Below are 230,686 nucleotides of genomic sequence, written 5' to 3' on the forward strand. Positions count from 1 at the left end.
AAACGCGGTGACCGCCATCCCCGGCGTCGACAACGCTCGCGTGCTGTTCGCCACAGAAAAATTGGTTGTCGACGCGCAATCCGATATTAGCCTGCGTATTCAGGACGCGGTAAAACAAGCCGGATTTACCCTGCTCGGGGCGCAAACAGCCCAAGCCGAACAGCCAAAATCGTCGCGCCTTGGCGAGTTCGGTCCGCTACTGCTGCTTACCACGCTGATGATCGTCAGTTGGGCGCTCAGCATGGTCAACCCTGAACTGAGCCGCATTGCTTTTATAGCCACCACATTGGTAGGTCTGGCACCGGTCGCGACCAAAGCGGTTCGACTGATCCGCTCCGGTACGCCATTTGCCATTGAAACGCTGATGAGCGTGGCCGCCATCGGAGCACTGTTTATCGGTGCAACGGCCGAAGCGGCGATGGTGCTGCTGCTGTTTATGGTCGGTGAAATGCTGGAGTCCTATGCCGCTAACCGCGCGCGCCGCGGCGTGAAAGCACTGATGGAATTGGTACCGGAAGACGCCCTGCTGCTTCAAGGCACGCAGCGCAAACGGGTACCGGTATCCAGCCTACGCCCTGGCGATGTGATTGAAATTGCCCCCGGTGGCCGCCTGCCGGCAGATGCCGAACTGATCAATGCGTTCGCCAGCTTCGACGAAAGCGCCCTGACCGGCGAGTCGGTGCCCGTCGAACGCCAGCAGGGTCAAAAAGTCGCTGCGGGCAGTTTGTCGGTCGATCAGGCCGCGCAGATGAAAGTGGTTTCTGAACCTGGCAAAAACGCCATCGACCGCATTCTGCAACTGATTGAAGAAGCTGAAGAACGCCGAGCACCGATCGAGCGTTTCCTCGATCGTTTCAGCCGGTACTACACCCCAGCTATCATGCTGCTGGCTATCGCAGTGATCCTGGTACCACCGTTAATGTATTCACAACCCTGGGATACCTGGATTTATCGTGGCCTGACCCTGCTGCTGATCGGTTGTCCTTGTGCACTGGTGATCTCCACCCCGGCGGCGATCACATCCGGGCTGGCCGCCGCCACCCGCCGTGGTGCGCTGATTAAAGGCGGTGCGGCGTTGGAACAATTGGGCCAGGTACAAACCATTGCTTTCGATAAAACCGGCACGCTGACTGAAGGCAAACCCACAGTCACCGATGTACTCCCGCTCAACGGCATCAGTGAACAACAATTACTGACCCTTGCCGCTGCGGTTGAAGCAGGTTCCCATCACCCGTTGGCGCAAGCAATTATCAAACGCGCCGAGCAATACGGTGCGCCTCTGCCACTGGCACAAGGCCGTCGAGCATTGGCTGGCGTAGGGGTAGAAGGTATTGTCGACGGTAAAACCCTGCTGATCAGCGCACCTGCCAAGCTGGCCGCAGGTTTGCTGCAACAACAGGGTATCCAGCAGGTGGAGCGGCTGGAAAATGCCGGTAAGACAGCGGTGGTGGTACTGGAAGAGGGTGTCCCTATCGGCCTGTTGGCGCTACGCGACACCTTGCGCAGCGACGCCAAACAGGCGATTGCCGAACTGAATGCATTGGGGATCAACGGGGTCATGTTAACCGGCGATAATCCACGTGCGGCGGCGGCAATTGCCTCTGAGCTTGGGCTGGATTACCGGGCTGGATTGTTGCCGGAAGATAAAGTGAAGGCAGTGACGGAACTGAGCGAATTGCGTCCAACAGCGATGATCGGCGACGGCATCAACGATGCCCCGGCGATGAAAGCCTCCAGCATTGGCATCGCGATGGGCAGCGGTACCGATGTGGCCCTGGAAACAGCCGATGCCGCGCTGACTCATAATCGCCTGCTGGGTGTGGCGGAAATGATCCGCATCTCACGCGCCACGCATGCCAATATCCGGCAGAACATCACCATTGCATTGGGGCTGAAAGGGGTATTTCTGATCACCACGCTGCTGGGCCTGACCGGGCTGTGGCTGGCCGTACTGGCAGACTCTGGCGCCACCGCGCTGGTCACCGCCAACGCGCTGCGGCTACTGAAGAAACGCGACTAGGCAATAACACACTGTAACCACGTGGCCCAGGAATGGGCCACGCCATCTATTCCCCGGGCAGAGGTTAGACGCCCTTACGTAACAGGTAGCGGTACGGTGCCTTATCGGTTTCCTGCGCCACCAGCGTATGTTCCATAAAACGGCAGAACCCCGGAATGTCGCGGGTTGTCGCCGGATCGTCAGCAATAATCAACAAGGTTTCACCGTTATCCATATGGCGCACGGTTTTGCGCACCATCATTACCGGTTCTGGACAGCGCAATCCCAGCGCATCAAGCGTCTGGTCAGCCTGGGAAAATAAGTCAGTCATGCATTTTTTCTCGTTCAAAAACGATCGGCGAACGCTCGCCGCATCTCATTAGCGCCTAGTTTACGCCGGTAGTTTTTCTGCGCAAGATGCGTTAACGTTTGCGTTAAAGAGGCTGCGTCTCCCGATGAAATGTGGTGCCGTCACTGCCCCCAACTGCCGTTATCACGGCGGAGGGTGCAGCCCATAGTGGGCCTATGAGCAAACCTGACAACACAGAGAACAGTTGTTGGAGGCGTGACCTTTCAGGCTGGGGCCAAATCACAGTGCTGCTGCATTATTCGCCGCTTATTTGGCCCACTAACCGTTGCATTGGTTGCGCAAACGCGTATCATGCGCCCGCGCAGCTTATTTCGTTGCACAGACAAGACATTTTTGGGTTCCCTCACCCCATTATTAAAAAGGCTACAACATGTATTCGTTTACTGCTCAGCAGCGCTTTACCGCGTTGGTCTGGCTATCGCTGTTCCATATTGTCATCATTACCTCCAGCAACTACCTGGTGCAGTTGCCGATGTCCATTTTCGGCTTTCATACCACCTGGGGTGCATTCACCTTCCCGTTTATTTTCCTGGCTACCGATCTGACAGTACGTATTTTTGGCGCATCACTGGCGCGGCGTATCATTCTTTCGGTGATGGTGCCGGCGCTGTTTATTTCGTACGTGATCTCCACGGTGACCTATCAGGGCGAGTGGCAGGGTTTTGCCGCGTTGGGCAGCTTTAATCTATTTGTTGCGCGTATCGCCGTCGCCAGCTTTATGGCTTACGTACTCGGTCAGATCCTTGACGTCCACGTATTCAACCGCCTGCGTCAACGCAGCGCCTGGTGGGTTGCTCCCGCTGCGGCCATGTTCCTCGGCAATATCAGTGATACCCTGTCGTTCTTCTTTATTGCTTTCTACAAGAGCAGCGACGCCTTTATGGCCAATAACTGGGTTGAAATTGCCCTGGTGGATTACAGCTTCAAAGTGCTGATCTGCATGCTGTTCTTCCTGCCAATGTACGGCGTATTGTTGAACATGCTGCTTAAGCGCATCGCTGCACGTCAAAACGACGGTAGCCTGCAACCGAGTTAACCCGTGTTATCATTGGCGGCCTGCACTTACCCGGAGGCCGCCAATGACAGTGACCACCCGCTACGCCACCCTCGAAGAAATTCATCGCCTGTACCAAGGCATCCCTGAGTTCGGTAACTTACACAGTCTGGCTGATTTGCAGCAACGTATTGGATCTGCCTCGGCTAACGCACTGATCGCCGAGATCGACGGCCAACCCGCAGGGTTCAAACTCGGTTATCAACAGCAGGAAAAGGTGTTCTACAGCTGGCTGGGCGGCGTATTGCCGAGGTTTCGCCGTTATGGTGTCGCACAGGCTTTACTCGTGGAGCAAGAGCAGTGGGCACGGGCTCAGGGTTATCGACTGTTGGCGGTAAAAACGCGCAATCAGTTCCGTGCAATGCTGATGATGCTCATCAGTCATCACTATCAGATTGTTCAGCTGGAAAAGAAAGGCGAAGTGGCTGATTATCGGCTATTACTTGAGAAAACCTTGTGACAACATCTGCCTTGCATTTCACCCTGGAATAGGGTGCGATAAGGCAGTGAAACCCTACCTGAAAGGAAAAAGGAAGCCCAATGCGTAAAGTAGCAAAATTGATGGGTATCAGCCTGTTAGTGCTTGGCCTGGCGGCCTGTGACGGCGACACCAAAGACACCAAGGCATCAGCGGCTGATGCTGCTGCCAGCGCCCCGGCGGGGCAACAGGTAAGCTTGCTGGAGGGTACGCTGGCCTTCACCCTGCCCGTTGGCATGGCGGACCAAAGTGGCAAACTGGGCAATCAGGCAAACAACATGCATGTCTACGCCGACAGCACCGGTCAACGTGCGCTGATCGTGATCCTCGGCGACAAAACCCCCGACAGCTTGGAAACGCTGAGCAAACGTCTGGAAGATACCCAACGTGCGCGTGATGCCAACCTGCAGGTGGTCACCAACAAAGCCATCGACGTTGACGGCGTGCCACTGCGTCAGTTAGACAGCATCATCACCAGCAGCGGCGAGAAAGCCTACTCTTCTATCTTGATTGGCACGCTGAACAATAACATGCTGACTATTCAGGTGACCCTGCCGGCGGATAACCAGCAGCAGGCACAGGCTGAAGCCGAAGGCATCATCAAAACGCTGAAGCTGAAAAAATAAATACGCGACTGTGTCCCTCCATTGAACCTGGAGGGACACAGCCTGCGGTGCCTTACGCCAATGCCTGCGCCAGCAGAGTGATCGGATGTTCGCAGCGCTTGCTGGTCGACATTTCGATTTGCCATTTGCAGGTTTCGCAGTCGGTGACCACGACATCCACGCCACTTTCCTCTATCTGGCGGAACAGCGATGCACCGATCCCCTGTGAGGTCGCATAGTTTTCCGATTTAAAACCGTAGGTGCCGGCAATCCCACAGCACTGCGAGTCCAGCACGATCAGCTCCAGCCCCGGGATTTGCCGCAACAATTCCAGCGTATAAGCAGTCCAGCCCATTTTCTCCATATGGCAAGGCGTATGGTAAGCCACCCGTAATGGCGTGTTTTTCAATGGCAACTGACGTCCTTGATTGATCAGGCGATACAGATAACGTGTCGCCAGCTCTACCCGTTCACGCACTGCCGAGGTATCCACCTCCAGCAAATGCGGATATTCATCGCGCAGAGTAAAAGTACAGCTCGACGACGTTGCCACGACAGGAATACCGCGCTCCAGCACCGCTTCATGCAGCGACTCTGCATTCACCTTGGCCTGCTTTTTGGCCTGGGCGATAAAGCCGTTGGCGATTAGCGGCACGCCGCAGCATTTTTCACGCTTTAGCAGCTGCACGCCGATATCCATCGCATTAAAGACCTTGATCAGATCCTTACCCAGTTGCGGATGGTTGTAATTGACGAAGCAGCCGTGGAAAAACGCCACCTGCTCAGCGTAACGCTGCTGGACCTGCGCTTGCTGGCGGTACCAGCGCCGGAAGGTGCCAAACGAATATTTAGGCAGTTCGCGACGATGGTCAATTTTTAACGCCTTATCCAGTAAAGCGCGTACCGGTTTCAACCCGGTAGCTGCATTAACGATCGGTGCAAACGGCGTCGATAGCGAGCCCATAATATCGGTGTGGCTCAGGATGGCATCGCGCAACGTAGGTTTGCTTTGGGCATAGTCGGCGCGAGCCCGTTGAATGATATCGCCGATTTTGACGTCTGACGGGCAAGCCACCTCACAGCGTTTGCAGTTAGTGCAATACTTAAGCGCTTCGTCGTACAACGCCGGATCCTTGAGCCTCAGACGTTCACCGTCAGGCCCCGCCTGCTTTGGCCCCGGATAGAGTGGGTTGACTTTGGCCACGGGACAATAGGTGGTGCACACCGTACACTTGATGCAGTTCTCAAAACTATTGTCTTTCTGTAGGCTCATGGTTGCTCCTCCTGCGCTGCAATCTGTTGCGCAACATGCAGCGCTCCAATCAGCGAAACACCCGCGCCGCAACCCTGCTGCAGCGGATCGTAGCTACCAGTCACCGCACCAATCGCGAACAGGTTGCTCAATGGCTCCCCGTGTCTTATTGCCCGTAACTGGCTATCGGTACGCACCCCAAATTGCAGATAGGGTTGCGGAGCAAACAGATCGCTATGGCACCAATCTGCGCGATCGGTTCGGCTGTCGACATCCAACCCCAATACCGGTTCACGTATACCGTCGAAGTCCGCCACCAGCCCATTACTGAAAAAGCTGCCGCTGGCCAGCACCACGTGTTGCGCAATGAGCGGAATATCGGTGTGGTTGCGGGTATAGAGACCCGTCACACGCCCAGCGTCGATATCTGCCCGCAGTACGCTGTCACCTGGCATAAAAACGCCGCCCAGTTGCTGTAAACGCGATCGCAGAGCCTGGTGCAAGCGCATGCCCAACACCGAAGGGGGGAGCGTCGGCAACACGCGGATAGGTTTCCCCACCGCCGCCTGCAGCGCCGCCAGCGGCTTATCGTCTTCCAACCCCAAGCAGGCGGGCAAGAAAATCGCCTCGGCATCCCCGGCAAGTCGACGCACTTCATCCGCCATCAATGTCAGGTTCTCAGCAAGATCCAGCACTCTGGCAATATTCACCGCCCGAAACTCACTGGGGTTGTTACGCAACCGGTCCAGCACAGGCAGGTGCATATGAGCCACTTCGGCCTTGATCCCCAACGCCTGCGTCAAGGAACTGGCAACCAGCTGGGGCTGAAAATCTAAAAATCCTTCGATACCAATTACCGCGATGTTTTGCCATGGAAGCTCCCCTTCCAGCGGCGTGACGGGTATCGCCTGCGGGCTGAGCCAAGTGGCTCGGCGCGTGCCAAGCGGCGTAACGCGCAGATGATTACGTTCGCTGCCCCCCTGTAAACTGAGGCCGCAGCGATGCAGCAACCGTGCTGCTTCGTCAGACAACGTGGCTACCCGTTCCGCCCCCATCAATGAATAGGGGTGCTGAGGGGCTTGTATGGCAAGCGCAGGCAACGCTGCCAGGGGAGCCTCTACCGGCGTGCCGTCGGGTAACTGTGCCAGCAGATCAAGCGAGCCGGAGGAGAAATAGAGGGCACTCTGGCCTGAACTGACGACGGCACAACGCTTGCCTTGCTCCGACAAGCGAATCGCACAGGTCATGCCCGCCAACCCGCCGCCAATCACCACTACGTCAAATCGCATCATCGGCCTCCTGTTCCTCCCGGGCATCAAGCCCGCACAATCCCTGGTAAACCCAACTGGTAAATTCGCTTTCGCGTAGCGCATCCCCCCAAGCGATAGGTCGTACCCCTTTCCAACGCTCATTGAGGAAATGTGATAACTGATCGATAGACTGCTGCGGGGTGGTGACGTTAAAACGCGTGAGTAGCCCAGCGGCGCGACAGGCGCAAAGCTCACCTTGGCAGGTGCCCATGCCAACGCGGGTACGACGGCGCAGATCGACCAGATTATTGACGGTGAGCGTGTTCACCGCATAACGCACCTCGCCAGCGGTAACGGCTTCACATTCGCACACCAGGCTGTTATCCAGCCGATCGCCAGCCGGTACCCGACTGGCACGGTCACCGTGACGATAAACCGCCGAACCGCGAATGCTGGCGGGGAGAGAAACCACGCTGCGTACGGTTTCTTCCGCCGACTGGCGGGAACCCGGTAGGGCCTCTTGCGCAGTGGTGCAGGGGCTAGTTAACCCGAGCTTTTCGCATACTTTATCGGTGGCCCACTGTGCCATCAGCCGGTAGGTCATCAGTTTGCCGCCGGTGATGGTGATAAACCCTTCCAACCCGTCACGGCTGGCATGATCTAGCAGCACAATGCCACGGCTGACGTTACGGCCACTCGGATCATCATCACTGGCCACCAGTGGACGCACGCCGGCATAAGCTCGCAGAATACGGGTCTGCGCCAGCTCCGGTGCCAATAACGCGCCTTCACGTATCAGGATGTCCACTTCTTGTGGTGTCACCTGCATGTTGTCAATCTGGTCATAGTCAATGTGGGTGGACGTTGTGCCAATCAACGAAATGGTGTCGCCCGGAACCAGAATGTCGGCATCTGCGGGCTTGCGGCAACGGTTGATCACCATGTTATTGATGCGATGCCCGAGGATCAGCAAAGCACCTTTCGCCGGGAACATGCGAATACGCAAATCGGCATATTCCGCAATCTGCTGGCCCCAAATGCCGGCGGCGTTAACCACTATTTCGGCATGAATATCGTAGCGGCGCGCAGATTTATGGTCGAAAACGCGCACGCCTGTCACGCGATCGCCCACACGAATCAAACCAACCACCTGATGATAGGTCAGAATTTGCGCCCCGTGCTCACGGGCATCGAGCATATTCGCGGCGGTTAGTCGGAACGGATCAACAGTGCCATCGGGTACGCGCACCGCACCTATCAATGTTGGATTCGCCGCGGGCTCCAGGCGCAGTGCCAACTGTGGGTCAATCGCTTCGGCGTTGATGCCGGCACTGTGACAGGCGGCAATAAACTCTTGTTGGTAGGCCAACGAATCCTGCGGCAACGTAATAAACAGCCCATCGGTACGCTCAATGCAGTGATGTGCAATGCGTTTGAGGATACGGTTTTCTTCTATACACTCGCGTGCCGACTCGCCGTCGGTCACCGCATAACGCGCACCACTGTGCAACAGGCCATGGTTGCGGCCCGTCGCGCCAGTCGCGATGTCGTGGCGCTCAAGCAGTATGCAACGCAGTCCACGGCGCGCACAGTCACGCGCAATGCCCGCGCCGGTTGCGCCACCGCCGATGATGATCACATCCGTTTCGTTAGCCGGTGAATGGCTGCTCATGACACTCCCTCATGATCCGTGGTTATGCGTCTATTGAGCCACAGTCACTGGGGTCTTTGTTTGATAAGGAACAATAACGAACCTGAAACGAAAACATAATGTCCACAAAAAACCATGAATGTGATCATAATCACGATTTTTGGGTGTTTTTCTATTTCATAACGTTAACGAATCGCTCAAAATTCGCCGGTGCTTCATAAAAGTGTAACAATTGCGCCATTCATCACAGCGACACCAGGCTGATTTGACTAGGATGGCGCTCGTTATGGAACATAAAAACACCACATTCGATATCCGCTCAATCATCAAATGAACGTACAAGATCATATTGATGTGATAACTAGATAAAGCCATCGGAGGCGCTCATGTTGAGTATTTTTAAGCCGGCAGCACACATTTCCCGTGTGCCGGTCGACAAAGTCGACCCGCTGTACCGTAAATTGCGCTGGCAAATTTTTATGGGGATTTTCTTCGGTTATGCCGCCTATTACCTGGTGCGCAAGAACTTCACCCTGGCCATGCCTTATTTGATTGACCAAGGTTTCAGCCGCGGTGACCTCGGTTTCGCGCTGTCCGGTATTTCTATCGCCTACGGTTTTTCCAAATTCATCATGGGGTCGGTGTCTGACCGCTCCAACCCGCGCGTATTCCTGCCCGCCGGCTTGATTTTGGCCGCAGCAGTGATGTTGTTCATGGGCTTCGTGCCTTGGGCAACGTCTAGCATCGCTGTCATGTTCGTGCTGCTGTTCCTGTGCGGTTGGTTCCAGGGAATGGGCTGGCCGCCGTGTGGCCGAACCATGGTGCACTGGTGGTCGCAGAAAGAACGCGGCGGTATTGTTTCGGTCTGGAACTGTGCCCACAACGTAGGTGGTGGTCTGCCGCCACTGCTGTTCCTGCTCGGTATGGCATGGTTCAACGACTGGCATGCTGCGCTGTATATGCCGGCCTTCGGTGCCATCCTGGTCGCCCTGATCGCCTTTGCCCTAATGCGTGACACCCCACAATCTTGTGGCCTGCCACCGATCGAAGAATACAAAAACGATTACCCGGACGATTACAGCGATAAAGCGGAAGAAGAGCTGACTGCCAAGCAAATCTTCATGCAATACATTCTGCCGAACAAGCTGTTGTGGTACATCGCCGTAGCCAACGTGTTCGTCTACCTGTTGCGTTACGGCATCCTGGACTGGTCACCGACCTACCTGAAAGAAGTGAAGCATTTTGCGCTGGACAAGTCTTCCTGGGCTTACTTCCTGTACGAATATGCCGGTATTCCGGGCACCCTGCTGTGCGGCTGGATGTCGGACAAGGTGTTCAAAGGTAACCGCGGTGCAACGGGCGTGTTCTTTATGACCCTGGTGACCATCGCCACCGTGGTTTACTGGCTGAACCCGGTCGGTAATCCTGGCATCGATATGGCCTGTATGATCACCATCGGCTTCCTGATTTATGGCCCGGTGATGTTGATCGGTCTGCACGCATTGGAGCTGGCGCCGAAGAAAGCAGCCGGTACCGCTGCGGGCTTCACCGGTCTGTTCGGTTACCTGGGGGGTTCCGTCGCAGCCAGCGCCATCGTCGGCTATACCGTTGACTACTTCGGTTGGGACGGCGGCTTCATGGTGATGATTGGCGGCAGCATCGGTGCGGTAGTCCTGTTGTTGCTGACCATGATGAGCGAGAAAAAGCACCACGCAGAAATCGCTGCCAATAAACGCGGTTAAGTTTCATATCACTGTCGCATTATTTAAAGGCCGCATTGCGGCCTTACACTGCTGACAAAGCCTGTTATTAGGGAAAGTGTGCCGATGGGGTCGTAGCGGCTTGTCCGCCGGAGCGCCCCTCGGCGCGCTAAGCCCGGGCATCTCGGGTTCAAAAACCACTTTGTCATCAAACTCAGGCCGCATTGCGGCCTTTTTACTCCCCTCTGCCCCTACAACACGGAGAACAACAACATGCGGACTCAAGTCAAAGCCCTGCTGACAGGGATCATCCTGGCGACCTCAATGGTCAGCGCGGCGCACGCCGCCGACAAGGTAGTCATTGCCCACCGTGGCGCCAGCGGTTATCTGCCGGAACACACGCTGCCCGCGAAGGCCATGGCCTATGCGCAGGGGGCAGACTTCCTCGAGCAGGATCTGGTGATGACCAAAGACAACGAGTTGGTGGTGTTGCATGACCACTATCTCGATCGCGTCACCGATGTGGCAGAACGTTTCCCAGACCGTGCGCGCAAAGATGGTCGCTATTACGCCATCGACTTCACGTTGCCGGAAATTAAATCGCTGAAGTTTACCGAAGGCTTTGAGATCGAAAACGGCAAGAAGGTACAGGGATACCCAGGCCGTTTCCCGATGGGCAAATCCGACTTCCGTGTTCATACCTTCCAGGAAGAGATCGAGTTTGTTCAGGGCCTGAACCATTCAACCGGTAAAAATATCGGTATCTACCCGGAAATCAAAGCACCCTGGTTCCACAAGCAGGAAGGCAAAGACATCTCCAGCAAGGTGCTGTCAGTCCTGAAGCAGTATGGTTATACCGGCAAAGGCGATAACGTCTATCTGCAATGCTTCGACGCCAACGAACTGAAGCGAATTAAAACCGAGCTTGAACCGAAGATGGGTATGGATCTGAAACTGATCCAACTGATTGCCTATAACAAGTGGCAGGAAACCTATGAGCAAAAGGCCGATGGCAAGTGGGTGGAATACGACTATGACTGGATGTTCAAACCAGGCGCGATGAAGCAAATTGCTCAGTACGCCGACGGTATCGGACCGGACTACCACATGCTGGTGGTAGCGGAGAAATCCAAGCCCGGCAAGGTGGTATTGACCGACATGGTGAAGGAAGCCCATGCCAATAAACTGGCGGTGCACCCATTCACCATCCGTGCAGATGCGCTACCGAACTACGTCACCGACGTGAACCAACTGTATGACGTGATTTACAACCAAGCAGGCGTTGACGGCGTATTCACCGACTTCCCTGACAAGGGCGTGCAATTCCTGCAAAAGCAGGGCCAGCACAAGTAACCATCAGGGCGCCGCAAGGCGCCCCATGATAAGTCACAACCCAATGGATTTCGCGTCCCGGCGAGGCTGACAAGTAAACGCATCCCCGGGAGCTTACTCAAGTCAGTGACTGGGGTAAGTGCGCGTAGCCAACAATGCTAAACGAAGGGTTATCAGGCCAGGAACATCTTACGCAGATAGTGCGGTACCGCGTCGTCGACGTTGGAGCCAATCACTTCCAGCTCAGGCAGCTTGTCTTTCAGACGCTGGTGCGCGTCACGCATGATGCAGCCTTTACCGGCCATCGACAGCATTTCCAGATCATTCATACCGTCGCCAAAGGCAATGCACTCTTTCAGCGTATAGCCGATGATCTTGGCCACTTCTTCCAGCGCATGCCCTTTTGACACACCGCCCGCCATCACTTCCAGACAGGTTGGAAACGAGAAACTGACGTTAACCCGATCGCCCCAACGCGCATTGATGGCATCTTCCAGCGGCAGCAGTTTTTCGTGATCGTCACAGGTGAAGTACACCTTGCACACACCGTCGGTTTCCAGCAGTCCTGGCTCGAACAGTTGGTAGGTGAAGATCGACTCGCGGAAGAATTCCTCCTGCTCCGGGCTTTCGCGGTTGATGTACCAGTCGTCGTTACGGTAGACGTTGGTGGTGATGTCCGCATCGTCATGCAGCATGCCGTAGAGATCACGGGCAATGTCTTCGGCCAGATTATGGCTGAAAATCAGCTCGCCGTCGGTATTGTGCACTCGAGCGCCATTAGAGGTGATCATAAAGGCATTGATATCGAGGCTATCGCGGATCTGCGCAACGTCGATATGGTGGCGGCCGGTAGCAAAAACAAAATGCACGCCACGCTGGGTCAGCAGCTTCAAGGTCTCTTTGGCGTAAGGTGACAGCGTATGGTCAGGTGATAGCAGCGTGCCATCTAAATCGGAAGCAACGACGTGATACATAGCGGTATGTTCTAACCTCTGATGGAGTGGTCGGCGGTAGGTGCACCACCTAAGTGTTGAGCATAGAAACGCAGGATTGCGCTCAATGCTTCGGCGCGCATCGCGTCCCGCTCAAACAGGATCTCATGCCGTGCGCCTTCGATAACCTGCGGTTTACCCCCTTCACAGGGATGACCCGCGTCTGACAATGCCTGACAAAAAGCCTGGTGGGAACGGTTGTCGACCACCCGTTCTTCCCCGGCCTGTAATAATAATAGCGGCGTGGTTATTTTAGCCGCTTGAGCAATAATCTCTCGCCCAGCCTGCAGGCTTTCCCTTACCCAATGGTAAGTCGGCCCGCCCACTTGTAACTCGGGATAATCGGCGTAATAACGCAAACAGCGCCGATAGCGCTCCCGGCTGTGGGTCAATACATTGACGACATAGGGCAGTGGCCGCCACTGGCCAGTGCCTATTGCATAGTAGTCGCGTACTACGGGGTATTTCTCCGCCCAATTCAGGATACGGTTTGCCATCCAGTCGGGCATTGGCAAATAAATACCGAACATGGGTGCACAAAACGCAGCTGCGTCAAAGCTCTGAGGCTGGCGTACCAGAAACTGCGCCAGGATCGCTCCCCCCATCGAATGGGCCAACGCAAAACGTTGCCGGTAGCCACCTGGTGCCACTTCTTGCTGATAGAATTGCGCGAAATCGTCAACGTAATCGGCAAAGTTTATCACATGACCCCGGTGCGTATCTGCCAGCAAACGGCCTGAACGGCCTTGCCCGCGGTGATCCAGAATCATTACGTCATAGCCGCAATGAAACAGATCGTAAGCAACCTCAGGATATTTAACGTAACTTTCGATGCGGCCGGGGCTGATCACCACCACCCGCTGGTGACGTGCAGAGCGGAAACGTACGAAACGGATTGGCACACCGCCAACCCCGCTGAACTCGCCTTCTTCACGCAGCCGCCAAAAATCCAGCAGCGGTCCGGTGGCGAAGGCAGCGAACTGCGTTTCACGCGTTAACCAGTCATCAGTGCTGAGAGTAAACGACGTCATCAAGAGCTTTTCCCTGAGCCGCCAGCGGCAAAAATGTGACTTCTGGCACAAGAAATAATACTAGCGTATTGTGATTCAATTCTTACAAAAACCGAACCATTTTGGCACAAATTGGCGCTTTCAGGGAGCACTGCGATGACCTTAGACTGGTGGTTAACCTATCTGCTAACAACCCTTATCCTCAGCCTGTCACCCGGTTCAGGGGCGATCAACACCATGAGCACCGGCATCAGCCACGGTTATCGTGGCGCGGCAGCATCGATCGCCGGCCTGCAGGTTGGGCTGAGTTTGCATATCGTTCTGGTCGGCATTGGCCTGGGCGCGTTGGTGTCACAATCGCTGATGGCGTTTGAATTGCTGAAATGGCTGGGTGCTGCTTATCTCGTGTGGCTCGGTATTCAGCAGTGGCGCGCCGCCGGTGCCCTGGACCTGCATACGCTGGCGGGTACGATGCCGCGCCGCCGCCTGTTCCGCCGTGCGGTGCTGGTAAATCTGACCAACCCAAAAAGCATCGTGTTTCTGGCCGCGCTGTTCCCACAGTTTATTTTGCCCAACCAGCCGCAGGCCGAACAGTACCTGGTGCTGGGTGTCACCACCGTGGTAGTGGATATCATCGTGATGATTGGCTACGCCACGCTGGCAACCCGCATTGCAGGTTGGCTAAAAACGCCGCGCCAAATGCAGCTGCTGAACCGCATCTTCGGTTCGCTGTTTATTCTGGTGGCCGGGTTGCTCGCCACGGCAAGAAAAGCCTGATAGCGCATTCTACGCCTAATTATCGCAAACAGGTTGGAGAGGATCAGCGCATAAGACCCGGAGCCTACACGGAGTACGTGAGGCTCCTGAGCACTGCTCGGGCCCAACCTGGCAAGTAAAATAGCCTAGCGGGTAAAAATCAGGTGCAAGCCGAAGCCGGTGAACAATACGCCCGCCAGCCCGTCGATCCACTTAGCCAGCCGCTGATAGCCGCGGCGCATCGCTGGCAGCGCAAACACCACCGCAACCAGGCTGAACCAAACAAACGTCTCAGCGATGATCAACAAAAACAGGCCCCAGCGCGCACCGGCCCCCACATCGTCACCCACAAACAGTGAAAACACGCTGCCGAAATAGATAACCGCCTTCGGATTAGACAGGTTAGTCAGGAAACCACGAATAAAGCTGCGTCCCGGCTTGGGCAAGGCGACTTTCACTTCCGGTGCCAGCGCAGATTGCGCGTTTTGGGCGCGAGCGGAACGCAGCAGCTGCCAGCCCATCCAGCACAGGTAAATCCCACCGCCGACCATAATAATCTGATGCAGCCAGGCCATTTTTTGCAGGATCAAGTGCAGGCCCATCAGCGCCACCCCCGCCCACACCACGATGCCGAGCGAAATGCCCACCACGCCCATCATCGCCTCACGGCGCGAACGGCTGGCGGCGGTTTGCGACACAAAAAAGAAGTCTGGGCCCGGGCTCATCAGCGCAATCAGGTGCACCAGAGCCACGGTTAGAAATAGCATCAACATGATTTATTGCCCTTAATCTTCGTCATTATCGAGGTGCTCGCGGATCATCGCCATAAACGGGGCGCCAAAACGCTCCAGCTTGCGCTGACCGACACCGTTAACACTCAACAGGTCACCGGCCTTAATTGGCATCTGTTCCGCCATTTCCAGCAGCGTAGCATCGTTGAATACCACGTAAGGGGGGATATTTTCTTCGTCGGCAATCGACTTACGCAGCTTGCGCAGTTTAGCGAACAATTTGCGATCGTAATTACCACCGTAGGATTTTTGGTTAGCGCTACTGCGGACCTTCAGGCTCTGGATGCGCGGTACCGCCAGTTGCAGCTCCAGCTCACCACGCAGTACCGGGCGTGCGGCCTCGGTCAGTTGCAGCGCCGAATGCATAGCGATGTTCTGAGTGATAAAACCCAGGTGGATCAACTGACGCAGTACGCTCGTCCAATGCTCGGTGGTTTGATCGCGACCAATGCCGTATACCGGCAACTTTTCATGCCCGTATTCACGGATACGCTGGTTATTGGAGCCGCGCAACACTTCGACAATATAGCCCAGCCCGAAACGCTGGCCGACACGATACACGCAGGACAACGCCTTGCGGGCATCTTCCAGTCCGTCATAGCGCTTGGGCGGATCCAGGCAGATATCGCAGTTGCCGCAGTTCTGGTGTTTACCTTCACCAAAATAGTTGAGTAACACCAATCGGCGACAGGTTTGCGCTTCAGCAAACGCGCCCATGGCATTGAGCTTATGTCGTTCAATATCCAGCTGCTGCCCGGCCGGTTTTTCTTCCAGACAGCGACGCAGCCAGGCCATGTCCGCCGGGTCATACAACAAAATGGCTTCAGCCGGCAGGCCGTCGCGACCGGCGCGACCGGTTTCCTGGTAATAAGATTCGATATTGCGTGGAATATCAAAGTGAACCACGAAACGCACGTTGGGTTTGTTGATGCCCATGCCGAAGGCAACGGTAGCCACCACCACCTGCAAATCGTCACGTTGGAAGGCTTCCTGCACCTGTGCGCGGCGCTCATTATCCAGCCCTGCGTGGTAGGCTCCCACGCTTAGGCCACGGCTTTGCAGGCGCGCGGTGGTGTCTTCAACCTTGGCGCGGCTGTTGCAGTAAATAATACCGCTCTTACCCCGTTGGTCCTGCACAAAGCGCCACAGCTGATCGAGCGGTTTGAACTTCTCCACCAGCGTGTAACGAATATTCGGTCTGTCAAAGCTGCTGACCTGGACGAGCGGATCCTGCAGCGCCAACAGACGCACGATATCGCCACGCGTCGACTCATCTGCGGTCGCGGTCAGGGCAATCACCGGCATATCTGGGAAGCGTTGCTTCAGCAGCCCCAGCGCGCGGTATTCTGGACGGAAATCGTGACCCCACTGAGAAATACAATGCGCTTCATCCACCGCCAACAGGGCCGGTGGATAGCCCCCGAGCTGATCGAGGAAACTGTCCATCATCAATCTTTCAGGGGCGATATACAGCATTTTGATCTGGCCATTGCGGCAACCCGCCATCACTTCAAGCTGTTGCTCGCGTGTCTGAGTCGAGTTATAGCAAGCGGCAGAGACGCCATAGGCCAGCAGTTGATCAACCTGATCTTTCATCAATGAGATCAATGGGGAAACCACTAATGTCAGGCCGTCCATCACCAGCGCCGGGATTTGATAGCACAACGATTTACCGCCACCGGTCGGCATAACAACCAGGCAATCCTGCCCAGCGATCGCCGTATTGATAATCGTTTGTTGACCCGGTCGGAATTGCTGGTAGCCGAAGGTATCGCGTAATACCTGCTCTGCCAGCAACTCTTTGTTTATCACTGCTGCGGTTGACACACACTTCCCCACTTTGAACGGTATTCCCAAAGTCATTGGAGCTGCGGCAAGGCGGCCAGTAGGTGAATCCCCGGGAGCTTGGCCAACCAAGTGAGCGGGGGTGAGTCTACGCAGCCAACACAGCAGCAGCTTCAAGTACGCAGGGTATGATTACATAATATCGTTTAGCATGACACCAACGCCAACCCGTGTCTGCCGGAAGTTGTAATCAATCAAGGATTCGCCGTAGCCGCTGAACACCTGAGTGTAGAAACGCACGTGCTTGCCGATCGGGTAGCTCCAGCCCATTTCCGCGCCGCCGTAGCCGCTGTTCCAGTTATAATGGCTGTCGACGCTGAATATGCTGTCACCCCAGGCATAACCGACTTTCAGGCGGTAGTAACCCATGTATTTGGTGATATCCGGGTTGTCGTCGCTGCTGTCGCTTTCCGAGAAACGGAACCAGGGTTTGAGATCCACCTGCCAGTTGCCATTTTGCGCCATAAAGCGCGCGTAACCGCGGTTCCAACTGCGAGAAGTGGGATCAGAGCGGCCGTTGGATTGGTGGTTAAGACCAACTTCAACGTCACGCAGTGTCCAACCGGCAAAGCTGTAATCCGTCGCCCAGCCCAAGAATACCTGTGGTTCATAGTTGGTCTCACGGAAGGGCGATGACTCACTGTGGTTGGAAAGCTGCCACCATGAGCGTTGCGTGTAAGAAGCGCCCAGCACAGAGTTGTCGCCGGCAATACCGCGCCACAGTGGAAACGCCAGGCTGAGCTGGTATTTCACTTCATCCTTGCGTGCATTTTCGGCCCAGTTATAGGACTTGATGGCTTCTTTGTTGATATTGCTGGTATCGGTGTACAACACGTAGTTGGTATCGTACGGGTACAGCGTAAATGGGTTGTCGTGATCCTGCAGCATGTTGGCAATAATGCTGCCGCGCACCGCCGGTTTATCATGAATTTGCTGCTCTTTGGCCTCTTCCGCCTGAACCACCAGCGGCACCGCCAGCGTGGCTAAAACGATCCCTGACAAAATGCGCATAACGTTCCTCACCCCAACAAAAAATGACAAACTCTGAAATAAAAACAGGCCATTTTACACACAAAGGCGGTTTTACAGCAGCGTGACGTGTATTTATTGGATTAGTCTGGAAAGCAACAAAATATAGGCATAATATCAACAAACAGTTAACCTGGACTGACCAGTTACCTTCCCTACTACACAGAACAAGCATAGGTATTTATGTCTACCACACCACTGACTCTCGAAGCCGCACGCCAGAAAATTGGCGAAATCTTTGTTTATCACATGCCGTTTAACCGCGAGCTGGGCCTTGAGCTCCGCCGCTTTGACGACGACTACGTGGAGCTGAGTTTCACCAACCAGCCCAAGTTGGTGGGCAACGCTGCCCAGAAGATCCTGCACGGTGGCGTAATCGCGTCGGTACTGGACGTCGCCGCAGGGTTGGCGTGCGCCGGCAGTGTGTTGATGCGTCTGGATCCTCTGCTCAAAGAAGAAGTCGCTACTCGCCTGTCACGCATGGGGACTATCGATCTGCGCGTTGACTATCTACGTCCGGGTCGCGGTGAGCACTTCGTGGCTGCGGCCAGCGTCTTGCGCAGCGGCAACAAAGTTGCTGTCGCCCGCGTTGAACTGCATAACCACGATGGCCTGCATATTGCCAGTGCCACCGCCACCTACCTGGTCGGGTGATTGTATGCGGTGAGCGTCTTCAGTACACTCACCGCACCTCCGTTTTACCCATCTGAGTATCGTCATGGACGCACAGCAAACGCGGCAGGGCATCTTCTTTGCTCTTGCTGCCTATTTTATTTGGGGCATTGCTCCGGCCTATTTCAAACTGATCCAACAGGTCCCTGCCGATGAGATCCTCACTCACAGGGTCATTTGGTCATTCTTCTTTATGCTGGCGCTGATCTCACTGGGCCGCAATTGGCCACAGGTGCGTGCCGCCTGCCACAACCGCAAACGGCTGTTGCTGCTGGCGGTGACGGCACTGCTGATCGGCGGCAACTGGCTGCTGTTTATCTGGGCGGTGAATAACCACCATATGCTGGAGGCCAGCCTGGGGTATTTCATTAACCCGCTGGTGAACGTGCTGTTGGGGATGTTGTTCCTGGGGGAACGTTTCCGCCGAATGCAGTGGCTGGCGGTGGTATTGGCGTTCGCCGGCGTACTGATTCAGCTATGGCAATTTGGCTCTCTGCCAATTATTGGCCTGGGGCTGGCGTTCAGCTTCGCGTTCTACGGCTTGCTTCGCAAGAAAATTGCCATAGACGCACAGACCGGTATGTTGATTGAAACCCTGTGGCTACTGCCCGTGGCGGCGGCGTATCTGTTCCTGTTTGCCGACAGCCCGACCAGCCACCTGGGCGCTAACCCTGGGTCGTTAAACCTGCTGCTGGTGGCTGCCGGTATCGTCACCACCGTGCCGCTGCTGTTCTTTACTGCCGCAGCGACCCGCCTACGCCTGTCGACACTTGGCTTTTTCCAGTACCTCGGCCCCACGCTGATGTTTCTGCTGGCCGTCACCTTCTACGGTGAAACTGTGGGTCAGGACAAACTGGTGACCTTCGGCTTTATCTGGGCAGCGTTGATTCTGTTTATCATGGATGCGCTTTACACCCAACGCAAACTACGCTGAACCAACGTTAGGTTGATGCCGGCGCAGCGCGGTTGGAAATAAACCGCGCCATCGCCGGCCCCGTCAGCAAAATGGTGAAAAGCCGCAGTGTCTGCATCGCCATCACAAAAGACATATCTACCCGGCTGCCTGCGGCAATGATCGCCACGGTATCCAACCCGCCAGGGCTGGTTGCCAGATAGGCCGTCATCATATCCACCGGCAGGAAATGCGTCAGCATCCATGCCAGCAGGCCGCAAATCAGCATCAGCGCGATGATCGACACCACCATTTGCGGCAAGGTACGCAGCGCCAACAAAAATATCGGTCGGGTGAAACGTAGCCCAACGCTCCAGCCAATCAGAGTATAGGCCAACGCCAGTAGCCATTCCGGCACCTGCAGGGCCATCGTCCCGCTGGAATGCAGCGCCGCACCGATGATCATCGGCAACAGCAATGCACCAGAGGGAATACGCAGCCGGGGCCCCAACCACGCGCCGATCATAGCCACTCCCAGCGTCGCCAGAAAGCGCCAATCCAGCGACGGGAACCATTCCAATGCTGCGCTACCCTGGCCCGCTTCATCCCCCAAACCAATACGGGCCACTAACGCTGCCGCCGTCGCGACAAACAGCACCCGCAAGTACTGCATGAAAGCCACCAGCCGGACATCTGCACCAAAATCTCCGGCCATCGCCACCATCGCCGACGCACCGCCGGGCGATGAGCCCCAGGCCCCCGTAGGCCCCGGCAAACCGCTAAAGCGCACCAGGCACCAACCGGAAATCCCACTCGCCAACAGTGTCGCGATCAGTACCAACAGCACCAGAGGCCAATCATCGAGTAACGGCGTGAGAATCGCAGGGGAAAGGCTTTGCGCAATCATGCAGCCCAGTACCGCCTGCGCAGCGATAAAAAGGGCGCTGGGAATACGTACCGTGGCACCCAATAGCCCCATCGCCACACCGACAATCATCGGCCCCAGCAACAGCGCAGCGGGAATATGAAAGGTTTGCAGGCCAAACCCCAGCACCAGCGAGGCCAGCAGCAGGATTGACCATTGAATCAAACGGGGGGACTTCTCCATCAAAACTCACGCCTTACAGACAGATAAGCTGAGGGAGCATTCTACCCCTTTTTTGCAGGCTAAGACTGGGGTTAGGCAGAAATATCGGGCGAACAAGTTCGCCCCTCAGGTTAAAGCCAGTTCTTGCGCTTGAAGTACAGATAGGGGGCTAACCCTGCCAGGATCATCAGGCTGATAGCACCAGGGTAACCAAACGACCACTTCAGCTCTGGCATAAACTCAAAGTTCATCCCGTAGCTTGAGGCCACCAGCGTTGGCGGCAGGAACACCACGGACACCACCGAGAAGATCTTGATGATGCGGTTCTGCTCAATATTGATAAAGCCCATCGCTGCCTGCATCAGGAAGTTCACTTTCTGGAACAGCGATTCGTTGTGTGGCAGCAGGGATTCGATATCACGCAGCACTTCACGCGCCTGTTCCAACTGACCGGTCGGTAACCGCGCCTTACGCACCAGGAAGTTCAGAGCACGTTGGGTATCCATCAAACACAGGCGCACTTTCCAGCCGATATCTTCCAGCTCTGCCAGCGTTGACAGCGCTTCGTCGTATTCGTCACCCTGATGGCCTTCCATGATCACCCGGCTGAGTTTTTCCAGATCGCTGTAGACGTTTTCGATCTCGTCGGCTAACTGTTCGATCTTGGTTTCGAACAGATCCAGCAATAGCTCGTAGGCATTGCCGTCGACCATCGTCAGGTTACGGGCACGCATACGATACAGGCGAAACGCCGGCAGCTCGCGCTCACGCAGGGTATACAAGCGGCCATCACGAATGGTGAAAGCCACCGTGGAGTTACCGGCATGATCTTCCGCATCTTCAAAATAGAAGAAAGAGTGAATATGCAAACCGTCTTCGTCTTCGAAAAAACGCGCGGAGGCTTCGATATCGTCTAGCTCCGGGCGTGTCGCCAGGCTTTGGCCCAGCTCGCTTTGAACGCGCTCACGCTCGCCTTCTTCCGGCTCAACCAGATCAACCCACAATGACGTGGTCAGATCATCGGATTCATCCAACTCCAGACGGGACAGGCGGCCGTTATCTAATTTAAACGCGCTTAGCATGTGCCAAACTCCCTTAGGGTGACAGGGGTAAACAACGCGTGGAAGCACAGAAACAGAGGGGGTGTTGCATCACCAGCTTGTTTCAGACCATGAAGGATCTGACTCGTAGCGACACTTAAGAGGTCGCCGACAACCACGAAGGCTATCAGCTCAATAGGATAGCCTTAGAAGTTGTACCTGTTGTTGTCCAGGTCAGTGAGCCAGTATCTACTGGGTGTGTCCAAGGCGTATGTCCTCATTGATAATAGTGCGCGCATGTTACGCCGAGAAGAAAAAGTCTGTCAACACGTTAGGCACGATAATTGCGCAACAATTCATCGCTATGACGAATAGGATAAATTCGGCTTAATCCGCGATAAACGGTAACGAAAAAGTCGCGGCGATCTCTGACCACGCCCAAGAATGTTGCTAAGATTACGCCACGATAAGCTTGCGGACTTTACGAATGAAACAGATTACTGCCCACGACCTGACCACCATGAGTGAACAGGCCGCCAAAGTGGCACGCCTGCGCGCGCACCGCACGTTACACGACGAGTTGAGCGATCCGGTACAACGATTGGCGATTGCCATGGAACCCGGCACCTATATCCGCCCACACCGTCATCCGCAAACCTGGGAACTGTTAACCCCGCTGCGCGGACGCTTTGTAGTACTGCAATTTAACGAAGAGGGCGTCGTCACCCAGCGAACCCTGCTCGGTGAAGAAACCAAAGTGCTGGAAATGCCGGCATATACCTGGCATGCCGTGCTGTCGGTTGATCCAGGTGGTGTGGTTTTTGAGGTGAAACAAGGGCCTTATCAGGCGCTGTCTGAAGAAGACTGCATGCAGTGGGCACCGCAAGAAGGGGCTGAAGGCACCGAAGCGGTGATGCGTTGGTATGCCACTGCGCAAGTGGGTGACCGTTTCGCTCACTGAGGCGGTTCTTCAAACCGCCGCAATATGCTCGGCTTAATTCGAGTCGCATGAAGGCCGCGAGCCCCTGAATCCCCAGGCGTTGAGTGAACCACGTGCCTGGGGTAAAACGGGTGCAACCTGCACACATAAAGCGTGCGGTACAACGAGTATAAGTTACACCGTTTCCAGGCGGGCGTAGGCGGCGACAAGCCACTTAATCCCTTCCCCTGGAAACGCAATCTGCAGCCGGCTGTGTTCACCACTGCCTTCCAGATTGACGATGGTCCCTTCACCAAACTTGGGGTGACGCACTCGCTGGCCCAGCTTATAACCGGTGTCGTTTTCACTGATCGGCGTACCCATACGGCGATGACTCACCGGCCGCGAGACACTGGCGCGCAAACGCACTTCTTCCACGCAATCTTCCGGCAGTTCACCGATGAAACGTGAAGGGCGGTGATAAACCTCTTTGCCGTACAGACGGCGTGTTTCGGCGTAGGTCAGCGTCAATTTCTGCATGGCACGCGTCAAGCCAACGTAGGCCAGACGGCGTTCTTCTTCCAAGCGCCCACCTTCATCCAGCGACATTTGGCTTGGGAACATCCCCTCTTCCATACCGACGATAAACACCAGCGGAAACTCCAGCCCCTTGGCCGAGTGCAGGGTCATCAACTGCACCGCATCCTGATAAGCATCGGCCTGCCCCTCACCCGCTTCAAGTGCCGCATGTGAAAGAAATGCCTGCAGCGGCATCAGATCCTGATCTTCATCCTGATAGCTGTACTGGCGCGTTGCGGTTACCAGTTCCTCGAGGTTTTCGATACGCGCCTGGCCTTTTTCGCCCTTCTCCTGTTCATACATAATGAACAGGCCCGAATCACGGATCACCCGGTCAGTCTGAACGTGCAGCGGCATATCGGCGGTTTCGTGCGCCAGTGCGTCCACCAGTTCGGTAAAACGTTGCAACGCAGATGCCGCGCGCCCGGCCAGCACTTTGTCCTGCAACAGCGCGCGGGTGGCCTGCCACAACGTCAGTTGGCGATCGCGTGCTGTACGACGCACTTCGTCCAGCGTCCGGTCACCAATGCCACGCGTTGGGGTATTTACCACACGTTCAAACGCCGCATCGTCGTTACGATTGGCGATCAACCGCAGGTAGGCCAATGCGTCCTTGATCTCCTGACGCTCGAAGAAGCGTTGTCCGCCGTAAATGCGGTACGGCATTGCCGTTTGCAATAACGCTTCTTCCAATACACGTGACTGGGCATTGCTGCGGTAAAGAATGGCACAGTCATTCAGTGCGCCACCGTTCTCCTGCCAGGCCTTGATGCGGCCAACCACAAAGCGCGACTCGTCGAGTTCGTTGAAGGCACAATAGATGGAAATGGGTTCACCATCCCCGCCTTCGGTCCACAGGTTTTTACCCATGCGCCCGCCGTTATTGGCGATCAGGGTGTTGGCTGCTTTCAGAATATTGCTGGTCGAACGGTAGTTTTGCTCCAGAAGGACGCTCTGGGCACCAGGGAAATCCTTCAAGAAACGTTGGATGTTCTCCACCTGAGCGCCACGCCATCCATAGATGGACTGGTCGTCATCACCCACGATCATCACGTTGCTGTTATTGCCGGCCAGCAAGCGGATCCAGGCATATTGGATACTGTTGGTGTCCTGGAACTCGTCCACCAATATGTTGGTGAAGCGTTCGCGGTAATGATTGAGGATATGCGGCTTGTTCAGCCACAGCTCATGGGCACGCAACAGCAGTTCGGCAAAGTCCACCAGCCCGGCACGGTCACAGGCTTCCTGATACGCCTGATAGATACGTAGCCAGGTTGCCTCTACGGGGTTGTTATAGGTTTCAACATGCTGTGGGCGCAGGCCTTCATCTTTTTTGCCGTTGATGTACCACATCGCCTGACGCGGCGGCCACTGCTTTTCATCGATATTCAACGCTTTGACGATACGTTTGAGCAGGCGGAGTTGGTCGTCGCTGTCGAGGATTTGGAAGTCTTGTGGCAGGTTGGCGTCCAAATGATGAGCACGCAGCAGACGATGAGCCAAGCCGTGGAAAGTGCCGATCCACATCCCCCCCTGGCTGGTCCCAATCAGGTGTTCGATACGGTGGCGCATTTCCGCCGCCGCCTTGTTGGTGAAGGTCACCGCCATAATGGAATACGGCGAACAGTTCTCTACCGACAACAGCCAGGCGATGCGATGCACCAGCACTCGGGTTTTACCACTGCCCGCGCCGGCCAGTACCAACAGGTTGCCACGTGGCGCCGCCACGGCTTCGCGTTGTTTTTCATTCAGGCTGTCGAGCAGATCGGAAACGTCCATAGGCACCATTAATTGGTAAGGGAAAGCGCGTCAGAAATGCGATTCCACTGTGAATTTATACAGAGTCAGTTTGGGATTATACCCGAAATAATTGAAGTTGCAGCAAGGCGGCCAGTGTGCGAGCCCCAGGAACTGACTCCAGTCAGTGGCTGGGGTGACAACACCGCTGCGGTTTCAAGCATGAAGGGCTATAACAATGCCGTCAGCGATGCCAACTGATCGATCTCAATGTGTGGCAGCAGGCGACTGTCAGCGGCCTGCATCAGGCTGCGTTGACGGTCGTTGATCCAACAGGCTTGTAAGCCGGAACGTAACGCCCCGGCGACGTCAGTGGTCAAGTCATCACCGACGTGGAGAATAGATTGAGGCGCGATCCCTAACCGTTCGGCGGCCAGCTGGTACATGTCCTGATAAGGTTTGGCGCGGCCATCCGGCCCCGAACGCAACACAAACTGAAAGTAACCATCCAGCCCGCAGAGCGCAGGATCGGCATTGCCATTGGTGATCGCCACCAGCGGAAAACGTTCACCCAAGGCTTTCAACGTCGCATGGGTTGCTTCAGGCACATCAATGCGGCTACGCCACAGCGCAAAGTTCTGCATTGCCGCATCCGCCCCATCGGCGGCTTCAGCATCACGCAGCCCCTGACGGCTTAGCGCCAGGTGGATCGCCCGCCAACGCCATTGGGTGACGTCGTGATAAATTTCCGGGTCCTGTTCACGCAGTTCCTGACGCAGGCGATGAAAATCCGCCGACTGGAAGTGGTTCAATCCAGGATGGTAATTCTGCAAAAAGGCCACAGACTGCAGCTCAGTCTGTTTGATCACCGGACGGTTGTCGTACAGCGTGTCGTCCAGATCAAAGGTCAACGCCGCCAACGGCCGCAGCGGACGATAAAAATGCATCAGGATTTCCCCCGTTTGGCACGTGGATGCGCTGCATCGTACACGGTCGCCAGATGTTGAAAGTCGAGGTGGGTATAGATTTGAGTGGTGGTCAGGTTGGCGTGGCCCAGCAGTTCCTGTACCGCACGCAGATCGCCGCTCGATTCCAGCATATGGGTTGCAAACGAGTGGCGCAGTTTGTGCGGATGAATATGGCTGTTAACGCCCTGCTTGATGCCCCACTCGGCAAAACGCTTTTGCACGTTGCGGGTCGAGATACGCTTACCTTGATTAGACAGGAACATCGCATCGTCTGACGGCCCAAATAAATCGCGCATCGCCAACCAGTGTTCAAGCCAAGTCACCGCGGTGCGACCTACCGGCAGCTTGCGTTCCTTGCTGCCCTTACCCAGCACCCAAATTTCACCCGCACCCAGATCGACATGGCGGCAATCCAGCCCAACCAGTTCCGAAAGACGCAGACCGGCACCGTACATGACCTCAAGCATGGCCCGATCGCGTACCGCTAGCGGATCGTTAAGATCGATATCCAGCAACTGATTCATTTCATCGACGTCGATGTTTTTCGGCAGATGCCGACCGCTACGTGGCGTTCGGATACCTTTCGCAGGGTTAGCAATCAGCATACCCTGGCTGACCTGCCAGTCGAGAAAACTGCGTAACGCCGACAGGCGCAACGCGAGGCTAGAAGACTGTAACCCGGCACGTTTACTGCGCGCTGCCAGCATACGGACTTTGGCAGCATCCAAAGCCGGCCATTCCGTCACGCCCATCTCTTGCGTCAAGACCATCAGCGCCTGCAACTGGCGCGAATAGCTTAACTGTGTCAATGGACTGAGCTGGCGTTCCACCTTCAGATAACGCAAGAAAGCGTCCACCGGCTGTTGCAGGCTGGCCGCCAACGGGATCATGCGCGTTCGATCCAGCGTTCCAGCAGTTCAGGCAACATACGCGCCAGCTGATTGAGCATCACCGTGCCCATGCCCTGCTGATAGTGTTGGGTATCACGGCTACTGAAAATCACCATGCCAAGCTCACCATTATCACCCAGCATCGACAGCGCTACCGAACCGACCAGCTTGGCCTGTGGCAGTAACAGCAACAACTCAGGACCGTTAAGGCTCCCAAGGAAATGTTGCTGATCGCCCAAGCGCTGAATACGCAACGGCTCAAATGACGAACGCGTCAGGCCAAGATGCGTAAAGTCGGAAGGCGCGCCAATTTTCCAGCTTTCTGAAAACAGACGGATATTGGCACCGGCCAGACCGAATCCGCGAGCCCAGCGTTGCAGGCGGTTGAGCATATCCTGCAAGCTACTGGCCGTGGCCAGATTGGCCTGCAAATGCAACAGGCTGGCAAACAGCGTTTCGTTCGCACTGGCCTGCTCCATCAGCAGCGTGATTTCTTCTTCCAACTGATTGATATGATTACGCTGGCGGGCCAGATGCCACTCGACCAACGACACAGTGCCGCGAACGGGATGGGGAACGCGCATCTGTTCCACCAAACGCGCATTGCGGATAAAGAAATCTGGGTTTTGCAGTAAAAACTGCATTACGGCGTCATCGTCAAGCTCAATGCCCGCGACAGCCTGGTCCTCAACGCTCTTCATAGATGAATAAATCCGTCATATACATGGGTTGCCGGACCGGTCATAAACAGCGGGCTGCCCGGTCCTTTCCAGCGAATATGCAGGCTGCCACCCGGCAGTTCTACATGCACCTCTTCTGACAGCAATTCTTGTTGAATCCCCACCGCCACTGCAGCACAAGCGCCGCTGCCGCAAGCTTGCGTTTCGCCAGCGCCACGTTCATAGACGCGCAGCTTGATATGCTCACGGCTGACAATTTGCATGAAACCGATATTGGCCCGTTCCGGGAAGCGCTCGTGCCCTTCCAGTACCGGTCCAAGCAACTCCACCTTGGCGGTTTTTACATCATCCACCTGTAAAACACAATGCGGATTGCCCATCGACACCACGCCACACAACACCGTATGTTCGGCCGCACGCATGATGTACGTCTTTTCTTCTTTGGTCGCACGAAAAGGGACGGCCTGAGGATCGAAGTTTGGCTCGCCCATATTCACACAAACCAGATCGTCATCGGTGACGCTCAGCACCATACGCCCCGTTTGGGTACTGACGCGAATATCACGCTTATTGGTCAGCCCTTTCAATCGCACAAAACGGGCGAAACAGCGGGCACCGTTACCACACTGCGCCACTTCGCTGCCGTCAGCGTTAAAAATACGGTAGTGAAAATCCAGTTCAGGATCGTAAGGCGGTTCTACCACCAGCATCTGGTCAAAGCCAACGCCCAAGTGCCGATCGGCCAAACGGCGGATCAGCTCGGGTGAAAAATAGACATTCTGTGTAACGGCATCGACCACCATAAAGTCGTTGCCCAGACCGTGCATTTTGGAGAACTGCATATCATACTCCGCTATCCGTCTTGAGTTTGCGATGGCCCACGCCGCCGCAAACAAGATGTTACTGGTCGCTCATCGACGGTTTTTGCTGAGACCCAGAAAGCTCCTGCTGATTTTTCTGTACTTGATCGCCAGTCTGAACCTGAGGTTTCTTGCTGGCCGGATCGGCTGGAGGGAAGTACAGCGGGCCTTTCAGACCGCAGCCAGAGAGCCCGGTAAACAGCACTGCCATCAGCGCATAGCGTAGTTGTTTTTTCATTTGCATTAATGCCTGTAATTCATGCGTCCAAGGTCTCTATAATCGCAGGTGGATCATGAAAAGCAATAGGAATTGAATATGAACGACAGTGAGTTTCACCAGTTGGCTGACCAACTGATGCTTAATATTGAAGAGACACTGGACGATTTTGACGGCGATGCAGACATCGATTACGAAACTAACGGCGGTGTAATGACGTTAAGCTTCGAAAATGGCACCAAAATTGTGATCAATCGCCAGGAGCCGCTGCATCAGGTTTGGCTGGCGACCAAAACCGGCGGCTACCACTTTAACTACCGTGACGGCGTGTGGGTCTGCGATCGCAGCGGTCGCGCCTTCTACCCGTTACTGAGTGAAGCGGCCAGCGCACAGGCCGGCGAAGATGTGGCATTTGCCTAAGTATGGTGGCGTTCACAGGGGCTCAGCACGTTGAGCCCCTGTGAAATCAATGCAATTGAAACTGCTGCTTCAGCGGCAGCGTTGCACCCTCGGTCAGGGGAACGCACAGGCTCGACAATACATTGCTGCGGAACGGGATGACCTGAGTGCGGCCATCGAGCTGCACGATCTGATAAAACTGGGGCAGGTTGAAGTTGATAAAGCTTGAACCGTACGTGAAGCGGTCATGTGAGGAAGAGTAGAACCGGCTGACATCGCGTACCAGCTCCTCTTTACTGCCTTCACAATGGTGGTACACCTCGACCCGGTTAGACTCATCCAGAATATAGATGTTAAAGCCTTTATCGTCCGACGTGTCTTCGAAGAAGAACTGGATGATCCCTTCACTGGCAAAGCCATCCACTACCGGAGGCAAATGCACCTGATCGGTTTCTACTTTGATCGACAGACCATGCAATTTGTTGTTCGAAATGGCGCCGTAGAATTCCACCGCATTTTCCAACTTCTGCACCGACACGCTCAGGCGCTCGAAGAACAAGCCCCATGTTTGTCCGGCAACGCGAACCGCTTTGAAACGACCCGGTTCCAGGCGTGTGCTGGACAAGCGCAGCTCAATGCATTCAGAAACCAGCTGCTGTATACGCGTACGGATGAGGCCGCGCAAATGCTGGCTATAGCAGAACACCTCGACCGACTCCGGCGGAGCGGCATCCTGATGCATTTTGCCAAGAATAGTCTTCAACGCTTCCAACACCGATTGCTCACCGCTGAAATGCAAAGTACGCACTTCGTTCCACGAATTGCGGTACAGCAGATCGATACTGCCTACCAAACATTGCTGCTGCTGGCCAAAACTGAACACATCGAGCTTACGGAAATCGAAATGCACCACCTGATTACGGAAGGCTGCGGTCGGATCGTTTTCCAGATTGACGATAATCGCCAAATGGCGGATTTCACACGGGCTGTACAGCGCTTTTGGCGTAGGCGCCGCCAGCCGCAGCGGGAAGTGGTGCGACACGTCGGCCACCAGCTCCTGCAGTTTGGCCGTGTCGCACAGGTTACCGCTTTTGATGTGCAGCCGGGTCTTCGGCGTCAGCAGGCCGTTGAAATAGGCCCAGGCCACCAATTTATTCAGATAGCGGTTATATTCGAGCGGCTGATGGCTGACGATAGAGTCCATGGCCGGAGCCTGATTGTACAGATACCAGCCGGTACGGTTGGCGCGGCCAACCGGGACATGAATGAAGGTTAAGTCGTCTTCCGACAGATCTGGCGAAATCTGCGGGTTCACCAGCGTTACCTTGCCGGGCAGGGCTTCAAACGCGGCATACAGCTTACGGGTCAGCACGCCAATATCCTGCGGGCTGGCGCTGACGCTAAGATTGTTACGACGGGCGAAACGGATCAGGTTGCGATAGCTTTGCATCATCGCGTCCAACAGTTCGTTGTGCGCTTCACGTACCCGTTCGATTTTCCAGCCGGCGCGATTATCCAGGATCGCCAGGCGCTCTTCGTCCCAGCCCCATTCGCTAACCAGCTGGCTGAGAATTTCACGACGCCAGCCAACGCAGGCATTGGCACGCGACAATTTTTCACAGACTTTGAGATAGAAGCAGCGGCGGACCAGATCGAGGCGGGTAGTGTCGTTGATTTCAGTCAGATAATGCGTGACGCGTTCAAGCATCATACAGTAAGCGTCGAGACCAAAGCAGACGATCTCGCCCTGATGCAGACGCTGCTTGATGCCCATCGCCAACAGCTGCGTATTGGGGTATTCCCAGGAATAGGCTTCCAGCAGCAGGGTTTTCAGTACCGCTTTGTAAGGCGAGTCGATACTTTTATACAGTTGCCACAGGCTGGCACCAAAGTATTCCTCTGCCGACAGCGTACTCAGGCCGCCGAGATCCAGCCATTCGTTCGGCGTTAACGCCCCTTGCGAGTACAGCGACAGCACATATTCATCGTAATGCGCTTCTTCTTCGCCCGGCACCATATTCCATAAAATGCGTTTGCCGGCCAGCCGCACCGCGGTGCGATAAAACTCGTCCAACAGCAAAATATGCTGGGTAGAGCCACAGTCTTCACCACCCAGACTGCCGCTTTCGTTGTGACGGAAGCGGTTTTCGTCGATCAGGAAGAAGCTAACCTCAACCCCCATCGACGCAGCCCATTTTTCCAATAGGCTGCATTTCTGTTGCAGACGATTACGTTCTTCGTTGTCCAGCCAAGACTGGTGGCATACCCAGATGTCGAGATCCGAACTGCAACTTTGACCGATCGACGAGGTGCTGCCCATGGAGTAAACCCCGGTAATCGGCAGTTCACCGCTGGCCAGCTTATCAAACGGGCTGCCCCATTTGTCTTCTAAATCATTGAGGTATTCTTGCTGGGTTTCATCAGGCGTGTAGAGGCAAACGCCATGGGGAACGTTACCGTTCAGATAACCTGGCATCAGTGGGTGGTGGTGGTGCAATAAGGTAGGCAGCAGACTGTATACCCGTTGGAACGCGGGCTTCATGGCCGCTAGGGCGCGATCGATTCGTAATTGATTGATCGCATCCAGTCTCTGCTTCAGTGTCTCGATGTAGAGGTACAAGACGTCTCGCCTGATTATCCCGGTGTTTAGAAAAAAACCCGTATTCCATAAGCGCCGTTAGTGTTGGAAGAATATTTGGCAACTTATTGCTGGAAACGTGATCAATTTAACACCTTGCTGATTGACCGTAAAGGAAGTAACGCTTCACTATTATTGTAGCGCCACTCTAAACGATTTACCCGCAGTGTTAACTGCCCCAAAATACATCACACGTCCCGTTGATTCCGTTGTCCTTTATCCGCCTGTGGCTTCTTGCACTGACACTTTTCGTACTCAGTGGTAGGATGAATAGCGAATTATAAAAACGGTAACAACCATGTTAGACAAAATTATTCGAATTGCCACCCGCCAAAGCCCACTCGCTCTCTGGCAAGCACATTATGTGCAGCAGCGACTGATGGCCAGCCACCCGGGCCTACAGGTCGAACTGGTGCCAATGGTTACGCGGGGCGACATTATTCTGGATACACCACTGGCGAAAGTCGGTGGTAAAGGGCTGTTTGTTAAGGAACTTGAATTGGCGTTATTGGATGGCCGTGCGGATATCGCCGTCCATTCGATGAAAGACGTCCCGGTCGATTTTCCCGAGGGTCTGGGTCTGGTGACCATTTGTGAGCGTGACGATCCGCGCGACGCATTTGTTTCCAACCGTTTCGACTCACTCGATCAACTGCCGCACGGCAGCGTAGTCGGCACGTCCAGCCTACGCCGTCAGTGCCAATTGCGTGAGCGCCGCCCGGATCTGATCGTGCGCGATCTGCGCGGTAATGTCGGAACACGCCTGGCAAAACTGGATAACGGCGATTACGACGCCATTATTCTGGCCGTCGCGGGGCTGAATCGCCTGGGGCTGGAACAGCGTATCCGCAGCCCGCTGACCCCGGAAGAATGCCTCCCGGCTGTCGGTCAGGGTGCTGTCGGCATTGAGTGCCGCCTCGACGATGAAACTACCCGCGCCTTGTTGGCGCCGCTCAATCACGCGGCAACCGAAATCCGTGTGCGCGCAGAACGTGCGATGAACACCCGTTTGGAAGGCGGTTGTCAGGTACCCATCGGCAGCTATGCCGAGCTGGATGGCAATAGCCTGTGGCTACGGGCGCTGGTCGGCTCCCCCGATGGCAGCCAGATGGTACGCGGCGAGCGTCGCGGCCCGGCAGCACAAGCTGAACAGATGGGCGTTGAGCTGGCAGAAGAGCTGCTGGCGCAAGGCGCACGTGAAATTTTGCAGGATGTTTATCAGGGAAATCCCCCGGCATGACGATACTGGTGACCCGCCCCTCTCCGTCAGGAGAAGAACTGGTAAGCCGACTGCGCGCGCTCGGCCGGGTTGCCTATCATGCACCGCTGATCGATTTCGCCCCCGGCGGCGATCTGCCAAAATTGCCACAGGCATTGCAGCAGCTTAACGATGGCGATCTGGTGTTTATCCTGTCTCAGCACTCGGTGAGCTACGCCAACTCGGTGATGGGCCGCGTCGGGCTGTCATGGCCCGCCAGACTGACCTATTATGCTATCGGCCGCACCACCGCGCTGGCGATGCACCGGATCACCAGCCTGCCGGTGGAGTACCCACGTGAGCAGGAGATCAGCGAAACCTTGTTGCTACTGCCTGCCTTACAGAAACTCGACGGCAAACAGGCACTGATCCTACGCGGCAACGGTGGACGCGAGCTGCTCGGCAATACCTTGAGCGAGCGTGGCGCTGCCGTCAGCTATTATGAATGTTATCAACGTAGCCCGGTGCATTATGATGGTAGCGAACAAAGCGCCCACTGGCAGCGCGCCGGTGTTGATACACTGGTCGTCACCAGCGGTGAAATGTTACAACAGCTCTATACTTTAGTTCCTGATTACTACCGTTCTTCGTGGCTATTACGTTGCCGCCTGGTCGTCGTCAGTGAACGTTTGGCTACCCTCGCCCAGGAATTGGGCTGGAGCACAATTCGGGTAGCTGATAATGCCGATAATGACGCGCTGATCCGCGCGCTACAATAAACCTGACTATGGGATGTGCCACTATGACGGAACAAAATACCCCATCCGCACCGGTTGAAGAGCCAACCACAGCGGTTGAGAGCCCCCAGCAGCCAGACGCTGACAAGCGCAAAGGTAAAAATACCGGCCCGGTATTAGGCGCAATTGCCATCGTGCTGGTTATTGCTTTGGCCGCCGGCGGTTATTACCACACACATCGACAAGCACAGCAGCTCATTGCCGCCAATCAAACCTTGCAGCAGCAGCTTGAAGCCCTGAAACAGAGCCAACAGCAAGAAAGAGGGGCGCTGGAAGGGCTGCTGCAGCAACAGGGTAAAACGCTGGATGCTGCCGATCGTGAGCAAGCGACCCTGGCACGCCAGCTTAATGAGCTGCAAGAAAAAGTCGCCATTATTTCCGGCAGCGACGCCAAAACCTGGTTGCTGGCGCAGGCCGACTTCTTGGTGAAAATGGCCGGGCGTAAACTGTGGAGCGATCAGGACGTCACGACCGCCGCAGCCTTGCTAAAAAGCGCCGACGCCAGCCTGGCTGACATGAACGACCCAAGCCTGCTCGAGGTTCGTCGCGCCATCACCGAAGATATCAGCACGCTATCTACCCTTACCCAGGTAGATTTCGATGGCATCATTCTCAAAACCAATCAGCTCTCCAACCAGGTTGATAATCTGCGCCTGGCGGATAACGACCGTGACGAAGCGCCAATGGACCAAGACAGCACCGAGCTGTCCAGTTCTATCGGCGAATGGCGGCAAAACCTGGCGAAAAGCTGGCATAACTTTATGGCCGACTTTATTACGGTCCGCCGCCGTGATAGCAGTGCAGAGCCCTTGCTGGCACCGAATCAGGACATTTACCTGCGCGAAAATATTCGCTCACGCCTGTTAGTTGCCGCCCAGGCAATCCCACGCCATCAAAACGAAGTGTATAAACAGTCGCTGGAAACCATTTCTACGTGGGTCCGCGCGTACTTCGATACCACCGATCCCGCCACGAAAGCGTTCCTGGAAGAGTTGGATGCGCTGAGCCAGCAGTCGATCACAATGGACGTGCCGGACCACCTGAAAAGCCAGCCACTGCTGGAAAAACTGATGCAGACCCGGGTGCGTAATCTGATGGCCCAGTCCCCTGCAGCCCACCAGGAGGGATAAGCCATGTTACGCGTGCTATTTCTGTTTCTGGTGTTAATTGCCAGTGTGGTGGTTGGGCCGATGTTGGCCGGCCATCAGGGCTATGTGCTGATTCAGACCGATAACTACAACATTGAAACCAGTGTCACCGGTCTGGTGATCATGGGCGTCTTGTTGTTTGTGGTGCTGTTGGTGATCGAATGGATCCTGCGCCGCCTCTTCCGTACAGGAGCCCGTACCCGTGGCTGGTTTATCGGCCGTAAGCGCACCCGTGCTCGCAAGCAAACCAAGGCTGCACTGATCAAACTGGCCGAAGGTGATTACAAACAAGTTGAGAAACTGCTGACGCGCAACGCGGATCACGCGGAGCAGCCGGTCGTAAACTACCTCTTGGCCGCCGAAGCTGCACAGCAACGCGGCGACGACTTCCGCACCAATCAATATCTGGAACGCGCCGCCGAAGCCGCCGACACCGATCAGTTGCCGGTAGACATTACTCGCGTACGCATTCAACTCGCACAGGGTGAAAACCATGCTGCGCGTCACGGTGTCGATCGCCTGCTAAACCAAGCGCCCCGTCACCCAGAAGTGTTAAGACTGGCGGAAATGGCTTATCTGCGTACCGGTGCCTTTGCCTCATTGCTTGAGATCTTGCCATCGATGAGCAAGATCAATCTGCATACCGAAGCTGAACTGCAAGCATTGCAGCAACAGGCTTATATTGGCCTGATGAATCAGGCAATGGCAGATGAAGGCAGCGACGGCCTGAAGCGTTGGTGGAAAGATCAAAGCCGTAAAACCCGCCATGAAGTTCCGTTGCAAATTGCGATGGTAGAACATCTGATCGAATGCAATGATCACGAATTAGCGCAGGAAATCGTGCTCGACAGCCTGAAACGTCAATATGACGAGCGACTGGTGTTGCTGATCCCTCGTTTGAAGTCAGGGAATCCACAGCAGTTGGAGAAAGCGTTGCGTCAGCAAGTGAAACAACACGGTGCCACACCGCTGCTAAACAGCACGCTGGGGCAGTTGTTGATGAAACACGGTGAATGGCAAAAGGCCGCCGATGCATTGCGGGAAGCATTGAAACAACGCCCGGATGCCTACGATTATGCCTGGCTGGCTGACGTGCTGGATAAGCTGCACCGTTCAGATGAGGCAGCTCAGATGCGACGTGAAGGTCTAATGTTGACTCTGAAGCAAAACGGCGACTAACGCGACAATGCTTTGTCTTCAAGGCGCGCCACTCGGCGCGCTTTTTTTATTCTCTTTATCCTATGCCTGAGGCGCACAAACGCAGCGGCACAGATGCAGCTTCAAGTATGGCAACGATGTATACCCGAAATAATTGCAGCTGAATCACGGCGGCAAGTTTGTAAATCCTCAGGAGCTTACTCAGGTAAGTGACTGGGGTGCGCAAACGCAGCCAACACAGATGCAGCTTCAAGAATGGCAACGATTTATACCCGAAATAATTGGAGCTGAATCAAGGCGGCAAGTTTGTAAATCCCCAGGAGCTTACTCAGGTAAGTGACTGGGGTGCACAAACGCAGCCAACACTGATACAGCTTCAAGAATGAAGGGTATGGGCAAAAAAAAACACTTGCCGCGGTGGCAAGTGTATAAAAAAGCAATCAGGTCTAGGACAACAGGGGCGGTGCCTCACTCAACGTTATGCCCGGAGTGTGATGTCAGTGGCTGTAAGCAACGCTGACATCGTTCTGGTGGGCAATAGGCACCCTAAATCGGCTCTGCGTCATTCCCAGGGTTTATGAAGCCTAAGGCGAACATAAGAAGTGGAATGAGCATCTACGAGGTAGATATTGCACTTGGCGTGCCAACTTTTTCAAACAGCATCAATGTTTATAAATATTTCATCTATCACACTGAATTAAAACAGATTTAATCACACTAACATGCATCGTGCTTTCAGCCACCTGTTATCCGCTCCATCACGCTATGCCAGAAGATATGTCGCCTTATAACGACGACTTAAGCTAAAGCGATTTTTATATATATAAATCAATGCATTATATGTCTCATCCTGGCGACAATGCACCATGCGATTGTCGTGGAAAACCAACACGCCTGCGAGAGTGCGGCGAAAACATTAAACAGCGCTGGGACAGTTGGCCGAATGGCAGAAAGCGAAAAGCCCGCTCATTGCTGAACGGGCTTTTCTGAATATGGTCGCCGAGAGAGAATTACGCGCATCTTCGATGCTTGCCCTACGGGCCAACGCTAAAGCGCTGTTCAAAACTGTTCCAGACAGTTTTGCCTCATCCCATAAACTCCAGGCGTAAAAAAACCGACTTTCGTCGGTTTCTTTGAATGTGGTCGGCGAGAGAGGATTCGAACCTCCGACCCACTGGTCCCAAACCAGTTGCGCTACCAAGCTGCGCTACTCGCCGATTTCTTGTTGCAGATACTACTAAATTTTATCGCTTATGTCTATGTAAATATTAAATTTATTAGACATTTTGTGTGTGGTGCGAAGAGAGGGACTTGAACCCTCACGTCCGTAAGAACACTAACACCTGAAGCTAGCGCGTCTACCAATTCCGCCACCTTCGCACAGTCACAAAACAGCTTAAAATTCTTCACTTCTCTTAGGAAGTGGGGTGGCTAATGGGACTCGAACCCACGACAACTGGAATCACAATCCAGGGCTCTACCAACTGAGCTATAGCCACCATTTCTACTTCTTACTACTTCACGCGGTAATACTACCACCGCAGCTCTTGCACACAAACTTAATGGTGCGCCCGACAGGATTCGAACCTGAGACCTCTGCCTCCGGAGGGCAGCGCTCTATCCAGCTGAGCTACGGGCGCATAGCGCCGTTGCGGGAGGGGATACTACGGTTTTAACCTAATCCTGTCTAGTGCTTTTTCGCAGAAATGTTGCGTTTGATTACGCTTTGCTCACTCCTGCGCAGGAAAGGGCTATCCGTAGCCCCTTTTCACCGCTTATTGCTGGGTTTCTGTCCGTTTTTCAGCCGGATGATGTTTCTTGTGCATACCGAAAGCAAAGTAGCACAGGCTGACTGCCGCTAAGAATATCGCACCAACCAGCAGAGAAATGCGGGTATCCGGGTTAATTCCCATGCCGATCAGCACGCAGACCAGGAAAGCGATGGTCAAATAGTTCACATAGGGGAACATAATCGACTTAAAGCTGTGGGTTTTGATCGCTTCCTTATGAGCACGACGGAAATACAGTTGGCTAATCAACACCACAAACCACGGCACCATACCCGGCAGTACGCTGGCGCTATAGACATAAACGAACACCGCCTGCGGATTGGGAATCAAATAATTCAGGCCAGAGCCGACCAACAGACAGGCGATGGTCACAGCAATACAGTTCACCGGCACGCCGCTGGCAGACAACTTGGTCAGTGAGGCCGGCAGTTGACGGTTCTTGGCCAATGCGTACAGCATGCGCCCCCCGCTATACATACCGCTATTGCAGCCAGAAAGCGCAGCGGTCAACACCACGAAGTTAATGATACCCGCGGCAGCAACGATACCGATTTTGGCAAAGGTCAGTACAAACGGGCTGCCGGTGGTGCCGATACCGTTCCATGGGAAGATGGTGACAATGACGAAAATGGCACCGACGTAAAAAATCAGGATGCGCCACAGGATGTTGTTAATCGCGCGTTTTAACGTCACCTGCGGGTTCTTGGCCTCACCGGCGGTGATGCCAACCAGCTCAACCCCCTGATAGGACGCCACGACAATACAGAGCGCAAACAGGAAGCCCTTCCAGCCGCCGGCAAAGAAACCGCCGTGCTCTGTCAGGTTGGCAAAGCCGATAGGCTGCCCCCCATTGCCGAAGCCAAACAAGATAACCCCCAGCCCGACCAGAATCATCACAATGATGGTGGTCACCTTAATCATGGCAAACCAAAACTCCAGCTCGCCGTACAGGCGTACCGCCGCCACGTTAGCCAGCGCGACCATCGCCACGGCAATCAGCGCGGGTATCCATTGCGGGATCTCCGGGAACCAGAACTGCACGTAGACCCCAATGGCGGTGATTTCTGAGATACCAACGGCAATCCACATAAACCAATAGCCCCAGGCCGTCAGGTAGCCAAAATACGGGCTCATGTATTTATGCGCATAAACGGCAAAAGAGCCTGCGACCGGCTCAAGGAACAGCATTTCGCCCATCGAACGCATAATAAAGAACACGAACAACCCGGCGATGATATAAGCCAATAATACCGACGGCCCGGCCCATTTCAGCGTGCTGGCGGAGCCCATAAACAGACCGACGCCAATGGTGCCACCCAGCGCAATCAGCTCGATATGCCGGGCTTCCAGCCCCCGATGTAGACCTTGCGGTTTTTCTTTGTGTGCCATAAATCCTCAGTATTATTTTTTTGATTGTGTTTGCATGCCGGCCGTTACCGGTCGTTATTGTTTTAATTAAAAATAGCGTAAATCATCTCCCGTCGCGGTGACGGACATCAACTGGCGATCGAGGCAATCTTACGGCGGAGAAAAACGTCGTTCAGTGCGGCCATATCTGGCGCCAACAGCTGGGGATAATTTCAGGGCGGTATCGTTTCGCATTTTGCCGCTATAAGCAAACCGCAATTTAAAACTTTATGGAATAAATGCAGGGGAGTTTAGGAACTGAGGTTATAGAGACGCTGGATAAACAGCCATAAAGCAGGTTATTTGAACAATTTGTTGCATCAGGGCGGAATAATCCGCCCCAACGTCGTGATTACATCTTACCGCGATAGTAGTAGCCAACAAACTTGAGCAATTTCAGCTGGCGGCCAAGGCGGCTCGGCTGGCTCAACAGCCGATACAGCCACTCCAGACCGAGGTTTTGCCAGATCTTTGGTGCACGTTTTACGTGCCCAGTAAACACGTCGTAGGTCCCGCCAACCCCCATATAGAGCGCTTTTGGATGGATCTTGCGACAGTCTCGCATCAAGATTTCCTGTTTCGGCGATCCCATGGCAACCGTCACAATGGCGGCGCCACTGGCGCGAATCCGCTCAAACAGCGCTTCACGTTGTTCAGGTTTGAAGTAACCATCTTGGCTACCGACCAGATTAACGTTCCACTGGCTACGCAGCTTCTGTTCCGTTTCCGCCAATACCGACGGCTTGCCGCCAATCAGGAACACTGGCGTACCCTCACGCCCCGCGCGTTGCATCAATGCTTCCCATAAGTCGGCTCCCGCGACGCGAGACACATCGGCACCCGGATATTTACGACGGATAGACCGAACCATGCTGATGCCGTCGGCGTACTTATATTCCGCTTCGTCCAGCAGGGCATGGAGTTCTGCATCCTGTTCGGCCGTCAGAATCTTTTCGGCATTCATGGCAACTAACGTGCCCTGTTTTACCCGGCCACCGTCAAAGAGAAAATCCATGCACTGTGCCATATCGCGAAATCCCCAGAGGCTGAAACCGCGCAGCTCATATTTGGGGACCGAGATTTTTACTTCCATCTTATTATTACCCTTACCTTACAAAAGGCTGTCGGCCTGAACGGATGACGCAGGCGCTCTCAGCGTGCGCGAACGCAGCACACGCGCCTTAATCAAGCCAGCAGTGTCAAACAACCAGTACAGCAATTTTGCCATCAGCAAACAGGCACCAAAAATAAGGCAGAAGAACACCACGCGTGAGACAAACGAATCCACGCCCTCGCGAGCCAACACGATGATGTTGAATACTGCGCCGAAGCAGAAACTCTGCAATATGGCAGCCTTATAACGGTTCGGTTCGCTTTTGCCCATCTCATACAACCAGTCGAACCATTTGATAATCATACCCACCAAGACCGCGCCAACCGGAATGAACAGCGCGCCCCCCATGACCACCAACGAACCGATCAGCGTCGGTGAAATTGCCAGGCCTGAATGGTTATTCAACACTTCCCAGGTGAAGTAGTTGGCGGTATTTAGCACGGTATCCGGCCGCCCCGGCCAGAGCCACGCCGGAATAAAGACGTAGAAATCACGCACTATAGGTGCCAGGCCCTGGAAATCAATCTTGTCGTAATTTTGCAGCAGTAACGCCAGGTTTTCCCATGGCGAGAACGTATCACGCGTCAGATAGAGGAACGTATAAAACGCCTCGGGGCCGCTGACGTCCAGGCTGTAGCGCTTCAACGCCAACCAGAACATACCAACGATACCAAACACCCCGGCGGCTACCAGCATCCACAACGAGATCCATCCCCGCACAATGCCGATGAACAGAAATAGCGAGAAGGCAATAATGATATTGGCGCGAGTCCCACCGACAATCACGTAGGTCAAAATGCCAAAAGCGACCGTTGCCGCCAGGAAAAAGAACCAGGCACGCAAATCTTGTTTCAGGAAGTAGACCACCAGCATCGCCGGGATAAAGAAATAGAAGAACCGCTTGAGCGCCACGCCAGAGACATCACTGGAGAAAATCTGGCTGTAGGAATTGAGCTTGAACAGCAAGAAACCGTTTTGCATAAAGAAAATGCCAACAGTGACAATGGCGACTAACGCCAGCAATACCCACGTCAGGTTGGTTTCCACCCGGTTCATGGTAAATACCGGCTTACGCGGCTGCACGCTGCGCTTTCGCAACCGGGTTTTATAGCTGACGTAGTAAATCGCATAAAACGCAGTGGCGGAGAGAATGGCGTACAGCAGGAACTCCACAGGCACCACCTCAACGTCGAACTGAAATACCAGCAAGCACGTCAGTGGGAAACCGAAGTAAAACGTCAGCAGATACAGCAGCGAAAAAAACACGTTGAAGTTAAAGCGGACGCGCCGGAACTCCTGATAGGTCAATGTCAGAACAAACAACACGCCTATCAGGTAGACAACAAATAACCCGCCAAATTGCGCCAGCGTCATGACTGCTCCCCTGCTGCCAGGGTTAATGCCTGCTGCCAGCCATCAACGTAGTTAGGATTGAAGAAGGCGATCGCCTGCTTATCCACCGATGCCAATTGGCGTTGCGCTTCTCGTACCACCGCCTCATCCAGTGAGTCGCCATAAAACAGCACCGGCAGATGCTGCTCGGCCAGATCCTGCCAGAATGGGTTCTGTCGACTCAGGACGAACGGCACACCGAACTGGATCAGCAGACACAGGGTGCCAATACCCTGCTGACGGTTAAAGATGAAGTAACCGAGATCGCACTCACGCAGGATATTCAGGTAATCGTCAAATGCCACCTGCTGCGTCAGTATCTGCAGGTTCCTGGCGCTAAATAACGCCAGCCCGGCTGCACGTACTTGCTCAATGTAAGCCTCGTTATTGGCCGGATACCCCATCGGCAAGATCACTCGAACATCGGCACCAAACTGCTGATGAATCGCTTTCAGCGCCTCCACATGCCGGTTGGTACGATCGCCCGAATTCCCTACCAGAATGGTCATTGGGCCAGCCAGGTTTTTCTCTACGTTAATGCCGGTTAACGCCGGATCCATCCGTGTCGGGAAATACAGCAGAGAAGCAGGCACACGCGCATGGCGCTGCTGATAGTGGATGACGTCACCACGGGTGGCGAACACGTGCCCCACCCGGCCCTGCGCAATACGGCGCAGTAAATAGAACAGACGGAATTTCCAACTGGTGGCGTCTTCATAAAGATCGGCCCCCCAGATGTGCCAGCTCACCTGATGCGCTTTGATCTTCCCACTTAACAATGCCAGCCACAACGTAGGGTTAAATTGGCCATGCAGAAAGAAACGCTGGTTTCGATCGGCCTGAGCACGGGCAATGACCGCCATCGCCAGACTTTTTTTGTCCGGATAGCTTTCAATGTTCAGATCGGGGAACGACCCTAGCGCAGCGGCGTCTTTCGCCGCTACCATGAAATGGCGCGTCTGATCGGACGGCAGGCGCTTCGCCAACACGTCGTTGAAGAAACGCAGCACCGTCTGATTGTGATGCGGGATATCAGATCCCAATACGTGAATCAGTGTGGTCATACTCGTCTACGATAAAGAATAAATACGCAGCTACAGAGCGCGAAATACACGATGTAGGTTGCCATGTAAGCCTGCGTCGCGCCCAACGCACCGTGCAAGGGTATCAACCAATGCGAGAACAGCGTCAACAGCAGGAACTGACTGACTTCGGTCAGGATATAAAAACGCAGCGACGCTTTGGCAATAACCAGGTAGCCAAACACATAAGCGCCAACTTTCAATACGTCCCCCACCAGCTGCCAGGCAAACAGATCGCGCATGGCGATGAACTTGTCCGTAAACAGTAACCAGATGGCGAAATCACGTAACAGCCAGACGGTGAAACTTACCGCGGCCACCGCAGGCAGCACAAATTTAAGTGAACGCACGATCTCCTGCGAGATGGCGCTTTTTTCCTTCAACCGTGACAACGTGGGTAACAGATAAACGGTAAATGAAGCGGTGATAAACTGGAGGTAAGCATCGGAGATACTGCTCACCCCCTGCCAAATCCCCACTTCATCCCAGCTGTAATGGCTCGCCAGCAAGTTACGCATCATCACGTAGGCCACTGGCAACGTCACCGACGTGATCAACGCCATAATAGTGAACTTGCCAAGATGGCTGGCTAATGCCTTGTCCCATGCCAGCGCCAAATAGCGCAGCGGCAGGGTTTTGCGTCGCCACAACATAAAGCCTGCGGGCAACACCACGAGTGCAGGCACCAGCGCCAACCCTGCCAGTGCGCCTTCATAACCCCCGAGCGTAAAGCACAGGTAGTACGCCACGACACCAATCAAGCTGCCGGCAATCACCGCCAGTGCGTTGCCCATCGCATCACGATAGCCCTTCAGCACCGCCATAAACAGGTTGGCGTAGGCAATGCCCATCTGTATAAACGCCACCGCCCGCACCACGTTCACATACTCAGCATGGCCGAACAACCCGATACTGATGGGTTCAGCCGCGAACAGAAACACCAGTGCCAACAGCGTGGAAAAACCCAGAACGATAGTCGATGCCGTGCCAACAGCCAGCCGCAGCCGTTGTGGATCCTGATGATATTCGGCAACGTATTTAGTGATACCGTTAAAAATCCCGGCGCCGGACAACACGCCCAACACGGTAATCAACTGGCGGAAGTTACCCGCTTGCCCAACCCCGCTGGGACCAAACGCCACTGCCAGCAGTTTCACCACCAACAGCCCTACGCCAATCTTGATTAGCGTAGAGCCGGCAGTCCAAATCGACGCTTTTGCCAGTGACATATCAAGCGCAGAAGTTAAGAATGGTATTGATCACCGTGCGTTGAGTGACATCAGACATATTGTAGAACAATGGCAAACGGACCAGACGTGCACTCTCTTGGCTGGTGAAGCGATCTTCACCGGCAAAACGACCGAAGCGATCGCCCGCTGGGCACGCGTGTAGCGGAATATAATGGAATACCGCCATGATTTCGGCTTCTTTCAAATAATTGATAAACGCCGTGCGGTCCTCAATATCGCGCAATTTGATATAGAACATATGCGCATTTTGTACGCAGCCCGTCGGGATAGTCGGCAGAACGATCCGACCCGCTTTGGCTAATGGCAGGAGGCTGTCGTGATACTGTTGCCACAACGCCAGGCGACGGTGGTTGATGCGATCGGCCGCTTCAAGTTGCCCCCAGAGATAGGCCGCTTGCAGGTCTGACATCAGGTAGCTCGAGCCAATATCACGCCAGGTGTACTTATCAACTTGACCACGGAAGAACTGGCTGCGGTTGGTGCCTTTCTCACGGATGACCTCCGCCCGGTCGATCAGCGCCGGATCGTTAATCAGCGTGGCACCGCCTTCCCCACCCGCAGTGTAATTTTTGGTTTCGTGGAAGCTAAAGCAGCCAATATGGCCGATGGTGCCAAGCGCCTTACCTTTGTAGGTAGACATCACGCCTTGCGCGGCATCTTCCACCACGAACAGGTTATACTTTTTCGCCAGCGCCATGATAGTGTCCATTTCGCAGGCCACGCCAGCATAATGTACCGGCACAATAGCGCGGGTCTTGTCGGTGATCGCGGCTTCGATTTTAGTTTCATCGATGTTCATGGTGTCTGGACGCAGATCGACAAACACCACAGTGGCGCCTCGAAGCACAAAAGCGTTAGCCGTTGAAACAAAGGTGAAACTCGGCATGATCACTTCATCGCCCGGCTGGATATCCAGCAGGATTGCCGCCATTTCCAGCGACGCGGTGCAAGATGGCGTCAACAACACCTTCGGGCTACCAAACCGCTGTTCCATCCATTGCTGGCAGCGGCGGGTAAATCCACCGTCACCACACAGCTTGCCACTGCCCATCGCAGCCTGCATATAGTCAAGTTCGGTACCAACAACCGGTGGTGCGTTAAATGGGATCATGTTTTCCTCTGTATAACCAATACGAGGTGCTTTCAATCACAGCACCCTGTCGTTGATAGAGCCGTAATGCGGCAATGTTTCCGAGCTGGGTCGCAACCCGCAGACGCTTTAGCGACCGGCATTCAGCAATGGCCGCAGCCATCAATCGCGCGCCAATCCCTTTACCAGACGCGCCGGGGAATGCCGCCAGTAAACCGATTCGCATTTCTTGGTTGCCAATATCGCGCAGGCTGACAAACCCCTCGGGCTGTCCGGTAGCATCCAGCGCCAATAGACATTGATGGTCAAATGTCCCCAAGACCGCTTTTTCGATCCAGGCGGCATAGAAACGACCGCTGTCTTGAACATCATACCAAGGGGCACGGAAACGGCTGGCAGTGAACACGCGGGCCGCGGCAGCACGCAACGCCGGAATATCGGTAGGCACAGCCAGGCGGATGCCCTGCGGAGACACATTTTGGGATGAGGCACATTCCGTGCCGATATTCAGCACAAGATCAACTTCACCCTCAACCAATTGAAAACCTAGCTGAGCCAGTCCGTCAGCCCACGCTGTTTGATGCGCCGGGATTTTGGCCTGTACCAAAGCCCAGCCAGCCAGATCGGCCTCGGTTAGCACTGGAGCCGTCTCGGAAAAGTTGAGTTTTGCGCTAGTAAGGGCGAAAAACTCAGATTCCCATGCTAATGGTTCAATACTGGCGTGGGCGTGCATGCAACAAATCCAGTAAGTACTTACCGTAACCGGTTTTGAGCAACGACTGTGCGGCACGTTTCACGCCCTCATCGTCCAGCCAACCGTTACGCCAGGCAATCTCTTCCAGGCAGGCGATTTTGAAGCCCTGACGTTTTTCTACCGTCTGCACAAAGCTACTGGCCTCCAGCAGGCTGTCATGAGTACCGGTATCCAGCCAGGCAAAACCACGGCCTAGCAGTTCAACGGTCAGTTCACCCCGCTCCAGATACATCTGGTTAATACTGGTGATTTCCAGTTCACCGCGCTCAGAGGGTTTTACCCGTTTGGCGAACTCCACGACTTGGCTGTCGTAAAAATACAGGCCGGTTACCGCCCAGTTGGATTTAGGGACTTTCGGTTTTTCTTCGATCGACAGCGCGCGGAAATTATCGTCAAACTCTACCACCCCGAAACGCTCAGGATCCATCACCTGATAACCGAACACAGTAGCACCTTGCGTACGCGCAGCAACGGTCTTCAGTTTTGGGCTAAAACCCTGGCCAAAATAAATATTATCGCCCAAGACCAAGCAGCTCGGCTCACCTGCCAGAAATTCTTCACCAATGATAAACGCCTGTGCCAATCCATCTGGACTCGGTTGCTCGGCATAGCTGAGATTAATGCCAAACTCTTCACCATTCCCCAACAGGCGCCTGAATGAAGGTAGATCATCGGGGGTAGAAATAATCAAAATGTCGCGGATGCCAGCCAACATCAGTACCGATAACGGATAGTAAATCATCGGTTTATCGTAAATGGGCAACAGCTGCTTAGACAAGCCACGGGTTATCGGATGTAAGCGCGTGCCAGAACCGCCAGCCAGAATAATGCCTTTCATACTCGCTCCAGACTCCACAGGGTCGCTTTGTTATCAGCGACCCCGCTATATTTAGTCGGATAAACCTAAACGTTCACCCGTATAGGAACCGTCCTGAACACGACGCCACCAGGTTTCATTGTTCAGATACCAGGAAACCGTTTTGCGGATGCCGCTTTCAAAGGTTTCCTGTGGGCGCCAGCCCAGCTCCCGATCAATTTTTCCGGCATCGATCGCATAACGCATATCGTGGCCCGGACGATCCTTGACGTAAGTAATCAGGTCACGGTATTTGTCCACGCCCTGTGGTTTATTCGGCGCCAACTCTTCCAGCAGATCGCAAATGGTATGCACGACTTCAATATTCTTGCGCTCATTGTGGCCACCGATATTGTAGGTCTCACCGACCACGCCTTCGGTAACCACCTGGTACAGTGCACGCGCATGATCTTCAACATACAGCCAATCACGCACCTGTGCGCCATCGCCATACACCGGTAAGGGTTTGCCGGCCACGGCATTGAGGATCACCAGCGGGATCAGCTTCTCCGGGAAGTGATACGGGCCGTAATTATTGGAACAGTTGGTGACCAGCGTCGGCAAGCCATAGGTACGCAACCAGGCGCGGACCAGATGATCGCTGGACGCCTTGGAGGCCGAATAGGGGCTGCTCGGCGAGTAAGGCGTGGTTTCAGTGAACAAATCGTCCGTACCGTGCAGATCGCCATACACTTCATCGGTGGAGATGTGATGAAAACGGAAACTCTGCTTCTTCTCTGCATCCAGCGGTTGCCAATAATGGCGGGCCGCCTCCAACATGGTGTAGGTACCCACCACGTTGGTTTCAATAAATGCCGCCGGGCCATCGATAGAACGGTCAACATGGCTTTCCGCCGCCAGGTGCATGATCACGTCCGGCTGATACTGGGCAAATACCCGATCCAATGCCGAACGATCGCAAATATCCACCTGTTCAAACGAATAGCGTTCGTTATCGGCAACCACCGAGAGCGACTCCAGGTTGCCCGCGTAAGTGAGTTTATCTACCACCAGAACGCTGTCCTGCGTAGCTTCAATGATATGCCTCACAACCGCGGAGCCAATAAAGCCAGCGCCACCAGTGACTAAAATACGTTTCAACGCCATACCCCTTTGGTATCCACTACCCAGGATTGCGTGATTTCTTCCGGCTTAATGGCCTTGAACTGCTTGTGATCGACCAACATCACGATCACATCTGCCTGTTGCAATGCGTCAGGCAGCGTTTTCAGCGTCCCATGGCCCGCCAGTGATTTCGGCAACTGCTCAACGTTAGGCTCAACGACCAGCGTTTCACCAACGTGCCAATCGGCAATCAGGTGTGCCACTTCAACCGCAGGGCTTTCGCGCAGATCGTCGATATTTGGCTTAAAGGCTAAACCAAAGCAGGCAATTTTCACTTCGGATGCACGCTTGTCGGTCGCCGCCAGGCAGTCAGCAACCGCCGCCTTAACGCGATCCACCACCCACAGCGGTTTTCCGTCATTCACCAGGCGCGCAGTATGGATCAAACGCGCCTGCTGCGGATTTTGCGAGACAATGAACCACGGATCGACCGCGATACAATGGCCTCCAACACCAGGGCCTGGTTGCAGAATATTTACCCGCGGATGGCGATTCGCCAGCCGGATAAGCTCCCACACGTTGATGCCCTGTTCCGCGCAAATCAGCGACAGTTCATTGGCAAACGCGATGTTCACATCGCGGAAGCTGTTTTCAGTCAGCTTGCACATCTCAGCGGTGCGCGAATTGGTAATGACGCACTCACCTTCGAGGAAAATTTTATAAAGCGTGCTGGCACGCTCTGAGCATTTTGGCGTCATGCCACCAATAACGCGGTCGTTCTGAATCAGCTCAACCATCACCTGCCCTGGCAACACACGCTCTGGGCAGTAAGCGATGTTCACATCGGCAGACTCACCTGCCTGCTGAGGGAAGCTGAGATCGCTACGCGCCTCGGCCAGCCACTGGGCCATCTGTTCGGTGGCGCCGACCGGAGAGGTCGACTCCAAAATAACCAGATCGCCCTTTTTCAGCACCGGAGCCAGGGATTTTGCCGCAGCTTCGACATAAGCCAGATCCGGCTCATGATCGCCTTTAAACGGCGTTGGCACCGCGATCAAGAAAGCATCTGCGGCAAGAGGTTGAGTTACGGCTTGCAGATAACCGCCATCGACCGCGTCTTTCACCACTTTATCTAGGTCGGGTTCCACGATATGGATCGCGCCGCGATTGATGGTATCTACCGCATGTTGGTTAACATCTACGCCCACCACTTTTTTCTTACGGGAGGCGAACGCCGCCGCTGTTGGCAGGCCGATATAACCCAGGCCGATAACTGAAATAGTGTTAAAACTCATAGTGTCACCTGATGGTTCTTCAAAGCTTCAAGAATACGCTGGCAGGCATGCCCGTCACCGTAAGGGTTATGCGCCCGGCTCATGGCGTGATATTCACTTTCATCCGTCAGCAAGCGGGTTACGGCGTCGACAATTTTTGCCACGTCGGTGCCCACCAGACGCACCGTGCCTGAATCTACCGCTTCCGGTCGCTCGGTGGTGTCACGCATTACCAGCACAGGTTTGCCCAATGACGGCGCCTCTTCCTGAATGCCGCCAGAATCGGTCAGGATCAAATAAGACTTGGCCATCAGATACACGAAGGGCAAATAATCTTGCGGATCGATCAGAATAATATTATCGATCCCTTTCAAAATGCGGTTGACCGGCTCGCTGACATTTGGATTGAGATGCACCGGATACACCACCTGCACATCGGGATGCGTGCGTGCAATTTCTGCAAGCGCGCTGCAGATCCGCTCAAAACCGCCACCAAAGCTTTCGCGACGGTGGCCTGTAACCAGAATCAATTTCTTATTGGCATCCAGGAACGGATAACGCTGTGCCAGGCTGTCATGCAATGCGGTATCACCCATCACCCGATCGCGTACCCAGAACAGCGCGTCGATCACCGTGTTACCGGTGACGAAAATATGATCGTCCGGCAGCAGTTCCCGCAACAGATTCTGACGCGAATTTTCCGTCGGAGCGAAGTGATACATCGCCAGATGGCCGGTCAGCTTACGGTTAGCTTCTTCTGGCCACGGCGAATAAAGGTTGCCGGTGCGCAGACCTGCCTCAACGTGTCCTACGGGAATACGCTGATAAAACGCCGCCAGACTCGTCGCTAGCGTCGTGGTAGTGTCACCATGAACCAGCACTACGTCCGGTTTGAACTCCTCGAGAACGCCTTTCAGACCTTCCAGAATACGGCAGGTAATCTCACTCAATCCCTGACCGGGCTTCATGATATTCAAGTCGTAATCAGGCACTATTTCAAATAACCGCAATACCTGATCCAACATCTCACGATGCTGTGCCGTCACGCAGACTCTTGATTCAAAGGCTTCATCCTGAGCCAGGGCATGTACCAGCGGTGCCATTTTGATGGCTTCAGGTCTGGTGCCGAAAACAGTCAACACTTTCACAGCGAATCTCTTTTGGTCGGTTAACCGCAGGCGTACCTGCGAATTGGGCGCTTACGCGCCCATCAGCGAATTATTATATTATTTTTAATTACGCGGCCGACGCACCAGGGCAACACCTGCGCCAACCAAAGCACCCATCGCGCCCCACATGATCAGCCAGAATATCCGCCGCGGGCTATCACGTTTTACCGGCTCTTCAGGCGTCCGCAAATAGCGGTAAGTCTGAAACTTTTCGTCCAACGTCGGGCCAACGTTCAATGTCGACAGCATCGCACGATTTTGATCGTAATCCAGATCGAATGTAGGCCCCGAAGCCTGTAACCCCTCCAGGCGTGCCTGCAGCATAGGTTTGCCCAGCAGGAACAGATCGGAGTCTGGCAGCTGTTCTGCCGGTGTATCGGTTTGAGTCCGGCTGATGCCCTGTGTTTCGGCAATTTTCAACGCCTGTTGAATGGTATTCAACTCGCGCTTATACACCGCCTCTGCGACCGCTTCCTGGCGCTTGACCTGCGCTTTCATCGAGGTGGTACGGGCAGCCCAAGCCCCCTGGATCTCTTCGTTCAAGTGCTGTGCTGCACGGTGGCTGGCAAAGGCGACGTACTGGCGCAGCAGACGGTTAGCATCTGCCGCCGTTTCCGCCGTCAATTTCACACCGTCGTTCGGCACTTTTTTATCATCACGCGCAGTAAACTGTATGTTGTTAATCAGTTCGTCGAGCAATGCCGCATCAGCGCCCGCATCGCCTTCCTGACGCTGCTTGTAATAATCGCTCTGCAGCCAAAAATCACGACGTGTATCGTAAGCGGCCAACTGCATAATGAATTCATTATACGCTTCGTCAGCAATGCCTGGCTGCTCACTGGCAGCGGCTGGCATGGTTCTTACATCCAGATTGCGCAGGAATTGTTGTTGGGAGTAATAACCGCCCAATGCATTTACGGTTGGCCTGTCAGTAATCGCCGTTGCACTCCATTCCTGTTTCACCAGGTAGGAAACGACCAGCGCAACCACGGCAAACAATGCCGCAATACCAATAATCCATGGTTTACCGCGCCACAGGGTACAACACAGGCCACGGATATCGAGTTCGTTATCCACTGCCGGGGCGTTCTTGTTAGACATTGTTTCTGGATTCATCACTGCCCAAAAGCCTCTGATTAAGATACTTGCTTATTGCTGTTCGAACGCCGCAGACGACGTTTGATACGCTTAATGTAACGTGCAACACGCCAGGCGCGTTTAATGCAGTAACCGTATAAGAAGAAAGCAAGCAAGAATAATGCCAACATTACCCATTCAGGGATGAAAGTAAGGCGTTCACCCAACACACCGATGGCAGCCAGCAGCGCAGCTGCCAGCGTAATCAGCACAAAAGCCTGCCGCGGCGTGAAGCCCGCACGCATGATCAAATGGTGAATATGTTGACGGTCTGGGGAAAAGGGACTCATCCCCTTACGTAAGCGACGGTACATGATGGCAATCATGTCCATCAGCGGAATAGCGATAATCCACAACGCAGTGACAGGGTTAATAGAATGAGCTTTACCCTGCGAGCTTTGCAGCAGCAGCCAAATGGCGGTGAAACCGATCAACGTACTGCCGGCATCGCCCATAAACACCTTATACCGCCGACCAAGAATGCCGAGGTTAAGCAGGATATAAGGCACGATGGCGGCAATCATCGCGAAACACCAGAAGGCCAGATCAGAATGACCGCTCAGATATAACAATACGCCCAGCGCACCGAAAGAGACGCATGACAGCCCTCCCAGCAGGCCGTCAATGCCATCCACCATGTTAAAAGCATTGATGGCCGCCCAAACGGCGAACAGCGTCACCAGGTAGCCGAACGGCCCCAGCTGCATTTCCCAGTCACCCAGCACATGGCCAAAACTGCGCAAGTAGAGCCCAGCAAAGACCATCATCGCAATGCCAACCAGTGCCTGAACCAGCGCACGAATTTTAACGCTGATGTCGAAACGATCGTCAAGAGCACCAACGAACACTAATATCCCCGCACAAGCGAGGTAGAGTTTGCCATGCGCAATCGTTTGGTCAGAAATAAGGAAGGCAAAGCACAATCCGGCATAAACAGAAATACCCCCGACCAGAGGAATGAGCCCCTGATGCCGTTTACGGTAATTCGGTTTATCAACCAGACCAATACGTTTTGCTGCTTTACGGGCAACAAAGAGAAAAGCCAAAGAAAACAGGAAAACAAATAGAATTTCAGTACTCATAGTGAGTAAGTTCACAGTTAACAAGATCTCTGTAGAAGATAAGGCAGCTTAACACGGGCGACAGGTTGCGCCATGGGATCCCGCTACCTTTCAGTCATTTCCTATGACAACAGCCACTCATTCTTATTTCACCTTGCCTGCTTGCTGTTTCGACAGTAACAAAGCGCGAACGACGAAACATCGACCGCAAATAAGATGAATTCTCAGTAAGTCACGAAAATGACTTACGTTTCCATTTCTGTTACTTATCGTATCTGCCAAAAGCAAAAAACGCCACGACTAGGCGTGGCGTTCTCTGAATTTTTTACTCAATTATGAGCGCATCGTCATTATGAGCGCTTCATCATATCGAAGAATTCATCATTGGTCTTGGTCATGGCCAACTTGTTAATGAGGAACTCCATCGCATCAATCTCACCCATTGGGTGGATGATTTTACGCAGGATCCACATTTTCTGCAGTTCTTCAGACGTGGTAAGTAATTCTTCTTTACGTGTACCAGAGCGGTTGTAGTCGATCGCAGGGAATACACGCTTCTCGGCGATTTTACGCGCCAGGTGTAATTCCATGTTGCCGGTACCTTTAAACTCTTCGTAGATAACTTCGTCCATTTTCGACCCGGTATCGACCAGCGCGGTAGCGATGATGGTCAGGCTGCCGCCTTCCTCAACGTTACGTGCCGCACCGAAGAAACGCTTAGGACGATGCAGGGCGTTGGCATCCACACCACCGGTCAACACTTTACCGGAAGCCGGTACTACGGTGTTGTAGGCACGCGCCAGACGAGTAATGGAGTCAAGCAAGATGATAACGTCTTTTTTGTGCTCGACCAGGCGCTTGGCCTTCTCGATCACCATTTCTGCAACCTGAACGTGGCGCGAGGCTGGTTCATCAAAGGTAGAAGCAATAACTTCGCCCTTAACCAGACGCTGCATCTCGGTCACTTCTTCCGGACGTTCGTCGATCAGCAGAACCATCAGCACGCAGTCTGGATGGTTGTAGGCGATGCTCTGCGCAATGTTCTGCAGCAGCATGGTTTTACCGGCTTTCGGCGGAGCAACAATCAGACCACGTTGACCACGACCAATCGGTGAAGCCAGGTCCAGCACGCGTGCGGTCAAGTCTTCGGTTGAGCCGTTACCGCGTTCCATCCGCAGACGGGAGTTGGCATGCAGTGGTGTTAAGTTCTCGAACAGGATCTTGCTGCGGGCGTTTTCCGGTTTGTCGTAGTTAACTTCATTAACTTTCAACAGGGCAAAGTAACGCTCGCCTTCTTTTGGCGGACGAATCTTACCGGAAATGGTGTCACCTGTACGGAGGTTGAAACGGCGGATTTGGCTAGGGGATACGTAGATGTCGTCGGGGCCTGCAAGGTAGGAGCTGTCTCCAGAGCGGAGGAAACCAAATCCATCTTGCAATATCTCCAACACGCCATCGCCGAAGATATCTTCTCCACTTTTCGCATGCTGCTTAAGGATAGAGAAGATAATGTCCTGCTTGCGCATACGGGCAAGGTTTTCCAGCCCCATATTTTCGCCGAGAGTAATCAGCTCAGAAACCGGCGTATTCTTTAATTCGGTAAGATTCATAGTGGTGGGTTCTTAAACTCGGGGTATGTCTCGAACTTATATCGTGAATGGTATGGCAGCGGGATATATCTTTCGGCTTTCTGGTGGTTGCGTTGGCTTCCCGTGTTAACCCCAGCCACTTAGCGGACTAAGCTACGGAGATTCGTTCGGTTGCCGACTGGCCACACCCTGAAATCCATTGGATATTCGTGCCTGTTTACTGGACGTTCGATCACCGGGCGCTGAGCTGTCACGGTAAGAAATGGCTTACAGAGGACGCGCGCATTGACGGTTTAAGATCGAAGGTACCTTAAAATTGATTTTGCAAAACCGTTTGATTGTTAAAACACGGGCTGAGTTCATTTTTCTTTCAACGCCAGCGGTTCAACACAGAGTAACGCTTTAGATTTAGACTCTTTAGATTTAAAACTTCGGGCAAGTTCTATATGCAGTATGGTTAAACTTAACACGCTTCTTGGCAGGCGTCTAGCGGTGAATTGAACATCCCCGCCAGACGCCTGTATATCCCCGTTGCCTCTCACACTGCGACGTTGTGAACCGCAGTGTCAAATCCATTGGGCATACGGCTTCTCGCCCAATTACAGATTCGCGTTAAGGAAATCTTTGAGCTGGCCTTTGGACAACGCACCAACCTTGGTCGCAGCCACTTCACCGTTCTTGAACAACAACAGCGTAGGGATACCACGGATACCGTACTTAGGTGCGGTTGCCGGGTTTTGGTCGATATTCAGCTTGGTGATGGTCAGCTTGCCTTCGAACTCCTCGGCAATCTCATCCAGAATCGGAGCAATCATCTTGCACGGCCCACACCATTCAGCCCAGAAATCGACCAGGATTGGCCCTTCAGCTTTCAGCACGTCGGTGTCGAAGCTGCTGTCAGTCAGGTGAATAATTTTATCGCTCATGTTCTACTCCAAAGGATTGTGTCTACCTTGTTGGTGTAGCATTAACCAACCTAAGGTGACTTTATTTCACCGGATACGCTTTCGTAAAGCAATAGTTAGCTGATATTCTACCACACTATGAGCAAAACACACTTGACCGAACAGAAGTTTTCCGACTTCGCCCTGCACCCGTTAGTCCTTGAAGCCCTTGAAAAGAAAGGGTTTCAACATTGCACGCCTATCCAGGCGTTAGCATTGCCGCTCACGCTCTCTGGGCGTGACGTTGCAGGTCAGGCGCAAACCGGTACCGGAAAGACGCTGGCATTTTTAGCGTCTACTTTTCACTATTTGCTTTCTCACCCGGCGAAACAGGATCGCCAGACCAATCAGCCGCGCGCCTTGATCATGGCGCCAACGCGTGAGCTGGCGGTACAGATCCACTCCGACGCAGAAGCCCTGTCCAAATCTACCGGCCTGAAACTTGGCCTGGCATACGGTGGCGACGGCTACGACAAACAGCTGAAAGTGCTGGAAAGCGGCGTGGATATCCTGGTCGGTACTACCGGTCGTTTGATCGATTACGCCAAACAAAACTATATTGACCTGAGCGCAATCCAGGTTGTGGTATTGGATGAGGCCGATCGTATGTACGATCTGGGCTTTATCAAAGATATCCGCTGGTTGTTCCGTCGTATGCCTCCGGTCGATCAACGCCTGAACATGCTGTTCTCTGCCACGTTGTCTTATCGCGTACGCGAGCTGGCTTTCGAACAAATGAACAACGCTGAATATGTTGAAGTGGAACCGGAACAGAAAACCGGCCACCGCATTAAAGAAGAGTTGTTCTACCCGTCCAACGAAGAAAAAATGCGCCTGTTACAGACGCTGATCGAAGAAGAATGGCCTGACCGCTGCATCATCTTCGCCAACACCAAGCATCGCTGTGAAGACATTTGGGGCCATCTGGCCGCCGATGGTCACCGTGTAGGCCTGTTGACCGGCGATGTCGCGCAGAAGAAGCGTCTGCGTATTCTGGACGATTTCACCAAGGGTAACCTGGATATTCTGGTTGCCACCGACGTCGCCGCCCGCGGTCTTCACATCCCGCTGGTTACGCACGTATTCAACTACGATCTGCCTGACGACTGCGAGGACTATGTCCACCGTATTGGTCGTACCGGTCGTGCCGGCGAAAGCGGTCACTCCATCAGTCTGGCCTGTGAAGAGTATGCGCTCAACCTGCCGGCGATCGAAACCTATACCGGCCACAGCATTCCAGTGAGCAAGTACAACAGCGATGCGTTAATGAGTGACCTACCTGCACCGAAGCGCCTGGCTCGCCCACGCGGTGGCAACGGCCCGCGTCGTAACTCTTCGCCACGTCGTGGCGGTGCACCGCGCAACAACCGTAAACGTTCAGGCTGATAGACAATGCTCAGTTCCAGCGCACTTTATGCCGCGATCGACCTTGGCTCCAATAGCTTCCACATGTTGGTGGTGCGCGAGGTAGCCGGCAGTATTCAAACACTGGCGCGCATTAAGCGCAAAGTGCGCCTGGCAGCCGGGCTGGATCAGAACAACCACCTGTCGCAAGAAGCCATGCAGCGCGGTTGGCAATGTTTGAAGCTGTTCTCTGAACGCCTGCAGGACATTCCCCGTGAACAGATTCGCGTAGTCGCCACGGCTACGCTGCGTCTGGCGTGCAATGCCGATGAATTCCTACAGACTGCCGAGCAGATCCTTGGTTGCCCGATCCAGGTGATCAGCGGCGAGGAAGAAGCCCGCCTGATCTACCACGGTGTTGCCCATACTACCGGTGGACCAGACCAACGTTTAGTGGTCGATATCGGTGGCGGCAGTACCGAATTAGTCACAGGTACCGGCGCACAAGCAGCCCAGCTGTATAGCCTGTCGATGGGGTGTGTCACCTGGCTGGAGCGTTTTTTCAGCGATCGCAATCTGGGGCAGGAGAATTTCGAACGGGCTGAACAGGCTGCGCGTGAAATGGTGCGCCCTATTGCGCCACAGCTGCGTCAACACGGTTGGCAGATCTGCGTCGGCGCTTCCGGCACCGTCCAGGCACTGCAGGAAATCATGGTTGCGCAGGGTATGGATGAACGAATCACCCTGTCCAAATTGCGTCAGTTGAAACAACGTGCCATTCAGTGCGGTAAGTTGGAAGAGCTGGAAATTGAAGGGCTGACGCTGGAACGCGCGCTGGTATTTCCCAGTGGGCTATCCATCCTGCTGGCGATTTTCCAGGAACTGGGTATTGAAAGCATGATGCTGGCTGGCGGCGCACTGCGCGAAGGCTTGGTCTACGGCATGCTGCACCTGCCAGTGGAACAGGATATTCGCAGCCGCACGATTCGCAACCTGCAACGTCGCTATCTGTTGGACACCGAGCAGGCCGAACGCGTCAGCCAATTGGCTGCCAACTTTTCGCAGCAGGTCAGTAATGAATGGCAATTGGATGCGCGATGTCGCGAGTTATTGCACAGCGCCTGCCTGATCCACGAAATTGGCCTCAGTGTTGATTTCAAGCAAGCGCCGCAACACGCCGCTTATCTGATCCGCCATCTGGATTTACCCGGTTTTACCCCGGCGCAAAAAAAGCTGCTCGCCACCCTGCTGCAAAACCAAAGCAACACCATCGATCTGCCGCTGCTCAGCCAGCAAAACGCACTGCCACCGCGTATGGCGCAACGTTTATGCCGGATTCTGCGCTTGGCCATTATCTTTGCCAGCCGTCGTCGCGACGACACACTGCCTGCGGTACGCCTGCGTGCCAATAATGATGACGAACTGACAGTGATCCTGCCACCGGGCTGGCTTGAACAGCATCCATTACGCGCAGAAGCGCTGGATCAGGAAAGCCATTGGCAAAGCTATGTGCACTGGCCGCTCATCCTGGAAGAACAACGTTGATATGACAAGGGCGCTTACCGCGCCCATTCTTTTAGTTTCCGCCTTTGGCCTTGGCCAACTGGGCACGAATATTGGCCAAATGGCTCTGCCCTTTTTGCATTCGCTCTTGCGGACTAACCACCTTACGTTCACTTTCCCACGCCAGATCATCCTGCGGCAGTTCTAGCAAGAAACGGCTCGGTTCCGGTCGCACCAGCTCGCCATACTGGCGACGCTCACGGCACAGCGTGAAAATCAGCTCTTTTTGGGCTCGCGTGATCCCCACATAAGCCAGGCGACGCTCTTCATCAACGTTATCCTCGTCAATGCTGCTCTGATGTGGCAACAGCCCCTCTTCCATCCCCACCAGGAAGACATAAGGGAACTCCAACCCTTTGGAGGCATGCAGTGTCATTAACTGAACCTGATCCAGCTCCTCATCACTTTCACCGCGTTCCATCATGTCCCGCAGCGTAAAGCGCGTCACCACCTGCGTCAGCGTCATGGGTTCATCCAGCTCGCTGCCTTCCAGCATTTCCGTCATCCAACCAAACAGGGTATTAACGTTTTTCATGCGCATTTCGGCGGCTTTCGGGCTGGGCGAGGTTTCAAACAGCCAGCTTTCATAGTCTACGCCATGAATTAAATCGCGTACCGCGGCTACCGGCTCGCGCTCCGCCAACTGGGCAATGCCGTCCAGCCAATGGGTGAAGCGCTGCAAAGACTCCAGCCCACGGCCGGTCAGATGCTGACTCAACCCGAGATCAAAACTGGCACGGAAAAGGCTTTTGTTACGTTGGTTAGCCCACTCTCCCAGCTTTTGCAGCGTTGCCGGGCCAATTTCACGCTTCGGCGTATTGACGATACGCAGAAACGCGCTGTCATCATCCGGGTTAGTCAGGACGCGCAGGTAGGCCAGCAGATCCTTGATTTCTGGTCGTGAGAAAAACGAGGTACCGCCGGAAATCTTGTAAGGGATACGGTTTTGCATCAGCATTTTTTCAAACAGCCGCGACTGATGGTTGCCGCGATAAAGAATCGCATAATCACCGTAATTGGTTCGTTTCACGAAGTGATGGGCAATCAGTTCCCCCACGACCCGCTCAGCCTCGTGATCCTCGTTATTGGCGGTCACTACCTTCAGTTCTTCGCCATAACCCAGCTCGGAAAACAGCCGTTTTTCAAACACGTGTGGGTTATTGGCGATCAAAATATTCGCCGCCTTCAGAATGCGCTCACTCGAACGGTAGTTCTGTTCCAGTTTGATCACCTGCAACGCCGGGAAGTCTTCCTTCAACAGCACCAGGTTCTGCGGACGTGCACCGCGCCAGGAGTAGATCGACTGATCATCGTCCCCCACCACGGTAAAGCGCGCACGGTTGCCCACCAACAGTTTCACCAGCTCGTACTGACTGGTGTTGGTATCCTGATATTCATCCACCAGCAGGTAACGAATACGGTTCTGCCAGCGTTCGCGGACCTCTTCATTACGCTGCAACAGCAAGGTTGGCAGCAGGATCAAATCGTCAAAATCCAGCACGTTACAGGCACGCATATGCGCGTGATACAGGCCATAGCAATGCGCAAAAAGTTTGTCGCGTTCCGAACGCGCCAGTTCCATAGCCTTTTTGGGATCGACCAGGTCATTTTTCCAATTGGAGATAGTCGAGATCAGCTGCGCCACCAGCGTTTTGTCATTCTCCAGCCATTTCTCGGTCAGGTCTTTCAGCAATGCCAGCTGATCCTGATCGTCGAACAGCGAAAAGTTAGACTTCATCTGCAACGCGGCATATTCACGTTTAATGATTTCCAGGCCCAACGTGTGGAAGGTGGATATCATCAGCCCGCGCGCTTCTTTGCGCCCCATGGTTTGCGCCACACGCTCTTTCATCTCTCGTGCGGCCTTATTGGTAAAGGTCACGGCGGCGATGTGCCGCGCCTGATAACCACAGTTGTGGATCAGGTGAGCGATTTTGTTGGTGATGACGCGCGTCTTGCCGGAACCTGCACCGGCCAGCACCAGGCAGGGCCCGGTAACGAATTCGACGGCTTGTTGTTGGCTGGGGTTTAATCGCATGGCGCTTTATTGCTCGACTTTATAACGTGGAAAGGGATTGTAGCAGAAAGCCCCGATGAGATTTAACGGGTATACCCGTCATACTTGAAGCTGCACCTGTGCTGGTTGCATTCACTCCCCCGAATCACTGACCTGAGAGCGCCCTTACCGCCTTGATACACCTCCAATTATTTAGGGTATATAATCAGCGCAATTTCTGTATCGATAAAGGCAATACCATGGCAAAGACGGCGTGCGCCCTGCACATTCTGGTAGACAATGAAAAACTGGCCGATGAACTGCTGGCCAAGCTTAAACGTGGTGTCAGCTTTGACACGCTGGCGCGCAAATACTCGACCTGCCCGTCAAAACGCAACGGTGGCTCTTTGGGTGAATTCAACAAGGGCACCATGGTGGCCGCCTTTGATAAAGCGGTGTTCAGCATTCCATTGTTGAAGCCCTACGGCCCGGTGAAAACCCAGTTCGGCTACCACATCATCAAAGTGCTGTACCGTAACTAAGGGGGCAAACGCCCCCTCTGTCGTTACTGTGCGCTGGTCTCTGGTGCGGGTGCGGTGTCAGTCGGCTTGACCTCTTCCGACACCACGGCAGGGGCCGGAGACATAATGCCGCTATAGGTTTCCTGTAGCTGCTTCATGCTCATCTCTGGCTCGCCCTTCGGCTGCATCAACACCAACGTCGCATCTTGCGAAAGCTGTAGTTTCAATTCCTGATTCAGCGCCTCAAGCGTTAACCCGCTCAAGAACTCCTGACGCAGTTTCTGATACTGCTCCGGTGCGATATCCACAACGCCACTCTGCTGCGAGCGCAGGCGCTGGCTCATCAGCACGTCCGTATCGGTACGGGCATAGGTGGCGAACAGCTTGCTCAGTTGATCGGTTTTCTGCGCCAGCAGCGCGTTAAACTCATCCTGCGACAGGCCATTGTCACGCACGTTAGCCAGCTCTCGTGCAATAAAGCTCAGGCTGTTGTTCAGGTTGTTATTCGGCGTGTCGAGATGAATAGCACATTGGGCACGCTGGTATTGCACGCGACAATCAAAGCCCAAATGCAGGTTTTTCTGGTCGCTTTTTTCCAGCACCTGTTGGAGATGCCAGAACAACGCCTCACGCGCCATATCACCACGCCAATAACGGCTCAGGTTTTGCGAATCGCGGATCGGGTGCCATGGCGCATCCCACATAATCGACAACGTATCCTGCTTAACCTGTTCACTGATCAGGCTAACCGGCTGCGGTGGCAGCGGCGTCAACGTCGGCATCAGAGCGGGAGTTTCACGCTTGCCTTTCAGTGGTGAGAAAGCTTTGTTGATTTGCTCACCCAAGCTGCGGCTGTCCACCTTGCCCACAACGTATAACGTCATCGCATCGGGGGTGTACCATTGCTGGTAGAATTTCTTCAATTGGTCGACATTCACAGGCCGTTTCGGCGGTTGAGCCGGATCGTGCGCCAACAGCGTTGAGCCTTTTAGGCGATAGCGCCACCAGGCATCTTTTGGGTTTGGCGGGAACGTGCCAACCGGATCGACACTAGCGTTCATCACCGCGTGCAACGTATGTTCGTCAATCGCCAGTTTGCCGGTGGTGTCGGAAAGCCACGTCAGCGCCTCTTTCAGCAAGTCTGGGCGGTTATTCGGCAAGCTGAGATTATAAATGGTGAAGTCATAAGAGCTGATGGCCGGAGGCAAAGGTCGCTCGCTGTCCACGCTCTGTTGCCACAGTGAACGTAACTGCGGTGGGGTAAAGCTTTCGCTGCGCGCCAATGACAGGCGCGGCAGCAGATGGGCAAAGCCAATCTGCTGCGAAGACTCGACGAGCGAGCCAGTGTTGACCATCAACCGCAACTCGACGCGATCGCTCGGCCGTTGCGGCGTATCGAGTATCTGCCATGAAAACCCGTTGGCCAACGCCCCCTGCTGCCAGGCAGGATCGGGTTGTAGTGCTTCAGCCTGCACGCTGCTGTTGGCTGCAGCCAACAGCAGCCCACCTACTATGAGATGAATTCTGGTGCCCTGCATGTGAACCCCTACTTAATTACTATCCAATTTCTTTATGCAAATGCGGATATTCCATTCACCGGAATATTAGGCTGCGACAAACAACCTACAAATACGCCCTGAGTTTCACAGTGGGGCGGAAAGCAGAAAGTGTACCATCGAGTTAGACCGCGCGCCTTTGCGGATGTCACTCATTAGTGTGAAAAATAATGGATAACCGATTTTTTAATGCAAGAATTCATTACGCGGGGGGATAAAACGTCACCGGTTGCGGCTGCAACCGGTGATTTGAGGAGTCAATCAGGCTGAAGGCAGCGTTTTATCGGCACCTGTTACCTGCTTGTTGGACAGGGTGTCTTGCAACTGCTTTTCATCCAACTGTTTACACCATTTAGCCACGACGACCGTTGCCACACCATTACCGACCAGGTTAGTCAACGCACGGGCTTCAGACATGAAGCGGTCAATGCCCAGAATTAACGCCAGACCGGCCAGCGGCAAGTGGCCGACAGCAGAAATAGTGGCAGCCAGCACGATAAAGCCGCTGCCGGTAACCCCTGCAGCCCCTTTAGAGGACAGCAACAACACCACCAACAGCGTTACCTGATGCACGATGTCCATATGGGTGTTGGTCGCCTGCGCGATAAACACGGCCGCCATAGTCAGGTAGATAGAGGTCCCGTCCAGGTTAAACGAGTAGCCGGTCGGAATCACCAAGCCCACCACCGATTTCTTACAGCCCAGCTTCTCCATTTTGTCGAGCATGCGCGGCAGCACCGACTCGGAAGAAGAAGTCCCCAGCACGATCAGCAGCTCTTCTTTTATATAACGAACGAATTTGAAGATGCTGAAACCGTTGGCGCGGGCAATGGAGCCCAGCACCACCACCACAAACAGAATGCAGGTAATGTAGAAACAGGCGATCAGCTGACCCAGTTGCAACAGCGTACCCACGCCATATTTACCGATAGTAAACGCCATCGCCCCGAAGGCACCCAGTGGCGCCAGGCGCATAATCATATTGATAATGCCGAAAATCACGCGGGAGAAGCTGTCGATAACGTTGAAGATCAGCTGGCCTTTATCACCCAGACGATGCAGGGCAAAACCGAACAGTACGGCGAACAGCAACACCTGAAGAATGTTGCCACTGGCGAAGGCACCGATGACGCTACCAGGGATGATATCCAGCAAGAACGGAATAATGCCCTGTTGCTGGGCCTGTTCAGCATAAACGGCCACCGCCTTGGCATCCAAAGTCCCTGGATCGATGTTCATCCCGGCGCCCGGTTGGGCCAGGTTAACAATTAGCAGGCCAATCAACAGTGCAATGGTACTGACGATTTCAAAATAGAGCAGTGCGATCGCACCGGTACGGCCGACGGCTTTCATACTCTCCATACCCGCGATACCCGTCACCACGGTACAGAAGATCACCGGCGCGATGATCATTTTAATCAGTTTAACGAATCCATCGCCCAGAGGTTTCATCTGTGCGCCAATGTCAGGATAGAAATGACCAAGCAGGATGCCCAGCGTAATCGCCGTCAACACCTGAAAATAGAGGCTCTTAAAGATAGTGAATTTCATATGAACATCCTTTGGGGGGGAAGACACGCACCAGGCGGTATTCTCGTTATCTCGCCTGTTCATCGCTTGCGCGGAAAATAACACCCACCTAACAACATGGAAATAATTTGTTGCACCAATAGATACATGTTGATACGAATTTAAGAGCTGAAACGCGCCAGCCCAAATGCAAGGCTGTAAATTGCGTAAGCATTTCTTTGCATTAACTCAAAAGCGGTAGTAAAGACAGACATTCTCGGACGAGGCAGCGGGCGGGCGACACAGGAATCGCCCGAGAGATCAGAAAGGTAAAATCAGGCGGGTGGCTGGCAGAATTCGGCTTCAAACTCACTGCGCGGCAACGGGCGGGCAAACAGGAAGCCCTGCCCGCTATGAATACCGTGTCGTAGCAGCCAATCGCGTTGTTCGGCATTTTCGACACCTTCAGCCATCACCGGCAGCGCCAATACCTCAGAAATAGAACTGACGATACGCACCATGGCGTCATCTGTCGGCAGGCCCTGAATAAAGCTCTTGTCGATTTTAATCAAATCGATCGGCAGGCATTTCAATCGGTTCAGATAATTCAGGCTGGAATATCCCATACCAAAGTCATCCAATGCGATGGACAGCCCCAGGTCGTGCAATTCACGTAGCAAGGCCAGTGCACGATCGAGATCGTCAATACGTACCGTTTCGGTAATTTCCAGCAGCAACTTGCGCGGATCAATGTGGTGCTGCGCAAGCACACTTTTCAGATGCGGGACAAAATCTTCATGCTGCATCTGGATGGGAGACACATTGACCGCCAGCGGCATGCTGATACCACGGCTCTGCCAATCAGCCAAAATACGGCATGCCTCCTCCAGCACCCAGTTACCGAGTGGCACAATCACCCCAAGCTCTTCAGCTAACGGGATTACATCTGCCGGAAGGGTATAGCTGCCGTCATACTGCTGCCAACGCAGCAGCGCTTCTGCGCCTATCACCGCATTGGACTGCATATCTATCTGTGGCTGCAAAAATAGCGTAAATCGACGCTGTTCAATGGCCTGCAGAATTTCACTTTCCTGCGTCAGCCGCTTTTGGGTACGCTCCGTCAGGCTCGGCTCGAAAAACAGCACCTGATTTTTACCTTCACGATGTGCTGACATCATGGCCGAAGTCGCGCTACGCAGCAGTTGTTCCGCACTCTCTCCCGAATTAAGGTAATGCGCGATACCGATGCTGGCACTTGGCCTCAACGGCATTTCCTGCAAGCTCAGCGGCGCATTGATCTGCGCCATGATGCGGCGTGCCAGCTGCATCGCATGGAAGGGGCGCTCAACGCCTTTGGCCAGAATGGCAAACTCGGTGTTGCTCAACTGCGCCAATACGCCGTTTTCATCGATACACGCACGTAGCTTTTTGGCCAGTGTCAGTAACAGTGACTCTCTCATCGCCGGATTGAGCACACCCGATGCTTCGTGCAAGGTTTCAATGCCAATCACCAGCAGATTAAAACGCTCGGGCCGCAGACTGGAGGCAATATGCTGTTCCAGCAACGCGGTAAACAGCGCCTGGTTCGGCAACTCTGTCACCGGATGGCGAGTGCTCATGCGGCTCATCTCCGCATAGGCTCTTGCCAACCGCTGCTGATTGCGGTTGTAGTTACGCACCAACAACCCCAACTCATCGTCCTGATGCAACGCTGGCAGCATCAGTTGGTGATAGGGTGCTTCTTCCTGCGAAATATTTTCCAGCTCTTTGGCCATTGCGCGCAGCGGGTGCACCATCAGTCGGTTCATACACCAGCTAATGGCAATCGACAGGATTAACGCCAACAGTAAGTAAGTCGACAGCATGGTCGACAATATGCTGAGAATAAATTGGTACATGCGGAACGAATCGGCCTGCAGTACCAAATAAGCCAATGGCTGTGGGTTAGCCGGCACGCGCTCCAGTGAATAGAGCGGAACAGAAATCTGAATTGGCAGCTCAAACAGGCGAGCGATCAGCGTGGGTACTGGCCGTTCCGGTGGGAAATTGGCGTGTAACGCCTGAAATTCATTCGGCAGCACGATATCTGCACGCGTCAGAATCCCTACCGGCAACAATGTGTTCAACACACGTTTGGTTTCGGGTATATCCATGCGCAGCACCGCCTCCGCCAGAGGCTGGCGCACGGAGTGAGCAATATTTTCCAGTTGCTGGGCATAGTCATCCCTGCGCTGCTGCACAAAATGGAATAACTGGATCACGATAAAGATGCAGATCGTCACCAGCGCCACACCGGACACCGTTGCCATCTGTTTAATCGTTAATGAACGCCTGACCCGCAAACCTGCTCTCCGCTAATTCGGGCTGAAATAAAAAAGGGATGAATAATACCCATCCCTTGAACCGGTCTGAGTATACTCGATTGTCTAACGCTTTTACCCTGCCAAACCGCTGGCCCCCTAAGAAAACCGCGGGTTTCAGTCTTTTCCTAATGAAAGGCCGCGCCCCGCCATTGTCCGTGAACGTCGCTGGCGGGACGCAACCTGAACTCAGGGTAACAAAACTACCTCGTGTTCAGGCTGCTGACAAAGTCCGTTATTAGGGAGAGCGTGCCGAAGGGGCCGTCGCGGCTTGTCCGCCGGAGCACCTCCGGGGCGCTAGACCCGGGAATCTCGGGTTCAAAGACAACGTCGCCTTCAAACTCACACAGGGTAGCAAAACTCCCCTGTGTTCGACACTCCGAATCCACCTGAGGAGGGTTACTTAAAATCAGCGTACGGCGTCAGCGGTTGAGGCGGTAAATCCAGGTCGCCCTGCCAACCGGCCATCGAATAGCGTAAATAGAGCAATGCATGGCTCGGCGTATAGTCTTTCGCCTGTTGAATATCGATCCCGGCGCCCAGTGTCCAGTGTGAACTGAGGCGACGCTCAACAATGGCCCGCAGGGTATAACCGAAACCGGAAGAGGAACTGCCATCCTCCACGGCAAACTTGTCCGGCAACGAGTCCGGAATCAGCCCCTGCAACGGATAACGCGCCTGGCTGTTGGTTTTCGAATGGGACAAGGACACCGATCCACCCAGCTCCCATGACCAGTTCTCGGTACGCTGGCGATAATTGACCGGCACCGCCAGCGACATATATTGCTGCGGACTGTAGTAACCGCCCTGGCCGAGAGAGTAACCGCTCAAATCCTTCTGATAATGCCACAGCATGGTGTTCAACCCGACGGTCACTCTGCGGTTATCTTCGTTGATCAATTTGTAGTAATAACCCGCCATAAAACGCTCGCGCTGGTTATCTTCGACATTTTTACCGGTCAGTTGATGCGCACTGAGGTCGGCCCAAACGCCGTGTGCCTCGCCGCGATCGTAACTGGCGCTCAGACTGACCCCAGTGGCGCGTACTCCACCCCAGGTCGTGCCGGTGTTCGGATCTTTGGTACCGCCAAATGCCAGCAGCGAGCTGGATATCGGCCGGCGCGAGGCCGACAATGTCCAACCAATGTGGTTCCAGTCGTTGCTGTAAGCCAGTCCGCCCACCCAATCGACGACATCAAAACCCATAGGTGTAGTGCCGACATCACCTTCCCAGCGATCGTTCTTCCAGCCAACCGCCACGCTCGTTCCGGTGGCTTTCTGATGTTCGTCGCCGCTACAGCCCTGAGTATTACAGGTGCCAAAGGTCTCATAATATTTGCCGTTGCTGTCGGTGGAGAATCTGCCGGCATCCAACTGAACGGTATCCGAACGGAAAAATGCCCGTCCGTCGTACAATGGCATGTCCACCTGCAACATGGTGTCGTGGGCTTTGTAATCAGAGATACCACCGGTACCGCTGGACCCCCAGTAGTCATGATCGAGCGTGACATTAACATCCTGCTGACGGTAGAGATCCGCCGCATCCGAACGGATACCGCGTTTGAGCCAGTCATCACCCGGGTTGTTACGCGTCAGATAGGTATAGCTGTCGTTATTCGACGGAAGCTTCGGTGCAATACCACTGGCCACCATCGCTTGTTTATAGTCCTGTTGCGCCAATGCCGGCTGTAATTGGTCGCGTTCGAGCCGTGCCGCATCGCGATAAATCAGCGCTTTTGCCTGGCTTGGCGGCGCTTGCTGTGCCGTCGTTTTCAGCCGGGTAAAGATATCCGTCGCTTTTTGTGGCTCACCAACGGCGTACCAAGCGTTAGCCACCCGTCGCTCAGTGTTGCTGGATGGATTGGGCGCCGGCGTTTCTGTTTGTAGCCGCTGGCGCGCCTCGCTCAGTTTACCTTGCGCCACATACGCCTCGATTTCACCCAGTTGCACATCCGGGTTATTCGGTTCGCGCGCCCGCACCCGTTGATAGTCCGCCAGGGCTGCATCATAGTCACCACGTGCCAGCGCCCAATCTGCCAACTGGAGATCGATACGGGTATCTGTGGGTTGCCGACGCAGATAAGCGATCGCACCTGGTTCGTCGCCTGCGGCACGCAGTTGCTCGGCATGATCCAACGTCTGCTGCATTTTCAGTCGCTGCGCCAATTCCCGCATATTGTCGTTCCACTGTGCGCCAGGCAATGTATTCAACTCTGCCAGCGCTTGCCGATCGCGATCGCTACCGGAAAGATACAGCGCGTAGGCATACGCCAGCTGCGGGTTACCCTGCTGCTTTTGCGCCAGTCGCCTGAACAGGGTATCCGCCTGCCCAGGTTGCCCTGCCTGACGCAAAGTCTGCGCATAGTGATACGTCAGCCACACATCATCAGGATCCATCTGCTGGGCACGGCGATATTTCTCTGCCGCCTGGTGCCACTGTTTTTGCTCTGCAAGCCGATCGGCCTGTTCTTTGAGCACGTCGAGCTGCAAACCCTCTAAGGTGCTACGCAATTTATTTTGCTGGCTACGCGGCAGACTATTGAGATAAGCCAACGCCTTTTCAGGCGATTGGCGCTGGTAGATATTGACTAAACCGCGTACCGCGCTGCCGCTGCTCGGATCCAGCCGAAGTGCCTGCTGATAAAAACGCTCGGCCGCGGCGTCATCTTTACGCGCCACGGCAACGTCACCCAGACCGATCGCTGCGCTGCTATCACTGTTGTCTATCTGCCGTGCCTGTTGATATTTCTGCTGTGCCAACGTCAAATTGCCGGCTTTCAACGCCTTGTCACCTTCATCGACCGCCAACCAATAGCTGTTGCTCTTGATCAGGCTCTGCCATTTACTGCTGCCGTAACCGCTTTTATCAGCCTGTAATGCCTGACGGAACAAGCTTAATGCTTGCGGACGATTGCCGGCACGGGAATAGGCCTGCCCGAGTGCGCCAAGGACTTCAGCATCGTTGGGGGAAGCTGCCAGCGCTTTTCTCAGTTCAGGAATGGCAGCGCGGCTTCCTCCTTTTTCCACCTGAGCCAACCCGCGCACCCGTGCCAGATAGGCCGGATCCGACAGCAGTGCCTGTTGCCTCGCCAGCTCCTGCTGGGCACTGACGGCCTGATCGCCGGTTTCAAATACCCCGAGGAAACGGTTAAGGGCCGCAACACTTTGCGGGCTGACCGGCATCGCTTTCACTTTTTCCAACCACAGATCCGCAGCATCACCGCGCCCTGCGGGATCGGCCGCCACTTTCTGCAATAAATCGTAAGCCTGTGCGTCACGGTCCTGACTAAATAACATCCGTGCCAACGACATCCGCAGCGGCACGTTGCCGGAATATTGCTGATCCAGCGCCTGCAGTTGTTTCAGTGCTGCGGCTTCTTGCCCCGGTAACCGCGCAACCAGTCGCCAATATTCCACCGCCAGTTCAAGCGTCGGCGGATCACCGTGGAACAGGTCGTCATACTGGGCCTTCGCCTCCGGCAGGCGGCCGGCTGTCGCCATTAAGCGCGCCTGTTGCAGTTTCTGTCGGGTTTCGGGTTGCGTCAGCAGCATATTCATTTCTGCCTGACGATAAGCGCTGGACTGCGGTGCAATCTTTTTCAGCTTATCTAACTGCTGCTGCGCCAACGCCTGATTCCCCTGCCGCAACGCCAAACGCATACGAGCCGAAATCACGTCTGGGTTGTTTGGGTCCATTAACTCGAGCCGGTAAAGCGACTGACGGACCAATTCATCCTTATTGCTGGCCTCCCCAACCCGTACCTGTTCCAACAACCATTGCTCCGGCGCAACGGTTTCCGCTCCCTGCGCCTGCGGCAGCATTGCCAGACTTAAAGGCACCAGGCCTAGCCAGTTTATTCTGAAGTTACGCATTGGCTGCCCCAGGAGGGTTCAAGTTCACCCTGCCGATTAAAACGATAACGTTGTTGATCCCATCCCTGACCGAACAGCACCAGCGAGGCACTGAAATAGGCATCATCACCCGGTGGATTTTGCTTAATGCGTTGGCGCTGTACCTGCAACGCCTCGGGTAGGTTCGCCAGCATCGGCAACAAAGCAGCAGAGAAGCCCACCGGGCCGTCACCGCTGGTTTTGCCACTGGCCGTATCCGTTTTCTCCGGGGGGACGCCCTGTGTCAGTGTGGCTTGCGCCATTGGCTGCAATTGCTTGAGTAGCGCTGCCTTGTGTTTATCGTCATCCGCCAGCATGCCGGCCCACAGATAAACCCGGATAGCGTCATAACTGCCCATGTTCGGCTTGACGGTATCCGGTTGCCAACCTTTGCCGACCTGCCACACGACCCAGTCGGGTGAGAAGCCGTGTGGCGCGGTTTCCAGCCACAGTCGCAGATAGGTTTGCTCCATCGCCCGCCACGGGCCATTCAAGGCGGCAAAGCGGGCCAGCAGTTGGGGTGGCAGGTAGCTCGGGTTGAGTCGCCAACGGTCTTCAGCCACAAACCCTACCTTTCCCGGCAACAGCATCAGGCCCAGACCGGGAATATCTGCCACCTCTTCGCGGGCAATTCGCTGCAACAGCAACGTGCCAAGGGTTTGATAACGGCGACTGTTCCATAAGCGCCCCGCTTCCAGCAGATTGTAGGCAATCCATAAATCCGCGTCGGATGCAGAATTACTGTCCAGTACCGTCCACTGTTTTTTATCATTCTCGCCCCACAGCCAGGCGGGTAAATGGGCACTGAGATCGCCCGCGGCCAAATTGTTTTCCGTCCACGTCAGCAATTGGTCGAACGCAGGCCGATCGTTCGCTACCAGGGCGAAGAACATGCCATAGCTCTGCCCTTCCGAGGTGGTGATACGGTTCGGACTACTCGGGTCGATCACCCGCCCCTGCTCGCTGATATAAAATTGTTTGTACTGTTGCCAGGCTGGCCATTCGCAGGCCGCCGCCGCGCTGAAAGCGCACAGCAGCAGCATGCCGAATGTCAGACGTTTCAATGCCACAGGCATCGCGGTTAATCCCGATCTTCAGGCGACAGGCGACGGCGGCTAAAGATCCTCAAGCCACGCCACAGCATCAGCGCCAGAATGACCACCACCACGACCGCGATCACTGCAAGCCACACCGGATGGGTCGACAAGGCATGCCAGATGCGCTCCCACCACGGCAAGTGGCCGACATAATAAATGTCGCCCACGCGTAAGCTGTTTACGCCAGATTCACGAATCACCGCTACAGACCCAAACACGGCCGCACGCTTGCCGCTGTCCAACAAGGCGTTGTTCAGCAGATCGTAGCCACGCGGGCTGTCAGCCAGTAACGCGACTATGCTGCGTTGATCGTTAAACGGTGATTGCACCCCGATAATCGCCGACATCGCCCCTTCCGAACTGATGGTGGTTTTGCTGTCCGGCTTGGTGTCCTCCGCCAGTACGTCCATCGTCGGTAACGGCAACTGGCGTGTGGGCTGCTTCACCCAGCTTTGGGTGGCATCCACGAGCAGGCTGATTTTTTTGTCGTCCCGCAGCTCTGGTGGAATGGTGCCGATCATCAGAATATCGGCATCCCGATCCTTCGCCTGGGACCAATCGTCACTCACCGTCACCGCCAGGGTCGGATAACCGGTCTGTGCACCAATAACCCCCAGTGCGTTCAGCAACGCGCTGACCTGTGGCGGCTGCGGCTGCTTGTTCACCAAGACCAGCGTCTGCGACAAATCAGCTAAACGGCTGAAAGGGAAACCGGCATTCGCGAAGGCTCGTAGATCCGGCATCGCCATAAAGTGGCGGTAACCGGAGAAATCGATCGTTGATGCACCATCGATTACCGCATGGTTAGCGGTAAAGGAGTAAGTTTCACAACGCCCTTCCGCCCCGCTGGCCAGCAGCGTGGTGTAGTCGAAGTCGAAACGCAGTTGGTTAGTCGCGCCCAGCCGCAGCGCCGGAATATTGACGTTTTTGTCCGAGTCGATCAGCCCTTGGGTCAGTGGCAAACGCAGCAACTGGGTACCCTGCTCGTGTTCAGGGACCAAAGAGTACGCCTGCACAAACTGGTTATTTAGGCTGACACTCAGACGCGAACCATCCTGAATACGGGGTGCGGTGTAGCGGTACTTCAAATGCATATCAATGCCGGTACTGCGAATCAGGAACAGGTCCGGCGGCAAGTTCATGGTTAGCGAGATCGGACCCGGTTCGATGCCACTGGTCTGCAGTTGTTCCGCATACTGCTGCAGCTCGGCAAAAGTCATAGGGCGATCGGTACGTACCCAGTTAGGTGCATCGTAAGGTTGACGGGGTGCCAATTGTTCGACTTTATCGACCGTGACGTTCTGCCCACGGAACAGAATGTTGCCCTGTGCAATACCTTTCACCGCAGTGATCAAATCGTTGTCATCACGCCCCTGCACCAGCAGCAGTTTGATGTACGGGTTGTCTGGATGGCTGATCATTTCCACCGTAGGGCCATTGACCGGCGGATAATCGCGCAAGAAGTCCGGGCGTTGCTTATTGGTGGCAAAGACGATGGCATGCTGTTTCGGCAGCTGGTTATAGAGCACCGGGAACGATTGGCCACGCCACTGGGCTTTGCTGCCAAACCACGACGCCAGAATGCCCGCAGCACGTTGTTGGGTAACATCAGGCTGACCCGCAAACACCACTGGCAACGTCAACGGCCGATTGTCGCGGCTATCGAAGAAGGGTTCAGGGAAATGCGATAACTCGTTTTTCACCGGCAAGGTCTGGTAACGCAAGTTCAGTGAGCTGGATTTACTGATTTCAAGCCACAGCGTTGTACTGGCCGGGTTTTCACAAATATTCTGATAATGTCCGACGAAAACTAACCTTACACGGTTAAAATCGGTGATATAGCGGGGATCAATCGCCATCTGGATGCGATTCGGCTTGCCGAGTTGCTCTTTGGCAATGGTCGTCACGCCCATCAGTTCATCGTTGAGGTACACCTTGACGTGCGATTCCACCGGAATCAACGAAGGCGACGGGGTGAACTCCAAATCGAGCATCGCCTGCGACACCACTTCATCGCTGCGCACACCAAATTCAACCTGACCATCAGGCCGAGTACCACGCAGGGTAAAGGTTCCGGGCGGTGGGGCAATAGTGGCAAACGGCAGTTGTACGTCACGTACCGGTGCATTCGGATCCTGCGGTGCACCCGCGCCCATCGGTGTCGTCACCGACGCGTCGACGGGCACCGTCACCGGCGGTTGTGCCGCAACGGTCGGTGCGGTGGCAGTTTCAGCCTGAGACAAGGTGCTGATGCCTAAGGCCAGGGCGGTAAACCAGGTTATTTTTCTCGTCATCGTATCATCATCAATGTTAGAGCCTGATCACCAGGCAAGTGAACGGGCGATTTGCCTATACCACTGTCTCTTTTTGGCTGAAGATCGGAGCCCTACCGACACCGTGCGGGATAAATGACACTATCCACGCAATCAACGTCGTGAACCCGACCAGCAGGCGGCGCACCATCGGCGGTGCGTAATCCGCCATACGTACGTAACCCCGGAAGCCCAACGCCAGAACGTCGCGCAGGCTTTCGATCGGTTTATCTTCAGGGAACCCGTCCTGCCACAGCGCCCAGGTATCGGCACGGGCAAAGGTACACTGAATAAAATCAATATGTTCGCGGGTGCTTAGGTTAACCATGCGGACCCCGACCTTGCTGCCGAAGGCGCGGGTCACAACACATGGGAAACTGTATTCTTGCTGGCCACGCTTGAGTAACAGCGACACCTTGTCACCGTCTTTCAGCACATCCGCGACGCGCATCTCAATCCCTACACCACCGTCGGAATAATCGCGTAACGTGCAGGGGAACAGGTGCCCATCGGCCCGCGCGATCGCGGCCGGCATGGCAATCTCCACCCTATGTGCTTGGCGTACCTGCTTGGCCTCGACCGCCACCGCCACCGCACCCCCGAGTATCGTCATGTTGTACAGCACCCATACCAGGCTGATGATCACCGTCATGACCTCGTCCGCCGGGCCGTAACCCAAGCGCCAAATACCGAAAGCCAACCCGGCCAGATTTAATATCACCAGGAACATGTAGGGCCGGGTGATCACCCAGTCGACATGTTCTTCCTCCACCAATCCGCCTTTCGCTGTAACGTTGAATTTCCCTTTGTGCGGATTGAACAACGCCACCGTGGTCGGTCGGGCGATATACCAAGCCAATACCGTTTCGTAGATCTCACTCCAGAAGGAGTGGCGGTATTTCCCTTGAATACGTGAGTTAGTCAGGCTGGCGTGGATCATATGCGGCAACACATACAACGCGATCGCCAGCGCCGGGGCAAAGATGATATAGGCGTGCAGTAACAGGAAGGCCAAAGGCGCGGTAAGGAAAATCAGTCGAGGAATGCCGGACAAGAAGTGCAACATGGCGTTGGCATAGCACAGGCGCTGCGCCAGCTTCAGCCCTTTGCCGAGCAGGGGGTTATCCAGCCGGAAGATTTGCACCATTCCACGCGCCCAACGAATACGCTGGCCAATGTGTGCCGACAGACTTTCTGTCGCCAACCCCGCCGCCTGCGGAATGCGGATATAGGCCGAAGTGTGTCCGCGGCGATGCAAACGCAGTGACGTGTGGGCGTCTTCAGTGACGGTTTCCACCGCAATACCGCCGATTTCATCCAGCGCACTCCGGCGCAAAATGGCACAAGAGCCGCAGAAGAACGTCGCGTCCCACATATCGTTGCCGTCTTGGACCAAGCCATAGAACAGCGTGCCTTCATTAGGTGTTTGACGAAAACGCCCGAGGTTACGTTCAAACGGATCCGGCGAGAAGAAATGATGCGGAGTCTGCAGCATCGCCAGTTTCTTGTCTTTGAAGAACCACCCCATTGTCAGTTGCAGGAACGAGCGTGTCGGCACGTGGTCACAGTCAAAAATCGCCACAAACTCGCCGGTTGCCTGCTTTAACGCGTTATTGATATTACCGGCCTTGGCGTGTTCATGGGTGGGTCTGGCGATATACTTCACGCCCACCTCTTCGGCAAACGCCTTAAACTCTGGCCGGTTGCCGTCATCGAGGATGTAGATAGTGACTTTCTCTTTCGGCCAATCGATGCCCAGCGCAGCGTAAATGGTGGGTTTCACCACCCCGAGATCTTCGTTATAGGTGGGCACCAGCAGATCGATTGTTGGCCAGGTTGCGCTATCTGCGGGCATAGGCACCGGCTGACGGTTGAGCGGCCAGACCGTCTGAAAATAGCCCAATACCAGCACCACCCAGGCATAGGTTTCCGCCACCAGCAGCAGCAAACCGCAGGTCAGACTGAGCGGGTCGTCCCAGTTCAGCGTGGCGGTATAGCGCCACCATAAATAGCGGCAAGAGACAGTCAGCGACAGCACAATCAGCATCAGCCCAGGCAAACGCCCCGGCACCCGGCGCACCACCATGGCAATCGCCCACAGCAGCAGCACAAACACAAACTGCGCCGGCAGGTCGAACGGCTGCGAAATGCACAAAATAGCGAGGGCCGCCGCCAAGACGCCGACAATGATAAAGAGTACGCGGCGCAAGCGCCGGTTCATCCGACCCAAACGTGCCACCGAGCGCTGCTCCAACCCGGCGCTTTCTAACCGTTGTGGGATAGTTTTCAACCAATGAGCATAGCGTAGCTGCAAGCGCTGCCAACCGGCGAAACGAGTGTGTTCTCTCGGCGCGCGCTCAGTGCGGAATACCAGCAACCACAGGCCTTGTACCAGATAACGCAACGCATCCGCCGGGCGTGGGCGGTTAGGCGACAGATGCGGGAACCAATAGGTCCGTCCTGCCCGTAAACGCTGCCAACCGGGGGATTCCAAACGCAGAAAAATCCAGCTCAACGCCACCAGTAACGTGGTGAAAAAAGCGGTAAACGCCGATGCTCCATGACGGCGGTAGGCACGATAACGCGCCTGTACCGCATGGTGAACAGGCGGTACCAATAGCAGGCTCATCACCCGGCTCATGGCGCCTTATCCTTCAGGTTGATCAAACACCAGTTAGCCAGCGTCAGTACCTCATCGGCAGCCAGGCTTTCCGGGCGATACTCGCCCAATGGCTGCTTCACGGCCATGGCTTCAGCCATCGCCTCATCGCGGTGAAGCACCACCGGCAACAGGCCGCCCAAGGTTTGCAACCACAGTTGGTGCAAATCCTGCTGCAGCTGACTGCCGGCAACGTAGTGATTAATCAGGAAATGGCAGCCGTCCGGCAATGCCTGCTGATGCAGACGCACCTGACAGTTGGCGTCTGGGGCAATCAGCATAAAGACACAATCTGCCAGCGGCAGCGCCTGCCGTGACAGCGCCTCATCATCGGCTGGCAGATCCAACAAGATCCAGTTGTACTGAGCACCGGCAGTTAGCTGTGCCAGATTGTCCTGCCAGCGGGTGGGGCGTTGCCGACACGATTGTTGTACATTCAACCGTTCCGTTAGGGTGAGTTGGCCAAAGGGCAAAAAATCGAGGTTTTCGCAGTAGTGCATCGCGCCCTGCCGCCAATCCCCACCATCCTGCTCGGCACGTGCCCAACCGCGCGGCAGCTCAAACGGCATATTAAACTGCAGGCGCAGCAGGTTGTCCGGCGCAAAATCTATCGCCAATACCGACTCGCCCAACTGTTGTAATGCCCAAGCGAGCGCTGCGGTGACCGACGTCGTCCCCATGCCGCCTCGCAAACCCTGCAGTGCAATCACTGGCATAAACTAGCGGCTCCCCGTTGTTTGCACTAATTCAGCAAGCAAGGGCCAGCGCGTCATCATTTGCGTTAAACGCTCCTGACGCGAAATATCAACATAACTTAATTTTGGTAAAGAAAAGGCGCGGCTGAGAGCCAGCAGATCATCCTGAGTTTCCGGCGGTGCCACTGCATGAAAGCGCGTTAATTGATTATTCATTCTTCCGCCTTTAAAAAATAGGCTAATGTTAATTAACTATAGCAACGTAAAAAAAAAGACATGGCCAATAAGATGATTCCTAACAGATATTATTACACAGTTTGTTAGATTTGTTATTATTATCCCAACGACACTATAACTGAATAGCGACACTCAGTTAGCCACTGACGACACTTTCAACGAAAGTAGAAACATATCCTATGGCGCAATCTTTCTCGTTAGGTATTCGGCAGATTTGGGAAGAACTGTCTGTTATGCAGGCCCCGGGGTTTTATTGGGTGAATGTCGATCGTCAAACCGACGCCAGTTTGCTCTGCCAACAAATCTTAGCCGCCCAGGCTGCAACCAGCCAGGTGGCATTGATTTGCAGCGGAGACAAACCCGACGGGCTTTTGGCTGAGCTGGCCTCCCCCGCCCTGAAAAAAATTCCGCTGTACCAATTACCAGAAAAAAAAGCCGCGCTGACGCATTTCAGCGACGACCTGATGCGCGCCTTAAAACCGCAAAATCGCTTATTAATCCTGTTGGCCCATGCCAGCTTGTGGCAAACCTTCACCAGCGAAGAGTTGCGCAGCTGGACGCGCGCCACCGCCATTTGGCTGCGGCAGCAGGGCTGCACGCTGCTCATCCTCAGCCACGGCGGGGGCGTCAACAAGCTCAAAGGGCAGCTCAGCGCACAACACCGTATTCTCAACGGCCTGTCCAACCTGCAGTGGCAACAAGATAGCGCACAGTATCTGGTGAATTGGTGGAGTACCGAAAACGGCATCAATGCCAACCAACTGCTGACTCTCTATGCCGGTGAACACGGCTGGCAGGGCGATGATGACAGCAACAAACCTTCACCAACCTCTATCCGCAGCGATGAGGGCCGTTATCTTGCTCAGCAGAGTATCCTTGAAGGTGCGCCCCCACTCTCCGCCAACTGGCAACTGCTGGAAAGCAACGCCCTGCTGGCACAACACGGCATGCTGACCCTCTCGGCCACACTGATCTTTGCGCTCTACCAGAGTGATGAAATCGATGCGCTCGCGCATCAAATTCACAGCCTGCGCCGTCAACGAGGCAACGGCTTGAAAATTGTGGTGCGCGAGATGAGTGCCAGCCTGCGTTACAGCGACGAGCGCCTGCTGCTGGCCTGTGGTGCAAACCTGATTGTGCCGCACGTGGCGCCGCTGTCGCGCTTTTTAACCATGCTTGAAGGTATCCAGGGTCAACGCTTTTCTCGCCACGTTCCGGCAGATATTGATGCCCTGTTGGCCGGTTTGCGCCCATTGCAACTGAAAGGCTATATGCGGCCAAATGACTTTAGCCAAGCGGTGGTTTCGCTGATGGGTAACACGTTACTGCCAGAAGACGGCAAAGGCGTGATGGTTGCACTCCGTCCGGCACCAGGGCTACGCGCCGAACAGGCGATGACCCTCTGTCATCTGCGCCGTTTCGGTGACGTCATGACGGTGGTACAGGGCCGGCTGGTGCTGTTTCTCTCCACCTGTCGGATTAACGATCTGGATACTGCGATGAAGTTTATCTTCCGGCTGCCGGTGGACGAGGCGTTCAGTAATCGGGTCGTGTGGCATCAGGATGTAGATATTCTTTCAGAAATCAAACGGATGGCGCACAACGCCACTATACCGTTAGCCACCATGGCCGCACCTGCAACGCCGCGCCACGCTACCGCTGCCGCAGACAGCCCACAGGAGCGTCGTCAACCGGTGCCCTTCACGTTGGCTAGCGATACACAGGAGAATAAACATGTTGAATCTTAACGATATTATTCAGTTGATTATTCTGTGTGCGATCGTTTTTATTCCGCTGGGTTATGCCTTTCACCGGCGCTTCCCTCACTGGCGTCAATACTGGCAAAACCTGTTGTTATCACCGCGCTATTTAAAATCCGTCGGGTTATGGGTGCGCGAAGGTTCTTCATCTCAGATTAAGCGTAAGAAACAGCCATGAAGCCAACAAACAACCCGCTTTCCGATAATTCCCTGTGGCGCTACTGGCGTGGGCTGGGCGGCTGGAACTACTACTTTCTGGCCAAGTTTGGCCTGCTGTGGTTCGGTTACCTGAACTTCCATGCGCTACCGAATCTGGTGTTCATGGCATTCCTGCTGATGCCGATACCGGCGCTTCGCCTGCACCGCTGGCGTCATTACATTGCCATCCCGATAGGCATCGCGCTGTTCTACCACGATACCTGGCTCCCCGGCATCAACAGCATTATGAGTCAGGGTTCGCAGTTGACCGGCTTCAGTGCCCAATATCTGCTAGAACTGACAAACCGCTTTATCAACTGGCAGATGGTCGGCGCCGCCTTTGTGATGCTGATTGCCTATCTGTTCCTGGCCCAATGGGTGCGCGTCACCGTATTCACTGTCGCTGCACTGGTGTGGCTCAACCTGGTTAACATCGCCGGGCCGGCAGTATCGCTGCTGCCAACCAGCGTCACCACCGCGTCCACCAACAGCACACCGGCGACGACAACCCCGGCGGCCGGGGAAAATAACGCACCGGCAGACAGTGCGCCGCCAACCAGCGCGAATCTGACGGCCTACCTGAACCAGTTCTACGACAAGGAAAAAGCCCGCGCCACCGCGTTCCCGGCGACCTTGCCTGCCGATGCCCAACCGTTTGACCTGTTGGTCATCAATATCTGTTCGCTGGCCTGGGCCGATATGGATGCGGTGAATCTGCAAAACCATCCGCTGTGGTCGAAGATGGACATCATGTTCGACAACTTCAACTCCGCGACCGCCTACAGCGGCCCGGCCGCGATACGCCTGCTGCGCGCCAGTTGCGGACAGCTCTCGCACCACGACCTGTATCAGCCGGTCAATCAGCAATGTTATCTATTTGATAATCTTGCCAAACTGGGCTTTAAAGAACAGCTGATGCTGGATCACTCCGGCGTGTTTGGTAACTTCCTGAAAGAACTGCGTGAGCAGGGTGATATGCAGGCACCCTTGATGTCACAGGCCGGTATCAGCAATGAGCTCGCCTCATTCGACGGTGAACCGATATACAACGATCTGGAGCTGCTCAATCGCTGGTTGGATCAGCAGCAAAAAGCCGGTGACGCTCGCACTGCCACCTTCTTCAACATCATTCCATTGCATGATGGCAACCGCTTCGTTGGCGCTAACAAGAGTGCAGACTATCAGCCACGCGCGCAAAAGCTGTTTGATCAGCTAAACACTTTCCTTGAACAGCTGGAGAAATCCGGTCGCAAAGTGATGGTGGTGATTGTGCCGGAACACGGCGCAGCGCTGGTCGGAGACAAGATGCAGATGTCCGGCTTGCGTGATATCCCAAGCCCGAACATTACCCACACGCCCGTGGGTATCAAGCTGGTTGGGATGAAAGCCCCACATCAGGGGAGCCCTCTAGAGATCAAAACACCAAGCAGCTATTTGGCTCTGTCAGAGCTGGTCTCTCGTTTGGTCGACGGCAAAGCATTCACGGCACCGAGTGTGGACTGGCAGGCGCTGACGCAAAACTTGCCGCAGACTGCGGTTATTTCGGAGAATGACAACGCTATTGTGATGCAATACCAAGGCAAGCCGTATATCCGGTTGAACGGCGGCGATTGGGTGCCTTATCCACAGTGACTCAATGCAAGACACTCAGGCACGCCTTCGGGCGTGCTTTTTTTATAGGGGTATTAATTCAGGGAGGAACAATGAGTAGCCTCACATTAACATCGGGCATTTTCTTTCATCCCTGACAAACAAAAAACACGAAAAGAAATCGCACTCTCTCGTTAATTATGACCCTGCGAAGATTCCTAATAGTGGCAATTATTCGTAAGGAAATCGTTAAGGGAAATAAGCGAAATTAATAAAGATAAAATATCCAATCAATAATCTAATTCATCGACTGACTCCCTAAATAAAAAAATGCCGGCATAAATGCCGGCATTTAAATGAATGCTCAGTAATAACAATACTATGCCGCAGGATTTTCATCCTGATCGACCGCAAAGCAGGCCACCATCTGTTCGCCGTATTGCTTCAACTGAGGTTGTAACTGGGTGCAGGGCCCAAACGCACGACGGCACCGGGCATTGAAAGCGCAACCTGGCGGCGGGTTCATCGGGCTAGGCAGCTCGCCGGTCAACTTGATGCGCTCGCGACGCATATCCGGGTTCAGACGCGGTGTCGCAGAGAGCAGCGCCTGGGTATACGGATGTCGTGGGTTGTTGAAAATGGCGTCTTTACTGCCTTTCTCCACGCAACGACCGAGATACATCACCATGACTTCGTCGGCAATGTGTTCCACCACCGATAAATCATGTGAGATGAACACATAGGACAGCCCCAGATCCTGTTGCAGGTCCATCATCAGGTTCAGCACCTGCGCACGCACCGACACATCCAGAGCGGAAACAGGTTCATCGGCAATTACCACGTCAGGGTTAAGCATCAACCCGCGCGCGATTGCAATACGCTGCCGTTGACCGCCAGAAAACATGTGTGGATAGCGATCGTAATGCTCGGTTTTCAGTCCAACCTTGGCCATCATTTCCAGCGCTTTCTCACGACGCTCCGCACTGCTCAGCCCGGTATTGATCTGCAACGGCTCCTCGAGGATCTGCCCAACCTTTTTGCGCGGGTTGAGCGATCCATAAGGATTCTGGAACACGATCTGGATCTTCTGTCGGCGCAGTTTCTCGGCGGTCACATCCGGCTTCAGCAAATCCTGCCCCTGGTAGTACAGCTCACCACCCGTCGGCACTTCAATCATCGTCAGCAGGCGTCCCAGGGTCGATTTGCCGCACCCGGACTCACCCACCACTGCCAGCGTTTTTCCACGCTCAAGCGTGAAAGAGACACCGTCCAGCGCTTTAACCAGCCTTTCCGGGGCAAATATCCCCTTCTTGACCGGGTAGTGTTTCTTCAGGTCAATCGCCTGCAATAAGGGTTGGTTCTGGCTCATACGGTCGGCCTCCCCGCATCATCCAGCGGTGTGTGACATTTAACCTGGCGGCCGGGAATGCTACGCAATTCCGGCTCCTCAGTGCGGCAACGCTCAGTGGCATAGGGGCAACGTGGGTTGAGCAAACAGCCGCTTGGACGGTCATATTTACCCGGCACCACACCCGGCAACGAAGCCAGACGCGCCTTGTCGGCAGCGAATTCCGGCAGCGCACGCAACAGCGCTTGAGTGTAAGGATGACGCGGCGCGCGGAAGATTTCTGCCGCCTTACCGGACTCCACCACCTGACCGGCATACATCACGATAATGTGATGCGCGGCCTCGGACACCAGCGCCAAATCATGGGTGATCAGCAACAGCGCCATATTTTCACGCTGCTGCAACTCCAGCAGCAGTTCGATAATTTGCGCCTGAATGGTCACGTCGAGTGCCGTGGTCGGCTCATCGGCAATCAGCAATTTCGGCCGACAGGCAATCGCCATGGCGATCATCACGCGTTGGCTCATACCACCAGAAAGCTGATGCGGGTACACGTCCAAGCGCGAGGCCGGATCGGGGATGCCCACCTGCGTGAGCAGATCAATAGCCCGTTGGCGACGGGTACGACGATTGCCGCCCTGATGCACCTTCAGCGCTTCCATAATCTGGAAGCCGACGGTGTAACACGGGTTAAGGCTGGTCATCGGATCCTGGAAAATCATCGCCACTTCCGAGCCCACCAGTTGGCGGCGCTCTTTTTCGGAAATTTTGCGCAGATCTTGGCCGTTAAACTCCAGCTTTTCGGCCATGACCTTACCGGGGAAATCGATCAGCCCCATAATCGCCAGCGAACTGACCGACTTGCCGGAGCCGGATTCACCGACAATACCTACCACCTGACCCTGCTCCACGCTATAACTGATACGGTCTACTGCACGGAAGGGAGTGCCTTCGTCACCGAAGTGCACCGAAAGCTTGTCTACATTTAATAACGCCATCTCTCTCGTCCTCTGTTACTGCTTGAGTTTGGGGTCGAGAGCGTCACGCAAACCGTCCCCCATCAGGTTAAATGCAAGCACCGTCAGCAGAATCGCCACACCGGGGAAGGTCACCACCCACCAGGCGCTTTGGGCAAACTGCAGCACGTCGGAGAGCATGGTGCCCCACTCCGGCGTTGGCGGTTGCGCACCCATACCCAGAAAGCCGAGAGCGGCCATATCCAGAATGGCGTTTGAGAAACCAAGAGAAGCCTGAACGATCAGCGGTGCCAGGCAGTTTGGCAAGATATTGATAAACATTTGGCGCAGCGCACCGGCCCCCGCCACCCGCGAAGCGGTGACGTAGTCGCGGTTCACTTCCACCAGCACCGCCGCCCGTGTCAGTCGTACGTAATGCGGCAAGGCGACGAAGGTTAACGCCAGCGAAGCATTGACGATCGACGGGCCGAAAATCGCTACCAGCACCAACGCCAGCAGCAGGCTCGGCAACGCCAACATGATGTCGACGATACGCATGATGATAGCATCCACCACGCCGCCGAAATAACCGGCCAGCAGGCCCAACACCACGCCCATGATCAGCGAAAGCACCACCACCAGACAGCCGACCAGCAGCGACAGTCGTGCGCCGTACATCAGGCGTGACAGCACATCGCGGCCCACATCATCGGTACCAAGAAGATATTGCCAGCTGCCGCCTTCCTGCCAGACCGGGGGCTTAAGCAACGCATCACGGAACTGATCCGCCGGTGCATGCGGTGCCAATACCCCGGCGCCAATGGCAATCACGAACATCAAAATGATGTAAACCAGGCCAACGACGGCCCCTTTATTGCGCTTGAAATAGTGCCAGAACTCCTGAAACGGGCTCATTGGCTTCGGCGCACCTTTAACTACAGACTCAGTGATTTGAGACATCAGAGCGCCCCTTATTTCTTGTGGCGAATACGCGGGTTGACCACGCCGTAGAGCACATCTACCAGCAGGTTAACCAGAATAATCATACAGGCGACCAGCAATACGCCGCCCTGAACGACCGGATAGTCGCGACGTTGCAGCGCATCCATCAGCCAACGCCCCAGCCCCGGCCAGGAGAAGATGGTCTCCGTCAGAATCGCACCGGCGAGCATCGTACCGACCTGCAGACCGATCACCGTCACTACCGGCAACAAGGCATTACGGAGCGCATGCACCACAATCACTCGCATGCGGCTCACACCTTTCGCACGCGCGGTACGGATGTAGTCTTCGCCGAGCACTTCCAGCATTGAGGAGCGGGTCATACGCACGATAACGGCCAGAGGAATGGTACCCAATACGATAGCCGGCAGAATCATGTGCATCACAGCATCAATGAAGTCGCCAGGCTGGCCCCAGATCAGGGTGTCGATCAGCATAAAACCGGTTAACGGCAAGGTATCGTCCAGGAACACCGTGTCGCTGACCCGTCCCGAGACCGGCGTCAGGTTTAACTGCACCGACACCAGCATGATCAGCATCATGCCCCACCAGAAAATCGGCATCGAATAGCCGGTCAGTGAAATGCCCACTGCGGTATGATCGAATATCGAGCCTCGCCTGACCGCCGCCAGTACCCCCACCGGGATCCCGACCAGCACGGCGAAAAGCATCGCGCAGACGCCGAGTTCCAACGTCGCTTTAAAACGCGGGACAAACTCTTCCCATACGGAAATACGGCTTTTGAGGGACGTACCCAGGTCACCATGCAATACGTTGGATACGTAAGTGAAATACTGTTGATAGAGCGGTTTATCCAGCCCCATTTCCGCCATCAGCTGTGCATGGCGTTCTGCGGAGATCCCGCGTTCCCCGGCCATGATGGTCACCGGGTCACCCGGGATCATATGGACGAATGCAAAAGTCAGCAAAGTGATGCCGATAAACGTTGGGATAACTAACCCCAAACGTCGGAGTATGAACTGCAACATATCCCGAACTCTCTGTATCAATGCCCGGCAGCTCATCGTCCGCCAGGCTTATTAAAGCTCACACACTTTGAAAAACCCTGATGCCGTACGCCGGAGACTGCTCAGCAGGAGCGCAACCTGTTGCGCCCCTGCCAAGTCCATTCGTGTGTCGCCGACTGAACGGTCAGAATTAATCTAGAGAGACATTCTCAAAGTGATGCTTACCAAGCGGATCCACGACGTAGCCCTTCACTTCCTTACGCACTGGCTCGTACACGGTGGAGTGGGCGACAATCAGTGCCGGAGCCTGATCGTGCATCACTACCTGAGCTTGCTTGTAAAGTTCTACACGTTTTTCGTGGTTCGATTCGGCGCGCGCCGGTTGGATCAGATCTTCAAACGGCTTGTAGCACCAGCGAGAATAGTTGGAGCCGTCCTTCGCTGCGGCACAGCTAAACAGCGTGGCGAAGAAGTTGTCCGGATCCCCATTGTCGCCGGTCCAGCCCATCATCACCGTCTGATGTTCGCCCGCTTTAGCGCGCTTGAGGTATTCACCCCACTCATAGGTCACGATTTTGGCTTTCACGCCGATTTTCGCCCAGTCGTTCTGGATCATTTCTGCCATGCGACGTGCGTTCGGGTTGTACGGACGTTGTACCGGCATCGCCCACAGATCGATGGAGAAACCGTCTGCCATGCCCGCTTCTTTCAACAGCTCTTTGGCCTTGACCGGATCGTAGGTGTAATCTTTCACCGCGTCGTTATAGCCCCACATGGTCGGTGGGATCAGGTTTTTAGCCGCCTGGCCTGCACCCTGATACACCGCATCGATGATCGCCTGCTTGTTGACGGCCAGGGTCAGCGCCTGACGCACTTTCAGGTTATCCAGCGGTTTTTTCTCAACGTTGAACGACAGGTAGCCCACGTTCAGCCCCGGTTGTTCCATCAGGTTGATGGTTTTGTCCTGCTTCATGCGTGCGATATCCGCCGGATTCGGGAACGGCATGACCTGGCATTCGTTTTTCTGCAGCTTGGCGTAACGCACTGAAGCGTCAGGCGTGATGGAGAACACTAAACGATCGATTTTCGGCTTGGTGCCCCAGAAACCGTCGAAGGCCTTATACAGAATTTTGGAGTCTTTCTGGTATTGCAGCAGTTGGAACGGACCGGTGCCGATAGGATTCAGGTCGACTTTCTCTGGCGTGCCGGCCTTCATCATCACATCGGCGTATTCGGCAGACAGAATGGAAGCGAAGTCCATGCCCAGATCAGCCAGGAACGGCGCTTCCGGACGGTTCAGCACGAAGCGCACGGTGGAATCATCCACTTTTTCGATTTTGGCGATCAGCTTCGGCATGTCCATGCCTTCAAAGTACTCATAGCTGCCGCCGGAGACTTTGTGATAGGCATTATTCGCGTCCAACTGGCGTTCGAAGGAGAACACCACGTCGTCGGCGTTGAAGTCACGGGTCGGCTTGAAGTCTTTGCTGCTCTGCCACTTCACGCCTTTACGCAGGTGGAAGGTGTAGACTTTGCCGTCTTCGCTAACGTCCCATTTTTCAGCCAGGCCCGGCTGCAGTTCGGTGGTACCGATTTTGAATTCGACCAGACGGTTGTAAATTGGCACCGAGCTGGCGTCATAGGTGGTACCCGAGGTGAACAACTGCGGGTTAAACCCTTCCGGGGAACCTTCAGAACAGTAAACCAACGTCTTGGCTTGCACGCTGGCCGCAACGGTCAGCGCAATCAGCCCGATACCGAATTTCAGAATCCCTGTTTTTCCCAAGGAACTTGTCATCGCGAGTGCTCCATTATGTGATGTGATGTGTGTATACCCTGCATCTTTCAAACTGCTGCGGCGTTGTCTGCGCTCTCTCACCCCAGTCAACTAAGCTCCCGGGGATTCATTCGATTGCCGCCTTGCTGCAGCTCGAAAGCTATTGGGTAATTACCGCCAGAGCCTGTATTTTTTATTGCGCGGCCTGTGCAGTCAGTGCCCGAAGGCTGGAAGGGATAATTGCTCGAGAGAGCCGGGTGGAACGTATCCCGGTGGGGGCGTCTGAGCGCGTGGAATTCACTCAAACAACTCTCGCTCTTACCCCTGAGGCTACCAAATTGCCAACTGTTTGGGGTGTCGTCAATATAACCAGTAGGGATTTACACAGACTGTGAGAAACAGCAAACAAACATAAAAAAAACCTTTCTTTAACAGTTACAGCATTAAAAATTATGCTATGCGGTTATTTTTAGTTCGATAGGCTACATGCCTGAAAGTTACTGGTGTTTAACTCCGATAAAAAACGGAAAAAGTTTGTTGCTGAATGATGAATATCTGAACGGTTATTTTTGTGATCGGCGTTAAAGACAGGATGAAATGCTGATTCCTTACCCGAAAGGGTGAGGCATTCCCGCACTTTTTAATCGAAGAGACGCCACAATCACTGCGCCGTAAAAAAACTTTCCTCTACCAAAAAGCCGGGGGCAAAGAAATATCCCCCGGCAACGTCGTACAACCGATTTATGGCGTGCCAGCACTGTTGCCCAGGCTGCTATTCATGTTGTTCAGAATGTCGCCGTTGTCAGCGTCAATCTCCCAAGAGAACAACCCACCCAACTGCTTATCCAACACATACTTGCCCTTTGCCTGCACCGAGCGTGCATCGTCGAACGTGATCAAATCGCCCGTTGAAGGTTTGAACACGTAAGGCGCTTCGGCGGTGGCGTCGTAGCTGTACTGCCATTCACCGCTCATGTACTGATTGGCGATTTGGCGATAATCCACGATGCCATTTTCCCAGGTCCCTTTTACCGGACCGGTCGCGGTGCCAGTGAACGGAATGTTGTTCTGGTAGCCATTCACACCGGTCCAGCCACGGCCATACATGGCCGTACCCACGACGATTTTGCCCGGCTTCACACCCTGCGTCAGCAGCGCATTAACGCCATTCACCGTGGTATATGCCGTATCCGGTTTCCAGGATGGTGCTTTCAGTGCCGTCTGGTGGCCCAGGTTTTTCAGATCGAACGCGCCATAGAAGTCGTAGCTCATCAGGAAGATGTGGTCCATCGAGTTCTGTGCGGTGTTGTAATCTACCTTGTCGATCTTGTCCTTGCCGGCGCTGATGGCAGAGGTCAGTTCATACTTGCGACCGGTTTCTGCCGAAAGCTGGTCCAGCATGGCCCGCAGCTCTTTCATCAATTGCACATAGGTCGCCCCATCCTGCGCATTGCCCAGTTTCGGGTTAGCACCCTGTCCGCCCGGGAATTCCCAGTCGATATCCACACCGTCAAAGAACTTCCAGGTTTGCAGGAACTCCTTCACCGAGCCGACGAAACGATCGCGCTTCACCTTGTCGCCCATGAAGAAGAATGGGTCAGACAGTGTCCAGCCGCCGATCGATGGCAGGATTTTCAGGTCTGGACGCGCCTGCTTCAGCGCCATCAACTGACCAAAGTTCCCTTTGTAGGGGTCATCCCAGGCGGTAACGCCCTTTTGACCTTTCTGCAGCGCCGCGAACGGATCGTGGATCGACACTTTAAAGTCTTCACGGCCCTGGCAGGAACGCTGCAACGCCTGGAAACTGCCTTCGATCTCTTTCAGACTGTCGTTGATGCCATCACCGCCACAGATCGGGATAAACCCATACAGCAAATGCGTCAGGTTTTGCGCCGGCAATTTATCGACGGTGAAATTACGGCCGTAAACGCCCCATTCAACAAAATAAGAACCGACCACTTTCCCGGAGTCTTGCTTATAAGGCTTATTTTTTTCCAACAGCGGTTCTTTTAAGGGAGCCAAATGACTGCCGTCGGTATCGGCCACAACAATTTCGGTTGCGTCACTGGCGGTACAACCATCGGCATTGCATAAGGCTACCTGCATTTGATAACGGCCACCTTTATTCACCTTAAAGTTTGCCGTACCTGAAGCGCCGGTTGAGGCACCGCTCCAAACTTCTTTGCCATTTAATAAGACTTTTGCCGTAGTACCGGTATCGCCATTCCATAAATTCCATGAAACAGAAACATCAGCGGCATTTTTTACCTTCACCAGATTATTATAAGCCGTCGCAGCCTGATCGACCTCGACAATGGCGAACTTGGTATTGCCCCAGGCCAACGTCGGTTTGCCCGGTGCGGCGGCCTGGGCAGCAGAGCAGAGCGTGCTGCCGATCAACAGTGCCAACAGAGGTTTATTAAATTTGCGCATAACTGATTCCTTTATTCCGAGAGGATAAACGTAAACTATTTAATGACGGCCGCCCATTATCGGAGCAAAACAATCCCGCAATAATCCTGGCCGATTAAAGTAAATAAAAACGCATCTTTTCACGCAGCGGGAATTATCATTCTCGCGTTGTGCATTCAGACTATAGATAAAATAATCGTTAAAACAAGATGGCTATCAACCGGGTTTTATTAATCAGCGATGAATTTATTTAATAATGAATAACTGCTGCCAATAGGAATAAGGAATGTGAATTAATTACAGGGAAAGGACAACTATTTTTCACCCAACCAGTGTTGTCATCATTGACAACACCCGAAATGTGCGGTTATTTTAAACAACATGAAGGAGACGGAAGTGCCTTCTCGATTGATCTATCAGGACAAGATTCAGCTAACAAATAATGAATTCATACAGCTGGTTATTTGGCATGTCGAGCCACCCGTTCAGGGTAGTACTCATCACTATAAGTACAGGTTTGCCTATGTAAAAGAAGGCATTTGCCGTTTACGTTATGACAATGAGGCAGGTAAAGGCGATCACAAACATTTGGGCAATACAGAACAGCCGATTACGTTTACCCATCCCTTGGCATTGAAGCGAAGTTTCTTCAGTGAAGTGGCGCAACTAAGAGGAGAAAAGGAATGAATAGAGTCACCATCCGGGTAGCTTCTCTTGAGAATGTTCAACGCAATATGGAAGAGGCCCTACAGGGTAATAAACAGCAGCAGGGAAGCTACATCACATTTTTAGATTGGGAAAGTCTGTGGAAAACCCTATCGCCTAAGAAAATGCAAATCCTGCATACCATGACCGGCAGTGGCAAACTTTCTATTAGAGAAGTGGCGCGCCGCGTTAAACGGGATGTGAAAGCGGTGCATACCGATCTACAAGCTCTGTTAGGCTGCGGTATTGTAGATAAAAGCGAACGGGGTGTCATTTTCCCCTATGACGAAATCCATTTTGACTTCGTGGTCGGCAAAGCGGCCTGAAGGACAAATAACAGACGAAAAAAAACCTGCTTTTTAAAGCAGGTTTTCGAATGTGGTCGGCGAGAGAGGATTCGAACCTCCGACCCACTGGTCCCAAACCAGTTGCGCTACCAAGCTGCGCTACTCGCCGATGCGGGGCGCATCTTACTGCTGACGATAATACGCGTCAATCACTTTCTTGCCCCGGCCAATCAAGTGGTGATAAAAGCGGCATAAAGCGCAGTACAGAGCCCTGTACCGCGCTTTGACGTTACGCCTGCGCGGTTTTCAACGCCGGTGATTGGGCGCGCAAGAACGGCAGCAGGAACAGCGCTGACAAACAGGCGGCGATTGAGATCACCACGAAGAAACCGTTCCAGTGCCAAATTTCCATGATCCGGGCAATCGGATAACCGGACAACGCCGCACCCAGATAGGCAAACAGGCCAACAAAGCCGGTTGCCGCGCCAGCAGCGTCCTTGTGCGAACATTCCGCCGCCGCCATACCGATCAGCATCTGCGGGCCAAAGATGAAGAAGCCGATGGCAAAGAAGCAGGCAGCCTGCAGCAGGAAGGTCACACCCGGCATGAGCCACAACGCGGCGACTGACAGGAAGATACCGATAGCGAAAATCAGGTTCATTGGCCCACGGTTACCGCGGAACAGTTTGTCAGACCCCCAGCCCGCCACCAGCGAGCCAATAAAGCCGCCCACTTCAAACAGAGAGATGGCCGAGTTGGCGGTCATCAGCGAATAGCCTTTTTCCTGCGTCAGGTACAGATTACCCCAGTCGTTGATGGCGGTACGCACGATGTACACCAGGACGTAAGAGACCGCCAGCAGCCAGATGTATTTGTTGGTCAACACGTAACGCTTGACGATTTCCCGGTTGCTCAGCCCCTGGCCTTCCGATTCTTGCACCAGCTCCATGGCGTCGTTACGCCACTTACCGACGCTAGGCAACCCCATGGTGGACGGCTTGTCGCGTAGGCGCCAGCACATCAACAGCCCCAACACCACACCGATGATGCCCGGAATAATCATGCCGTAGCGCCAGCTGAAGTGCAGCGAGATAAAGCCGACCAGCAGGGGGATCAGTGCGCCACCAAAGTTGTGCGAGGTGTTCCAAATCGCCCACCAGCCGCCGCGCTCGGAGCGGGAGTACCAGCTGGTAAGAATTTTGGAGCATGGCGGCCAGCCCCAGCCCTGGAAGAAGGCGTTGAGGATCCACAGCGTACCCAGCATCAGCAACGAAGAGCTAAGTCCGAAGAAAATATTGAGTATGCCGGTCATGATCAGGCCCAATCCCATAAAATAACGCGGGTTGGAACGATCGCTGATCATGCCTGAGATAAATTTCGAACAGCCGTAGGTGATGTAAAACAGCGTGCCAAGGATGCCGACATCGGACATCGTCAGCCCAAGATCGCTCAGCATCGCCGGCATGATGAAGTTGAAGCTTTTGCGCGTAAAGTAAAACGCGGCATAACCGATGTACATCGTCCACATCAGTTGGATACGCCAGTATTTATAGCTGGCATCGATCTGTTTTTGATCGGTAACCGGCGGCACATCCTGGCGGCTTTTAAGGAAAGACCACATGTGAAACCTCAGAGAATAGGAAAAGTGCCGCTATCATGCTGCGCGCGCGCGTAAATGACGTACGCCGGATTCCCGACGCGGCTAAGAGTATTTCCTAGTTTTGCCCTTCTGCCGCTGAAACTGTGGGTAAGATCACATTCAAACAGGTGCCGCTCTCCGACGTCAGTCGCAGGCTGCCACCCAGTGCGCTGATACGCTCTTGCATACCGCGCAGACCATAGCCCGGCTCATGATTGGCCAAATCGATACCGATGCCGTTATCGCGAATGGTCAGCAAGATTTGCGGTGGTTGCCCTTTACGATGGCGAAGATGTGCATCCAGCTCAATGCGGCTGGCGGCGGCATGGCGGCAGACGTTAGTCACCCCCTCTTGGCAGACCCGATACAGGGTAATTTTCAGCGTTTCATCCAGCAACGCATCCGGTACCTGCCACTGCATCGTACTCACCAACGACGTATCTTGCGGCAACGACTCACGCAGCATTGCCGCGACCGCCGCCGACAGCGGCAGATTATTCAGCGCAGCGGGCCACAATTGCGTCAGTACGTCGTGGACGCCGTCATACACCCGCAGCGCCAACGTATCTATCGCCTCGGCACAGCCAATGACCTGCGGCTGCGGCGCCAGACGCTTGATAATACTGGCTTGGGTACGGATCACGGTGATAGTTTGCCCGACTTCGTCGTGTAGCTCCCGCGCAACCTCACGCCGAGTCTGCTCTTCCGCTGTCACCAACGCGCGTGCCAGTTGACGGTTCTCTGCCAAGCGCAAACGGAGTTGTTGATTTAGCTCTCGTTGGCGCTGTATCCCCGCGCCGAGCAGCAAACCGGTGAGACTCTGGGCCAATAGCGACAGCAACAGATCGCGATGCGATTCCGGTTGAGGCGGCTCGTTGGCCACCAGCACCACACCGTTGAGCAGCGTCGCCAGCAGCGCCCCCTGCCAGCCATAGCGATAGGACATAAAAACGATCGGGATGGCCAGACAAAACGGCGCGAATCGGCGCAGTTCGGCGGCGTTCACCTGCTGTTGCAGCCAGATACTGAGTGCGAACAACAGCAAATAGCTGGCCAGATGGCGCAGCCGCAAGGTCACAGGTTTATGGATCAGGCCCGGCTCGAGCGGTACCCAGATCTGCCGCGCCAGATAATGCCACAGCAACAGACAGGTCGGGGCAATAGTGAAACCGCCCGCCAACCCAAGCAACAGCGCACGGGCACCTTCACCGTTAACCACCTGCCACACCAACGCCTGCAGCAATGCGGCAGCCGCTACCACCGCCCCCTGCATCAGCGGCCATTGCCATTCGCTGTCACTTTGTTGATGCCGCAGCAACCAAGGGGAAGCCACCAGGCTGAGCAGTACCGTCAACACCAGTACCACGACCGAGGCCCACAGCGCCGGCCCGTAACCGAATTGATCCGCCAACAACACCATCAGCAGTAAGTCAGCCAGCAAAATACCCGGCCAGAAGCGGTAAGGGCTTTGCAGCAGAATGCCCATGCGCAGGCCAAACGGGAATAACAACAGCGCCTGCCACGGCGGATCGATTAGCGCCGTGCCGATACCCCACAGGCAAAATGCACTGGTGGCATAGATAAAAAACAGCGCCAGTTGGGTAATCAGGCGCTGCATCACAGGTTTAGCATCCGCTTCGCCAGTTCGACATTATTGTTAATGCCCAACTTGGCAAACAGATTGGCGCGGTGTACGTGTACCGTTTTCGGCGATAATCCCAACGCCGCAGCAATTTCCCGCACCTCTTGTCCCTGCGCCAGCAACAGCGCGATTTCACGTTCGCGACGCGTCAGGGGATCGACCTTGACTCGCGCCAACTGCTGGGCAATTTCAGGCATCAGGTATACGCCCCCACTGGCGACGGTGCGCACCGCGGTGATCAGGTCTTCTGGCTTACAGCGCTTGGACAAAAAACCACAGGCACCGCGTTCCAGGGCCATTTCCACCAGCGCCGGGTTATCATGCATCGACAGCATCACCACGCAAATACCGGAGGGAATATCCGCCAATAAATCCAGCCCGCTGCCGTCCGGCATCGAAATGTCACAAATGCAGATCTCCGCCTCCAAACCCGGCAAACCGGCACGTGCCTGCGTCGCGCTGCTGAATTCCCCGACCACTTGAATGTCCGCCTCCAGCGACAACAGTTGCACAAAGCCCGATCGCACAATGTCATGATCGTCAATAAACGCCACGCGCAAGGTCATGGAAATCTCCAGTTCGAGGGGGAAAGTGCCCAAGTATACCCTATAGCTTTCAAGTTGCAGCTAGGCGCACAGCTCGTTCATCCCCAGGTATTGTAGGGGCGCCGCATGCTGCGCCCGCATTAATCGGGGCGAATTTATTCGCCTCCTACAGTAACTGGGGTGAACGACAAATCTGTCGGGAATAGATTTGAACGCTGCAACGTGAAAGATGACGGGTATATACCGCAAGCCTGAGCCGGATTAATTGATGAAGGAAAGGTATTAACAGATTTTACCGGGCGCTGTGCGCGCCCGGTATTGTAGAGGTTACAGCGGTGTTGCCGGCGTTTTGTCCTGAGGAATATTACACCAGTTGTTTTTCGCCACGATGCCGCCGTTTGGCGAGGTGTAACCGAGGCAGCCGAGAATGGTATCGAACAGCTCGACATGGCGATGTGTCTTGCCAACACGCTGTTGAGCCTGCAATTGCTCAAATGCACTGCGATGCTGCGGGTCTTCCAGGAACTTGTCAGACGCCCACACCATCATTGGCACGCGGAACTGCTCCGGTGGGGCCATTTCACGCGGCGTGCCATGCAGGTGCGAGTTCTCGCCAATCGATTCACCGTGATCGGACGAATAGAACACAATCGCCTTCTTCTCCCGCACCTGATCAATCACGTTAGCGATAAAGCTGTCGGTATACAGTACCGAGTTATCGAAGGCGTTGATCAATTGATCCTTGGAACAGAAGTCATCGACGCCGATACACTCAGGCTGATAGCGCGCATAGCTACGTGGATAACGTTGGGAATAGAGATAATGTGAGCCTTTGGTGTGCAGGATCACCATGTGTTTGCCCTTTGGATAGCGGGCCAGCGACTCCTTCATTTCATCCACCAGCAACATATCGTCAACCGATTTACCGTCGTTACGTTTCTCGGAGGCAATCATCTCGCGGAACGAATAGTTGTTAACTTCGGTATTGTTGTAGAACCAAACCTCGCTCTGCATGGCGAACAACTCTGAAGTGAAACCCAGCTCCTTCAGTACCGCAAACACGTTTTGTTCTTTCAGGGTACGTTGCGGATTATCGGCCGCTCCACCTTCCCGCACGAACATACAGCGCAGAGAAAGCTTGGTGGCGGTATCACAGGACTCACCGCGGAACGCCGCCAGATTTTTCTCTTTGGACAGCCGTGGGGTGGTGTCACGATCGTAACCAAGAATACCCATGTGATCCCAACGCGTGGTTTCGCCAATGATAAACACGACATAGGTGTCATCAATATCGGCTGGCGGCACATAGGTAAAATTTTTGGCCGGGTCGAACAGCGTCGCCTGATCCTGGCTCTCGTCGTAACGGGTATAGGCAAACAACCCCAGCGCCGACAGCCAGTTGGATGGCAAATAGGAATGCGCCACGACGCCGCCGTAACTTGGCAGGTCTACATTGGTGATTTTTTCCTGAGCACTTTGTTCGTCGTCCAGCATACGCAGCGGTAGCCACACGAGTGCCACCACGGCCACCAGCACCACCAAGGGCTTCACTCGGTGCCCAGGCGTTTTTAGCTGTTCAATCAGCGTGTAACGCAGATTGTTTTTCCAAATACACAGCAGCGGCAATGCACTGAGCACCACCATCCACAATACAAAGTGCATCCCAACCACTTCTTTAGACAGATCGATATCCGTGGTCATCACCGAAACGACAATGCCGTAACCAATCACCACGTTAAAAAACGTCATGTAATAACTGGCCGCAACGGAGATCAGAACCAACAACGAAGCGGTGATGCGGTAGAACAGCCGGCCGCCAAGCGACACCAGCCGCATAATAAAGAAGGTGAATAGAACGATGGCGATAACCTCAGTTACCGCGGAAATAACCTTAATCCCCTGAATGCCGTGTGAAAACGAATCAAAGCGACGATAAAAAACGGAAAGGTTTAAAAATATGCCGATATAGATCGCTAACAATAACGATAAATTCTGCTGTGATAGCGATTTAACTTTGTTCATTTAACGCGGTGGCTCCGGGGACTGTAACAGTTCTGAATCAATCAGACATTGAATGTGGCCTCAGGTTCAGCCGCTCGGCAATAAGCGCTATTTTGGGGGTAATAATCAAGCGAACTCTCAAATGGCAGGCATTTTTTGCTGCTTTTTGTGAGACGAAACCGGCGTGGGCAAAACAAAAAATGGAGAGATTAAACCCTCCATTTTTTAATGGTATCGGTAAGAGACTTATTTAATGTTCAGCGTGACATCAATATTGCCGCGGGTAGCGTTGGAATAGGGGCAAACGACATGGGCTTTTTTCACCAGGTCTTCCGCCACACTGCGCTCGATACCCGGCAGAGTAATATCCAGTTGTACTTCGATACCGAACCCATTGGGGATTTCACCAATGCCAACGGTGCCGTCAATTTTGGCATCGGCCGGGATTTTCACTTTTTCTTTCGCCGCGACAAACTTCAGCGCACCCAGGAAGCAAGCCGAATAGCCGGCGGCAAACAGCTGTTCCGGGTTGGTGACGTCACCGCCTGCACCGCCCATTTCCTTCGGCACGCCCAGTTTGACATCCAACACGCCGTCGGATGAGGTCGCACGGCCATCGCGGCCACCGGTTGCTGTGGCATGAGCGCGGTAAACAACTTTTTCAATCGACATAAATCATTCCTTCTTTTGGGTTGGAGGCATGACATCGGATCCCATTGTCTGAATCCGGTCACAGGTATATCTTTTGCGATTAAATCGCACACTACTTATATTGACCACGTATTCTCAGTGTAGCGTAGGATTGTCGATCCTGCGTCTGGCACCGGTCGTCAAATCTGATTGATCAACTTGCCACGCAGCTTTTCCAGCTGCTGCTTGATATTCACGATTTCATCGAGGCTGCAATCGGTGGCACACATCACCGCTTCCGGCACCGCCTGCGCTTTCTCACGCAGCGCGCGCCCGGCATCGGTCAACGCGATGATCACCTGCCGCTCGTCGGCAGTGGCACGGTAACGCACCAACAGCCCTGAGCTCTCGAGCCGTTTCAGCAATGGCGTTAACGTTGCCGAATCGAGAAACAGCCGCTCGCCAATGTCCGTGACTCTGACTTCGTCCCGTTCCCACAGCACCAGCATCACCAAATATTGCGGATAGGTGAGCTCAAGCTGGCTCAGCAGTTTGCGATACACCTTGTGCAGCGCCAGATTGGCGGAGTACAGGGCAAAACACAGCTGCTGATCGAGCAGCAGCAGGTTTTTCGCAAGGGGTTGTTCGGCGTCTTTGATTTTCATATTGTGAATATAGGTAGCACACGATGTAATCGCAAGCTATTTTTAAACCCTGTGCTACGTTTTTAAAACAGAGGATGTCACAGCAAAGTGCTGTGTGGAGGGAATGGACATGACAAACACATTGGCAGAGCGTGCACGCCGTTACGCCACTAAAGCGCATGCGGCGATTGATCAGCGTCGAAAATATACTAATGACGCTTATATTGTTCACCCGCAGGCAGTGATGGAAATTGTCAGTAGCGTGCCGCACAGTGAAGAAATGCTGGCCGCGGCCTGGCTGCACGACACGGTAGAAGATACACCCACAACGCTCAGCGATATCGAAAGCCATTTTGGGCCGCAGGTCGCCGCCCTGGTTGCGATGCTGACCAACGTCAGCAGCACCGGCGGCGGTAACCGCTTCGAACGCAAAAATCGCGATCGACGCCACAGCGCCACGGCTTCTCCAGAGGCCAAAACCATCAAACTGGCAGATATGATCGACAACACCCGCTCACTGCTTGAATACGATAGCCATTTTGCACGGACTTACCTGATCGAAAAACAGCGGTTGCTGGACGTGCTGACCGAAGGCGATCCGACGCTGTGGAAGCAAGCACACCACATTGTCGAACAGGGGCTGCAAAAGCTGCAATTACCGCCGCATAACGTCCCGGCGAGCTGGTTCGAACATACGCGCCAGCGCTACCGGGAAAGTGACGCGGCGTAACCGTCAAAAAGTCACCACCGTTTTAAGCGCCGTCACCCAGGCATCTTGCGTTTCGTTGACGCCCGCCGGATGGTGCCAATATTGCACCCCCGGTTGTAACTGCAGCCACGGAGTGACGTTGAAGCGGTAATAGAGTTCCGCCGTCACTGAGTGCCCCGGTACCGGGTGATAGTTGGGATCGTTATAGTCGGTAGCCTTGTTGATCTGATTCAAATAGCGCTGGTTATCCTGATAATGGCTGCTCAGCTTGACCATCGATACGCCCAAGCCCAGCCAATCATCCGGGCGCGCATCAAACAGCCCGCGATAACGAATGCCGGTCGAAGTGGAGTAATGCATATAGTTGGAGCGCTGATCCGCCAGCCCCAGGCTGTAGAACAGGCTAAGACCGCGATTAGCGTCATCCGGGTGGCGCGTTACCTGCTGGTTAAAGCCGGTGTACAGGAACCAGGTGCGATCATGGCTGCGATAGCCGTTCGGATCGCTCGCCCCTGGGCCACCAGAGGCTCCCTCATACAAATCCTGCTGGCTGGCATTGGTAAATAACACGCCAATATTGTAGACCCCCGGCAACTGATTGACCGCGTTGGTTTTCAATTCCAGTTCCATCGGCAACAACACGCCCTTGCTGCCCTTGGTCGACCAACTCCAGGCATGGCTGCGGCTTGGGGCACTCGGGTTTTGCTCCAGCACACCGGTTTTAAAGGTCAGCCCATCGGTCAGTTTATATTGCAAGGTGGTGCCCCAGTAGTGGACGTTCCAGTTATACCAAGTCAATGAGTTGGCCGATTTGCCGCCGCACAGGGTCAACGTTTGGAAATCGCAGGGAATGATCTGATCGAAATCCTGCACCTTGTTCATCATGCCAATGCGCCATTGCAGCCGGCGATCGAGAAAACTGCGGCTAAAGGTCAGCCAACCCAACCGGGTGATCGACTGGCCGCCATAGCTTTCCTGCGACAGATCGGTCGGGTTGACGCGGGGATCCTGCAGGCGATCGCGTGTCAGGTTGTTATCATGGTTGCGGTTAACGATATTGCCTTCAATTACCGCATCCGGAATACCCGTCAGCGCCTGCAGATCCTGACTGAAGGTCAGCGAGAACTGATCGATATAAGAAGCCTGCTTGTCGTGGTTATATCCACCGCCGGCGTTATAAGAAAGCTGGCTGAGGTAACCCAGATTATAGTGAAAACCATGATCTTCCAGGATCGGCCTGATCCCTAACATATCCCCCAACAGCCCTGCCTGCGGCGGTTCAAAGCCAAGTGCGACACCTTGCCATTTGGCAGTGGGTGCCTCCACGTCTTTGGCTGACTGCAAGGTTTCGGCCTGTGCGCCGGCGCAGGCCAGCAATAACCCGGCGAGGGTAACAAAGTGAGGTAATGGGTATTTCATTATTATATTTCTCCAACATATTGATACCCGACGGATTTCGAATTTCAGCAAGGCGGCAAGCGTGGGAGTCCCCTGGAGCTTACTGAAGTAAGTGACAGGGGTGAGCACGCGTCGCCAACAATGCGGCGGTTTGAAATACGGGGGTAGCTGCGGGCAACAGCATTCCCTGGGGGTAATTCCCCAAACATTGGCAGCAGTAGATAAAGGTAATAACCCGGTGGTTGCCACCGGGGGATGGATAAAACTTAGGCTTTGTCTTTCAGGCTGTTACCGTTGCTTTGGATCACATCACGATACCAGTAGAAACTCTTTTTGCGGCGGCGTTCCAGGCTGCCGTTACCGGCATCGTCGCGGTCGACATAAATAAAGCCGTAGCGCTTGGACATTTCGGCTTTCGAGGCACTGACCAGATCGATCGGCCCCCAACTGGTGTAGCCCATCACTTCTACGCCGTCGTCGATCGCTTCCGCCACCTGTACCAGATGGTCGTTAAGATAATTGATACGGTAGTCATCGTTGATGCTGCCATCAGCTTCAATGCGGTCCTTCGCCCCCAGTCCGTTTTCCACGATAAACAGCGGTTTTTGGTAGCGGTCATACAACACATTCAGCAAATAGCGCAGACCAACGGGATCGATCTGCCAACCCCATTCTGAACTGGCTAAGTGCGGATTCGGCACCATATTGAGAATGTTGGCGCGGGCGGCGTTGTTTTGCTGTTCGTCGGTAGTGACGCAGCCGCTCATGTAATAGCTGAAGGAGATAAAGTCGATGGTTTCGCGCAGCGCGTGGCGGTCTTCGGCGGTGATCTCGACCTGAATGCCGTTTTCGCGGAAATAACGCCGCATATAGGCCGGATAATCGCCGCGTGCCTGTACGTCGCCAAAGAACAACCAGTCACGGTTTTGGCGCTGGGTTTCCAGCACATCCTCCGGTCTGCAGCTCAGAGGATAGACAATGCCGCCCAGCAACATATTGCCAATTTGGCCGCCCGGCACAATGTCATGGCAGGCTTTTACCGCTTTTGCGCTGGCCACTAACTGGTGGTGGATCGCCTGATAAATCTCGCTCTTGCTGCTGTCTTCCTTCAGCCCGACACCGGTAAAGGGCGCGTGCAACGACATATTGATCTCGTTAAAGGTCAACCAATGCTTGACCTTATGCTTATAGCGTTCGAACACAGTGCGCGCGTAGTGCTCGAAAAATCCGATGGTCTTGCGGTTACCCCACCCGCCGTAGTTCTTCACCAAGCCATCCGGCATTTCGTAGTGTGACAGGGTGATCAATGGCTGAATGCCGTACTTTGCCATTTCATCGAACAGCCGGTCATAGAACGCCAAGCCGGCTTCATTCGGGACATCCTCATCGCCCTGCGGGAAAATACGCGTCCAGGCGATAGAGGTGCGCAGGCACTTAAAGCCCATTTCAGCGAACAGCGCGATATCCTGGGGATAACGATGATAAAAATCGATCGCCACGTCCTTGATACCGCTGTCGCCCTCGACCCGCGGTGTTATCGCGCCGAAGATGCCGTGCGGCTGCAAATCAGAGGTCGACAGCCCTTTGCCGTCGGTCTGATAGGCTCCTTCCACCTGATTGGCCGCGACCGCACCGCCCCACAGAAAATGGTCTGGGAATTTGCTGCTCATCGTTTTCTCCTCGGTTAACGTAATAAAGTCAGCAGTGGCGCCTGTTCCTGCACCCTGCTCTCGCCGCTGGCCAAGACCTCGACGTAGTCATCGCTGTTGCTGATGATGATCGGTGTCGTCGTGTCGAAGCCGGCGGCATGGATCGCCGCCTGGTCAAACTCAATCAGTAGATCGCCTGGTTGCACCCGGTCCCCCTCGTGCACATGAGCGCTGAAATGCAGACCGTCGAGCTTGACCGTATCTATGCCGACGTGGATTAAAATCTCCGCGCCATCGTCCGACTCAATGCCGATGGCGTGCCGGGTTTTAAACAATGAGGCCACACGCCCGGCGACCGGCGACACCACCCGGCCTTGCTGCGGGGCAATCGCTACCCCCTTGCCCAACAGACCGCTGGCAAAAGTGGCATCATTGACCTGTTCCAGCGGCATCACGTCACCGGCAATCGGGCTAACAACGCACTCTTTGCGGTTAAGGGGGGCAGGAGGTGTCGGTTCCTCGTGAGTTTCGGCAGGTGCAACACCGAACAGATAGCTGGCCACCGCCGCGAAACAAAACGACAGTAAACTACCGGCGATTGCGCCCCACACCGTGGCGTCAAAGCCAGCGGAAGGAATGATCTGCGCAAAGGTGAAGATGTTCACCAGGCCAAAGGAGTAGGTAGCGGTATGGAAATAACCGATCACCGCCCCACCAAGCGCACCGCCAATACAACCAAAGATAAACGGCCGTTTGTTCGGCAAGGTCACGCCGTACACCGCCGGCTCGGTGATACCAAAGATCCCGGCGCCAATCGCGGAACCTGCCAACGCCCGCAATTTGGCATCACGGGTACGCAACATCACACCCAGCGTCGCCCCAACTTGCCCCATCACGGCCGGCAACAGCAGCGGTACCATGGTGTCGCGGCCAAACACGCTCAGGTTATTGATCATCAACGGCACCAGCCCCCAATGCAGACCGAAGATCACGCACACCTGCCACATCGCTCCCATAAAGGCGCCTGCAATGATGGGATTGAACGCGTAGATGCCCTGATAACCGTTGGCCAACAGGTGGCTAAGCCAGGTCGCCGCGGGGCCAATCAGCAGGAATGTCAGCGGAACGGTAATCACCAGGCACAACAAGGGCGTGACAAAATTGCGCAACGCACTGTGGATCACCCGGTTAAACAGCGGCTCCAACCGGCATGAAACCCAGGCAGCGAAAATAATCGGAATCACCGACGAGCTGTAGTTGATAAAGGTCAGCGGAATGCCGAAGAAATATTCACGCACCGCGTCAGGCTGCTGTGCGGCATTGAATGCCGCCATCATCAGCGGATGGGTCAATGCACCGCCGATTGCCATGGTAATAAAGGGATTACCGCCGAACTTTTTACCGGCGGTATAACCCAGCATAATCGGCAGGAAATAGAACAGGGCATCGCTGGCGGCAAACAACATTTTATAGGTACCGCTGCTCTCCAGCAGCCAGCCACAAGCCAGACTCAACGCCAGGAAACCTTTCAGGATCCCCGAAGCCGCCATCACCCCCAACAGCGGTGTAAAAATGCCGGACACCACGTCAATGAATCGGCTGAACAGGTTTTCCTTTTTTCCGTCATCATCCGCCGGCACGCCATCACCCAAGCTACCGACCTGATTGACCGCGTTATAAACTTCCGCAACGTGATTACCCACAACCACCTGAAACTGCCCGCCACTTTCCACCACCATGATCACACCGGGATTTTTTTTCAGCGCAGCGGCATCGGCACGCTGGTTGTCGCGCAGTTTGAACCGCAGGCGGGTAGCACAGTGCACCAAACTTCTCACGTTGTCGCGGCCACCGACGCCGGCCAAAATCTCACGGGCTAATGTTTCATATTTCATCGCGTTACCCTTAAAATCCACGTTCTGCCGACCTCCGTAGCGCGATGGCCCATCGCCGTTACGGAATTCAGCGCAAAAAAAAACCTAAACCTCATGGTCTCTGCGCCCAGACGGGAACAGAAACACGAGGTTTAGGTTTTGCCTGCCGAAGCAGTGACAACCCTAAATCGGTTGAGCTAAGACGTTAACACTCCCTATTTTGCTGGAGCAAGACCCTACGGCGCCAAATTATTGAACTGTGACCCAGCAGACAAAACCACGTCAGTGGGCGAAATAGTGCATACCGCCGTCTACCGGGATAACCGCACCCGTGATATATCGCGCGAGCGGGGAACACAGAAACGCCGCCAGATTGGCCACATCTTCCGGCTCGCCAAAGTAACCGATCGGGATGTTCTGAGCGATAAACGCCAGGCGTGCCGCCTCGGTCGGGTGCAGCTTTTCACGTACCTGTTCGCTGTTAATCCGCCCGGGTTGCAGCGTATTGACGGTAATGCCTTGTGCCGCCACTTCCCCCGCTAACCCTTTGGCCCACAAATGTATTGCCCCCTTGGCAGCCGTCGCAGCATTCAGACTGCGTGGTTCCATCGAGCCGCTGATGTTGATGACCCGCCCCCATCCCTGCGCCTGCATGCCGGGCAACAGTGCGTGAGTCACCCGACGCGCCGGCGTGAAGTTCAGGGCAAACGCCTCTTCCCAACCCGCATCGCCTTCACTCAATGCGGTCGGGCGGGCACCGCCGACGGCATTAATCACAATATCAATGGTTCCAAATCGGCCCATAGCTTGCGCAAGCATGCGGTCGAGCGCTCCCGCATCGGTAATATCCGCCGCAATCACCCAGGGCCGTACGCCACCCGCTTGTTCTACCTCATCAGCCAGAGCCAGTAAGCGCTCTTCACGGCGGGCGGTCGCCACCACGGATACCCCCTGCGCAGCCAGCACCCGGACCATACCCGCACCGATCCCCTCACTCGCACCGGTCACCAGCGCGATACGCCCCTTCAGCCGCAAATACATAAGATTACCTTATTGAATAATTCAATCTGGTTACAACGATAATGCCATTGAATCACACCCCACTCTGTGTGAATATTCCATAAATTTGCAACGATACTGTGCAGGAATTCACTGATGTTCGACTGGCAGGATTTAAAACACTTTGTGGTGTTGGCACGCACCGGCTCATTGTCGGCAGCGGCGCGGGAGTTGGGCTGCGATCACGCGACGGTTGGCCGGAGAGTGGCGGCACTGGAGAAATCGCTTGGGCTACGGCTGATTCACCGCCTGCCGCGCAGCACGCCGTTGACCGAGGACGGAAAAATGATTGCCGGGCTGGCAGCCGACGTTGAAAATCAAAGCCATGCCATTGTGCGTCATGCACGCAGCGCCGGGGACACACCGCAAACCCAGGTGCGCATCAGTGCCCCGCCGTCGGTCGCCGCCCGGGTTATCGCTCCGCATATTGCGCAATTTCATCAGGCTTTTCCGCATATTACGTTGGTGCTCTCTGGCGAGTCGGCGATCGCCGAACTGGATCGCGGCGACGCCGAAGTGGCAGTGCGCATGGTGCGGCCACAGCAGCCGGATCTGTTGATAAAACGCATCGGCATCATGCGCTACGCGCTGTACGCCACGCGGCAGCACGCCGCCTTACCAGAGGCCGCCCGGGCTTTTATCGCCTACGACCATCACTACCAACACCAGCCCCATCAACAATGGCTGCAGCAGCTGTTGCAGGGTCGCCCGGTAGTCTTTGAAGCCAGCGATCTTTTCTCTCTGCAAGAAGCCGCACGTTCGGGGCTAGGGGCCGTAGTATTGCCGACGTTTGTTGCCGATAGCGACTCAGAACTCGTGACACTGCCCACGTCAATTGCCGCGCCAACACGCGAGCTATGGCTGGTCACTTATCCCGATCTGGCGCGCTCCCCAGCCATTCGCGCAGTGATGACGTTCCTGACTGAAATCATCGAAAAAAAATGTCCGCCCACGCCATAAAGCATCAGAGATGCTAATTGAATGCTGGACAAAACTCACGCAGGGGATTATTACTGATCGCGGCATAATGGACTTTAGGACTGGCTGAGATCATGACTTTACGTACAGAGTTTGGACGAATTTTGATTACCGGCGCAGGTGGCCGGGTCGCGACGGCATTCCGTCAATCGGTAGGAAATCGCTATCAGCTGCGGCTGGCGGAAAAAGAGCTCGGTCTGCTGACCGATCTGCAACCGGGCGATGAGGTGATCAGTTTCGACATTGCCGATATCGCAGCCTGCCGTGAGGCCTGCGCCAATATCGATACGGTGCTGCACCTGGCGGCCGATCCCTCGCCCGATGCGGACTTTTGTCACTCGCTGATGGATAACAATATCCTCGGCACCTTCAATATTTTTCGGGCAGCCAAAGACGCAGGCTGCAAACGCGTGGTCTTCGCCAGCAGTGCACAAGCGGTGGAAGGTTACGCGCTGGATTACCAAATTCGGCCACAAGATGCCCCCAAACCGAAAAACCTCTACGGGGTAAGCAAAGCATTCGGCGAAGGTATCGCCGCCTATTTTGCCCATCAAGAGGGGCTGTCTGCCTTGTCGGTACGCATCGCCAATTTCACCACGCTAGAATATGGCGAACAGCTCAGTGCTCGTGATATGAGCGCTTTCCTGAGCCACCGCGACGCGGCCGATCTGCTGGAACGTTGCCTGCGTATCGAAGGTGTACACCATGCCGTGGTGCACGGCGTTTCCAACAACCGCTATAAGCGGCTGTCGCTGGAGGAAACCAGCCGCTTGCTCGGCTACTACCCGCAGGATGATGCGTTCAGCATTCTCGGTTTTGCCTAAAGCTTGTTATCAATCCGCTGGAGCACGTAAGGGAAAAATGGGTTGGAGGCAATGCGCATCAGCGAGTCGAGATCGACCACCAACACCGACCGTTCGCCGCGCGCGGCGATGGTGCCAAGGCTGATGCCGAACTCATCGCGCTGCTCGGGGAACCGGCCATACAGTGAATCACTCACCGGGAAGGGCAACGCCACGTGCGACAACGAATAAATATCCGTCGGGTAGGTCATACCTAGCGGTAGATCGCTTTCGGTGGTCGCTCCAGCCGGTGTAACACGGGCGATCGCCTCACTGCTTTCTGGTGAGACATTAGCGATCACCGTGGTCTGGTAACGACGTGGCGGTGGTGGCAGCAGCTGACTGACCGCAGCCGCCGCATTTGGCCGCAGCAGTGGTCCAAAGTTTACCGTACGATTAACGTCAAATAGCACCAGTTCGCTGCCGTTAGCCGGTAGTTCGTTATATAACGCCCGGATCACCGCCCGGGTGCTCACGGTGGAGTCCATCACAGACTGGAAGGTCAGCACAGGGGCTAATTTCTCCAGTTTTCCGTCGCGTGCCGCCAGGGCAATTTGCTGTTGCAGCCCGTTACTGAGCAGATAAGACTGGCGTGCACCATTGACTGGGAATGAATTGTATTTAAAGGGATTAAACTCCGGCAGCACACCGAGCCACGCCGCTTTGGCAAAGGCAGGGAACACGGCAGGCCAGCCGGCAATGCCAGCGAAACGAGCAAAACTGGTGACGCCGATCATCGGTGAAATCAACACCAACCGCTGCGGCGCCGCCAACTGCGGATCATCCAGTGCATCCAACGCATACTTCATCGCCAGCGCCCCGCCGTTGGAAAAGCCTACGATATGCAACGGTTTATCACCACCGGCCTTACTCCGCGCCTCACGCACGGCCAATCGCGTCGCCGCCAACCAGTCGCGCCATTCAATATTGGTCAATGCGCCCGGCACCGTGCCGTGTGCCGGCAGACGAATACCGACCGCCACATAACCGTGTTGCCGATAGTTCTCAGCAATGTGCCGCAGGCTGTAAGGGGAATCGGTCAAGCCGTGCAGCAACACCACAGCGCCACGTGGCTCGCCTTGCGGCATCAGTTCGTAAGAACGGTTCCAGTCCCGGACAAAGTGCTCCGGATACACCGGGCTGCCATCAAAATAGCGGTTAAGGGGGATACGTTCGCTGGCGGAGAGTTTGTCCGTGACGTTAGCCTTCACGTCATCAAATACCCGGCTTTCGGCAGCCAGATAACCCTGCCAATTGGTCTTATCCATCTCGGCGGCAGACAGCTCATGCGGCACAAAAGTATGCCACGGCTCCAGCGCCGGACCGCTTTGGGTGTCGTAAATACGTACCGCAAACAGTGTGAGTAACACGGTAACAACCACGATTGTCAGCCGTTTAGTCCATTTGATTATCGCCCTGGAAGGCATACCCACTCCTGAATTCACGGTTATCCTGCAGCGATTATAGGTGCTAAATGCCATCAGCGGCAGCAGTCGCTCGCACTTTCCAAAACCGGTTGGAACCAGCAGGCCGGGCGAATAACACTATTCACAGCAAGCCACTATCCGTAGTAAGTGTGTTTTTCCTTGGTCCAGTTGGTTTTGGCACCATTCCACCATTGCAAATGTACGTGATGAAGAAAGCTGTCGGCGCGCCAATTCTGGCCTCTGCGGCCAATATCTCAGCGTGCAATCTGGGTGCCTCTGGCGGTGTTTGGCTTGGGGGGATCGCTATTAATGCTGGTTATGGTTTTACTTCACCCAACTGGGTGGGCGCCATCACAACCAGCCTTGGTCTGCTAATCGCTGTCTATGCGTTACGGTGAAAACAGGATCTGCCGTTGGAAAATCACGGCTGAATCCCTGGATAAAGGGGGGGCCATGAGCGCCCCCTCTTTCGACACATAGTTGATGTTAGTGACTTAATTACGGTTTTTCGGAGATTTTGCGCAGGTATTCGTTATTTTTAAACGCAATGATGATCATTTCGAAGCAAACGCGAGTGAACACGCCGCCGATAATGATAGCAAACAGACCACGGAAGAACTCACCGTAGAACATAGAACCGATCCCGCCGAGAAGAATGCCCAGCAGGCAAAGCCAGTAAACGCCGGTGATGATTTTCGGTGTCAGCATCGCGTCAAAAAAGAAAATGTTTTTCATTGTAAATCCTTCCTTAGGCCAGTATTTAATTATCCCAGAGGCGCCGCATCGGTGCGACACGCCCTTTTTTGTCACACCGGTTATGATAACGAGTAACGCGACGAAAAGCGCACTGAAATCAACAAGCCATTACATAAGGGTTGAGGATGCTTAACAAAACGGGCAAGAAAATACTCGGCGGTTTGGCGGCGTTGTTGCTGTTCAGCCAAAGCGCACTGGCACAGGAAACGCTGATCTTCGTACGCCACGGTGAAAAACCCGCCGACAACAGCGGCCAGTTAACCTGCAAAGGGCTGAACCGCGCGCTGGCGCTGCCAGACGTGCTACTGAACCGTTATGGCAAGCCGGACTTTATCTTTGCCGCCGGGCCGAAAGAGAATAAAACCGGCAGTTCGCTGCGGGCGCTGTCGACCATTATGCCCACCGCCGTACGCGTGGGGTTACCGATCGGCCTTCAGTTCCACGCCAATGATATCGCCGGGTTGCAGCAAGAGCTGCTCAGCGATAAATACCAGAACTCGCGTATCTTCATCGCTTGGGAGCATAAGAATCTCGATAAGGCGGTGAAGAACATCGTTGCCGCACGCGGTGGCGACGCCAGTCTAGTGCCCGAATGGCCAGGCAGCGACTTCGACAGCATCTTTGTGGTTACGCTGGATCAGGGCAAGGTATCATTCAGGCAGGAAAGCGAGGGTTTGACCCAGTTGTCAGAAAATTGCCCTTCTGCAGGATAAGTAAGATTGCAGGCAACTGCTCTGAGAGCTTGATCGTGGGGTCTATTTATAATGGCACCCCCTCTAGAAATAAAAGGGTTATTATCCGTTTAAAATCATTTTGAACAACTCAGGTGGATGGCTTATTGATTTGGCATAGCCAAATAATTATTAACCTGCGGCCCTCTCTTACCCAGACTCAGCCGACTGCCCGCAGTATTCACAAACAAGATCTCATCATCCAGCAGAGAGAAAGTTATTGTACAAAGCGGGAATTTCGACACCCGAGTTCTCTTTTAACTTCCTGCATGATCTTGTTTTGATCGCCCAACATAAAATCTTTGTAGAATACCGGCAGGCTGTTTGAAAACCGCAATATATTCACGCTAATAATAAAAGGGTCATGGAATGCTTGAACTATTTGATATCAGCTACGAAGAGCTGAGAATGACACACTCTAACGAGCTCTACCGGCTGAGAAAGAAAACTTTTAGCGATCGGTTGGGTTGGGACGTAGCATGCAACCTCGATATGGAGTTTGATGAGTTTGATAACTCCGGCACGCGCTACATACTCGGCTTGTGCAAAGGGCAGCTGGTCTGCAGCGTGCGTTTTACCGCGCTGAGCCAGCCCAACATGATAACCCACACATTCCGCACCTGTTTTGACAGCGTGGAGCTCCCCATAGATGGAATAGAATCAAGTCGCTTTTTTGTCGACAAAGCTCGGGCGCGGCGGCTACTTGGCGAGCGGTACCCAGTCAGTCAGGCTCTGTTCCTGGCCATGATCAATTGGGCCCAGCACCATAAACGCAATGACATTCACACAATCGTGAGTCGGGCGATGTTGAGGATACTCGAACGCTCAGGGTGGCAAATCCGCGTACTTAAAGAAGCTTTCCTCAGCGAACGCGAACGTATTTATCTGATAGTTCTACCGACAGGGCAAGAAGATCGGAACCAAATGGCATCAGGGATCATTAGCATGCTTGGTTGTTCGGCACCGTCTGTTATCACCTGGCCGCTGTCGCTGCCGGCGTTATAAGCTCCAGCTCAACGCCCAGCCGGATGGCCTGCCGGGCGTTACTGACGCCCAACTTAACCACAATATTACCCATATGAAACTTCACCGTACTCACGGAAATGCCTGCAATGGCAGCAATCTCTCCATAAGTTTTTCCCATACTGGCCCAATAAAGCACCTCATTCTCCCGATGAGTAAAAATGGGTTTATCCTTGTCTACATGGTGTTTATGACTGTTGGATGAAGCGGAGCCAGCAAGACGATACATCTGTTCATTAATATCGATCAGCAACATCTGCATGGCTCCGCGATCGGACGAGAGCCGCTTTTCCAGTTCACCTTGTCCGTTGTTGGCGATAATGACAGACAACAACGCCAGATTGTTCATATGGTCATGCAGCACAAAAGTGAAGCCGTTCACGATGTTGTACCGTCTAGAAAGCGAGAAAATCTTGGTGAACTTCAGATCTGACATGAGAGTGATATTTTCATCCCACGCAAATGGCGAGGTGCGTTTGAACGCGGTCAGTATCACCGGATCGGTGAGTTGAAAATTATTGGCACGGTAGAGGTCCACCCATTCATCAGGGTAACTGGAAATGATAAGCACATCTGACGGATTTTTCTTTCTAACAACCGTATAAGCGTATTCCGGGCTACCGAGTGCAGACAGCTTTCTGTCGATATGATCTCGGAGCGTTTCCGTTATTGTTTGATTTTCATTGAAGATAGAAAACATACAGGCTCCGTGGCGGTCTGGCTTTCCCTTTAGTGAGACAACCTGAACTTAAGTATAGGTATGGATGGGACTTAAGTACAACTTACGGATTCGGAACCGCAACATATAATGAATCTCGTTAGGCGCTGGAAAAAAAACCTGACCTATACGGTCAGGTAGCCAACACAGCCAACACCAGGGAAAAATTTCCGGTCAGACAGGATATCCAAAAAGTCACTGCTGGCCGGGAGCCTTACTTTAGCACTGCTAATTTATCCTTTCAAACCCATCTTCGCAAAGTGCGCTGATAGAAACTAAGCGTTCCGGTACCATTCAGGTAACAATAATTACTAGAAACAAAGTCGACGCCCAAAGAATCAGGAGGAAGAGCGAAAATTATTATACGTGACACCGTTTTGGTAAATCAGATCGCTACTTGAAAAGAATAATAATTTAATATAGTTATTAAGCAGATATAAAGGCGTTATAAAAGACTTACCTTAACCTTCGCTGAATAAGCAAAACCTATCCTGCATCAGAGATTTCCATTGCCGTTAAAATAAATCCATAACCGCCTAGCGCCATTGCCTCAACCAAGGATTCTGATGCTGAATCCTATTAAACCCATTGAAATTCCCCGTTACCTATCTGTCAGCCGCGTAGTAACTGTAACCATTCACGGTAGCGACGGGTAATACGCGAGGTTCGCCACTGATCCACTATCAATGTGAACAACGGCGAATAGCGTACATTCTTAGAGCGGGCACGCCCCAAGGCGCGGAGACGCCGCTTGATCAATGCCATACGGGCAAGCGCCGCCATCATTTGATTCTTCCATGTTACCGGGGTTGGTAATGCATGCGGTTCATGGCCGGCTTTCCATTGCAGCGGCAGATCCGGCACCTCCGCCATGGCCGTCGCGATACCCACAACAGCGACGCCGCTATCCAACACCTGTTGAGCCACAGACTTACGCGCAATACCGCCTGTCGTCATCACCGGCATGCTGGCGACGGCGGCAAGTTCGCGGGCAAACTCCAGAAAATAAGCCTCACGTGCTAGCCGACGGCCGTCTGCGGTCTGGCCTTGCATCGCTGGGCTTTCGTAACTGCCGCCAGACAACTCGATCAGATCGACCGGCAGTTTATTCAGCAGCATAATTACCTGTTTCGCATCATCTTCAGAGAATCCACCGCGCTGGAAATCGGCAGAGTTCAACTTAACCGCGACGCAGAAATGGGGAGACACGCGCTCACGTACTCGCTGTACAATCTCCACCAGTAAACGAGCACGGTTATTGAGATTATCCCCCCACTGATCGGTACGCTGGTTAGTGAGCGGTGACAAAAATTGAGAAATCAAATAACCATGCGCCGCGTGGATCTCCACCCCGGTAAAACCTGCCTGCTCGGCGGCATAGGCGGTGGCTGCAAAGCGTTCGATCACCTCGTCGATTTGCTTCAAGCTCATGGCAATGGGTTGCGCAAACAGCTTACTGTGCTTCCCCAGCGCCAGCGGAATCGCGGAGGGTGCCCAAGCGTTGCCACCCATGCTGGCCATCACCTGGCGACCCGGGTGATTGATTTGCATCCAAACCTGAGCCCCGTTTTGGCGTGCGACTTTTGCCCACGCCCTGAACGGTTCCAACGGCGTATTTTCCTCAAGCACCACCCCGCCAGGGCCGGTCATGGCTCGGCCATCAATCATCACGTTGCCGGTAATGATCAAACCGGCACCGCCATCAGCCCAGGATTGATACAAGCGCTGCAGCGTGAGGCCAGGCAGTTGGCCTGACTCAGCCATATTCTCTTCCATCGCGGCCTTGGCCAAGCGATTCGGCAAAATACTGCCATTGGGCAGGGTAAGTGGGGTGAACATGATGCTGACTCCTCAATCGACAATAGAATAGTTATACTAAGTTTAAAGTTAACTTTAAGGTCAATAGGGCATGAAGATAGGCGAACTGGCGGAACGTTCCGGGCTAGCCGCATCGGCGATACGTTACTACGAACAGCAAGGGTTACTGCCCAAGACGGTGCGCGGTGCCAATGGATATCGCGTCTATGAAGAAGGTGCTCTGGAGCGCTTGCATATGATTCAGATTGGACAAAATCTGGGTTTCACGCTGGGAGCTATCCGCAAGGTGCTTGCCCTGCAAGGCACGGCATACCAGGATGGGTTGATGCAAGGCATGGATCTACGCTTGGTTGAGATTGACCAACTGATGGAAACCCTGAGTCAACAACGTGAGGCGTTGCTGGATGCCCGACAGAAACTGCTCGAATTAGGGCTGACAGGGATTTGCCAGAACACACCCGAACCAATATTGCCCCCCAAAAGAAGAAGATAAAATCCAAACGATCCTTCTCGTTTTCCTTCCCGCGGGGCTTCGACGTTATTGTTGAAAAGATTAATACCGACGGCCGGTTTCATCTGCACCTCAACCATGGTTGATGCCGCAAGGCAGCTAATTTGGGCTCTGGTAGCGACAGAGATCGGCGTAAGGGTCTTTAGTGCATCTAGTATATCAAGTATGTCCCTTGTCCAAGGTGTGTCTACAACCTTACGTGCCGATAAGGGAACATAAATTAAGCTTCGAGTATAAATAAATGCCCTTAGATTAATATTTCACATCCTATTTCCATCCATTCTATACCTATCTTGAAAATGAAGGCTGTTTTATAACCAATAAATAAACAGCATCAACCTTACCACATGCTGGATTATTTCATTTACGCCAGGCCGCTTGATAATATTAAAAAATCCATGATTTCCTGAGTGTATAAACGCTATCAGCAATCGCACCACATTAAATAAAATTTGTTTTTATCGATAACATAAAAATATTATCACTTACGTCTAATAGGCCACGCGCCCTACGCCTAAAAGCTAATTTTCATAAGAGAACCATCATCTTAAATAACTCCAATCGATTACGAATACCGAATTTTTTGCCAACGTTGTTAAGGTGTGAGTAGACAGTTTTTGGGTTCAGATTTAACCGTCTAGCGGTGATCCCAACATCCCAAGTCCGAGCAGTTTCGCACAAAACCGCAATCTCCCCACGTGTAATATGCGCCGTTTTACTTTTTTTTAACCCGCAACTATTCGCTGGATGTCCCTGGTCAATCAATGAAATGCATGTTTCCTTTATTACTTTCAGTGATGAACTTTTATTTAAAATCGCATCAGGATTTGCTTCGGAGATAAGAGAGGATATGAGAGGCGATGTCCTATCTATGAAAAATAGTAATTTTACAGATAAATACTTATAACGAAGCAAATTGATAAATCTCAAGTAATCCTCAAAAGAATAAATTTCCCTAGGGAAATCCATAATGATCAGATCAGGATCTTCTTTTATTCTTTCCAATATACTTTCAGAGGGTTTATGAAAAAACAAAACTCCACCAAGTAATTCTTTTACGCCTATTCTACACAGCGGTGAGCTATCAATATAAATCACATTCAATTTAATTCTCCTTAAAAACACAAAACACTCTTCCATACCAAATGAATTTTGTCGCTGTTCTTTTTTGTGGAGATTAGCACGCTAATCAAATAATTAATTACATTCTCATAACATATTTATACACACTTCACATCGATTGCAGCAAGGATATTTAGCCGCAAAAAAGACATGAATGTTTCTAGATGTTTCAAATTAAAAAAACACCAATCTAGAGATATCGCAACATAATGATATAGATCTATTTTATATTTTTGGTGATACGAAAAAAATGAAAACAAATGTAACAAAAGAGCGCCAGGATTATTTTTAAGATCAAAACTCCTATAGAGAAAATTCTTAGTTTGTTAGGATAAAAATCCATGCTTGCAGAACCGTTTAAAAGACAAATTTGCAACATGCTTATTCAATAGACGCACGTCAGCACATGTCAGTAATTTATTACTGCCAGGACCGCTTTTATCTAAAGTAAATTAAAGGGCATTTCATATGAATGTTAAATTAGTTGCATTATCAATGCTGCTTCTATCTGGCACCTGCGCGGCCGCTTCTTCAAACACAGTTCAATTCAAAGGTGAAGTCAGCACACAGACCTGCTCGGTGAATATTAATGGCAACGAATCCAACCCGGTCGTCCTATTACCTACTGTCGCAGTAAGTAAACTCGCAACTAAAGGCGCAACTGCCGGTGACACCTCATTTACCGTCAATGTGACAGGTTGTGCTGCAGCGAGCAGTGATACGGCGATTAAAACCGTGCTTGCAGGCAATAACCCTACAGCCAATGGCAACCTCGGCAACGCGGGCGACGCTGCCAAGGTATCCATTCAACTTCTGGATAGCGACGCTTCGACACCATTATCATTCGCTACTGGCTCTACTGTCACCACCAAGGCGATGACACTGGCACAAGGCGCCACTTCCACCTCACAAAACCTGGTGGCCCGCTACTACGCGGAAGATACCGGCGCGGCTGCAGGTTCGGTGATCGCCACGGCACAATTCGCCATTAGCTACAAATAAATCGACCTTCAAGCGCAATACCTGCTGATGCCAGCGCCGCCCCGCTCCTGGGCGGCGCTGAATGATTCGCCACCTTTATCGGTTCACCTTTATGCCGCAGATAACCCGTTTCGTTCGCCGTTGGGCAGTCCTGTCAATTTGCCTGGTAAGCCTATCCTTCACCAGCGCATCGGCCAGTGTCACGCTGCTCGGTAATCGCATTATCTATCCTGCCGACGCGCGGGAAAAAACGCTGCAGTTCACCAACGATGGTGACACTCCGGCCCTAATACAAATCTGGCTCGACATTAATAACCCGAAGTCCACCCCGGAAAACGCCGATGCGCCTTTTATCACATCGCCACAAATCTTTCGTATTAATGCGCACAGCGGGCAGATGGTACGGCTGTCGTTTGTAGGCCAGCAGCTCCCGAGCGACCGCGAATCCCTGTTCTATTTTAACTTCTTGCAGGTTCCCGCTATCCGTCAGGCGGACAGCGACAAAAACAAGTTGCTGTTATTACTCACCAACAGGCTCAAGGTGTTTTATCGCCCTGCAGGTCTGGCTGGCGACGCCAATCACATTATCGATCAATTAAGCCTTCGCCATATCGGTAACACGCTGTATGTCAGCAATCCGACCAGTTACTACGCCAACGTTAGCCAAGCCGTGATCGCAAAGGGCGCAAAACGTACCGCGATCCCGCAGGCAGACCTAATACCGCCTTTCTCACAAGTTAACTGGCCGTTAAATAGCGATGCGCAACAGGTCGACCTGAGCGTGATCAATGACTATGGGGTGGAAATATCGCGAACCCTGAACGTCACGCGCTGAAACCAAACAGGGAGGTTTCCATGTTCGATGTCCATAAGACGGTTTTTTTTCCCTCGCGTTGGTGTTGCGCGTTCCTTGCGCTGCCAATGAGCTACGCCACCGCCGACAAATACGCTTTTGATCCAACACTGCTGCGCGGCAGCGTACTGAGTAATAGCGCCTTGAGCCAGTTCAACCAGCAGGATGTCGTCACGCCCGGAAGTTATCAGCTCGATCTCTACCTCAACGGCCAGTTTCTCGAACGTGACCAAATCCGCTTCGTGCGCGAAGGAAAACAGGTGTTACCCTGCTTCGATCAACGACAGCTGGCACGCTTCGGGCTTAAAAATCCGCCGGCGACGACGGGAACTGCCTGCCTGTTGCCCGGCCGGGATCTCAAAGATATCGCAGTGAACACCGATATTTCGCAACTGCATCTGGATCTGAGTATTCCACAAGCTTTGTTGAACGGCAGCCCGCGTGGTAGCGTCAATCCCGCTAGCCTGGACAGCGGCGAATCGATGGCCTTCATCAATTACAACCTCAACCAGTACCACGTCAGCTATCGCCAAGGCCAGACCCGCAATCTTGACTCGACCTACGCCAACCTGAACGGCGGTTTTGCCCTCGGGCTATGGCGCTATCGCCAACAATCCAGCTACCGCTACGATCACGAGTTCGGCGGACATCTGGATACTAGCCGTCGCTACATACAGCGCGCTATCTTGCCGTGGCGCAGCGAAATGTTGCTTGGGGAAGGTTTTACCGACGGGCACTTTTTCTCCGGTCTGGGGTTTCGTGGTGTTCAGTTGAGTTCCGACGACCGTATGCTTGCAGATTCGCAGCGTGGCTACGCGCCAGTGGTTCGCGGTGTAGCAAAAAGCAACGCCCGAGTGACGGTACTACAGGGAAAAAGCACGCTGTATGAAACCACCGTAGCGCCAGGGCCGTTTGCAATTAACGATCTGTATGCCACCAACTACGCTGGCGATCTCACTGTAATGGTGACCGAAGCGGACGGCAGCGTCACTACCTTCACTGTCCCATTCGCCGCCGTGCCTGAATCTATACGCCCTGGTCAGTCCCGGTATTCAGCCACCGTCGGACGCTCCCGATACGTCGGCGATAACGATCTGTTCAGCGAAGTCACATGGCAGCATGGATTGACCAACGAATTGACATTCAACCTCGGTAACCAGTTATCGGACGGCTATCAGGCGATACTGTTGGGCGGCGTTTACAGCAGTTGGCTTGGCGCGTTCGGCATGGACACCACCTATTCGCACGCCAGCCTGCCCGAGGGCGGCACGTCTGGCTGGATGCTGCACCTCTCTTACAGTAGAACCTTCAGTCCGACCGACACCACCTTGTCCATCGCAGGTTACCGCTACTCCACCGAAGGCTTTCGCGATCTCAGCGACGTACTCGGCGTGCGGCGTGCCGCCGTCATAAGCCAGCGCTGGCAGTCCGACTCCTACCGCCAGCGTTCCCGCTTCGAGGTCGCCATCAACCAAGGCATGGATATGTTGGGTAGCTTGACGGTGTCTGGCTCCACTCAGGACTATCGCGATCAACGCGGCCGTGACAATCAGCTCCAACTGGGCTGGGGGAAAACCTTCGGTAACGGCGTGGCACTCAACCTCTCCATCACCCGCACCCGCAACTTGGGGTACCGCGTCGGCGACGACAATTATCGTGGTTACGGGCCGCAGGATAACGTTTACAGCGCCCCGCTCGCGCAGAGCGCGCAAACAGTGACCGCTTTCTCGCTCAGCTTCCCGATCGGGCGTTCATCATCTGCCCCCAGTGTCTCTCTGCTGGCCAACCATAGCCAGGGGCAGGGAGGTAACTACCAGACTGCACTGTCAGGCAGCGTTGGTGAACAGCAACCGGTAAGTTACGGCCTGAACTTCACCACCGACGACAACCGAAGACAAAGCGTTTGGGGGGGGAACCTGCAAACCCGCCTGCCTTACACCAACGTCACCGGATCGTTATCTGCAGCCCGTCAGTACCGGCAGGGTTCCCTATCGCTGCAAGGCGCAGTGGTGGGGCATCGTGGTGGCGTGACTCTAGGCCCGTATGTTGGCGACACCTTTGCCCTGATCGATGCACCAGGCGCCAGCGGTGCATTAGTGATGGACGGTCAGGGCGCACGCGTAGACCGCTTCGGTTATGCCCTGGCGCCTGCACTGGTGCCCTATCACTACAACACCATCGCACTGAATCCCGAGGGCATGAACGATAAAACGGAGCTAGAAGATGGTCAGCGGCGCGTGGCACCTTATGCCGGCGCAACGGTTCGCTTGCGGTTTAACACCGTACGCGGCCAGGCGCTGCTGATCACCGCGCAGCGGCCCGACAATGCGCCGATCCCCATGGGCGCCAACGTTTTCGATCCGACAGGCAAAAGCGTGGGCATGGTCGGCCAAGCTAATCAGATTTATCTGCGCAGCGACCAAACCGCAAGCGAGCTGACGCTGAACTGGGGCGATGCGCCCAATCAGCAGTGCAAATTGCGCTATCAACTGCCTGAAACTGAAGACAGGCCGATTCAGCGACTCAACGCCCGTTGCCGCTAATCTATTCAACTTATCATCAGGAGAAACGATGAAACGCATTTCTTATTTTGTCGCCGGCCCGGCACTATTCACCGTGTCGCTGCTCGGTACAGCCACTGCGCTGGCGCAATGCACTCGGGTCGCCCCCTGGGTCGATTCCGGCTGCGATCCGTGCGGCGTAGGCACGGCGCTGGGCCGGGTAAACCTGACCAGCACCTATCTGCAGCCCGTCGGAACGCCACTGAGCACCAGCGTGTTCAATCTAACGTCTGGCACACGTTATCCCGATCCCAATAAGGTGCTGTATGAGTGCGACGCAAGTGACGCCGGGCAGATCTATGAAGTCTTCGCCACCAACGGCGACGATCGTGTCGGCGGTTATTACGATCTGGGTGCGCAGGACGGTAATCCCAACTATTATGCCACCTACTTTCCCTACGTCGGCATACGCTTGACCCACCTGGACTCCGGCAAGATTTTTACCCGGTACTGGCAATCTGCACCAATTACGCGCTACGCGTCCGTCGGCAACAAAATTCAGGTCAGGGTGAAAGATTTCAGCACCATCCGCGCCGATCTGATTCGGATCAGTTCATTGCCAGGCGCGGGTGCCAGCAACTACTGCGGTTACAACGCCAGCAATCCACTGGATGGGATGGCATCGACTAACGGCAACTCAAACTATACCTGCACCCAGCCAAACGGCTATGTCACCTTTCAAGGGCCTGGTATCCCCTCAGACCCTATCGGCAGTGACTCCGCCACCAACTACTCAACCTGGGGTACCGGACGTTGGAACGCGATAGGCATGGGCACCTCGCCTATCTCCACACTTACCTATACCGCTACCTGTGTGGCGCGCAACGTCACACCGTTGGTGATTCTACCGACCATATCAGTCAGCCAACTGACCGCAGGGCAAACCTCTCAGGCGCAGTTCACTATCAATATAGAGTGCGATAACGCCGCCGTTTCCGGCGTCAACATCAACAATACAGCCCTTGGCTTGCAGGTCCCATATGAAAGCTATGTGGCCGCACAGCAACTCGGCCTGGTCAGCGCCAACGGCGGTGTGAGTTACCTGCTATCAAGCGGCTACGGCGCAGACAGTAGTGTCGCCACCGGTGTTGGCATCGCGCTCTCTAACGCTGGCAACGGCGCACCGATGAACTTCGTCGGGTGGGCCCGCTGCAATGCAGGGCAATGCCCACTGGGCAGCAACGCTGGCTGGTATCCGGTACTCAGCGGCACCAACAGCGGTGGCAGCACGGCGGCAGGTTTCACACACTACACCACCCAGCTCACCGCCACGCTTGCCCGGCTGCCCGGGCAAACTGTCACCGCCGGCAAAGTGGACGCCAAGGCCTACGTCTGGGTTAAGGTGCAATAATGAGAAATAAATTTCTGACAATAGGATGCACGCTGTTGCTGGCGCTGGCGCTGGCGGCAATGGATGCGCAGGCGGGCATCATCGCTTCCGCCACCCGGGTGATTTTCCACGAGGGAGATACGGAAAAGACCTTGATGTTGCTCAATACCAACGACTATCCGATTGTGGCTCAAACTTGGGTCGACAACGGAGATGTCAACGCCGCACCTGAACTATCTAACGCCCCCTTTATCACACTGCCCAGCGTATTCGCCATGCAGCCAAAGGCGTTGAAAGGGCTAAGAATAATTTTTTCCGGTGAAACCATGCCTGCCGGAAGGGAGTCAGTGTATTGGCTCAATCTGTATGAAATCCCACCTAATTGGCCTGCTACACCGCCATTGACGTCGCGCGTGACGTTGGCGATGAACACGCAGATGAAAATTTTCTACCGGCCGAAAACGCTAAAGGGTAAAGCCAACAACGCAGCCGAAGCCGCTTCGTTTACGCTAACGACATCGCCGAATGGTTACTTGCTGCGCTGCAACAACAGTTCGGCCTTTTACCTTTCTTTCTCACGCCTGTCCGTTCAAATAGGTAATCGCGATTACCTGATACGGCAAGAAAGTGACATGATGACCGCACCATTCAGCATCCGAGATTATCAGCTCAACAATATTGCCGAGCTCGACATCCCTTCCCAAGTCACAGTCCAGACAACCATCATTAATGATCAAGGCCAGCAAGTCTCTAAATCATACTCAGCAAATAAATAAATATAAAAGCAATAAGTTTTTAATTACAGGAAATAGAAAAATGAGTCTAAGCAGATTTCAATTACAGTTCCAGATGGAGAATCAGGCAAAAAAAATAAGGAACTCACAAAATTTTCACGCAGCAATCGTCAAGCATGGCGAATTACTGAAGGATACTTACAAGAAACATCCGCTGTTTTATAAGATCATCTTCAGAAACAGTCGATTTATTGTTTGCTCAACCATACTATCTATTTATTATCTTCAGAGTAATGCCAGCTTGAAAGATATAAAAAAATTCTTCAAAGGAAAAAATATTATCAGCGAAAGTTCCCTGGACTCCTTCCTTTTCTTTTTGCGGGTGGGGCGTAGATTGGAGATTAAACCCTGCGACCGAGACAGGCGCCTAATGTGTTACAAGCCAACGCTCCATGCATTGTTTGAAACACAAGCACTCATCGCCTCAATAGCATTACCTTATCAGATGTTGACACCAAAGATGCCTATAGTGGCATTGCTCGAGAACCCTGGTTTTATACCCGATTTTTTCGCTGCCTATGGCCAATTTATGCTCAAAGAAATCTATCTGATCGATTTGGTACCGCAATCCGAATTATTCATCAGCAAAGATGCTGGCCACATGATACTGTTGATGCTATTTATTGAAAGTATCAAGCAGGATTCACCATTGCTTCTTCTCTCTTCCGCCAAAATCGCTAAATGCTGTTCCGTATCGCGTGCTCATATCAATCGAATACTGAAAACGGCGGAAAAATCAGGCTTGCTGTCGACTATAAATAATGTCGTCATCGAACTTAATAGATCGTTCTTCATCATGGCAGAGCGTTATTTAAGTTTATATTTTTCGATGATCGAATTTGGACTTGAAAATGTAGAAAACAATCAGTACGCGTTAAAAGATAAATAACATAGATGTTTCATTAATAGTGAGTAAATAACCACGGTCGAACGAAAATCAACTGGGCTATCATTCAACCCGCAGCCAAGGCCCCTCTTAGGCAAAAATGATGATAATACTGTACTCCAAGCAGATATTGAGGCTAGAGATAAGATCTTAGGCATTTTTGATATTTTACAATGCGCCACTTCCAGTACACTTCGCAGCTCACTATATACATAAATATCGTCAAGAAGAATTTTTACTCAACATCTTAAAATTAGCATTGGAAGAAAAAAAGCTCACAGTAATCGCTTTAAAAATTTATTATTATAGACCATGGGACTATGGCATTAGTGGCTATATCAAGCTATGCATAACAGTTCATTTAAGAGTGAACAGCGTCAGAAAGCATTCTGTTCACACAGGGCTAAGTGAGGCGCTGGTTTCATATTGTTCCGGGAAAAGATCTCCCAAGGCACAAGGACGGTGCCAAAGATTATGATCACACTCGATAAAACAAAATATTACCGCATTCCTTACTTAATAACAATCCATTTACTTGCATAAAATGCAATCACACTTTAAATATATTACATCCAAAGTCTATCTATTTTATAAAAATTCACGAAAACCAATTAACACTTAAATGCAAATCGGTTCGTAAATAAAACCTTCTATAGGTAAATCGACCTGCTCCCTTCCTATTTTCATATGTCCACCAATAAACAAACCGTACAGCTGAGCTGTAGTTGATATACGCATTTTACTCATAGCGTTTCTTTTGTGTGAACTAATTGTTTTATAATTTAATCTATTTCTTTTTGACAAACAAGTAATACTATCTCCCTCAAGCAGACTTGAAAGAACAATGACCTCACTTTGGGTCAGGTTTGATATGGGAGGACCAATACACAGATGTGTGCTTGGTGCAGAAATTAATTTATTATCAATTAATAACAAGAAAAATCTTAAGAACCTTTCCAGGCTGATTTTCTTATGTAATTGCCACGGCCGTATTGCTAGACATTCATTGCTGAATTTCCTAATAAACATAGTGGGTTTTGATGACCAAACCAAGCAGTACGATGAGGGGGAGTTTAAAGCGATGAAATCCGTAAAGTGCCCCCAACTTCTATAGCTTTCATACTTTCCATAAACTTCCATCACGTAAATATCTGCCGGACCATCATTTACTGTGATGCGGATTAACTCTGAAACATCCTTAGCAACACCCACAATATTAATCATTGTGTTAAAATATTTTTCTAGAACATTAATTATGCTATCCCGATAAACCTGCACAGGATCCATAACGATAATCTTTATCTTTTCTTTACTTCCCATGAGCCTCACCTAGATAGCAATTTTATTCTTAAAATAAAAACAACCTTATATTTTTTAAAATGAGGTGTCATTATGGAAAACTGAAAAAAACCATTGACATGCATTGGTTTAATATCAATAAATACTTTATAAAATATAGATATGGGATAAAAAATAGAGATTCCTTTTAAGGGCTATTGATAAACAAATGTCACCCCAACAATGGATTGAACATTTCCCGCTACAACTTGCCCACTGGTTCTTGCATAGCTAGCTGTGAGTCCTAGACTTACAGGGCTTGAACCAACAGTACCCAAAGAAATATTTTTATTCGTGGCTATAATTCCGGTACGATTAGAAAGTTGCACACCCACGCCTGTAGCCGAATTTGAGGATGATGTATTTGAAAAAATAGTATTACCTGTGTCGGTAGTTGAGCCAGTTAGGTAATAGGCCAACTGTTGATTCTGGGCACAGCGAGCGGTCAATGGTATAGCAGCGGTACCTGGATAGTCAGGGAGTGTTACAGTCACATTCCTAGATGAGACATCGCAACCACCAGTGGGAATTATCACATTATTATTAGCATAAATATTCCACGTGAAATTTTTTGGATAACCTCCACCAAAAGTAGCTATTTTATACATTTTCATAACAGCTATTAACTCTCCTGACTGAATCGCCTTGCCTCCAGCTGCCCCCAGAGGGGTCAGGTAAAGACGGAAAGGTAATCCTTGGTAGTAAGTTTGAGTTATAACAACGTTTTCTGTATCAGTGTTTAGTGGCATAGGGTAAGAATTCCTGTTCCAATAAACAGTACCATTGAAGTTTTCTAACGCGCCCCCATATGCCGAACCACCAGTCAATTTCACATAGTCAGTATCTATATTAGGCGGAGTTGAATCATTTTTGCACAGGATTTCACTCGACAGATCTACAATTAGATTCTGCCCCACCCCTATAGACGGAGTAAGATTAACATAAACGTTCGCCGAACCGGCCCCGACAATCTGACCAGTAGAATTGATTTTACAAGTAAATGCTAAGGAAGACGATGAATAAGCCATCAGTAAACATGATGAAATTAATACCACTAAGTCTTTTCTTTTGAGCATGCTTTTTGCTTTAGAAGCAAGTTTCATTTCTGGGCCCCTTGAAAATTAGGCATATGTATACGTGACATTAATTACGGCCTGGATACTGCCTTGCTTTGCGTTGCCATTGACTGATAGTGCACGAACCTGCAAAGGAAGAATTGCGGACTGATTCGAGTCATTAACCTGAACTGCTTTTGTTTTGCCATTATTCAGATTATTTCCACTTGTGTCTTGGAGTTCCAGTTGAAGGTTGGTGGCTCCACCTTGGTTTTTGTAATAACCGGTGCTATCCGTTGTTCCCGTAAAAGTCGCAGTCACTCTTGACGTGCCTATAGGGCAGTTCGTCAAATTCAGCGTGACTGGATGCCATGGTGATCCAGCCCCTGCCTGCGCATAATTGAAGGTAAACAGATCGCCCAAATCTACCGCCGCGGATGGAGTTGATACAGTGCAGGGCTTGGCTACAACGCGCCCGTTTATCGTAATAGTTACGTCAGCAGCATAAGCACTCAATGCCCCATTAATAAGCAGCATCCCCGTCAGAAGGACTTTCTTTATATTCATTATCGTCAGGCTCCTTTACTCAAATTCCAAGGTGAAATTAGCCATCGCAGTTACGGTTCCCGCAGTTACGGGGGAACGTGTTGCCATCAGGCGTGCATAAAAACCTAGGGTATTGGACTGGCCTGGCGTTAATGAAGTCCAGTTAAGAGACGCTTGAGCGGCGTTCAATGGAATAGGATTCTTATCTTTGTCCAATATTTGTATTCCCATACCGCGTGCCGCATTATTTCCAGTATCGATCTTAAGCAGAGTTGTATTGTCCCCGTCTGAAGGCCCCACATATCCCACTCTTACTGCTGTTGCCGAACCTCCACATTTATCGAAAACAATCTTGAATGGGACGGCAAGAGTGACGGATCCTACGCGATAAAGTTGTTTGGCTGCATTACTCATCAAATCTACGGTAAAGTCTTGAGAATCCACCGAAACTGAGCAAGCATTGTCTTTTAGGTAACCTGTAATGGTGATCGTACTGTCCGCGCCATGGGAGTTCGATACGAAAAACGGAAGCAGGCACAGAATTGGAAGGTATTTTCTCATTGATTCATCATCTCCTGCTTTATCACTGGCAAATGGCTGAGGCATAACTCAGAGCCTGCTTCTGACTGTCAGTCGGCAATTCATAAATCGCTGTACAATTCTCAGTTGCCCCATTGCCCCATTTCGCTTTTACAGTCCCCTTTGGGGAGAGACCAGTCAGATAAACTTGGCCACCGTCAGCAACAATGCTGCCTGACTGACCATCGCCGTACGAGACGACGGAACCGAATGGAACAGGCTTACCGTTACTTGTTAGCGTCATTAGGACCTTCAAGCCGACACGAGCCTTGAAGGCTGCACGAACTACGGCTCCACGCGTAGGCACTACACTTAGCACTGGCTCTTCAAGCTCAACATTATTCGCCAGAGTATCGGTATTGAGTGATATCCGATTTTCACGATAGTCCATGGCGTACGGGAGAACGGCATAACCTCTCCAGTCAGTTCGAACTCCGGTCTGATTCTCAACAGAAACGTTCTTCGCCCCGGGAGCCTTTATCAGTACCATAGTGTCGTTTAGCGGTTGACTGAGAGTGACACCATCCTCATGAGCTAAAACGCCGCCACTGACGCCGTAATACACTTGTTTATAATCACCGCTGTGGCTATATCCGACATTGGCATTACCGTAAGCTCCTCGGTAATTAAGAGCTGTATTGCCAGTTGCGCCGGAATTGCCGACGCCCCCACGGGCATAACCAGTCTGTACGCTATAACTGAGGTTATTATCCTCAAGCAATGTCCCATAAAGCCCCGCAGTGTTTGTCGTGCGGCCCTTGAAATCAGTGGAAGTGTTATAACTTGCATTGGCGTTCCTGAACGCGGACCGGGTATCTGAACGCATCCAATGACTTAACGGAATATTGATGTTGAACGCGAGTAATTGATCTTTAGCTTCAGCCCAGGCATTTTTGGAGAGACTGTAACTTAGGCTCCAACTAATATCCTGTATGGTGCTGTTATAGCCCACCTGAAGCTGCTCATCCGAGCGTCCTGTATTCCAGTAGTTTTGGTGGCTACCAGTCAAATACAGCGTAGAAGTGCGCCCCACTTGCTGCGTTACTGTCGCCTGCAGCCGTCCTCTCTTACTGTAATTCAGGTTGTAGTAATCAGTAAGCTTCGGCTTTATATTCACAATACCGTCTTCACTGATGACGGTATATCCGCTCATACGGTTCCACGCCGTATCAGCCAGAGAATAAAAACCTTGCGTTGAATAACGATATCCGACTAGTTGGAAATTGGTGCCCAACTCATTTAGGGATTTGTTATAAAGGAAACGTAGTGATTGTCCTTGATGCTTACTACTATCAGGCAAAGTAGCATTAGCCTGGGTGAGGTCCGCAGATACAGCGCCGAGATAACCGAGATTTTTTCCCAGACCAAGGTTAAAGGAGCGATAATCATTTGACACACGTGTACCACCATAAACTGTCCAACCCTCAGGTAGACCCCAAAAAGCAGTACCTTGAAAGAACTCAGGCTTATTTTGCTGCGTATTACCGCTACGATATTGACCTGCAGTTACCGCGTAATTCACCTGGCCTTCACGCTGTAACATAGGTACAGACGAGAAGGGCACGGTAAAGACTTGAGCGGAACCATCCGCTTCTTTCACCGTAACCTGTAAGTCACCACTATTTCCTGCTGCATATAGATCACCAATGGTGAATGCGCCAGGTGATACAGTGGTTTGATAAATCTCATAGCCATTTTGTTTTATCGATACACGCGCAGTGCCCCGCGCTATTCCATGGATAACTGGCGCGAAACCGCGCTGGCTGTCAGGAAGCATATTATCGTCGGAAGCCACTTGAATACCGCGGAAATTAATTCCTTCAAAGATATCTCCTGTCGTGTAACCGTCACCAATCGTCAGTCGGCTGCGCCAATTTACGATGTCACGTTCCAGCCAGGTATTGACGTGTTGCCAACGGTTTTCGTTATACCCCGTACCGCTGCTGTAACTCCAGGTTGTGTTATCACGTAGTCGCCATGCCCCCAGATTTAAGCCAGACTGTAAATTGAGGTACGAATAGTTGCGTGTATCACCATTATTATTGCTCCGTACTTCACTGCCAGTATAGTTATAGTTGAGCAAGCCAGCCGTAATACCATTATCCCAAAGTTCGGGGGAAATATAGCCACGTGCTTTGCTACCCATGAAAGCCTGAGGTATACTTATAGATAGGCGCTGACGTCCAACTTCGAATGAGCTTGAGGCGTCGGTAATAAGCCTTGTAAATGGCACACACGCTGTACTCTTCATAAGAGCAATATTTGGCAAGGTTAATATATTGACACCCAGCGATGATAACTGAGAACGCGTCAAGCATGGCTCTAACCTTTTCCCATCATCGCTTTTTTCGAAAGTGACATCACGAGTTGTCATATAGCCATCATTCATATAGATGTCTACACGGTAAGTGCCAGGTGGAGCTTCCAGTCCCTTCTCGAAACCGGACAAATCGGCAACCGACTCCGGGTCATCAGACAGAAACCGGGGGTTGAAGTAATTATCTGCACGAGCAGAAAATGTCGATGCTATAAAAAGCAATGTCAGCGGCGTTAGCATTGCTTTTTTAAGGGCCAATTCCCGGATGCTGTGTTTGGTCATATTATCCGTGCCTGCTCCATAATCCAGGTATGACATAGTCCCTCCTGCACGCAATTATCCATGCCGGCTTTATGTTTACCTGCGTTATTGAAATCCATTTTCCCAATATAAATATCGAGATAGTTACTGCATGGTGCCTTTCATCACTGCAGTCAGAGCACCGTAATCGTTAATTGTACGATAAGTTATATCACTACCTGCATCATTTGGAATTTTAACTTTCGCATTCCCCATTGGCGGGACCATGGTATTAGCCAATATACGGGAACCTGAATTCAATTCCGTGACAGTCAAAAAGTAAGGTGTGGGATTATTAATCACTAACGAACCTCCACTCTTATTGAATGTTAATTTACTTGGTGCTTGATCAGGTGCAACACTAAGGTTTCCCGGACGATAGAATAATTTTATACGGCTCGTTATCGCCAGTTGTAGAGTATTCTCTTTTTGTTGATTTTTATCTAATGAGGGAATAGCTTTAACATTCACCCAAAAAAGACTTTCTTTGTCTTTTGGCAAGGCGTTATTTGTAGCATCAATAATACGTAACGTATTTTCTTTCTTACCTTGCATGACAAACAACGGGGGTGTTATGACGAAACGAGCCTCTTTTTGACCGTCATTACTCTCAACCCAAGATTGAATCAGAAAAGTGTCCTTTTCATTATTGTTGCTGACACCTAGTGTAACTTGCTTCTGTCCAGCCGGATAAATAACGCGTGTTGCACCAAGAGCCACACCCGCCTCCGCACGGCTGGTGCATATAATCACTGCCAAGGCCAGCAGTGTTCCCATGACTTTTCCGGTCATATTAATTTTTGTCACGTTAACCTCTTGGGCGGATAGCCGCCGTCTCATCATTCTGCGAGAGCACTTATCTCTAACGGATAAGCGTGAAAACGCACGATAAAGAATTCTATTGGTACGTCAGAGAAAACCAGGCCTGTGCGTTGGCTAAACCACCGGTAACGGAATTTCCGGTAGCCCGGTATTTGGCAACAAACTGCAGGACACGGGGTCCCTTGGTTAGTGGCCTCCAAGCCTGGGGTTCAGAATTGATAGGTATAATCTTTCCGGTGTCATCGAAAAGGGCTACGCCAATGCCTGAAGCAATACCTTCCCCCTCACCAACAGAGAGCACATCAGGGTTTTTGCCATCAGCAATCCCATGAAAGACGATACCGACTCGGTCACTGACATTTGGATTACAATCCTGGAGGTGCAGGGCGAATGAGACCGGAGCTGCGTCGTCACCTGCTGCCCTGAATCGATTGCTGCTGACTTGCCCCATCCGGACAGTCATTTGCCTGTCTCCTGCCTCAACCGTGCAAGCCTCAGCTATAAGCTCACCTTGGAAACGCATCTGACCACCTGGGAGAGTGACGTTCCACTTGTTACCTGCGATAGACAAAGGTGCCAGAAACATAAGAAAGAGTCCCAGTCTGTTTTTTAGCATCGCGTTATCCCTCCTCGATCACTTAAAACAGGCCATCCTGGCCTGAGAATGCATCCTTGCAGACCAGAATTACTCGTACTGAACTTTGAAATTGGCGTTAGCGTTGGCGGTACCAGCTGTCGCCACACCGGTCGCGATATAGCGAGCCTGGAATGGCAAAGTGTTCGTACCATCAGTCAGGGTGGCAGCAGTGCTGAAAGTTGCACCGTCAAATGCCAAGGCTTTTCCTGCGCTATCCAGAACCTGAACGCCTACGTTAGTAGCGCCGCCCGCAGAAGAGCTTTCAAGAGCCAGTGCGGTTGGGTTGTCTCCAGCTACGGCCACGCCTGAGAAGGCGATAGCAGCTTTGGTGGCCACAGTCGTGTCACAATCGTTCAGTTGAATGTTGAAACCCACTGAAGAGCTAGTTTTACCTTTTTCGCTCAAGGTCGCAGTTTTCACCTGACCCAACTGTACGGTCTGGTCAACAGAACCAGCATCAACAGCACAAGCCGCGTTAACGACTTCACCCTTAAAGTGTACAGTGCCGCCATTGACGGTAGTTGTTGCTGCATGAGTAATGCCTGCAGTGAGCAGTGAGGCCGCGATCAGGGTATTGATGAGACGAATCTTACGCATAGGTTCAAACTCCATGTCTTTAGTAAATTGCCATTAATTGGCATAACGCGTTGACTCACAATCCCCATGAACTCGTTAAAACACTGCCTAAGTGAAGAACGGCTTGCCGTTTTTGCGATGTCCAAAGTGGTCAAAATGAGCCAAAATGACTAGTTAAGTCATATACTCTGAAATGAATCAAAGCATTGGTAATCGTCGGAGTTAATCACTGAAAAATGAATTAATAATGGTTGAATGATTCTATTGTTCTGGTGCATGAACGTAAGGTAGAAATGGGGTTGTCAGTGCGGCTATGAGCTAAAATCAGAGCTGACTTTACTATTGGATTTACAAAAATTTGATAACAAAGGAATTTTTTATTTACGAATTTTTTAATTGACGCAGATTGAACTTTAGATAAGTATATTTACAGTTTGGCTCATTTTGACCTATTTCTTTATGTTTTTCTTTGCCATACCCCTATAAATCTCGCTGCATTACTCGAAGTATATAAAACTGTGTGCTGTATGTTTCTGTGACCAAGATAGTCTTGGATCAAGCGAGTATCGGCCCCTTTGTTTGCTAAAGCGTATCCACATGAGTGACGTAACATATGTGGACTAAGGGACACAGGAATTCCAGCCTGTATGCCATATAGCCTCAACAGTTGGTAAACTTGCTGACGAGATAATGGTCCCCCTTTTCGTGACAGGAAAACCCAAGGTGTATCAGCATCACGCCATGTTAAACGTTCTTTAATCCATTTTCGTAGAAGAATAATCTCTGATTTAAGTAAAGGATGCGTAGTTTTCAGCCCATTTTTCAACCTATTAACGTGTACTATCCCATCTTCCAGATTGATATCAGAGAATGTCAGATTGCACAGCTCACTCACGCGAAAACCATGGATAAAACACATCTTTATAAAACACTCATCTCTTCTCGGATAAGTCCCATTGCGAGATGCGTGCAATACAAGCTTTATTTCTTCATTAGTAAGGTATTTTCGTTTATTCAAGGAGTGCTCCAACTAGTATCTATTTTGAACATTTGTTATAAAAAAGAGAAATGTTAATATTTCACTTAGTGTAATTATACTCTCAAGAAAGGATTGGTAGTGCAATACGCCTTAACGTAACAAGAAATTCACACATTAACAGAATTAATTTCTTATACACATACCTTCATCTTCCGTCAGACGGAACTATGTTTGTTAATAAACTGATAAATAGGTCCTACAGTCTTCCTGATTTGAAAAGCAACGACAGGAGGCTATTTTAATAATATTCCACTCTAAGTAGTGTGAACCAACTGTTCTTGGTAGCGTTGTGGGCTCACACTCAGAACTTAAGTCAACTATGCGTATGTAACAGACTACACTCAGATAAGTACTTTATAGCATATAATCATGCATAAAAAAGCAAACCAAGACAAATAATATCAACAAATACAGTGATTTATAGATAATTATGATTCGAACACAATTAAAAAACCAAAGGGCATGGGCAATTATTCAACCTCAAAAAATAATATACCCGGCACACTTAGTTAAACAATTAAATATAAACACCAAGAAAACCTTCAAGAAATTATAGTTGCCTTTATAAAAGTGAAAAATTCACTAGCATCCGATATTTACACTCAAAAAATCATTCAGCCTTAGTCATAGCGCAACAAGATAAACCCCTTCCATACCATTAAATAAAATAACTAATTATTGATTTTTTAAGGGAATTATTTTTAATTAAAAAAACACATTGAAATATAATTATAATTTTATAAAAATTTAATTAACCAGATATTAAAATCAACCTTAAATAAAATTTATTTATAATAAACCATTGCAAAAACAGGATGCATACACTTAAATTTACATTAATTATACATATAATTGCAGAAAGCGATTATACGGTTAGTTGATTATCTCACTAAAATATTTACTAGATACAATCAATTTTATAAGACTATAGAGTGATGATGTTACCAATAGACATGCCTATGTTTAGAGATACCATTGTCAACCATACAACTCATACTCATCTCATGTTAATGACATTAATCATTAGCCGGTTATGATCAGTGGGGAAACAAACAACCATGAGAATAAACTTATATAGCCCATAGATACCTCAATTTTCTATACTCACTATGAAATCACTACAGGATTTAATAGTATTAAGTGAGTTTTGAAATTCAGAACAACATTAAACATTACCTAAACCACTCAAGAAAAATTGTAATTAAACATTAATTCGCCACCCTTAAGAAAACACAATAAATTTAAATTCAAGAATGTTCCAATATTTACTTTGCATATCAATCAACTTCCTGACATTATCTAATGGCTGTGTCTTAACATAAGTTATTATGCATTTTATAAGTTAATGACAGGAATTTGTCACTATGAATCCATCTTTGAAAAGAAAGTATCTTACGCAGAATGAGATAATACAACTTATGAAGGCTTCAAGAAACGGACGATATCCAGAAAGAGATGAATGCCTTATATATTTATGTTTCACTCATGGGCTTAGAGTTAGTGAAGTCTGTCACTTACGAGTTTCTGATATTAACCTTGCTGATGGTGTAATTCATGTAAGACGACTAAAGAATGGTCTTACAACCTCTCAACCTCTTTTACCCAACGAGATTTCTTTATTAGAAAAATGGTTATCCATAAGAAAGGAATGGAGAGGGGAAGAGCTATATAATCTTTTTTTATCGCAGAAAGGCAGGAGTTTATCTCGCCAGCAGATTTATAATATTTTACGTAAATACGGTCTAGCGGCAGGGATTTCCATCCCCCTACATCCTCATATGTTACGACACTCATGTGGCTTTGCATTGGCTAATACTGGTGCTGACACCCGACTTATACAAGATTATCTTGGCCATAGGAATATCCATCATACCGTGTTATATACAGCAAGTAACCATGCAAGATTTCTAGGAATTTGGAACTCAAGTTTTATTATTGAAGAGTAACACTGTCAATATTAAATAAAATCACCATTAAAGATTGTTATTTATTAAATTACCCCCCTGTTTGTGATTTTCCAACAGGGGACTCACTCATAAGATCTATTTATATTAATTAACACATTGGATTAATCTAGTGACAAATTAAAAAACCGACTTACTGCCAACCAGACATTTAATTTTCACGAATTTTCAATAACCATTTAATTGCTATCAAAAAAGAATATTCCATAAGCGATAATAGTTGTTATGAATAGTTTATAGTTAAAGTAGTCAACTTGACTTATCCTATACCAGTAGATATTTCCTGTCCGCACTACTAGGTTTGTTCGAAAATCTCGGGATTGACCACTCCGCTACGCTATTATTTCAGCAGTTGCCACATCGACTCACATTCAGCGCATTCAAAGCCAGTTCCCGCAAAAAGGTAGGTTTCATTGGCCAATCAACCAAGTTTCAGATGAGGAAGTGGATGATCACCGCCAGATATAGTCTGCCCGCACGTAATCCGGTCCCTCTGGTAATGCCAGAGGCACTTAACCAGAACTGATCCATCGATTTTATGCATGATGCGCTGATGTGTGGCAGGCGCTTTAGGATCTTCAATGTCGTGGATGACTTTAACCGCGAGACGCTGGGGATAGAAATTGACCTGAATATCCCGGCACAGCGTGTTGTCCTGCTTCTAGACAGAATGGTGGCAAACCGAGGTTATCCACTGAAAATGCGGATGTATAATGGACCGGAACTTGTATCCCTAACGCTGGCGCAATGGGCTGAAGAACATTGTGTGATGCTGGATTTTATTAAGCCGGGGAAACAAGACACAGAATGCCTTTATCGAACGTTCTAACTGTACATACCGTACAGAAATCCTGGATTTTTACCTGTTCAGAACGCTAAATGAAGTTCGAGAAATCACTGAACGCTGGCTGACTGAATATAACAGCGAGTGGCCTCATTAATCCCTGAACAACCTGATGTCGGAAGAGTACCGGCTGATGGCTGAAAAACCGGAAATCTCAAAAAGTGCGTGGAACTAAAACAGGAATGCTTAATTACTGCCGTCTGTTTTTGATAAGAATGGACAGGCCTTGGCCGTCGTTGAGGGTGTAGGGTTTTTCCTGGGGTTTGGAGCGGCGAATTTGTATATCAGTTAGAAGCATGCGTATAAGTGGATTCTGTGTATAAAAACTTTATACACATCACTATGCACATTTTTCTCGGATTCAGGCAGTAGCACACGGACTTATACGGGCAATCTTTGGCGGAAGATCACAGGAGTCGAACCTGCCCAGGACCGCTGGCGGCCCCAACCGGATTTGAAGTCCGGCCGCCCCACCGGGGACGATGATCTTCCTTCGGGAATCGGAAGCAAGGGGCTGATTATAGCGCAGTTTGCCCTTGGCGCTAAGAGGGAAATGGCGGTAGCCTCCGGCAATGCACCGGAGGCATACAGGGTTAAGGCTTCAACAGTTCCTTCACGTCCAGCAAGATAAATTCGTTGTCATCCGCCACGTTTGGCTGGCGGCTGGATGAGAACGGGAAGTTATTATCGTTACCGACGATGATATGACTGCCGTCCACCACGTCCACGTTTTCAATGGTGAAGAACGGGAAGGTCAGTACACCGTCGTTCAGCGGCTTGCGCGCCAGCTTGTTCGGGTCCTGAATGTTCAGCAGATCGATATATGCCAGTTTTTCTACCGGTTTGCCGACGTTGGCATCCGAGAAAGCGATTTTATACACCCGTTTGAACTTCGCTACCTGGCTGAAGCAATTGTCGGTCGGCGCACCCGCAACGCAGGCTTTGTCCGGCGTGCCTTCGCCGTTGTCGCGCTCGATCACCAGCCCGTGGGTGGCGTCGATCATATTGAAATCACCGATGGCGTTTTGGTTGTCTTCCAACACGTATTGCCAGCTGCGGCCGGTCCAGGCCTGCTGTTTCACGTCGAACTCCAGCACCCGCAGGTAACGTTTGCCGTCGAGGTTTTCAAACTTCTCGCCATCCCACAGCGCGCCCTCAAGCAACGGGTACAGCTTGCTGCCGTCCGGCGATGCCGCCATGCCTTCAAAGCCTTTAGAACGCGCCACCTGGAAGTTCTGTTTGCCGTCCGGCGCCCCCGGCAGCGTCAGCGTCGGGTTATCTGGCGATTTGACGACTTTGCCGTCCACCCTGGTGTCAAACACCGCCAGCACCTTGCCGTTCAGGTCGGCCTTGATCAGATAAGGGCCGAATTCGTCGCCGATCCACAGGGCATTGTCGGCGAACTGGAAGCTTTCCGGATCGAAATCGCTGCCGGTCAGGTAACGCTTGTCGGTACTCTCATTGATGATATGGAAGGGTACATTTTTATCGGGATCGTGCAGGAATACCGTTTTCAACGGCGTCACCGTGCCGTTGCTGAAGTCGATTTTGTAATGATTGAGGTACAGCATGGCATCCGGCGAGTTGGCCTTGCTGCCAAAACCGTTGTCGGTCAGTACCCAGTAGGTACCGTCTGGCATATGTTTGATGCCGGAATGCCCCTGTAACGGCTGGCCGTTGATCGGCAGGCCAATACCGGTCATGCGATCGGCGGATTTACCCGCTACGCTGCCCAGTTCGGTCACGCGTTTGCCGCTGGTGTATTTGCCGCTTTGCTGTAAATCGGCAGGCGCATCCTGCGGCGCAGTGACGCTGGATTTTACGGCCAATAGCGCGTGCCCGGCCAAGGTCGCCGGCACCGGTTGGGCGTCAGCCCACAGGTTGGTGCTCAGCGCCATACAGCCAGCCAACAGCGCCAGACGGGTTTTGGTGATGTGCATGTCATGGTTCCCTTTTTGTTGTTATTACCCAGAGGTAAAAGCAACGTCACTATAGGGAGCCGCAATGACAAAAATATTATTCGGCGAACGCCCGCCGGTAGCTGTGCGGGTGGAAGCGCCAGGTAATCGCAATAAGCACCACCACCAGCAATGCATGGATTTGCCAGTCCAGCACAAAACCACCGCTGTAATCACGCAGCAGGCCGGAAATATAGGGCGTGGTGCCCGCCAGCAAGAAGCCGATGCCCTGCATAAACGCCACCAACCGCCCCGCTGCCGCAGGGTGAGGTATATGGTCGAGCGCCAGCACCAGGCACAGCGGGAAAGCACCGCCCAATCCTAAACCGGAAAGCAATACCCATACCCACGGCAGTGTCTGCGGCAGGTAGATAAGCCCGACGAAACCAATCAACTGCATGACCAACGCCAGTAATAACAGCGGGCGACGATCCGCCGAACGCGCCAGCGCCGGCAACAGCAGCGCCCCCACCACCTGCCCAAAGGTCATCAGTGCCAGCAAAGTTCCGCTGGCCTGTGGTTGCCAGCCGAGCTGCATATAATAGGGCGGTAGCCAAGCGATCAGGCTGGTATAACCGCCATTGATCAAACCAAAATAGGCACCAAGTAACCAGGCTCGGCGGCTGAACAACAGGCTCGGTCCGCGGGAAGTCCCCGACGGCGTCAGGCGTGCCAAGCTACGGCTCACTGGCCACCAGGCGATCAAGGCAACTAATGCCGGCACCGCCCACCACGCCAGTGCGCTGTGCCAGTCATGGCCGATGTTCATCAGCCAGGGAGTAATCGCTGCCCCTAGCCCGCCACCGCCCATCAGCGCCGCAGACCACAACCCGGCCACCAATGCCATTTGTTTTAGAAAGTGATGTTTGATAATGCCGGGCATCACCGCCTGGATCACACCTATCCCCAGCCCACCCAGTACGGCACTCAGCATCAATTGCGTGCTGCCTGGTGCCAGCTCCCGCCAGGCGGCACCCACGCCAATCGCCAGCAAGCTCAACACTACGCTGGTCCGCTCGCTGAACAGGCGGTTGATCGCCCCACCTGCCAGCGCCATCAGCCCCATCATTAACACTGGCAAGGTGGTCAGCAGTGCCGCACCGCCAAAACTCAGGCCGCTCGCCTGCCGCAACGTCGGCAACAGCGGGCCGATAGAGGTCAGCAACGGCCGCATATTCAAACCAATAAGCACCAAAACCCACAGCAGAGGGTTGAACCAGCGGCGTAAAAGGGGGGGAACTGCAAAATGATTTAACACGGTCTATTCCTGAACTTCCGGGATGAGGAGTGCGGGGTCACAGAGTCACCGCCGCAGCGTTGCCTAACTGTAGGCTCCCCCGTTAGTATTGGGAAATTAAATAATAAAATAGCCAACAGTGGGAAAATGAATCGCTACCCGATGTTTAATCCACAGCTACTGCTCAGCTTTGTCGCCGTGTGTGACAGCAACAGCTTCACTCGCGCTGCAGAACGGGTATTTTTGTCGCAATCCACTGTTAGCCAACAGGTGCGCCGGCTGGAGGATATGCTGGGTAAGCCGCTGTTTGAACGCTCGTCTCATCAGGTGCTTCTCACCGAAGAGGGGGTGAAACTGTTGAGCTATGCGCGGCGGATCATTGCACTGAATGAGGAAGCGCACGATGCCTTAACCGGCATCTGGCGTGATGGCGTGTTAAGACTGGGAATGCCCGAGGATTTTGCCGCACCGACCACCGAATTGCTGGCAGAGTTTAGCCGCGCCCACCCGCATTTGCGGCTGGACGTCACCAGCGGCCTGAGCGCGGATCTGCACAGCGCCTACGCCCGTGAAGAACTGGACCTGATTTTGGTAAAACAGCGCCGTAACCAACCGCCGCGCGCCGCCAGACCGGAACCGCTGCTGTGGCTCGATAGCCTGGCCTTCCCGGCGATTGAACAATCGCCAGTGCCGTTGGCGGTGTTCCCGCTCAATGGGCTATACCGCGACGATTTGTGTCAGGCATTGGATAATCTGGGCAAGCGGTGGCGCATCGGCTACAGCAGCACCAGTCTGGCAGCACTCACAGCCGCTTCTGCCGCCGGATTGGGCGTAACGCTGTTACCCGCCGGCTGTCGCTTGCCAAGCCACCGGGTACTGGGCATCGCCGAAGGATTGCCGCCGATAGACAACATTGAACTGGCGCTGTATTACCGCGACGGCGCCCCCGCTGCCACCCCGGCACTGGCCGAACGGTTAAAAGCGTTTTGTGGGTTGGTGTGAGCTAACCTGTTGCCTTATCAGCTACACATGTAGCCATTATGGCTACATCCGGCCTAATAGCTAACCTCGCCATAGCGCTCGCGATACTCTTTGGGTGTCATGTCATAGCCTTTTTTGAACACCGAATAGAAATATTGCAACGACGGGTAGCCGCACATTTGCGAGATTTCGTTGATGGTCAACGAGGTTGCCTTCAGCAGGTTACAGGCTCGATCCAGCTTTTCCTGATGGATCACATGGTGGATGGTTTCGCCGGTTTCATCCCTGAAGCGTTTTTCAAGATTGGAACGCGACAGGCCAACCGCATCCAGCACCTGTTCGACCTTGATGCCCTTGCAGGCGTGGTGACGAATATAATGCATCGCCTGAATCACCGCCGGGTCACGTAGCGAACGGAAATCGGTAGAACGACGCTCGATCACCTTCACCGGCGGCACCAAAATGCGTTGTAACGACATCTCGCGGCTATCAAGCAGTTGATGAAGCAGCTTGGCGGCACGATAGCCCATCTGGCGGGTGCCCTGCGCCACCGAAGACAACGCCACCCGCGACAGGTAACGGGTCAGTTCTTCATTGTCGATGCCAATTACGCACAGCTTTTCGGGCACCGCGATATCCAGATGTTCGCAAACCTGCAGCAGATGGCGCGCACGCGCATCGGTCACGGCGATAATGCCGGTCTGCTGTGGCAACGTCTGCACCCAGTCCGCCAGCCGGTTTTGTGCGTATTGCCAGTTCTCCGGCGCGGTGGCCATGCCCTGATACACCACGCCCTGATACTGCTCCAGCAGCACCCGCTGACGAAAAGCATATTCACGTTCCTGCGCCCAGCGCTTGCCGCCTTCGCTCGGTAATCCGTAGAAGGCAAACCGATTAATGCCCTTTTCCTTCAGGTGAGTGAACGCCGCCTCTATCAGTGCCTGATTATCCGTGGCGATATAGTGCACCGGCGGGTAATCCTCTTCACGGTGATAAGAACCGCCCACACCGACAATCGGCACCTTGACGTTATGCAGCAAATGTTCGATTTCGCGGTCGTCGAAATCGGCAATCACCCCATCACCCAGCCAATCCTTGATATTGTCGATACGGCAGCGAAAATCCTCTTCGATAAAGATGTCCCAGTCGCACTGTGAAGCCTGTAAATACTCCCCAACGCCCTCAACCACCTGGCGGTCATACACTTTATTGGCGTTGAACAGCAACGTGATACGAAAGCGCTTTTCGAACATGCGACATCCCCGGTAAGTAGACTGCTCTCTGGGATAACACAACCTCTCTGTGGGAGCAGCAGGCCTCACCTCATAACTGTGATCTCTAAAGCTATATCCAAAATAATTGACGTTGTATCAAGGCGGCAAAGGAACTCATTCCGATGAGCTTACTCAAGTAAGTGATTCGGGTGAGTGACAAATCTGCTAGGAGCAGATTTGAACGCTGCTGGCAGCGGCCCCGTCAGGGGTGAGGCCCAGGGATGGGCTGAATAACGCAGCCAACACAGCTACAGCTTCAAGTATGAAGGATATATTCTTAAGCCCGGCGTTTGCTGGCGGAGTCCATCCATACCGCCAGCAGCAAAATGGCGCCCTTGACGATGTACTGCCAGAACGTCGGTACGTCCAGCATGCTCATGCCGTTGTCCAGCGATGCCATAATGAACGCCCCCATCACCGCCCCGGCCACGCTGCCTATGCCGCCTGCCAGGCTGGTGCCGCCGATCACGCAGGCGGCGATAGCGTCCAGCTCGGCGATATTGCCCGCCGAAGGCGAACCGGCGCCTAACCGCGAACTGAGGATAAGACCGGCAATCGCCACCATGAGACCGTTAATGGCGAATACCGCCAGTTTGGTGCGCTCGACGTTGACCCCCGATAAGCGCGCAGCGTCAATATTGCCGCCAATAGCGTAGATCCGGCGGCCAAAGGCGGTGCGGGTAGCCATAAATATTCCCGCCAGCATCAACGCGGTCAGAATTAACACCGGCGTAGGTACCCCGCGGTAATCGTTGAGCAAATAGATTGCGCCGAGTACCAGCAGCGCCAAAATGCTTTGTCTGGTCACGTCACCGGCAGGCGCCGCTACGGGCAAGCCAAGCTGTACGCGTCGGCTACGCCGCCGCCATTGCCATACCACAAACAGTGTCAGCCCCACCGCGCCGATACCGAACCCCAGCCCACTCGGCAGATAACTCTGGCCGATTTGCGACATAGCGCCGCTGGTCGGTGCCACCGTGGTGCCATTAGTGATGCCGATCAGGATACCACGAAAGGCCAGCATCCCCGCCAAAGTGACGATAAACGAAGGGACTTTGCGGTAGGCAACCCACCAGCCGTTCCAGGCACCCAACAACAGACCGGCCAGCAGTGTCACCACGATGGTCAGCGGCAGCGGCCAACCGAACCAGACGTCAAAAATCGCCGCTGCGCCGCCCAATAACCCCATCATCGAACCGACCGACAGATCGATTTCAGCCGAAACGATCACAAACACCATGCCAACCGCTAAAATGCCGGTGATCGCCGTCTGGCGTAGCAGGTTGGAGATATTACGCGCGCTGAGATAGGCCCCTTCGGTGGTAAAGGTAAAGAACAGCATAATGACGACTATCGCCGCCAGCATGACAAACACCTGCAAATTAATGGCGTTCCGCTTCACTGTCGGTGTTTTCTCCACCCTTGGTGGCGCGATCGCCTCAGACTGCGTATTTTTCGACATCTGTTTCACTCCTCAATGCGGCTTCCATCACCTGTTCCTGGGTAAGGCCGCGGTTGATCAACGACGCCTTGATGCGCCCCTGGTGCATCACCAGTACCCTATCGCTTAATCCCAGCACTTCCGGCAACTCGGAAGACACCACAATCACCGCAATGCCTTGCTGTACCAGTTGATTAATTAACTTATAGATTTCCTGTTTTGCACCGATGTCGATGCCGCGCGTTGGTTCATCCAGAATGAGAATCTTCGGCTTCAGTAGCAGGCACTTGGCCAGAATCGCCTTCTGTTGATTGCCACCGCTCAACCGGGCGATAGCCAATTCAGGAGAGGAGGTTTTCACCTTAAGTTGAGCCAGGGATTGGCGAATGGTCGCCTGTTCCCGGGCATCGTCGATCACGGTTAATACGCCGCTGAAGTCGTTCAGCGCTGCCAATGTCATATTGGCTCCCACGCCCATCACAGGAACGATGCCATCGCGCTTGCGGTCTTCCGGTACCATAGCGATGCCGTACCCTATCGCCTGGCGGCAATTATTGATGATGGCCGGCTGACCATTGAGGGTGATGCTGCCCTGCCAACGGCCAGGGTAGACGCCGAACAGGCACTGCATGGTCTCGGTACGCCCAGAGCCGACCAGCCCAGCCACGCCGAGTATCTCGCCGCGCCGCAGGCTGAAGGAAATATCATCCACCCGGCGAACCTGACGGTTTACCGGATGCCAGGCGGTCAGATTGTCCACCTGCAAGATCACCTCGCCTATCTCATGCTGTTGTTGCGGATACAGCTCGGTCAGCTCACGCCCCACCATCATGGAGATAATGTCGTCCTCGCTCATCAACGCCGCCGAACCTGTCCCTATATGCTTGCCGTCGCGGATCACGCAGATCAGATCCGAGATCGCCTTCACCTCGTTCAGCTTGTGCGAAATATAGATGCAGGCGATGCCGTGATCCCGCAGATCGCCGATGATTGCCAGCAGCGTTGCGGTTTCGCTTTCAGTCAGCGACGCCGTAGGTTCATCCAACACCAGCAACCGCACCTGTTTGTTCAGCGCCTTGGCGATCTCCACCAGCTGTTGCTGCCCCAACCCCAATTCGCCAATCGGGGTATTGGGATCGACCTCCAGCTTGACCTGCGCCAGCATGCGTCGGCAGCGCAGGTACATGGCGTCATAATCCATCACGCCGTACCGCCGCCATTCATTGCCGAGAAACATGTTTTCCAGCACCGTCATTTGCTTTACCAGCGCCAGCTCCTGGTGAATGATGGCGATGCCTTTCTGCTCCGTGTCGCGGATGTTTTTCGCCGCCAATAAATCATCAGAGAAATAAATATCGCCCTGATAACTGCCGTGCGGATATATTCCGCACAGCACTTTCATCAGGGTGGATTTTCCCGAACCGTTCTCACCACACAGCGATAATACCTGGCCAGCCTCCAATTTCAGACTGACATTATCCACCGCCTTAACCTCACCGAACTGCATGGTAATATTTTTCATTTCTAATAGGCTGGGCATTATTCCCTCCACATTACCGGCTGTCTTGATTAATTAATGTCGGCTTTTTTATGGAAACCGTCGGCAATAATGGTGCTTTCAATATTCGTCTTATCAACCGGGATCGGTGTTAATAACCAGGATGCCACTTCTTTGTTGCCATTATTTAAGGTGGCGTTAGTTTTCGGCTGTTCGCCCTTGCCCAATTGCACGGCAATGTCCGCGGCCTCATCGGCCAATTTGCTGATCGGCTTATAGACCGTCATGGTCTGGGTACCGGCGACAATGCGCTTCACCGCAGCCAGATCGGCGTCCTGGCCGGAAATGGCCACTTTGCCCGCCAGGCCCTGTGCGGCCAGGGCCTGGATCGCGCCTCCGGCAGTGGCGTCGTTAGAGGCGACCACCGCGTCAATGTTGTTATTGTTGGCAGTCAGCGCATTTTCCATGATTTTTAATGCGTTTTCCGGCAACCATCCGTCGACCCACTGATCGCCCACCAGCTTGATTTTCCCGTCGTCGATCAGCGGTTGCAGCACCTTCATTTGGCCCTGACGGAACAGTTTGGCGTTGTTATCTACAGGCGAGCCGCCCATCAGGAAATAATTGCCCTGCGGTACCCGCTGTACCAGACTTTTCGCCTGCAACTCACCGACCTTTTCATTATCAAAGGAGATGTAGAAATCAATGTCAGCGTTATTGATCATGCGGTCGTAAGCCAAGACCTTAATGCCTTCCCGCTTGGCTTCGCTGATGACGTTACTCAATACCTGGCCGTTGTAGGGAATAATCACCAGCACGTCGACACCGCGGTTGATCATATTCTCAATCTGCGCCATTTGGGTTTCTTCATTGCCGTTGGCTGATTGGACAAACACGTCTGCTCCCAGCGACTTGGCTTTGCTGACGAAGATGTCGCGGTCTTTTTGCCAGCGTTCAAGACGCAGGTCATCGATCGCCATGCCGATTTTGACTTCTTTGCTGAATGCCGGTTGGCTGGCCAGCGCCAGCAGTGCGCAGACCGAAAGGAACACAGGTTTAAATTTCATCTTATATACCTTTGTTATTTAACGTGTAAGGGCAATAATTGAAACAGGCTGGTGATGCAACTTAGAGCGGATTGTTATCGCTTATTTATTATTCGGCAATTACTGATTTTTACCGGCCAATTATGATTTTTGGTTTAATGTTATTTTTATGATGGCGGTCATGCTTTCACGCTGAAAAACAGCAGGTCGACAAATAAAAACGAATTAAGCCTTAAATAAACTGAGGTTATATTCAATTATGAGATCTGCCGCACATTTAATAATTCTGTGAATTTAACTGTGAAATAACGTAATTGAGCCTCCTGTCGCAAACTCCGAAGATAAAGCCATCCCGTAAACCGGGCATTGCTACCCAGGAGTCGATAATGCAATCTTATTTTGATCAGCTTGAGCAAGTGCGCTACGAAGGCCCCACCAGTCATAATCCGCTGGCCTTTCACCATTACAACCCGGATGAACTGGTGCTCGGCAAGCGCATGGCGGAGCACCTGCGCTTTGCCGCCTGCTACTGGCACACCTTCTGCTGGAACGGTGCGGACATGTTCGGCGTCGGCGCGTTCGATCGCCCCTGGCAGCAACCCGGCGACGCACTGGCACTGGCCAAGCGCAAAGCCGACGTGGCGTTCGAGTTTTTCCACAAGCTGAATGTGCCCTACTACTGCTTCCATGACGTCGACGTCTCGCCGGAAGGCGCCTCGCTGAAAGAGTATCTGCACAACTTTGCGGTCATGACCGACGTGCTGGAAGAAAAGCAGCACAGCAGCGGCGTGAAACTGCTGTGGGGAACCGCCAACTGCTTTACCCATCCGCGTTACGGTGCCGGTGCCGCCACCAACCCGGATCCGGAGGTCTTCAGTTGGGCAGCCACTCAAGTGTTCACCGCCATGAACGCCACCCAGCGGCTGGGCGGTGAAAACTACGTGTTGTGGGGCGGTCGTGAAGGCTATGAAACCCTGCTCAATACCGATCTGCGGCAGGAGCGCGAACAAATTGGTCGCTTTATGCAAATGGTGGTGGAGCACAAGCATAAAACCGGCTTCCAGGGCACCCTGCTGATTGAACCCAAGCCGCAGGAGCCGACCAAACACCAATACGACTACGATGTCGCCACCGTCTACGGCTTCCTCAAGCAGTTCGGCCTGGAAAAAGAGATTAAGGTGAATATCGAAGCCAACCACGCCACGCTGGCGGGTCACTCATTCCACCATGAGATCGCCACCGCCATCGCGCTGGGTATCTTCGGTTCTGTCGATGCCAATCGGGGTGACCCGCAACTGGGCTGGGATACCGATCAGTTCCCGATCAGCGTAGAAGAGAACGCGCTGGTCATGTTCGAGATCCTCAAGGCCGGGGGCTTTACCACCGGCGGGTTGAACTTCGATGCCAAGGTCCGTCGCCAAAGCACCGACAAGTACGATCTGTTCTATGGCCATATCGGCGCCATGGATACGATGGCTCTGGCACTGAAGGTTGCGGCAAAAATGGTGGCTGACGGTCAGCTACATCAGCAGGTATCGAAACGCTATGCCGGCTGGAATGGTGAATTGGGCCAGCAAATTTTGCAGGGCAAACTGTCGCTCGAAGCGCTGGCACAGTACGCTGAAGGACATGCACTGGCGCCACAGCACGTCAGCGGCCGCCAGGAACAGCTCGAAAACCTGATGAACCGCTATTTGTTCGGCTAATTGACCCCGCGCGGCACTCGCCGCGCCTTTAAGGATCTTTTCAATGTATATCGGCATCGATCTCGGCACGTCCGGCGTAAAAGTCATTTTGCTCAGTGAGCAGGGCCAACTGCTTGCCAGCCATGGTGAGTCGTTGCCTATATCCCGCCCCCATTCCCTGTGGTCAGAACAAGCGCCGCAGGACTGGTGGCTCGCCACCGATCGCGCCATGCTGGCGCTGGGTAAGCAGCACAGCCTGCAACAGGTGAAAGCCATTGGCCTCAGCGGGCAGATGCACGGCGCCACGCTGTTAGATGCGCGGCAACAGGTATTACGCCCGGCAATCTTGTGGAATGACGGCAGAAGTGGTGCGCAATGCCAGGCGCTGGAACAGGCGGTGCCGCAATCACGGCAAATCACCGGTAACCTGATGATGCCGGGTTTCACCGCCCCTAAACTGCTGTGGGTACAACAACATGAACCCCAGCTATTTGAACAGGTCGATAAAGTACTGTTGCCGAAAGATTATTTACGCTGGTGTATCACCGGTGAATTCGCCAGCGACATGTCGGACGCCGCTGGCACCGGCTGGCTGAACGTGGCGCAGCGTGACTGGAGTGACGAGATGCTGGACGCCTGCGGCCTGAACCGTCGCCAAATGCCACACCTCTTCGAGGGCAATCAGATTACCGGGCAAACGCATACCGACCTGGCCCGGCGCTGGGGTATGCCGCCAGTACCCGTCGTGGCAGGCGGGGGGGATAATGCCGCCGGGGCTATCGGTGTCGGGTTGTATCAGGCCGGACAGGCAATGCTGTCGCTTGGCACTTCCGGCGTCTACTTTGCGGTCAGCGACGGCTTTCTCAGCAACCCGGCCAGCGCGGTGCACAGCTTTTGCCATGCGCTGCCTGACACCTGGCACCTGATGTCAGTTACCCTCAGTGCAGCATCCTGTCTGGACTGGGTGTGCAAACTGACCAACGTCGAAGACGTCGCCACTTTGCTGCGCAATGTCGAACAGGCCCCCCCGGCGGCGGCCCCGCTGTGGTTTTTGCCCTATCTGTCCGGCGAACGTACACCACACAACAACCCCAATGCCAAAGGCGCCTTCTGGGGCCTGACCCATCAACATGGGCCGAACGATCTGGCGCGAGCCGTGCTGGAGGGCGTCGGCTTCGCCCTGGCGGACGGTATGGATGTCTTGCATGCCAGCGGCTTGCAACCCTCTGGCATCACCCTGATTGGCGGCGGCGCACGCAGCCCATTCTGGCGGCAAATGCTGGCAGATATCAGTGGTCAACGGCTGGAGTATCGCACCGGCGGCGACGTTGGCCCGGCGCTGGGTGCCGCCCGACTGGCCCAGATTGCCCTGAACCCGCAGCGCCCACTCAGCGCGCTGCTGCCTGAATTGCCGCTGGAGCAGGTGCATATCCCCGATGCCGAGCGCCACTCGCATTACACCGCGCTGCGCAGCACCTTCCGCGAACTCTATTCCCGCCTGTTACCCTTGATGTAAAACCGGGAGGGGGCAAACAGCGTCCCCAGATTGATGACAAACACCCGAAAACGTGGTTTTCGGGTGTTTGGGGTAAATCAGAAGATATAATCCTTTGTTCTTATTAGCCCTCAGATCAGAGCTTTTATCCGCAATGGACTTTGTCTGCAGTCTCAGGGGGTAAACAGCGCCCCCTTATTATTGCCAAATCGAATAGTCGCCAGTGGCAAATGTCACTGCCACCCCATCGGTTCCTCTCCTAAATTGGTGGCTGTCTTTTGACGCACCTCACCTCTGGATTAAGGAACTGAACGTGGAAAAAAACCAACAACAAAGCCGCAGAGCTTTCCTCAGCCAAACCGGCAAAATCACCACCGCCTGTGCAGTAATCGGCCTGACGGGGGGCGTGGCGCAGTCCGCCACACCAACGGGCAGCGCATGCGTCCCGGAGACCACACCTATGACCCTGACCGACAGCCACTACTGGTTGAGCGACGTTCGGCTGGAAGAGGGTTTTGAGTATGACGGCGACACCGTCATCGGCACCCGCACCGCGCTCTATCAGCTTGAAATCAAAGACGGCAACATTGCCGCTATCCACGCCAAGGATGCGCCGGCACCTGCCGGTGTACCGCGCTATCAGGCGCAGGGTCAGTTGCTGCTGCCGGCATTTCGCGACATGCATATCCATCTGGATAAAACTTTTTACAGCGGCCCATGGCAGGCACCGCGCCCGCGTCAGGGCAAAACCATCATGGACATGATCGCGCTGGAACAGACGCTGATCCCCAAACTCTTGCCCACCTCGCAACAGCGCGCAGAAAACCTGATCGCCCTGCTGCAATCCAAAGGCAGCACCGTGGCGCGCAGCCACTGCAACATCGATCCGGTCAGCGGGCTGAAAAGCCTGGAACACCTGCAACTGGCACTGGAAAAACATCAGGCAGACTTCAGCTGCGAAATCGTTGCCTTCCCGCAGCACGGCCTGCTGCATTCGAAAGTCGACGGTTTGATGCGTGAAGCTATGCAGATGGGGGTGCAATACGTTGGCGGGCTGGATCCGACCAACGTCGACGGCGCCATGGAGAAGTCGCTGGACGCGATGTTCCAGATTGCGCTCGACACCGGTAAGGGCGTCGATATTCACCTGCATGAAACCAGCCCGGCCGGCGTGGCGGCAATCAATTACATGATCGCCACCGTAGAAAAGACCCCCTCTTTGCGCGGCAAAGTCACCATCAGCCACGCCTTTGCCCTGACCGTGCTAAACCCGAAAGAACTGGAGGAAACCGCCACCCGACTGGCAGCGCAGCAAATCACCATTGCCTCTACGGTGCCGATTGGCGGGCTGATGATGCCGTTGCCGCAGCTCAGTGAAAAAGGGGTATTTGTGATGACCGGAACCGACAGTGTGATCGACCACTGGTCGCCGTTCGGCACCGGTGACATCCTGGAAAAGGCCAACCTTTACGCCCAACTCTATCGGGGTTCCGACGAGTTCCACCTGTCACGCGCCATGGCGATTTCCACCGGCGGCGTGCTGCCGTTGAACGATAAAGGCCAACGGGTCTGGCCCAAAGCCGGTGATAGCGCGGAGTTCGTGCTGGTCAATGCCAGTTGCTCCGCCGAGGCCGTCGCTCGCCTGCCGGCGCGCAGTGCGACCTTCCACCGGGGACGCCTGGTGGCAGGTCAGGTTGGCAAAGCCTGATGCTGGTCCGCTGATGTCACTATGATGGCCGTTTTTGGCCTTCTGTCATGAAAGATAACGGCGCAGTATGGCGTTATACCTAATTGGCGGAGGGCCGAAAATGTCACGTAGCGCGTTATTGATCATCGATGTTCAGCAATCATTCCAGCACCGTCCATTCTGGCAAGAGGAGGATGTTCCTGCTTTCCAACAGGCGTTGACGCGGTTGATCGCGGGGTGTCGCCAGCAAGGTGTCGCGCTGGTTGATGTATTCCACGTGTCGCCACAGGGGCCTTTTTCATTGGCGTCAGGTTGGGTAAAACGCCTGCCGTTCCTCGATCATCAGGCCGATATCACAGTACACAAACACGTACACAACGCGCTGACCGAATCCGGCCTGGACGCCTGGCTGCGCGAACGGAATATTGATCATCTCATTATCTCCGGTATCCGCACTGAACAGTGCTGCGAAACCACCACCCGGGTAGCGTCCGATCTGGGTTATCGGGTGACTTTCGTCACCGAAGCCACGATGACGTTTCCAATGCAGCACCCCAACGGTGAAGTCTTTACCACTGAACAGCTCAAACGGCATACTGAGACCGTGCTGGTCGACCGCTTCGCCCAGCTCGCCAGTGTGGATGAGGTGCTGGCGCAACTCTCATAGGAGTCAACATGCTGCAGGCCGTCTACTTTCTGATGCTGCCCAACGTGCTGTCACTGGACGTGAGTGGCCCGGCAGAAACCCTGCGTCTGGCCGGGCAGTTCAGTCTGCACTACATAAGCCCACTACCGCAGATAACCTGTTCTATTGGCATGACGCTGAGTCAGCTGCAGCCCTTGCCCGAACGGCTGGAAGACGGCGCTATTTTGGTGGTCCCTGGGGTGGGTGAGTCGCAGCGTTTCTTCGCCAATGAACCGGCAGAACAGGCCCGCCACTGGCTGGCGACACTGCAACCCGATTTGCAACGGCAGCGTATCACGCTGGTCTGCGTCTGCTCCGGTGCGCTGCTGGCAGCACAGGCGGGTTTACTCGACAACCATCAATGCACGACGCATCACGACGTGATCGAACGCCTGCGCCAGCAGGCACCCCGCGCATTAGTAAAAGAAAACCGTATCTTTGTTGAAGATCGCAGCCTATTCACCAGCGCAGGCATTACCGCGGGGATCGATCTGGCGCTGCACCTGATTAATCGCCAGTGCGGTGCCACACGGGCGATGGAAATCGCTCGCGAGATGGTGGTCTATTTTCGCCGCTCCGGCGACGACCCACAGCTTTCGCCCTGGCTGCGCTACCGCAACCATTTGCACCCGGCGGTGCATCGCGCACAGGATGTCATGGCCGCCGAACCGGAAGCCGAATGGTCAGTGCCACAGGTGGCGGAAAAAGCCCACGTTAGCAGCCGCCATCTGGCGCGCTTGTTCCGCAGCCATATCGGCATCAGCGTGCGAGAATATCATGAGCAGCTGCGGCTGGCGGTGGCGCAACAGCGCTTGCAGCAAGGGTACGGGCTGGAGAAAGCGGCGTTGGCCGCCGGGTTTTCCTCTGGCCGCCAACTGCGCCGCGCCCAGCAGCGCGGTGCGACGCTGTTATGATACCAGCCGTCGGCCGTCTATTTTCTGTAACCCCATCGACAGCAGTAGACTGAGCGCCAGTGCCACACCGAATACCCAGAAAATATCCAATAACGGGTGGGGCGTCAGCTCCAGGTGTCGGCTACGCATAAAATTGACGATAATGGCGTGAAAACCGTATATCGCCAGCGAATGTCGGGAAAAAACGCTCAACCAGCCAATCGGCTCCGGCAAACAGTTCTTAAACCAGATCATCAGTGATACCGCCGCGATAAACACCAGTGGGCCGCAGTAGATGTAGTAGGTATCGGCGAAGTTGCCGTTGATAAACATCTGGCTTTTAGTGCCATGGATGATCAACACCACGCTCACCACAAAGCCCAATGCCGCCAACCCGCTGACACCGCGCCCTTGTGTGTTCATCATGCCAATGGCTCGGCCAGCCAACGCATACAGCAAGTAGTAAAAAGTATCGCCGTAGATGTACAAATTGACCGGCAGTAAGTGAGTATTCCCCAGCGTCATGGAATGGGTATTGGGGTTGGCGATGACCGCCAGGATCACCAGTACGCCGGCCAGATAGCGACGTGATACCGGTTTGACGTTGATCAGCGGCGACAGCAGATAAATCACTGCGATCGCATAGAAGAACCACAGGTGGTAAAACACCGGCTTCAACAGGATGCCGCGCAGCGACGGCCAAAAACCGATTTTAGTGAACGCAGCAATATAGATTAGCGCGATGGCGCTGTAGAACAGGATGCAACAACCAATGCGAATGAAATGCTTTTTGCCGGCACTTTTTTCACCGAAAAACAGATAGCCGGAAATCATGAAAAATAACGGCACCGAGACGCGCGACATAGAATTGAGCACGTTGGCAATGTCCCAGTTATGCTCACCCACAGTCACCCCGCTGGTGACGTAATAGGTGGTCGCGTGGATCATCACCACCATCATGCACGCCACCGCACGCAAGTTATCTATCCAGCCAATTTTATTACTCAAAAGGTCGTCCGCAGTGTTGTCATCTTTGTCTGTTAAAAAGAGGTTAACGAGCGAAAGTGTGGGTGGCAACCCTGGCGGGTAATATCAGAATGTGCTGAAACAACACCTTATTATTGCTAAGGTGAACAATTGGCGGCAAAATAGCCGCCACAACTCGCTCAGATTGCGCTTCCCGCCCTGACAGTTCCTTATTTTCTCTTTACTTTCAGTACAATAAATATGAAAACAACATTACCACCTGCGGCTCGCTTGGGTCGACAGGCGCTTTTATTCCCTCTTTGTCTGGTGCTGTTTGAATTTGCCACCTATATCGCTAACGATATGATCCAGCCGGGCATGCTGGCCGTGGTGGCAGATTTCAACGCCGGTGAAGAGTGGGTGCCAACCTCAATGACCGCCTATCTGGCTGGCGGTATTTTTCTGCAATGGCTACTGGGGCCGTTGTCGGATCGCCGTGGTCGTCGTCCGGTGATGCTGGCTGGCGTGGCATTCTTTATCGTTGCCTGTCTGGCCATTTTGCTGGTGACCAACATCGAGCAGTTTATCTTTATGCGTTTCTTGCAGGGGATTGGCTTGTGCTTTATCGGTGCGGTGGGGTACGCCACGATACAGGAATCCTTTGAAGAGTCGGTGTGCATAAAAATCACCGCGCTGATGGCCAACGTGGCGCTGATTGCCCCGCTGCTCGGGCCGCTGGCCGGTGCCGCGATGATCCACGTCGCGCCGTGGCAGAGCATGTTCGTGCTGTTTGCGGCATTGGCGGCTTTTGCGTTTTACGGCCTGTGGAAAGCCATGCCGGAAACCGCTTCGCTACAGGGTGAAAAACTCTCGGCAGCCAATCTGTGGCGCGACTATCGCCAGGTTCTGGCCAACCGCCGCTTTATCTGTGGAGCGCTGGCTATCGGCTTCGCCAGCCTGCCGCTGCTGGCCTGGATCGCCCAATCACCGGTGATCCTGATCAGCGGCGAGTCACTGTCGACGCTGGATTACGGTCTGCTGCAAATCCCGGTATTTGGCGCGCTGATCCTCGGTAACCTAACGCTGGCACGCATGACCGGTAAGAACAGCGTACAACGCCTGATCAAACTGGGTGCGGTACCCATGATGCTGGGGCTGCTGATTGCGGCACTGGCTACGCTATTCTCTAGCCACGCTTACCTGTGGATGACTGCGGGCCTAAGCCTGTACGCTTACGGTATTGGGCTGGCTAACGCCGGGTTGTACCGCCTGACGCTGTTCTCCAGTAACGTCAGTAAAGGCACCGTCTCCGCCACCATGGGTATGCTGAGCATGATGGTATTTACCGTCGGCATCGAACTGGCAAAAGTGGCTTACGTGTGGGGCGGCAGTGGGCTGTTCAATCTGTTCAACCTGATAAGCGGCCTGTGTTGGCTGGCACTGGTGGCGCTGTTCCTCAGCAAACGCCGCAATGGCGACGCAACCTCGACGCCGACCGAAGCGCTTTAAACCAAGCGGGGCCTTCGCCCCGCTTACCCGCCAAAAAGACCAGCATCTCGCAGCAGATGCTGGTTACCCTTGCGGCGGGTAAAACCGCTGCGATCGAAGAATTCCAATACCTGAATGGCCAGCTTGCGGCCGACGCCGAGCCGATCGCGGAAGTCCGCCGCGTTCGCGCTGCCCTGCGCCGCATCCAGCTCACGAATCAACGCGGCAAACTGTTCAATACGCCGACTTGAATAGTACCGATCCACCACCACCGCCGTAACCTGGCCTAACTGTGCGGCTTTACGCAATGTCGCCCGCATGCGTGCCTCGTCCTCGCCCAACTCAGCAGCCAGATCGCGCACCCACCAGGCTTCGTCGCCGAACAGGGGTTCGATACGTGCCCACAGTGTCTGTTCTTCTGCACTGAACGCCAGGCCATGCTCCGGCAAGTGCAACCAGCCTCGCGTATTAATGATCAACCCGGCTGACAGCAGCCGATCGATCATCATAAACACCAGTGGTTCAGAGAGCTGTGGCAGAGCCATACGCCTCAGCCGGGCACGCCCGAGACCGAGTTGATCGGCATGCTGTTGGTGATACTCAGCCAATACCTGCAACAACCTCTGTTGGCTCTGCAGCGCATTCTCCTGCGCTAACGCCATATCGCCGGCAATCAGCAGCTCGTGATCCGCCAACATCGCTGCCAGCTCGCTGTCGGTGAGCTGCCGTGCCCAGGCAAACGCCGCCAGATCCAGCACCCCATTGGGCAGATGCAGTGCCAAGGCCTGTCTGTCGTCGTCAGCCTGCGCCAGTGATGCCAGCCAGGCCAGATATTCCGGTTGGCGCTTGCCACGCTTCGGCGTCGTCAAACTCAACACCCTTGCGCCGCCCAGTGTCTGGCGTGCGCCAATATCCCGCAGCACCAGCCGGTCGTTTTCCGCCAACCACAGCGGGCGATCGAGGATAAGCTCCGCCAACGTCTCATTCAGCAGAGAAATCCGCCCGGTGATATGGCTGGCAGCATGATGCAAATGCAAAGGCTGCCAGTGCCGTATCGGTTGGTCGGCATCCAACGCGACAAGAATACGCTCGGTGGCCACCCGCGGTTTCTTGGCCAGCAGCCAGTCGCCGCGCGCCACCTGTTCTTTACTGATATCACCGCTGATATTTAATGCGATACGCTGCCCGGCCTGCGCCTGCTCAACCGATTGGTTTTGGGCGTGTAAACCGCGTACCCGCACGGGGGCATCTGCGCCCGTCAGCCACAAGGTATCGCCCACCGCGACCTGCCCTCCCAACGCGGTGCCTGTCACCACCAAACCTGCGCCTTTCACGCTGAACGCGCGATCCACCGCCAGGCGGAAGCGGCGCGTTAACGCGTGTTCATCAGGTTGCAACGCCAGCAGGTGCGTACGTAATGCGTCGATACCCCGAGCCTGTTGTGCAGCCGTCACGAACAGGGGGGTTTGAGGCCAGCCCTGCCGCGTCAGCACGTCGTCAATCTGCCGTCGCACTTCATCAACACGCGCTTCATCTACTCGATCGGCCTTGGTGAGTACCACCGTCAATGCCGGGCGCCCGCTCAAACGCAGGATGGCCAGATGCTCTCGGGTTTGTGCCATCACGCCGTCGTCGCAGGCCACCACCAATAAGGCATGATCGATGCCGCCAACGCCCGCCAGCATATTGGCGAGGAATTTTTCATGGCCAGGCACGTCGATAAAGCCCAGCACTCGGCCATCAGGCTGTGGCCAGTAGGCATAGCCCAGATCTATGGTCATGCCACGGCGTTTTTCTTCCGGCAGGCGATCTGCGTTGATCCCGGAGATCGCCTGTAACAGGGTGGTTTTGCCATGATCGACATGGCCGGCGGTGGCAATAATCATGCGCGCAATGCCTCAATCAATGCGTCTTCCTGCTCCAGACAGCGTAGATCCAGCCAGAGCCTGCCGTCGTTAATCCGGCCAATCACCGGCTGCGGCAGACGGCGCCAACGCTCAGCCAATGCCTCCAGGGTTGCCCCACGGCCATCAAGCGGCTCAAAGGTCAATGCATAGCTCGGTAGCCGATCCACCGGCAACGAGCCACTGCCAATCTGCGACCAACAGGGTTCGGCGCGCAGGCGGAATTGCGCACTGAACTGCGGTGTGAGCGCCTGTAACAGACGCTGTGCGGCGTCTTCCATTGCCTGCTGTGGGCGCGTCAATAAACGCAGCGTCGGCAGATGTTGCGCCAGCAGTTCGGGTTGTTGATAGAGGCGCAAGGTGGCCTCCAGCGCAGCCAGCGTCAGTTTGCCAACGCGCAGTGCGCGCTTCAGTGGGTGCTGCTGCAACCGGGCAATCAGCGCCTTTTTGCCTAAGATAATGCCCGCCTGCGGGCCACCCAGCAGTTTGTCGCCGGAAAATGTCACCAGATCCACCCCGGCCGCCAGCAGCCGTTGTGGCATAGGTTCGGCCGGCAGGCCGTACTGCGCCATATCAATCAGCGAGCCACTGCCCAGATCGGTAGCCGTTGGCAGGCCATATTCTGCGCCAAGCTGCGCCAGCTCAGCTTCGTCTACCGCAGCGGTAAATCCTTGAATACTGTAATTGCTGGTATGTACTTTCATCAGCAGGCCAGTCTGATCGTTAATCGCATTGCGGTAGTCTTTCAGATGAGTGCGGTTGGTGGTGCCCACTTCGACCAACTGGCAGCCCGCCTGGCGCATCACATCGGGGATACGAAAAGCCCCGCCAATTTCTACCAGCTCACCGCGTGACACGACCACCTGCTTACCCGGCGCGATCGCCGCCAACATCAGCAATACTGCCGCCGCATTGTTATTGACGATGCAGGCATCCTCCGCCCCCGTCAGCTGACACAGCACATCTGCAATAGCACGGTCGCGATGCCCACGACCGGCACCATCCAGATCATATTCCAGCGTCACCGCTGAGCCCATCGAGCGCGTTACCGCCTCGATAGCCGGTTGCGCCAGTAAGGCGCGGCCAAGGTTAGTGTGCAGCACGGTACCGCTCAGGTTAAACACGGGCGCCAATGCTGAACGCTGCCGTTGCATCAACGCGGCGCCAAGCGCCTGCGGCCAGTCACCGCACCAGCCGGGTAACTGTTGCTGTTGTTTGATCGTCTCACGCGCCTGCAATTGCAGTTGGCGCAACAGTTCGCTTATCAGCGTTTGGCCATGCTGCGCCACTAAGGGCTCGATCGCGGGGTCACGCAGCAGACGATCAATGGCGGGTAACTGGCTGTAAAGGTGCTGGGATTCAGTGCTCATGGTCGCTCGGTTTAAGTGTTGTGGTCTCGGCATAAAGCAGAACCCCGCCGCAGCGGGGTGAGAGAAAATCAGGGGGGCATCGTGCGGGCAAAGCTTTCGCGGGCAAACAAGCGTTCGGCCAGTTTGATTAACGCTGGGCGCTCAACGCACCAGTTAGGCATGATACGGCGAAAATTGAGATAACCCAGCGCGCAACCGGTCGCTATATCCGCCAGCGTCAGCACCTCGGCATTCAGGCGTTTTTTTTCCTGCGCCAGTTTTTCCAGCGCATCCAGCCCGTGTGTCAGCTTGTCACGGTGGCGCAGGATCCAGTTTTCGTCCTGTTTCTCCGATGCCCGTTTGCTCTCGCGAAACAGCGTGGCGGCGGCCTCAGTCACGCCATCGGCTAAGGCTTCTACCTGGCGGATATGCAGTGCTGCCATGCGGTCGGCCGGTAAAAACGCCGGCGCCAGGGGCAAGGTTTCCAGGTATTCGGCGATCACGCGCGAATCGTAAAATACCGCGCCGTCATCGGCCACCAGCACCGGTACCTTGGCAAGCGGATTTAGCTCTACTACCCGGCTGCCGGGCTCATAGGGCGGATCGTTAACAAATTCGAACGCGATCTCCTTTTCCAGCAGCATCACGGAAATCTTGCGGACAAAAGGGCTGGTGTAACTGCCTATAAGCTTCATCAGTCTTCCCCTCGGCTTGCAAACCACAGCGTTGTTATTTCACCGCCAGCGAGTCAATAATCCGCTGAACCAGCGCCTGATGCGCCTCCGGCGTTTTGGCCGGCGACAACATTTGCAATGTCACCACCCGCTTATTGAACACCGTTAACACGATGGTAGACACCACCTTCTGCCCATTGACGCTCTGCTCAGTATCCACCCGGTGGAATTTCTGTTTACCCACGGTAAACGTCTCTTCTTTGGTGGTCTGGATATTTTGATAGCGATCCCCCAGCTCGGTAATAATGCTCTGGGTGAGCTCTTTGAGCATTTTATCGCTGGTATTGAGCTTCATGTCGTCAGGCGGGATCACCTCAGAAGATACCGTACTCTGGCGCGATTTTCCGTCGAGGAAGCGTTGAATCGTCGACTTGTTGTCGTTAATGATGCCGCTGTTCTTGGTCTGATCGCTAAAGCCCGGCGGCAGTTCAAAGCTAATACTGCCTTTTTGCAGCAAGACTTTCAGCCCGGGAGCCGGTGCCGGTTGGGTCTCCACTACCGCGGGTGGCGGCGCGGGTTGCGTGACGGTCGGTTTGGTATCCGGTTTTGGTACTGCCGGTTTGGTATCGTCCTTGTTGTCACAGGCCGCCAGCCCGATAGCGACAACAGCAACCGCAGTGAATTTCGCAATGGTCTTCAACATCGTCCGTCCCTTTCCTTTCGCTTTGCACGTCATTGCGCATACCTTAAATAATTGGAGCTGCATCGAGGCGGCAAGTCTGCAAATCCCCGGGAACATAGCCAACTATGTGACAGGGGTGAGTAGGCGCAGCCAACAAAGATGCTGCTTCAAGTATGACGGGTATAAACGTAGCAACTCGCCCGGGCGAATGCCAGAAGCCCAGTCTGAAATTGATCATTGTTGTTCACTGCCGAAGACGCGTAGCGAGCAACGGCAGTGTGAGCGCGGACAGCGCACAGGCCCCGCAGCGTACACGCAGTATCTGAGGAGGCCGGCACTGCCCAAGGTCAACATGCCGCAACGCAGTAGCCGGAGGCCATCATTCCCCAGGGAACAGGAATGGGTTGATGCTGCTACGGGCAAAACCTTCGTCTTCCATTTTGGCATCGAGCACCAGCGTGGCCAAATCGTCCGCCACCGCCTCAACCTGCGGGTCTTTTTCCTGATAAAGAATTTTCAGGTAGGTGCCGCAGTCGCCACAGCTCTCCGCCTTCACCGCAGCCAGTTCGCTGTCCAACGACCAGTAGTTGAGATCGCGGGTCTGTTCGCAGTTGCTGCATTTTATCCGCACCACATGCCACTCGCTTTCACACAGGTTACAGTGCAAATAGCGCAGACCGCTGACGGTGCCAATATGCACGACACTGGCTACCGGGATGCTGCCGCACACGGGGCAGAATTGGCGATGCTCACCATATTCAGCCCGTGCCTTGCCCGGGATCTGGCTGGCCATCTGCGCCCAATAGAGCGATAACGCCGCCCAGATAAAGGGGGCCTTCTCACTGCCGATTTTGCTGAACTCTTGGTTAAGCAGCGCCTGAGCCATCAGTTCCAACTCATGTGCCGATGCCTTTTCCAGATTATCCAGCACCGCCAGAACATGCTCTGGCGCTTCCGGGCGCAGCTCCGCGATCAGCGAGTTCAACAGCTTGTGCCAATGCTCACTACGCGGGTAAATGCTCAAATCCAAGGGCGGTTTGCCGCTGGCGGCCCCTTGCTGCAGGGCTTCGGTAAGATCAAGCTGTAGCGGGTTGTCATGCAGCGCGTGGTGCTGCGCTTCAGCCAACTGTGCGGCAAAGTTCAGATAGTCGCCCAGCGGATTATCAGTCGCCAACGTGCGAAGACGTTCAGCGCGGCGGCTATACAGGCTTTTCAGATTCGCGAAAAGTAACGGCGGGATGGTTTCCGCCGTTGTGGACTTCTCGCGCTGTGCCCCTAGCTGCTCTTTAGGAACAATGCGGATACTCATTCAGGGTTTGTCTTCCTGTTGTTTCTCGCGGACCTCTCGGTACCAGCGCGGGTGATGTTTTTTAGCCCAGGCCGCCGGCACCCAGCCTTCCACCATGGCAGTAATGGTGCCTTTTACCCAAAGCGCGGCGTAAATGTGCACCATAATCACGATGATAAGACCCACCGCCGCCAGCGAATGCACCAACAGCGCGATACGGATCAGCGGTATCGGGAAGGCTGGCGCAAAGTATGGCCGCCAGATCACTACACCGCTGGCCAACAGCAGCACCAGGCTAATGATTGCCGCCCAGAATACGCACTTCTGACCGAAATTATAACGCCCGGTGTCACCCACTTCCTCGTTCATGACGATTTTTTGGATGTTTTTAGCCCAGACGATGTCTTCACGGTTGATCAGATTGTGCTTCCAGTAACGCAGGAACATCAGCAGGAAGGCCGCAAACATAATCACCCCAACAAAGGGGTGCAGAATACGCGCCAACTGCGGCGTACCGAGAATGTTCATCAACCAGTTGAAGGAGGGGAAAAAGAACCCCAACCCACTGATGGCGGCAAACACAAAGCAGAACGCCACAATCCAATGGTTGATTCGTTCCGGCGCGCTATAACGCTGAATACGCTTTTCCTTCTTCATTTGCGCGTCTCCTCATCGTGCGGCTCATCGTCTTCGTCCTCGTCGACGCGGTTAGGACCGACACCGACATAGTGGAACACGCTGGCCGCAAAGGTGGCGGCAAAGCCGATGGCCGCCAGGGGCTTCCACACGCCTTTCCAGAACGTGATCGCCGGGCTGATCGTCGGGTTATCTGGCAAACCGTGATAGAGCTGCGGTTTGTCGGCATGGTGCAGCACGTACATCACATGGGTGCCGCCTACGCCTGCCGGATCGTACAGACCGGCGTTCTGATAACCACGGCTGTTCAGCTCGCTGACGCGTTCGGCGGCGATCTCCTTCATGGCGTCCTTGGTGCCGAAATGGATGGCACCGGTCGGACAGGTCTTCACACACGCGGGCTCCTGGCCGACATCAACGCGATCGACGCACAGGGTACATTTGTAAACCCGGTTGTCGTCCTTGTTCATGCGCGGCACATCAAAGGGGCAACCCGCGATGCAGTAACCACAGCCGATGCAGTGCTCTGACTGGAAGTCGACAATGCCGTTGGCGTACTGGATGATCGCCCCTTCCGACGGGCACGCCTTCAGGCAGCCCGGATCGGCACAGTGCATGCAGCCGTCTTTGCGGATCAGCCACTCCAGCTTGCCGTTTTCCTCCACTTCGGAGAAGCGCATCACCGTCCACGACTTGGCCGTCAGATCGGCGGGGTTATCGTATACCCCGACGTTGTGACCGATTTCATCGCGGATGTCGTTCCATTCGGAACAAGCCACCTGACAGGCCTTACAGCCGATACAGGTGGTGACATCGATCAGTTTAGCCACTTCTTCCTGGTGGTCACGGGCGCGGGGCGCCGGCGTGAAGCCATTGGTGGCGGATTTACGAATGATGTCTTGAGATTGCATTGCCATAATTCGTCTCCGTTACACCTTTTCCACGTTAACCAGGAACGCCTTGAACTCTGGCGTCTGCGTATTGGCATCACCGACAAACGGCGTCAGCGTGTTGGCAATAAAGCCTTTCTTCGCCACCCCTTCGTAACCCCAGTGGATCGGGATACCGATGGTGTCCACATCCTGACCGTGCACCTGCAAGGTACGAATACGCTTGGTCACTACAGCCTTGGCCTTGATAAAGCCGCGGTTGGAGCTGACCTTCACCGTATCGCCATGCTGGATGCCTTTTTTCGCCGCCAGCGACTCGCCAATTTCCACAAACTGCTCCGGCTGCGCGATAGCGTTTAGCACCGCATGCTTGGTCCAGTAGTGGAAGTGTTCGGTCAACCGGTACGTCGTACCGACATACGGGAACTTGTCGGAGGTTCCCATCGCCGCCAGATCGTCCTTGAACACCCGCGCCGCCGGGTTGGAAACCACGTTCGGGTGCAGCGGGTTAGTGCCGAGCGGCGTTTCAAACGGCTCGTAGTGTTCCGGGAACGGCCCTTCCGCCATTTTATCGACGGCAAACAAGCGGCCCATGCCTTCTGGCTGCATGATGAATGGTCCGACGTCACTGCCTGGTGCAGCGGCACTGTAGTCCGGGATATCCACCCCGCCCCACTTGGCACCGTCCCACTCCAGCAACTGACGTTTTGGATCCCAAGGCTTGCCTTGCGGATCGGCCGAAGCACGGTTGTACAGAATGCGGCGATTGAGCGGCCAAGCCCAGGCCCAGCCCAGCGTATTGCCGAGGCCAGACGGATCGGCATTGTCGCGTCGCGCCATCTGGTTACCGGCCTGCGTCCAGCTACCGGCGAAGATCCAACAGCCGCTGGCAGTGGTACCGTCATCGCGCAGATGCGCAAAAGTACTGAGTTGCTCACCCTTCTTCGCCAACACTTTGCCGTCAGCATCGAGGATATCTGCCAATGCCTTGCCGTTGCTTTCCATCGCCACTTCTTCCGAAGCGGGATCTTCCGGCGTCAGGTAATCCCAGGTCATGTTCAGTACCTGCTCCGGCACTGCACCGCCATCACGCGCATACATCTCACGCAGACGCATGAAGATGCCCGCCAGGATTTCCCCGTCGTGCTTCGCCTCACCTGGGGCATCAGCCCCTTTCCAGTGCCATTGCAGCCAGCGCCCGGAGTTCACGATAGACCCGTTTTCTTCGGCGAAGCAGCTGGACGGCAAACGGAATACCTCGGTTTGAATCTTCGACGGATCGACGTCGTTAAATTCGCCGTGGTTCTGCCAGAAGTTGGACGTTTCGGTATTGAGTGGATCAATGGTCACAAGGAACTTCAGTTTTGACAGCGACGCCACCACCTTGTTCTTGTTCGGGAACGACGCCACCGGGTTGAAGCCCTGGCAGAAGTAACCGTTGACCTTGCCTTGTGACATCAGCTCGAAGTACTGCAACACATCGTAGCCTTTGTCCCACTTCGGCAACCAGTCAAAGCCCCAACTGTTGTCCTTCTGCGCCTTATCACCGTAGAAGCTCTTCATCATGCTGACGAAGAATTTCGGGTAGTTGCTCCAGTAGTTCACCTGGCCCGGCAACACCGCTTTCGGCGTGTTTGCTTTCAGGTAAGTGTCGATATCGGTCTGCTTTTCTGAAGGCAATGTCATATAGCCTGGCAGGCTCTGTGACAGCAGGCCCAGATCGGTCAGCCCCTGGATATTGGAGTGGCCACGTAGCGCATTGACGCCACCGCCAGCCATACCCATGTTGCCGAGCAACAGCTGGATCATTGCCATGGTGCGAATGTTCTGTGCGCCGACCGAGTGCTGAGTCCAGCCCAGGGCGTACAGGAACGACGCGGTTTTATCCGCCACGCACGTTTCGGCAATGTATTCGCACACCTTGATGAAATCGTCGGTAGGCGTACCGCAGATGTTGTTCACCACCTCTGGCGTATAACGGCTGACGTGCTGTTTCAGCATGTTCCACACGCAACGCGGATCCTGCAGCGTCAGATCACGCTTGGCAAAGCCGTTTTCATCGAGCTGGTAGTTCCAGGTGGTTTTATCGTACTTGCGGTTTTCTGCATCGTAACCGCTGAACAGGCCATCTTCGAAGGTGAAGTCTTCTCGCACCAGCAAGCTGGCGTTGGTGTAGGCGTGAACGTATTCGCGGTTAATTTTGTCGTTGGTCATCAGGTACAGCAACACACCCGACAGGAAAGCAATGTCGGTCCCGGAACGAATAGGCGTGTAAAAATCCGCCACCGATGCGGTACGGGTAAAGCGCGGATCGATCACGATCAGCTTGGCTTTATTATGAATTTTGGCTTCCATCGCCCAGCGGAACCCCACCGGATGCGCTTCCGCCGCATTACCGCCCATGACGATAATCAGATTCGCGTTCTTGATATCAACCCAGTGGTTGGTCATCGCACCGCGACCAAATGTTGGAGCAAGACTTGCTACCGTTGGTCCGTGTCAGACACGTGCTTGGTTGTCTACGGCAAGCATGCCGAGAGCGCGACTAAATTTTTGGGTCAAATACCCGGTTTCGTTACTGGATGCGGAGGCACACAACATGCCGGTGCTGAGCCAGCGGTTGACGGTCACGCCCTGTTCGTTCGTTTTCACGAAATTGGCGTCACGGTCTTCTTTCATCAGCTTGGCGATGCGCGTGAAGGCGTCGTCCCAAGTGAGGCGTTGCCATTTGTCAGAGCCTGGCGCACGGTATTCTGGATACTGAAGACGGCTTGCACTGTGGATAAAGTCGACCAGACCCGCGCCTTTCGGGCAAAGCGCGCCGCGGTTGACCGGGTGATCCGGGTCCCCTTCAATGTGGAAAATGCTTTCTTTGGCGTTTTTGGCGCCATCACCAAGGCTGTACATCAACAGCCCACAGCCGACGGAACAATACGTACAGGTATTACGGGTTTCACGGGCGCGCAGCAGTTTGTACTGCCGGGTTTCCGCTAACGCGACTTCTGGGGCAAAACCCAGCGCAGCCACCGTCGTTCCTGCCATACCGCCAGCGCAGATCTTAAAGAACTGCCTTCTGCTGACCTGCATGGGGGTCTCCTTTCACTCGCGATTGTCACATTGTTTCAAATGGCGCTTTCCCCCTGGAAGCGGGAAGCGCTAAAATTACTGTTGTTTTTACGGTGGCAATATTACCACAGCGTGTATGTGGTTGTTACAAACAGGTGCCAGTTAAGTGAACAATATAAACTCAGACCAACTTATAAATGAGACACAGCTCACAGGGGTGACCCAGGCTCAGGTTCATCAACGCGGGCAACTCGCCACCGCACAGCCGGACTGGCTGGCGGAAGAAGTCCCGGTCGCGCTGGTCTATAACGGCATCTCTCACGTGGTCATGATGTGCACGCCCAAAGATCTGGAGGCATTCGCCCTGGGTTTTTCCCTGTCGGAAGGCATCATCGAATCACCACGCGATATCTACAGTATAGAGATTAACCAAACCTGTAACGGGCTGGAGGTACAAATAGAGCTCTCCAGCCGTCGTTTTACCGGTTTGAAGGCACGCCGTCGCGCCATGGCAGGCCGCACCGGCTGCGGCGTATGTGGTATTGAACAGTTGGCGGATATTTTCCGTCCGCTGCCTGCACTACCTTTCACCCAGCGCTTTTCCCTCACCCATCTTGATTCCGCATTGAAACAACTGCGAGAAGTGCAGGAAGTGGGGCAACTGACCGGTTGCACCCATGCCGCCGCCTGGTTATCGCCGCAAGGGGAATTGCTCGGTGGATGTGAAGACGTTGGCCGTCATGTTGCCCTGGATAAGCTGCTCGGCGTCCGTGCACAACAGGGTTGGCAGCAGGGTGCGGTATTAACGTCCAGCCGTGCCAGCTATGAAATGGTGCAGAAGGCTGCGATGTGTGGCGTGGAGATTTTGTTCGTGGTGTCTGCGGCAACCTCGCTGGCCGTGGAGATCGCCGAACGCAGCAACCTCACGTTGGTCGGCTTCAGTAAACCCGGCCGTGCCACGGTGTTTACCCACCCGCAGCGCATTGTTGATTAGGCTAAAGCCACACAATAAGTAGGGCATTGATAATCATTTTCAATATCATTTAAATAACTATAATGATCCGACTGCTTACGCGGTGCTCACATAATGCGCCGCCCATATACCCTTGGAGATGATGATTATGAGTTACTCACTGCCATCCCTGCCGTACGCCTACGACGCACTGGAACCGCATTTCGACAAGCAGACGATGGAAATCCATCACACCAAACACCACCAGACTTACGTTAACAACGCCAACACCGTGCTGGAAGCTTACCCAGAACTGGCTCAATACAGCGTTGAAGAACTGATCCAGGATCTGGATAAAGTGCCTGCTGACAAGCGCACCTTCATGCGTAACAACGCTGGCGGTCACGCTAACCACAGCCTGTTCTGGAAAGGCCTGAAAATCGGCACCACCCTGGGTGGCGATCTGAAAGCGGCTATCGAACGTGATTTCGGCAGCGTTGAGAAATTCCAGGAAGAGTTCGAGAAAGCCGCAGCGACCCGCTTCGGTTCAGGTTGGGCTTGGCTGGTGCTGAAAGGCGACAAACTGGCTGTAGTCTCTACCGCTAACCAAGACAGCCCGCTGATGGGCGAAGCCGTTGCCGGCGCTTCAGGTTTCCCAATCGTGGGCCTGGACGTGTGGGAACACGCTTACTACCTGAAATATCAAAACAAACGTCCAGACTACATCAAAGCATTCTGGAACGTGGTTAACTGGGATGAAGCCGCTGCACGCTTCGCTGCGAAGAAGTAATTCGCACCCGGCAATAAAGATACCCGCTTAATGCGGGTATTTTTTTGACCAAAATTCGCTAAAGTTTGACCGCTCTTTGCCGATGGTTTGTTCAATTGACGTTCGCCCGGAAAGGAAAATCATTATGGCGGCATTGCAAACATTGGCAGGAAAGTTCGTTCATCTCACCGTCGGTAAAAAGCTCGGTCTCGGATTTGGTCTCATGCTGTTGCTGACCGCAATCATCGCCGGTACTGGCGCACAGTATCTCCATATCATTGAATCACGGGCCTATCGCATCGATTTTAGCAATCGTCTGAACGACGAAATCAATCAGGCCAAATATAACCGTGCGCTCTTCGGGCAAACCTACAAACCGGAATACCTCAACAATAACCGCACCAGCATCGAAAATGCGGTGAAGCTGATCAACCAGGGCCAGAACCTGAATTGGGATCCTCAGAGCAAAAAAGACCTTCAGCGTTTGGTCGTGCTGATCAGCCAATACCAGCAGCAGCAAAACGCCTTCGAAAAGGCGGTGGCGGCGAAAGATGCCGTGCGCCAAAGCTGGAACATGTCGGAAGTGCAGGACAACCTGAACCAGGTGGAGCGCCAACTTACTAATGGTGACCTGCAGCTGGCCTTTATTCAGTTGAACCAGAAGCTGACGCTGGTGCGCTACGGGGCACGCGGCCTGTTACTGAGCCTGAGCGCCGAATCCGAAGCACCGCTGATCGCAGCAATTGACGACGCACGTAGCGCCGCAAATGCGCTGAGCCGACGGCTCAGCGACGCCCAACGTCCTCTGCTGCAACCCTTGCTGACCGCTCTCGACGACTATAAAAACCGCATTGAAGCCTACCTGCCGGCCTATCAACAGGAACAGTTAATCAGCCAGCGTCTGGGCAACAGTGCGCAGGAAGTCGGCACACTGGTCAACGCCTTCTTACAGGATGAATTGACGCAAACCCATAACGACATCAATTCGGCACAGATGCAAATGGGCATTACCACGCTGATTGCCATCATCGTCGGCTTGCTGGTTGCCTGGCGTATCACATTGCAGATCACCCGGCCGCTGCAAAGCACTCTCGCGCTGGCGGAACGCATCGCCAGTGGCGATCTGCGGCAGGCACAGACCAGCACCCGTCGTGATGAACTGGGCCAGTTACTGAACGCCGTCGCGGCCATGAGCCAAAACCTGCGCGATATGATTGAGAAAATCCAGATGGGGGTCAGCCAGGTGTCCACCGCCGCCGCAGAGATTGCCGCGGGTAATACCGATTTGTCCTCACGTACTGAACAACAGGCTGCCGCAGTGGAAGAGACGGCCGCCAGCATGGAGCAACTGACCGCTACGGTGAAACAAAACGCCGAAAACGCCCACCACGCCAATCAGTTGGCCACCGATGCGTCACAAACGGCCCAGCAGGGCGGCAAGCTGGTCGAGAATGTGGTTAGCACGATGCGCGACATTTCCAGCAGTTCGCAGCGAATCGCCGAAATTACTACCCTGATCAACGGCATTGCTTTCCAGACCAATATTCTGGCGCTTAACGCGGCAGTAGAAGCCGCGCGCGCCGGGGAGCAAGGCCGCGGCTTCTCGGTAGTGGCCAGCGAGGTCCGTAATCTGGCACAGCGCAGCGCCCAGGCAGCGAAAGAGATCGAAGGACTGATTACCGAATCCGTCAGTCGGGTACAGACCGGTACCACCCTGGTGGAAAACACCGGCAATACCATGGAGCAAATTGTCCTGTCAGTTACCCATGTGCGTGACATTATGGCGGAAATCGCCGCAGCCTCCGACGAGCAAACCCGCGGCATCGCCCAAATCGGCCAAGCCATTGTCGAAATGGATCACACCACCCAGCAGAACGCCGCGTTGGTGGAAGAATCTGCCGCCGCTGCCGACTCCCTGGAAGAACAGGCGGAAATGCTGCTGCAAAGCGTGTCGGTGTTCCGTTTGGCGGAGCAGCAGGCACCTGCTGCGGTGAGAACCTCAGCACCGAAAGCCTCAACCAGTAAACAACCTGTCCCCCATACCGACGCACAAGACAACTGGACTACGTTCTAATGATCTCCCGCCCGAAACCTCTCGGGCGGGTTATTGTTCCCCTCTACCAACTCAGGCTATGCTTGTCCATCGACGCGAGACATGGAGGCGCATATGCATCAACCTGAGGTTTATATCGGCACTGTCCAACCCTACGAAGGCGGGCGGCCTAGCGGCATCGCCAAGCGCTTGGTGGACGGTGCAGTCAAGCTGACCCCGCTTGGCCTGGAAGGCGACGAACAGGCGGAGAAAAGTTATCACGGCGGGCCAGACCGCGCGCTGTGCCACTATCCACGTGAGCATTATGACCACTGGCGTGAACAGTTCCCGGCGCAGGCCGAACAGTTCAGCGCACCCGCTTTTGGCGAGAATATCTCTACCCTGGGGCTGACCGAACACAACGTGTTTATGGGTGACATCTTCCGCTGGGGCGAAGCGCTGATCCAAGTCACCCAGCCACGCTCCCCCTGCTTCAAGCTCAACTACCATTTTGATATCGATGACATTTCAGTGCTGATGCAGCAAAGTGGCCGGTGTGGCTGGCTGTACCGCGTGGTGTCTGCCGGTAAAGTCAGCGGCGATCATCCGCTGGAACGGGTCATGCGCAACAGTGATGTTTCTGTCGCAGAAGCCATTAGCATCGCCTGGCATATGCCGTTTGATGAAGAGCAATATCGCCGCCTGCTGGCCGTTGCTGGGCTATCTGCCAGTTGGAGCAAAACCATGCTCACGCGTATCACCGAAGGCCGTCTCGAAGACTTTAATCGCCGTTTGTTGGGCCGCTAAATAGGTTGTTGGGAATAAACGTGGCGCGGCATGCTGCGCCACCCCTTTTCATCCGCCTATACTGTTCAGCGTCGGTCGTTCCGACAACCTCTTTCAGGCAGGAGCAACGTTATGAACACCTCGTCTCATCCGATCCACCATGCCGCAGCCGCGGGTTACCAGGCCAACGCCGATCGTTACGTTAAAGGACGGCCGGATTATCCACCGGAGATCGCTGCCTGGCTGCGCGATACCATCGGCCTTCATGCAGGTATGACGGTGATCGATCTTGGGGCCGGCACCGGCAAGTTCACCCCACGCTTACTGGAAACGGGGGCGCAGGTCATCGCCGTTGAACCCGTGGCACAGATGCTGGAAAAACTCTCGGCAGCGCTGCCGCAGGTGAAGACATTGGCGGGCACGGCCGAGTCGATCCCGCTGCCGGATGAGTCGGTTGACGCAGTGGTCTGCGCGCAGTCTTTCCATTGGTTTGCCACGCCGAAGGCGTTGGCCGAGATCCAACGTATCCTCAAGCCCGGTGGCAAGCTTGGTTTGGTGTGGAATATGCGTGATGCTCGCGTGAGCTGGGTACGTAAGCTGAATCAGATTGTCGACCGCCACGAAGGCGACGCGCCGCGTTTCTACACCGGCGAATGGCGTAAACTTTTCCCGTTCAAAGGGCTGGATGCGCTACAAGAGCAGGTATTTATGCTTGGCCATCAAGGCGCGATAGAGGATGTGATTTATAACCGGGTGCGTTCCACCAGCTTTATCGCCGCGTTGCCGCAGCAACAGCAAGAACAGGTGATCGATCAGATTCGGCAATTGGTGGCAGAAGAGGGGGAGTTGCAAGGCAGAGAAACCGTCACTGTGCCCTATCAGACCAAGGCGTATTTCACCACCAAGCTATAACGCTGGGCGCCACATAGCCAAAATAATCGGCGTTGCGGCAAGAACTCCCGTCACAGACGCAAGTCAGTGACGGGGAATTCAACGTCAGTGATGACGGGTACCGGCGATCAGAAGGCTTTTTTGGCGTAGCCGGTGACCACTTTCAGGCCCATCTCACGGCCCAGCGCAGTCATCGGATGCACCACGATCAGGCCGCGCACGTTTTTCTTCAACGTGCCCATATCCGCCTGTTCTTTCTTGGTGATTTCACGGCTGAACGGCAATTGGTTCAGCTTTTGCGCTTCTGCACTCAGCTTCTCAACGCGAACGCCTTTCAAACGTTCGATTTCCGCTGCCAGCTTCTCTTTTTCTTTGGTGTGCTGCGCAATCAAATCAAGATTACCCTGTTGGATCACAAGGGTGTCTTTGTGGTTCAGTGCGTCCAGCAGGTCGCTAAGGCGCTTAATCTCTGCCTTTTCTATCTCTTTCATGGTGTCTGGCCTGTTGTGCCTGTACGGCACGCTAATCAATGATGCCCACATTGTAGCAAAATGCGCGCGTGGTTACCCGTCTTGCGCAATGCCCGGCGGCAGGCCACTCATCTCGCAGGCTTTGGCACCGACACGCGCCAACGCCTGGCTGTAACGTGCATTAAACGGATAACAACAGGAGAGTCGCAGCGCATTGCGGTAACGACCGCTGGGAGAGTACAGCGTACCCGGCGTCAGACAGATCTGCTCCTCCAGTAACTGGTGGAACAGTGCCACGCTGTCGACCCCGCTCGGGAATTCTACCCAAAAGACAAAGCCGCCTGCAGGCTGCGTGGCTCGAGTCCCCTGCGGGAAGTGACGTGCGATCAACGCCCGTGCCTCATCCACCTGGGCTGCGTAGCGTTTGCGCAAGTTACGCAGATGATGATCGTAGCCGCCGGTTTCCAGGAACATCGCCAACGTTTCCGACAGTAACTGTGACTCGGACATCGACGATACCGCCTTCAGTTTGCGCAACGCGTCGTTGAAACGCCCACCGCTAATCCAGCCGATGCGGAAATCCGGAGCCAGCGTCTTGGTAAAGCTGGAACAAAACAGCACCCAGCCACCACGATCGAAAGACTTCACCGCGGGAGAAAGTGCCCCCCCGAACTGGATCTCCGCGTATAACCCGTCCTCAATGAGCGGCACCTGATGATCGTTCATCAGCCGCGCCAGGCGTTTTTTCGCCGCCAGCGGCATGGTGCAGCCCAGCGGATTCTGTACCGTTGGCATGGCAATGACCGCGTTCAGCCGCTTCTCGTTCAGCAGCAGTTCCAGCGCGTCAAGCGACAGCCCGTGTTGCGGATCGGTTGGGATTTCCAACGCCTTTAGCCCCAGACTGGCCAGCAACGGCAACAGGTAAAAATAGGTCGGCGACTCCAGCCCGACGCAGTCCCCCGGCTTGGTCGTCACCCGCAGCGCCAGCTGCAGCGCTTCCATACAGCCGTGCGTCAGCGTGATGTCGTTTGGCTCCAGCAACATGCCCAGCGCCATCGAACGCCGTGTGATCTGCTGGCGCAGCCGCAGGCTCCCCGGCGGCAGCGCGTACTGCCCGATCAGGTTTGGTTGACGGCGCAGTTGCGACGACAGCATCCGCCCCAACTTGCCGCCGGGATAAAAATCTGAGGTTTGCGGACAGGCAAGCGAAAGGTTGGTGAAGGCCGGATTCTGCTGGGCGGCAAACACGGTGTCGATCAACGCCAGCACATCGTCCGCCGGAGGCTCTATGCGGTTACTGGTCGGCGAGGCCGCCTTTAACGCCGGTAGGGTGTTGCAGACATAAAAGCCCGACTGCGGTCGTGCCTCTATCAACCCGCGATCTTCCAATGTGCGGTAAGCCGCCACCACGGTGTTGATACTGACGTTATGGGTCTGCGCGCAGCGGCGCACCGAAGGTAAACGGCTGCCGGGCAGCAAGGTACCGCGGCGTATGGCTTCCGCCAACGTATCCGCCAGTTGCTGGTAGCGCGTTTCCGGTATTTCATCGAGCAGGGTCACAGTTTGTCTCCAGGCAATGGGTACAGTTTCATATTGCAGAAACTGTACCCATGACAATAGCTTGTTTCTGGTTCTGTCACCATCCGTCCACAGGTTTTATGCTGGTTCCTTTGCTCCCGTCCCCTTTAAGGAACCCGTTATGTTGGACTCAGCCTTTATCAGTTATGTCACCGTTATGTCGATTACGCCGGGTCCCAACAACCTGCTGCTGGCATCGTCCGGAGTGAACTTTGGCCTGCGCCGCACGCTGCCGATGGTATTTGGCATTAGCGTCGGTTGCGCGGTGCAGCTGGCCCTGACCACCACCCTGCTGGCGCTCATCCTGAGTTGGGCCGGTATGATTCGCTTTCCGCTGGCGGTGATCGGCTGTACCTATCTACTCTGGCTATCATGGAAATTATTCCAGGCCGCGTCACCGGACGGCAAACAACAGGCGCAACCGATGCGCTTAATCAACGGCGCCCTGTTCCAGGCGGTAAACCCTAAGGCCTGGCTGATGGCAATTAACGTGGCTATTCTCTTCACCCCACGCGAAGGGACCAGCCTCAGCCACACGCTGATGATCATTGCCGGTTTTACCGCATTGAACATTCCTTGCGTATTGGTGTGGGCGATATTGGGCGATCGTCTGCGTGATGCGCTACGGGTGACCTGGAAACTGCGGTTGTTCAATGGCGTAATGGCAGGATTGATGGCAGCCACGGCGCTGTGGCTGTTATTCGACGAGTGGCGTGCGGCCTTTGCTTAACTGCGACCGAGAGGTGAAAGCCGGGAGGGTTGTTTGGCACCGATACCGGCGATCAAATCGGTCACCGACAGCACCATAGTAGAGCGCAACACCTGCTGGTATCGCTGACGCTGCATGGCGATCAGCGATTCTTCCGCTTCGCCGGGCTGCAGGAAGGTCGGTACCGGCGGCAGCGCAGCCACGCAGTGCAGTTCGCCAAAGGGCCCGAGGATTTCATCATCGACAAAACGGTATTCCGAGCCGTCGTGGTTCAGCTCTTCACGCATTGCCATCAGCAGCTCGGCGTCTTCGTACTCATGGCGAGAGATCACGCCCAGCCCATACATCAGCTTCAGACGCACCGACAGTTCACCCAGCGGGCCCGCACCGGACAATAGCGGTTCGACGGCATACTTCACCGCATAGTCGTCCTTACGGAACACCTGCACCACCAGCACGTTGAGCGCTTCTGCCAACAGCTCTACCGCTGCGATCAGAAAACTGCGCACCGTCTTGCCTGCGTTCAGCCTTTCCAGAACCTTATTTTCAAATGCCTGTGCTTCTTCCATCGTCGCTTTTCGAATGGCGTGGGAGGGGTATGCTGTATCGGTCACTAATTTAATACCATAGGCGTTATTGTCGCAGCCAGTTTGCGAGCGGACAGCGCGCAGAATCCGGAGCGTACACGTAGTACATGAGGAATTCGAGCACTGCCCAACCGTAAAATGGCAAGTAAAATAGCCTATTGGCGCTGCATGGCGTTATACATAGCAATGGCCTGTTCTACAACCTCACTTTCAGCCGGCAGACCGGAAATTTGCGCCAGCGCGGCTTTCGGCCCCAACTCGGCCAACAGTTCTACCAGCTCTTTTGCCTGCGGATCCTGTTCGCTGCGGTAGCTCATCGCGGCAGCAATGCCCTGAATCAGATTGGCATGCGGTAAGCCATATTCCAGCGTACCGAGCAGAGGTTTGATCAGACGGTCGCCGGCACTCAATTTACGCAGCGGCTGACGGCCCACACGCTCAACGTCGTCATGCAGGTACGGGTTCTCAAAACGGCTGAGGATTTTGTCGATGTAAGCAGCGTGCTTGGCAGCATCGAAGCCGTAGCGTTTGATCAACACGGCACCGCTCTCTTCCATCGCGCCTTTTACCACGCGGCGGATCGCCGGGTCGAGAATGGCATCGCGGATCGTCAGCAAGCCAGCCTGTTGCCCGAGATAAGCCGTGATTGCATGGCCGGTATTGAGCGTAAACAACTTGCGCTCAACAAATGCCATTAGGTTATCGGTCAGTTCCATGCCGGCGATCGCCGGTGGTTGGCCTTTGAACTGGGTCTGGTCAACAATCCATTCGCTGAAGGTTTCTACCGTCACTTCCAGCGGATCGCTGCTACCCGCTTCCGCCGGCGGCACAATACGGTCAACCGCCGAATCAACGAAGCCAACATGCTGTTCGACCCACGCCTTATCTTCCTGCGGCAACACATCGAACACGTGCTGTTTTAACTGGCTGGTGCCACGCACCATGTTCTCGCAGGCAATGATGTTTAGCGGTTGGCTGTTACCCTGCTGATGACGTTTGCTAAGCCCTTTGGCGATCGTGCCCGCAATTTTAGCCAGGATTTGTGGGCCCACGGCGGTGGTCACGATATCCGCTTCGGCGATCAATGCAACCGCCTCGTCACTGCCGCTGTTAACTGCACTGACATTGTTGACCTGTTCGACCCGGGCCTGCTCGCCAACCACGTGAACCTGATAGCTTTTACGGCTGTTCAGCAGGTCCAGCACCGTCTGGTTAACGTCGGCAAAGGTCAGTTCGGCGTGCGCATCCGCCAACAGCTTGCCGATAAAACCTCGCCCAATATTTCCCGCACCGAAATGTAATGCTTTCATAGTCCTACCTTTCTAATGTCGAAGGGTGCAGCAAGCTGCACCCCTTAAAATGATTCTGTTATCAGGCTTTTTTGCCGCCCAGCAGATCCAGCACTTCCTGCACGCTGGTCGTGTTCGCCAGCCGTTCGATGACACCGTCGTCATCCAATGCATTGGTCAGGCTGGTAATCACCTGGATGTGTTCGTTGTTGCGTGCTGCGATACCGATAACCAACCGCGCCACTTCATCCTCTTCATCACCGAAACGCACACCCTGCGGGTATTGGCAGAACACCACACCGGTACGCAATACCCGGTCTTTGGCTTCGATGGTACCGTGCGGTACGGCGATCGACTCACCCAGGTAGGTAGAGGTCAGTTTTTCGCGTTCCAGCATCGCCGGGACGTATTCCGGCTCAACGTAGCCGCCTTTGACCAGCTGTTCACCGGCAAAGCGAATCGCCTGCTCTTTGTCGCTGGCCTGTAAGTTAAGGAACACGTTGCTTTCACTGAGTCTGAACAGGTTTTGTTCGGACGCCTCAAAGCTATCGTCCAGTGTGCTGATGACTTTCTGCTGGTTATCCGTGGTTTTGTTAGCGGCCACCAGGCGCTCGGTCAGATCGCTGTACAGCTTGCTGTCGAGGAAGTTGGTCAGCGAAATATGCTGAGCCTGAGGCGCATGGCGCATCGCACGCTCAGTCAGATCACGGTGGGTGATCACCAGATCGACATCATCCGGCAGGCTGTTGATGGCACTGTTGGTCACCGAAATGTTTTTCAACCCAGCGTCCGCCACCTTCTTGCGCAGTACGCCAGCGCCCATCGCACTGGACCCCATACCGGCATCGCAGGCGACGATGATTTTGCGCACCGTCGTCAGATCACCATCTACCGCTGCGTGTGCCGCTGCACCCCCTTTGGACTGAGACTTCATTTCCTGCATGCGGCGAGTCGCTTCTTCCAGATCATCCTCTTCTTTCACTTTTGACGTTTTCAGCAGGAACGCTGACACCACGAAGGACACGGCAAAGGCCGCAACCACGGCTGCAATGTTGGCGAAGTAAGCGCCTTTTGGCGTCATTGCCAGCACCGCCAGGATCGAACCCGGTGAGGCCGGGGACACCAGGCCGCCGTTCAGCATGGTGAGCGTGAATACGCCGGTCATGCCGCCCAGGATTACCGCCAGCAGCAGGCGTGGATTCATCAGCACGTACGGGAAGTAGATTTCGTGGATACCCCCCAGGAAATGGATGATTGCCGCACCGCCCGCAGACTGCTTGGCACTACCGCGACCAAAGAACATGTAGGCCATCAGCACGCCCATACCCGGGCCTGGGTTAGCTTCGATCAGGAAGAAGACAGATTTGCCGGCTTCGGTCGCCTGCTGGATGCCCAGCGGCGAGAAGATGCCGTGGTTGATAGCGTTGTTCAGGAAGAGAATTTTCGCCGGTTCGACGAAGATCGACGCCAGTGGCAGCAGGTTGTTCACCACCATCACATGCACGCCGGCTGCCAATAGCTTCGACAGCACTTCGACCAGTGGGCCTATGCCCAAGAAGGCCAGAATTGCCAGCAGCATGCCGATAATGCCGGCAGAGAAGTTGTTCACCAGCATCTCAAAACCGCTTTTGATCTTGCCGTCTACCCAGCGGTCAAAATGCTTTATCGCCCAGCCACCCAACGGACCCGCAATCATCGCGCCGAGGAACATCGGCATGTCAGCACCGACAATCACACCCATGGTGGTGATCGCACCGACCACGCCACCGCGATCGCCACCGACCAACCGGCCACCGGTGAAACCGATAAGCAACGGCAGCAGATAGGTGATCATTGGGCCAACCAGCTTGGCTAAGGTTTCGTTAGGCAGCCAACCTGTAGGAATGAATAAGGCAGTGATGATACCCCAGGCGATAAATGCGCCAATGTTGGGCATCACCATGTTGCTTAAGAAGCGGCCAAAGTTTTGAACTTTGACTTTGATGTCTGGTGAAAACATAAAACACACCCCTATTGTTACGCGCTGACAATAGAGCGCGTGATTATTGTTGTTACGATCCAGCCGTGTTGTTGCTGTATGCGCAATGGACTCTATCACGCTGTTTTTACCGCGCGAACTTCACGGATTTTTTGTGATTAACATCACACAAACACCCCCATAAACAGGTTACTTATAGTGATGCAGCTCACATTTAATGAGTGTAAAAAAGCCACAACGAGAACAAAATGCGCCTAAAACTCAATTAAATGTGATGCTGGTCACATTTAATTGATGCGTGTTTGTTTTTAAATTGTGATGTTTATCACAATCTATTTTTCGGTCACTACCGAATCCTGGCTTGGGGGTGGTCTTCCCTGTGAGCATTCATCCCGTCGGGAAATAACGGGGCGATGAATGAAAGAAAACTACATGTCGAAAAACGATGATTAATTGAAGTGTAGTACAGAAGCGTCGCGCAAGAAGTGGGCAAGCCGTTGGAAAGACTGGAAGGGAATACCTGGAACAGAAAGGCAGAAGCCGGAACATCGGCTTCGGCCTTTCTACAATTACTGGGTCACGCTTGAGACGGTTTTCTGTGCATTCAGTAAATCCTGCTGCTTGGCCACCAGATTCGACATCATGGTGTTGTACTGCGTCGCCTGCTGGGAAGTACGGAACTGCACGCCGTTATTGTTGAAGCTAACCTGATTACCTTGGGTACGCAGGAAATCCCCGACCTGAACCAGATCCTGGACGAAACTGGCGGTGGTAGGAATAACCGGCATCAGCGCATTGGCCGGCCCGGTGACAATCTTGTCATAAGCCTGGTTATATACGGCTTTCAGATCGTCGGGTTGCTTCAGTGCTGCCCGGGCAGTGTCTGCCTGTGACTTCGCCGACTGAATCTGCTGCCCCAGCAGGTTCAGCGCTCCAACGGACTGCTGCAACGTATCACGTTTGCTCATGTAGTCCTGTGCGGTGCGGATCTGGTTAATCTGATCCAACGCCGGTGTCAGGCTCGCATCCAATGACTTGGACAATTGCTGGGAAAAACCGACCAAGATGGCGTAATCCCCGGCATAGTTACCGAATTTCTGTTTCTGGTCTTCGCTCAGCGTCGGGATTTTCGCGCCGCTGCGCATCACCGTATTCTGTAAGTAATCAATAAACGCCTTGCGTTGTTCCGGCTCTTTATCGCCGCAGGCAGTCAGCTGCATGACCACCAACAATGCCAATACCGGGGCCAACCAACGCGCGAAACTCCTGCTCTGGATCCCTACCGCCATGTGACATAACTCCTGTTATAAACCTGCTTTTTCATCGGACTCCGTCCCTTTTGCTGCACTCCTTGCGCCTATAAGAATAGATCAACTGAGTGCGATCCGATACGCGATTCACCGTTCAGGGGCTATTCTTCAGTGAAAGGCCCACTTACCAGGCTATGAGCTCGGTGCCAAGAGGCTACTGTGCCGGCTCAGGGGCATGATACACTTTTGTTTCATTTATCACCGGGCAAAGCTGCGTATGTCATCTTATCAGCCACCCTTGACCATCAGTTCACGCATTCTGCATCTGGTAACCGATGTCGGCGCTCGGCTTGCGCACTTAAAAATGCAGGCCGAACAAGAGCATGCTTTACGGCTGCGCCGCATCAACCAGATCCGCACTATTCAGGGCTCTCTGGCTATAGAGGGCAATACGTTGAGCGAAGAACAGATCACCGCCATCATCGAGGGTAAACGCATTATTGCGCCACCTCGTGATATCCAGGAAGCGCTCAATGCCATTCGTTGCTATGGAAATTTGAGCAACTGGCATCCCGTGCTAGAAGAGGATTTACTCGCTGCACACCGCGGGCTGATGGAAGGTCTGTTACCGGATGCCGGGCATTATCGCCATGGCGGAGTCGGGGTCATGAACGGCAACGTCGTCATTCATATGGCACCGCCGGCTGAACGGGTTTCCCTGTTAATTCGTCAACTGCTGGTCTGGTTAAAAGAGACAGATCTTCCCCCCCTGATCAGTAGCTGCGTATTTCATTATGAGTTTGAATTTATTCATCCTTTCGCCGACGGCAACGGACGAATGGGCAGGCTGTGGCAAACGCTGATCCTGTCGCGTTGGGATCCCTTGTTTGTCAACGTACCCGTTGAAAGCCTGGTGCATGACAATCAGTCCGGCTATTACCAGGCCCTGAATAACAGCAACCAGCAGAGCGACTGTGCCCCCTTTGTCGAGTTTATGCTGGACATGATCTTGCGAGCGCTGGAGCAAAGCCTTACCCCCCAAGTCACCCCCCAAGTCACCCCCCAAGTCGGTGAGCTATTGGCGATACTGGAAGGGGATTTGTCACGTGAGGAAATTCAACACGCACTGCAACTACAGGACAGGAAATCTTTCCGGGAGCGCTATTTACGCCCAGCGTTAAACGCGCAACTGATTGAAATGACATTACCGGAAAAACCCAACAGCCGCCTGCAGAAATACCGGCTCACCGCGCAGGGCAAGGCTTTACGTCAGCAGCAATAAAAAAGGCGCCCTAAGGCGCCTTTTCCTGACAGGACGGTTTACTGCAGTACGGAAATATCCGCCACCTGCAGGAACAGCTCACGCAGCTTGCTCAGCAACGTCAGACGGTTCACACGCACCGCGTCGTCTTCTGCCATCACCATCACGTTGTCGAAGAAGGCGTCGACCGGTTCACGCAGGTCAGCCAGCTCTACCAACGCATCTTGATAGTTGCCTGCGGCGAAATACGGCTCCAGCTTATCGCGCAACACCACCAGATGGGTCGCCAGTTTGATCTCAGCCGATTCTTTCAATATCGAGGCATGTACACGGTCATTCAAGGTATCGGTAGACTTAGCCAAGATATTGGAAACGCGTTTGTTGGCCGCAGCCAACGCTGCCGCGGCTTCCAACGTACGGAAGTGCGTTACCGCCTTCACACGCGCATCAAAGTCAGCCGGTTTGGTTGGACGGCGTGCCAGCACAGCCTGAATGGTGTCAACCGCGTGGCCTTCTTCCTGATACCAAGCGCGGAAACGACCCAGCATGAACTCGACAACGTCATCGACAACCTTGGCGTTGGTCAGCTTGCTGCCGTAAAGGCGCACAGCCTCTTCGGTCAGCGTCTGCAGATCCAGCGTCAGGTTCTTCTCAACGATGATACGCAGCACGCCCAATGCGGCACGACGCAGCGCAAACGGGTCTTTATCCCCTTTTGGATGCTGCCCGATGCCGAAAATACCGGCCAGGGTGTCCATCTTGTCGGCGATCGCCAGTGAGCAAGCCACCAGTGATTCTGGCAGCGCATCACCAGCAAAACGTGGCTGGTACTGCTCGTTCAGCGCTACGGCAACGTCTTCCGCTTCGCCGTCATGGCGCGCGTAGTGCATACCCATCACGCCCTGGGTGTCGGTGAATTCGAAGACCATGTTGGTCATCAGATCGCACTTCGACAGCAGGCCTGCACGGGTAGCGTGGTTAACGTCGGCACCAATCTGGCCGGCAACCCAGCCTGCCAACGCCTGAATACGGTCAGTCTTGTCACGCAGGGTCCCCAGTTGCTGTTGGAACAGCACGGTTTCCAGACGCGGCAGATTGTCTTCCAGACGTTTCTTGCGGTCGGTGTTGAAGAAGAATTCGGCATCAGCCAAACGCGGACGCACTACCTTCTCGTTACCGGAGATGATTTGCTGCGGATCTTTGGATTCGATATTGGCGACGAAGATAAAGTTCGGCATCAGTTTGCCCGCGGCGTCATACACCGGGAAATACTTTTGGTCGCCCTTCATGGTGTACACCAACGCTTCCGCCGGTACTGCCAGGAATTTTTCTTCGAATTTAGCGGTCAATACCACCGGCCATTCTACCAACGAAGCCACTTCTTCCAGCAGGTTTTCGCTCAGATCGGCTTTACCACCAAGCTTCGCTGCCGCCAGTTCAGCGTCACGCTTGATCAGCGCTTTGCGCGTATCGTAATCGGCGATGACCTTGCCGCGTTCCTGCAGGATCTGCGGGTATTGGTCGGCGTTATCGACAGTGAATTCAGCTTCGCCCATAAAGCGATGGCCGCGAAGGGTGCGGGCAGAATCAATACCCAGCACGGTGCCCGGGATCAGCTCTGCACCCAGCAGCATCGTCACGGTGTGAACCGGACGCACGAACTGCACGTCGGAATCACCCCAGCGCATCAATTTCGGGATCGGTAACTTGGCCAGCGAACTGCTGACCATGCCCGCCAGCAGCGCTTGTGCGGACTGACCTTTAACATGGGCGCGATACAGCAACCATTCACCTTTGTCGGTAGCCAGGCGTTCGGCCTGATCGACGGTGATACCACAACCGCGAGCCCAACCTTCGGCCGCTTTGCTGGGTTTGCCTTCGGCGTCAAACGCCTGAGCAATTGCCGGGCCGCGTTTTTCGACTTCGCGATCGGCCTGTGCAGCGCTCAAGTTAGCCACTTTCAACGCCAGACGGCGCGGAGCGGCAAACCAGCTCACTTCGCCGTGTTCGAGATTGGCGTTATCCAGCTCGGCGGTAAAATTCGCGGCAAAAGCTTCTGCCAGTGAACGAAGAGCCTTCGGCGGCAGCTCTTCCGTGCCGATTTCCACCAGGAAAGTCTGTTGAGTCATGGCTGCCTCTTAGCTCTTGTTCTTTTTGCACATTGGGAAGCCCAGCGCTTCGCGGGAAGCGTAGTAGGCCTCAGCAACGGCTTTGGTCAGCGTGCGGATACGCAGAATATAACGCTGGCGCTCAGTCACGGAGATCGCCTTGCGCGCATCCAACAGGTTGAAGGTGTGGCCAGCCTTCAGAATACGTTCGTACGCCGGCAACGGCAGTGGTTTTTCCAGCGCCAGCAGCGACTGAGCTTCTTTCTCGTACTGCTCGAAGCAGGAGAACAGGAAGTCCACGTCAGCGTATTCGAAGTTGTAAGTGGACTGTTCCACTTCGTTCTGGTGGAACACATCGCCATAGGTGGTAACGCCCAACGGACCGTCGCTCCACACCAGATCGTAAACGCTGTCCACGCCCTGAATGTACATCGCCAGACGTTCAAGGCCGTAAGTGATCTCACCAGTGACTGGCTTGCACTCCATACCGCCAACCTGCTGGAAGTAAGTGAATTGCGTCACTTCCATGCCGTTCAGCCACACTTCCCAACCCAGGCCCCAGGCGCCGAGCGTCGGGTTTTCCCAGTTGTCTTCAACGAAGCGGATGTCGTGAATGGTCGGATCCAGACCCAGCTCTTTCAACGAGCCCAGGTACAGTTCCTGAATGTTGTCCGGCGATGGCTTAATCACTACCTGGAACTGGTAGTAATGTTGCAGGCGGTTCGGGTTTTCACCGTAGCGACCGTCGGTTGGACGGCGGGACGGTTGCACATAGGCGGTGGCCATTGGCTCCGGCCCCAGTGCGCGCAGGCACGTCATCGGGTGTGAGGTTCCCGCGCCAACTTCCATGTCCAGCGGTTGAACGATGGTGCAGCCTTGGCGCGCCCAATAGTCCTGCAGTGTCAGGATCAGGCCCTGAAAGGTCTTGGTATCAAACTTTTGCATGTTGAATTCGCACGCGATACAAGTGGATTTAAATGGGATGCGCCAGTATACCCGTTGACCGTAAGATATACAGCCTGAATCCAGCAACAAGTGCGAATCTTCGAGAAGAAACCGGTTTAATACCGCCTTTTAGAGCCGTTAAACTCAATGGACCGCATCATTTTTCCACATCAAGGAGCACCGGCCGGATAAGCTGCAGCTCCATCCCAAGCCTAATGGCGTGTTTGGCATTGGTAACACCCAATTTTTTTACTGCGTTACCAATATGATATTTTATCGTCGTCAGCTTCACCCCCAAAATAAGAGCTATTTCCTGATAGGATTTCCCCATACTTGCCAGGTAAAGCACCTCATTTTCACGCGCAGAGAAGATTTCCTTTCCATTTATTCTTTCAAAGTACCCGACGCTATTTATATTCTGGTATTTTGTGATTAATGACTCATGGGTAATTATTAATAACATCTGCAGTTTATTTTTGTTTTTCTCTAATTTTCCCACGTCACCAGAATGGTGGCCATCCAGAAAAAAAGATAACACAACAAGGTTATGGTGATGGTCATGAAGCACAAAAGTATAGCCATTAACGATGTTATACCCTTTTGCCGCGTCGAATAACGTAGAGAACTTCACCCCAGGCTCAACAATGAGGTTTTCATCCCAAGAGAAAGGTGTTAGACGATTGGAAGCGGTGATAAGCACAGGATCAATAAACTGAAAGTTATTTTTTGTATAGAGTTCAAACCAATCTGTTCTGTTTGAGATGACAGAAAAATCAACCGGATTCCTTTTGTTCATTATCGCATAAACATATTTTATATTATTATACTTCGTAAGCTCACTCTCTAAATCTCTTTTGATTTCATTATTGATAATTTCATTATCGAAGAATGATCTAGACACCTACACACCTCCTTGAAACAAAAATATAACATAGCATGATAATGCCAATAGGATTAGCACAATATATCGAAATGATCACACTGATAGTTATATTAACTTGCCTAAGATTTTCCAAGATAAGGCTAAGGCAAGGAATGATTGGGTATGCTGAGAAATCAGCAAGCAATGTGGTGAATTGGCCCAGGATGAACATGTCTGGGCAGTGCTGAGAGGAGGAGGATTACCGACAGTCCACTCATGTGGCTTGAGCGACTAAAAAAACGTTATCTTGTTGATAGATAATGATTCCCTGGCGTTGGAGCATAAGTTGTAAAGCGACCTTTTTTTAAACTTCCTATTTCGTCGCTGTTAGCGCTCAAATCACCAAGCACCCTACTAAAGTACAGTGCTTACACTATGCCTTTTCATCAGATATGTAAATAGCTCGAAAGGGTAGCCACTCTGGAATCTTCGTATCTGATTCCAAGAAAACGCTTTTTTTAACACCACAACGATAAAGATCCCCTAACTGGGAAAACACACAGGAAGTTTTATCAAACTGAAATTTAATGATTTATCATCAAATGACACGCTATATCAGCCCGTCCCAGAAAGGACCGTACCTTGTGGCAATTCTGTGATTTTTGTCGCATAAGTTGACGGGCTTAATCGCAATAAAAATTCTGTGGGTGGGCCCCGCACTTAGGTCCCACCCAAGCTTTTAAAACCGCGCGCTAACACCAACGTTATACATAAACTGTTCGCCGCTGCTCAGGCCGCCGGTTTGTGAAACGGTGGCGAATGCCGCGACCTGATCGGTCAGTGGCATGTTCGCTCCCAACGTCACGTCCACCCAATTCTTATCCTGGTTGGCACTGTCGCGGGTAAACGAAGTCTGCGTGGATTTTAGCCCGCCGCCAGCGCGATAAACATCATCACCAAACTGATGTTGGTAGCTCACCTCAGCGTACGGGTTGAACAGGCCAAATTTCGTGTCCAGCCGCCAACCCAAGGCACCGATCTGCGAATGGTAGGTCTGGTCATTAAATCGCATCGCCGTGCTGTCGTTGCCGTCCTCGCTGTAGCCAGAGACATTGCTGTAATCCCAGGCAAACTGCGCCATAGGCCCCGTAGTCAGGTAAGAGGTAATGGGGAAATCGTAACCGGTCGTCACGCGAGCCCCCCATTGCTTACCATCGGTACTGCCGGTTTCAGTACGGGTTAGCGATCCAAGCTGCATGCTGCGGCGAATATCATCGTAATTCATCGTCGCATAGTGCACATCGGCATTCACCCAACCGTGCTCAAACACGCTGAGAGAGGTAAAAGCCGAAAACAGCAGGCCACGCGCTTTGTATTCATAGCGACTAGAGGGTTGTTGGTCATCATTGGAGCCCGAGATCAGCGCGCCGACCAGCCAGGCATCCGTCAGTTGGTAATCCACCCCAACCGTCAAGTTATGGGTGGTGGCGTTGCCGTCACCCGCTGCAAGATTGGAAGAGTAATCATAGTGTTGCCCGGCGTAACCACCGAACACGCCCAACGCCCCTTGCGGGTTATTATCGTTACTGCGCAACTGTTGGAACCGGCTGTCGAGGGTCGCGCGGCTGTCACGTGCCATAGCCGCTGTCGCCTGATTCAGCGCCACAACCTGTGCCGGGCCGTCCAGCACCGCCTGAATGTAATCGGCGATCAGCAGATGAGCCTGCGGGCTGGGGTGGAAATGGTCAGCAAACAGATAGGACTGGCTACTGTCGAAACCAGGCATGGCCGAACTGCACACTGCTGAAGAAACACCCGGCGGGCACGCCATGCCTGCGGTATTGGTGAAACCGAACTGCGCCGGATTGGCGATCGCCTCACTAAACAGTTTGTTCACGTCAACCCGAACGATATTACCGCCCCCCTGCGCCAGCAGGCGATCTTCGTTCTGATTATAAAAATCGGTCAGTTGCCCGGCTTGCGCACTTAGGCTGTCAAAAGCGGCAATCAACTGTGCGGCAATTGCCTGCTGTACCTGTGGGATTGTGCTGCCCTGCGCCGCTGCGGCCGTCAGGGCTTGGTGGATAGCCTGAGTCCGCGAGGCATTATCTGGCGTGGCCAATGAATTAAGCGTGGCATAGGCAGCCTGTACCGCCGCGTTTTGCACCGGGGTTAGCGCCTGCTGGATAATCAGCTCCATCAACTGTGGCGTAGATCCAATATTCGGTACCGTCGGTACGATCACCGTTCCGGCGCCAGCATTCAGCAACGAGTGAACCTGCGCCGCCGCTGCCGCCGCGCTGTTATAGGCAACCCCCGGCGCGGTTGCCGGATTTAACGCCGCCGCTGCCAGATCGTTACCGCCAATCCAGTGAATATACAGACCCTCGCCATCTGCCCGGCCATTGACCCGGTTGAGGTAGCTCTGTACCTGATCCTGAGTGTTGTCCGCCGGGTTGAGTGCCGGTACCGCGACGCCACCACCCGCAGCGTAGTTATAGCCCCCATCATCTGAAGCCACTAATGCAGCACCAATGCGCTGCGCCAGCACTTCGTCATATAACGGATGCTTATTGCTGTCGTAGGTAAAACGGCCATTGTTGCCCGTGTCGCTCAGGCTGTCGCCAAACACATAAAGTTGGTCATAAGCCTGTGCCGGGGTAGTCATACTGCATAATATCGCCACTGCAAGCGCCGCTGGGCGGGACATGCACGTTATTTTTAGAGGCATGAATAGACTCCTGAGAGCCAGCAAATGAAGGAAAATACGGTCTTATCATTGGCCTTTTTAATTGCCGGCCATGTAGTAAATATTGCTGGCTTTTTCGTCACGTCAAGCTGGCTGATGATAAAACAATCAGGGGCTTGCCAAGTTCACCGCTTCGGGCGATGATTACTGTAGATAAACACAGCATAAGGACAGTCAGTATGACCAGCGAACGTTGCGGTTGGGTGACGGCAGATCCGTTATACCTCGAGTATCACGACAAGGAATGGGGGGCGCCGACCACGGATGCGCACGAACTGTTTGAAATGCTGTGCCTGGAAGGGCAACAGGCTGGCCTGTCCTGGATCACCGTGCTTAAAAAACGTGAAAATTACCGACGTGCCTTCCACAATTTCGATCCGCACCGGATAGCCGCCATGGGCGAACAAGAGGTGGAAGCGCTGATGCAAAATAGCGGTATCATCCGCCACCGGGGCAAACTTGAAGCCATCATTGCCAACGCCCGGGCCTATCTGGCGATGGAAGCGGCCGGTGAGGATTTTGTCACCTTTATTTGGGCATTTGTCGATGGCGAGCCTCAACTCAATCGCTGGCAAGAACTCGCCCAGGTGCCAGCGAAAACCGAACGTTCAGACGCCTTGTCCAAAGCGCTGAAAAAGCGCGGCTTCAAATTTATTGGTTCCACCACCTGCTATGCCTTTATGCAAGCCAGCGGGCTGGTGAACGATCATCTAACAGGGTGCCTCTGCTACCCAAAGCCGCATTGATCCACCCTTGTCAGCCGTCCGATATTGAACGGTTGATGGCCCTGTGGTTGCCCAGCACTGTCGCAGCCCATCCATTTGTAAAAGAAAGCTACTGGCAGGAAAGCGAAACCCTGGTGCGGGAAAACTACCTGCCGCGAGCACATAGCTGGGCATATTGGCATGCGGGGGAGATCGTCGGGTTTATCAGCGTATTGGATCAACGCTTCATTGGTGCGTTATTTGTTGAACAGGCGTTTCACGGGCATGGCGTCGCTCAGGCGCTAATGGCGCACGTACAACAACGTTACCCTCAGCTAAGCCTGGAAGTGTACCAGCAAAATCTTCGGGCCTGCGCGTTCTACCACAAGCAAGGTTTCCAGGTCACGCAACGCCTGTTTAATGAAGAAACTCAGGCCTATACGTTGATCATGAACTGGGCATCCACGCGTTAAACTCTGTCACTTTTGGCTAAAAATGGCGCACTCCGCTCCGAAGTGCGCTCAATTCAGAATCCGCTGCATAGTATTCCCCTGCTTTTTCCCGGATAACTGCCGCAGCCTGTAGCTACTTATAATTTGTCACGTTTCTTTCCGGAACTGCTGGAGAGGATACGCGTCATAGTAGCGCCGCAGCTCGGTATGCCGGGTTGCCAATGGTTTTTTTAGCGTCCCCCAAATTGGACTGACGCACACAGATTCTGATGCCACAAAGGAAAAAACATGAAAAAACGCATTGCGATTATTGCCGGCGCGGTGAGCGTTGCGCTCACGCTGTCTGCCTGTACCACTAACCCGTATACCGGGGAATCTGAAGCCGGCAAATCCGGTATTGGCGCAGGGATCGGCGCGGCATTGGGCGCAGGCGTAGGCATGCTGTCCTCATCGAAGAAAGATCGCGGCAAAGGCGCGCTGATCGGCGCGGCGGCCGGTGCAGCCCTTGGCGGCGGCGCAGGGTATTATATGGACGTGCAGGAAGCCAAACTGCGCGACAAAATGAAAGGCACTGGCGTTAGCGTCACCCGTCAGGGCGACAATATCGTGCTGAACATGCCGAACAATGTCACCTTCGACAGCAGCAGCGCCACCCTCAAACCGGCAGGCGCCAACACCCTGACCGGCGTTGCCATGGTTCTGAAGGAATATCCGAAAACGGCAGTTAACGTGATCGGTTATACCGACAGCACCGGCTCCCGTTCACTGAACATGACCCTGTCGCAGCAACGCGCCGACGGCGTTGGCAGTGCGCTGATCACTCAGGGTGTGGCGGCAAACCGTATCCGTACGTCAGGTGCCGGCCCGGATAACCCGATCGCCTCCAACAGCACGGCAGAAGGCAAAGCGCAAAACCGTCGCGTTGAGATCACGCTCAGCCCACTGCAGTAATCTCGTGCGGGGTGTTATGCCCCGCCGCTACTTATCCCCGCATTCCTGACTGTCTCCCATTGAACATTCCCGGCTCCGCATCGGGTGTGTTAGTCTCCTTGGCAATTAACCACAGGGGAGATCGGCTGTGAGCAGTGTTAAGGCAATACGCGCCTCGGGGCGAGCCACCATTAGCGATGTGGCGAAAACCGCCAAGACAGGTAAAACCAGCGTGTCGCGCTATCTGAATGGTGAGCAGCACCTGCTTTCTGACGATCTCAAACAGCGTATTGAACAGGCGATCCACCAGCTCGACTATCGGCCCAGCCAGATGGCGCGTAGCCTGAAGGGCGGACAAACCCGGTTGATTGGGCTCATCATCGCCGATATCACCAATCCCTATTCAGTAGACGTCATGCGCGGCATCGAAGCGGCCTGCCGCCAGCACGGTTTTACCCTGTTGGTATGTAACACCAACAATGAGGTCAACCAAGAACAGCACTACCTGCAACTGCTCAGCAGCTATCGGGTAGAAGGCATTGTGGTTAATGCCGTTGGTATGCGCGAAGAGGCACTGTCGACACTGCAACAATCCATGCTGCCTATGGTGCTGATCGACCGCAAAATTCATGATTTCGCCTGTGACGTCGTGGGCCTCAATAACCACGAAGCGGCAACTGTCGCCACGGAACACCTGCTGCAACAGGGATTCGAAGCCATTTTGTTCCTCAGCGAACCGATCGGCACGGTGAATACCCGGCTGGAGCGACTGCACGCTTTTAATCAAACCATGGCGCAACATGCCGGATTATTGGCTGAGCAGGCAGAAACCCCGCTTAACGACGTGAAGCAACTGGAAGACGTACTCAGCAACTTCAATACCCGCCATCGTGGCATGCGCAAAGCGGTGATTTCCGCCAACGGCGCCCTGACGCTTCAGGTGGCACGTGCCATGCGCCGCCTGGGTATCCAATGGGGTAGCGATATTGGCCTGCTGGGTTTTGACGAGCTGGAGTGGGCCGAACTGGCCGGTGTCGGCATCACCACGCTGAAACAACCCACCTATCAAATGGGCCATGCCGCACTTGAACAATTGGTGCAACGTATTCAAGGGCTGGATACCCCCATCAGCGAACAGATGTTCCCCGGCGAACTGATCGTGCGCGGCTCCACCACCCGATAACTCTCTTCTTTCCTGTCAGGGCGCGGTTTGTGGCGCCCTCACTACACTACCCAGATTATTTTTTGCTCATGTTCGTGATTGCGATCATATTTTTACATTCTGTCGCTTTCGAATGGAACCGGTACCATTTAACGTGTAGTTAACAGCAGCGGTGGGAATAACGCCACCTCAGGAGCACAAAAGATGACAAGAGAAATTATCGTGGTGACCGGTGCCTACGGCACCGATACCGTCCGGCAGCTCGGCGGCCAAAGCGCTTTATTGCCCATTATTGCCGATGCCGATGCCGACGGCGTCGAGATCCGCCGTGAACTGTTTTCTGAACAGGAATTGCAAAGCCTGCCAGCGCTGGCCAAGGCCATCGAACAACACCAGCTGTTCGCCGTTTATTCCGCACCTGAAGCCCTGTTTACTCCGCAGCACCAGCTGAATCCTAACTTGCCGGCACTGCTGGCAGAAGCCCAAATCCTGAATGCACGTCAGTTAAAATTATCGTTGGGCCACTACCAACCGGGCTTCGATTTTACTGAACTGAAAGTGGCGCTGGAACAGCATCCGGTCAGCCTGGTGGTAGAAAATGACCAAACCCCTGACTGCGGCATTTTGTCGCAGCTCAATGCCTTTTTCCACGCTGCGGAAGATAACCGTCTGCCTGTCAGCATGACGTTCGATATGGCCAACTGGCTCTGGGTGGGGCAAGACGCCTTCGCCGCTGCCGAACGCCTGGCGCGCCACGTCAGCTATGTCCACGTTAAGGCTGCAACCCATGGCCAACGCGGTTGGCGAGCCGTCGCGCTGGACGACAGCGATGGGAGTTGGCGCGATCTGCTGACCCGTTTGCCGCTGGATGCACCCCGCGGCATTGAATTCCCGTTGCAAGGCGACAACCTGGAAGAGGTCACCCGCTACTACGTTAACCTTCTGCGTGCGGAGTAAACATCATGACCATGCTAGCAACTGCACATAACGGGCCATTGGATGTCGTCACCTTGGGTGAAGCCATGGCGATGTTCGTGGCAACACAAACCGGGGATCTGGCGGATGTAGAAACCTTCACCAAACGCATTGCAGGGGCCGAGCTGAATGTGGCGATCGGCCTTGCACGCCTGGGGTTGAACGTCGGTTGGGTCAGCCGGGTGGGCAACGATACTTTCGGTCGTTTCACCCTGCAACAGCTCAAAAAAGAAGGCATTAACGCGCAACAGGTCACGGTAGATGGCAATTACCCGACCGGTTTTCAGATCAAATCTAAAACCACGGATGGTACCGATCCCAGTGTGGAGTATTTCCGCAAAGGCTCGGCAGCCAGCCACCTATCAGTCGACGATTTCAACCGCGATTATTTCGGCTCCGCACGCCATCTGCACTTGAGCGGCGTTGCAGCAGCCCTGTCCGGCCAATCGTTGGCGCTGTGTCACCATGCCGCCCGAGAAATGCGCGCCATGGGAAAAACCATTTCATTTGACCCGAATCTGCGCCCGGTGCTGTGGTCCAGCCAGCAGGTGATGATCGAGCAATTGAATAAACTGGCGTTTGCCGCCGACTGGGTGTTGCCGGGGCTGAAAGAAGGACAAATCCTCACGGGCCAATCAACACCAGAAGGCATCGCCGATTTTTACCTGGAGCGTGGTGTGCAGGCAGTGATCATCAAAACCGGTCCAGAGGGCGCCTGGTTTAAAACTGCAGCAGGCGATCAGGCGGCGGTCGCCGCAATCAAAGTCAACAACGTGGTGGATACCGTGGGGGCGGGAGACGGTTTTGCCGTCGGCACGATCAGCGCCCTGCTGGAAGGCAAAACGCTGAAACAAGCGGTACAACGCGGCAATAAAATCGGCTCGCTGGCGATCCAGGCCATCGGCGACAGCGAAGGGCTACCGACCCGCGCGGCATTGGCCGAATAAATATACCCGTCATGCTTCAAGCTGCAGGTGAGTGCTCTTGCCCTGCCTGCAACTCGAATGATTTAGGGTAATAACAAACATAATCGGTAAACAGACTTCTCCTTATGACGTGTACCTCTGGCCCTACAACCAGATTGCGTTGGGAGATAACGATACCCAGTGACTTTCATGCTGCAATCCGTTCGCTTACCCCAGACGCTGAATTAAGCCACAGGGATGGGCAAACGCAGTCAACAGCGCTGCAGCGTAAAAGACGACGGGAATACGACACCACTGAAGGAATCTGAACATGAACAAAGCGACTATCGCGGCTAAACGCTGGTGGTACATCATGCCCATCGTGTTTATCACCTACAGCCTGGCCTATCTCGACCGAGCCAATTTTAGCTTTGCCTCCGCTGCCGGCATCAATGACGATCTGGGTATCACCAAAGGCATGTCGTCATTGCTGGGCGCCTTGTTTTTCCTCGGCTATTTCTTTTTCCAGATCCCTGGCGCAATTTATGCCGAACGCCGTAGCGTTAAAAAACTGATCTTCTGGTGTCTGATCCTGTGGGGGGCTTGTGCCTCCCTGACCGGCATGGTCAGCAATATCCCAATGCTGGCTGCGATCCGTTTTATTCTCGGCGTGGTAGAAGCCGCCGTGATGCCGGCGATGCTGATTTATATCAGTAACTGGTTCACTAAATCAGAACGTTCACGTGCCAATACCTTCCTGATCCTCGGCAACCCAGTAACCGTGCTGTGGATGTCCGTCGTTTCCGGCTACCTGATCCACGCCTACGGCTGGCGTGAAATGTTCATCTTCGAAGGCATTCCTGCGGTTATTTGGGCCTTCTGCTGGTGGGTGTTGGCTAAAGACAAACCAGCACAGGCCAATTGGCTGAGTGATGACGAAAAGCTGGCCTTGCAGCAACAATTGGCAGAAGAACAAAAAGGCATTAAAGCGGTGCGTAATTACAGCGAAGCCTTCCGCTCACGCAACGTGATCTTGCTGTGCGTTCAATATTTTGCCTGGAGTATCGGCGTATACGGCTTTGTGCTGTGGTTGCCCTCCATCCTGCGCAGTGGCATGCAGATGGGAATGGTGGAGGCCGGTTGGCTATCCGCGGTACCTTATCTGGCAGCGACTATCGCCATGATCCTGGTGTCCTGGGCTTCCGACAAAATGCAAAACCGTAAGCTGTTCGTCTGGCCGCTGCTGTTGATTGGTGCGCTGGCTTTCTTCGGCTCTTACGCCGTCGGTGCCAACCATTTCTGGATCTCTTATACCTTGCTGGTCATTGCCGGTGCGGCCATGTACGCCCCTTACGGGCCGTTCTTCGCTATCATTCCTGAGATGTTGCCGAAAAACGTTGCCGGTGGCGCTATGGCGCTGATCAACAGCATGGGGGCACTGGGTTCTTTCTTCGGTTCCTGGTTCGTCGGTTACCTGAACGGTGCGACCGGCAGCCCGGCGGCCTCCTATATGTTTATGGCCATTGCCCTGTTGGTGGCGGTCGTGCTGACGCTGGTCGTCAAGCCGGCTCGTAACGAGGCCCAACCGCAATTGGCGTAGTCTCGTTATAATTTACTTTCTGTTGAACAAACCCAATGGATTTCAGGCTGCAGCCGGTGTTTAAAGCCAACAACGCTGCAGCCTGAAAGACGGAGGGTACTGCTGGAGTTCGTGATGAAGCCTTCTATCGTGTTGTACAAAAGCATTCCCACCGATCTGCGTGAACGACTGGAACAGCACTTCACTGTGCATGCCTTTGATGGCCTGAACCCGGATAACCGCGATGCACTGCGCCAAGCATTGCAACAAGCGGAAGGGATTATCGGTTCCGGCGGCAAAATTGATGAGGCCTTCCTGCAGCAGGCACCCAAACTGCGTGCGGCCTCAACCATTTCCGTCGGTTACGATAACTTTGACGTTGATGCACTGAACGCCCATCACGTCTTGCTGATGCATACCCCTACCGTACTCACCGAAACCGTCGCCGACACCATCATGAGCTTGGTACTGGCGACAGCACGCCGAGTCGTGGAAGTGGCAGAGCGAGTAAAAGCCGGCGAATGGCAAGGCAGCATCGGTACAGATTGGTTTGGTGTCGACGTACACCATAAAACTATCGGCATCCTTGGTATGGGCCGTATCGGCCTGGCGCTGGCACAACGTGCACACTTCGGTTTTGGTATGCCGGTGCTGTATAACGCGCGCCGCACGCATGAGGAGGCAGAGCAACGCTTTAACGCCCGCCGTTGCGATCTCGATACGCTGTTGGCCGAGTCTGATTTCATCTGTATTACACTGCCGCTGACCGATGAAACCTTCCATATGATCAGCCGTGATCAATTAGCGAAGATGAAAAAAAGCGGCATTCTGATCAATGCTGGCCGTGGCCCCGTCGTGGACGAAGCCGCGCTGATCGAAGCGCTGCAAAATGGCACCATCCACGCCGCCGGGCTGGATGTATTCGAAAAAGAGCCATTGCCGGTGTCATCACCGCTGCTGACGCTGCCAAACGTGGTGGCACTGCCGCATATTGGGTCCGCGACCCATGAAACCCGCTACGGCATGGCCGCCTGCGCCGTGGACAACCTGATAGCCGCATTAACCGGCACGGTAACTGAAAACTGCGTTAACCCGCAGCTGTTGAAAAAATAGTGTTAACGGGCGGGCGTTTTCCCGCCCCTCTCTTTTTCTTATATCCCCCCACCTTCTCCTCCCCGAAAATCTCTCGCTGGGATGAGGCGATTTATTCGTCACTTGTCACACTGGGCATTACCCTACAAAAAAACGCTTCCTGCCACGCGTACGGAGAGCTATGAAAAATTTAACCCTGCCCCTGTTGATGCTGCTGTCACCGCCCGCAATGGCAAGCTGGACGCTGCAAAGCTTCCCGACGTTTGGTGAATCCACCAGTGGCTTATTCACCAGCCACGCCACGCTGGCCAAAGGCGAGCTGCCGCTGAAGATTTATCAGGATCAGCAGTGCTGGCAGCCCACCGAGCCGGTGAAACTGAATCAAACCCTGTCGCTTCAGCCTTGCAGCGATAACCCACCGGCCACCTGGCGGTTGTTCCGCGCCGGGGAATACCAGGTGCGTGTCGACACCCGCAGCGGCACTCCGACGCTACAACTCAGTCTAAAAACCGCACCGGAAACCACGACCGCTGCAATCGCGCGTACCTGTCAACGTTGGGACGGCAAACCCGTCACCCTTGACGTAACGGCAACCTTTGCCGAAGGCGAGTCGGTGCGTGATTTCTATTCAGGCCAAACGGCAAAGGTCAACCAAGGCAAAATCACCCTGCTGCCCGCCGCCAACAGCGGGGGATTGCTGTTGCTGGAGTCTGCCGGCAGCGAGAAGCCTGCACCTTTCAACTGGCACAACGCCACGGTCTATTTCGCCCTCACCGATCGCTTTAACAACGGCAACCCTGCCAACGACCACAGCTACGGCCGTCGCAGTGACGGCATGCAGGAAATCGGCACCTTTCACGGCGGCGATCTGGCTGGCCTGACGCAAAAACTGGATTACCTGCAACAACTCGGCGTCAACGCGCTGTGGATCAGTTCGCCGTTAGAGCAGATCCACGGTTGGGTTGGCGGCGGCACCAAGGGCGACTTCCCGCATTACGCCTATCACGGCTACTATGCGCTGGATTGGACACGACTCGATGCCAACATGGGCAGCGAACAAGACCTGCGTACTCTCGTTGAGCAGGCTCACCAACGGGGTATTCGTATCCTGTTTGATGTGGTGGTGAATCATGTCGGTTATGCCACGTTAGCGGACATGCAAACCTTCCAGTTCGGTTCGCTGTATCTGAAGGGGACAGAGATTGAAAAAACGCTGGGCAAGAATTGGGGGGACTGGCGACCCGGTGCAGGGCAGAACTGGCACAGTTTCAACGATTATATCAACTTCAGCGACAAGGCCGGCTGGAGCCAATGGTGGGGCAAAAATTGGATCCGTACCGATATCGGCGACTATGACTCGCCGGGTTACGACGATCTTACCCTGTCGCTGGCCTTCCTCCCGGACATCAAAACTGAAGCGCCCGGAGCCAGCGGTTTACCGCTGTTTTATCGCCATAAACCTGATACTGCCGCACGGGATATTCCCGGTGCCACCCCCCGCGACTACTTGACCATTTGGCTTAGCCAATGGGTACGTGACTACGGCATCGACGGCTTTCGCGTCGATACGGCCAAGCACGTGGAGAAACCCACGCTGGCGCTGCTGAAACAACGCGCCACGGCAGCGCTGGCTGAGTGGAAAACCGCCCATCCGCAACAGGCTTTGGATAACAGCCCATTTTGGATGACCGGAGAAGCCTGGGGCCATGGCGTGATGAAAAGCGACTATTACCAGAATGGCTTCGACGCGATGATCAATTTTGATTTCCAGGACCAGGCGTCACAGGCACTGAGCTGTTTCTCCAGCATCGATGACACCTACCAGCAGATGGCGGACAAGTTGCAAGATTTCAACGTGCTGAGCTATATATCCTCACACGATACGCGATTGTTCTTCGCCAGCGATGCCAAAGGGTCATTGGCGCTGCAGCAACGTGCCGCCGACCTGCTGCTGTTGGCCCCCGGCGCGGTCCAGATTTACTACGGAGATGAAAGTGGCCGCCAACTTGGGCCCACAGGCTCAGATCCGCTGCAGGGCACGCGTTCCGATATGAACTGGAACGAGCTCAACGGCGACAAAGCCCCGTTACTGGCGCACTGGCAACGACTGGGGCAATTCCGCGCCCGCCACCCGGCGATTGGCTCCGGTACACAGCAATCGCAGCACACTGCACGCTACTACGCTTTTAGCCGCCAGCTCAATGGCGATAAGGTCATGGTGGTGTGGGTCGGCGATCGGTCACAATAATTTAGCGTAATATGCTTAATTAAAACCACCAGGTAAAATTTACTCCTGGTGGTTGATTTATGAACTGCATTGCACCAGAAATTGTCTGGCGGTATGGTGGGCGATTACCTGCTAAAAACAATACAGCTGCACCTATGACTTTTTCACTTTTCGGCGACAAATTTACCCGTTATGCGGGCATTACCCGTTTAATGGATGACCTGAACGAAGGCCTGCGCACCCCCGGTGCCATCATGCTCGGCGGCGGCAATCCGGCACAGATTCCAGAGATGGAAAGCTACTTCAAACAGCTGTGCCAGGACATGCTCGATCAAGGCAAACTGACTGAGGCTCTGTGTAACTATGACGGCCCGCAGGGCAAAGACGCTTTACTGAAAGCGCTGGCCAATTTGCTGCACGATGAACTCGGCTGGCAGATCTCACCACAGAATATTGCACTGACAAACGGCAGTCAGAGTGCGTTTTTCTACTTGTTTAACCTGTTTGCCGGGCGTTACGCCGACGGCAGCCGCCGCCGCGTGCTGTTCCCGCTGGCACCGGAATATATCGGCTATGCCGATGCAGGGTTGGACGAAGGCCTGTTTGTGTCGGCCAAGCCTAATATCGAATTGCTGCCAGAGGGCCAGTTCAAGTATCACGTTGATTTCGAACATCTGAATATTGGCGATGATATCGGCATGATCTGTGTGTCACGCCCCACGAACCCAACCGGTAACGTGATCACCGACGAAGAGCTGATGAAGCTCGACCTGCTGGCGCAACAACGTAATATCCCGCTGGTGATCGATAACGCCTATGGCGTACCCTTCCCAGGCATCATCTTCAGCGACGCAACACCGCTGTGGAACCCCAACATCATCTTATGTATGAGTCTGTCGAAACTCGGCCTGCCGGGTTCACGCTGCGGTATTGTGATCGCTGACGAGAAGGTGATCAGTGCGCTGACCAACATGAACGGTATCATCAGCCTGTCACCGGGCAGCATGGGCCCGGCAATGGCGACAGAAATGATCGAACGTGGTGATTTGCTGCGCTTGTCCAACGAGGTGATCCGTCCGTTCTACAAACAGCGCGTTGAGCACACGATCGAGATCATTCGCCGCTACCTGTCACCAGAACGCTGCCTGATCCACAAACCGGAAGGGGCAATTTTCCTCTGGCTGTGGTTTAAGGACCTGCCGATCACCACCGAATTGCTGTATCAACGCCTGAAAAAGCGTGGTGTGCTGATGGTGCCAGGGCACTACTTCTTCCCGGGGTTGGAGCATGAATGGCCACACACCCATCAGTGTATGCGCATGAACTACGTGCCTGACCCAGAGAAGATTGAGCGCGGCGTAGCCATACTGGCGGAAGAGATCGAACGCGCTCACCAAGAGGCGAACTGATCATAGCGATGGGGCACCGTTCAACACCTGTGCCCCATCGTCTTACATCGCCCAGAACAGCACCGCCAGCAACTGCGGTGACATGATACGCAGGAACATCGCTAACGGATAAACCGTGGCATAAGACAACGCAGCAGCGCCGCTGGTCGGGTGCAGGCCGTTGGCGAAGGCCAGCGCCGGTGGATCCGTCATTGAACCTGCCAGCATGCCGGACAGTGTCAGATAATTCATCTTACCCACCCACCGCGCCAACACGCCCACACTGAGCAGTGGGATAGCCGTAATCAGCGCGCCATAACCGATCCACTCCAATCCTTCGCCATTAATCAAGGTATCGACAAAGTTCCCCCCTGACTTCAACCCCACCACCGCCAGAAACAGCACAATGCCCAGTTCGCGCAACGCGAGGTTGGCGCTCGGTGGCATAAACCAATACAGCTTACCGATGCTGCCAATACGCCCGAGGATCAAGGCCGCCACCAACGGCCCACCGGCAAGCCCCAGTCGCAATGCCGCCGGGAAACCCGGTACAAACAGTGGAATAGACCCCAGCAGCACACCCAAACCAATGCCAATAAATACCGGCAGCATTTGCACCTGCTGCAGCTTCTGTTGAGCGTTGCCGACAATGGCCGCCACCGCCTCGATGGACTCCGGCCGCCCAACCAGGTTGAGGATATCGCCAAATTGCAGCGTGACATTGCTGCCGGCAACCAATTCCACCCCAGAACGGTTGAGACGTGAAATCACCACGTCGTATTTTTGCTTCAGGTTCAGATCGCGGATTTTGCTGCCCAAGACTTTTTCATTGGTCACCACCGCTCTCACCACCTGCAGCTCCGTACCGCGTGTCGACAGTGAAACGTCTACTTCTTCGCCAATCACCAACCGGGCATTTTCCAAATTTTCACGCTTGCCCACCAGATGCAGGTAGTCGCCCAGCTCCAGCTTCTCGAGCGGTGCCGGTACCATCAGCAGCTCGCCGCGTTTCAGGCGTGAACAAATGATGTCTTCACCGTTCAATAGCGGCACATTTTTGATTGCCATCCCCTGCAGGTTGGGGTTACGCACCGCGACGTTCATGGTATGCAGCAGCTCGCGCTGGTTGCCCAGGCTGCTTTCAAAGATCTGCGCCTCTCGCTCGATATTGATGCGGAAAAACAGGCGTATCAGCCACATCACCAATAAAATGCCGCAAATGCCGAACGGGTACGCCATGGCGTATCCCATCCCCATGCGATCGACCAGTGCAGGATCTGATCCTAAATCGGTAAGAATTTGCTGCCCGGCCCCGAGCGCTGGCGTATTAGTGACCGCGCCGGAGAACACGCCCAGAATGATTGGCAGTGGTACGGCAAACAATTTGTGAACCACCGCCGCCACGCCCCCACCGAGCAACACCAGTAAAATGGCAAAGCCGTTGAGCCGCAGCCCGGATACCCGCAACGAAGAGAAGAAACCAGGACCGACCTGAATACCAATGGTATAAACAAACAGGATCAGGCCAAACTCCTGAATAAAGTGCAGCATGTCGCCATTAAGATTGAGCTGCCAGCTCTGGGCGAAATGCCCAACGATGATGCCACCGAACAACACCCCACCAATACCCAGCCCAACTCCGTAGACCTTCCAGTTACCCATCCACAGCCCGAGAACGGCCACCAACGCCAACATACTGACGGTCAGGGCGATTTCGCTCATTGGTCACATCCTTGCCAGAAGTTTAACAACCGGTTTTGCGGTTAAATACGCACAATTAACAAGGATTTTGGCATAAGCGGGAAGGTACGACTGTGGGGTGCGCCACAGAATGCAACGGGGGAAGCCCGTTTGGACTTCCCCCGTATAATTTTGCCGTTTTTCAGTCGGTTATTTTGATTCCAACCCCGGCGTGGTGCCGATGGCAATACGCTGCGGCTGCAGGGCTTCCGGAACCTGACGCACCAGATCGATATGCAGAAGGCCGTTTTCAAACTGGGCTTCTGACACCTGCAGATGCTCAGCCAACGTGAAGGTCAACGTAAACTCTTTACACACCAGCCCTTGATGCAGATATTCCACCTGTTTTTCTGGTGGCGTCGGTTTGCCCCGCACAGTCAGCCGTGGGCCTTCAACCTCAATATCCAGCTCGCTTTGCTTAAACCCGGCCAACGCCAGAGAAATGCGGTAATGGTTGTCGTCGCTTTTCTCGATATTGTAAGGCGGGAACCCTTGCGGTTCCTGACCGCCCATTGAACTGGCCAGTTTGTCAAAACCAATCCACTGACGCAGCAGTGGGGATAAATCGTAATTACGCATAGTGTAAACTCCTTCTATGAAGCGAGATTATGTTTAATTTGCCCCCTGACGGCAGGCAAGTTAACTAACGTCCCACCGGCGATTCATTCCACCGATGAAATAGGAATTATTTAATTTCGATCCGGCGCGGTTTTAATGTTTCTGGAACAATTCTTTCCATATCTATATACAACAAACCGTTTTCCAGCTTGGCGCCTTTAATTTGGATATGCTCGGCCAGCTGGAATTTACGTTCAAAGTTCCGCTCGGCAATACCTTGATATAAGTAGGTTCTTTCCGCCGGTTCATTATTATGAGCGCCGCGAACAATCAGCAGATTATCCTGGCTGGTTATTTCCAGCTCCTGCTCGGCAAACCCGGCTACCGCTATCGCAATGCGGTAATGATTTTCATCTACCAGTTCAACGTTATAAGGAGGATAACCGCCATTACTCTGGCTTTGGCTTGCCTCTAACGTGTTAAACAAACGATCAAAACCAATCGCGGAACGATAGAGTGGGGAAAGATCAAAATTGCGCATAAAACAGCCTCCTAAGACACTTCAGCGAGGTTTAATAATTAAGCCTTCCACACGGGACAGACTAAATAATCGGAATTCCCTTACGGCGAATTCTTAATTGGGTACTGATAAGAAAATGGGGATTGCTTTCAGCATTTCAACTGGCGACGATCAAAAAAATGACAATCAGTTCGGCGAAATTTTTTTTATCCCTTACAATAAACTGAGACTACTGCCACAGAGCGGGTCCTTGCTCCTTTTAAAACATCCACAAGATGTTATAGATCAGCAGATTTTGGGGAACAGCACCCTGCAGGATGGAATAATAATGAAAACGATGAGAGTGATAGCAACCAGTTGCATGCTGTTAGCGACTAACGGCTGCTCAAGCGTGATGAGCCACACTGGCCCAAATCAGGGCTATTACCCCGGCACTCGCGCCAGCGTGGATATTCTGAAGGATGACAACACCAGTTGGGCAATGATGCCACTGGTTGCGTTGGATCTGCCGTTATCAGCCGTCATGGACACGGTATTGCTGCCTTACGACTATATGCGATCTGGCAGTGACGCGACCTCAGACTCACCTAAGGCGCGCATTCTCCGCGGTGAAGAGCAGAATCTGGCCGCCAGCGGCGATCCTGCCCACGCAGCCACCACAACCCCACATTAACGTATCAGACGCGGGCCACTTGCCCGCGGTTGATTACAGCCCGACCACAAAAATCTGGCTGAATCCGCCAATCTCACGCATAAACGCCACTTTATTGCCGTCCGGTGAGAACACGATAGCGTCCCCCGACGGCGGTAGCGCAGTACGCTGTGTCAGGCGCTGCATTCGGCCACTTGCGACCTCACACACCATGAGGCTGTTATCACACACCAACGCGATCCTGCCCCCCTGTGGATGCCAGCTAAATGCCGACTGAATCCCGTGTTCACCATGGGTGATCTGCCGCGGGTCACCGCCATTGGGTGAGATTGTCCACAATTGCACAACCCCTCTATCATCCTTCATTAGAAAGGCGATCATGCTACCGTCGGGCGAACTGCGCAGCCAGTGGCGAGGCGTGGTCACAACACCGGGATAACAGCGTTGGCCGGTAAACGTCAACCGGCGTTGGCGCACTCCCAACGGCGGTGCAGGCAAATGGCGGGCGGTGCCCTGTAACGGCCTGGCTCCGGCTTTGGCATAATCGGTATCATCCTGTGGCAGATCTACAATAAAAACCTCAGGTAGCTTCTCACCGCTGCTGGAAAGCGTATCGCCGATAAATGCCAGCGCCCAACGCTGTTGCCGCCCATCAGGCCGGGTATAACCACGCTGACCGACCCAACCTTCTTCATAGGCGCGGTTAATTTGGTCGCTGCCTGGCTGTGGCTGCGATGTCGTCTCGCTCACCAATACACAGTAATGGCTACCGTCATATTCACGCGGATGTTGCTTCGGCGGGTTCACTCCCTGCAATGGCACAGCCACACCCACGTTGCGCAAATCCTGCGCCGGGTCCAACTCGTGCATTACGTGGTCATTGTAGGTGAAGCTCAGGCGGCTACCGTCCGGGCTAAAGACATGCACGTGAGTGCCGCCACGTAGCGCACCAGGGGTAAAGGGGGCGGTGATATCCATCGCATCGAGGGTTATGGCCAATTCACGATCCGGCTCGCTGACGATCACCCCACGACGGTGGTGAAAATCATAATGCCAAACGCTGTCCGGATACTCTGGCCCGTGAATAAAGGCATAGCGAGCCGGCGCATCCGGGCTGACGGTTACCACGCCAACGTGGGCACCCTGCTGCGCGCGATAGACCACCTCTACCACGCCGCTATCGACGTTCACCCGCTCGATACTCAAGCCAGTGAAGGAAGCCCCATTCGGGCGTACATCGTAAGCCAACCACTGGCTGTCCGGCGTCCAGACGTTAATATTGGTTAACTGATGTCCACGTGGATCAAAAGTCAGTTGTTGTTCCCGATGGCTCATGGCGGCTCTCCTGCATAGGCTGGTACTGAACAGCCATCTTACCGGAATGGGCTGTGGGTTCACATTGCCCATTGGCACACTGTGTCCACGCACAAATGAAGGTTTACAGACAATACTAAAAAGTACACACTGGATTTTAAAGTCTACATTAATCTTTTCTACAGGAGCCTGTATGAGCAATCTATTCGATGCCATTGTTTCCGCCCATCAGCACTTGCGCCCGCAGGTTCGCGTGACCCCGCTGGACCACAGCGTATTGCTGTCACAGCAGTTGGGCTGCGAGCTGTATCTGAAATGCGACCATCTGCAACATACCGGCTCCTTCAAGTTTCGTGGTGCCAGCAACAAACTGCGGTTGCTCAATGACCAACAGCGCAGCTGCGGGGTGATCGCCGCTTCTACCGGGAATCATGGCCAAGCCGTCGCGTTGGCAGGCAAACTGATGGGTGTCAGCGTGACGGTGTATGCCCCAGAAACGGCGGCAGCGATCAAACTGGAGACCATCCGTGCGCTCGGCGGTAAGGTGGAATTGATACCGGGCGATGCACTGAATGCCGAACAGGCGGGAGAAAAGGCGGCCATTGAGCAAGGTAAAGTCTATATCTCACCCTATAACGACCCACAGGTGGTTGCCGGTCAGGGCACCTGCGGCATGGAGCTAGTGGAGCAGCAAGCGGATTTGGATGCGGTGTTTGTCGCAGTGGGAGGCGGCGGCTATATTTCAGGAATTGGTACCGTTCTGCAGCGATTGTCTCCCAAAACACAGCTTATCGCCTGCTGGCCAGAAAATGCCACCAGCATGTATAGCGCACTGGAAGCCGGCCATATTTATCCGGTGGAAGAACGGGACACGCTGTCCGATGGCACCGCTGGCGGTGTCGAGCCGAACGCAATCACCTTCCCGCTGTGCCAGCAGGTGATTGACCGAAAAATATTGGTCAGTGAAGCGGAAATCAAGCAGGCCATGCGCCAGATTGCCGCCAGCGATCGCTGGATTATTGAGGGCGCAGCCGGAGTAGCCTTAGCTGCCGCCATCAAACTCGCGCCGGAATTTCAGGGGAAGAAAGTGGCGGTAGTGCTGTGTGGCAAAAACATCGTACTGGAAAAATACCTCAAGGCCATCTCCGATGAGAATCATTAATAAACGGCAGATTCTTGACGCTTTCGATGCTGATGCAGTCACTTTGTTGCTTAAACAGGGGTTTATTGCCTATTCACAGCAACGGGTGCAACAGCCGCCAGTTCAGCACTTCCTCTTCGAGCAGGCGTCGGGTGACTGCTGCATTAAATCAGCGTGGCTGGAAGGGGACGAACAATTTGTCATCAAGGTTTCTTCCGGCTTTTATCACAACGCGTTGCAGGGCCTGGCCAGCAATCAAGGGCTGATGATGGCCTTCTCGGCGCAGACCGGCGTACCGCAGGCATTATTGTTGGACGAAGGTTGGCTGACCGCGTTACGCACCGCGCTGGCCGGACGTATTGCCGCCGAACTGTGCGCACCAGCGGATATCCCGGCGATTGGCCTCATCGGTTGTGGCATGCAGGCCAGGCTGCAATTGCAACACCTCAAACCGCAGACGACCTGTCGCGACGTTTGGGTGTGGGGCCGTAACGAACCGGCGTTAGACGCTTTCCGTCGCGAAGCGGAGGCGGAAGGATTTCGGGTACAGACCACGCAGGATGCCGCAGAATTGGCGGGACACTGCCGGTTGATTGTCACCACAACACCCAGCCGTGAACCCATTCTGCGGGCAGCAGATATTCAACCCGGTACCCACATCACTGCCGTCGGCGCCGATGCTCAGGGTAAGCAGGAACTGGAGAGCAGCCTGGTTGCCAGCGCGGATGTGTTGCTGGTCGACGCGGTGTCCCAGTGCACAGAATACGGCGAGATCGCCACGGCTTATCGGCAGGGTTTACTTCAATCGACGCCAATCGTCGAATTCGGTACGGCATTGGCTCAGGGGATAAAAGTGCGCAGTGATCCTCGGCAAATCACCCTCGCCGATCTCACCGGGCTGGCGATTCAGGATGTGCAAATTGTGAAAGGCATTTTGGCACGGCTATAACGTACAAGGGCGCAGTTGCGCCCCTGTAATGCCAAACAGCATTAGGCATTGAGCACAAACTTCTCAATGGCGCGCGCTACGCCGTCTTCCGTGTTGGTGGTGGTAACAAACTGTGCCACCGCCTTCAGTTCCGGAATAGCGTTACCCATTGCAACGCCGACACCGGCATACTCGATCATCGCGGTGTCGTTAGCCTGGTCGCCCAACGTCATCACGTTTTCACGCGCAATGCCAAGATGATCGGCCAGCATTTTCACGCCGGCACCTTTATCCACATTTTTATGCAGGAGCTCCAGGAAATAAGGCGCGCTTTTCAGGATGGTGTAGCGCTCATGCGTTTCGGCCGGAATACGGGCGATAGCGCGATCCAGCAACTCAGGCTCGTCAACCATCATCAATTTCGGGAAACGAATCGAACGATCCATCTCTTCCACACTGCGGTATTTGAGCGGGATACCGGTCATTTCCGACTCGTGCACGGTATATTTGCCGATATCTTTGTTCGGCGTATACAGCGTATCGAAATCAAATGCCTGATAGTGGACGCCGAATTCACGCGCCATCTGCTCGAAGTAGAGATAATCCTCAAAGCCCAGCGTTTCCTGCAGGATGCAGTCACCGTCAACCGCCTTCAAAACCAGCGCGCCGTTATAGGTAATACAGAAATCACCGGGACCCTGAATGTCCAACTGACGCAGATAATCCTGCACGCCGACGTAAGGTCGCCCGGTAGCCAGCACGACATGCACCCCTTTGCGGCGTGCCTCGGTGATCGCCTGCTTTACCGCCGGCGTAATCTGGTGCTGCGGGTTGAGCAGCGTGCCGTCCATATCAATTGCAATCAGTTCAATAGCCATTCGAGCCTCTCCCAGTGGTTTTTTCCATGCTAACGCGTTTCAGCCGGTAATGTCAGCGCCAAAAAAGCGTAAAAAAATCCGCGCAAGTCACCCGGCGCGGATTTTCAACGATCCCCTTCATATTTCAAGTCGCTTCTTATTGGCTGCCTTTACTCACCCCAGTCACTTCGTTATCTAAGCTCCCGGGGATTCGCTCAGTTGCCGCCTTGATGCAACTCGAATTATTTTGGGGGATAAGGACGTCAGATATCGATGTTTGCCGCTTTCAGGGCATTTTCTTCGATAAAGGCACGACGAGGTTCAACCGCATCACCCATCAGGGTGGTGAACAGTTGGTCAGCAGCAATGGCGTCCTTCACGGTCACGCGCAGCATGCGGCGGCTTTCCGGATCCATCGTGGTTTCCCACAGCTGCTCTGGGTTCATTTCACCCAGACCTTTATAACGCTGTACTGACAGACCACGGCGCGACTCTTTCACCAGCCACTCCAATGCCTGTTCGAAGCTTTCAACCGGCTGACGACGCTCACCACGTTCAATGAAGGCATCTTCTTCGATCAAACCGCGCAGCTTCTCACCCAGGACACAGATTTTGCGGTATTCGCCGCCATGGATGAAGTCAAAGTCCAGCGCGTAATCGGTATCCACACCGTGAGTACGAATGCGCAGTACAGGCTCAAACATCTGGCGCTCACGGTTCTCAAAGATCACCGAATCATAGCTGCTGCCGTGCTGTTCTTTGTCGTTCAGCAGTTTCACCAACGAATCAATCCAGGTCTTAACCTTGGCCTGATCGCTCAGATCGCCCTCTGCCAGAGTTGGCTGGTAGATCAGGTTGTTCAGCAACGCGCGCGGGTAGCGGCGTTCCATACGGCCGATCAACTTCTGCACGCTGTAATGCTCAGCAACCAGTCTTTCCAACTGCTCGCCCGCAAGCGCCGGTGCACTGGCGTTGGTATGCAGAGTGGCGCCGTCCATCGCGATGGCGATTTGGTATTGATCCATCGCCTCGTCATCTTTGATGTACTGTTCCTGCTTGCCTTTTTTCACCTTGTACAACGGCGGTTGGGCAATGAACACGTGACCGCGCTCAATGATTTCCGGCATCTGACGATAGAAGAAGGTCAGCAGCAGCGTACGGATGTGCGAGCCATCGACGTCGGCATCGGTCATGATGATGATGCTGTGATAACGCAGCTTGTCCGGGTTGTACTCATCCCGGCCGATACCGCAGCCAAGTGCAGTGATCAGCGTGGCAACTTCCTGTGAAGACAGCATCTTGTCGAAGCGGGCTTTCTCAACGTTGAGGATTTTACCTTTCAACGGCAAGATCGCCTGGTTCTTACGGTTACGCCCCTGCTTGGCAGAGCCGCCCGCTGAGTCCCCTTCCACCAGGTACAGTTCGGACAGTGCCGGGTCGCGTTCCTGGCAGTCCGCCAGTTTGCCCGGCAAGCCGGCCAGATCCAACGCGCCTTTACGGCGAGTCATTTCACGCGCTTTACGTGCGGCTTCACGGGCACGCGCTGCATCGATAATTTTACCGACGACGATTTTCGCATCGCCCGGGTTTTCCATCAGGTAATCGACCAGCTTCTCGTTCATCAGGGTTTCAACAGCGGTTTTCACTTCGGAAGAAACCAGCTTGTCTTTAGTCTGAGAAGAGAACTTAGGATCCGGTACTTTTACTGACACAACGGCAATCAAACCTTCTCGCGCATCGTCACCGGTAGCGCTGATCTTGGCCTTTTTGCTGTAACCTTCTTTATCCATGTAGCTGTTCAGGGTACGCGTCATCGCGGTACGGAAACCGACCAGATGGGTACCGCCATCACGCTGCGGAATGTTGTTGGTAAAGCAGTAAATGTTTTCCTGGAAACCGTCGTTCCACTGCAACGCCACTTCCACACCGATGTCGTCTTTCACGGTAGAGAAATAGAAGACGTTCGGGTGGATTGGGGTTTTGTTTTTGTTCAGGTACTCAACAAACGCCTTGATACCGCCTTCGTAGTGGAAGTGGTCTTCTTTGTCCGTACGTTTGTCTTTCAGGCGGATAGACACGCCAGAGTTCAGGAATGAGAGTTCGCGCAGGCGCTTGGCCAGAATGTCGTACTCAAATTCGGTATTGTTGGTGAAGGTTTCGTAGCTCGGCCAGAAACGCACTGTGGTACCGGTCAGATCGGTTTCACCGACCACTTTCAGGGGTGACAGTGGCTCGCCCATCGCATAGGTTTGTTCGTGAACCTTGCCTTCACGGCGGATAACCAGTTCCAGCTTCTCGGACAAGGCGTTAACAACCGATACGCCTACACCGTGCAGACCGCCGGAAACCTTGTAGGAGTTGTCATCAAATTTGCCGCCGGCATGCAACACAGTCATGATCACCTGTGCCGCAGAAACCCCTTCCTCTTCGTGAATACCGGTCGGGATACCACGGCCGTCATCCTGTACCGAAACGGAGTTGTCGGCATGGATGGTCACCTGAATGTCACTACAGTGGCCAGCGAGTGCTTCGTCGATAGCGTTGTCCACAACCTCGAATACCATGTGGTGCAGACCGGTGCCATCATCGGTGTCGCCGATATACATGCCCGGGCGCTTACGCACCGCGTCCAGCCCTTTTAATACCTTGATACTTGAGGAGTCATAAGAATTCGACATCAACGTTTCTCGCTCATTTTAGTCCTGTGGTTGAACCTCTATTTTACCCTGTTCCACGCGGAACATCTTGCCCTTTTCACCGGCCATGTCGGTCACTTGTTCAGCGCTAACAGCACTGACAAAGACCTGGGCCTGGGTGGCTTTCAGGCGATCGGCCAGCAACCGGCGACGGCCGGTGTCCAGCTCGGAGGCAAAATCATCAATCAGATACAGGCAACGCCGCCCGCTCTGCCGGGTGAGAAACTCACCCTGCGCTAAGCGCAACGCGCACATCAGCAGCTTAAGCTGACCGCGCGATAACAAATCCTCTACCGGCGTGCCGTCGGCACGAATGCGAAAGTCCGCTTTATGCGGCCCCACCGCGGTATAGGTTAACGCCCTGTCGCGCTCAAACTGGCGCTCCAGGAGCTCTCCGTAGTCGCTCTCTTTGTCCCAGCCACGCTGGAAAGAGAAACTCAGGGCAAATTCGGGCAAAAACTGCGCGCATGTCGCGGTAATATCCGCGGCAATCGCGTCGCTGTAAGCTGCCCGCCATTCGCTGATGCGCTCGGCCAAGGGGATCAGTTCCTGATCCCACGCGCGGATCTGCGCATAGCGACTGACCTGGCGCAGCGCGGCATTGCGCTGCTTCAGTAACCGTTTCAGGTTGCTCCAGGCGGTGAAAAAACCGGGTTCGTTATGAAAACAACCCCAGTCCAGGAAGGCGCGCCGGAATTTCGGCCCGCCGTTTAGCAGGGTAAAACCTTCGGGGGTAATCAGTTGCATCGGCAGTAGCTGCGCCAGTTCAGCCACTTTGTGGCCGTCGCTGCCATCGACACGTACCTTGCTGTCCCCCTGACGGCTCTTGCTTAATCCTACGGATATTTCACGCTCTGCACCGTCAATGCGGCCGTGCAAAATGAACTCCGGCTGGTCGTGACGAATCACGCGCCCCGCCTGCAGGCTGCGAAATGCCCGCCCGTGACCGAGGGTATACACCGCCTCAAGCACGCTGGTCTTGCCGCTGCCATTGGCACCCACCAGGAAATTGAACCCCGGCGCCAGCGCCAAATCCGCAGCTTCTATATTGCGGAAATCTTTAATCAGTAAACGCGTTAATGCCATGCCAATTCCATCACCGGGAAATTACGCTCAATGTGAGGGCGTTATCGGCGCTGGCAGTTTACGTGCAGGCAGCGCACAGCAACCGGAGCGTACACAGAGTACGTGAGGATTGCGAGCACTGCCCAAGCGTAAAATGGCAAGCAAGATAGCCCGGATATCGATCACAACCGCATTGGCATGACGACATAGGCGGCAGACTTACTGGCACCGTCTTCGATCTGCACGCTAGAGACCGAGTCGGTCAGCAACAAGCGTACATCTTCACACTTGAGTGCATTCAATACGTCCAGCACATAACTGACGTTGAACCCAATTTCCATCTCGGTGCCGTCGTAGCTGACGTCGAGGATCTCTTCCGCTTCTTCCTGCTCAGGGTTATTGGCGGTGATCTTGAGTTGGTTTTGGCTGACGTACAGGCGCACACCGCGGAACTTTTCGTTCGACAAAATGGCCGCACGGGCAAAAGCCTGCTTAAGCAAGTCGCAACCGGCTTCCAGCGTTTTGTCCGGGTTCTTCGGCAACACGCGACGATAATCAGGGAAACGGCCGTCAACCAGCTTGGAAGTGAAGATGAAATCACCGACGTGCGCACGGATGTTGTTACTGCCGATCTGCAATTGCAGCAGCGTATCGCCACCGTCCAGCAGACGCACCAGTTCCATCACCCCTTTACGCGGCACGATCACCGAATGCGACGGTAATTGCTGGCCAATAGGCATCGAACACACAGCAAGGCGGTGACCATCGGTCGCCACGGTACGCAGTTCTTCACCTTCGGTTTCGAACAGCATGCCGTTTAAGTAGTAGCGCACGTCCTGATGAGCCATCGAGAACTGCGTGGCTTCGATCAGGCGCTTAAGGGTCGCCTGCGGCAGAGAGAATTCAACTTCGCTCTGCCAATCGTCCAGGTTCGGGAAATCTACCGCCGGCAGCGTAGAAAGGGAGAAGCGACTGCGGCCAGAACGCACCAGCATACGCTCGCCTTCCAACGTCACAGTGATCTCAGCCCCTTCAGGCAAACCACGGCAGATATCAAATAATTTACGCGCGGGGACGGTAGTCGCGCCCGCTTCATGAGGTTGGGACAGGGCAACGCGCGCCACCATCTCCATCTCCAGATCGGTGCCGGTCAACAGCAGGCAGCCTTCTGTGACCTGCAACAGCAGGTTACCCAGAATAGGCAGCGTTGGGCGGCCGCCCAGCGGGCTGCTCACCTGTTGCAGCGGTTTTAGCAGATGCTCACGTTCAACGATAAATTTCATAGCGCTAGGAAGATAATGTTCTGATTAAATTGGAGAAATCTTCTTTGATGTCGTGACTTTCCTCACGCAACTGCTCGATCTTCCGGCAGGCGTGCAACACCGTGGTATGGTCGCGGCCACCAAACGCATCGCCGATTTCTGGCAGGCTGTGGTTGGTGAGTTCTTTCGCTAACGCCATCGCCATTTGACGTGGACGGGCAACGGAACGCGAGCGCCGCTTGGACAACAAATCTGCGATTTTAATTTTATAGTATTCCGCCACCGTCTTTTGAATATTATCGATGGTGACCAACTTTTCTTGCAGTGCCAGTAGATCGCGCAGCGCTTCACGCACGAAATCAATGGTAATGGCACGTCCGGTAAAGTTTGCGTTGGCGATCACGCGGTTCAACGCCCCTTCGAGCTCACGCACGTTGGAACGCAGGCGCTTGGCGATAAAGAACGCCACTTCTCCTGGCAGACGGATATTGTTTTCGTCAGCCTTTTTCATCAGGATCGCTACGCGGGTTTCCAGCTCCGGCGGTTCGATGGCTACCGTTAATCCCCAACCGAAGCGGGATTTCAGACGGTCTTCCACCCCGTTAATCTCTTTAGGATAACGGTCCGACGTCAGGATAATCTGCTGATTGCCTTCTAACAGCGCGTTAAAGGTATGGAAGAACTCTTCCTGCGAACGCTCTTTATTGGCAAAAAATTGTATGTCATCGATCAGCAGCGCATCGACCGAACGGTAATAACGCTTAAATTCTTCAATGGCATTGTTCTGCAACGCTTTGACCATGTCTTGCACAAAGCGTTCAGAGTGCATGTAGACCACTTTGGCGTTAGCTTTGCGCGCCATGATGCCGTTGCCAACCGCGTGCAACAGGTGGGTTTTACCCAGACCGGTGCCACCATAAAGGAACAACGGGTTATAGGCGCCGCCTGGGTTATCCGCAACCTGGCGAGCCGCCGCGCGCGCCAACTGGTTGGATTTACCTTCAACAAAGTTATCAAAGGTATGCTTTGGGTTAACGTTGGAACGGTAAGAAAGCTCCGGCTGCGGTGCCGCGTTGTCCCAGCTTGGGCGGGTAGGCGCAGCAACGCGCACCACGGGTGCACTCGGGGCGCTAACACTGGCGGTGACGGTTTGGCTGATGATTTGGGAAAGCGGTTTGCTGCCCACTTCAAAACGCAGCAATGGCGCATCCGTACCGCAGAAATCATTTAACAGGCCATTGATATTGTTTAAGTACTTATCGCGAACCCAATCCAGCACAAAACGATTTGGCGCATAAAGCGCCAGGGTGTTGTCACTCAGTTCCGCCTGCAATGGGCGTATCCACATACTAAATTCTGTGGCAGGTAACTCATCCTGCAATCGGGCAAGACACTGCTGCCAAAGCGAAAGTGACACGGCGGACTCCACTCGAACAAGATCAATAAAAGAAAAGAATCAGGCTACTTTTTTATAACTCATGATTTTTGACACATACCCGGCATCGGCAGTTTGCCTGTGGGGGATGCGAACCGCCTTTCACGGTTTATGTCCCTCACGATCCCCGCTTGAGAGATCGCGATCGGAATGACGGATCATAGCGCAATCCGCGCAAGAGATCCTCCCCTTCATCACAGATTAGATCCATTTTATCCACAGGCCCCGGCCTGCGGCGATCTTTTCGCCAGTCACGCTAAATTGCAGGCAAAATACCGTGTGAGTAACGGTATTTTTTACATTGTCAACCGGTTATACCCTGTTATCCACGCCGGATCCTGGGTTTTCACGCTAAGGATCGCATCGGGATCCTTGCGATTTACCCCTGAGTCCGTATAATCTTCGCCCTACGTGTGTACCTGGTTCCTTAATGGTGAGTCATTAACCGGACAGGATTCTGCGGTGACCACGGGCCAAGACCGGATTTTACTCCGAATTGGCAGACAACCAGGTAGGCTAGCGCAATGTGAATTGACTCAGGACTGTACAATTATTACAATCCCGCCTCTTTATATATTGCGATTGAGGCGTCGGTCGTCTTCACGCCGAGTAGCCAAACGCGTTTACTGATCAGTAATTATTTTAAGTTTAGGTAGAAATCGCCATGAAACGCACTTTCCAACCGTCCGTATTGAAGCGTAACCGTAGCCACGGTTTCCGTGCTCGTATGGCCACCAAAAATGGTCGTCAAGTTCTGGCCCGCCGTCGTGCGAAAGGCCGTTCTCGTCTGACTGTTTCTAAGTAATAAAAGCTAACCCGCTGAGTGGTTAAGCTCGCTTTTCCCAGGGAGTTACGTTTGTTAACTCCCACTCACTTCACTTTCGTCTTCCAGCAGCCACAACGGGCTGGCACGCCGCAAATCACCATCCTCGGCCGCCTGAACCAGCTGGGGCATCCCCGCATCGGTCTTACTGTCGCCAAAAAACACGTCAAACGCGCGCATGAACGCAATCGGATAAAACGCCTAACCCGCGAAAGCTTCCGTTTACGTCAGCACGAGTTACCGGCGATGGATTTTGTCGTAGTGGCCAAAAAAGGGATAGCGGATTTGGATAACCGCGCGCTGACGGAAGCTTTGGAAAAATTATGGCGTCGCCACTGTCGCCAGGCTCCCGCATCCTGATCGGGCTGGTGCGAGCTTACCAGCTCGTCATCAGTCCGCTGCTTGGGCCTCGTTGTCGCTTCCAGCCGACATGCTCTCATTACGCAATTGAGGCATTAAGCAGGTTTGGCATGATAAAAGGCAGTTGGTTAGCATTGAAACGCGTATTAAAATGCCACCCTTTGAACCCAGGTGGCGATGATCCCGTGCCGCCGAAACCCGACGATAACAGAGAACACTAACGATGGATTCGCAACGCAATCTTCTCCTCATCGCTCTGCTGTTCGTGTCTTTCATGATCTGGCAAGCCTGGCAAACGGACAATGCTCCGCAACCAGTCGCTCAGACCACGCAACAGACTTCGAACACTGCTACCGGTGATGCCGCAAGCTCAGCAGTTCCAGCCAGTGGCCAGGGTAAACTGATTACCGTTAACACTGACGTGCTGTCGCTGACCATCAACACCCGTGGTGGTGATATCGAGCAGGCTAAACTGTTGGCCTACCCGGACACTCTGGGTTCATCGACGCCATTCCAGCTGCTGGAAACCACACCGTCATTTGTTTACCAGGCGCAAAGCGGCCTGACTGGCAGAAACGGTCCGGATAACCCGGCAAACGGCGAACGTCCTCTGTTCCAGGCGGCGCAGGACAGCTACACCCTGCCAGAAGGCCAGGATGAGCTGCGCATTCCGCTGACCTTTACCGGTAAAGACGGTGCGATCTACACCAAGACTTTCGTGCTCAAGCGTAACCATTACGCAGTTGGCGTTGACTACAACGTTGACAACAAAGGCACAACTCCGCTGGAACTGACCCTGTTCGGCCAACTGAAGCAGACGACTGAGCTGCCTAAGCACCGTGACACCGGCAGCAACAACTTCGCTCTGCACACCTTCCGTGGTGCGGCGTATTCATCCAGCGATGACAAATACCAGAAGTACGCGTTCGATAAGGACGAGAACCTGAGTGTCACCACGCAAGGCGGTTGGGTTGCGATGCTGCAACAGTACTTCGCCACGGCTTGGGTACCGGCAACGCAGGGTAGCAACACCTTCTATACCGCCAAGCCTGGCGATAACCTGTCTACCATCGGCTTCAAATCTACGCCGGTAGTGGTACAGCCTGGTGCGCAGCAACAACTGAATGCGACCCTGTGGGTTGGCCCAGAACTGCAAGATCAGATGGCCCAGCTGGCACCGCATCTGGATCTGACCGTAGATTACGGTTGGTTGTGGTTCATCTCCCAGCCGCTGTTCAAACTGTTGAAGTTCATCCACGGCTTTATCGGTAACTGGGGCTTCTCAATTATCATCATCACCTTCATCGTGCGTGGCATCATGTACCCGCTGACCAAAGCGCAGTACACCTCGATGGCAAAAATGCGCATGCTGCAGCCAAAATTGCAGGCGATGCGTGAGCGTATTGGTGATGACAAACAGCGCATGAGCCAAGAAATGATGGCGCTGTACAAGTCTGAGAAAGTGAACCCGTTGGGGGGTTGTCTGCCGCTGGTTATCCAGATGCCAATCTTCCTGGCGCTGTACTACATGTTGATGGGTTCCGTTGAGCTGCGTCATGCGCCGTTCGCCCTGTGGATCCATGACCTGTCGGCGCAAGACCCGTACTACATCTTGCCAATCCTGATGGGCGTGACGATGTTCTTCATCCAGAAGATGTCGCCGACCACCGTGACTGACCCGATGCAGCAAAAAATCATGACCTTTATGCCGGTAATCTTCACAGTGTTCTTCCTGTGGTTCCCGTCTGGTCTGGTGCTGTACTACATCGTCAGTAACCTGGTGACTATCCTCCAGCAGCAGTTGATTTACCGCGGTCTGGAAAAACGTGGCTTACACAGCCGCGACAAGAAAAAAACCTAAGCGTATTGTAGGGGTTCGGCATGCCGAACCCTTGCAGTAACACCAAGAGGCGGTCATTAAGACCGCCTTTTTGCATATTGAATTGTCAGAGCCGCGTTACCCGACAGCGTTAAAGCTTGCAGGTTGGCGGCAACGGAACGCGTCCCCGAGAGCCTGGTAAGCCAGGTGACCGGGGTAAGAGAAGGCAGCCAACACCGCTGCAACTTGAAGGATAAAGGGTATATGAGCACTACCGATACCATCGTAGCCCAAGCCACCCCGCCGGGACGCGGCGGCGTCGGCATTTTGCGCATTTCCGGCCGTGGCGCCAAAGATGTCGCCCAAGCGCTGCTCGGCAAACTGCCCAAGCCGCGTTACGCCGATTATCTGCCATTCCGTGATACCGATGGGGCGACGTTGGATCAGGGCATTGCATTGTGGTTCCCTGGCCCCCATTCGTTTACCGGTGAAGACGTGCTGGAACTGCAAGGCCACGGTGGACCGGTTATTCTCGATCTGCTGCTAAAACGTGTACTGGCGTTGCCTGACGTGCGTATCGCACGGCCCGGGGAGTTCTCCGAGCGCGCATTCCTCAACGACAAACTCGATCTGGCACAGGCGGAGGCAATTGCCGACCTGATCGACGCCAGCTCAGAGCAAGCAGCACGTTCAGCAATGAACTCGTTGCAAGGGGCATTTTCTACCCGTATCCACCAGCTTGTGGAAGCACTCACTCACCTGCGAATCTATGTGGAAGCTGCAATCGACTTCCCTGATGAAGAAATCGACTTCCTGTCTGACGGTAAGATCGAAGCGCAACTCAACGGCGTCATGGCCGACCTGGACAGCGTACGTGCCGAGGCGCGCCAAGGCAGTCTGCTGCGTGAAGGCATGAAAGTGGTCATTGCCGGGCGACCAAACGCGGGCAAATCCAGCCTGCTGAACGCATTAGCTGGCCGTGAAGCCGCGATCGTCACCGATATCGCCGGCACCACACGCGATGTACTGCGCGAACATATTCACATCGACGGCATGCCGCTGCATATCATAGATACCGCCGGTTTGCGTGAAGCCAGTGACGAAGTTGAGCGTATCGGTATCGAACGTGCATGGAACGAGATCGAACAGGCAGACCGCGTCTTGTTTATGGTCGATGGTACGACCACCACCGCTACCGAGCCGGTAGAGATCTGGCCTGAATTTATGGCGCGTCTGCCACACCGCCTGCCCATTACCGTTGTGCGCAATAAAGCCGACATCACGGGTGAAACCTTGGGTATGACCGAAGTAAACGGCCATTCGCTTATTCGCCTGTCGGCGCGTACCGGTGAAGGTATCGATCTGCTACGTGATCACCTGAAGCAAAGCATGGGCTTCACCAGCAATATGGAAGGTGGCTTCCTGGCGCGCCGTCGCCATCTGCAGGCGCTAGAGCAAGCGGCACAGCATCTGGTAGAGGGTAAAGAACAGTTAGTGAGCGCTTACGCGGGGGAGCTGTTGGCCGAAGAACTGCGCCTGGCACAGCAGGCGTTAAGTGAAATCACCGGTGAATTTACCTCTGATGATCTGCTGGGACGCATTTTCTCCAGCTTCTGTATCGGTAAGTAAACAACCGCAGGTATTAACGATCGGAGCAGGCGACGCACTGCCGCCTGTTCCACCGTTGGCTTATCGCATAATGTCTGCGCGATATGTCACAGCCCCTTCAGAATAAGCGCTATATACTGAGCAATAAGGGATCCCCTCTCAGGAAAGAGCGAACATGCCGTTAACCATCAAGGTATTACTGGAAAACCGGCGTGCCGCTGGCGTAGACAAATCGCTAAAAGCGAAAGCCGGGTTGAGCCTGTGGATCCAGGATGAAACAGACGCGGTTTTGTTCGATACCGGCCCCGATGGCAGTTTTCTGCATAACGCAGCGCAAATGGGCGTCGACCTCTCCCGAATGACCGCAACGGTGCTTTCACACGGCCACTACGACCACTGCGGTGGCGTACCCTGGTTACCCGATAACAGTCGCATCATCTGCCACCCGCACATAGCTAATGAACGCCACTCAGCGGTAACATTTCTTGGATATACCAGGAAAATCAAAAAATTATCACTGAATATTGATTACTCACGCCATCACATGGAATACAGCAGTGAACCTCTGCATATCAGCGAGCGCTTTATATGGTCAGGGGAAATCTCGGTTACCCAACCGCAGGCCTATGGTGTGCTCAGTGGCAAAACGGAGTCTGTGGATTACGTGATAGACGAAGGTGTACTGATTTATAAATCTGACCGCGGATTGGTGATCATTACAGGCTGCGGACATCGGGGGATCGTTAACATCGTTCGTCACTGCCAAAAAATCACCGGGATAAATCAGATCCATGCGCTGATCGGCGGTTTTCATCTGCGCTGTGCGTCACCGCACACAATATGGCAGGTCAGACGGTTTCTAAACCAGCAAAAACCGGAAAAATTAATGGGATGCCATTGTACCGGTGCATGGGGCCGGCTATGGCTGCCGAAAGTGATTGCGCCAGCAACGGGAGAGACTTTCGTTCTGGAATAAATACCGTCTCCGGCGGCGGCCCCTCATGGCCTCCGCCCTCTTTCCTCACGGGAAAATACATAGCAAAAACCAATAAATAGGATAAAACGCATACTGTTTTTTGATGATAAATCCTAGGCTTATGCTTAATCTAATCCCCCAGCATTTTCAGTGAACCCTCTGTCATGGAGTGAATAATGGCGTGTCATTTTGCCCGATGGATCCCCACATCCACCGTATTGGATACCCGTAGACTCCCCACCGACGTAATTGCTGCAGCTACTGCTTTTTCCGTTAAACGCCGCCAGAGATTCCTGCAAGGGCGTGTTCTGCTCGCAGAAATGATGTTTTATCTTTACGGGCTACCGACACTCCCTCCTATTGCCACTACCCCCACCGGACGTCCTTGTTTTATCGACAATCATCTGCCCGATTTCAGTCTGGCCTATGCCAGCAATACGGTGGGAGTTTTACTCAGCGAAGAAGGCAAGGTTGGCCTGGATATTGAAGTGATGCGCGCACGAGGCGGGCAACATAAAGAGCTTCAGCACCAATATCTTACACCAGCTGAAAGTGCCTGGATAAGCGCACAGTACGATAGACTGGAGGCAGAAACGCAACTGTGGAGCATCCGCCAGAGCGTGCTGAAACTTTCCGGCCAGGGCAACAGCGGCCAATCAACCCTACGTCTGCATCCTTTTTCCGGCCACCTGCGTTCCAGCACTACACCAGATGTCCATGTGATGAGCGACGCCGATGAGTACCTGAGCTGGGCCTGTGCCCACACTCCCGGCTTGGAACGCTTGGTGTGTTGGCAATATGCAGAACAGCAGGGCCTGCAAAAAGACGGCGAGATATCACCGCGCAACCCAGCCGTTTCAACGCGCTTCGTCAAACTGACCAGCCTGGCGACGCCTGGTTAAAAAGGGCGGAAATAGCGCAAAAACCAAGATAAAACTTTCTTTACCATATAAATTTCTTAATAAAAATGTAAAGTCAGCTAAATATTCAGAAATCGTCTATTCTCTCCGCACGCTTTGCCCTACTATCTTCAGGTGTTCTAAGCTGAATCTGTTCATTCGAAAGGGAGAATCACCATGTCAGACCAAGCATTAAAAATCGTCACTCTGCTCGGTAGTTTGCGCAAAGGTTCGTACAACGCGATGGTTGCGCACGCGCTGCCAAGCCTTGCGCCACAAGGCGTCACCATTGAAGCGCTTCCTTCAATCCGTGATATCCCGTTATATGATGCAGATATGCAACAGGAAGAGGGTTTCCCTGCTACGGTGGAAGCCATTGCCGAGCAAATTCGTCAGGCTGACGGCGTTATCATCGTAACCCCGGAATATAACTACTCTGTGCCAGGCGGATTAAAAAACGCTATCGACTGGCTTTCTCGTCTGCCAAATCAACCCTTAGCCGGTAAACCAGTCGCCATTCAGACCAGTTCTATGGGGCCTATTGGCGGCGCACGATGCCAGTATCACCTGCGCCAGATTCTGGTATTCCTTGATGCCATGGTGATGAATAAGCCGGAATTTATGGGTGGCGTGATCCAAAATAAAGTGGATTCTCAGGCGGGTGAATTGATCGACCAAGGTACGCTGGACTTCCTGACCGGGCAGCTCTCCGCGTTCAGCGATTATATCCGCCGCGTAGAGTAAATGTTTTTTGACGCCCTCAGCAGAAAGCCGAATGGGGGCGTCACGCTATTGAGAGAACCATTGCCAACCCATTAAAAATAAAGTCATTACATTATGTATTTTTTCATTTTAGCCATATTACTGGCTTTCATCACCAGACCATTATTAGCCACAGAAATGCGCTACCCCGCCGGAGAGGAGCCCATCGCGCTGCCGGTACATAGCCCACTCAATGCTCAACTGTCGCGCACGGCTCAGAATCAGGAAGATAAAAAGATCGCAGCCATGTCGTTATATCTGACGCTCATGCGAGAAGACGGTCGCAACATCTGGGCCCCCTACCAGTTGGCGGCTTCGTCAGCGGAAAAAGGCCAAACCGAACTGGCAGAGCGGTACCTGCAGCTGAGCGCCGATCGCGGATTATGGTATTACTACAATCTGCTGGAAGACGACGCCTTCAATAGTATTCAACACAGCAGCACCTATCAGTCGATCTTGGCCGTTACCAAGGCCCGCTATCTGCAGCATGCGCATTGGTTCGAAGGCAAAGCCAGCTACGCCATTCCGGCTGGCACACCGCCCCCCGAAGGCTGGCCAGCGGTGGTATATCTGCATGCCTATGGCAAAAGTGCCGGTATATCTCCCGAGGAGCGCGTGCTGTTTAGTGAGATGGGCGTCGCCTATATTGAAATCAACGGCACCCAGATGCTGTCGGAAAACAGTTTCCGCTGGTCGAATTACAGTGACGAGAGCACCCAAAGCGCCATTCAGCGGGCACTGCAACCGTTAATAGTGGAATTAAAACTCAACCCACAACAGGTCTATCTGAGCGCTCGTGGCCAGGGAGCGCTGCATGCCGCCAATCTGTTAGCCAAGTACCCACAGCATTATGCTGGCGCACTGTTAATTGCGCCTCAGGGCGAGATCAAACAGGCACAGCAATCTCTGGCGAAAAATAAACGGATGGTGGTGGCGTATTACGATCGGCAAAAATTTAGCGATCAAGCGCTGGCAATGCACTTTGCCAATCTGTTCAGCGAAGATAATCAGGTTGAGGCACTGCATTTTGCGCAGGGAGAGAACCCAGATGCGGGCTGGCAGGCACGCTTCAAACGGCCATTACAGTGGCTACTGAATCAGGCGCCGGATGCAACGCCTGACGCATAGAACACCGGGGCCGACGCTTGTCGGCCCCGGTGGCATCAATGTCCGTCGACAAAGACAATCTTCAGCACAAACAACAGCGCGACAACGACCACGCATGGGCTGATTTCACGCCAGCGGCCGGTACCCAATTTCATCACACAGTACGAAATAAAACCGAGTGCGATACCTTCGGTAATAGAGAAACTGAACGGCATCATCACCGCAGTAACAAACGCCGGTACGGCTTCGGTCAGGTCATCCCACTTCACCCGTGCCAGACTGGATGTCATCAGTACGCCAACGTAGATCAGCGCACCGGCAGCGGCATAAGCCGGAACCATACCCGCCAGCGGTGACAGGAAAATCACCAACAGGAACAAGATACCGGTCACCACTGCGGTCAGGCCGGTACGGCCACCGACAGAAACCCCGGCGGAACTTTCAATGTAGGCTGTAACGGAAGACGTGCCGACAAACGAACCTGCTACCGAGCTGATACTATCAACATACAGTGCCTGCTTCATGCGCGGGAACTTGCCTTTGTCATCGGTCAGCCCAGCCTTGTCAGTCACCCCGATCAGAGTACCGGAGGAGTCGAACAGGTTTACCAGCATGAAGGAGAAAATGACCCCTGCCAGACCAATGTTCAGCGCGCCTGCCAGATCAACCTGACCCACGACCGAAGTTATGTTCGGTGGCATGGAGAACAGACCGCCGTATTTCACATCACCCAATGCCCAACCGATCAGGGTTGTCACCACGATAGAAACCAGCACCGCCGCGTGGAAGTTACGCGAAGACAGCACAGCGATGATAAAGAAGCCCAGCGCACCTAACAGCACGTTGTGCGAGGTCAGGCTGCCTATGGTCACCAGCGTGTCCGGATTAGCCACCACGATACCGGCATTTTTCAGCCCCATCATGCCGATAAACAGGCCGATACCACTGGTAATCCCCACCCGCAGGCTCATGGGAATATTGGCAATCATCCAATAGCGGATACGGAAAATAGTCAGCAACAGTAAACCGACCGCGCCCCAGAAAATGGCTCCCATGCCAACCTGCCATGAAATGCCCATTGCACCCACGACCACAAAGGCGAAGAACGCATTGAGGCCCATCGCGGGTGCCAGCGCAACCGGCAGGTTTGCCAGCAAGCCCATCAAAATACTGCCGAAAGCGGCAATCAGACAGGTTGTGACAAACACGGCCTGCGTATCCATGCCCGCCGCGCCCAGAATTTGGGGGTTAACGAACACGATATACACCATAGTCAAAAAGGTCGTAATACCGGCAATCGTTTCCGTACGCGCCGTAGTTCCATGCTGCTTGAGTTTAAACACGCGCCCAAGCAAGCCTTGCTCAACGTCAAGGCCAGATACTGGTTTGCTCATTATCAGAATTCCGAAGAAGGGAATGGAGAGTCGCCGGCTATCCTATAACAAAAAGTAGGGGTTTTGACGCCGCTCACAGATTTTTTTCGCCGTCTTTACGGCTATAACCCTCAACAGATTGTATTTACTGAAATTGATAGGCAAACCGGGATTCTGATGTCGCAATCGCACCCGATCTGGGTAAAGTGGCACTATCGCTGCTTAATTAAAGGACATGACACTGATGAACCAGGTTGACTGTATTTTGTTTGATTGTGACGGCACGCTGGTAGACAGTGAAGTGATATGCAGCAAAGCCTATGTGCACATGTTTGCTCACTACGGTATATATCTGTCGCTGGACGAGGTGTTCAGAAAATTCAAAGGGGTGAAGCTGTACGAAATTATCGAACAGGTTAATGCAGAACATGGCATCAATCTGGCAAAGGAAGAGCTGGAACCCTTATACCGCCAAGAAGTGGCCCGTCTATTCGACAGTGAACTGCAGCAGATTGCCGGGGCTCGTGAACTGCTGGCACAAGTAACAGTGCCTATCTGCACCGTATCCAATGGCCCGGTCAGTAAAATGCAACACTCGCTCGGTCTGACCGATATGCTGCACTATTTTGATGACCGGTTGTTCAGCGGCTATGATATTCAACGCTGGAAACCAGACCCAGCCATCGTATTCCACGCGGCAGAAAAAATGCAGGTACCGGTCGAGCGTTGCATTCTGATCGACGATTCCGCCGCTGGCGCCCAGGCCGGGATCGCTGCGGGGATCCCGGTATTTTACTTCTGCGCCGATCCGCACAATAAACCGATCAACCACCCGCTGGTTACCGTATTCGACGATCTGGCGCAGCTGCCCGCGCTGTGGCGCGAGCGGGGTTGGCAGCTAACGGCAGATTAACTGGCCGGTAGCGGTGGCTTATTACGCCACCAGCGCCATGACCGTTTCAGCGCTCGGGTCTGTGGGCTGAAACGGCGGTTGGCCGCATTGGCCAGTAAATCCAGCGCCAGACAAAACACGAAGTACACCCATGCGACAAACAGAAACACTTCCATCGGGTACACCATGCTGCGGTTATTGACCTGAGTCGCCAGGAAGGTCAGTTCTCCGACGCCGACGATATAAGCCAGGGAGGTGTCTTTGATCAGCGAAATCCATTGGTTGATAAACGACGGCACCATCATACGCAGCGCCTGCGGCAGCACGATCATGCACAGTGTTTGCCAGCGGGTCAGCCCCAGTGACAAGCCGGCTTGCCACTGCCCAGCGCCGATGGCGACAATGCCGGCCTTCACCGCATGGGCCAAATACGCGGAGGCGATCAGCGCCAGCGCGCATACCACGGTGGTGATTTCCGGGATATCGACGCCAAACACCATCGGCAATAAGAAATAGGTCCAGAAAATCAGCATGATCACCGGGATGGCGCGGAAGAAACCCAACACCGCCGCCAGCAAGCCAGCCGCCACACCGCGCGACATTGCCAATGCCACCCCCAGCAGCGTGCCGAGAATGGCCGAGGCCACACCGGCCATCAGACTGATCGCCAGCGTCAGCGCCGCACCGCCCAATGGCCCGTCGGGCCAGGTTCCCCACAGCAGATAGCCCAGGTTGTCATGAATAATGCTGAAATCCATCTTAATGCCCCCTCAGCGGCTTGCGCTGCTGTCGCCACATTCCCCAGCCTTCCAGCAACGCAATGATGGCGATGTACAACACCGTCGCCACACCAAATGCCTGGAAGGTGCGTAGTGTCTCGGTTTCCACCTGACGCGAAGCATAAGACAGTTCGGCCACGCCGATCGCCATCGTCAACGAGGAGTTCTTTATCACATTCATATACTGACCCAGCAGCGGCGGCATGGCGATGTTTAGCGCCTGCGGCAACACCACATAACGCATAGCCTGCCAGCCAGTTAATCCCAGCGCATTGGCCGCATATTTTTGCCCACTGGCAACGCCACGAATACCGGCTCGGATCTCTTCGGCGATAAAGGCGCTGGAGTACAACGTCAGGCCAAAGAAACCGGCAAGAAATTCAAACGACGGCCATTCAAGCGGGCCAATGTGATGTGAGGTGTTAAGCCATTGCATCGTGGCTGAAGGCAGGATCTGCCCGGCGGCGAAATACCAGAAGAACAGCTGTACCAGAAGCGGCGTATTGCGAAACAACGAACTGTAGCCCATCGCCAGCCATCGCAATGGGCGCAGGTGGCTGTCACGCATCGTCGTCAGTAAAAAACCCAACAACGTGGCGGCCAGGCTCGCACAGGCAGAAAGCCACAGCGTCAACAGAAAACCCTGCCACAGCCAGTTTAGGTATTGCGGCGCCAGCAACCAGTCCAGATTCATGGTCAATCCTTGTCTTACAAAATGCGTCAGGGGCGCAGCAAGCTGCGCCCCTACAAACAGATCTCAGCCCCGCAAAAAATCAGGCCTTCGGCTGTTGATCCAACGGCGCGATTTTGAAATCGCCGCGCGGTTGTGCGGTTTTGGTTTCCGGGCCGAACCAGCGATCGTAGATCTTCACCGCTTCGCCGTCTTTTTCCAGCGCGATCAGCGTGTCGTTAACCGTGGCCGTCAGGCGATCTTCCCCTTTTGGAATACCGACGCCCTGGTACTCTTTGGTAATGCTGAACGGGGAGATTTCGAAGTCCGCTTTCTGCGCGGCCGGCAGGTTGCCTAACAGGCCCACCAGCTTGGCGTCATCCTGGGTGATTGCCTGCACGTTGCCGTTACGCAACGCAACGAACGCCAGCGGGGTGTCATCGTAGGAGATCACTTTCGCCGTTGGATAATGCTCACGCAGCGTGATTTCCTGCACTGTCCCCTTGTCCGCACCGATACGCAGCTTTTTGATATCTTCCGGGGATTTCAGCACGCCTTTATGGGCAATAAATTTCTGGCCGGTAGCAAAATAGGGCACGCTGAAGTTCACTTCCTTGGCGCGCTCATCGGTAATGGTGAAGTTGGCGGCGATCAGATCGACCTTTTTCGAGACCAATAAAGGAATACGGTTAGCTGGATTGGTGGCACGCAACTCCACCTTTACACCCAGCGCTTTACCAATCGCATCGGCCACATCAACGTCATAACCCACCAGCTTTTTAGTTTGCGGATCGATATAACCGAACGGCGGGTTACTGTCGAATACCGCGATACGCACTACGCCAGCTTTCTTGATGTCGTCGAGTTTGTCCGCATGCGCGGCACCGGTAGCGAGGCTGGTCAAGCTGGCTAATAGCGTTAAGGCCAAAACGCGATGTTTCATGGGAAGCTCCTAAGGGGTTGATGTCCTGCTGGCTGCTACGCTAGCAAGACCCACTTAGGTCAGGAAATAATATAAAAAGCTATATTTATAACCATTTTGTATTTAAGGGTTTTAAACGGCATAAAGGCGCAGTTTTCTGCGCCTTTATAGGGTAACTCGCGAAGAGAATTACTCTTTTTTCTCGTCTGTACCGTCGGAAGACAACAGTTTTTCCAAGGCATCACCACCAATATGGCGGAAGTCCTGGCCTTTCACGAAGTAGAAGATGAATTCGCAAATATTCTGGCAACGGTCACCGATACGCTCAATAGAACGTGCGCAGAACAATGCAGTCAGCACGCTTGGAATGGTGCGTGTGTCTTCCATCATATAAGTCATTAACTGGCGTACAATGCCTTCATATTCCTGATCGACTTTTCTGTCTTCGCGATAAATTCGGATCGCTTCGTCCAGATCCATACGCGCAAAGGCATCCAGCACATCATGCAACATCTGCACGGTATGGCGGCCAAGAGACTCCAGACTGACCAGCAGAGGCTGGTGCTGGTGCGAGAATTTCTCCAGTGCCGTGCGACAGATTTTGTCTGCCACATCGCCGATACGCTCCAGCTCAGAGATAGTTTTGATGATCGCCATCACCAAACGCAGGTCGCTGGCGGTCGGCTGGCGTTTGGCAATGATGCGCACACAGGCCTCATCGATTGCCACTTCCATCATATTGACCTTGGCATCGCCTTCGATCACCCGCTTGGCCAACTCACCGTCCTGGTTATGCATCGCGGTAATGGCGTCAGTCAGTTGCTGTTCCACCAGCCCACCCATGGTCAACACCTGGGTACGGATGTGCTCAAGTTCTGCGTTGAACTGGCCGGAAATGTGTTTATTTAAATTCAGGTTATCCATGATGCATCCTATCAACCATAACGGCCAGTGATGTAGTCTTCGGTCTGTTTTTTCTGTGGCGCGGTGAACAGGGTATCAGTATCACTGAACTCGATCAGTTCGCCCAGATACATAAATGCCGTGGAATCAGAACAACGCGCGGCCTGCTGCATGTTGTGAGTGACGATCACCACGGTGTAGTCAGACTTCAGCTCGCTGATCAGCTCTTCAATTTTACCGGTGGAAATCGGATCCAGCGCCGAGCAGGGTTCGTCCAGCAATAAGACGTCAGGGCGAATAGCAATCCCGCGGGCGATGCACAAACGCTGTTGCTGGCCACCAGACAGGCTATAACCGCTCTGGTGCAGCTTGTCTTTGGTCTCGTTCCACAGCGCTGCCTTGGTCAGAGCCCATTGCACGCGCTCATCCATATCGGCACGCGAAAGCTTTTCAAACAGACGTACACCGAAGGCGATATTGTCGTAAATCGACATTGGGAACGGTGTCGGTTTCTGGAACACCATACCAACCTTGGCGCGCAGCAGGGCGATATCCGAGTTATCCGTCAGAATATTTTGCCCATCCAGCAAGATGCCGCCTTCAGCACGCTGCTCGGGGTATAACTGATACATCTTGTTGAAGGTGCGCAGCAGGGTAGATTTGCCGCAGCCGGACGGACCGATAAACGCGGTGACCTTGTTTTTGGCGATATCCAGCGTGATGTTTTTCAGCGCATGGAATTTGCCATAGTAGAAGTTCAGATCGCGTACCTGAATTTTGCTGCTGGAAGCGTCAGTAACCATACTCATCAAGACTTCTCTCTTTTCATCAGCGCCGCCATGGCAGCGCTCAAAATTTTATGAATGCTTTTGCTTGGCGAAAACCACACGCGCCAAGATATTCAGTAGCAGTACGCACAGGGTAATCAACAGCACCCCTGCCCAGGCCAGCTCTTGCCATTCGGCAAACGGGCTCATGGCGAATTTGAAAATAGTCACCGGTAAGTTGGCGATCGGCTGCATCAGGTCTGTGCTCCAGAACTGATTCGACAGCGAGGTAAACAGCAGCGGTGCTGTTTCCCCTGCAATACGCGCAATCGCCAGCAACACACCGGTGATAATGCCGGAAACCGACGCTTTCAACGTGATGGCGGAAATCATGCGCCATTTCGGCGTACCCAGCGCGTAGGCGGCCTCACGCAGCGTATCCGGTACCAGCTTCAGCATATTCTCGGTAGTTCGGATAACGATCGGCACCTGCAACAGCGCCAGCGCGATGATCCCAGCCCAGCCGGAGAAGTGCTGCATCTTCGCCACCACGATGGTGTACACGAACAGGCCCACGACGATCGACGGGGCTGATAGCAGAATGTCGTTAATAAAACGGATCACCTCTGCCAGCCAGGATTTACGGCCATATTCCGCCAGGTAAATGCCAGCCATGATGCCCAGCGGCGTACCGAACACGGTAGCCCACAGGATCAGCAGACCGCTGCCGGCGATGGCGTTCGCCAGACCGCCGCCTGCGGTGTTCGGTGGTGGCGTCATTTCGGTGAACAACGCCAGCGACATGCCATCAATGCCTTTGGTCACGGTAGAGAACAGGATCCACACCAGCCAGAACAGGCCAAAGACCATGGTCGCCATCGACAAAAACAGCGCCAATCGGTTCTTCTGACGGCGCCATGCCTGCATTTTGCGGCGGCTTTCTAACAGCGCCAGGTCGTTTTGCATTTCCATAGTCGCCACGTTAGCGTCCCTCATTCTTGGCCAGACGCATAACCATCAACTTCGACAGCGCCAGGACGATAAAGGTGATAACAAACAGAATCAGCCCCAGCTCCATCAGCGCTGCGGTGTGCACCCCTGATTCTGCTTCAGCGAATTCGTTGGCCAGTGCCGAGGTGATGCTGTTACCCGGCATATACAGTGAAGCACTGTCGAGCTGATAGGTGTTACCGATGATGAAGGTCACGGCCATCGTTTCGCCCAGCGCGCGGCCCAAGCCGAGCATCACGCCCCCGATCACACCATTCTTGGTAAATGGCAGCACGATACGCCAGATCACTTCCCAGGTGGTGCAGCCGATGCCGTAGGCCGACTCTTTCATCATCACCGGGGTTTGTTCGAACACGTCGCGCATTACCGCGGCGATGTAAGGAATAATCATAATCGCCAGGATCACCCCAGCAGCCAGAATACCGATACCGAATGCCGGGCCAGAGAACAGCTCACCGACAATAGGGATACCCGACAAAACGTCGCCGACCGGGGTCTGGAAATATTTGGCAAACAGCGGGGCAAACACGAACAGGCCCCACATGCCGTAGACAATACTCGGGATTGCTGCCAGCAATTCAATGGCGATACCCAGTGGGCGTCTCAACCAGTTAGGTGCCAGCTCGGTCAGGAACAACGCAATACCAAAGCTGACAGGCACGGCGATAATCAGAGCAATCAGCGAGGTGACAACGGTGCCGTAGATAGGTACCAATGCACCGAATTGCTCAGCAGGTGCATCCCACTCTTTTGTCCACAGGAAGGAGAAGCCGAATTTCTGCATGCTCGGCCAGGAGGCAAAGATCAGTGAAACAATAATGCCGCCCAGCAACAATAGGGTAATCAGCGCTGCCAGTTTTACCAGCGCGCTGAAGATAACGTCACCATTTTTACTCGGTGCTTTAATGGTCGGCTTGTACTCAGCCATAGATCACTCTCTATTTTAACCCTGGCAGGCCCAACATGGGTTAGACCCTGAAAACTGAGTGGGGCGCGCTGAAACACGCGCCCCTGCGTTGTTAGTACAGCGCTTTACCTGAACTGTCTTTTACGTTGGATTTCCATGCTGCGCGCACCTGCTCGATAACTTCTTTCGGCAGAGTGGCGTAATCCAGGTCATTAGCCTGTTTGGCACCCGTTTTGTATGCCCAGTCAAAGAACTTCAGGACTTCAGTGCCCTGAGCTGGGTTTTTCTGCTCTTTGTGCACCAGAATGAAGGTGGTGGACGTGATTGGCCACACATTGTCGCCTTTCTGGTCAGTCAGATCCTGAGCGAAGGTTTTGCTCCAATCCACGCCTTTGGCGGCAGCGCTGAAGCTCTCTTCTGTTGGGCTAACAGCTTTGCCGTCGGCAGAAATCAGCTTGGTGTAAGCCAGGTTATTTTGCTTGGCGTAAGCGTATTCAACGTAACCGATAGAGCCTGGCAGACGTTGTACGAAGGCTGCGATGCCGTCGTTACCCTTGCCGCCCAGACCGGTTGGCCAGTTAACGGTAGAGCCTGCACCGATTTTCTCTTTCCACTGTGCGTTGGCTTTTGACAGGTAGCTGGTGAACACGAACGAAGTGCCTGAACCGTCAGCGCGGCGGACAACGGCAATGTTCTGATCCGGCAGCTTAACGCCTGGGTTCAGTTTGGTGATCGCCGGGTCGTTCCATTTCTTCACGTTACCCAGGTAGATATCGCCCAGGGTTTTGCCGTCCAGGATCAGTTCGCCGGATTTGATACCCGGGATATTCACCGCCAGTACGACGCCACCGATCACGGTAGGGAACTGGAACAGGCCATCAGCAGCCAGTTTTTCGTCAGTCAAAGGCGCATCAGAAGCACCAAAGTCAACGGTGTTGGCAACGATTTGCTTCACGCCGCCAGAAGAGCCGATGCCCTGATAGTTAACTTTGTTGCCGGTTTCTTTCTGATAAGAATCTGCCCACTTGGCATATACCGGAGCGGGGAATGTCGCACCTGCACCGGTCAGGCTAGCAGCAGCGAACGCGGACACGGCGGTCAGGGAGAAAGTCGCTGCCACAATACTGGCGACGGTGGTACGCATCAGTTTCATAATCCCTCCTAATGGGATATTTAAAAATCGACTTCGAGTCGTTTTCATCAGAGTAAGTATTGCTGCAGGAGGGAAAATAGGACAGTTTGGTGACAGTAAAATGTACGAAATATGACAGTTATATTACAACGCAAAAAGAAACACAGTAATCAAATAAAAATCATGCAGTTAAAGACAAAAACACGCAATAATTAATCAATAAAAAAACACATTACATCTCATCTATCCGCTTGAATATGACAACTTTTATCCCGGCTGTCGCATCATTGTTATATTTGATTAGGCCATGAAAAAAGCCGGCGCAGTGGCCGGCTTCCAGAGTCTAACAAAGAGGGATTACTCTACTGTGACAGACTTCGCCAGGTTACGCGGCTGGTCAACGTCGGTGCCTTTGATCAGCGCAACGTGGTAAGAGAGCAACTGCAACGGCACGGTGTAGAAGATAGGAGCCACGATCTCTTCAACATGCGGCAACGGGATGATGGTCATGCCTTCGCTGCTGACGAAACCGGCGTCCTGATCGGCAAACACGTACAGCTGGCCGCCGCGCGCGCGCACTTCTTCAATGTTGGACTTCAGCTTTTCCAGCAGTTCGTTGTTTGGCGCAACCACGATCACTGGCATATCGGCGTCGATCAACGCCAGCGGGCCGTGTTTCAATTCACCGGCGGCATAGGCTTCCGCGTGAATATAGGAGATCTCTTTAAGCTTCAGCGCCCCTTCCATCGCGATAGGGTACTGATCGCCACGGCCCAGGAACAATGCGTGATGCTTGTCGGAGAAACCTTCCGCCAGCGCCTCGATGCTCTTATCCATCGACAGCATCTGTTCGATACGTGCCGGCAACGCCTGCAGGCCATGCACAATGTCATGCTCAACGCTTTCTGCCATGCCTTTCAGACGGCCCAAACGCGCCACCAGCATCAGCAATACCGCAAGCTGTGTGGTGAAGGCTTTGGTCGAAGCAACGCCGATCTCTGTACCGGCTTTGGTCATCAGCGCCAAATCGGACTCACGCACCAGTGAAGAACCCGCCACGTTGCACACCGCCAGCGACCCCAGATACCCCAGTTCTTTCGACAGGCGCAGCGCCGCCAGCGTATCGGCGGTTTCACCGGACTGCGACAGCGTAATGATCAGGCTACCTGGACGCACGGCAGACTTGCGGTAACGGAATTCAGATGCAATTTCGACGTCGCAAGGGACGCCAGCCAGGGATTCGAACCAATAACGCGCAACCATCCCGGAGTGGTAAGACGTCCCACAGGCGATAATTTGCACGTGCTGAACCTTCGCCAGCAGTTCGTCGGCACGCGGGCCCAGCTCGCTCAGGTTGATTTGGCCATGGCTGAAACGCCCTTCAAGGGTATTCTTCAACGCCAGCGGCTGTTCATAGATCTCTTTTTGCATGTAATGGCGGTAAGCGCCTTTATCACCCGCATCGTACTGCACCTGGGATTCAATCTCAGGACGCTCAACGGCGTTGCCCTGCTTATCGAAAATGCTCACGCTGCGGCGAGTCATTTCTACCACGTCACCTTCCTCAAGGAAGATAAAGCGGCGGGTAACCGGCAACAGTGCCAACTGATCGGATGCCAGGAAGTTTTCACCCACGCCACGACCGATAACCAACGGGCTTCCGGAACGTGCGGCCACCAGCACGCTTGGGTCACGGCTGTCCATCACCACGGTACCATAAGCGCCGCGCAGCTGAGGGATCACACGCTGAACGACTTCCAGCAAAGTGCCACCCTGGCGCTGCTCCCAATGCACCAGGTGAGCAATAACCTCGGTGTCGGTCTCGGAGCTAAAGTGATAACCGCGTTCGATCAGCAGTTCACGCAGCGGTTCGTGGTTTTCGATAATGCCGTTATGCACTACCGTAATGTAATCAGAAACATGCGGGTGCGCGTTAGCTTCGGTAGGTTCACCGTGCGTTGCCCAGCGGGTGTGAGCAATACCGGTGCCCCCATGCAATTCATGTTGTTCTGCGGCTTCGGCCAGTTTATTCACTTTGCCTACACGGCGTAAGCGGTTGACGTTCCCTTCAGCATCCACCACAGCCAAACCCGCTGAGTCGTAGCCACGGTATTCAAGGCGGCGTAACCCTTCCAACAGAATCTCTGCAATATCACGTTGCGCTACTGCGCCTACAATTCCACACATCAGTTGTATTCCTAATTAAACGCCTTTCAGGGCGCTTTCGATGTCTTGACCTGATTTTGCCGGTTTTTACCGTGCTTCCCCGAGCCTGTAGATGGTGGGGATTATCCTCTTCATCTTTCGCGCTGCTGCGTTGTTGGCTACGAGTGCTCATCCCAGTCACTTAGCGAACTAAGCTCCTGGGAATTCACACTCTTGCCGCCTAGCAGCAACGCAAAATCTATTGAGGACTTTTATGTTTTGTATTGGGCTCGTAAGCAGAGCCCAACGCAAAACACACTCGTTATTTCTTCTTCACCGGGCGCTGCCAGCCCTGAATATGCACCTGCTTGACGCGGCTCAGCACCAGTTCGTCATCAGCGATATCACTGGTTACTGTAGTACCGGCAGCAATCGTTGCGCCTTTACCCACAGAGACCGGTGCCACCAGTTGGGTGTCAGAACCGACAAACACACCGTCGCCGATAAGGGTTTTATGCTTGTTGGCGCCATCGTAGTTACAGGTGATGGTTCCAGCACCGATATTTACATCATCGCCAATCTCGGCGTCGCCAAGGTAACTCAAATGACCTGCTTTTGAGCCTTTGCCCAAGCGCGCCTTTTTCATTTCTACGAAGTTACCGACATGAGCACCGACAGCCAGCTCAGCCCCAGGACGCAGGCGAGCAAAAGGACCCACGGTACATTCAGCGGCCAACACCGCGTCTTCCAACACGCTGTACGGACTGATCTCGCAGTCATCGCCGATCACGCAGTTTTTCAACACGCAGCCGGCACCGATTTTCACGCGATCCCCGAGCTTAACCGACCCTTCAATAATAACGTTGGCATCAATAGAGATATCACGACCGTGCACAAGTTCCCCGCGGAGGTCAAAACGCGCCGGATCCAGCAGCATTACGCCCGCCAACAACAACTTTTCAGACTGTTCTGCCTGATAAATACGTTCAAGCCGCGACAACTGCAGGCGGTTATTCACGCCTTCTACTTCGCTCAGGCGCGATGGGTGCACCGCTTCAATTTTCTTACCGTCAGCATGAGCCAGCGCAATAATATCGGTGATGTAGAACTCACCCTGCGCGTTGTCGTTGTCCAGCATCCCCAGCCAGCGTTTTAGATCGCCGCCATTAGCCACCAGGATACCGGTGTTGATTTCATTAATTTGACGCTGGGTTTCGCTGGCGTCCTTATGCTCGACAATCCCCACCACTGCATCGTTCTCACGCACGATACGGCCGTAGCCGCTTGGGTCAGCCAGTTTCACCGTCAGCAAGCCAATGCCACCTTGTGGCTTCGCGGCCATCAAGCGTTGCAAGGTATCGACAGAAATCAGCGGGACGTCGCCGTACAACATCAGCACGTCTTCGTCATCGGCAAAATGTGGTGCAGCCTGTTGCATGGCATGACCCGTACCCAATTGCTCGGCCTGTAACACCCAGTTCAGTGCGCCGTCAGTCAACGTACTTTTCAGCAGATCGCCGCCGTGGCCATATACCAGATGGACATTTTTCGCGCCCAATTTCATTGCGGCGTCAATGACGTGCTGCACCATGGGCTTACCGGCTAATGGATGTAACACCTTGGGAAGATCGGAATACATGCGTGTTCCCTTGCCCGCGGCGAGGATCACCACACTCATTGTGCTGTTAGACATAAGCAACCTGATAACTCCATTTTAATAGACGAAAGTAGAACCCTTTAGTCACGATATTACTACATATTTCTCTTCACGAACCCGGCCCAGACCATGGGGCACTAAGCACGCCGTCGCTAAGACGCTCACAGCCCAGAGATTGGCAGAACTGTCGGCGATCGGAGACATTATTAGCCTCTATAACCGGTTATAACACCACTGTGCCAACCTGGCTGAAATGCTTATTTTAAAGCAAAAAAAAAGCGACCAAATAGGCCGCTTTCTTAATTTTGACTGCGTTATAAACGAGCCAAAATATTACATCGTTCTTCTGGTGAGCTCGATAACGCGCAATTTTGCGATCGCTTTCGCCAGTTCTGCAGATGCCTGAGCATAGTCGACATCGCCATGAGAGCTGTTGATATGTTCTTCAGCTTTACGCTTAGCTTCCAACGCTCTCGCTTCGTCGAGGTCCGTTCCACGGATAGCAGTGTCAGCCAGCACGGTAACCACGCTCGGTTGTACCTCAAGGATACCGCCGGACAGGTAGATGAACTCTTCTTCACCGTGTTGTTTAACAATACGCACCATGCCAGGCTTGATGGCAGTCAGCAGCGGCGCATGGCCAGGGAAAATCCCCAGTTCGCCTTCGCTACCTGTCACCTGGATCTTTTGTACCAGGCCGGAAAA

At 53.9% G+C, this 230,686-nt stretch carries 193 protein-coding genes, 6 tRNA genes and 1 pseudogene (2 of these 200 only partly in view); 75 read left to right on the plus strand and 125 right to left on the minus strand.

Features of this window, described 5'->3' with window-relative positions:
• A protein-coding gene (locus tag JOE25_RS18675; RefSeq protein WP_209637757.1) for a zinc/cadmium/mercury/lead-transporting ATPase crosses the window boundary here: on the plus strand, positions 1–2,020 show its 3' portion. The gene continues 296 nt to the left of window position 1, outside the view; 2,020 of the gene's 2,316 nt are visible here — the last part of the coding sequence; its start codon lies off the left edge, out of view; its stop codon occupies positions 2,018–2,020.
• 64 nt (positions 2,021–2,084) lie between these two features.
• Here the strand turns inward: JOE25_RS18675 and tusA are convergent, their stop codons facing one another.
• Entirely contained in the window at positions 2,085–2,330 is a 246-nt protein-coding gene (gene tusA, locus JOE25_RS18680) for a sulfurtransferase TusA (protein WP_209637759.1), read from the minus strand.
• Positions 2,331–2,739: 409 nt separating this feature from the next.
• On the opposite strand from tusA, the gene JOE25_RS18685 reads away from it, so the two are divergent.
• The 3 genes from JOE25_RS18685 (at position 2,740) to JOE25_RS18695 (ending at position 4,527) form a co-directional block, all read left to right on the plus strand.
• On the plus strand, positions 2,740–3,405 hold the full coding sequence (locus tag JOE25_RS18685) for a 7-cyano-7-deazaguanine/7-aminomethyl-7-deazaguanine transporter (protein ID WP_209637761.1): 666 nt from the start codon (positions 2,740–2,742) through the stop codon (positions 3,403–3,405).
• 43 nt (positions 3,406–3,448) lie between these two features.
• The gene (locus tag JOE25_RS18690) at positions 3,449–3,883 is read left to right on the plus strand and encodes a GNAT family N-acetyltransferase (RefSeq protein ID WP_209637764.1); all 435 of its coding nucleotides are present in this window, start codon (positions 3,449–3,451) and stop codon (positions 3,881–3,883) included.
• 80 nt (positions 3,884–3,963) lie between these two features.
• On the plus strand, positions 3,964–4,527 hold the full coding sequence (locus JOE25_RS18695) for a DcrB family lipoprotein (RefSeq protein WP_209637766.1): 564 nt from the start codon (positions 3,964–3,966) through the stop codon (positions 4,525–4,527).
• 52 nt (positions 4,528–4,579) lie between these two features.
• Here JOE25_RS18695 and glpC read toward each other — a convergent pair whose 3' ends face one another.
• Genes glpC through glpA form a run of 3 tightly spaced genes read right to left on the minus strand, consistent with a single transcriptional unit; the run spans position 4,580 to position 8,680 of the window.
• Entirely contained in the window at positions 4,580–5,779 is a 1,200-nt protein-coding gene (glpC, locus tag JOE25_RS18700; RefSeq protein ID WP_209637767.1) for an anaerobic glycerol-3-phosphate dehydrogenase subunit GlpC, read from the minus strand.
• Positions 5,776–7,047 carry a glycerol-3-phosphate dehydrogenase subunit GlpB gene (gene glpB, locus JOE25_RS18705; protein ID WP_209638126.1) on the minus strand — a complete coding sequence of 424 codons (1,272 nt, stop codon included), beginning with the start codon at positions 7,045–7,047 and terminating at the stop codon, positions 5,776–5,778. Before glpB ends, glpC begins: the two co-directional genes overlap by 4 nt.
• Positions 7,037–8,680, minus strand: coding sequence for an anaerobic glycerol-3-phosphate dehydrogenase subunit A (glpA, locus tag JOE25_RS18710; RefSeq protein ID WP_209637769.1), 1,644 nt, complete (start codon positions 8,678–8,680; stop codon positions 7,037–7,039). The genes glpB and glpA overlap by 11 nt, the downstream gene beginning before the upstream one ends.
• A 365-nt stretch (positions 8,681–9,045) precedes the next feature.
• On the opposite strand from glpA, the gene glpT reads away from it, so the two are divergent.
• Positions 9,046–10,401, plus strand: a complete 1,356-nt coding sequence (glpT, locus tag JOE25_RS18715; RefSeq protein ID WP_037426293.1) for a glycerol-3-phosphate transporter — start codon at positions 9,046–9,048, stop codon at positions 10,399–10,401.
• 231 nt (positions 10,402–10,632) lie between these two features.
• Positions 10,633–11,712: a glycerophosphodiester phosphodiesterase gene (glpQ, locus tag JOE25_RS18720; RefSeq protein ID WP_209637771.1), complete on the plus strand. Its 1,080-nt coding sequence runs from the start codon at positions 10,633–10,635 to the stop codon at positions 11,710–11,712.
• A gap of 152 nt (positions 11,713–11,864) precedes the next feature.
• Here glpQ and yigL read toward each other — a convergent pair whose 3' ends face one another.
• Entirely contained in the window at positions 11,865–12,665 is an 801-nt protein-coding gene (yigL, locus tag JOE25_RS18725) for a sugar/pyridoxal phosphate phosphatase YigL (RefSeq protein WP_209637773.1), read from the minus strand.
• Between the two features lie 11 nt (positions 12,666–12,676).
• Positions 12,677–13,714, minus strand: coding sequence for a lysophospholipase L2 (gene pldB, locus JOE25_RS18730; protein ID WP_209637776.1), 1,038 nt, complete (start codon positions 13,712–13,714; stop codon positions 12,677–12,679).
• Positions 13,715–13,849: 135 nt separating this feature from the next.
• On the opposite strand from pldB, the gene rhtB reads away from it, so the two are divergent.
• Complete coding sequence (gene rhtB / locus JOE25_RS18735) at positions 13,850–14,470, plus strand: homoserine/homoserine lactone efflux protein (protein ID WP_209637778.1); 621 nt, start codon at positions 13,850–13,852, stop codon at positions 14,468–14,470.
• Positions 14,471–14,595: 125 nt separating this feature from the next.
• Here rhtB and rhtC read toward each other — a convergent pair whose 3' ends face one another.
• From rhtC to pldA, 3 genes are all read right to left on the minus strand, one after another.
• Positions 14,596–15,222, minus strand: coding sequence for a threonine export protein RhtC (gene rhtC / locus JOE25_RS18740; protein ID WP_209637779.1), 627 nt, complete (start codon positions 15,220–15,222; stop codon positions 14,596–14,598).
• A 12-nt stretch (positions 15,223–15,234) separates the two neighbouring features.
• A complete protein-coding gene (gene recQ, locus JOE25_RS18745; protein ID WP_209637781.1) occupies positions 15,235–17,067 on the minus strand; it encodes an ATP-dependent DNA helicase RecQ in 1,833 nt (610 codons plus the stop codon).
• A 150-nt stretch (positions 17,068–17,217) separates the two neighbouring features.
• On the minus strand, positions 17,218–18,096 hold the full coding sequence (gene pldA / locus JOE25_RS18750; RefSeq protein ID WP_209637783.1) for a phospholipase A: 879 nt from the start codon (positions 18,094–18,096) through the stop codon (positions 17,218–17,220).
• Positions 18,097–18,297: 201 nt separating this feature from the next.
• On the opposite strand from pldA, the gene JOE25_RS18755 reads away from it, so the two are divergent.
• Together JOE25_RS18755 and rarD are read left to right on the plus strand one after the other, a co-directional pair.
• The gene (locus tag JOE25_RS18755; RefSeq protein ID WP_209637785.1) at positions 18,298–18,768 is read left to right on the plus strand and encodes a thioesterase family protein; all 471 of its coding nucleotides are present in this window, start codon (positions 18,298–18,300) and stop codon (positions 18,766–18,768) included.
• A gap of 64 nt (positions 18,769–18,832) precedes the next feature.
• Positions 18,833–19,720 carry an EamA family transporter RarD gene (gene rarD / locus JOE25_RS18760; protein WP_209637787.1) on the plus strand — a complete coding sequence of 296 codons (888 nt, stop codon included), beginning with the start codon at positions 18,833–18,835 and terminating at the stop codon, positions 19,718–19,720.
• Between the two features lie 7 nt (positions 19,721–19,727).
• Here rarD and JOE25_RS18765 read toward each other — a convergent pair whose 3' ends face one another.
• Positions 19,728–20,786: an AbrB family transcriptional regulator gene (locus JOE25_RS18765; protein ID WP_209637789.1), complete on the minus strand. Its 1,059-nt coding sequence runs from the start codon at positions 20,784–20,786 to the stop codon at positions 19,728–19,730.
• A gap of 110 nt (positions 20,787–20,896) precedes the next feature.
• A complete protein-coding gene (corA, locus tag JOE25_RS18770) occupies positions 20,897–21,847 on the minus strand; it encodes a magnesium/cobalt transporter CorA (protein ID WP_209637791.1) in 951 nt (316 codons plus the stop codon).
• 445 nt (positions 21,848–22,292) lie between these two features.
• Here corA and JOE25_RS18775 point away from each other — a divergent pair, with 445 nt between their 5' ends.
• Positions 22,293–22,766: a WbuC family cupin fold metalloprotein gene (locus tag JOE25_RS18775; protein ID WP_209637794.1), complete on the plus strand. Its 474-nt coding sequence runs from the start codon at positions 22,293–22,295 to the stop codon at positions 22,764–22,766.
• 153 nt (positions 22,767–22,919) lie between these two features.
• Here the strand turns inward: JOE25_RS18775 and uvrD are convergent, their stop codons facing one another.
• From uvrD to JOE25_RS18805, 6 genes are all read right to left on the minus strand, one after another.
• Entirely contained in the window at positions 22,920–25,082 is a 2,163-nt protein-coding gene (gene uvrD / locus JOE25_RS18780) for a DNA helicase II (protein WP_209637796.1), read from the minus strand.
• 188 nt (positions 25,083–25,270) lie between these two features.
• Positions 25,271–25,987: a 5-amino-6-(5-phospho-D-ribitylamino)uracil phosphatase YigB gene (yigB, locus tag JOE25_RS18785; RefSeq protein ID WP_209637798.1), complete on the minus strand. Its 717-nt coding sequence runs from the start codon at positions 25,985–25,987 to the stop codon at positions 25,271–25,273.
• Positions 25,987–26,898 (minus strand): tyrosine recombinase XerC, encoded by a 912-nt coding sequence (gene xerC, locus JOE25_RS18790; RefSeq protein ID WP_209637800.1) that lies wholly within the window; start codon positions 26,896–26,898, stop codon positions 25,987–25,989. Before xerC ends, yigB begins: the two co-directional genes overlap by 1 nt.
• Positions 26,895–27,599 carry a DUF484 domain-containing protein gene (locus JOE25_RS18795; RefSeq protein ID WP_209637801.1) on the minus strand — a complete coding sequence of 235 codons (705 nt, stop codon included), beginning with the start codon at positions 27,597–27,599 and terminating at the stop codon, positions 26,895–26,897. The genes xerC and JOE25_RS18795 overlap by 4 nt, the downstream gene beginning before the upstream one ends.
• Complete coding sequence (dapF, locus tag JOE25_RS18800; RefSeq protein ID WP_209637803.1) at positions 27,596–28,420, minus strand: diaminopimelate epimerase; 825 nt, start codon at positions 28,418–28,420, stop codon at positions 27,596–27,598. The genes JOE25_RS18795 and dapF overlap by 4 nt, the downstream gene beginning before the upstream one ends.
• Before the next feature lie 58 nt (positions 28,421–28,478).
• Positions 28,479–28,676 carry a lipoprotein gene (locus JOE25_RS18805; protein ID WP_314590912.1) on the minus strand — a complete coding sequence of 66 codons (198 nt, stop codon included), beginning with the start codon at positions 28,674–28,676 and terminating at the stop codon, positions 28,479–28,481.
• A 78-nt stretch (positions 28,677–28,754) separates the two neighbouring features.
• Here JOE25_RS18805 and cyaY point away from each other — a divergent pair, with 78 nt between their 5' ends.
• On the plus strand, positions 28,755–29,075 hold the full coding sequence (gene cyaY, locus JOE25_RS18810) for an iron donor protein CyaY (protein ID WP_209637807.1): 321 nt from the start codon (positions 28,755–28,757) through the stop codon (positions 29,073–29,075).
• A 46-nt stretch (positions 29,076–29,121) separates the two neighbouring features.
• On the opposite strand, the gene JOE25_RS18815 is transcribed toward cyaY, so the two are convergent.
• The gene (locus JOE25_RS18815; RefSeq protein ID WP_209637809.1) at positions 29,122–31,674 is read right to left on the minus strand and encodes a class I adenylate cyclase; all 2,553 of its coding nucleotides are present in this window, start codon (positions 31,672–31,674) and stop codon (positions 29,122–29,124) included.
• 316 nt (positions 31,675–31,990) lie between these two features.
• On the opposite strand from JOE25_RS18815, the gene hemC reads away from it, so the two are divergent.
• Genes hemC through hemY form a run of 4 tightly spaced genes read left to right on the plus strand, consistent with a single transcriptional unit; the run spans position 31,991 to position 36,014 of the window.
• Positions 31,991–32,932 (plus strand): hydroxymethylbilane synthase, encoded by a 942-nt coding sequence (gene hemC / locus JOE25_RS18820; protein ID WP_209637811.1) that lies wholly within the window; start codon positions 31,991–31,993, stop codon positions 32,930–32,932.
• The gene (gene hemD / locus JOE25_RS18825; RefSeq protein WP_209637813.1) at positions 32,929–33,669 is read left to right on the plus strand and encodes a uroporphyrinogen-III synthase; all 741 of its coding nucleotides are present in this window, start codon (positions 32,929–32,931) and stop codon (positions 33,667–33,669) included. Before hemC ends, hemD begins: the two co-directional genes overlap by 4 nt.
• A 23-nt stretch (positions 33,670–33,692) precedes the next feature.
• Positions 33,693–34,817: a uroporphyrinogen-III C-methyltransferase gene (hemX, locus tag JOE25_RS18830; RefSeq protein ID WP_209637814.1), complete on the plus strand. Its 1,125-nt coding sequence runs from the start codon at positions 33,693–33,695 to the stop codon at positions 34,815–34,817.
• 3 nt (positions 34,818–34,820) lie between these two features.
• A complete protein-coding gene (hemY, locus tag JOE25_RS18835) occupies positions 34,821–36,014 on the plus strand; it encodes a protoheme IX biogenesis protein HemY (protein ID WP_209637816.1) in 1,194 nt (397 codons plus the stop codon).
• A gap of 1,119 nt (positions 36,015–37,133) precedes the next feature.
• Here the strand turns inward: hemY and JOE25_RS18840 are convergent.
• The 19 genes from JOE25_RS18840 to trxA all read right to left on the minus strand — a co-directional run bounded on the left by JOE25_RS18840 (position 37,134) and on the right by trxA (position 54,949).
• Positions 37,134–37,210 (minus strand) — tRNA-Pro (locus JOE25_RS18840).
• Positions 37,211–37,286: 76 nt separating this feature from the next.
• Positions 37,287–37,373 (minus strand) — tRNA-Leu (locus tag JOE25_RS18845).
• A gap of 43 nt (positions 37,374–37,416) precedes the next feature.
• Positions 37,417–37,492, minus strand: a tRNA-His gene (locus JOE25_RS18850).
• 64 nt (positions 37,493–37,556) lie between these two features.
• Positions 37,557–37,633, minus strand: a tRNA-Arg gene (locus JOE25_RS18855).
• Positions 37,634–37,768: 135 nt separating this feature from the next.
• A complete protein-coding gene (locus tag JOE25_RS18860; protein ID WP_209637818.1) occupies positions 37,769–39,172 on the minus strand; it encodes an amino acid permease in 1,404 nt (467 codons plus the stop codon).
• 370 nt (positions 39,173–39,542) lie between these two features.
• Positions 39,543–40,283, minus strand: a complete 741-nt coding sequence (gene wecG, locus JOE25_RS18865; RefSeq protein WP_209637820.1) for a lipopolysaccharide N-acetylmannosaminouronosyltransferase — start codon at positions 40,281–40,283, stop codon at positions 39,543–39,545.
• A gap of 18 nt (positions 40,284–40,301) precedes the next feature.
• On the minus strand, positions 40,302–41,678 hold the full coding sequence (wzyE, locus tag JOE25_RS18870) for an ECA oligosaccharide polymerase (protein ID WP_209637822.1): 1,377 nt from the start codon (positions 41,676–41,678) through the stop codon (positions 40,302–40,304).
• On the minus strand, positions 41,675–42,760 hold the full coding sequence (locus tag JOE25_RS18875; RefSeq protein ID WP_209637825.1) for a TDP-N-acetylfucosamine:lipid II N-acetylfucosaminyltransferase: 1,086 nt from the start codon (positions 42,758–42,760) through the stop codon (positions 41,675–41,677). Before JOE25_RS18875 ends, wzyE begins: the two co-directional genes overlap by 4 nt.
• Complete coding sequence (gene wzxE, locus JOE25_RS18880; protein ID WP_209637827.1) at positions 42,757–44,007, minus strand: lipid III flippase WzxE; 1,251 nt, start codon at positions 44,005–44,007, stop codon at positions 42,757–42,759. Before wzxE ends, JOE25_RS18875 begins: the two co-directional genes overlap by 4 nt.
• A gap of 1 nt (position 44,008) precedes the next feature.
• Positions 44,009–45,139, minus strand: a complete 1,131-nt coding sequence (rffA, locus tag JOE25_RS18885; RefSeq protein ID WP_209637829.1) for a dTDP-4-amino-4,6-dideoxygalactose transaminase — start codon at positions 45,137–45,139, stop codon at positions 44,009–44,011.
• Complete coding sequence (rffC, locus tag JOE25_RS18890) at positions 45,126–45,851, minus strand: dTDP-4-amino-4,6-dideoxy-D-galactose acyltransferase (RefSeq protein WP_209637831.1); 726 nt, start codon at positions 45,849–45,851, stop codon at positions 45,126–45,128. The genes rffA and rffC overlap by 14 nt, the downstream gene beginning before the upstream one ends.
• Positions 45,829–46,710 carry a glucose-1-phosphate thymidylyltransferase RfbA gene (gene rfbA / locus JOE25_RS18895; protein WP_209637833.1) on the minus strand — a complete coding sequence of 294 codons (882 nt, stop codon included), beginning with the start codon at positions 46,708–46,710 and terminating at the stop codon, positions 45,829–45,831. The genes rffC and rfbA overlap by 23 nt, the downstream gene beginning before the upstream one ends.
• A 51-nt stretch (positions 46,711–46,761) precedes the next feature.
• Positions 46,762–47,835: a dTDP-glucose 4,6-dehydratase gene (rffG, locus tag JOE25_RS18900; RefSeq protein ID WP_209637835.1), complete on the minus strand. Its 1,074-nt coding sequence runs from the start codon at positions 47,833–47,835 to the stop codon at positions 46,762–46,764.
• On the minus strand, positions 47,826–49,088 hold the full coding sequence (gene wecC, locus JOE25_RS18905; protein WP_209637837.1) for a UDP-N-acetyl-D-mannosamine dehydrogenase: 1,263 nt from the start codon (positions 49,086–49,088) through the stop codon (positions 47,826–47,828). The genes rffG and wecC overlap by 10 nt, the downstream gene beginning before the upstream one ends.
• Positions 49,085–50,215 (minus strand): UDP-N-acetylglucosamine 2-epimerase (non-hydrolyzing), encoded by a 1,131-nt coding sequence (gene wecB / locus JOE25_RS18910; RefSeq protein WP_209637839.1) that lies wholly within the window; start codon positions 50,213–50,215, stop codon positions 49,085–49,087. Before wecB ends, wecC begins: the two co-directional genes overlap by 4 nt.
• 84 nt (positions 50,216–50,299) lie before the next feature.
• A complete protein-coding gene (wzzE, locus tag JOE25_RS18915) occupies positions 50,300–51,352 on the minus strand; it encodes an ECA polysaccharide chain length modulation protein (RefSeq protein WP_209637841.1) in 1,053 nt (350 codons plus the stop codon).
• A 20-nt stretch (positions 51,353–51,372) separates the two neighbouring features.
• Positions 51,373–52,470, minus strand: a complete 1,098-nt coding sequence (wecA, locus tag JOE25_RS18920; RefSeq protein ID WP_209637843.1) for a UDP-N-acetylglucosamine--undecaprenyl-phosphate N-acetylglucosaminephosphotransferase — start codon at positions 52,468–52,470, stop codon at positions 51,373–51,375.
• Between the two features lie 314 nt (positions 52,471–52,784).
• Positions 52,785–54,044: a transcription termination factor Rho gene (gene rho / locus JOE25_RS18925; protein WP_037422810.1), complete on the minus strand. Its 1,260-nt coding sequence runs from the start codon at positions 54,042–54,044 to the stop codon at positions 52,785–52,787.
• A 578-nt stretch (positions 54,045–54,622) separates the two neighbouring features.
• Complete coding sequence (gene trxA / locus JOE25_RS18930; RefSeq protein ID WP_209637845.1) at positions 54,623–54,949, minus strand: thioredoxin TrxA; 327 nt, start codon at positions 54,947–54,949, stop codon at positions 54,623–54,625.
• Between the two features lie 117 nt (positions 54,950–55,066).
• Between trxA and rhlB the strand changes: the two genes are divergently transcribed.
• Entirely contained in the window at positions 55,067–56,353 is a 1,287-nt protein-coding gene (rhlB, locus tag JOE25_RS18935) for an ATP-dependent RNA helicase RhlB (protein ID WP_209637847.1), read from the plus strand.
• Positions 56,354–56,359: 6 nt separating this feature from the next.
• On the plus strand, positions 56,360–57,856 hold the full coding sequence (gene ppx / locus JOE25_RS18940; protein ID WP_209637850.1) for an exopolyphosphatase: 1,497 nt from the start codon (positions 56,360–56,362) through the stop codon (positions 57,854–57,856).
• A 31-nt stretch (positions 57,857–57,887) separates the two neighbouring features.
• Here ppx and rep read toward each other — a convergent pair whose 3' ends face one another.
• On the minus strand, positions 57,888–59,912 hold the full coding sequence (gene rep / locus JOE25_RS18945; protein WP_209637852.1) for a DNA helicase Rep: 2,025 nt from the start codon (positions 59,910–59,912) through the stop codon (positions 57,888–57,890).
• Between the two features lie 218 nt (positions 59,913–60,130).
• Here rep and ppiC point away from each other — a divergent pair, with 218 nt between their 5' ends.
• Entirely contained in the window at positions 60,131–60,412 is a 282-nt protein-coding gene (gene ppiC, locus JOE25_RS18950) for a peptidylprolyl isomerase PpiC (RefSeq protein WP_037422904.1), read from the plus strand.
• Between the two features lie 23 nt (positions 60,413–60,435).
• Here ppiC and JOE25_RS18955 read toward each other — a convergent pair whose 3' ends face one another.
• The 9 genes from JOE25_RS18955 to bcsR form a co-directional block, all read right to left on the minus strand.
• Positions 60,436–61,929, minus strand: a complete 1,494-nt coding sequence (locus JOE25_RS18955) for a pitrilysin family protein (RefSeq protein ID WP_209637854.1) — start codon at positions 61,927–61,929, stop codon at positions 60,436–60,438.
• A gap of 279 nt (positions 61,930–62,208) precedes the next feature.
• Positions 62,209–63,498 (minus strand): dicarboxylate/amino acid:cation symporter, encoded by a 1,290-nt coding sequence (locus tag JOE25_RS18960; RefSeq protein ID WP_209637856.1) that lies wholly within the window; start codon positions 63,496–63,498, stop codon positions 62,209–62,211.
• Positions 63,499–63,791: 293 nt separating this feature from the next.
• Positions 63,792–65,798 (minus strand): biofilm formation regulator HmsP, encoded by a 2,007-nt coding sequence (gene hmsP / locus JOE25_RS18965; protein WP_209637858.1) that lies wholly within the window; start codon positions 65,796–65,798, stop codon positions 63,792–63,794.
• A gap of 417 nt (positions 65,799–66,215) precedes the next feature.
• Positions 66,216–69,689 (minus strand): cellulose synthase complex outer membrane protein BcsC, encoded by a 3,474-nt coding sequence (gene bcsC / locus JOE25_RS18970; RefSeq protein WP_209637860.1) that lies wholly within the window; start codon positions 69,687–69,689, stop codon positions 66,216–66,218.
• Positions 69,671–70,783 (minus strand): cellulose synthase complex periplasmic endoglucanase BcsZ, encoded by a 1,113-nt coding sequence (gene bcsZ, locus JOE25_RS18975; RefSeq protein ID WP_209637862.1) that lies wholly within the window; start codon positions 70,781–70,783, stop codon positions 69,671–69,673. Before bcsZ ends, bcsC begins: the two co-directional genes overlap by 19 nt.
• 5 nt (positions 70,784–70,788) lie before the next feature.
• Positions 70,789–73,098, minus strand: coding sequence for a cellulose biosynthesis cyclic di-GMP-binding regulatory protein BcsB (gene bcsB / locus JOE25_RS18980; RefSeq protein WP_209637864.1), 2,310 nt, complete (start codon positions 73,096–73,098; stop codon positions 70,789–70,791).
• Positions 73,099–73,153: 55 nt separating this feature from the next.
• Complete coding sequence (bcsA, locus tag JOE25_RS18985) at positions 73,154–75,757, minus strand: UDP-forming cellulose synthase catalytic subunit (RefSeq protein WP_209637866.1); 2,604 nt, start codon at positions 75,755–75,757, stop codon at positions 73,154–73,156.
• Positions 75,754–76,491, minus strand: a complete 738-nt coding sequence (gene bcsQ / locus JOE25_RS18990) for a cellulose biosynthesis protein BcsQ (protein ID WP_209637868.1) — start codon at positions 76,489–76,491, stop codon at positions 75,754–75,756. Before bcsQ ends, bcsA begins: the two co-directional genes overlap by 4 nt.
• 3 nt (positions 76,492–76,494) lie before the next feature.
• Positions 76,495–76,686, minus strand: coding sequence for a cellulose biosynthesis protein BcsR (gene bcsR / locus JOE25_RS18995; RefSeq protein WP_209637870.1), 192 nt, complete (start codon positions 76,684–76,686; stop codon positions 76,495–76,497).
• A gap of 200 nt (positions 76,687–76,886) precedes the next feature.
• Between bcsR and bcsE the strand changes: the two genes are divergently transcribed.
• From bcsE to bcsG, 3 genes are read left to right on the plus strand one after another with little or no spacing between them, the layout of a single operon-like run.
• A complete protein-coding gene (bcsE, locus tag JOE25_RS19000) occupies positions 76,887–78,455 on the plus strand; it encodes a cellulose biosynthesis protein BcsE (protein WP_209637871.1) in 1,569 nt (522 codons plus the stop codon).
• A complete protein-coding gene (gene bcsF / locus JOE25_RS19005; protein ID WP_209637873.1) occupies positions 78,442–78,645 on the plus strand; it encodes a cellulose biosynthesis protein BcsF in 204 nt (67 codons plus the stop codon). The genes bcsE and bcsF overlap by 14 nt, the downstream gene beginning before the upstream one ends.
• Positions 78,642–80,297: a cellulose biosynthesis protein BcsG gene (bcsG, locus tag JOE25_RS19010; protein WP_209637875.1), complete on the plus strand. Its 1,656-nt coding sequence runs from the start codon at positions 78,642–78,644 to the stop codon at positions 80,295–80,297. Before bcsF ends, bcsG begins: the two co-directional genes overlap by 4 nt.
• Before the next feature lie 337 nt (positions 80,298–80,634).
• On the opposite strand, the gene dppF is transcribed toward bcsG, so the two are convergent.
• The 6 genes from dppF to JOE25_RS19040 form a co-directional block, all read right to left on the minus strand.
• Positions 80,635–81,624, minus strand: a complete 990-nt coding sequence (dppF, locus tag JOE25_RS19015) for a dipeptide ABC transporter ATP-binding subunit DppF (protein WP_209637877.1) — start codon at positions 81,622–81,624, stop codon at positions 80,635–80,637.
• Complete coding sequence (gene dppD / locus JOE25_RS19020; protein ID WP_209637879.1) at positions 81,621–82,601, minus strand: dipeptide ABC transporter ATP-binding protein; 981 nt, start codon at positions 82,599–82,601, stop codon at positions 81,621–81,623. The genes dppF and dppD overlap by 4 nt, the downstream gene beginning before the upstream one ends.
• A gap of 15 nt (positions 82,602–82,616) precedes the next feature.
• The gene (dppC, locus tag JOE25_RS19025) at positions 82,617–83,519 is read right to left on the minus strand and encodes a dipeptide ABC transporter permease DppC (protein ID WP_209637881.1); all 903 of its coding nucleotides are present in this window, start codon (positions 83,517–83,519) and stop codon (positions 82,617–82,619) included.
• A gap of 11 nt (positions 83,520–83,530) precedes the next feature.
• Positions 83,531–84,550: a dipeptide ABC transporter permease DppB gene (dppB, locus tag JOE25_RS19030; protein ID WP_209637883.1), complete on the minus strand. Its 1,020-nt coding sequence runs from the start codon at positions 84,548–84,550 to the stop codon at positions 83,531–83,533.
• A 169-nt stretch (positions 84,551–84,719) separates the two neighbouring features.
• A complete protein-coding gene (gene dppA / locus JOE25_RS19035; RefSeq protein ID WP_209637885.1) occupies positions 84,720–86,327 on the minus strand; it encodes a dipeptide ABC transporter periplasmic-binding protein DppA in 1,608 nt (535 codons plus the stop codon).
• A gap of 720 nt (positions 86,328–87,047) precedes the next feature.
• The gene (locus JOE25_RS19040; protein WP_209637887.1) at positions 87,048–88,739 is read right to left on the minus strand and encodes a glycosyl hydrolase family 18 protein; all 1,692 of its coding nucleotides are present in this window, start codon (positions 88,737–88,739) and stop codon (positions 87,048–87,050) included.
• A 375-nt stretch (positions 88,740–89,114) separates the two neighbouring features.
• On the opposite strand from JOE25_RS19040, the gene JOE25_RS19045 reads away from it, so the two are divergent.
• Positions 89,115–89,405 (plus strand): DUF6516 family protein, encoded by a 291-nt coding sequence (locus JOE25_RS19045; RefSeq protein ID WP_209637889.1) that lies wholly within the window; start codon positions 89,115–89,117, stop codon positions 89,403–89,405.
• Positions 89,402–89,749: a glycosyl transferase family 1 gene (locus tag JOE25_RS19050; protein ID WP_209637891.1), complete on the plus strand. Its 348-nt coding sequence runs from the start codon at positions 89,402–89,404 to the stop codon at positions 89,747–89,749. Before JOE25_RS19045 ends, JOE25_RS19050 begins: the two co-directional genes overlap by 4 nt.
• A 53-nt stretch (positions 89,750–89,802) precedes the next feature.
• Here the strand turns inward: JOE25_RS19050 and JOE25_RS19055 are convergent.
• The 7 genes from JOE25_RS19055 to JOE25_RS19085 all read right to left on the minus strand — a co-directional run bounded on the left by JOE25_RS19055 (position 89,803) and on the right by JOE25_RS19085 (position 96,832).
• A tRNA-Pro gene (locus JOE25_RS19055) sits at positions 89,803–89,879 on the minus strand.
• Between the two features lie 120 nt (positions 89,880–89,999).
• A complete protein-coding gene (locus JOE25_RS19060; RefSeq protein WP_209637893.1) occupies positions 90,000–91,331 on the minus strand; it encodes an MFS transporter in 1,332 nt (443 codons plus the stop codon).
• A 94-nt stretch (positions 91,332–91,425) separates the two neighbouring features.
• Entirely contained in the window at positions 91,426–92,967 is a 1,542-nt protein-coding gene (gene uhpB / locus JOE25_RS19065; protein ID WP_209638128.1) for a signal transduction histidine-protein kinase/phosphatase UhpB, read from the minus strand.
• On the minus strand, positions 92,967–93,557 hold the full coding sequence (gene uhpA / locus JOE25_RS19070) for a transcriptional regulator UhpA (protein WP_209637896.1): 591 nt from the start codon (positions 93,555–93,557) through the stop codon (positions 92,967–92,969). Before uhpA ends, uhpB begins: the two co-directional genes overlap by 1 nt.
• 306 nt (positions 93,558–93,863) lie before the next feature.
• Entirely contained in the window at positions 93,864–95,558 is a 1,695-nt protein-coding gene (gene eptB, locus JOE25_RS19075; protein WP_209637898.1) for a kdo(2)-lipid A phosphoethanolamine 7''-transferase, read from the minus strand.
• A gap of 225 nt (positions 95,559–95,783) precedes the next feature.
• Positions 95,784–96,209, minus strand: coding sequence for an organic hydroperoxide resistance protein (locus JOE25_RS19080; protein ID WP_209637900.1), 426 nt, complete (start codon positions 96,207–96,209; stop codon positions 95,784–95,786).
• A 158-nt stretch (positions 96,210–96,367) separates the two neighbouring features.
• Positions 96,368–96,832, minus strand: a complete 465-nt coding sequence (locus tag JOE25_RS19085; RefSeq protein WP_209637902.1) for a MarR family transcriptional regulator — start codon at positions 96,830–96,832, stop codon at positions 96,368–96,370.
• Between the two features lie 109 nt (positions 96,833–96,941).
• Between JOE25_RS19085 and JOE25_RS19090 the strand changes: the two genes are divergently transcribed.
• A complete protein-coding gene (locus tag JOE25_RS19090; RefSeq protein ID WP_209637904.1) occupies positions 96,942–97,541 on the plus strand; it encodes an HD domain-containing protein in 600 nt (199 codons plus the stop codon).
• Between the two features lie 3 nt (positions 97,542–97,544).
• On the opposite strand, the gene JOE25_RS19095 is transcribed toward JOE25_RS19090, so the two are convergent.
• The 4 genes from JOE25_RS19095 to JOE25_RS19110 form a co-directional block, all read right to left on the minus strand.
• Positions 97,545–98,939: a carbohydrate porin gene (locus JOE25_RS19095; protein ID WP_209637906.1), complete on the minus strand. Its 1,395-nt coding sequence runs from the start codon at positions 98,937–98,939 to the stop codon at positions 97,545–97,547.
• Between the two features lie 245 nt (positions 98,940–99,184).
• Entirely contained in the window at positions 99,185–100,588 is a 1,404-nt protein-coding gene (gene ascB, locus JOE25_RS19100) for a 6-phospho-beta-glucosidase (RefSeq protein ID WP_209637908.1), read from the minus strand.
• Between the two features lie 14 nt (positions 100,589–100,602).
• On the minus strand, positions 100,603–102,462 hold the full coding sequence (gene bglF, locus JOE25_RS19105) for a PTS beta-glucoside transporter subunit IIABC (RefSeq protein ID WP_209637910.1): 1,860 nt from the start codon (positions 102,460–102,462) through the stop codon (positions 100,603–100,605).
• Positions 102,463–102,723: 261 nt separating this feature from the next.
• Positions 102,724–103,482 carry an SDR family oxidoreductase gene (locus tag JOE25_RS19110; RefSeq protein ID WP_209637912.1) on the minus strand — a complete coding sequence of 253 codons (759 nt, stop codon included), beginning with the start codon at positions 103,480–103,482 and terminating at the stop codon, positions 102,724–102,726.
• A 114-nt stretch (positions 103,483–103,596) separates the two neighbouring features.
• Between JOE25_RS19110 and JOE25_RS19115 the strand changes: the two genes are divergently transcribed.
• Positions 103,597–104,460, plus strand: coding sequence for a LysR family transcriptional regulator (locus JOE25_RS19115; RefSeq protein WP_209637914.1), 864 nt, complete (start codon positions 103,597–103,599; stop codon positions 104,458–104,460).
• Positions 104,461–104,552: 92 nt separating this feature from the next.
• A complete protein-coding gene (locus JOE25_RS19120) occupies positions 104,553–105,302 on the plus strand; it encodes an NAD(P)-dependent oxidoreductase (RefSeq protein WP_209637916.1) in 750 nt (249 codons plus the stop codon).
• Here the strand turns inward: JOE25_RS19120 and JOE25_RS19125 are convergent.
• Complete coding sequence (locus JOE25_RS19125) at positions 105,299–106,747, minus strand: alpha/beta hydrolase (RefSeq protein WP_209637918.1); 1,449 nt, start codon at positions 106,745–106,747, stop codon at positions 105,299–105,301. The genes JOE25_RS19120 and JOE25_RS19125 overlap by 4 nt on opposite strands.
• Before the next feature lie 47 nt (positions 106,748–106,794).
• Here JOE25_RS19125 and JOE25_RS19130 point away from each other — a divergent pair, with 47 nt between their 5' ends.
• Positions 106,795–107,145, plus strand: a complete 351-nt coding sequence (locus tag JOE25_RS19130; protein WP_245210005.1) for a hypothetical protein — start codon at positions 106,795–106,797, stop codon at positions 107,143–107,145.
• A gap of 100 nt (positions 107,146–107,245) precedes the next feature.
• Here JOE25_RS19130 and JOE25_RS19135 read toward each other — a convergent pair whose 3' ends face one another.
• A complete protein-coding gene (locus JOE25_RS19135) occupies positions 107,246–107,482 on the minus strand; it encodes a DUF4282 domain-containing protein (RefSeq protein ID WP_209637920.1) in 237 nt (78 codons plus the stop codon).
• Between the two features lie 146 nt (positions 107,483–107,628).
• Between JOE25_RS19135 and JOE25_RS19140 the strand changes: the two genes are divergently transcribed.
• Together JOE25_RS19140 and JOE25_RS19145 are read left to right on the plus strand one after the other, a co-directional pair.
• Positions 107,629–108,216, plus strand: a complete 588-nt coding sequence (locus JOE25_RS19140) for a histidine phosphatase family protein (protein WP_209637921.1) — start codon at positions 107,629–107,631, stop codon at positions 108,214–108,216.
• A 387-nt stretch (positions 108,217–108,603) separates the two neighbouring features.
• Positions 108,604–109,239 (plus strand): acyl-homoserine-lactone synthase, encoded by a 636-nt coding sequence (locus JOE25_RS19145; RefSeq protein ID WP_209637923.1) that lies wholly within the window; start codon positions 108,604–108,606, stop codon positions 109,237–109,239.
• On the opposite strand, the gene JOE25_RS19150 is transcribed toward JOE25_RS19145, so the two are convergent.
• Positions 109,208–109,957 (minus strand): LuxR family transcriptional regulator, encoded by a 750-nt coding sequence (locus tag JOE25_RS19150; RefSeq protein ID WP_209637925.1) that lies wholly within the window; start codon positions 109,955–109,957, stop codon positions 109,208–109,210. The genes JOE25_RS19145 and JOE25_RS19150 overlap by 32 nt on opposite strands.
• Before the next feature lie 630 nt (positions 109,958–110,587).
• A complete protein-coding gene (locus tag JOE25_RS19155) occupies positions 110,588–111,814 on the minus strand; it encodes an NADH:flavin oxidoreductase/NADH oxidase family protein (protein ID WP_209637927.1) in 1,227 nt (408 codons plus the stop codon).
• 70 nt (positions 111,815–111,884) lie between these two features.
• Between JOE25_RS19155 and JOE25_RS19160 the strand changes: the two genes are divergently transcribed.
• Positions 111,885–112,286 (plus strand): MerR family transcriptional regulator, encoded by a 402-nt coding sequence (locus JOE25_RS19160; RefSeq protein ID WP_209637929.1) that lies wholly within the window; start codon positions 111,885–111,887, stop codon positions 112,284–112,286.
• Between the two features lie 546 nt (positions 112,287–112,832).
• Here the strand turns inward: JOE25_RS19160 and JOE25_RS19165 are convergent.
• The gene (locus JOE25_RS19165; RefSeq protein ID WP_265556453.1) at positions 112,833–113,402 is read right to left on the minus strand and encodes a LuxR C-terminal-related transcriptional regulator; all 570 of its coding nucleotides are present in this window, start codon (positions 113,400–113,402) and stop codon (positions 112,833–112,835) included.
• Positions 113,403–113,894: 492 nt separating this feature from the next.
• On the opposite strand from JOE25_RS19165, the gene JOE25_RS19170 reads away from it, so the two are divergent.
• From JOE25_RS19170 to JOE25_RS19195, 6 genes are all read left to right on the plus strand, one after another.
• A complete protein-coding gene (locus JOE25_RS19170; protein WP_209637933.1) occupies positions 113,895–114,428 on the plus strand; it encodes a fimbrial protein in 534 nt (177 codons plus the stop codon).
• Positions 114,429–114,519: 91 nt separating this feature from the next.
• Positions 114,520–115,242 (plus strand): molecular chaperone, encoded by a 723-nt coding sequence (locus tag JOE25_RS19175; RefSeq protein ID WP_209637935.1) that lies wholly within the window; start codon positions 114,520–114,522, stop codon positions 115,240–115,242.
• 86 nt (positions 115,243–115,328) lie between these two features.
• On the plus strand, positions 115,329–117,803 hold the full coding sequence (locus JOE25_RS19180) for a fimbria/pilus outer membrane usher protein (protein ID WP_245210007.1): 2,475 nt from the start codon (positions 115,329–115,331) through the stop codon (positions 117,801–117,803).
• A gap of 28 nt (positions 117,804–117,831) precedes the next feature.
• A complete protein-coding gene (locus JOE25_RS19185; RefSeq protein WP_209637939.1) occupies positions 117,832–119,172 on the plus strand; it encodes a fimbrial protein in 1,341 nt (446 codons plus the stop codon).
• Entirely contained in the window at positions 119,172–119,927 is a 756-nt protein-coding gene (locus JOE25_RS19190; RefSeq protein WP_209637941.1) for a molecular chaperone, read from the plus strand. Before JOE25_RS19185 ends, JOE25_RS19190 begins: the two co-directional genes overlap by 1 nt.
• 40 nt (positions 119,928–119,967) lie before the next feature.
• Positions 119,968–120,834, plus strand: coding sequence for a hypothetical protein (locus JOE25_RS19195; protein WP_209637943.1), 867 nt, complete (start codon positions 119,968–119,970; stop codon positions 120,832–120,834).
• Positions 120,835–121,449: 615 nt separating this feature from the next.
• Here JOE25_RS19195 and JOE25_RS19200 read toward each other — a convergent pair.
• From JOE25_RS19200 to JOE25_RS19240, 9 genes are all read right to left on the minus strand, one after another.
• Positions 121,450–122,151, minus strand: a complete 702-nt coding sequence (locus JOE25_RS19200; RefSeq protein ID WP_209637945.1) for a LuxR C-terminal-related transcriptional regulator — start codon at positions 122,149–122,151, stop codon at positions 121,450–121,452.
• A gap of 173 nt (positions 122,152–122,324) precedes the next feature.
• A complete protein-coding gene (locus JOE25_RS19205; RefSeq protein ID WP_280921285.1) occupies positions 122,325–123,272 on the minus strand; it encodes a fimbrial protein in 948 nt (315 codons plus the stop codon).
• An 18-nt stretch (positions 123,273–123,290) separates the two neighbouring features.
• On the minus strand, positions 123,291–123,761 hold the full coding sequence (locus tag JOE25_RS19210; protein ID WP_245210016.1) for a fimbrial protein: 471 nt from the start codon (positions 123,759–123,761) through the stop codon (positions 123,291–123,293).
• Positions 123,762–123,806: 45 nt separating this feature from the next.
• Positions 123,807–124,331, minus strand: coding sequence for a fimbrial protein (locus JOE25_RS19215; protein WP_209638133.1), 525 nt, complete (start codon positions 124,329–124,331; stop codon positions 123,807–123,809).
• 22 nt (positions 124,332–124,353) lie between these two features.
• Positions 124,354–126,984: a fimbrial biogenesis usher protein gene (locus tag JOE25_RS19220; RefSeq protein ID WP_209637949.1), complete on the minus strand. Its 2,631-nt coding sequence runs from the start codon at positions 126,982–126,984 to the stop codon at positions 124,354–124,356.
• A gap of 87 nt (positions 126,985–127,071) precedes the next feature.
• Positions 127,072–127,758, minus strand: a complete 687-nt coding sequence (locus tag JOE25_RS19225; protein WP_209638135.1) for a fimbria/pilus periplasmic chaperone — start codon at positions 127,756–127,758, stop codon at positions 127,072–127,074.
• A gap of 106 nt (positions 127,759–127,864) precedes the next feature.
• Positions 127,865–128,404 carry a fimbrial protein gene (locus JOE25_RS19230; RefSeq protein ID WP_209637951.1) on the minus strand — a complete coding sequence of 180 codons (540 nt, stop codon included), beginning with the start codon at positions 128,402–128,404 and terminating at the stop codon, positions 127,865–127,867.
• Between the two features lie 69 nt (positions 128,405–128,473).
• Positions 128,474–129,022 carry a type 1 fimbrial major subunit FimA gene (gene fimA / locus JOE25_RS19235; RefSeq protein ID WP_209637953.1) on the minus strand — a complete coding sequence of 183 codons (549 nt, stop codon included), beginning with the start codon at positions 129,020–129,022 and terminating at the stop codon, positions 128,474–128,476.
• A gap of 436 nt (positions 129,023–129,458) precedes the next feature.
• Positions 129,459–130,019 carry a tyrosine-type DNA invertase gene (locus JOE25_RS19240; RefSeq protein ID WP_209637955.1) on the minus strand — a complete coding sequence of 187 codons (561 nt, stop codon included), beginning with the start codon at positions 130,017–130,019 and terminating at the stop codon, positions 129,459–129,461.
• A 1,385-nt stretch (positions 130,020–131,404) separates the two neighbouring features.
• Between JOE25_RS19240 and JOE25_RS19245 the strand changes: the two genes are divergently transcribed.
• On the plus strand, positions 131,405–131,986 hold the full coding sequence (locus JOE25_RS19245; RefSeq protein ID WP_209637957.1) for a tyrosine-type DNA invertase: 582 nt from the start codon (positions 131,405–131,407) through the stop codon (positions 131,984–131,986).
• 487 nt (positions 131,987–132,473) lie between these two features.
• A pseudogene (locus JOE25_RS19250) lies at positions 132,474–133,023 on the plus strand (integrase core domain-containing protein); the annotation flags it as partial.
• Between the two features lie 222 nt (positions 133,024–133,245).
• Here JOE25_RS19250 and JOE25_RS19255 read toward each other — a convergent pair.
• The 3 genes from JOE25_RS19255 to JOE25_RS19265 all read right to left on the minus strand — a co-directional run bounded on the left by JOE25_RS19255 (position 133,246) and on the right by JOE25_RS19265 (position 136,064).
• Positions 133,246–133,340: transfer RNA gene (locus JOE25_RS19255), tRNA-Sec, on the minus strand.
• Between the two features lie 101 nt (positions 133,341–133,441).
• The gene (locus tag JOE25_RS19260) at positions 133,442–134,788 is read right to left on the minus strand and encodes an esterase-like activity of phytase family protein (RefSeq protein WP_209637959.1); all 1,347 of its coding nucleotides are present in this window, start codon (positions 134,786–134,788) and stop codon (positions 133,442–133,444) included.
• Positions 134,789–134,864: 76 nt separating this feature from the next.
• Positions 134,865–136,064 carry a CynX/NimT family MFS transporter gene (locus JOE25_RS19265; RefSeq protein WP_209637961.1) on the minus strand — a complete coding sequence of 400 codons (1,200 nt, stop codon included), beginning with the start codon at positions 136,062–136,064 and terminating at the stop codon, positions 134,865–134,867.
• Positions 136,065–136,190: 126 nt separating this feature from the next.
• Between JOE25_RS19265 and JOE25_RS19270 the strand changes: the two genes are divergently transcribed.
• Positions 136,191–137,045, plus strand: coding sequence for a LysR family transcriptional regulator (locus JOE25_RS19270; protein ID WP_209637963.1), 855 nt, complete (start codon positions 136,191–136,193; stop codon positions 137,043–137,045).
• A gap of 53 nt (positions 137,046–137,098) precedes the next feature.
• On the opposite strand, the gene xylR is transcribed toward JOE25_RS19270, so the two are convergent.
• The 4 genes from xylR to xylF all read right to left on the minus strand — a co-directional run bounded on the left by xylR (position 137,099) and on the right by xylF (position 142,304).
• Entirely contained in the window at positions 137,099–138,277 is a 1,179-nt protein-coding gene (xylR, locus tag JOE25_RS19275) for a D-xylose utilization transcriptional activator XylR (RefSeq protein WP_209637965.1), read from the minus strand.
• Between the two features lie 298 nt (positions 138,278–138,575).
• On the minus strand, positions 138,576–139,760 hold the full coding sequence (gene xylH, locus JOE25_RS19280; protein WP_209637968.1) for a xylose ABC transporter permease XylH: 1,185 nt from the start codon (positions 139,758–139,760) through the stop codon (positions 138,576–138,578).
• Complete coding sequence (locus JOE25_RS19285; protein WP_209637970.1) at positions 139,738–141,279, minus strand: xylose ABC transporter ATP-binding protein; 1,542 nt, start codon at positions 141,277–141,279, stop codon at positions 139,738–139,740. The genes xylH and JOE25_RS19285 overlap by 23 nt, the downstream gene beginning before the upstream one ends.
• Positions 141,280–141,308: 29 nt before the next feature.
• Complete coding sequence (gene xylF / locus JOE25_RS19290; RefSeq protein WP_209637972.1) at positions 141,309–142,304, minus strand: D-xylose ABC transporter substrate-binding protein; 996 nt, start codon at positions 142,302–142,304, stop codon at positions 141,309–141,311.
• A gap of 365 nt (positions 142,305–142,669) precedes the next feature.
• On the opposite strand from xylF, the gene xylA reads away from it, so the two are divergent.
• The 5 genes from xylA (at position 142,670) to JOE25_RS19315 (ending at position 148,749) form a co-directional block, all read left to right on the plus strand.
• Complete coding sequence (gene xylA, locus JOE25_RS19295; protein ID WP_209637974.1) at positions 142,670–143,989, plus strand: xylose isomerase; 1,320 nt, start codon at positions 142,670–142,672, stop codon at positions 143,987–143,989.
• A 43-nt stretch (positions 143,990–144,032) separates the two neighbouring features.
• The gene (gene xylB, locus JOE25_RS19300) at positions 144,033–145,484 is read left to right on the plus strand and encodes a xylulokinase (protein ID WP_209637976.1); all 1,452 of its coding nucleotides are present in this window, start codon (positions 144,033–144,035) and stop codon (positions 145,482–145,484) included.
• Between the two features lie 292 nt (positions 145,485–145,776).
• A complete protein-coding gene (locus JOE25_RS19305) occupies positions 145,777–147,171 on the plus strand; it encodes an amidohydrolase family protein (RefSeq protein WP_209637978.1) in 1,395 nt (464 codons plus the stop codon).
• A 100-nt stretch (positions 147,172–147,271) separates the two neighbouring features.
• Complete coding sequence (locus JOE25_RS19310; RefSeq protein ID WP_209637980.1) at positions 147,272–147,817, plus strand: isochorismatase family protein; 546 nt, start codon at positions 147,272–147,274, stop codon at positions 147,815–147,817.
• Positions 147,818–147,825: 8 nt separating this feature from the next.
• Positions 147,826–148,749, plus strand: a complete 924-nt coding sequence (locus tag JOE25_RS19315; protein ID WP_209637982.1) for a helix-turn-helix domain-containing protein — start codon at positions 147,826–147,828, stop codon at positions 148,747–148,749.
• On the opposite strand, the gene JOE25_RS19320 is transcribed toward JOE25_RS19315, so the two are convergent.
• The gene (locus JOE25_RS19320) at positions 148,744–149,736 is read right to left on the minus strand and encodes an acyltransferase (RefSeq protein WP_209637984.1); all 993 of its coding nucleotides are present in this window, start codon (positions 149,734–149,736) and stop codon (positions 148,744–148,746) included. The genes JOE25_RS19315 and JOE25_RS19320 overlap by 6 nt on opposite strands.
• Positions 149,737–149,955: 219 nt before the next feature.
• Here JOE25_RS19320 and JOE25_RS19325 point away from each other — a divergent pair, with 219 nt between their 5' ends.
• Positions 149,956–151,203 carry an MFS transporter gene (locus tag JOE25_RS19325; protein WP_209637986.1) on the plus strand — a complete coding sequence of 416 codons (1,248 nt, stop codon included), beginning with the start codon at positions 149,956–149,958 and terminating at the stop codon, positions 151,201–151,203.
• Between the two features lie 23 nt (positions 151,204–151,226).
• Here the strand turns inward: JOE25_RS19325 and selB are convergent, their stop codons facing one another.
• The 8 genes from selB to fdnG all read right to left on the minus strand — a co-directional run bounded on the left by selB (position 151,227) and on the right by fdnG (position 161,692).
• On the minus strand, positions 151,227–153,068 hold the full coding sequence (gene selB, locus JOE25_RS19330) for a selenocysteine-specific translation elongation factor (RefSeq protein WP_209637987.1): 1,842 nt from the start codon (positions 153,066–153,068) through the stop codon (positions 151,227–151,229).
• The gene (gene selA, locus JOE25_RS19335) at positions 153,065–154,456 is read right to left on the minus strand and encodes an L-seryl-tRNA(Sec) selenium transferase (protein ID WP_209637989.1); all 1,392 of its coding nucleotides are present in this window, start codon (positions 154,454–154,456) and stop codon (positions 153,065–153,067) included. Before selA ends, selB begins: the two co-directional genes overlap by 4 nt.
• Before the next feature lie 68 nt (positions 154,457–154,524).
• A complete protein-coding gene (locus JOE25_RS19340; RefSeq protein WP_209637991.1) occupies positions 154,525–155,130 on the minus strand; it encodes a glutathione S-transferase in 606 nt (201 codons plus the stop codon).
• A 34-nt stretch (positions 155,131–155,164) separates the two neighbouring features.
• On the minus strand, positions 155,165–155,812 hold the full coding sequence (locus tag JOE25_RS19345) for a DcrB-related protein (protein ID WP_209637993.1): 648 nt from the start codon (positions 155,810–155,812) through the stop codon (positions 155,165–155,167).
• Positions 155,813–156,170: 358 nt separating this feature from the next.
• The gene (gene fdhE, locus JOE25_RS19350; protein WP_209637995.1) at positions 156,171–157,100 is read right to left on the minus strand and encodes a formate dehydrogenase accessory protein FdhE; all 930 of its coding nucleotides are present in this window, start codon (positions 157,098–157,100) and stop codon (positions 156,171–156,173) included.
• The gene (gene fdoI / locus JOE25_RS19355) at positions 157,101–157,736 is read right to left on the minus strand and encodes a formate dehydrogenase cytochrome b556 subunit (RefSeq protein WP_209637997.1); all 636 of its coding nucleotides are present in this window, start codon (positions 157,734–157,736) and stop codon (positions 157,101–157,103) included.
• On the minus strand, positions 157,733–158,632 hold the full coding sequence (gene fdxH, locus JOE25_RS19360) for a formate dehydrogenase subunit beta (protein WP_209637999.1): 900 nt from the start codon (positions 158,630–158,632) through the stop codon (positions 157,733–157,735). The genes fdoI and fdxH overlap by 4 nt, the downstream gene beginning before the upstream one ends.
• A gap of 12 nt (positions 158,633–158,644) precedes the next feature.
• A complete protein-coding gene (gene fdnG / locus JOE25_RS19365; RefSeq protein ID WP_209638001.1) occupies positions 158,645–161,692 on the minus strand; it encodes a formate dehydrogenase-N subunit alpha in 3,048 nt (1,015 codons plus the stop codon).
• A 154-nt stretch (positions 161,693–161,846) separates the two neighbouring features.
• Between fdnG and fdhD the strand changes: the two genes are divergently transcribed.
• The 5 genes from fdhD to JOE25_RS19390 all read left to right on the plus strand — a co-directional run bounded on the left by fdhD (position 161,847) and on the right by JOE25_RS19390 (position 167,122).
• Positions 161,847–162,665: a formate dehydrogenase accessory sulfurtransferase FdhD gene (fdhD, locus tag JOE25_RS19370; protein WP_265556673.1), complete on the plus strand. Its 819-nt coding sequence runs from the start codon at positions 161,847–161,849 to the stop codon at positions 162,663–162,665.
• 127 nt (positions 162,666–162,792) lie between these two features.
• Complete coding sequence (gene sodA / locus JOE25_RS19375; protein WP_037421110.1) at positions 162,793–163,413, plus strand: superoxide dismutase [Mn]; 621 nt, start codon at positions 162,793–162,795, stop codon at positions 163,411–163,413.
• Between the two features lie 124 nt (positions 163,414–163,537).
• Positions 163,538–165,466, plus strand: coding sequence for a methyl-accepting chemotaxis protein (locus JOE25_RS19380; protein WP_209638006.1), 1,929 nt, complete (start codon positions 163,538–163,540; stop codon positions 165,464–165,466).
• Positions 165,467–165,559: 93 nt separating this feature from the next.
• Positions 165,560–166,231, plus strand: a complete 672-nt coding sequence (gene yiiM, locus JOE25_RS19385) for a 6-hydroxyaminopurine reductase (protein ID WP_209638008.1) — start codon at positions 165,560–165,562, stop codon at positions 166,229–166,231.
• A gap of 111 nt (positions 166,232–166,342) precedes the next feature.
• Positions 166,343–167,122 carry a class I SAM-dependent methyltransferase gene (locus tag JOE25_RS19390; protein ID WP_209638009.1) on the plus strand — a complete coding sequence of 260 codons (780 nt, stop codon included), beginning with the start codon at positions 166,343–166,345 and terminating at the stop codon, positions 167,120–167,122.
• Between the two features lie 107 nt (positions 167,123–167,229).
• Here JOE25_RS19390 and JOE25_RS19395 read toward each other — a convergent pair whose 3' ends face one another.
• Together JOE25_RS19395 and JOE25_RS19400 are read right to left on the minus strand one after the other, a co-directional pair.
• Positions 167,230–167,592: a YibL family ribosome-associated protein gene (locus JOE25_RS19395; protein WP_209638011.1), complete on the minus strand. Its 363-nt coding sequence runs from the start codon at positions 167,590–167,592 to the stop codon at positions 167,230–167,232.
• Positions 167,593–167,664: 72 nt separating this feature from the next.
• Positions 167,665–169,131: a PLP-dependent aminotransferase family protein gene (locus JOE25_RS19400; RefSeq protein ID WP_209638013.1), complete on the minus strand. Its 1,467-nt coding sequence runs from the start codon at positions 169,129–169,131 to the stop codon at positions 167,665–167,667.
• Positions 169,132–169,270: 139 nt separating this feature from the next.
• On the opposite strand from JOE25_RS19400, the gene JOE25_RS19405 reads away from it, so the two are divergent.
• Positions 169,271–169,879 carry a LysE family translocator gene (locus tag JOE25_RS19405; RefSeq protein ID WP_209638015.1) on the plus strand — a complete coding sequence of 203 codons (609 nt, stop codon included), beginning with the start codon at positions 169,271–169,273 and terminating at the stop codon, positions 169,877–169,879.
• On the opposite strand, the gene JOE25_RS19410 is transcribed toward JOE25_RS19405, so the two are convergent.
• The 4 genes from JOE25_RS19410 to JOE25_RS19425 form a co-directional block, all read right to left on the minus strand.
• Positions 169,876–170,427, minus strand: a complete 552-nt coding sequence (locus JOE25_RS19410) for an MltR family transcriptional regulator (RefSeq protein WP_037421127.1) — start codon at positions 170,425–170,427, stop codon at positions 169,876–169,878. The two genes, JOE25_RS19405 and JOE25_RS19410, sit on opposite strands and share 4 nt — an antisense overlap.
• Positions 170,428–170,600: 173 nt before the next feature.
• The gene (locus JOE25_RS19415; protein ID WP_209638017.1) at positions 170,601–171,755 is read right to left on the minus strand and encodes a mannitol-1-phosphate 5-dehydrogenase; all 1,155 of its coding nucleotides are present in this window, start codon (positions 171,753–171,755) and stop codon (positions 170,601–170,603) included.
• Positions 171,756–171,816: 61 nt separating this feature from the next.
• Complete coding sequence (locus JOE25_RS19420) at positions 171,817–173,733, minus strand: PTS mannitol transporter subunit IICBA (protein WP_209638019.1); 1,917 nt, start codon at positions 173,731–173,733, stop codon at positions 171,817–171,819.
• 548 nt (positions 173,734–174,281) lie between these two features.
• Positions 174,282–175,001, minus strand: a complete 720-nt coding sequence (locus tag JOE25_RS19425) for a DUF3053 domain-containing protein (RefSeq protein ID WP_037421136.1) — start codon at positions 174,999–175,001, stop codon at positions 174,282–174,284.
• Positions 175,002–175,239: 238 nt separating this feature from the next.
• Between JOE25_RS19425 and JOE25_RS19430 the strand changes: the two genes are divergently transcribed.
• Positions 175,240–176,244: a Fic family protein gene (locus JOE25_RS19430; RefSeq protein ID WP_209638021.1), complete on the plus strand. Its 1,005-nt coding sequence runs from the start codon at positions 175,240–175,242 to the stop codon at positions 176,242–176,244.
• 38 nt (positions 176,245–176,282) lie between these two features.
• On the opposite strand, the gene glyS is transcribed toward JOE25_RS19430, so the two are convergent.
• From glyS to JOE25_RS19450, 4 genes are all read right to left on the minus strand, one after another.
• Positions 176,283–178,352 (minus strand): glycine--tRNA ligase subunit beta, encoded by a 2,070-nt coding sequence (gene glyS / locus JOE25_RS19435; RefSeq protein WP_209638022.1) that lies wholly within the window; start codon positions 178,350–178,352, stop codon positions 176,283–176,285.
• A gap of 9 nt (positions 178,353–178,361) precedes the next feature.
• Positions 178,362–179,276: a glycine--tRNA ligase subunit alpha gene (gene glyQ, locus JOE25_RS19440; RefSeq protein ID WP_012004542.1), complete on the minus strand. Its 915-nt coding sequence runs from the start codon at positions 179,274–179,276 to the stop codon at positions 178,362–178,364.
• Between the two features lie 157 nt (positions 179,277–179,433).
• Entirely contained in the window at positions 179,434–180,177 is a 744-nt protein-coding gene (locus JOE25_RS19445) for a LuxR family transcriptional regulator (RefSeq protein ID WP_209638024.1), read from the minus strand.
• Between the two features lie 700 nt (positions 180,178–180,877).
• A complete protein-coding gene (locus JOE25_RS19450; protein ID WP_209638026.1) occupies positions 180,878–182,869 on the minus strand; it encodes an autotransporter domain-containing protein in 1,992 nt (663 codons plus the stop codon).
• 197 nt (positions 182,870–183,066) lie between these two features.
• On the opposite strand from JOE25_RS19450, the gene JOE25_RS19455 reads away from it, so the two are divergent.
• The 10 genes from JOE25_RS19455 (at position 183,067) to JOE25_RS19500 (ending at position 194,322) form a co-directional block, all read left to right on the plus strand.
• Positions 183,067–183,633, plus strand: a complete 567-nt coding sequence (locus JOE25_RS19455; protein ID WP_209638028.1) for a DNA-3-methyladenine glycosylase I — start codon at positions 183,067–183,069, stop codon at positions 183,631–183,633.
• Positions 183,630–184,064 carry an N-acetyltransferase gene (locus tag JOE25_RS19460; protein WP_209638136.1) on the plus strand — a complete coding sequence of 145 codons (435 nt, stop codon included), beginning with the start codon at positions 183,630–183,632 and terminating at the stop codon, positions 184,062–184,064. The genes JOE25_RS19455 and JOE25_RS19460 overlap by 4 nt, the downstream gene beginning before the upstream one ends.
• A gap of 267 nt (positions 184,065–184,331) precedes the next feature.
• Positions 184,332–184,994 carry an OmpA family lipoprotein gene (locus tag JOE25_RS19465; RefSeq protein ID WP_209638030.1) on the plus strand — a complete coding sequence of 221 codons (663 nt, stop codon included), beginning with the start codon at positions 184,332–184,334 and terminating at the stop codon, positions 184,992–184,994.
• A gap of 145 nt (positions 184,995–185,139) precedes the next feature.
• Positions 185,140–186,156 carry a LacI family DNA-binding transcriptional regulator gene (locus JOE25_RS19470; protein ID WP_209638138.1) on the plus strand — a complete coding sequence of 339 codons (1,017 nt, stop codon included), beginning with the start codon at positions 185,140–185,142 and terminating at the stop codon, positions 186,154–186,156.
• Between the two features lie 183 nt (positions 186,157–186,339).
• Positions 186,340–187,092 carry a sugar phosphate isomerase/epimerase gene (locus JOE25_RS19475; RefSeq protein ID WP_209638032.1) on the plus strand — a complete coding sequence of 251 codons (753 nt, stop codon included), beginning with the start codon at positions 186,340–186,342 and terminating at the stop codon, positions 187,090–187,092.
• A 5-nt stretch (positions 187,093–187,097) separates the two neighbouring features.
• Positions 187,098–188,057 carry a sugar kinase gene (locus tag JOE25_RS19480; RefSeq protein WP_209638034.1) on the plus strand — a complete coding sequence of 320 codons (960 nt, stop codon included), beginning with the start codon at positions 187,098–187,100 and terminating at the stop codon, positions 188,055–188,057.
• Between the two features lie 289 nt (positions 188,058–188,346).
• Positions 188,347–189,615: an MFS transporter gene (locus JOE25_RS19485; protein WP_209638036.1), complete on the plus strand. Its 1,269-nt coding sequence runs from the start codon at positions 188,347–188,349 to the stop codon at positions 189,613–189,615.
• A 114-nt stretch (positions 189,616–189,729) separates the two neighbouring features.
• Positions 189,730–190,707 (plus strand): glyoxylate/hydroxypyruvate reductase GhrB, encoded by a 978-nt coding sequence (gene ghrB, locus JOE25_RS19490; RefSeq protein ID WP_209638038.1) that lies wholly within the window; start codon positions 189,730–189,732, stop codon positions 190,705–190,707.
• A gap of 160 nt (positions 190,708–190,867) precedes the next feature.
• Positions 190,868–192,934 (plus strand): alpha-amylase, encoded by a 2,067-nt coding sequence (locus JOE25_RS19495; RefSeq protein ID WP_209638040.1) that lies wholly within the window; start codon positions 190,868–190,870, stop codon positions 192,932–192,934.
• Between the two features lie 134 nt (positions 192,935–193,068).
• Positions 193,069–194,322, plus strand: coding sequence for a valine--pyruvate transaminase (locus JOE25_RS19500; RefSeq protein ID WP_209638041.1), 1,254 nt, complete (start codon positions 193,069–193,071; stop codon positions 194,320–194,322).
• 42 nt (positions 194,323–194,364) lie between these two features.
• On the opposite strand, the gene JOE25_RS19505 is transcribed toward JOE25_RS19500, so the two are convergent.
• The 3 genes from JOE25_RS19505 to ibpA form a co-directional block, all read right to left on the minus strand.
• Positions 194,365–196,023: a putative transporter gene (locus tag JOE25_RS19505; RefSeq protein ID WP_209638043.1), complete on the minus strand. Its 1,659-nt coding sequence runs from the start codon at positions 196,021–196,023 to the stop codon at positions 194,365–194,367.
• Between the two features lie 168 nt (positions 196,024–196,191).
• The gene (gene ibpB, locus JOE25_RS19510) at positions 196,192–196,620 is read right to left on the minus strand and encodes a small heat shock chaperone IbpB (protein WP_037421171.1); all 429 of its coding nucleotides are present in this window, start codon (positions 196,618–196,620) and stop codon (positions 196,192–196,194) included.
• A gap of 106 nt (positions 196,621–196,726) precedes the next feature.
• Complete coding sequence (gene ibpA, locus JOE25_RS19515; protein WP_209638045.1) at positions 196,727–197,140, minus strand: small heat shock chaperone IbpA; 414 nt, start codon at positions 197,138–197,140, stop codon at positions 196,727–196,729.
• A gap of 307 nt (positions 197,141–197,447) precedes the next feature.
• Between ibpA and JOE25_RS19520 the strand changes: the two genes are divergently transcribed.
• Positions 197,448–197,792, plus strand: a complete 345-nt coding sequence (locus JOE25_RS19520; protein ID WP_209638047.1) for a YceK/YidQ family lipoprotein — start codon at positions 197,448–197,450, stop codon at positions 197,790–197,792.
• 33 nt (positions 197,793–197,825) lie between these two features.
• On the opposite strand, the gene JOE25_RS19525 is transcribed toward JOE25_RS19520, so the two are convergent.
• Positions 197,826–199,106, minus strand: a complete 1,281-nt coding sequence (locus tag JOE25_RS19525) for a DUF3748 domain-containing protein (protein WP_209638049.1) — start codon at positions 199,104–199,106, stop codon at positions 197,826–197,828.
• Positions 199,107–199,278: 172 nt separating this feature from the next.
• On the opposite strand from JOE25_RS19525, the gene JOE25_RS19530 reads away from it, so the two are divergent.
• Both JOE25_RS19530 and JOE25_RS19535 read left to right on the plus strand, forming a co-directional pair.
• Complete coding sequence (locus tag JOE25_RS19530; RefSeq protein ID WP_209638052.1) at positions 199,279–200,247, plus strand: threonine/serine dehydratase; 969 nt, start codon at positions 199,279–199,281, stop codon at positions 200,245–200,247.
• Positions 200,234–201,175, plus strand: coding sequence for an ornithine cyclodeaminase family protein (locus JOE25_RS19535; protein WP_209638053.1), 942 nt, complete (start codon positions 200,234–200,236; stop codon positions 201,173–201,175). The genes JOE25_RS19530 and JOE25_RS19535 overlap by 14 nt, the downstream gene beginning before the upstream one ends.
• A 41-nt stretch (positions 201,176–201,216) precedes the next feature.
• On the opposite strand, the gene yidA is transcribed toward JOE25_RS19535, so the two are convergent.
• The 5 genes from yidA to dnaA form a co-directional block, all read right to left on the minus strand.
• Entirely contained in the window at positions 201,217–202,032 is an 816-nt protein-coding gene (gene yidA / locus JOE25_RS19540) for a sugar-phosphatase (protein ID WP_209638056.1), read from the minus strand.
• Positions 202,033–202,274: 242 nt separating this feature from the next.
• A complete protein-coding gene (gyrB, locus tag JOE25_RS19545; RefSeq protein ID WP_209638058.1) occupies positions 202,275–204,689 on the minus strand; it encodes a DNA topoisomerase (ATP-hydrolyzing) subunit B in 2,415 nt (804 codons plus the stop codon).
• Positions 204,690–204,707: 18 nt separating this feature from the next.
• On the minus strand, positions 204,708–205,793 hold the full coding sequence (gene recF / locus JOE25_RS19550; RefSeq protein ID WP_209638060.1) for a DNA replication/repair protein RecF: 1,086 nt from the start codon (positions 205,791–205,793) through the stop codon (positions 204,708–204,710).
• 161 nt (positions 205,794–205,954) lie between these two features.
• Positions 205,955–207,055 carry a DNA polymerase III subunit beta gene (dnaN, locus tag JOE25_RS19555; protein ID WP_012004507.1) on the minus strand — a complete coding sequence of 367 codons (1,101 nt, stop codon included), beginning with the start codon at positions 207,053–207,055 and terminating at the stop codon, positions 205,955–205,957.
• A gap of 4 nt (positions 207,056–207,059) precedes the next feature.
• Positions 207,060–208,451, minus strand: coding sequence for a chromosomal replication initiator protein DnaA (dnaA, locus tag JOE25_RS19560; RefSeq protein WP_037421193.1), 1,392 nt, complete (start codon positions 208,449–208,451; stop codon positions 207,060–207,062).
• Between the two features lie 682 nt (positions 208,452–209,133).
• On the opposite strand from dnaA, the gene rpmH reads away from it, so the two are divergent.
• The 9 genes from rpmH to JOE25_RS19605 all read left to right on the plus strand — a co-directional run bounded on the left by rpmH (position 209,134) and on the right by JOE25_RS19605 (position 216,844).
• Positions 209,134–209,274 (plus strand): 50S ribosomal protein L34, encoded by a 141-nt coding sequence (gene rpmH, locus JOE25_RS19565; RefSeq protein WP_003849659.1) that lies wholly within the window; start codon positions 209,134–209,136, stop codon positions 209,272–209,274.
• 18 nt (positions 209,275–209,292) lie between these two features.
• Complete coding sequence (rnpA, locus tag JOE25_RS19570) at positions 209,293–209,652, plus strand: ribonuclease P protein component (RefSeq protein WP_004950547.1); 360 nt, start codon at positions 209,293–209,295, stop codon at positions 209,650–209,652.
• Positions 209,616–209,873, plus strand: coding sequence for a membrane protein insertion efficiency factor YidD (yidD, locus tag JOE25_RS19575; RefSeq protein ID WP_012004505.1), 258 nt, complete (start codon positions 209,616–209,618; stop codon positions 209,871–209,873). The genes rnpA and yidD overlap by 37 nt, the downstream gene beginning before the upstream one ends.
• Positions 209,874–209,875: 2 nt before the next feature.
• On the plus strand, positions 209,876–211,513 hold the full coding sequence (gene yidC, locus JOE25_RS19580; protein WP_037421197.1) for a membrane protein insertase YidC: 1,638 nt from the start codon (positions 209,876–209,878) through the stop codon (positions 211,511–211,513).
• A 222-nt stretch (positions 211,514–211,735) separates the two neighbouring features.
• Positions 211,736–213,100 carry a tRNA uridine-5-carboxymethylaminomethyl(34) synthesis GTPase MnmE gene (mnmE, locus tag JOE25_RS19585; RefSeq protein WP_209638061.1) on the plus strand — a complete coding sequence of 455 codons (1,365 nt, stop codon included), beginning with the start codon at positions 211,736–211,738 and terminating at the stop codon, positions 213,098–213,100.
• 154 nt (positions 213,101–213,254) lie between these two features.
• Complete coding sequence (locus JOE25_RS19590) at positions 213,255–214,055, plus strand: MBL fold metallo-hydrolase (protein WP_209638063.1); 801 nt, start codon at positions 213,255–213,257, stop codon at positions 214,053–214,055.
• A gap of 176 nt (positions 214,056–214,231) precedes the next feature.
• Positions 214,232–214,957: a 4'-phosphopantetheinyl transferase superfamily protein gene (locus tag JOE25_RS19595; protein ID WP_209638066.1), complete on the plus strand. Its 726-nt coding sequence runs from the start codon at positions 214,232–214,234 to the stop codon at positions 214,955–214,957.
• A 174-nt stretch (positions 214,958–215,131) separates the two neighbouring features.
• Positions 215,132–215,698, plus strand: a complete 567-nt coding sequence (locus tag JOE25_RS19600) for an NADPH-dependent FMN reductase (RefSeq protein WP_209638069.1) — start codon at positions 215,132–215,134, stop codon at positions 215,696–215,698.
• Positions 215,699–215,791: 93 nt separating this feature from the next.
• Positions 215,792–216,844: a hypothetical protein gene (locus tag JOE25_RS19605; RefSeq protein WP_209638071.1), complete on the plus strand. Its 1,053-nt coding sequence runs from the start codon at positions 215,792–215,794 to the stop codon at positions 216,842–216,844.
• 35 nt (positions 216,845–216,879) lie between these two features.
• On the opposite strand, the gene JOE25_RS19610 is transcribed toward JOE25_RS19605, so the two are convergent.
• Positions 216,880–218,217 (minus strand): NCS2 family permease, encoded by a 1,338-nt coding sequence (locus JOE25_RS19610; RefSeq protein ID WP_037421216.1) that lies wholly within the window; start codon positions 218,215–218,217, stop codon positions 216,880–216,882.
• 223 nt (positions 218,218–218,440) lie between these two features.
• Between JOE25_RS19610 and yieH the strand changes: the two genes are divergently transcribed.
• A complete protein-coding gene (gene yieH, locus JOE25_RS19615; protein WP_209638073.1) occupies positions 218,441–219,109 on the plus strand; it encodes a 6-phosphogluconate phosphatase in 669 nt (222 codons plus the stop codon).
• Here yieH and JOE25_RS19620 read toward each other — a convergent pair.
• The 11 genes from JOE25_RS19620 to JOE25_RS19670 all read right to left on the minus strand — a co-directional run.
• Positions 219,106–219,846 carry an amino acid ABC transporter permease gene (locus JOE25_RS19620; protein ID WP_209638074.1) on the minus strand — a complete coding sequence of 247 codons (741 nt, stop codon included), beginning with the start codon at positions 219,844–219,846 and terminating at the stop codon, positions 219,106–219,108. The two genes, yieH and JOE25_RS19620, sit on opposite strands and share 4 nt — an antisense overlap.
• Position 219,847: 1 nt before the next feature.
• Positions 219,848–220,561 (minus strand): amino acid ABC transporter permease, encoded by a 714-nt coding sequence (locus JOE25_RS19625; RefSeq protein ID WP_209638076.1) that lies wholly within the window; start codon positions 220,559–220,561, stop codon positions 219,848–219,850.
• A 79-nt stretch (positions 220,562–220,640) separates the two neighbouring features.
• Entirely contained in the window at positions 220,641–221,480 is an 840-nt protein-coding gene (locus tag JOE25_RS19630) for an ABC transporter substrate-binding protein (RefSeq protein ID WP_209638078.1), read from the minus strand.
• Positions 221,481–221,648: 168 nt separating this feature from the next.
• On the minus strand, positions 221,649–222,383 hold the full coding sequence (gene phoU / locus JOE25_RS19635) for a phosphate signaling complex protein PhoU (protein ID WP_209638080.1): 735 nt from the start codon (positions 222,381–222,383) through the stop codon (positions 221,649–221,651).
• Positions 222,384–222,394: 11 nt separating this feature from the next.
• A complete protein-coding gene (pstB, locus tag JOE25_RS19640) occupies positions 222,395–223,171 on the minus strand; it encodes a phosphate ABC transporter ATP-binding protein PstB (RefSeq protein ID WP_037421231.1) in 777 nt (258 codons plus the stop codon).
• 48 nt (positions 223,172–223,219) lie between these two features.
• A complete protein-coding gene (gene pstA / locus JOE25_RS19645; RefSeq protein WP_209638081.1) occupies positions 223,220–224,110 on the minus strand; it encodes a phosphate ABC transporter permease PstA in 891 nt (296 codons plus the stop codon).
• Position 224,111: 1 nt separating this feature from the next.
• Positions 224,112–225,068, minus strand: a complete 957-nt coding sequence (gene pstC / locus JOE25_RS19650) for a phosphate ABC transporter permease PstC (protein WP_037421236.1) — start codon at positions 225,066–225,068, stop codon at positions 224,112–224,114.
• 91 nt (positions 225,069–225,159) lie between these two features.
• Positions 225,160–226,200: a phosphate ABC transporter substrate-binding protein PstS gene (gene pstS, locus JOE25_RS19655; protein WP_209638083.1), complete on the minus strand. Its 1,041-nt coding sequence runs from the start codon at positions 226,198–226,200 to the stop codon at positions 225,160–225,162.
• A gap of 336 nt (positions 226,201–226,536) precedes the next feature.
• A complete protein-coding gene (gene glmS / locus JOE25_RS19660) occupies positions 226,537–228,366 on the minus strand; it encodes a glutamine--fructose-6-phosphate transaminase (isomerizing) (protein WP_209638086.1) in 1,830 nt (609 codons plus the stop codon).
• Between the two features lie 280 nt (positions 228,367–228,646).
• Complete coding sequence (glmU, locus tag JOE25_RS19665) at positions 228,647–230,017, minus strand: bifunctional UDP-N-acetylglucosamine diphosphorylase/glucosamine-1-phosphate N-acetyltransferase GlmU (RefSeq protein ID WP_209638088.1); 1,371 nt, start codon at positions 230,015–230,017, stop codon at positions 228,647–228,649.
• A gap of 297 nt (positions 230,018–230,314) precedes the next feature.
• Positions 230,315–230,686, minus strand: the 3' portion of a protein-coding gene (locus JOE25_RS19670) for a F0F1 ATP synthase subunit epsilon (RefSeq protein ID WP_209638090.1). Its footprint extends 48 nt past the window's final position; the window shows 372 of its 420 coding nt (coding positions 49–420); its start codon lies beyond the right edge, outside the window; it ends in the stop codon at positions 230,315–230,317.

Source organism: Serratia sp. PL17, assembly GCF_017832355.1.
GTDB lineage: Bacteria > Pseudomonadota > Gammaproteobacteria > Enterobacterales > Enterobacteriaceae > Serratia.

Bases quoted from the DNA above. Each gene is read 5' to 3' on its own strand.
- JOE25_RS19380 (WP_209638006.1), top strand. From the start codon at position 163,538: ATGGCGGCATTGCAAACATTGGCAGGAAAGTTCGTTCATCTCACCGTC.
- xylH (WP_209637968.1), bottom strand. From the start codon at position 139,760: ATGTCGAAAAATACGCAGTCTGAGGCGATCGCGCCACCAAGGGTGGAG.
- ibpB (WP_037421171.1), bottom strand. From the start codon at position 196,620: ATGCGTAATTACGATTTATCCCCACTGCTGCGTCAGTGGATTGGTTTT.
- uvrD (WP_209637796.1), bottom strand. From the start codon at position 25,082: ATGGACGTTTCCGATCTGCTCGACAGCCTGAATGAAAAACAACGCGAA.
- glmU (WP_209638088.1), bottom strand. From the start codon at position 230,017: ATGTCTAACAGCACAATGAGTGTGGTGATCCTCGCCGCGGGCAAGGGA.
- JOE25_RS19180 (WP_245210007.1), top strand. From the start codon at position 115,329: ATGAGCTACGCCACCGCCGACAAATACGCTTTTGATCCAACACTGCTG.
- yidA (WP_209638056.1), bottom strand. From the start codon at position 202,032: ATGGCTATTGAACTGATTGCAATTGATATGGACGGCACGCTGCTCAAC.
- pldA (WP_209637783.1), bottom strand. From the start codon at position 18,096: ATGCGCATTTTGTCAGGGATCGTTTTAGCCACGCTGGCGGTGCCGCTG.
- JOE25_RS19200 (WP_209637945.1), bottom strand. From the start codon at position 122,151: ATGGGAAGTAAAGAAAAGATAAAGATTATCGTTATGGATCCTGTGCAG.
- JOE25_RS19420 (WP_209638019.1), bottom strand. From the start codon at position 173,733: ATGTTTTCACCAGACATCAAAGTCAAAGTTCAAAACTTTGGCCGCTTC.
- bcsR (WP_209637870.1), bottom strand. From the start codon at position 76,686: ATGAATAATCAATTAACGCGCTTTCATGCAGTGGCACCGCCGGAAACT.
- dapF (WP_209637803.1), bottom strand. From the start codon at position 28,420: ATGCAGTTCTCCAAAATGCACGGTCTGGGCAACGACTTTATGGTGGTC.
- JOE25_RS19480 (WP_209638034.1), top strand. From the start codon at position 187,098: ATGACCATGCTAGCAACTGCACATAACGGGCCATTGGATGTCGTCACC.
- hemY (WP_209637816.1), top strand. From the start codon at position 34,821: ATGTTACGCGTGCTATTTCTGTTTCTGGTGTTAATTGCCAGTGTGGTG.
- JOE25_RS19135 (WP_209637920.1), bottom strand. From the start codon at position 107,482: ATGAAAAACATTTTCTTTTTTGACGCGATGCTGACACCGAAAATCATC.
- JOE25_RS19040 (WP_209637887.1), bottom strand. From the start codon at position 88,739: ATGCGCAAATTTAATAAACCTCTGTTGGCACTGTTGATCGGCAGCACG.
- rho (WP_037422810.1), bottom strand. From the start codon at position 54,044: ATGAATCTTACCGAATTAAAGAATACGCCGGTTTCTGAGCTGATTACT.
- pldB (WP_209637776.1), bottom strand. From the start codon at position 13,714: ATGACGTCGTTTACTCTCAGCACTGATGACTGGTTAACGCGTGAAACG.
- JOE25_RS19505 (WP_209638043.1), bottom strand. From the start codon at position 196,023: ATGAGCGAAATCGCCCTGACCGTCAGTATGTTGGCGTTGGTGGCCGTT.
- ascB (WP_209637908.1), bottom strand. From the start codon at position 100,588: ATGAGCAGCAAATTCCCAGACCATTTTCTGTGGGGCGGTGCGGTCGCG.
- hemD (WP_209637813.1), top strand. From the start codon at position 32,929: ATGACGATACTGGTGACCCGCCCCTCTCCGTCAGGAGAAGAACTGGTA.
- cyaY (WP_209637807.1), top strand. From the start codon at position 28,755: ATGAACGACAGTGAGTTTCACCAGTTGGCTGACCAACTGATGCTTAAT.
- glpT (WP_037426293.1), top strand. From the start codon at position 9,046: ATGTTGAGTATTTTTAAGCCGGCAGCACACATTTCCCGTGTGCCGGTC.
- bglF (WP_209637910.1), bottom strand. From the start codon at position 102,462: ATGAAATATGAAACATTAGCCCGTGAGATTTTGGCCGGCGTCGGTGGC.
- JOE25_RS18775 (WP_209637794.1), top strand. From the start codon at position 22,293: ATGAAACAGATTACTGCCCACGACCTGACCACCATGAGTGAACAGGCC.
- JOE25_RS19080 (WP_209637900.1), bottom strand. From the start codon at position 96,209: ATGTCGATTGAAAAAGTTGTTTACCGCGCTCATGCCACAGCAACCGGT.
- dppC (WP_209637881.1), bottom strand. From the start codon at position 83,519: ATGTCTCAAATCACTGAGTCTGTAGTTAAAGGTGCGCCGAAGCCAATG.
- JOE25_RS18765 (WP_209637789.1), bottom strand. From the start codon at position 20,786: ATGGAGAAGTCCCCCCGTTTGATTCAATGGTCAATCCTGCTGCTGGCC.
- fdhE (WP_209637995.1), bottom strand. From the start codon at position 157,100: ATGAGTATCCGCATTGTTCCTAAAGAGCAGCTAGGGGCACAGCGCGAG.
- bcsG (WP_209637875.1), top strand. From the start codon at position 78,642: ATGAAGCCAACAAACAACCCGCTTTCCGATAATTCCCTGTGGCGCTAC.
- JOE25_RS19060 (WP_209637893.1), bottom strand. From the start codon at position 91,331: ATGTGGTCTTTCCTTAAAAGCCGCCAGGATGTGCCGCCGGTTACCGAT.
- JOE25_RS19230 (WP_209637951.1), bottom strand. From the start codon at position 128,404: ATGCTAAAAAACAGACTGGGACTCTTTCTTATGTTTCTGGCACCTTTG.
- phoU (WP_209638080.1), bottom strand. From the start codon at position 222,383: ATGGATAACCTGAATTTAAATAAACACATTTCCGGCCAGTTCAACGCA.
- rffG (WP_209637835.1), bottom strand. From the start codon at position 47,835: ATGGCGTTGAAACGTATTTTAGTCACTGGTGGCGCTGGCTTTATTGGC.
- selB (WP_209637987.1), bottom strand. From the start codon at position 153,068: ATGATTATTGCCACCGCCGGCCATGTCGATCATGGCAAAACCACCCTG.
- JOE25_RS19110 (WP_209637912.1), bottom strand. From the start codon at position 103,482: ATGTATTTGCGGCTGAAGGGGCGTATCGCGCTGGTGACCGGTGCGAGT.
- gyrB (WP_209638058.1), bottom strand. From the start codon at position 204,689: ATGTCGAATTCTTATGACTCCTCAAGTATCAAGGTATTAAAAGGGCTG.
- wecG (WP_209637820.1), bottom strand. From the start codon at position 40,283: ATGGAAGTAAAAATCTCGGTCCCCAAATATGAGCTGCGCGGTTTCAGC.
- hemC (WP_209637811.1), top strand. From the start codon at position 31,991: ATGTTAGACAAAATTATTCGAATTGCCACCCGCCAAAGCCCACTCGCT.
- JOE25_RS19630 (WP_209638078.1), bottom strand. From the start codon at position 221,480: ATGAAACATCGCGTTTTGGCCTTAACGCTATTAGCCAGCTTGACCAGC.
- sodA (WP_037421110.1), top strand. From the start codon at position 162,793: ATGAGTTACTCACTGCCATCCCTGCCGTACGCCTACGACGCACTGGAA.
- JOE25_RS19215 (WP_209638133.1), bottom strand. From the start codon at position 124,331: ATGAGAAAATACCTTCCAATTCTGTGCCTGCTTCCGTTTTTCGTATCG.
- yidD (WP_012004505.1), top strand. From the start codon at position 209,616: ATGGCGTCGCCACTGTCGCCAGGCTCCCGCATCCTGATCGGGCTGGTG.
- wzyE (WP_209637822.1), bottom strand. From the start codon at position 41,678: ATGACGCTGGCGCAATTTGGCGGGTTATTTGTTGTCTACCTGATAGGC.
- JOE25_RS18960 (WP_209637856.1), bottom strand. From the start codon at position 63,498: ATGAAATTCACTATCTTTAAGAGCCTCTATTTTCAGGTGTTGACGGCG.
- mnmE (WP_209638061.1), top strand. From the start codon at position 211,736: ATGAGCACTACCGATACCATCGTAGCCCAAGCCACCCCGCCGGGACGC.
- xylB (WP_209637976.1), top strand. From the start codon at position 144,033: ATGTATATCGGCATCGATCTCGGCACGTCCGGCGTAAAAGTCATTTTG.
- JOE25_RS19175 (WP_209637935.1), top strand. From the start codon at position 114,520: ATGCCGCAGATAACCCGTTTCGTTCGCCGTTGGGCAGTCCTGTCAATT.
- JOE25_RS19315 (WP_209637982.1), top strand. From the start codon at position 147,826: ATGCTGCAGGCCGTCTACTTTCTGATGCTGCCCAACGTGCTGTCACTG.
- JOE25_RS19500 (WP_209638041.1), top strand. From the start codon at position 193,069: ATGACTTTTTCACTTTTCGGCGACAAATTTACCCGTTATGCGGGCATT.
- JOE25_RS19590 (WP_209638063.1), top strand. From the start codon at position 213,255: ATGCCGTTAACCATCAAGGTATTACTGGAAAACCGGCGTGCCGCTGGC.
- bcsB (WP_209637864.1), bottom strand. From the start codon at position 73,098: ATGACGAGAAAAATAACCTGGTTTACCGCCCTGGCCTTAGGCATCAGC.
- bcsZ (WP_209637862.1), bottom strand. From the start codon at position 70,783: ATGCCTGTGGCATTGAAACGTCTGACATTCGGCATGCTGCTGCTGTGC.
- JOE25_RS19225 (WP_209638135.1), bottom strand. From the start codon at position 127,758: ATGACCGGAAAAGTCATGGGAACACTGCTGGCCTTGGCAGTGATTATA.
- glmS (WP_209638086.1), bottom strand. From the start codon at position 228,366: ATGTGTGGAATTGTAGGCGCAGTAGCGCAACGTGATATTGCAGAGATT.
- glpA (WP_209637769.1), bottom strand. From the start codon at position 8,680: ATGAGCAGCCATTCACCGGCTAACGAAACGGATGTGATCATCATCGGC.
- JOE25_RS19155 (WP_209637927.1), bottom strand. From the start codon at position 111,814: ATGTTCACCCCACTTACCCTGCCCAATGGCAGTATTTTGCCGAATCGC.
- JOE25_RS19195 (WP_209637943.1), top strand. From the start codon at position 119,968: ATGAGTCTAAGCAGATTTCAATTACAGTTCCAGATGGAGAATCAGGCA.
- JOE25_RS19185 (WP_209637939.1), top strand. From the start codon at position 117,832: ATGAAACGCATTTCTTATTTTGTCGCCGGCCCGGCACTATTCACCGTG.
- JOE25_RS19170 (WP_209637933.1), top strand. From the start codon at position 113,895: ATGAATGTTAAATTAGTTGCATTATCAATGCTGCTTCTATCTGGCACC.
- JOE25_RS19410 (WP_037421127.1), bottom strand. From the start codon at position 170,427: ATGGAAGAAGCACAGGCATTTGAAAATAAGGTTCTGGAAAGGCTGAAC.
- JOE25_RS19345 (WP_209637993.1), bottom strand. From the start codon at position 155,812: ATGTTGAAGACCATTGCGAAATTCACTGCGGTTGCTGTTGTCGCTATC.
- JOE25_RS19495 (WP_209638040.1), top strand. From the start codon at position 190,868: ATGAAAAATTTAACCCTGCCCCTGTTGATGCTGCTGTCACCGCCCGCA.
- dppA (WP_209637885.1), bottom strand. From the start codon at position 86,327: ATGACAAGTTCCTTGGGAAAAACAGGGATTCTGAAATTCGGTATCGGG.
- fdxH (WP_209637999.1), bottom strand. From the start codon at position 158,632: ATGGCAATGCAATCTCAAGACATCATTCGTAAATCCGCCACCAATGGC.
- JOE25_RS19535 (WP_209638053.1), top strand. From the start codon at position 200,234: ATGAGAATCATTAATAAACGGCAGATTCTTGACGCTTTCGATGCTGAT.
- dnaN (WP_012004507.1), bottom strand. From the start codon at position 207,055: ATGAAATTTATCGTTGAACGTGAGCATCTGCTAAAACCGCTGCAACAG.
- eptB (WP_209637898.1), bottom strand. From the start codon at position 95,558: ATGAACAAAGTTAAATCGCTATCACAGCAGAATTTATCGTTATTGTTA.
- JOE25_RS19115 (WP_209637914.1), top strand. From the start codon at position 103,597: ATGTTCGACTGGCAGGATTTAAAACACTTTGTGGTGTTGGCACGCACC.
- ibpA (WP_209638045.1), bottom strand. From the start codon at position 197,140: ATGCGCAATTTTGATCTTTCCCCACTCTATCGTTCCGCGATTGGTTTT.
- JOE25_RS19160 (WP_209637929.1), top strand. From the start codon at position 111,885: ATGAAGATAGGCGAACTGGCGGAACGTTCCGGGCTAGCCGCATCGGCG.
- wzxE (WP_209637827.1), bottom strand. From the start codon at position 44,007: ATGTCACTGGCAAAAGCGTCGATTTGGACTGCCGGCTCTACGCTAATC.
- JOE25_RS19520 (WP_209638047.1), top strand. From the start codon at position 197,448: ATGAAAACGATGAGAGTGATAGCAACCAGTTGCATGCTGTTAGCGACT.
- JOE25_RS19190 (WP_209637941.1), top strand. From the start codon at position 119,172: ATGAGAAATAAATTTCTGACAATAGGATGCACGCTGTTGCTGGCGCTG.
- dppB (WP_209637883.1), bottom strand. From the start codon at position 84,550: ATGTTGCAGTTCATACTCCGACGTTTGGGGTTAGTTATCCCAACGTTT.
- JOE25_RS19090 (WP_209637904.1), top strand. From the start codon at position 96,942: ATGACAAACACATTGGCAGAGCGTGCACGCCGTTACGCCACTAAAGCG.
- ppiC (WP_037422904.1), top strand. From the start codon at position 60,131: ATGGCAAAGACGGCGTGCGCCCTGCACATTCTGGTAGACAATGAAAAA.
- tusA (WP_209637759.1), bottom strand. From the start codon at position 2,330: ATGACTGACTTATTTTCCCAGGCTGACCAGACGCTTGATGCGCTGGGA.
- JOE25_RS19205 (WP_280921285.1), bottom strand. From the start codon at position 123,272: ATGAAACTTGCTTCTAAAGCAAAAAGCATGCTCAAAAGAAAAGACTTA.
- JOE25_RS19425 (WP_037421136.1), bottom strand. From the start codon at position 175,001: ATGGCGGTAGGGATCCAGAGCAGGAGTTTCGCGCGTTGGTTGGCCCCG.
- JOE25_RS19620 (WP_209638074.1), bottom strand. From the start codon at position 219,846: ATGGATTTCAGCATTATTCATGACAACCTGGGCTATCTGCTGTGGGGA.
- bcsE (WP_209637871.1), top strand. From the start codon at position 76,887: ATGGCGCAATCTTTCTCGTTAGGTATTCGGCAGATTTGGGAAGAACTG.
- yiiM (WP_209638008.1), top strand. From the start codon at position 165,560: ATGCATCAACCTGAGGTTTATATCGGCACTGTCCAACCCTACGAAGGC.
- JOE25_RS18805 (WP_314590912.1), bottom strand. From the start codon at position 28,676: ATGAAAAAACAACTACGCTATGCGCTGATGGCAGTGCTGTTTACCGGG.
- xylF (WP_209637972.1), bottom strand. From the start codon at position 142,304: ATGAAATTTAAACCTGTGTTCCTTTCGGTCTGCGCACTGCTGGCGCTG.
- JOE25_RS18875 (WP_209637825.1), bottom strand. From the start codon at position 42,760: ATGACCACACTGATTCACGTATTGGGATCTGATATCCCGCATCACAAT.
- yigL (WP_209637773.1), bottom strand. From the start codon at position 12,665: ATGTATCACGTCGTTGCTTCCGATTTAGATGGCACGCTGCTATCACCT.
- JOE25_RS19325 (WP_209637986.1), top strand. From the start codon at position 149,956: ATGAAAACAACATTACCACCTGCGGCTCGCTTGGGTCGACAGGCGCTT.
- glyS (WP_209638022.1), bottom strand. From the start codon at position 178,352: ATGACTCAACAGACTTTCCTGGTGGAAATCGGCACGGAAGAGCTGCCG.
- pstB (WP_037421231.1), bottom strand. From the start codon at position 223,171: ATGAGTATGGTTACTGACGCTTCCAGCAGCAAAATTCAGGTACGCGAT.
- JOE25_RS19085 (WP_209637902.1), bottom strand. From the start codon at position 96,832: ATGAAAATCAAAGACGCCGAACAACCCCTTGCGAAAAACCTGCTGCTG.
- JOE25_RS19415 (WP_209638017.1), bottom strand. From the start codon at position 171,755: ATGAAAGCATTACATTTCGGTGCGGGAAATATTGGGCGAGGTTTTATC.
- dppF (WP_209637877.1), bottom strand. From the start codon at position 81,624: ATGAGCCAGAACCAACCCTTATTGCAGGCGATTGACCTGAAGAAACAC.
- JOE25_RS19605 (WP_209638071.1), top strand. From the start codon at position 215,792: ATGTATTTTTTCATTTTAGCCATATTACTGGCTTTCATCACCAGACCA.
- rffC (WP_209637831.1), bottom strand. From the start codon at position 45,851: ATGCACGCCCACGCCAGTATTGAACCATTAGCATGGGAATCTGAGTTT.
- JOE25_RS19395 (WP_209638011.1), bottom strand. From the start codon at position 167,592: ATGAAAGAGATAGAAAAGGCAGAGATTAAGCGCCTTAGCGACCTGCTG.
- JOE25_RS19260 (WP_209637959.1), bottom strand. From the start codon at position 134,788: ATGCACATCACCAAAACCCGTCTGGCGCTGTTGGCTGGCTGTATGGCG.
- yidC (WP_037421197.1), top strand. From the start codon at position 209,876: ATGGATTCGCAACGCAATCTTCTCCTCATCGCTCTGCTGTTCGTGTCT.
- JOE25_RS19210 (WP_245210016.1), bottom strand. From the start codon at position 123,761: ATGCTGCTTATTAATGGGGCATTGAGTGCTTATGCTGCTGACGTAACT.
- JOE25_RS19285 (WP_209637970.1), bottom strand. From the start codon at position 141,279: ATGCCCAGCCTATTAGAAATGAAAAATATTACCATGCAGTTCGGTGAG.
- uhpB (WP_209638128.1), bottom strand. From the start codon at position 92,967: ATGCAGCGCCTGATTACCCAACTGGCGCTGTTTTTTATCTATGCCACC.
- JOE25_RS19405 (WP_209638015.1), top strand. From the start codon at position 169,271: ATGTTGGACTCAGCCTTTATCAGTTATGTCACCGTTATGTCGATTACG.
- wzzE (WP_209637841.1), bottom strand. From the start codon at position 51,352: ATGAATCCAGAAACAATGTCTAACAAGAACGCCCCGGCAGTGGATAAC.
- JOE25_RS19340 (WP_209637991.1), bottom strand. From the start codon at position 155,130: ATGAAGCTTATAGGCAGTTACACCAGCCCTTTTGTCCGCAAGATTTCC.
- wecC (WP_209637837.1), bottom strand. From the start codon at position 49,088: ATGAGTTTTAACACTATTTCAGTTATCGGCCTGGGTTATATCGGCCTG.
- JOE25_RS19120 (WP_209637916.1), top strand. From the start codon at position 104,553: ATGACTTTACGTACAGAGTTTGGACGAATTTTGATTACCGGCGCAGGT.
- JOE25_RS19485 (WP_209638036.1), top strand. From the start codon at position 188,347: ATGAACAAAGCGACTATCGCGGCTAAACGCTGGTGGTACATCATGCCC.
- JOE25_RS19430 (WP_209638021.1), top strand. From the start codon at position 175,240: ATGTCATCTTATCAGCCACCCTTGACCATCAGTTCACGCATTCTGCAT.
- JOE25_RS19600 (WP_209638069.1), top strand. From the start codon at position 215,132: ATGTCAGACCAAGCATTAAAAATCGTCACTCTGCTCGGTAGTTTGCGC.
- JOE25_RS19390 (WP_209638009.1), top strand. From the start codon at position 166,343: ATGAACACCTCGTCTCATCCGATCCACCATGCCGCAGCCGCGGGTTAC.
- JOE25_RS19050 (WP_209637891.1), top strand. From the start codon at position 89,402: ATGAATAGAGTCACCATCCGGGTAGCTTCTCTTGAGAATGTTCAACGC.
- glyQ (WP_012004542.1), bottom strand. From the start codon at position 179,276: ATGCAAAAGTTTGATACCAAGACCTTTCAGGGCCTGATCCTGACACTG.
- fimA (WP_209637953.1), bottom strand. From the start codon at position 129,022: ATGCGTAAGATTCGTCTCATCAATACCCTGATCGCGGCCTCACTGCTC.
- glpB (WP_209638126.1), bottom strand. From the start codon at position 7,047: ATGCGATTTGACGTAGTGGTGATTGGCGGCGGGTTGGCGGGCATGACC.
- JOE25_RS19530 (WP_209638052.1), top strand. From the start codon at position 199,279: ATGAGCAATCTATTCGATGCCATTGTTTCCGCCCATCAGCACTTGCGC.
- rep (WP_209637852.1), bottom strand. From the start codon at position 59,912: ATGCGATTAAACCCCAGCCAACAACAAGCCGTCGAATTCGTTACCGGG.
- yigB (WP_209637798.1), bottom strand. From the start codon at position 25,987: ATGCATTTTTATCGTCCGCTGCGGCCGTTGGCGGCGTTGACCTTTGAT.
- fdoI (WP_209637997.1), bottom strand. From the start codon at position 157,736: ATGAAGAAGGAAAAGCGTATTCAGCGTTATAGCGCGCCGGAACGAATC.
- JOE25_RS18955 (WP_209637854.1), bottom strand. From the start codon at position 61,929: ATGCAGGGCACCAGAATTCATCTCATAGTAGGTGGGCTGCTGTTGGCT.
- JOE25_RS19465 (WP_209638030.1), top strand. From the start codon at position 184,332: ATGAAAAAACGCATTGCGATTATTGCCGGCGCGGTGAGCGTTGCGCTC.
- xylA (WP_209637974.1), top strand. From the start codon at position 142,670: ATGCAATCTTATTTTGATCAGCTTGAGCAAGTGCGCTACGAAGGCCCC.
- rhtC (WP_209637779.1), bottom strand. From the start codon at position 15,222: ATGTTGATGCTATTTCTAACCGTGGCTCTGGTGCACCTGATTGCGCTG.
- JOE25_RS19140 (WP_209637921.1), top strand. From the start codon at position 107,629: ATGCTTAACAAAACGGGCAAGAAAATACTCGGCGGTTTGGCGGCGTTG.
- selA (WP_209637989.1), bottom strand. From the start codon at position 154,456: ATGAGCACTGAATCCCAGCACCTTTACAGCCAGTTACCCGCCATTGAT.
- dppD (WP_209637879.1), bottom strand. From the start codon at position 82,601: ATGGCGTTATTAAATGTAGACAAGCTTTCGGTGCACTTCGGTGACGAA.
- JOE25_RS19625 (WP_209638076.1), bottom strand. From the start codon at position 220,561: ATGAATCTGGACTGGTTGCTGGCGCCGCAATACCTAAACTGGCTGTGG.
- bcsC (WP_209637860.1), bottom strand. From the start codon at position 69,689: ATGCGTAACTTCAGAATAAACTGGCTAGGCCTGGTGCCTTTAAGTCTG.
- JOE25_RS19125 (WP_209637918.1), bottom strand. From the start codon at position 106,747: ATGCCTTCCAGGGCGATAATCAAATGGACTAAACGGCTGACAATCGTG.
- glpQ (WP_209637771.1), top strand. From the start codon at position 10,633: ATGCGGACTCAAGTCAAAGCCCTGCTGACAGGGATCATCCTGGCGACC.
- trxA (WP_209637845.1), bottom strand. From the start codon at position 54,949: ATGAGCGATAAAATTATTCACCTGACTGACAGCAGCTTCGACACCGAC.
- rffA (WP_209637829.1), bottom strand. From the start codon at position 45,139: ATGATCCCATTTAACGCACCACCGGTTGTTGGTACCGAACTTGACTAT.
- ppx (WP_209637850.1), top strand. From the start codon at position 56,360: ATGCTCAGTTCCAGCGCACTTTATGCCGCGATCGACCTTGGCTCCAAT.
- JOE25_RS18695 (WP_209637766.1), top strand. From the start codon at position 3,964: ATGCGTAAAGTAGCAAAATTGATGGGTATCAGCCTGTTAGTGCTTGGC.
- rpmH (WP_003849659.1), top strand. From the start codon at position 209,134: ATGAAACGCACTTTCCAACCGTCCGTATTGAAGCGTAACCGTAGCCAC.
- JOE25_RS18685 (WP_209637761.1), top strand. From the start codon at position 2,740: ATGTATTCGTTTACTGCTCAGCAGCGCTTTACCGCGTTGGTCTGGCTA.
- rhtB (WP_209637778.1), top strand. From the start codon at position 13,850: ATGACCTTAGACTGGTGGTTAACCTATCTGCTAACAACCCTTATCCTC.
- JOE25_RS19450 (WP_209638026.1), bottom strand. From the start codon at position 182,869: ATGCCTCTAAAAATAACGTGCATGTCCCGCCCAGCGGCGCTTGCAGTG.
- JOE25_RS19130 (WP_245210005.1), top strand. From the start codon at position 106,795: ATGCCATCAGCGGCAGCAGTCGCTCGCACTTTCCAAAACCGGTTGGAA.
- JOE25_RS19595 (WP_209638066.1), top strand. From the start codon at position 214,232: ATGGCGTGTCATTTTGCCCGATGGATCCCCACATCCACCGTATTGGAT.
- ghrB (WP_209638038.1), top strand. From the start codon at position 189,730: ATGAAGCCTTCTATCGTGTTGTACAAAAGCATTCCCACCGATCTGCGT.
- JOE25_RS19475 (WP_209638032.1), top strand. From the start codon at position 186,340: ATGACAAGAGAAATTATCGTGGTGACCGGTGCCTACGGCACCGATACC.
- bcsA (WP_209637866.1), bottom strand. From the start codon at position 75,757: ATGAGCCGGGTGATGAGCCTGCTATTGGTACCGCCTGTTCACCATGCG.
- pstS (WP_209638083.1), bottom strand. From the start codon at position 226,200: ATGAAACTGATGCGTACCACCGTCGCCAGTATTGTGGCAGCGACTTTC.
- xerC (WP_209637800.1), bottom strand. From the start codon at position 26,898: ATGATCCCGTTGGCGGCCAGCCTGCAACAGCCGGTGGACGCTTTCTTG.
- JOE25_RS19455 (WP_209638028.1), top strand. From the start codon at position 183,067: ATGACCAGCGAACGTTGCGGTTGGGTGACGGCAGATCCGTTATACCTC.
- JOE25_RS19310 (WP_209637980.1), top strand. From the start codon at position 147,272: ATGTCACGTAGCGCGTTATTGATCATCGATGTTCAGCAATCATTCCAG.
- JOE25_RS19095 (WP_209637906.1), bottom strand. From the start codon at position 98,939: ATGAAATACCCATTACCTCACTTTGTTACCCTCGCCGGGTTATTGCTG.
- JOE25_RS19270 (WP_209637963.1), top strand. From the start codon at position 136,191: ATGAATCGCTACCCGATGTTTAATCCACAGCTACTGCTCAGCTTTGTC.
- rhlB (WP_209637847.1), top strand. From the start codon at position 55,067: ATGAGCAAAACACACTTGACCGAACAGAAGTTTTCCGACTTCGCCCTG.
- glpC (WP_209637767.1), bottom strand. From the start codon at position 5,779: ATGAGCCTACAGAAAGACAATAGTTTTGAGAACTGCATCAAGTGTACG.
- JOE25_RS18795 (WP_209637801.1), bottom strand. From the start codon at position 27,599: ATGAAGAGCGTTGAGGACCAGGCTGTCGCGGGCATTGAGCTTGACGAT.
- xylR (WP_209637965.1), bottom strand. From the start codon at position 138,277: ATGTTCGAAAAGCGCTTTCGTATCACGTTGCTGTTCAACGCCAATAAA.
- JOE25_RS19145 (WP_209637923.1), top strand. From the start codon at position 108,604: ATGCTTGAACTATTTGATATCAGCTACGAAGAGCTGAGAATGACACAC.
- JOE25_RS18755 (WP_209637785.1), top strand. From the start codon at position 18,298: ATGTCTACCACACCACTGACTCTCGAAGCCGCACGCCAGAAAATTGGC.
- JOE25_RS19525 (WP_209638049.1), bottom strand. From the start codon at position 199,106: ATGAGCCATCGGGAACAACAACTGACTTTTGATCCACGTGGACATCAG.
- bcsQ (WP_209637868.1), bottom strand. From the start codon at position 76,491: ATGCCAGTGATTGCACTGCAGGGTTTGCGAGGCGGCATGGGGACGACG.
- JOE25_RS18860 (WP_209637818.1), bottom strand. From the start codon at position 39,172: ATGGCACACAAAGAAAAACCGCAAGGTCTACATCGGGGGCTGGAAGCC.
- recF (WP_209638060.1), bottom strand. From the start codon at position 205,793: ATGGCATTAACGCGTTTACTGATTAAAGATTTCCGCAATATAGAAGCT.
- pstC (WP_037421236.1), bottom strand. From the start codon at position 225,068: ATGGCTGAGTACAAGCCGACCATTAAAGCACCGAGTAAAAATGGTGAC.
- corA (WP_209637791.1), bottom strand. From the start codon at position 21,847: ATGCTAAGCGCGTTTAAATTAGATAACGGCCGCCTGTCCCGTCTGGAG.
- hemX (WP_209637814.1), top strand. From the start codon at position 33,693: ATGACGGAACAAAATACCCCATCCGCACCGGTTGAAGAGCCAACCACA.
- rarD (WP_209637787.1), top strand. From the start codon at position 18,833: ATGGACGCACAGCAAACGCGGCAGGGCATCTTCTTTGCTCTTGCTGCC.
- rfbA (WP_209637833.1), bottom strand. From the start codon at position 46,710: ATGAAAGGCATTATTCTGGCTGGCGGTTCTGGCACGCGCTTACATCCG.
- JOE25_RS19220 (WP_209637949.1), bottom strand. From the start codon at position 126,984: ATGTCATACCTGGATTATGGAGCAGGCACGGATAATATGACCAAACAC.
- yieH (WP_209638073.1), top strand. From the start codon at position 218,441: ATGAACCAGGTTGACTGTATTTTGTTTGATTGTGACGGCACGCTGGTA.
- JOE25_RS19150 (WP_209637925.1), bottom strand. From the start codon at position 109,957: ATGTTTTCTATCTTCAATGAAAATCAAACAATAACGGAAACGCTCCGA.
- JOE25_RS19245 (WP_209637957.1), top strand. From the start codon at position 131,405: ATGAATCCATCTTTGAAAAGAAAGTATCTTACGCAGAATGAGATAATA.
- JOE25_RS19610 (WP_037421216.1), bottom strand. From the start codon at position 218,217: ATGAGCAAACCAGTATCTGGCCTTGACGTTGAGCAAGGCTTGCTTGGG.
- JOE25_RS18690 (WP_209637764.1), top strand. From the start codon at position 3,449: ATGACAGTGACCACCCGCTACGCCACCCTCGAAGAAATTCATCGCCTG.
- uhpA (WP_209637896.1), bottom strand. From the start codon at position 93,557: ATGACCTTGCGCGTGGCGTTTATTGACGATCATGACATTGTGCGATCG.
- bcsF (WP_209637873.1), top strand. From the start codon at position 78,442: ATGTTGAATCTTAACGATATTATTCAGTTGATTATTCTGTGTGCGATC.